We start from the raw sequence: 230,686 nt of genomic DNA on the forward strand, positions 1-230,686 counted from the left end.
CGCTGCCGCCTCCGACCGGAAGCTGGACGTTGAAGTCCCCTTGGCGGATCTTTTTCATGGATAACGTCAGCTGCCGCAATTTTTTCAAAATGAGCGAATTGAGAAAAAAAGTCGAGACCGACAGAATCGCGATCAAAACGACGTTCACGAGTAAAATCGTATTCCGGGTTTTGTTCAGGTCCGCCAGCGCCGCCTGCAGCGACGTCAGCTGCACCACGTACGCCCCGATGCTGTCGATGTAGGCGTACACCGCAAGGTAAGGCTCGCCGGACAGGCTTAAGTTGAAGTGGCGGTAAGCCCCGGCATGTTCCGTGGGGGAAAGCTTCTCCGCAAGCCTTGCGGCGGCAAGCTCGGAGGCGGGAAGCAGGGAACGGGACGGATCGTAATACAGCCCGCCGCTCGGGGTGACGACGAACATTTGCGCCTGCCCGTTGCCGTGGCCGGCGTAAGTGCTGGGGAAAAACCGGCTGAGCAGCATATCGACTTGTATGATGCCGACATGTTTGCCCTTCGGGTATTCGATTTCCCGCAGCAGCGACATTTTTTGCCGGAATTCCTTTTCGTCGCGGATATGGTTTTGGATCGGCTCCTTATCCCGCTCCGATATTTCCCACAGCGCACCGCCGTTCAGCCGGAGCACCTCGTCGTACCACGGCTCGTTCGCCATCCGGCTTTCCTTCAAAAAGACGGGCCAAATTTCGCTGATCAGCAGGTTGTCCGAAAAAATACGGATATGTTCGAGATCGGGATTGTTGAATTGAAGCCGCAAAAGATTGTTCATCGTATTGCTGCTGAATTCGATCAGCTCGGCCGGGTCCGGATCGGTGGAACGGTCGATGTAGTTCATGACCTCCCGGTCCGACAAGGCGATCTGCACGGCGCGTTCCATCGTTTCCATGTTGTTTTTGATGTTCGTTTTTTCGACCTCGATGGAGCTTTCGCTTTTGCGGATGACATCCTTCGTGTAACTTTCGTTCAGCTGCCGGAACATGATGAGCGAAAACACGATGCCGGGAATGAGAATGATGACGATATAGGAAAAAAACAACCGCTGCTGCAGGGAATAGCGCTCGAGCCTTTGAATAAACAGGTCGGCCCAAGGGCGCATGCGTTTTGGCACTGGCATCACATCCGGGTTCATTTTTGAGTCGGGATAGACGAAAATCCAAAAAGCCCGCGAAAAAATGGGGCTTTTTGGATGGGAAATCACATGCGATTATTTCAGGAATTCCTGAAGTTTTTTGACGTTTTCTTCGAACTTCGCTTGTTTGAACGCTTCGACTTTGGCAAAGCCGGCTTTGTCCCGCTTTTCCAAAAATTCGTTCCAAAGCTTGTCGAATTCCTCGTCCGATTTGCTCAAAAGAAGCTTCGGCAGCGTTTTGCCCCACGTTTGGGCGATTTTGTTGCTCGCGATGCCTTCTTCCGAGTTGCCGGTCGGGTTGATGTTGTCGTATTGGGAGAAGCTTTTCGTTTTGCCTTTGGTCCAGTCCTCCATTTGCTTGAACGGTTCGACGCTAGGCGGCTGCCATTGCAAAATCATGTTGGTGTCCTGCATCATCCAGAAGGTGAGGGAGGCGCCGTATTGTTTGTCGAAAGCGGAACGGTCTTTGTTCAGCAGCTCCAGCGCTTCGGGCTTGAATTGGTCTTTGCCGTCAATCGTGTCGTAAGTAACGCCTTTTTCGCCGAGGTACAGGTCCTTCTGGCCTTCTTCGCTGATCAGGTATTCCAGGAAGCGGATCGCTCTGGCTTTGTCTTTCACGTTTTTGGAAATCAGCGTGACCGTCCATCCCGAAATGCCGGGACCTGCCAGCGTCGGCGGATCCAGCTTGGAGTTGGCCGGGCCGTCCACCGCGATGTATACGGAATTCGGATCTTTGGCGTACAGCGCGTTTTCCTGCGCCGTCAGGTCGCTGCGCTGATAGAGCATGGCAAAATAGCGGCCTTGGGCGATTTTTTCTTCCATTTGCGGGCGTTTGTCGATGAAGACGTCTTTGGCGAGCAGTCCTTGCTCGTTGGCCTGGCGCAGCGTCTTCAGCCAGCGGACATATTCCGGATCGGTTTGGCGGTCATACAGCTTGCCGTCTTTTTCGTACGGGATGGCGAGGAAGTTTTGCAAATACCCCTCAAGGCTGCTGTTGCCCACGTCGTTAAATTCGGTCAAGCCGAGCGGGATCAGCGGTTGGCCTTCCACTTCCGGGAACTTTTCCTTCGCCATCTTGAGCGCATTCAGGAAACCTTCCGGCGTCCGCATGTCCGGTTTGCCCAAGGCTTCGTACATGTCTTTGCGGACGAGGAACGTCTGGTTGGACACGTATTCCCGCGAATATTTTTCAAAATCCTTCGGCGAGGAAGACGAGTTCGGATAAGCGTACGTGTTGCCGTCTTCCTGCTGGTACCAGGCCATTTTCGCCGGATCGGCGACCTTTACGAAATAAGGATCGTATTCTTCGGCCAGTTTGTTGAGCGGAAGCACCAGATCGCCTTCGATCATCGTTTTCACGGCGTCCTCCCACCAGCCGAGCGTGATGAAATCAGGCAGGCTGCCGGAGGCGATCATCGTGTTCAGTTTCTCGTTTTCGTTGCCGGCGGGAACGATGAAGTTGACGCTGACGCCGGTTTTTTTCGTGACATATTGGGAGGTCGGGTCGACGCCCCATTTGTTGGCGAACCACGAGAAGTTCAAATACCAATCGAAGGTGATCGGCGACGTGTCGGCTTTCCAGCCGGGTTCGTCCGCGGATACGGTCTTGGTCTCGGGCGCCGGTTCGTTTTTGTTCTCTGGTTCTGCCGTTTTGGCGTCTTCGCCGGACGATCCGCCGCATGCGGCGAGCGAAAGCATCATGGCGAAGGCGAGGAGCAGCAGGCTGCTTTTGCGGAAAACATGTTTTTTCATACGTTTTTACCCCACTTGATTTATTTTGGTGAAACTTGTGTTGCCGTCAAGGAAAAAACTTCCTAAAACGCCCCGTTCATCCTTTGATCGAGCCGATCATGAGGCCTTTGACGAAATACCTTTGCAGGAACGGGTAGGCCAAAACGATCGGCGCCGTCGTCACGACCATGGTGGCGAGCTTGATGGACTGGGAGGTGACGTTTTTGGAAATGCCGCCGGGCATCGCCGCCGCCATCTGGTTCGAGCTGGACTGCGCGACGATCCGGTACAAATAGGTTTGAATCGGCTGCAGGTCCATGTTGTTGATGTAGATCATGCCGGTGAAGTAGTCGTTCCATTGGTATACGCCGTGGAAAAGCGAGATCGTCGCGATGACCGGCATCGAAACGGGGATGATGACCCGCACGAAAATGGACAGGTCGTTGGCCCCGTCGATTTTGGCCGCTTCCTCCAGCCCGTCCGGAATTTCCCGGAAAAAGGTCATAAAAATGATCAGATCGAAAAAGCTGAACATCGCCGGAATGATGTAGACCAAAAAGCTGTCCAGCAGATGGAGGTCGCGGATGAGCAAATAATAGGGGATCAGGCCGCTGTTAAAAAACAGGGTGACGGTCCCGATCAGGATGTACAGCTTCTGTCCCACGAGTTCCCGCCGGGAGAAGGCGTAGGCGACCATGGCCGTAAAAAACACGTGAACCGCCGTGCCGATGAGCGTTTTGGCGACCGTGACCCCCATCGCCGTCATGATGCCGCTGCTGCGGAACACGGCTTCGTAGCTTTCCAGGCTGAAAACGCGCGGCCACCAGTAAATGCCTCCGCGCATGGCGTCCTGGCCTTCGTTGAAGGAATTGACAAGCACGTACCAGATCGGATACAGCGTCACGAAGCAGACGGCAAGCATGATCAGCACGTTGACGGCGTCAAAGGCCGCATCCCCGGCAGTTGTTCGATTCCGTTTGAACATGGGGCATCAACCACCTTTTCGTTAAAATAGGGACGTACCGTTGATTCTCTTGGATGCCGAATTGGCGATGAGAAGCAGTACCAAAGCAATCAACGATTTGATCAGACCGACGGCCGTCGAATAGGAGAAACGGTTGTTGACGAGGCCCGTCTGGTAGACGTAGATGTCGATCACGTTGCTGGCGCTTTCGTTCAGCGAGTTGCGGAGCACCAAAATTTGATCGAAATTCGAGTTCAAAATGCCGCTGACCGCCAAAATGAGCAGAATGGTGATCGTGCTTCGGATCCCGGGCAGCGTCACATGCCACATCCGCTGAAACCGCCCGGCTCCGTCGATCGTTGCGGCCTCGTGAAGATCGGGCGACACGCCGGCGATCGCCGCGAGATAGATGATGGCCGACCATCCGAGCTCCTTCCAAAGGTCCGAGGCGACGACGATTCCCCAGAAATATTTCGGTTCGGCCAGGTAGCTGATCGGTTCGTCGATGATATGCAGCGCCATCAGGATATGGTTGATGACGCCGACATCCGACAGCCAGGTGGCCAAGATGCCCCCGAGGATGACCCAGGACAGAAAATGGGGCAGGTACGATATCGTCTGCACCGCCTTTTTCAGCCGGATCGACCGCAGCTCGTTCAGGAACAGCGCGAACAAAATCGGCAGCGGAAAGCCGACGATCAGCTTGATCAGGCTGATGCCGAGCGTGTTCCAGATGACGCGCGGCAGGTCTTCGTCCTCGAAAAACGCTTTGAAATGCTCCAGCCCGACCCAAGGGGCTTCCGAAATCGGACGCGTAATGACGTATTGCTTGAATGCGATGATGATTCCGTACATCGGTATGTAGTTGAAAATAATCATCCAGGCGACGCCGAGCAGCGCCATCACCTGCAAATATTTCTGGCTTAGAAGCTTCTTCAGCAGCAGGTTCCGTCTCCCCGCCGGGGCGGCGATTCCGGTCTGCGCCGTTTTTGCGCCGAGTTTGGCACGCATGGCATCCGACCTCCTGTAAGTGCTTTCATTGTTGCATCTCCTATTGTAGAAGGGGAGGAAGGAAAGAAACAGGTCCAAAATTTCGTTTTTAGGGGTGCGTTTTTCGGGTCTTGCATAAAAATTCGGCCATGTACGTCCTTGTTGAAGGAACGTATGTTTGTTACGCTCTAGGAAAAGCCAAACGGCGGCAAGCAAAACCGAAGGAGTGAATACGGTCATGTTTCAGTACATAGAGCAAACCTATGCAAACAAGGATTTCAGCCAGGCGGATTTAAAAAGCGGGGAGCTGAAGGGCTGCGTTTTCACGCGCTGCCTTTTCCGCGGCACGGAAATGAACGAAATTTGGACCACCGGCTGCCGGTTCATCGAATGCGATTTTGGCGGGGCGACGCTGAATGCGTCCTTGCATACGAGGTCGGCGTTTACGAATTGCCGGTTTGCGGGAGCGAATCTGTTTGTCTCGAAGTGGGAGGACTGCAAAATGACGGGCAGCGACTTCGCTGGCGCTTATTTGGACGGCATTACGATTCAGGGCGGAGAGTGGTCCTATACGAACCTGCGGCAGGCAAACTTGTCGAAGCAGGCGCTAAAGGGCATCCGTTTGATTGAAGCGGACCTTACCGAATGCAACCTGCAGAAGGCGGATTTGCGGGAAGCCGACCTTTCGGGCGCCAAGCTGTTCAAAGCGGTTTTGAAAGGAGCCGATTTGCGCGGGGCCAAAATGGACCGGATCGATTACCGGTCGTTTGATTTGACGGGCGTGCGCATCGATCTGGAGCAAGCGGTCCAGGTAGCCCGGTCCTACGGGGCCAAGGTGGAAGAATAACAGAAAAGAAGCATCCGTGCGCTTTTAGTTTGCGCGGATGCTTTTTTGTCGACCTGTTTCGCTATAATTCTACAAATTCTGGATACAATATACATATCGCTGGGCGCCATCTGCGGTACGGCTTGCCCGGCAGGGGCTACAAGAGGAGGCGGTTCATGGATGAACAGTGAAGAATGGGTCACCCACCTGACGGAGCTCCGAAAACGGCTGATCTGGGTGATGCTCTTTTTTATCGTAACGTTGGCAGCCGGCTTGTACGTGTCTCCCCGGGTGCTGATGTACATTAAAAACCGGCCGGCTGCCGCCGACATCGAGTGGAATGTGTTTTCTTTGACGGACGGCATGTTCATTTATATGAAATGCGGTTTCCTGGTGGCGGTGTTTTTTACCGTTCCGCTGGCGCTGTACCATATATGGGCATTCGTGCGTCCGGGTTTGACCAACGATGAGGCCAAAAAAACCTTTTGGTTCGTCCCGCTGGCTTTCGTCCTGTTTATGATCGGAATCGCCTTCAGCTTTTACGTCGCGTTTCCGATGATGGTTTCCTTCCTCTCGAAAATGAACCAAACGGTCGGAGCCATCGAAACGTACGGGATGGACCGGTATTTTTCCCTCATGTTCAGCCTCGTGTTTCCGCTTGCGCTTGCTTTTGAAATGCCGGCGGTCGTCCTGTTTCTGACACGTTTGGGCATTCTGGGCCCTTCGCAGCTGAAAAAGGCGCGGAAATACGTGTATCTGGCCCTGGCGGTCATCGGGTCGATGATTTCGCCGCCGGATTTCGTCTCGCATCTGTCCGTGACCATTCCGCTGATTTTGTTGTTCGAACTAAGCATTCTCGTCTCCAGGTGGTATTTGGACCGGAAGGAGACGGAGCATCCACTTCTAGATCCGAAAGGAGGAGCCAACCATGTTTAACAATATCGGACTGCCTGGGCTTTTGATCATTTTGATGATCGCCTTGGTCGTATTCGGCCCATCCAAGCTTCCCCAGCTCGGGCGGGCCGTGGGGGACACGCTGCGGGAATTCCGTTCCTCCACCAAAGGCGTCGTCGAGGAAATTACGAGCGATCCGGCCGCAGAGCCGGAAAAGCTTGCCGAAAAAAATTAGCGTGTTGACGAAAAAACACCTCCTTTTCGCGCGTGTTGCGCCCGAGGAGGTGTTTTTCGTTCAAGCTTTATTTGTTGTGGTCCACATGCGCGCTTTTTTTGATGACGGCTAGGTCTTTGTTCATTTTGGAGACCGGCGTGCCCGCCCGCATGGCGGTTTTCACGCGATGGATCGCCTGGATGGCTTTCGGGTCGTGTACCGTGTAGACCTTTACTTTTTTGCCGTATACGCCGGCCACTTCGGCACGGATGACGTTAAGATTGTGTTTCGTGTTGTCGCGTTGGCCGATGGTGTAGCCGTAGCCGCCTTTTTGGCTCATGTATCCTTTGCCGGACGACCCTTCGTTCGGGCTGAGCACTTTATGCGGCTGCGGTTCGGAGTTGCGGATATGGGTGTGGCCGTCCGGATCGCCGATATAGACCGAGTCTCCGAGGGTCAGCACGCTGATCCCGGTGATGCCGGCCGATTCCAGGCGGTCTTCGAGCGTTTTGGATTCCGGCGTATTATGCAGGCTGGACGTGCCGATGCGGCTGTAGACCCCCGAGCCCATTCCGCTGTAGGTCGTGCCGTTTTCGTTGGTTGTGCGCACCTTTTCGCCGTTGAACTTCGGAATCACTTTGATGCTGTTGAGATGCGGATGCCCTTCGGCATTCGTGCCGCCTCGAAGCCCGTCATTCGTCAACCGGTCCGACGCGTAGTTTTGGTTCGCGTTTGATTGAATCCGGACGGGGTTCGTCTGCGCATTTTGTTTGACGTTGCCGTTACAGCCGCTCAAAGCAACGGCGGCGCAAATGGCCGGAACGGCTAATTTGGCGATGGGTCCTTTCATGGATGATCCCTCCCTGGATATGTTGAACATATGAGTATGATTATCTTTCGGAGGATGTATTATTTGTGGGATATTTCGACAAAATAACAAAAAACTGATGCTGCCCCAAATTCATGGGCGTGCATCCACACAGTTGGAGGTTGACTTTTATGGCAAACGAAACTGAAGACAAAGAGTTGAAGGACCATAGAGAACCGGATCAGTCGCGCCGGAATTTCTTGAAAAATTCGGGTTATGCCGTCGGGGGCCTGATCGTCGGCGGCGTGGTCGGCAGCCTGCTGCGGACCCCGAAAAAAGCAACGACCAACAACAATGCCAATACCGGAAATGGAAACAAGGGCGGGGCTCCCGCGGCTGAACCCGTCAATTTCAACCAAGCGCTGATGTATTTCACGCAGGAACAATTCCTGATTACGGAAGCCGCCACGGAGCGCCTTTTTCCTGCGGACGATAACGGACCCGGAGCCAAAGAGCTTGGCGTCGCTTATTACATCGACCACCAGCTTGCAGGCGAATGGGGGAACAACGGCAGGGAATACATGCAGGGCCCCTTCTATAAAGGGGAAACGACGCAGGGCTACCAGGGCCGCCTGAAACGCCGGGAAATTTTCGATATCGGCCTTCAGGAAATCCAGAACTACAGCAATAAAAAATATCAGAAAAAATTCAAGGATCTGGCGCCGGAAGAGCAGGATGCCGTCCTTAAGGCTTTCGAAACCGACGAGGTGAAGCTGACGACCATTTCCGCAAGCGGATTTTTCAAGACGCTGTTCAGCGCAACGATGGAAGGCGTGTACGCCGACCCGCTCTACGGCGGCAACAACAACATGAACGGTTGGAAGCTGAAAAATTACCCCGGCAACCAAATGTCCTACGCGAAAATCATCGAGCAGGACCAATTTGCCAAAATGCCGCCGGTCAGCTTGAAAGAACATCTGCCACATTCCTAAAAACTAAACGAGAGGTGATTGATTCATGGCTACGAAACTGCCTAAAACGGATGTCGTCATCGTCGGCGTCGGCTGGGGCGGCGGCATCATTGCGTCGGAACTGACCAAGCAGGGGCTGTCCGTTGTCGGCCTTGAACGCGGCAAGGAAAGAAAAACCGAAGATTATTACATGGTTCACGACGAATTGCGTTACGCGTTGCGGTACGAGATGTTCCAGGATTTGTCCCGGGAGACGATCACGTTCCGCGGCAACGAAAAAATCCGGGCGCTGCCGATGCGCTCCTACGGTTCCTTTTTGCTTGGCGACGGGCTCGGAGGCTCCGGCGTCCACTGGAACGGGCAAACCTTCCGTTTCTTGCCGTACGATTTTGAAATCCGATCCAAAACGATCGAACGTTACGGGAAAAACAAAATTCCCGACGGGATGACGATCCAGGACTGGGGCATTACATATGAACAGCTGGAACCGTATTTCGACAAATTCGAAAAAATCGCGGGCATTTCCGGGGAAGATAACCCGAAAGGCGGCAAACGTTCCGACAAATATCCGACGGGTCCGATGAAAACGACGCCGGGAATGAAATTGTTCGCCGACTCCTGCAAAGGGTTGAACTACCATCCGTACCACATGCCTTCCGCAAACCTGTCGGACCAATACACGAACCCGGACGGCATCGCCCGCGCGGCCTGCCAGTATTGCGGCTTCTGCGAACGCTTCGGATGCGAATACGGCGCGAAAGCCGATCCGGTCGTGACGGTCATCCCGGTGGCGAAAAACACGGGAAAATTCGAGCTGCGCACGCATTCCAACGTCAGACGGGTGCTGCACAAAGGCGGCAAAGCGACCGGCGTGCTGTACATCGATACGACCACCGGGGAAGAATACGAACAGCCGGCCGACATCGTTGTTCTGACCAGTTACGTCTTCAACAACGTGCGCCTGCTGCTCATGTCCAACATCGGCAAGCCGTACGATCCGAAAACCGGAACGGGCGTCATCGGGAAAAACTACGCATACCAAGTGCTGAAAGGGGCCGCCGTCGGTTTTTACGAGGACAAGGAATTCAACCTTTTTGCGGGCGCGGGGGCGCTCGGCATGTGCATCGACGATTTCAACGGCGACAACTTCGATCATAAAGATTTGAATTTCATCCACGGGGCCAACATTTCCTACAGCCAAACCGGGGCGCGGCCGATCCAAAACAACGTGGTTCCGCCGGGAACGCCGACTTGGGGCAAGGATTTCAAGGCGGCGTCCATTAAATACGCGAACCGCCATCTCAACGTCGGCGCCCAAGGTTCCTGCATGCCGTTCCGCCATCACTACCTGGACCTGGACCCGACGTACAGGGACGAATTCGGCGATCCGCTCATGCGGATTACGTTCGACTTCGAAGATCAGGACCGGGAGCTGGTCAAATTCATGGGGGCCAAATGCGGCGAAATCCTGAAGGAAATGGGCGCGGACAAGGTCGTGGCCAACACGAAGCTGGCGCCGTACGAAATTACGACGTACCAATCGACGCACAACACCGGCGGCGTCATCATGGGAAGCAGTCCCGACACCTCCGCGGTCAACAATTACCTGCAGATGTGGGACGTCGACAACCTGTTTGTCATCGGCGCGTCCGCCTTCCCGCATAACAGCGGCTACAATCCTACGGGCACTGTGGGCGCGCTGGCGTACCGGGCCGCCGAAGGGATTATCAAATACCATAAAAAGCCGGGAAGTCTTGTATAACACCTTCAACAGCCGCCCCAGGGGATCATCCGGATCCGGGGCGGTTTTTGTGTGCAAGGAACGCCGTTTTGGGCCGAAAGAGCGCGCAATGGCCGATGTCAGGCAGCCCCCGCGGCTTGAAAATCTTTGCCGGAAACCGTCTGAAAATGATACAATGTTTTCATATTGGATTTGCAAAAGTCCTATAAAATGTTAGAGAAGAGGCGAACCAAATGGCAGACCAACAGCGCATGCTCGTATTCGTAGGTTCTTATGCCGAAGAATCTGCGGACGGCGTATATGTATATGCATTCGACGAAACGAGCGGAGATCTTACCCGGCTCGATCAGTTATCCGGCTTCAAAAACCCGACGTTCCTGAATGTGGACACACCCCGGCGGCGTTTGTACGCGATCAGCGAAACGGCCGCGGCGGACGGGTCGAAGCTGAGCGACGCGGTGTCGTTCGAGATCGACGCGGAAGCAGGCAAGCTGAAGGAAACCAGCCGCGCCAATGCTTTGAACGGACCGTCCTGCCACATCCAGCGCAGCGCGGATAACCGCTATTTGACCTTGGCTAGCTATCATAAAGGGTCGATCAGCCTGGTTGAATTGAAGGAAGACGGCACCGTCGGCCAAGTGCTCGACATGCGCAATCATGAAGGGGGCAAGCCGGAGCAAAAATCCCACGTCCACTCCTCCTTCTACAGCCCGGACCAGCGTTTCCTGTTCGTATGCGATTTGGGACTGGACACGATTTTTACATACCAAATCGACCGGGAGCAAGGGAAGCTTGTTCCGACGAGCGAAGCAAAAGTGAAGGAAGGCGCCGGTCCGCGTCACCTCGTGTTCCATCCGAACGGAAAATTCGCTTACGTCATCAACGAGCTGCAGTCGACGGTGACGGCATTCCGGTATAACGCGGATCAAGGAACGCTGACGGAAATCGAAACGGTATCGACGCTGCCGGAAGGCGTCAACGTCGAGAACGGCTGCGCGGAGATCACGATTTCGGAAGACGGACGTTACCTGTACGGCTCCAACCGCGGGCATGACAGCATCGTTGCGTACGCGGTGGACGCGGAAAACGGCAGATTGCAGGCGGTTCAGCATGCATCGGCCGAAGGCAAGCATCCGCGCCATTTTTCGATCGTTCCCGGCGGACGTTACGTGCTTGTCGCGAACCGGGATACGAACAACCTGGCCGTCTTCACGCGTGACGAAACCAGCGGGAAGCTGGCTTTCACGGGTAAATCCGTTGAAATTTCGAAGCCGGTATGCGTTTGGGCCGACCGGTTTTAACACGGGCTTAAGGTTTGATCAAAGGATTGAACTTTGCCGAAAACATCATATGATGTGCAAGAGCCCCGGGGATCCGGGGCTTTTTTATAATTTCAGAAAGTATAAGCTTCAGAGCCATGACTTCCGGACATCGCAAAAAAACTTCATCTTAACGCGGTCTGTCTACTGAGAAAGTACGTCGATAGACGTTTTTCTTATAAAGCAGGGGAAAGGACCGCCGCCCGTCTGCGTTTTATGCACCGTATTGAAAAAGGAAGGCCGATTCGATAAGATCTAGACAAAGAATCGCAGACGGATAAGGAGGTTATCGAAATGCGTTTTACGGACATCACGTTTAAGACCGCTGAAATGGGTGCGGTAAAACATTTTTACAAAGACGTTTTAGGAGTGCCGGTCATCGTACAAGGGAGCGGCTTCGTCACATTTGGCATCGGCGAAACGAAGCTGACCTTCGAGGAGACGGCGGAGGGGCGGCCGTTTTATCACTTTGCTTTCAACATCCCCGAAAATCAGTTCCGGGAGGCGAAGGCCTGGATTTCCGGAAAAGCGGTCCTGAACCGGGAAAACGGCGAAGACGAAACGTATTCGGTCGATTGGGACGCCCACTCGTTGTATTTTGAGGACCCTGCCGGCAATATCGTGGAACTGATCGCAAGGCACAGCCTGAACGACGCATCCGACCGGCCTTTTGGAGCGGAAAGTCTGCTTTGCGTCAGCGAAATCGGCATCGTCAAGGAGGACGTGCCGCCGTTCGTGGATGAGCTTGTCGGCCGGGGGTTTCCGAAGTATCGGGAAGGCAGCGACCAATTCGCCCCGGTCGGAGATGAGCACGGGCTGCTGATCGTCGCAAGAAAAGGCCGGCGCTGGTTTTTTGCCGAAAAAAATGCCGATATTTTTCCGATAAGGGCGCATGTCCAAGGGGTCGGGGCCATGGAATTTAGCTGATCAAGTGAAGGCCTATGCAGCGGGCTATTTGACGCCAAGCAGCAGATGCGAATATTCGCCGGCAAATTTATACGGCGGAGGGCTGATTTTTAACAAGCTCCATCCACGCTTTCTTCCTTGACCCGCTGGGCGATCAGGAAAGCGCCGATTTGCGCCGGGGTCGCCTTCATTTCTACAATGGCTTCGGCGGCCTGCAGCGCTTCTTCATAGGCTAAATCCCGGGCTCCCCTTTTGCCGCGGGCGACTTCCTTTAACCATCGATTCATCATTGGTTGATCCCTCCGGAGTCGGATGGGCGAAGCAAAGGGTGAAGACGGACGATGGAGGTTGCCACGTCGACCATTCGTTTCCGCTCGTTCATGGCCTGCTTCCGCAGCAGGTCATATGCTTCGGCCTCCGATATGTTTTTCAGCTCGCATAAAATGCCTTTCGCTTTGTCGATCCATTTCCGTTCCTCGATCCGTGCCAGAAGCTGCTGCTTTTCGCTTTTCCATTGCTGTCTTTCGCTAAAATGCCTGAAGCTCAGGAAAAGCGTCCAGTGCAGCTCATGCGCCTTCATGTCCGGGAACAGGATCCCGTCAATAACGACATCTTCCTTACATAAGTTGAGAGACTGGGCGGAAACGTCATCATTGCACCACCAGAGAATCGGCGTCGGCTTCCGCTGTTCCAGTCTGCAGCTCCACGACGGAATGTCGCCGATCGGCAAATGGAGCACCGTCCCGTCCGCCGCGGCGATTCCCTTCACGGCCTGTTCCAGGTTTTTCGCAAGGCAGACCTGATATCCGCAGGAGCGAAGCAAGGATTCCGGTCGATGCGTCCCGGTGGAATCGGATGCGCTTCGCTCCAAAGCAGCGGACGGTTGATGGATCACGAGCAACGAACGCATGTATGGCACGCTCCCTTCTGAATTGCTTAATGCACATATTGATGTTAATTTATATAACACAAAACCTTGTAGGTGTCGACGTTTTAATTATAAATGATGATTTTATGTTAAATATATTGACAGGAGACGCTGGCATACGGTATATTTTTGCTCAAGAACAAATGGGAAGGATACAATGGCGTATCCTGAATGCGGCAATGGAGCCTGCTTTCGTAACCCGGATCGTGAAAGTGCGTTTGCGCTTTTTACCCGGATAACGAAAAGCAGGCTTTTTATGGTTTTATGGGCCGCATGATCTGGCTTCCAATAGAGAAAGGAGCGGGATATATGGATAGGAAGAAGCTTGTGCTGGTTGGCAATGGCATGGCAGGCATCCGGACGATCGAGCATCTGCTGAAGCTTGCGCCCGAGGCCTATGAGATGACGATTTTCGGGTCCGAGCCTCATCCGAACTACAACCGCATCATGTTGTCGTCCGTTCTCGCCGGCGGGGCCGACATGAGCGAAGTCATCCTGAACGATTGGAGCTGGTACGAGGAACATCGGATCCGCCTGCACGCGGGGCACACGGTTACGCGGATCGATCCGCTGGCGCGGAAAGTGTATTCGGACAAAGGGGCAGCCGCCGATTACGACGTTTTGATTCTGGCGACGGGTTCCGATCCGTTCATGCTTCCGCTGCCGGGTGCGGACAAGGAAGGAGTGATCGGTTTCCGCGATATCCAAGACTGCGAAACGATGCTCGAAGCGTCGCGGAAATACAAAAAGGCAGCGGTGATCGGCGGAGGCCTGCTCGGGCTGGAAGCGGCCAGGGGCCTGCTTCACTTGGGGATGGACGTCACGGTCGTGCACATCCATCCTTATCTCATGGAACGCCAACTGGATGAAACGGCGTCAAAAATGCTGCAGAAGGAGCTGGAAGCGCAAGGAATGCAGTTTCTGTTCCGCAAGCATTCCGAGGAAATCGCAGGCCGGAAGAGGGCGAGGGAGCTTGTGTTTAGCGACCGTACCCGCCTGGAAGCCGATTTGATCGTCATGGCCGTCGGGATCAAGCCGAACGTGAAGCTTGCGCGCCAAGCCGGCATCGCCGTCAACCGCGGGATCGTGGTCAACGACCTGATGCAGACGAATATTCCGGGCATATACGCGGTCGGCGAATGCGCCGAACACCGGGGAATCACGTACGGGCTGGTCGCCCCGCTGTATGAACAGGGGGCCGTGCTGGCGAAACATTTGGCGAGCGCGGAGACGGAAGGTTATGCAGGTTCGGTCACGTCCACGAAATTGAAGGTGTCCGGCGTGAACGTCTTTTCCGCGGGACATTTTGCCGAAACGGAGGGCGCAAGATCGCTGCGCTACCAGGACGAAGTCGATCAAGTATACAAAAAAATCGTCATTTCCGGAGAGCGCCTGATCGGCGCGGTGCTTTTCGGCGATACCGCCGACGGCTCGAAGCTGTTTTCGCTGATGAAAAAAGGGGAGTCCGTCAAAGGCAGGGAGAAGGAGCTGCTGGGATTTTCGGCGCAAGGTTCGGGAGCCGAAACGATGGAGCAGCGCCTGGCGGCCATGGCGGACGATGAAATCATTTGCGGCTGCAACGGGGTGACCAAAGAATCGATCAAGGATGCCGTTTTGACGAAAAACTGCACGACCGTCGCCTCCGTCAAAGCCTGCACGAAAGCATCGGGCTCCTGCGGCGGCTGCAAACCGCTAGTTCAGGGTCTGGTTCACCTCTATGCGGGCGATGCGGCAGGGGAACCGGCCAAAGAAGGCATATGCGGCTGCACGACGCTGACCCGCGACGAAATCGTGGCCGAAATGTCGCGGATGAAGCTGCAATCGGTTCAGGAAACGATGCATGTGCTCGGCTGGAACAACCCGGAGGGATGCTCCAAATGCCGGCCGTCGCTCAATTATTATTTGGGCATGCTGTTTCCGGAATCGTACGCGGATGAAAAGGAATCCCGATTCACGAACGAACGGTACCACGCCAACATCCAGAAGGACGGCACCTATTCGGTCGTCCCGCGGATTTACGGCGGCGTGACGTCCCCGTCCGAGCTGAAAAAAATCGCCGAGGTGGCGGAAAAATACGATGTGCCGATGGTCAAAATTACGGGCGGGCAGCGGATCGACCTGCTGGGAGTCAAAAAAGAGGATCTTCCGAACATGTGGGCGGAACTCGACATGCCTTCGGGGTATGCGTACGGCAAAGCGCTCCGGACCGTCAAAACCTGCGTCGGCTCCACCTTCTGCCGTTTCGGTACGCAGGATTCCATCGGGATGGGGATCCGGCTTGAAAAAGAATTCGAACGCCTGAATACGCCGGCCAAAGTAAAACTTGCGGTGTCGGGATGTCCCCGCAACTGCGCGGAAGCGACGATCAAGGATTTTGGCGTCGTCGCCATCGACGGCGGATGGGAGCTGCATGTCGGCGGCAACGGCGGCGTGCATGTCCGGGCGACGGAACTGCTTTGCGTGGTCAAGACGGAAGACGAGGTCGTCGAATGGGCAGGCGCGTTTTTGCAATACTACCGGGAAAATGCCCAATGGAACGAGCGTACCTCGGTATGGATTGAGCGGGTTGGATTGGAGTCGGTCAAAAAGGCGCTGGAGGACAAGGAAGAACGGATAGCCCTCTTCGCGCGGGTGAAGCAGGCGCTCAGCAGGCTGAACGACCCGTGGAAGGAGATCGTGGCGGACGGCGCCCTGCGCAAAAACTTCGAGCCGCTTCCGGAAGCGGCATCGGCAAGAAACTAGGGGGGATCTGCTCATGGCCAAAATTCATATAGGCAACGTATCGGACATCGACCGCAAAGGGGCGCGGACCTTTCTGTTCGAAGGCACCGAAATCGCGCTGTTCCGTTTGGCGGACGGGAGCGTGCTGGCGGTGGAAAACAAATGTCCGCATAAAGGCGGCAAACTTTCCGAAGGGATGGTTTGCGGCCGCGCGGTCCATTGTCCGCTGCATGATTGGAAAATCGATCTTTCGAGCGGACGGGTATGCGAGCCGGATACCGGCAGCGTGGCCACGTACGCCGTGGAAGTGGATCCGATCAGCGGCGCGATGTATTTATGCGGACGGTCCGGACGCGGGGAAACCGCGCCTCCGGATCAGGCGGCGGGGTAAGGGCCCCTGCCCTTCGTCCCTATGCGAGTAACCCTTATTATTTCTCGGGGAGTGATGTCCATGGATTACGTGAAACCGGATCAGGTGCTTCACGACATGATCGAGGCCGGCGCCGGAAAAACGCGGCTAAGCCGGACGCAAATGCTCATTCGCGGCATGCTGTCGGGAGCGATATTGGCATGCGCCACGACGCTGGCATTCACCGCCACCACGCAGACGAACGTCGGCATGGCGGGCGCGCTTGTATTTCCGGCGGGATTCGTGATCATCGTGCTGCTGGGACTGGAGCTCGTCACGGGAAGTTTTGCGCTCATTCCGCTGGCCGTGGCGCAAAGGAAAACCTCCGCCGCCGCGATGGCGAAAAACTTCGGATGGGTCATTTTCGGGCACGTGATCGGCTGTTTGGTTTATGCGGGATTGTATGCCTTGACCGCCTCCAAAATGGGGACGGATATGGGAAGCCCCCTCGTGCAGACGATCGTCAAAACCAGCGAAGCCAAGACGCTCGCTTACAAGCAGCTCGGCGCTGAAGGGCTCCTGCTCGTCGTGATCAAGGCCGCGCTGTGCAACTGGATGGTAACGCTTGGCGCCGTCATGGCGTTTACGTCTCATTCGACCATCGGAAAGGTGCTGGCGATGTGGCTGCCGATTCTGATCTTCTTCGGGCAAGGTTTCGAACACGCCGTCGTCAATATGTTCGTCATCCCGGCGGGCATGATGCTCGGGGCAAACGTGAGTTTGGCCGACTGGTGGCTGTGGAACCAAATCCCGGTGCTGATCGGCAATTTCTTGGGGGGCGCCTTGTTTACCGGGGCTATGGTTTATGGGTCCCAGCGCGGCTTCGGACGAAACAAGGGGCATCGTCAAGCGCGGCACGGCGCGCAGGATGCCGGCAAGCCGGGGACGGCCGCTCCCGCGGAGCGCAGCCTATGAAGCCGGGCAGCGTATCGATTGTCGGCGCAGGCCCCGGCGATCCCGAACTGATCACGCTGAAAGCGCTGCGGCGGATCCAGGAAGCGGACGTCATTTTATACGACCGATTGGCGAACAAAGAACTGCTTAAATATGCCAAAGAAGGGGCCATGCTTACGTATTGCGGCAAGGCCCCGGGCCGGCATGCGGTACCTCAGGAGCAAATCCATGAACTGCTGGCAGCGTATGCGATGAAAGGGCTGCGCGTCGTGCGGCTCAAGGGCGGGGACCCGCTGGTGTTCGGGCGCGGCGGGGAAGAGGCGCAAGCGATGGCTGCCCTTGCCGTCCCCTGCGAAATCGTGCCGGGATTAACCTCGGCGATCGGGGCCGCGGCTTCGGCAGGCATTCCGTTGACCCACAGGGGCCTCAGCTCCTCGGTTGCTTTCGTCAGCGGCACCGGCGTTTCGGGCGAGGCGAGCGGCGTTCGCTGGGATTTGCTGGCGCAGGGCGTCGATACGCTTGTCGTATACATGGGCGTCGGCAGGATGGAGGAAATTTGCCGGGAGCTCATCGTGCACGGCAAGCCCGAATCCGCCCCGGCGGCGGTCATCGAACAAGGCACGTGCGCGGCGGAACGCATTTTTACGGGGACGGTCGGCACCATGTTTAACATCTGCCAACGGATGCAGGCCCGAAATCCGGCGCTGCTTATCGTCGGCGATGTCGTCCGCGTACGGGAGCAGCTGCTCCGGCTGGCCGAAGAAGTCCGGGAGCGGATCGGCTGATTTAAGCGGCGTTGCCGTAAAACGGCCGGCAGAGTACCGCTTTAGATCGCAAAAAAGGCCCTGCCTAAAGCTCTGCATTCATGATAGAATAGGCTTTGATTTAAAGCGATAAAGCAAACAGGAGGAAGATTCATGGTTTCGTTGGCTACGTTGGGCGCTTTTGCAGTAATCGTCCTCGGTCTTTTTGTTATCCCGGGCCCGGCCGTTCTCCTTGTCGGTTCCCGTGCGGTCCAGGGCGGCCGCAAAGCCGGCATGATCGCCGGCCTGGGCATCGCGGCGGGCGATTTGGTTCATACGTTGTTTGCGAGCATCGGGCTTTCGGCCATTTTAATGACCTCTTCGATCGCGTTTAACGCCGTCAAATTCGCCGGAGCCGCCTACCTGCTCTATTTGGGCGTTCGCGCCATCATGGAAAAACCGTCGGACCCGCAGCTCCCGCAGGTCGCGCCGCAGACCTCCGCCAAGATTTTCGGCCAAGCCGTCGTCATCGAAGTGTTGAACCCGAAAACATCCCTGTTCTTTTTATCGTTTTTGCCGCAATTCGTCCATCCGGAGCAAGGTTCGACCCTGATCCAATTTTTGATCCTCGGCCTCGTCTTCGTCATGTTAAGCATGATTTACACGTCGACCCTTGCCGCGGGCATACAGGCGATCGGGAGGGCGGTCAAGCGAATCTCCTGGTTGGGCCGCTGGAGCGGAAAAATCGTTGGGACGATTTACATCGCGCTGGGATTGAAAGTAGCTTTCCAGAACAAATAAGCCATCGTTTTGCAGCCGTCCGGGTGACACCGTTCGGCTTTTTTCTTTTTTATCGCTGCTTATGTTGACGATGGCGTGCAAAAGGAAGCTCCGCATGCGGAACCCGTTTTTTCGCTCCGTACAGGCACAGATGGGTCATCGCCCACATAGAATGAACAGACCGCACTTGTGAGCCGCCGTGGTATTTTGACGAAGTCGCGGTGTCCTAAGCCATTCAGCAGGAGGTGTCATCTGTGCCCGGATTATTCAGCTTTATTGCCCTGTTTATCAAAGAACTGACGCTGCTGGTATCGTATGTCAAAAATAACGCTTTTCCTCAGCCCCTGACGGAAAAAGAGGAGAGCAAATACCTTCAATTGATGTCCGAAGGGGATGCTCATGCCCGCAACATGCTGATCGAACATAACTTGCGGCTGGTGGCTCATATCGTCAAAAAATTCGACAATACCGGCGAGGACTTGGAAGATTTGATCTCGATCGGCACGATCGGGCTGATCAAAGCGATCGAAAGCTTTCAGACGGGAAAAGGCACGAAACTCGCCACGTTTGCCGCGCGCTGCATCGAAAACGAAATACTTATGCATTTAAGATCCCTTAAAAAGACACGAAAAGACGTTTCCCTCCACGATCCGATCGGAACCGACAAAGAGGGGAATGAAATCACGCTTATCGATATCCTCGGCAGCGAAGCCGACGACGTCGCCGATACGGTGCAGCTGAAAATCGAAAAAAGCAAAATTTACCGCAACCTCGACATCCTGGACGAACGCGAGCAGGAAGTCATCAAGGGGCGCTTCGGGCTGGAGTTCGGAGGCGAGGAGCGGACCCAGCGGGAGATCGCCAAGGAGCTTGGCATCAGCCGCAGCTACGTGTCGCGGATCGAAAAAAGGGCGCTCATGAAGCTGTACCACGAGTTTTACAAGCAGAAACAATAAGAAGTGGCCGGGAGCTCGGCGAGCAGCCCGGCTTTTTTTGCGTTCGGGTACGGGGCAAGCCCGGCTGGATTTCGATCATTTTTAGGGTGAATACATATATTTTGACAGGTACAAATCATCTGCGGCACCCGATAAGATGATCTTGAATTGATCTATTGTGCTAAGTACGCTAGGGCCAAGATGCGTTAGCCGGGAAAAATGATTGCGAGAGGCGGTGTAATGGTGAATCAAGCCAGGAGTGCCATTATCGAGGTTTTAAAGAAAAGCAAAAAAGTGCTGTTTCTCATTTTATTTTTCAATATATCCGCTTCACTCGTTTCCATCCTGCAACCCGTAATTTTCAAAGAGTTGTTCGATGAGCTTTTGCCCAGAAAGGAAATCAATACCGCCATTTTTTATATTTTGTTCATCGTGCTCATTCCGGTTCTATTTGCCGCGCTCAATAGTTTTACCGCATATTACAATAACGAGCTGGGAAATAAACTTTCAAAAAACTTAAGAATGCGATTATTTTCGCATGTACTTCAAATTAGACCTAAACATATGGATCAGGTTGGACGAGGAGAAATGATGAACCGGCTAACTTCCCAAGTCGGGATGTTATGCGAAGTATTCGTTGTAGAGACCGTGATGTCGGTCGTCTCTAATCTCATTTTATTGTTTGCCACTTTGTGGATCATGTTTTCGATGAGCATCGAGCTTACGCTGGTTGCAATCGTTTCGTTTCCGGTCTTTATGTACATTTTTAAACGATTTAGAAAAAAAACAGAAACTCTCGACGAAAATTATTATTCGATCCTGGAAAAGGGCATGAGTTATTTGAATGATTTCTTTTCCAATCTTAAATCGGTTCAAATATTTAATGGACAAGAGGTGGAAAAAAAGAGATGGAATGAATGGAATGATCAAGCCTGGAACGTATCCAAAAAATCCTATGTTTTTCATCATATGGTCGTAAACTTGATCGCGGATACGGTGATCTCCTTAATTACGGGCATCATCTACGGTTACAGCCTCTATTTAATATTATCTGGAAAAATTTCGCCGGGCACGTTACTTGCGTTTATTATATTGCTCCCGAGACTCTACAGTATTTTTAAGTCGTTGTTTACAGTCAATATCGATTTGACCAGAATGAAGGTTATTATGGGGAATATAAATGAAATTTTTCAATTGGATACGTTGCCATATGGTAGTCTCACCCCTGATTTCAATAGAATCCCCAGGCTGGAATTGAAAAATGTCTCATACAGCCATGCAGGTGAAAACTCCCCCGGAATTTCAAATTTTGACCTCGATGTAGCACCAGGGAGTTTTGTCGGCATTGTAGGTTTAAGCGGCTCGGGAAAATCCACCTTGTTCGAATTAGTTCACCGGCATATTGAACCGGAGTCTGGAGAAATATTGCTTGACGGAATCCGCATTTCCGAATTCAACATCCATCAGTTCAGAAAGTATGTGGGCTATAATCCGCAAAAACCGATCCTTTGGAACCACAGCATTCTTGAGAATATTATTTATCCCATCCAAAAGGAAGAGCTGAATGAAGCTTTACTCCAAAGGTTTGATCATGTGGTTGAACTTGCGCATGTGAAAGATTTTGTCGAGATTATGCCGAACAAATATGATACAAAGGTGGAGAGCAACGGAGAAAATTTATCGGGCGGGGAAATTCAAAGGATTTTATTGGCCAGAACTTTCATGAATGATCCCAAAATTCTCATGTTGGATGAATATACTTCGGCTTTAGATGCCATCACGGAAAGTCATTTAAATGATACTTTGTTAAAATTGAAAGGCCGTCAGACCATTTTGGTGATTGCGCATCGACTGTCGACGGTTAAAAATGCCGACTACATCATCGTGGTCGATCACGGCAAGATTGCGGAGAAAGGCAGCCCGGATGAATTGTTGTCCCAAAAAGGCATTTTTTACTCGATGCATGAAAAACAGAGGATATAAGTGTGATCTAAGCTGGCTTCCGATACGTTGACTTCGACTTGCGAAGTCTTTTTTGCATTATTCTCCAAAATTAAAATATTGCTTTACGAGACAAAGACGAAACCAAGGGGGTGAATCAACATTGATCAAAAAAGTCGGGAAATGAGTCTGAGCTATTGCCCGGATTCTCCTCGTTCCCGAACCTTTTTATAATATTGACTGGGCGAAAGCCCCTCATACTTCTTAAATACCTTGCTAAAGTAGTACGGATCGTCCAGCCCGGACAAATAGCCAATTTCATTAAAGCTTAAATGGGTCGCTTCGATCAATTCCTTCGCATGATCGATTCGAATCCGGTTTACATAACGCATAATGCTCCGGCCGGTCCATTTGGTGAATACCCGGTTGATGTAATCATAATTGCAATTAAATTCCTGCTCGATGTCCGTGCTGGTGATTTTTTCGGTATAGTGCTCATGAATGTAGTCAAGCAAGGCGTGGACTTTAATGAACGACTTGGTATTGCCTCCCTCTTGAGTTTGAAGCGTATCGATAAAGTATTTCCTGGAGACCTCGATCAGCCATTCGATAAATTTTAGAGCGGTCAATCCGCGGTTGAAAAATTTGCGCCTGTACAGCACCAGTATTTCATTCATCGCAAGAAAGGAAAAAGACAGGTCTTTTTTCGACAAAGAATAGTTTTTTGGGAAATAACAAATGGAATTGTCCTGGCCGGTCTGATGGGCTTCTTCTTCCAGAATGACGTGTTTGGCTAAGGAAAGGATATTTTTCACCTCCACCGCTTTCATGTCCGAATGCTCAAAATGAACATAGTAATAGTCGCAAACGTGCTTATCTATGCCTTCGTGCTCCAAATTTGGCTCCAGGACAAGGAGATCCCCCTTCTTCAGGATATAGTCGACACCGTTTTCCCGGAGATGAAGCTCACCGCTTTTGATGAAATAGAGAACACATTCGTGCGTCGTTCTTTTAAAGTGAATCCAAGGCTGTTTATAGGAAACGAACCCCATCAATCTGATCTTCGGCATTACTTCCACATTAATAGCAAGCATATTTATCCTCCCAGGTCAATTTATAAAAGTCGCTTTTGTACAAAAAGGGTATCTTTCCGCCATTTCCGTCCATTCTATCACACTCTATACTGGGGGGGTGATTAAAACGATGTTAAAAGGGATGGGGCGATGAAATGGAAAAGCTCAAAATCGGTGTGATCGGCTTGGGCGGTATCGCGGACATGCATATTGGGGGCATATTGTCCAGTGAGGATGCCGACGTATGGTCGATTTGCGATTGCAATGAAGAAGCGCTGGCAAGAAGGGGCGAAGAACTCGGCATCCCGGAAACGCGAAGATATTTGAGTGTTACGGAAATGCTGGAGAATCCCGAACTCGACGCAGTGACGATCGGTACGCCAAATCACAATCATTATGCGATCGCCTGTGAGGCGATAAAGCGGCGTAAGCCTTTTGCCCTTGAAAAGCCGGTGTCGTTGGATACGCGGGAGGCGCGTATGCTGAGGGATATGCTGGCGAACGATTACCTGCCGCATATGGTTTGCTTCAGTTACCGTTACAAAGCGGCGGTGAGATATGCAAAATGGCTGATTGACCAGGGCAAATTAGGCGATATTAAACACGTGTACAGCCAATATCTGCAAAGCTGGGGACTGGACGAAAGCATTCCGCTGGTCTGGAGATTCCGCAAAGAGCTGTCGGGATCGGGGGCGCTGGGAGACTTAGGCTCGCATATTCTCGATCTTCAGCGTTTTCTCGTCGGCGATGCAGAACGGGTGATTGCCGATGCGGATACGATTATCAAGGAACGCGGCCTCATTTCCGGAGACGGCAAGGGGGAGGTCGACGTCGACGACTACTGTCATGTGCTGATGCGGCTTAAGGGAGGCGCTTCGGGAGCCATGTCCATTTCAAGATTCGCTTACGGGCGGGGGAACTACCAACAGCTGGAGATTTACGGTACCCGCGGAGCACTTGTGTACAATCTCGAAGAGGAGGACACTCTTTACGTCCATTTTTCCGAAGAAGGAGACCACGGATTCCGGAAAGCGGAAATTCCTGAATTCTTCCGAACTGATCAGATGCAGTCTTTTATTAACCTTGTCCAAGGAAAAGGGGATGGGTGTGACGCCGATATGGAAGACGGTTATATGAATCAGCTTACCCTTGACTCTATTATCGAATCATTTACGGAACAACGATGGACTCCTATCAAACAGGAGGTGTTTCATCATATCTAACATCAACGTAACCGTATGGAACGAATACCGACATGAAAAACATAGTGAACAAGTGAAAGCGATTTATCCGGAGGGCATTCATATGGCCATTGCGAACTATCTGAACGGCCAGGACGGATTGGAGGCAGGAACCGCCGTGCTCGACGAGCCGGAACACGGACTGACCGATGAGGTGTTGGATAGAACCGACGTGCTGATTTGGTGGGGGCATTTGGCTCACGACGAGGTGAGCGATGAGATCGTAGAAAAAGTGCGCCAACGAGTGCTGGGCGGAATGGGTCTGATCGTCCTTCACTCGGGACACGGTTCAAAAATATTCCAAGCCCTTATGGGCACGGACACGGGAGCGCTGAAATGGCGGGATGACGGAGAAAAGGAAAGAATCTGGATTATCGAGCCCGGCCATCCGATCGCGAAGGGCCTTGGCGAGTATATCGAAATTCCGAAGGAAGAAATGTACGGGGAACGCTTTGAGATCCCGGCCCCGGACGAATTGATCTTTATTTCCTGGTTCGAAGGCGGTGAAGTGTTCCGCAGCGGTTGTTGTTACAAAAGAGGGCAGGGTAATATTTTCTACTTCCGGCCGGGACATGAAACATTCCCCGTATACCACCACCCCGAGGTGCTTCAGGTGATTGCCAACAGCGTGCGCTGGGCGGCGAAGAGTCATATTGCCAAATTCTCTTACGGGCGGGTGGCGCCTCTGGAGGATGTTCGTTAATTTAAAGACAGATATCATAGGAGGGCGAATATGTCAACGCTCTCCTTTTTGATGTTTTGGAGATTATAGAATGTTGTACACGAAAGAGAGATTTTTTAAGATGAATTTGAAGCTTTTATTTATATGCGGTATTGGGAGGAACTTTAGGTGAAAATGGGCGCTTTTTGGCAAGAAGAAGTCGTTTATCAGATTTATCCCCGCAGTTTCATGGACAGCAACGGAGACGGGATCGGAGATTTGCGGGGGATCATCAGCAAATTAGATTATTTGAAGGAGCTCGGAGTAGGCATCGTGTGGTTGAGTCCGGTCTATAAATCTCCGAATGACGATAATGGATACGATATCAGCGATTATCAGGATATTATGGATGAATTCGGCACAATGGACGATTGGGAGGAGCTGCTCCACGGCCTTCATGAACGCGGTATTCGGTTGATCATGGACCTCGTGGTCAATCATTCCTCTGACGAGCATTCCTGGTTTCAGGAATCCAAAAAATCCAAGGATAATCCTTACCGTGATTTTTATATTTGGAAACCCGGGAAAGAGGACGGTTCCGAACCGAACAATTGGGTATCTTTCTTCGGCGGCTCAGCATGGCAATATGACGAGGTGACGGATGAATACTACCTGCATCTGTTTTCGAAGAAGCAGCCGGATTTGAATTGGGAGAATCCAAGGCTCCGGCGTGCGGTATACGATATGATGACTTTCTGGTTAGAGAAGGGGATCGACGGATTCCGCATGGACGTGATCAATTGCATTTCAAAAGCGGAAGGTCTGCCGAGCGCTGGGGATGACAAATATGCTTGGGGAGGCGAGTTTTTCCTCTGCGGGCCGAGGTTGGAGCAATATCTGAAAGAAATGAACGAAGAGGTATTGTCCAAATACGACGTCATGACCGTCGGGGAGATGCCGGGAGTGACGCCGGAGCTGGCTGCGCGCTATACGGATCCGGCTAACAAAGAATTAAACATGGTATTTCATTTCGAGACGATGGATATCGACGCCGGGGAAGGCGGGAAGTGGAACTTTACCAAATGGAAGCTGGCCGACTTGAAAGCTGTTACGAACAAATGGCAATACGGACTGAACGGCAGAGGCTGGAACAGCCTTTATCTGAACAACCACGACCAACCGCGAATGGTGTCCCGTTTTGGCGATGACAAGGTATATAGGAAGGAATCGGCCAAGCTTCTGGCCACGTTCCTTCACACCCTTCAGGGCACGCCTTACATTTTTCAGGGCGAGGAAATTGGCATGACGAACGTGAAATTCGATAATATCGACCAATACCGGGATATCGAGACGCTAAATTTCTTTAAAGGGGCGGTTCATGACGGGGGCATGCCGGTGGAGCAAGCGATGGCCGCGATTTATGCAAAATCCCGGGATAACGCAAGGACTCCGATGCAATGGAACGAAAGCAAACACGCCGGATTCACGACAGGAGAGCCTTGGATCGGAGTAAATCCCAACTTCAAGGAGATTAATGTCGAGGATGCGCTGCGGGATAAGGATTCCATTTTTCATTACTACAAAAAATTGATCCAATTGCGCAAGCAGCATCCGATTATGATCTATGGCGATTATGACATCGTGGCTGAAGAGCATGAGCAAATTTATGCTTATACCCGAACTTGGCGAAACGAAAAATGGATCGTGATTCTCAATTTCTCTGACAGGGAGGCGGAATTCACGCTTCCGGAAAAGCTGGAGGAATATCGTAGTGGAAGTCAATTAATCATTTCCAATTACGAAAACGTGACTGAAAGACCGATCAGTGAGTGGATTCTCAGACCTTATGAAGCGAGAGTATATAGATTGGTATAGAAGAAGGGGCTGCCCCTTCTCTCGTCCAAGCCGATCAGATCTACCGCACACGCGAGAATCGGGCTTTCTGTAAACAGCATGGCATCCGGCTCACATCCGGCTCAGCGGACCGGCATTGGGAGCGCAGGCTACGTGATCTTTTTTGCTTCATTTTTACGATACTATCTCGCGGGCGCCTATTTCCGAATCCCTGTTAAAGAAGCGTTCAGCAAGCTCTAAGTAGTTGGTAAATAAAAGTTGCTAAAGGTGCATTATTTTGAGATTCCATCAAAATATAATGCACCTTTTTTAAATTGGGTATATTTGGAAACATTAACTTCGCAATATTGTTCACCTTGAGCTAAATGTAAACGGTTACTCGCCATGGAGTTCCGCCTCATAATAAAAGAGTAAGTTAAATTGCACAAGGGGGTTTCATAGTAATGAAGTTGCACAAAAAGATATCTTTTGGTGTTATGGCGGCTGTTTTGGCAATATCATTGTCAGCTTGTGGCGGAAGTAACGGCGGCTCGGCTTCGAACAGTAAATCAGACAAGACGGGCTCCGGAAACAGCGGCCAAAAGCAAGTAACAATCGAATACTGGCATACCTACGGGGAACAGGAAGAAAAAGTGCTGATGGAAGAGGTAGTTCCGAAATTCGAAGAAGAGCATCCGGAGATCAAGGTGAATTTGACCCGAATGCCTTATGAAGGGTTAAAAGAGCAAGTTATTGCGGGTGTGGCCGGTGATGCCGCGCCGGATCTGATGAGAATGGATATTATCTGGGTTCCTGAATTCGCGAAAATGGGCGCACTGCAAGACGTCAGCAAAATGGAAGGGTTTGAGGAAGTGAAGTCCAGCGTATTTGATGCGCCGATGGAAACAAACCATTTTGACAGCGGTTACTATGGTGTTCCTTTGAATACGAACACAAAGATCGCGATTTATAATAAGACGCTTTTAGAGAAAATAGGGCTTACAGAAGCGCCAAAAACGATGGATGAGTTTGTTGCGGCTTCCAAAAAGGCGATGGAGAAAGGAGCCAAAGGCGCAATTGGTATCTCGGGAGCGCATGTATGGGGAGTGTCGCCTTACTTTTGGAGCCTTGGCGGGGTTTTGACAAACGAGGATTATACCAAAGTTGAAGGCTATTTAAATGGCCCTGAAAGCGTGAAGGCACTTGAGACAATTGTACAGTGGGGCAAAGAAGGGTTGATTATCCCTACCATGCTTGGCGGCGAACCGGGAGTATGGGACGGATTGAAAAACAATGAATATTTCATGATTGATGATGGTCCTTGGTTCTTTAGCACATTGATGAATGAAGAGAATGCAAACTTTAACATCGAGGATACGATATGGACGCAAATTCCTGAAGGCCCTGGGGGCAGTCGTTCGGTTGTCGGTGGTGAAAACTTAGTTATTTTCGCAAATTCTAAACACCCGGCAGAAGCTTGGACATTTGCCAAGTGGTTGACTACGGAAGAACCCCAAAAAATGTTGGCCAAAGCCGGATTGATTCCGACAAATCAAAAGGCGGCAAACGATCCATCCGTTTTGAAAGAACCATACGTGGCGGAATACGTGAAGCAGTTGGAAAAGGCTCTCCCACGGCCACCGATTCCGCAGTATGGAGAAATGGAGACGATCGTAAACCTGGCGATCGAAAAAGCGGTACGCGGCGAATCGGAACCGAAAGCGGCCCTGGATGAAGCTGCAAAAAATATCGAGGCTATTCTTAATAAATAATTGAAACAAGAGTTATAAGGGAGCTTCGCCTGATGATATCATCAGGCGAAGCATCTTTAACCGGAAGGAAAAGGAGTGGTGAAGATGTCAATTCCATTGGCCAGCCAACCGCAAACTGGAAATAAACCGCCGGCTGCAACTCGGATGAAAAAAGGCTTCAAACAATGGATGGCGGTTTTGCCTTTTATTTTTTTGGGGGTGCTCGGAACGGCGGTATTTGTCGTTTACCCTATGATCCGAAATATCATTATCAGCTTTCAGGACTACAGTATCATGCCAAATGCGGAGAATCCCTTTGTCGGATTCGAAAATTATATTTCGGCTTTTACCGATCCCAACAACAAGGTATTGATGGCAATTCGCAACACCATTCTGAACGTGATCGTTACCGTGCCGATTAATTGGCTGTTGGCGATCGTATTTGCTGTATTGATCAATCTTCACTTTGTAAAATACAAACTTGTGTTCAGAACCGTGTATTATTTACCAATTATTACGTCCTGGATTGTCGTTGCATTTTTGTTCAGATTTTTGTTTGCAGGCGGGGAGTACGGCCTTATCAACTTCATTTTTTATAAGGTTCTCGGCATTTTCCCGGAGCCGGTCAATTTTTTGTCAAATTACTGGACGGCCATGATCGTGATTTGGCTGTTCCATATCTGGAAGACTGTTGGTTGGGGGGTTGTCATATATTTGGCGGGTCTTCAGGGGATATCGAAAGAATATTATGAGGCCGCCCAAATCGACGGTGCGAGCGGAATCAAACAGTTTTGGAGCATTACGGTGCCCATGCTCGCGCCGGTAACCGCGTTTGTGATCATAAATCTGGTTAACGGGGCCTTTAACTTCTTCCCGCAGGTGTATTTCATCACCAGAGGAGGGCCGATGGACCAGACCCAGACGCTTCCAAGCTTGATGTACATGCAGGCGTTCAAAAACTTTAACTTCGGATATGCTTCCGCTGTTGCCGTCATGATGGGAATCACCGTATTTTTGGTGACGTACACCCAGATGAAGAAATTCGGCAATCAGAAAATGTTGTAGGAGGGGCGGACGATGAAAACAAAATGGTATCTTCAACTCCTCGTATATGCCGTCATTATTATGGGGGCGCTAGCGTTTCTGTTTCCCTTTGTATATATGATCTTGACTAGTTTTATCAAGAGTGCGTATTCACTGCCACGACCGAAAGAAATTTTCTCGGTGGTCCCCAATCTGGACAACTATTTTCTTGTTTGGAACAAAAATAATTTTGCCCGTTACTTCCTGAACAGTTCGCTTGTGACGGTCGTATCCATGGTCGGCAGTATGCTGCTGGGATGCTTAACGGCCTACGGATTCGCCAGATTTCAGTTTCCGGGCAAGGAACTGCTTTTCCGCGTATTCTTGTTGACGACGATGATCCCGGGTGTCATTAATATTATCCCGCAGTTTCTTATTATCAAAAACCTTGGACTGGTAAGCACCTACTGGGGGCTATGGCTGATTTATATTGGGGGCGGAGTAGTCGGGAGTACGTTCTTCCTCCGAGGTTTTTTCCAAAGCATCCCCAAGGAATATGAGGAGTCCGTCCTCATAGACGGGGGCGGTAATTGGCGGATTTTCTGGAATATTTATTTGCCGCAATCCCTTCCGGCGATCGGAACTTTAGCGGTATTGTCCTTCCAAGGCACGTGGGAGGAATATTTTACGGCACTTGTCATTATTAAAGACGAGGCGATGAGAACACTGCCGATCGCTTTGCTTATGTTTAACGATAAATACGCAACCAACTACGGCTGGGTGTTTGCGGCTTCAATCATTGCGCTGATTCCAACCGTGTTTCTTTACGTTGTTTTCCAGAAGAAGTTCGTACAAGGCGGATTTAATGAAGGCGGTGTAAAAGGTTAGTTCATTAACGAAGATGGGAGAAGTAGCGATATGGTAAAGAAATTTTGGGAGTTGGGGAGAACTTCACTTGTAATATTAAGTTGTTTGACGGTCTTGATTGCAGGCTGCAATAAAAAGCAATTGTTAAAAGCGGAAGAGGTGACGGGTGAGTCAATGATGGACCGAGTCGCAACGGATAAGGCGGCCTATGAGCCTGGAGAACAAGTAAACTTTACGCTTTATTTTAAGGAAAGCGTTAGTGATGCGGAGGTTAGAGTCCAGTACCGCCATCTGGAGAAAGTGATCGAAGAACAGGTATTGAAAGGTTCTGGCGAAAAGCTGGATTGGACCTGGGCTCCTCCGAAAGAGGACGGAAAGGGCTATATGGCCGAGATTTTCTCGATCCAAAATGGAAAGGCAAAGGATCATCTTAATATCGCAGTGGATGTTTCCTCCGATTGGACTAAATTCCCTCGGTACGGGTATTTGGCGGATTTTCATGAAATGAGCCAAGATGAGATGGCAGCGGTCATTGAACGTCTGAACCGATTCCATATCAACGGGGTGCAATTTTATGATTGGCAGTATAAGCATCAGACGCCGATCAAGATGGATGGAGGCCAACCGGCAAAAAGCTGGGAGGATATCGCAAACCGCCCGGTTGCTTTCAATACGGTGAAAGGTTATATCGATCTGGTCCACGCCCGCAACATGAAAGCAATGAATTACAACCTGATCTTCGGAGCATATGAAGACGCGGAGAAGGACGGAGTCAAACGGGAGTGGGGGCTCTTTAAAGATCCAAGCGCGACAAATCAGGATAAACACCCACTTCCGGAAGGATGGGCCAGTGACATTATGCTATATGATCCATCGAACACGGAATGGCAGAATTATTTGATCTCGAAGGAAGCCGAAGTTTTTGAGCATCTGCCCTTTGACGGGTGGCATGTAGACCAGTTAGGGGACCGTGGAGGTCTTTGGAATGCGCAGGGAGAAAGTGTCAAACTGCCTGAAGGATACGTTTCCTTTTTGAAAAAAGCTAAGGAACAATTAGATGTATACTACGTCATGAATGCGGTCGGGCAGTACGGGCAAGCTTTTATGGCCCCTAATGCACCTCTGGATTTTCTGTATACGGAAGTATGGGATGGTCATCCGAAGTATAAAAACCTGAAAGAAATTATCGATCAGAACACGAAATATAGCAAACAACGGTTAAATACGGTATTGGCCGCTTATATGAACTATGATCTGGCCAACGCTCCGGGGGAGTTTAATACTCCGGGGGTCCTACTGACCGATGCGGTTATTTTTGCTTCCGGCGGATCCCACCTCGAGCTTGGGGAGAACATGTTGGCTAAAGAATATTTTCCAAACAAGAATTTGAAAATTCCGGTTGAGCTTGAGAAGCAATTAATTCATTATTACGATTTCCTTGTAGCTTACCAGAATATACTGCGAGGCGGGTTGGAAGAATCCAAGACTACAGTTGAGGGAACAGGCGACGTACAAATTTCTGCATCTGCCGATCAAGGTAAAGTATGGTCCTTTGCCAAGCAAAGGAATGGCGATGATATTATTCATTTCATTAACTTCACAGATGCGGCAACGATGGATTGGAATGATTCCGCCGGAGAACAGACCGAACCTACCGAGCGTCAAAATGTGAAAGTTGCAGTTCGCACAAACGGAGAAGTGGATCGGATTATGTTTGCTTCCCCGGACTACTATGGAGGGTCGCCTGTTGAATTGGCGTTTGAACAAAAGGACGGCCAAGTCGCTATTGAGCTGCCAAAGTTAAAATACTGGGATTTAATCAAAATATCGTATAAATAACACGCTAGAAAAGATACCAAAATGAGGCGGGATTCTAAGCTCGCTCGTTTTGGTTTTCCGTACTATATGAAAGCGTTTGCTGAATATACGACATAACAATAGACAGTACAGGTGTGAGCGCCTATGAAATTTCGCTCGTTTCACTTTCGTACGATTAATTTTTACTCCATGAAATGGAAGCGTCGGGAGATTCGGTTACCCGAAGCCCCCCGTCAGGAAATGGCAATGATTGTTGAGCGGATTGGTATTATAATCAATAATGGAGAAATGTGGTCCAATCCGATTGGGTTGCGTCACTTAAAGTATTGATTATGTATGTCTATGAAACAAACTAGGGAGATGAGCAGCAAATGTCATTTTTTAATCGAATGAAGAACCGATTCGCTACCAAAATGATATTGGCGTTTTTGTTCATCATCCTTATTCCGACTATTTTATCTGGATTTTCCTTTTATCTGGAATCATCCGCCTTGGTAAAGAAAAATGTTCGGGCTTCGGCTATACAATTGACTAAGCAAACGGCTGATTCCTTATCGTCGATTCTTAATGTGGGTAGCGATACATCGGATTTGATCTATAGCGACTTAAATATCCAACAATCCGTCAACCACTTTAAAAGCAGCTCTCTCGGTACCCAAGTAGATTTGAGTCGGGACATGGCGGCTCGACTAAATAATGTCGTGTTCTCGAGTTCCTTTGTGAGAAGCATAAATATCGTGAAAGACGGCAGTCTTGGTTGGGGTAGCGGTACATTCTCATCCGTAAAACTAAAGCGAATGGATTTTAGCAGCTTGGAGTGGGTGAAGGAATCTAGAGAGAAGGACGGGGAACTGGTTTGGTTGGGCTTACGTAGAGACCCCTTTAGCGGCGGGGGAGAAAACACCGACCTGGTTCTTCCGATTAGCCGAGCCATGAAAGATTTTCAATCTTTGGATCAAATCGGAATATTACTAGTGAATTTAAACGGGAAGTCAATCATTGATACGATCAGTCAAGTGAAATTAGGTGAGACGGGAAGCTTTATGGTCGTTAATCGGCATGGGAAAATCGTGATTGATCCCGATTTGTCCAAAGTCGGACAAGTGGTTTCTAGCCGGGAGCTTTACGAACAAATTGTGTTAAAAGATGCTGCGGAATTTGAAATAACAATGAAGAATACTCGTTATTACGGAGTCAAGCAGTTGTTAAGCAACGGGTGGATATTGGTGGGTACAGTTCCGGCATCAGAAATTACCGGGGCGCTGGACAAACTTCATAGTCGCATTTTATTAACATCCTCGGGTTTTGCCTTGATTGCCGTCATCATTGGTTTAATCATCGCGAAATGGGTAACCAATCCGATTAAACAATTGACCATCGGAATGAGAAAAGTTCAACAAGGGGATTTGAAGGTTCGCACCCAAGTGAAAGCTACTGATGAATTTGGACTTATGAGCAGGCACTTCAACAAAATGCTTGATGAAATAGAGCTATTGATGACGAGGGTAGGAGAGGAAGAAAGACAAAAAATGGAGGCTGAAATTAAAGCCGTCACCTACCGGATTCATCCTCATTTTCTTTATAATACGTTAAGTACATTACGTTGGCTGATCCGTTCCGGGGAAAATAACCGGGCTGATGAAGGCCTGGCTGCTTTAACCCGTCTCTTGCAAGCCAATATGGGCAAAAACGGCCAACTGATCACCCTTTCGGAAGAGTTGGAGATCATCGAGAAGTACTTGGTCATTTTAGAGATGCGTTATGATTGTAAATATGAACTGGTTTTGAACATAGAGCCTGAATCCAAACATTTCAAAATTCCACGTATGCTGCTACAACCACTTGTGGAAAATGCGGTTTTCCATGGATTCGTTCCTTTGAACCGAGGGGGAAACATTAAGATTTCCTCTATCGTAAAGCCAGGGGAATTATGGATAACGATTGAAGACAATGGAGCTGGTATGAGTCGAGATCAGTTAAAACAACTGACATCGGCTAGCGGACAAAAGAGAATGGGAATCGGACTGATGCATATTTCGGACACTTTGCGGCTGTATTATGATGACGGCTCAACAATGACCGTTGACAGCGAAGTGGGGAAAGGAACGAAAATCTTGATTTTGATTCGTTTCCCGAAGGAGGTTGGAAAATGACAGATCGTGTGCTGATCGTTGATGATGAACCCATAATCCGAAAAGGACTGAAAGGTTTTATCGATTGGGAACTGCATGGACTTCAGTTGGAAGGGGATTGTGCAAACGGGGTGGAAGCGCTGGAGTTGATTCAAACAAAGCCGATCGATATTTTGATTACGGATATTAAAATGCCTCTCATGGATGGTCTTCAGCTTACACAGAAGGCATTGCAGGTAAATCCGGATATGAAAGTCGTTCTGATCAGCAGCTATAACGAGTTTGATTATGTCAGAGAAGGCATGAAATATGGAGCGGTAGACTATTTACTAAAACCTTCGTTGGAAGCCGGAGAACTGATCATAGTGCTGGACCGTTGTAAGGTGATGCTTCAAAAGCAGAGGCAACAAGTCGTAGAGCGGCAAATATTTTCGGAACATGTGCATAAATTGGAGAGAAAACGGCTGGAACAGGAAATTATCCGATGGCTCGTTACGGAGCAGGCGAAAATGAGGTTTACTGATATTTTTGGAGAAACAACAGAAGCTTATGTATGTGCCTTCGGAGTATTGGACGGACTTGAAAAATGGCAAGAGCTGTACGGAAAGCTTCATATCAGTATCATTTATGAAGAAATACAGGCTTGTTTTTATGACCAAATCCCGCAGGGAAGCGCTCCCATTCTTGCAGGTGAGGGAATATTTATGATCTTTCCGCAAGAAGGAGATACAGAACTTATCCTTGAACAACTAAAATCTCGCATCGAGAGTGACCTTCACGTCAGTATCACGTTGGGATTTTGCGTGGAACAAGCAGATGAATGGCTTGAAAGAGGGCTCAAAAAAAGTCGAGAAGCCAGCGTCCGGCGGTTTTATGAAGGGGCGGGAAAATCGTTCAAGTGGAAGGATTCGACTTCTTATACTTTTAAACCCTCTCCGGAATCCATTCCACTGCACCGTATTTTGGATATGATCCGTGAAGCAAGGGATACGGCCACCGTATTGGAGTGTTTCGTTTCTCGCTGGAAAAAGAGAAAGAATCCACCCGACCAAGTGAAGAATGAAGCTTACGAGTTGTTGTCCGCTCTAGCTTATTCCTTCGGAGACGCAAAACTGCTGGCGGATACCCGGGATCGCATTTTACATTCGGAAACCTTGGATGGATTAATCGAGACGATCAACGGGCTGGTCGACGAAATGAAGCATCCGGGTTTTCTTGTTTCCACCGATCGTGGACAAGGCGGGCAATTAATTAATAATGCTATTGATTATATTAAATCCCGTTTTACAGATGAATTAACATTGCAGGAAGTGGCCGATTTTATTCATGTCAGCAAAAGCTATTTTTCAAATTTATTCAAGAAACACACGGGACAAAATTTCATTGACTATGTCATCGACCTGCGATTACATGAAGCGAAACGATTGCTTTTGATGAAGGAGTATAAAATCTACGAAGTAGCTGAGAAATCGGGATTCAATGACGTGAAGTATTTTAGCAGACTGTTTAAGAAAATAACGCAAATGACGCCTGTGGAATACAGGGATAAGCATGATCGGAAAGTATAAAAAGGGAGTGGTTTGGGGATGAAGCGGTTCCTTTGTTTTTTTGTCATCATTGTTATGTTGACTGCTTGCAACCGAAATTCGATCATCACGGACCCTGAAGCTGTCGAAAAGCTAAACAATCCTCAGACCCGTACCATTGAGTTTTGGCACACTTACAGTGATGAAGAAACTCATCTCCTTGAACAAGAGCTCATTCCTGCCTTTGAGAAACAAAATCCGGGGATACGGGTACATCCGGTAAGACATGCAAATAACATTGAACTCAAATACACTCTAATCGCCAAGGCCTCCGCCAACCGCTCTCCTGATGTGGTACGTATGGATGTCGCGTGGGTCCCGGAGTTTTCCCAAAGCGGTTTGCTCACCCCATTGAACGGTTTCCATGATTTTGAATCCGTAGTAAGCCTGCTTCAATCGAGCGCAGGTTTGGTGGGATATTATGAGGGGTTCAATTATTCGCTTCCGGTTAACATTAATACTAAAGTCGCAATATATAACCGTTCTCTTTTGACACAAGCTGGTTTGTCTTCTCCTCCGGAAAGGTTTGAAGAAGTTATTAAGCTGGCAAGGAAAGAACGGTATATGATCGGTCTCGGCGGTTTGGATACATGGAAGACCCTCCCTTGTATTTATGCGCTGGGCGGCAAAATGACTGATGACCAATATAAGCAGGCTACAGGCTACCTTAACAGTAAAGCAACCATTCATGCGGTTGAGGAGTTAGTCTCTTTGTATCAAGAGCAACTGATCGATAGAACTGTTGTCAATGGCGGCGGCGATAACTGGGAAGGAGTCAAATCAGGAAATATTCTCGTCACTGATGAAGGTCCATGGTTTTATAGTGTTTTTCAGGGGGATGAACTGAGTAGGGCCTTAAATTCAACGATAGCGGTTCCTTTTCCACATGAATTTGGTCCGTCCTCAATCGTCGGTGGTGAAGATCTAGTCATTCCTAAGGGGGCTAAACAACCTGAAGAGGCTTGGGAGTTCATGAAATTTATGACGAGTAAACCATCTCAGGAAATCATGGCGCAAACCGGGCTAATTCCAACAAACCGAGAGGCGAAAGTAAAAAACGCAGCGCTGGAATCCATCATTCGTCCTTATGAAGAGGCATTGAACAATAGTTTTTTAAGACCGCCCGTTAAAGCTTGGAGCCAAATTGATGAAATTTATACTTCTTATATGACCCGCATTTTTCAAGGAGAATTATCGGCAGAAGAAGGACTGACTAAAGCTGCGTCTGAAATAGATATCGTTCTGGAGCGATAAGCAATCTTGATTGGAAGTTTACACAAAACTCTAAAAGGTTAGCCAAATATCTGCCTCAAGCGATTTGAGGCAGATATTTTTTGGGGAAATGATCTTCCCCTGTCCAGCCGCCGCTTGGACCCGGAGTTACCCTGCCGGCCGGCGAGGCGTTCGACACGTTCCGGACGTTTGAGCTGGTTCATGACAGCACGGACCGTGAGCGCAAGGGGCTTGCTCAAAAAAGGATGTACCGCGTTTTGGCCCCTTGGGTCGAAGACAATCCGATTTTCATGCACGTCATGAGCGACAGGCCGGACGAGGTGCGGGCGGCCATCGACCAATGCGCCGAGGTCGGCTTCGAAATTGATCTTGTCTTTCGGAAGCTAGCTTTGACAGGGCGATCACCGATTTTTACAAATGGTGCAGTGGAAGCGGCGTGTACCTCAACGTGCCGGACTGGTATTTTCTGAACGGCTCGAACAAAACGGGCATGGGATACCGCGAAGTCAACTGGGACTTGCCGAGGGAAAGGCAGCTGATCTTGGGCCGGCAAAACATTTTTGATGGCACTTGGAAAAAAACGCCGAGTATGGGCTGGATGTTCGTCCCTCCGATGCCTTATCATGGAGGTGGCGCCGAAGCGATTTTTGGAACCGCTTTCCAAACCGATCCCCAGACCGCCTGCCGCAGTAATATACCGGATGAACGGATACTGATTTGATCCGCGGGCAGGAAGGCGCGGCCGTCCTTGATCGGCTGGAATGCACCCATATGCAGAAACGAAGGCAAAGCGCAAGCGGCATAAAACATGCCGCAAAAATCCATAGCAGGAACGGAGGCTGGCCGCAGGATGAACAAAAATTTGAAATTCCGCGATGACGGCACGTTTGTTATCGTGCAATTTACGGACGTCGAGTTTATCGACGAATTTGACGTCGATCCCGATTCCCCCAAACTGGATGCGGAAACAAAAAGCTTGATGGAGATGGTCATCCGGGAGGAGCAGCCCGATTTGATCGTGTTCACCGGAGACGTCATCGCGAGCGCAAGGACGAAAGACCCGATGGCGTCGTTCCGCAAGGCCGTAGCCGTCGCCGAAAACAGCCGCATTCCATGGGCCGCGGTATTCGGAAACCACGATTCGGAAGGGATCGTCACCCGGGCCGAGATGCACCGGCTGCAGCTGGAGCACAAATACTGCGTCGCCAAGGAAGATCCGCCGGGGATCAGCGGGGCGGGAAACTTTACGTTAACCGTCATGAACGACCGCGGCGAAGCGGGAGCTGCGCTTTATTTTCTCGACAGCGGCGATTATTCCCCGTTCGGCGGGTACGATTGGATCCGCAGGGACCAGATCGATTGGTACGTATCGGAATCGAAGGCGTTAACCGGGCAAAACGGCGGGAAGCCGCTGCCTGCGCTCGCTTTTTTTCATATTCCGCTGCCTGAGTACAACGAGGTATGGGAAACGGAAGTATGCTACGGGCATCGTTTGGACGGCACCTGCTCCGCCCCGCGGTTCAATTCGGGGATGTTTGCGGCGATGCTCGAAATGGGCGACGTGATGGGCACTTTCGTCGGGCATGACCATGCCAACGATTTTTGCGGCACGCTGCACGGCATCCGGCTTTGTTACGGCAGGGCGACCAAATACGTCAGCTACGTGGGCGGCGAACGGAAGGACCATTTCCCGACGGGGGCCCGGGTCATTCAATTGAAAGCGGGGGAAAGGGATTTTGCGACCTGGATCCGCCAAAACGACGGGACCGTCGTATACGAGCAGCCGGAGCATCAACCCGAAGGAAAAGAGGTTAAATCGTCGTCATAATAACGGACTTTATGGATGCCGTTGTTTAGTTGCCCGATCCGAGTCCCCGGAGGGTAAGCACATCAAAAAAAAGGCGCGCGGAATTTGAATGTCCGCCGCCTTTTGTCGCGCATCCGACTGCCGACCCGACTTACGCCGGTCATTGGCCCGAGGCAAGTTTGTCGTTGACCTCCCGGATCGCCTGCTGCAGTCCCATTTGGTTATACTTGATGAGGTTTTGCTGCCACAACTTCACGGGGTCGCCCGTGCCCAGCACCGCTTTCGTCAAATCTTCCATCGGATGGATGGCGGCGCTCAGCTTGTCTTTATTGTCGGTGGAAAGCGAAATGATCGAATACATAAACGGCGTTGCCCTTGCGTTGTTCAGCAGCCACCGCATTTCCTCCAGGCTGGTTCGGATGTTTTTTTCGCCGTAAAGCTCTTGGTTGACCGGGTCGAGCCGGTACGACTGCTCCCGTCCCCAGGAAGCCAGGTTGCGGAAAATTTCGGTGGACGGATACAGCTTTTGGAGGCTGACATATTCTCCCGTCTCTTCCCGCGGCCGGGTGATGACGATCTTTCCGTCCCGGTACTCGTAATCCTTTCCTTCGATCCCGTATTTCATGAGCATTTTGCCTTCCGGCGACAGCAAATAATCGTACAGCCTTAAAATCCGGTCCATTTTGCGGTCATCCACTTTGGCGCTGAAATAACTTTCCGTCCAATACGTCGACGCGACGTAATAGTAGCGGTTGCCGTCTTCCGCAGGCCACAGGTGCAAAATTTTGACCGAATCGTAAAAATCTTTGCCGGGATGGTATTGATTCCACATCTGCACCATTTTGCTCAAACTCTGGGGCGTTGCCTTATACGCTAGCGCGCCGGCTTTGCCTTGGGCGAACTGTTCGAGCGCATCGATTTCTTTGACGAGGTAAAAGTTCGGGTCGAGGCCGCCGTCCGCGTACAGCTGCCGGAACTGGGCCGCGACGGCGTTCATTTTGGGGGAGGCGTAATACGGAATCCACTGATCGTCCTCCTGCACCCATTTGCTTGCGGCAAATTGCGGAAACGCGGGGCTGAACACCCAGGACAAATAATCGAGGTTCGCTGCCGTCAGCCCGACCGTATCATGAAGGGCATTGCCGTCCGGATCGTTCTTGGTAAACGCTTTCATCATATCGGAGAATTCCCCGAAGTTTTTCGGGTCCGTGAAGCCGAGTTTTTCCACCCAGTCCTTGCGTACGAACACGACCCGCTCCAGCATCCACAAATCGTTGGTCGGGTACGCGATGCGCGGAAGCATGTACAGCTTTTTGTTGCGGCGCAGCGCGAGCGTATCGGGAATTTGCGCCACCCGGTACACGTTCGGATAAGGAGTCAGATCGTCGGGCAGCGGCCGGATCAAGCGCTGTTTGATCCAATCGGCATAAATCCCCGGCGAGTCGCTGACGAGCGAATGCGCAAACAGGTCGGGAAATTGGCCGGAGGCGGCCCATATTTTGAATTTTTCCTCATCGTCGGCGTCGTTTACTTGCACGGGCTTGATCGTGATGTTGAAATCGCGTTCGATTTTTTGCAGCACTTCATCGTTTTTTTCGAACGCTCTGCCGATGTCCCAAAATGCGATGGAAACGTCCAGATGCTCATAGCCGTCCGACCGGGGCGGGGCTGCGGGCTCAAGCGGTTCTTTGCCGCTGCATGCCGCTCCGCTTACGGCCAGGAAGGCCGCCATCCATACCAACATCAAAGCTTTGAACCGGATCAAACGATCAACTCCTTTGAAAGAAGTCCTTTCCTACAGATCGTAATGGAAAAGAAAGTGCGAGTAAAGAGAATTCTCCTAGCGACTGCCAAACTATGTTAATATGTTCCTAATTATCGTCCATATCCATTAAAATCAACGGAGGATCGGGCCGTGTCCTTTTACCGGAAATTATCGATACGTTCGCAGCTGTCCTTTATTGCCGCATCCATCGCCGCCGTCATATTGACGATCATCGTCGCGACTTATTTTCAAATGTCCGGAATCATCCGGGACAACAACGAAAGGTATACGAAGGATCTTGGCGCGCAAATCAAAGAGACGGTGCATGCGAACAAAGACGTCATCGACCGGCTGATGACGAATATTGCTTATAACGAGGACGTGCAAAAATTCCTGATCGAGCAAAACGCCGCCGAAGCCTACGTATACTCGAAAAAAATCAACAGCCTGCTGATCAATATGGGCAACTTGAAGGAGGGCATTTTGGATATCGTCGTTTTGGGGGAAAACGGGCGTTGGTACGATTTGTACGGAGGGAACAAGCTCGTATCGTATTACGCGAATTCGATTGCGCCCGAAGATTCCATCCGCTATTTCGGCCTCAAGGACTTCGGGGATATGTACCCGTCCCGCAACGTCATTCCGGTCGGCATGAACATGAGATCGCTGCAGCCCGGCGAACGATTTCATTCCGTCATCGGCACGCTGTTTTTCGTCATCGACCCGAAAGCGCTGATCGGACGGGCCGGTTCCTTGTCGAGCGAATCCGCCACGCTTGTGTATCTCGTCGACGGCGACAACAACATCATGTCGAGCGGCGATCCGGAAGAGGTCGGAAGCAGGCTGAGCGGCATCATTGCGGGCCGCCCGGCTTCCACGAAGCCGATGAACCTCGAGCTGAACGGGCAGACCTATGTCGTGCAAAAAGAGAATCTGCCTGAAATCAACAGCATGATGGTCAGCATGATTCCCATGTCCGAGCTGTTCTCCGACATTTCCAAAATACGCAGGCTGGAGCTGGTCATTTCCGTTGCCGGAGCGGCCGTTATGCTGGTGCTGTTCAGGCTGGTCGCGAACAACATTTTGCTTCCGCTCAAAAAGCTGATGTCCTTCATGAATAACATTAAGAGGGGGGATTTGGACAAGCTGAAAAACCGGATTTCCCTTCAGGGATACGCCGAAATCACCGTCATGTCGACCGGCCTGAACAGCATGCTGGATCAGGTCGACCATTTGACGCATCAACTGCTCGAGACAAACGCGATGCTGTATGAAGCCGAGCTGGAAAACAAAAAATCGGAGCTGACGTTTTTGCGGAGCCAGATCAACCCGCATTTTCTGTACAACACGCTGGAGATGGTCAAAGGGATGGCGGCGGTTCGGGGCGTGCATGAAATTCGCGACATCGCCAAATCGCTCGGCCAAATCTTCCGCTACAGCATCAAAGGGGAAAACATGGTGACGCTTCAGACGGAAATGGACATCGTCGAGTCGTATATGCAAATCCAGCAAATTCGTTTCGGCGGGCGATTTAAGGTGGATTACGAGATGTCGGGGGAGGCGCTGGGGTGCCTGATCCCGAAAATGATCCTGCAGCCGCTCGTGGAAAATGCGGTGTTTCACGGGTTGGAGTTAAAGGAATCCCAGGGGACGTTAACCATCCGCGGAAGCGTGCATGACGATCAGGTACTGGTCCTTACGGTCGAAGACGACGGTTTGGGGATGGAGCCCGAGCGGCTGGCGCAGGTAGCCGAGGCTTTGCACCGGCAGGATCGCGACATCGGAAGCCGGAACGAGCCGAGGGTCTCAAGCATCGGGCTCGCCAACGTCAACAACCGGATCAAGCTGACGTTCGGCAGCGAATACGGGCTCGACATCGGCAGCACCCTGGGGGAAGGAACGAAAATAAGATTAAGGATGCCGGCAAGGAGGAATGTTCATGTACAAGGTATTGATCGTCGATGACGAAAGCTGGGTCGTGGAAAGCTTGAAGGCAAGCGTGGATTGGGGCAGCCATGGCTTCGAAGTGTCAGGCGCTGCATATAGCGGATTGGAAGCGCTTCAATGGATGGAACGCGCCAAACCGGAAGTGGTGTTTACCGATATCCGGATGCCGGGCATGACGGGACTCGAGCTGATCAAAAAAGGAAGCGAGCTTCCTTGGGCCCCGAAATTCGTGGTCGTCAGCGGGTACGCGGAATTCGCCTATGCGCAGAGGGCCCTTAATTTCGGGGCATCGGCTTATTGCCTGAAACCGTATGACGAGCAAGAAATTGCCGGCGTGCTTGCCAGATTGAAAAAAACGCTCGATACGGAACGGGTTCACGCCGAATCGCGCCTGTTACACCTGCTGACCGAACGAACCGATGCCGATTCGGACCGCCTGCATGCCGAACTCGCAAAATGGGGGCTTCAGTTGGACCCCGCCCATGGCATCGGCGCGTTGGTAGCGGCTTTCGAAGACGGAACGCAGCCGGACCCGCTGCCCGGACCCGGGCTTCGTTTGAAAATCGGCAGATCGAAAATGCTGTACGTCATGGATTACGACCGGCTCGGGCCTGCTGCCGGCGAACTTGCAGCGCGGCAGGGGTTCAAAGGCGCCGGAATCAGCGGACGATGCGGCGAGGTTCGCATGCTGAAGCAGGCGATCGGGGCGGCTTCTTTGCTGTCCAACCAATATTTCATTACAGGGAAGCCGGGAGTGTTCTGGGACCGGGGGGATGCCCAAGGGGAAGTGAAGGAACGCATCCGGCAAATCGGCGCCGCCATCGGAAATAAAGACTTGACGGCGCTGCTCCGCTGTTTTGACGACATCAAAGGGTTGTTCCGGGAGGGGCGGGTGACGGTTCAGGAAGCTTTGCACCTGTACAACGCCGCTTTTGCGTTTTTGTACAGCGTTCATGGGGACGAAAACGACAGCATGCTGCCGAACTACGAGCAGTTGATGGAGCATTTCGCCAGCGGATTCGACATGATCGATGATTTGAGCATGGCAGCGATCAGGGGCATGGGCCCGCATACCGAATACGAAGCGAAGGAAAGCGGCAACGAAACCTTCAAGTCGATTTTGCAGTATGTGCACGACAACTACCGCAATGCCATCTCGATCCAAACGCTGACGCAAACATTTTACGTCCATCCGAACTACGTCAGCCAGCTGTTCAAAAAGGAAACGGGCGAAACGTTCACCTCCTACGTCACCAGGCTGCGGATTTCTTATGCCTGCGAGCTGCTCAAGCAAACGGGGGATTTGGTCGGCGAAATTGCCGAAAAGGCCGGGTACCAGGATTATTTTTATTTTACGAGAATGTTCAAAAAGGTGACCGGCCGCACGCCGACCCAATTCCGGGAACAATTTTCGTGAACCGCTGCGGATATCGTTTGCCAGACTGGGCGGATGGTTTCCGGTATGGATGAACGTTAGAATCCTATGGACGATTGTTAGCCGTTTGGCGGGAAGCTTGGGCAGTGCGGCAGGATGAGCATGTACGGGAATGCCTCTATGGGATGAATACAAGGGAAAAAGCTTTCAAGCTATATTGAAGAGGAAGGCGGTAATGCGTCGCATGAACGCAGCGTAGATGGACGGGAAAGGCGGCCGCTTTGCCCTTATTGGCAGGGAGATGAAAGCCTGATTCCCGTTTGCCAGTAATGAAAGCGGTTACACTCCGGCCGTACCCGCCATGTCGGAAAGGGGGCCTTGTCGGGAGAGCGATCGAAGCGGAAACATCCGGTGAAGGCAGGATTTTTCAAATCATTGAACATTATAGGGGGGAATCGCTTGAAGACGATGAAAGCATGGTCCATGGCGTTGATGTTTGCGGCGATGCTGTCGATGATCGGCTGCTCCGGCCAAGGCGCGGCGGGAACGACGGGAGGCGATGCCAAACCGGCCGAAAATGCCGCCGGAAACGAGAGCAGCGCTCCGGGGACGCAGGAAACGAAGGAAGAACAGCCCGCGAAGGAACCGGAAGAAAAGCTTGATTTCGGGGGCAAGCCGCTGCGCATCGGACAGTGGTGGGGGATGGACGCGTATTTGAACGACGAGGAAAAAGCGCTGCAAAAGAAAGTCGAAGAAAAATACAACACCAAAATCGAATACGTGACGGTCGAGGACACGACGGCACGCCTGATTACGTCCTCCGTTGCGGGCGAACCATTCGCGGACATCGTCATGATTCCGATCCGCGAGGCGTTTCCGAAGCTGGTCATCGAAGGATACGTGCAGCCGCTCGACGGCGTGATCGACATGAACAATCCGGCCTTCGGCCAAAACCCGGTGACGCTTGCCAACGGCAAATACCAGGGCAAGCAATACGGCGTTACGCTGCCGTATACGGAAAGCCACGGTTTATACTACGACAAAACGCTGCTGCAAAAATTGGGCTTGCCGGACCCGTACGAACTTCAGGAAAAAGGGGAATGGACGTGGGATAAGTTCCTCGACATGCTGAAGCAGGTCAAAGCAAGCGGGAAGGTTCCGCTGTATTTCGACAGCGAGTCGCTGCTCGCATCCGTGCTGATTTACACCAACGAAGGCAAAATCGAAGACGAAGCGACGAACAAATTCGTGATGGACGAACCGAACGCGATGGAAGCCCTGCAGTTTTTCAACGATCTCTACAACGTCCACAAGGTCGTCGGGCGGTCGGACGGAGCCGACTTCGGCAGCGGGAAAACGGCATTCGTCAACGGTTATCGCTGGGATAACCTCGGTTACGTCAAGGATAAACCGAACGATATCGGATACGTCTTTTTCCCGAAAGGACCCAAAGCCGCCGAATACGTCACCCCGTACGACAAAATGAACCTGTGGTTCATACCGCAAGGCGTCGAAAATCCGAAGGCGGTGCTGGCTGCCTGGAGCGAGCTGTACGAATTCGACGTGGAAAAGGGCAAGCAGATCCAGCTGCAGAAAGAAGAGCCGAACATGAAAAACAAAGAATCGCTCGACACGATGAAAAAGATGTTCGACGGTTCGTTCAAGCTGATCAACTACCAGGCGTACGTCGGTTTGCCGGACGTGCTGGAGGAAGCGTTCAAAAACATCGCGAGCGGCAAAGAATCGCCTTCCCAGGCCGTCCAGCGGATCAAGCCGATGGCGCAGGGCGCGATCGACGTCACGACCAAAAAATAAGGCAAAAGTTGCTGTGGTTCAGCACTCCGGCGGATTCGGCCGGGGTGCTGGATTACATATGGAGGGGATGCACCGATGACGCGGAAGTCGAACCGCCGGATCGCGCTGCTTGCGCTGCTGGCCGCGATATGTTTCTTGTTTCCGCAGCCGCTGCCGTTCGCCCCGCTTCAGGATGCGAAGGGGGCAGCCGCACCCGTCGATTCGCCGCTCGCAGGCTTGAAGCTCGGGTCGACGAGCAAAGACAGTTACGATGATTACATTCGCCAATACGAAGGCGCCGGCCGGCCTGACCGCGAGCTGCTCGTCAAAGGGGACGCTTATTCGAGCGCGGAAGGCATGAACGTCACGGTGGTTGAAGGCATCGACGGGGCGGAGGGCAGGGTGATCCAAACCGGCGAATCGGGCAGCGTTTCATGGACGGTGGATGTTCCCGAAGGTGGCCTGTACCATATGGCGCTGCGTTACCGGGCCATGCCGGGAAAAGGCTCGGACATGGACCGGGAGCTTTTGATCGACGGGAAACTTCCGTTTGCGGAGGCCAGAAACCTTGTGTTTTACCGGTTGTGGAAAAATGAAGGCGGCACCGTGCAGGATGAAAAAGGAAACGACATCTACACCGGGCAGGCGGAAGTAGCGATGTGGCAGGAGGTCAGCATTCAAAGCTCGGACGGGCGGCATGAAGAACCGTATTCGTTTTATTTTTCAAAAGGAAAACACGTCATCTCCCTCGTCTCCGAAAAGGAGCCGATGATGATTGATTATATCAAGCTTTTTCAGCTCCCCGAAGTTCCTGCGTACGAGGAAGTGTCGAAGGGTTACCAAGTCAACGGGTATAAGGCAGCGCCGGACGCCTTCATCAAAATCCAGGGCGAAGCGGCAGCTTTGAAGTCGAGCGCCGTGCTGTACCCGATGATGGACCGCAGCAGCCCGGCCACCGAACCTTACGACATGACCAAAATCAGATTCAATACGATCGGCTCGTTCAATTGGTCGAAGGCGGGCCAGTGGATCTCGTGGGACATCGAGGTGCCTGAAGACGGATTGTATAAAATCGGCGTGAAATACAATCAAAGCATGCAGCGGGGAGCCGCGTCGTACCGCAAATTGCTGATCGACGGCAGCGTTCCGTTCAAGGAAGCGGAAAACATCGCGTTCCACTTTTCCCCGGATTGGAAACTGAAAGAAATCGGCGACGGCAAAAGCCCGTACCTGTTTTATTTGAGCAAAGGGAAACATCAAATCCGGATGGACGTCACGCTGGGCGAAATGTCGCTTTACCTGCGCACCATCGAATCAAGCGTGCTGGAGCTCAACAACATGTACCGGCGGATCGTCATGATCACGGGCGTCGTGCCGGACGAATACCGCGACTACCAGCTTGAAACGAAGCTCCCCGACATGATTGACGCATTCCGCAGGCAAGCGGACTTGATCGATTCGATTACCCAGCGGATCGAACAGGCCGGCGGCAGCGGCGACCGGACCGCTACGCTGAAGCGGATCGTCTACCAGCTCCGCGATATGGCCGATCATCCCGATACGGTAGCCCGCCGGCTGGAGACGTTCAAATCGAACGTCAGCTCGCTCGGCTCCTGGATTTACTCCATCAATAACATGCCTTTATCCATCGACTACTTGGTCGTCGCCTCTCCCGAGCGGCGCATGCCGGCCGCAGGCGCGAGCGTATGGAACAACGTAAAACATCAGGTCGGTTCGTTTGCGTTATCGTTTTTTAACGACTACAACGCGCTTGGCTCGTCCAACGGCAAAAACGGAAAAAAAATAAAGGTTTGGATCACGATGGGGCTCGACCAAGCCAAAATCTTGAAGCGGATGGTCGAGGAATCCTTCACGCCGGAAACCGGCATCGGCGTCGAGATCCAGGTCGTAAGCGAATCGGTGTTGCTGCAGGCGATGCTGGCCGGCCGCGGTCCGGACGTCGCTTTCGCCGTAGGCAACGATAAGCCGCTGAATTATGCGCTGCGCGGCGGCGTCGAGGATTTATCGAAATATCCCGGTTTTGAGGAAGTGAAGCGGCAGTACAGCGAGAGCGCTTTTGTTCCGTATGCGTTTGACGGCGCCGTTTACGGTTTGCCGGTGGAGCAATATTTCCCGGTGCTGTTTTACCGCAAGGATATTCTTGACGAGCTGAACCTCGAAGTTCCCCAAACCTGGGATGACGTGTATGCCATGATTCCGGAGCTGCAAAAAAACAATCTGTTGTTCGGGTTCCCGATCCAGGTTCTTGTCAAAACGGGCTCCAACGTCCAGGAGAGCGGCAGCCTGCCCGTCAATCCGACCTTCGGCACGCTGCTTTACCAGAAGGACGGAACGCTATATAGCGAAGACGGCAAAACGAGCGCGCTTGATTCGGAAACGTCGGTTCAGGCGTTCATCGAATGGTCGGAGCTGTACACGACCTACAAGCTGCCGATCGAAACCGACTTCACGAACCGCTTCCGCAGCGGGGAAATGCCGATTGGCATCGCCGATTACACCCGCTTTAACATGATCAGCGTCACGGCTCCCGAATTGAAAGGGCTGTGGGATATCGGCCCCGTTCCCGGCACGAAACGGGAAGACGGCTCCATTCGGCGCGACGTGCCGGCATCCGGGAACGCGGCGGTCATGCTTAAGGGCAGCCAAAACAAGCCGGAAGCCTGGAAGTTTATGCAGTGGTGGTCGAGTTCGAAAGTCCAGGCGAAGTTCGGATGGGAAAGCGAGGCCATTTTCGGGCCAGCAGGCCGGTTTGCCACGGCGAACCTGGAAGCGGCCGGGCAACTGCCCTGGCAGGTCAAGGATTACAGGGTTCTTATGGAACAGTGGAAATGGGCGAAAGGCATTCCGGAAGTGCCCGGCGGTTATTTTACGGGGCGGCATTTGGACAACGCCTTCCGCAGCGTGGTCATTTCCAATGAGGATCCGCGGGAGGCGATCCGCAATTACACGCGATTCGTCAACGACGAAATCACGAAAAAACGGAAAGAATTCGGGCTGCCGGCAGGCGAAAAGGAGAGGTGATTCCGATGTCCGAGGCAGAGCAAGTTCATATGAAACTTCCAGATCCGACAAGGAGCGTCCCGCCGCCCGCCCCCGGCCGAAACCCGGGCAAAATGGCAGCGCTGATGCAGCAAATGAGGCAGCAGAAGCAGGGATATGTCCTGCTTGCCCCGTATTTCGTTTTGTTTTTCATTTTTACGGCATTTCCGGTCTTGATGGCGTTTGCCTTAAGCTTCACGTATTTTAACGTGCTGGAGCCGCCGAAGTGGATCGGCTGGGACAATTACGCGACGTTGTTCATCAAGGACGAGGTGTTTCTGATCGCGCTGAAAAACACGCTCCTGTTTGCGGTGATTACGGGACCGGTCAGCTATATCGCCTGCTTTATGCTCGCATGGCTGATCAATGAACTGTCGCCGAAATTGCGGGCGGTGGTAACGCTCCTTTTTTATGCGCCGTCGATTTCGGGCAACGTCTATTTGATTTGGCAGGTTGCTTTTTCGGGCGATTCCTTCGGTTACGTGAATGCTTTTTTGATGAAATGGGGATTCATTCTGGAGCCGATCCAATGGCTGCAGGACCCGAAATACATGCTGTTCATCATCATGCTCGTCCAGCTTTGGCTGAGCCTCGGGACCGCTTTTCTCGCTTTTATCGCCGGCCTGCAGGGCCTTGACAAAACCTTGATCGAAGCCGGCGCGATCGACGGCGTGAAAAACCGCTGGCAGGAACTGTGGCACATTACCCTGCCGTCGATGCGCCCGCAGCTGATGTTCGGGGCGGTCATGCAAATTACGAGCTCCTTTGCGGTTGCCGACGTCGCGACCAACATGGCGGGATTTCCGAGCCCGCAATATGCGGCGCACACGATCGTGACCCATCTGAACGATTACGGCACGATCCGGTTCGAAATGGGGTACTCCTGCGCCATCGCAAGCGTTTTGTTCGTCATCATGTTGGGCACGAACATGGTGATCCAGAAACTGCTCAGGAAAGTGGGTGAGTAGATCCCATGCAGGCAAAACTTCAGCTGCGGCTGCGCAGGGAAAAGAAAGTAAACCGGTCGCTGCCGGCAGACATCGCCATTTTCGTGCTTTTGGCCTGCGCCGGGGCGTTTATGGCCGCGCCGTTCGTCTTTATGGTCAGCACCGCGCTGAAACCTTTGGACGAGATGTTCCTGTTTCCGCCGACGTTTATCGTTCGCCATCCGACGCTGGATAACTTTTATGATTTGTTTCTCATTTTCGCGAATTCCTGGGTGCCGCTGTCGCGGTATATTTTCAACACCTTTTTCGTCGCGTTTCTCGGGACGGCCGGGCATGTCGTCCTGGCTTCGATGGCCGCCTATCCGCTGGCCAAATTAAAGCTGCCCGGCGGCAACCTGTTGTTTACGCTCGTCGTGCTGTCGCTGATGTTCGCCCCTCAGGTCACGTCGATCCCGAATTATTTGACCGTCAGCTGGCTAGGACTGCTGAACACGTACTGGTCGCTGATTTTTCCGGCTTTCGCCACGTCTTTGGGATTGTTTTTGATGAAGCAGTTCATGGAGCAGATCCCGGACTCGCTGCTGGAAGCGGCCAAAATCGACGGCGCCAGCGAGTACCGCATTTTCTGGAACATCGTGATGCCGACCGTCAAACCGGCGTGGCTGACGCTGATCATTTTTTCGTTCAAAGGCTTGTGGGGAACCGGCACGGGCGGACAGGGCGCGTCGTTCATCTACAGCGAGCAGCTGAAAACGATGGATTACGCGTTCAGCCAAATTTTGTCGGGCGGTTTCGTCCGGTCCGGGCCGATGGCCGCGGCGGCATTGATTATGATGCTTGTGCCCGTAGCGATTTTCATCATGACGCAAAGCAACGTCATTCAAACGATGTCGACATCGGGGATGAAAGACTGATGGTAAGGGGGAGCGCGCTAGTGATCAGAAGATGGACGGTTTGGCTATGCGTTTTGGCGCTTCTTGCCGTCGGGACTCCGGTGAAGGCGGAAGCGCCGGACCACGGTTACAACTATTCGTACTGGAGGGAAGCCGAACCCGCGCCTTATCCGTATGTGGCGGAACAAACGATTTACGGCTCCGATTTGGGCATCGGCAATTGGAATGAGCCGCAGGACGTCTTTGTGGACGGAGACCGGCACATCTACATTGCGGACACGGGCAACAACCGGATCGTCCATTTGGACGAAAAGGGAAACTTGGCAGGGGTGATCGCTTCTTTCGACAACGGCGGAACCAAGGACACGTTCAATAAACCGAGCGGCGTTTACGTCGACCGGACCCGGCAGCATCTGTTCGTCGCCGACACGCAAAACGGACGGGTGGTCGAAATGGAGCGGAGCGGCAAGCTGATCCGGGTCTACGGGGCTCCGGTATCCGACATGATTCCGAAAGGATTTCAATATTTTCCGTTAAAGGTAGCCGTGGACAAAACCCAGAGGCTGTACGTTATCGCCCAAGGCGCATACGAAGGCATTATGGAGTTCGACGCCAAAGGGAGTTTCCGGGGGTACGTCGGCACGAACAAGGTCCGGTTCAGTCCCGTCGATTTGTTCTGGAAACGCTTTTCCACCCGGGAGCAAAGCAGCCAAATGCAGTTGTTCCTGCCGATCGAATTCGCCAACATGGATTTGGACGACAAAGGATTTATTTATGCCGTCTCTTCGGAAGTCAATGCGTCAAATCCGATTAAACGGATTAACCCGGGCGGAGAGGACGTCTTGCGGCGGGAAGGATATTTCGATCCGGTCGGGGACGTTTCCGCCATCCAGGTGGACGCGTCCAAGCAAAAAACGGTCCAAAACGCCGGCAGCTCGACGTTCATCGACGTCATATACGACGGGAGCGGCATGTACAGCGCTTTGGATTCAAGACGCAACCGGATATTCACGTACGACGGCGACGGCAACATGCTGTACCAGTTCGGCGGCGTCGGCATGAGCGAAAACCGGTTCCAAAAACCGACGGCCTTGGCGATGCTGGGCGACCGGGTGGCCGTGCTGGATGCCGGGATGAACCGGCTTGCCGTTTTTGCCCCTACCCGCTACGGATCGCTGATCCGGGACGGGGTGAAGGCCCATTTTAACGGGAAAGACGACGAGGCCGCCACGCATTGGGAAGAAGTGCTGAAGCTGAATGCCAATTTTGACATCGCGTATATCGGCATCGGCAAATCGCTGCTGCAAAAGGGCGAGAACAAGCAGGCGCTGCAATTTTTCAAGAACGGAAACAACCGCAAATATTATTCCGAGGCGTTAAACCGTTATCGTTCGGAATATTTATGGAACCATTTCGGAACCGTCATGAGCGTCGTGATCGGGGCGGCGGGAGCCTTGCTCGCGCTGCGGATCGTCCGGGCCCGGCGGAAGGCGGTCATCCATTACGCGGACACGGCCGCGTGGAGAATGCCGCTGCGCACGATGGTCCGCCCGTTCAGCAGCTTTTGGGAGCTGAAATACGAAAATAAAGGGAAAGTGGCCATCGCGTTATTCATATTGCTTATGCTGGTCGTCACGATGATACTGAAACGCCAGTACGCCGGGTTCGTCGTCAATTTCAACAAGCCGACCGAACTCAGCAGCATCGATGAGCTGAAATACATCATTCTGCCGTTTTTGCTGTTTTGCGTTTCGAACTGGTCGCTGACGACGCTGATGGACGGCGAGGGGAAATTCAAAGAAATCGTCACGGCGACCGGGTATGCGGCGCTGCCGCTCGTCATCGTCTTTTTGCCGCAAATCGGGATCAGCAATGTGATGACCGAAGCCGAAAGCCCGTTTTATTATTTGCTCGATTCCGTCGCGTATCTTTGGTTTGCCTGGCTTCTTTTCGTCGGCACGATGACGGTGCATCAATATTCGATCGGCAAAACCGTCGCGACGCTGTTTTTAACCGTGCTGGTCATGGCGTTTATCGTCTTCCTGGGCATTCTTTGCTTCAGCCTGGTGCAGCAGATGGCGACGTTCATTCAGGCATTGTACCGCGAAATCATCGTTCGTTTGTAAAGGGGGGAGAAACGGTTGAGAAGCAAAACGAGATGGTGGCTGGCGGGACTCCTCGGCGTGTGGCTTATCGCTTTTGCAAGCTTTCAGATCATGAAGCCCGGGGACGACCGCGAAGCGGCGGGAGCCGCCAAGGAGCCGGCCAGCCTGACCGGGGATCATAAACCAGTCGAATCCGCCCGTTTCGAAAGCAAAACCGAAGGTTTGAACCTGATGGCCGAAAACGAATACCTTGCCCTCTACATGGACCCGGAAACGACGGAAATCGCCGTCAAAGACAAACGAGGCGGGCGGACGTGGCATTCCAATCCGCAGGACCGGGACGAAGACAAAAAAGCGGAGGGAGTGAACCTTGAAAACCTGTCCGCGCAATTTTCCATCGTCTACAACAACGAAAAGGGGCAGACATTTTACGCGAACAATTATACCGAAGCGGTCAAGCGCAAGCAGTTCGAAATCCGAAAAACGGACGGGGGCGCCAAAGTCGTGTACCAGCTCGGAAATTTTCAGAAAGGACTCGAGGCGATTCCGCAATTCATTTCGAAGGAACGGATGGAACGGCTGATTTTAAGCAAAATCCAGGAGGAGGCCGTCAAATTCGAGATCGAGAAACGGTTTTTCCTCGATGAGGAAACCCAGGTCTACAAACGGAAGGAAATGCCCGAATATGTCGTCAAGGACGTCGTCGCGATCCTCGAATCCGTCGGTTACACCGCGCAAGAAGCCAAAAAGGACAATGAGATGAATCAGGCGGGCGAACAGCAGTCCGCCGCGGCCGCGAAGTTTACGATTCCGATCGAATACCTGCTGGACGGACCGAACCTGATCGTTCGGGTGCCCGTGGAGGAAATCCGGGATACGAAGCCGTTTCCGATCGAGTCGATCCAACTGCTCGAAATGTTCGGCGCCGCCGGGACGAAAGAAAACGGGTATATGTTCGTCCCCGACGGGTCGGGGGCGCTCATCCGGCTGAACAACGGAAAAACGGCCGCGCTGCCGTTCGGCATGCCGATATACGGCAAAGACCGGACCTTAAAAGAAAAAGCGGCGGAGGCGGAATTCAAGGAATTCACCGCGACGGCAAGGTTGCCCGTTTTCGGCATGAAAAAAGGGGACGAAGCGTTTTTCTGCATCATCGAGGACGGGGATGCGATCGCTTCGGTCCATGCCGATATCAGCGGCCGGGTCAACTCCTATAACCGGGTCAGCGCCCAATTTTTGCTGAAGCCGATGGAATTGTTCACGTACCGCGCAGGCAGCGTCAAAAAGGACAGCCCGATGTTTCCGGAGATGTACCGGGGCGGCATCAAGCTTCGTTACGCGTTTATGGCCGGGGAGTCGGCGGATTACGTCGGCATGGCTCGCTATTATCAGGATTATCTTGTGCAAAACGGTAAACTGACCAAGCTTGAAGCTTCCCAAGACACGCCTTTTGTGCTTGAACTTGTCGGCTCCATTCCGGTCCGCGACACGTTCCTTGGCATCCCGTACCGGTCCGTAAAGCCGCTGACGACCTTCAAAGAAGCCGAAACGATCCTCCGCATGCTGAAGGAAAACGGCGTCGGCAGCATCAAACTCCGTTATTCGGGATGGTTTAACGGCGGGCTGGCCCATCATTATCCGGACGATATCGACGTCGATGCCGCGCTTGGAGGAAATAAAGGATTCAAACAGCTGGTGGCTTACGCAAAGGCGCAAAACGTCGAGCTGTATCCCGACGTTTCCTTCCTGCAGGTTTACCGCAGCGGACATGGATTTAAGCCTTCGCGCGACGGGGCGAGCTTTTTGTTCCGGGATGGGATCGCGCAGTACAAGACGGATCCGGTGACGGCAAGCAGGGGCGATTTGGATTATTACCTGCTGTCGCCCAAAAAGCTGTCCGGGCTTGTGGACGAATTTTTGCGGGATTACCGGCCATGGGAAGCAGGCGGGATATCGCTGCGGGACTTGGGCGACAAGCTCCATTCCGACGTGACTTCCGGCGGGACGACCGATCGGCAGACAAGCGCGGCGCTGATCGGGGAAGCGGTGGAAATGCTGAAGGAGGGGGCCGGGAAAACGATGGTGAACGGCGGAAATGCGGGCGTGCTGCCCTATGCGGATGTCATCGTGAATGCGCCGACCCGGAGCAGCGGCCTCAACATTGCGGACGAAGAAATCCCTTTTTACCAAATGGTCGTGCACGGGTATATCGATTATTCGGGTTCGCCCATCAACCTGGACAGGGATCAAAGCGCCCGGGCCAGCCTGCTCAAGACGTTGGAGACCGGCTCGAGCGTGTATTATCAATGGTTTTACAAACAGGGGTCGGCCGTACGGGACACCGATTTTAACGATTTGTATTCGGCAAGCTACGAAGACTGGCTGGACGAAGCGGCGGATTATTACCGGGAAGCCAACGCGGTGTTGAAGGATGTGCGGAATCAGCGGATCGTCAACCACGAAAAATTGGCGGCCGGCGTATTCCGGACGACGTACGAAAACGGCAAAACCGTCACGGTCAACTACAACGCCTCGGCGGTTGCCGTTGACGGCGGCCTCCTGGAAGCCGAGAGCTACCGGATCGGCGGTGCAAAGCGATGAAAAGGAACTGGACGCTGTCGCAAAAAAAGTCGCTGCTAGGCGTGTTGTTTATCGGCCCATGGTTTTTGGGCTTCGTGTTTCTGTTTGCCGTCCCTTTGTACGAGTCGCTGGTCTACAGCTTTAACCATTTGACCGTCGCGATGAGCGGATTCGATACCAAGTTCGCAGGACTGCAGTTTTACAAGGAGATTTTTTACAAACACCCGACCTTTAACCGCGTGCTGCTGGACGCCGTGGCGGATCTATTGATCAATATCCCTTCGATCGTCGTTTTCAGCTTGTTTGCGGCAACACTGCTCAATCAGAAGTTCCGGGGACGGGTGCTGGCGCGAGCGATATTTTTCCTGCCCGTGCTGCTTGCCACGAATCTGTTGTCCATCGAGCAGAGCAGCAATTTGGCCGAAGTGGCGCAAACGGTGACCGGCGGGGGGGACGCGGGCCTCAAAAGCAGCGAGCTGGAAGCGCTCCTGCTGGAGTCCGGCTTCGGCAGCGGGGTGACGATGTACATCACGGGTTCCGTCAACCGCATTTACGAAATCATCAGCCATTCGGGCGTGCAAATTCTGATCTTTCTGGCCGGGCTTCAATCCGTGCCTCCCGCCTTGTACGAAGCCGCCAAAATCGAAGGCACGACGGGATACGAGGCGTTTTGGAAAATTACGTTCCCGATGGTGAGCCCGCTCATTTTGACGAACATCGTTTATACCGTCATCGACTCCTACAATTACAACCAATTAAGCGTGCTCATTAACGACACGGCGTTCAAGGCGCTGAACTTCAGCCTGAGCGCGGCGATGTCGTGGGCTTATTTTGCGGTGACTTCCATCATTCTGCTCGTATTGGTTCGCCTCGTGTCCCGAAAAGTGTTTTATTTCGATTGATCCAAGGCGGACCTGCATCTTTTTGGGTTCTTAAAGGAGGGAAAGGTTTGAAACAGGTTGTGGTTCAGGCGGCGGCGGGCGCCGCCCGTTTTTCCAGGGAAAAGCAACCGCTGCTCAAAATGCAGCATGCCGCATGGGTTCTGATTCGGGCGGTTTTGGTGACCGGCTTATGTTTCGTCATTATGTATCCGATATTTTTTAAAATTTCGATTTCCTTTAAAGAACGAGCGGATATGCTCGACCCGACCGTGCTGTGGATCCCGAAGCATTTTACGCTCGACAATTTCCGGTTTGCGGCCGAGACGCTGCATTATGCCGATACGTTTTTTAACTCGCTGTTCATTGCGCTGCTGACGACTTTGCTCCAGGTCCTCTCCTGCTCGCTGGCGGCCTTCGGTTTCGCCCGGCTCCGGTTCCGGGGGAGCGGCATCCTGTTTGCGCTTGCGGTGTTTACGATCGTCGTCCCGCCGCAGACGCTGATGATCCCGACCTATTTGAACTACCGCTTTTTTGACTTGGCCGGTCTTTTGTCGGTATTCGGCGGGCACGGCATCAACCTGCTGGACAGCTATTGGCCGTTCATTTTGCAGGCGGCGACGGGGATGGGGATCAAAAGCGGCTTGTTTATCTTCATATTCCGGCAGTTTTTCCGGGGAATCCCGAAAGAGCTGGAGGAAGCCGCGTATATCGACGGCTGCGGCGTATTTCAGACGTTTTACCGCATCATGCTGCCGAACGCCGTTCCGGCGATCGTGACGGTCTTCCTGTTTTCCTTCGTCTGGATGTGGAACGACAATTATTACGTGTCGCTGCTGCTGACGAGAATCAAGGTGCTTTCGACGATGCTGCCGACGATGTGGACGGCTACGCAGTTCGAGGACGGACTGTATGCTTATATGATCAAAAATACCGGGGAGCTGCTGTTTATCGCGCCGATCATTATTTTGTACGTGTTCGTGCAGCGGTATTTCGTCGAAAGCGTGGAACGGACCGGCATCGTCGGCTGACGGCTGCGGTTTGCGATAAAGTTATGCTTTTGTCGTTTGCAATCCAATCGGGCTGCCGCATATGCGGCAGCCCTTTGCGTTCCATTTCGCAAAAGCCGCCGGTTTCTGCAGAACTTTGTCTTTAGGTTTGCGTGATCTTGGTGTATCCTACTAATATGTGGAAGTTGATAGAGTGACTTTTCAGAGGAAAGGAGCTTGAAGGGCAACCCATATGTGGAAGTACATCCTTTTTCGGACGCTGCAATCCGTTGTCGTGCTGTTTGCCGTTTCAACAATTGCGTTCGTCCTCATGCATCTCATGCCGGGAAATCCATGGGCGAGCATCGGCATGACCGAAGAGCAATATAAGTGGGTGGATGAGCAGAAGCATCTTCATGGGCTGGACCTGCCGCTTTACGAGCAGTATTTTCGCTGGTTGAAGGGACTTGCAAAAGGGGATCTGGGCGTCGACTATAACTTTGTTCCGATCGACGATTACATTTGGTGGCATGCCAAAAACAGCTTTTTCCTTTTGGGCATCGCATGGCTCCTTACGCTTTTGGTCGCCATCCCGTGGGGAATACATAACAGCACCAAACCATACGGAGTTTCGGACAGAACGGCACTGTTTTTAAGCGTGATCGGATTCAGCGTTCCCGGCTTCGTGCTCGGTTATTGGCTGCAGCAGATTTTTGCGATGCAGCTTTTATGGCTGCCCCCGAGCGGCATGCACACGCCTTCCAAAGAGGGAGAGTTATGGGATTTGATCCAGCATATGATTCTTCCCGTGGCCACCTTGGCGATCGGCATGCTCGCTTATTATTTGAAGTTTGTCCGAGACGGCATGATGGAGGTGTTGGATGCCGGTTTTCTGATGACGGCGCGGGCGAAAGGAGCCTCGGAACGAAGAGTCATCTACGTCCATGCGCTCAAAAATGCGCTCATTCCCGTCATCACGCTCATTGCGCTCGACATTCCCGTCCTGATCAGCGGATCGGCCATCGTCGAAAACGTGTTCAATTGGCCGGGCCTGGGCACGTTGATGGTCACCTCCGCTTTGAAGCGCAACTTCCCCGTTTTGATCGCGATCATCATGACCGTTTCGGGGGTTGTCGTTGTAGCAAACTGGGCGGCGGACATGCTGTATACGTTGGTGGATCCGCGAGTGCGGGCGACGGGCAAAAAAAGCATGGCAAAATAAAGGAAAAGCCGGTTTGGGCGGCGGGAGGCTCGCCCGGACCGGCTTTTTGCCCGCCCTGAATTTGATGAAATATCCATGTTTGACTTTTTCTTCTTTATGCGTTTTGATCAGTATAGAGCATCCTTGGATCACGCTAACGTGTATTCTAAACATCGGTCTTGATATTGAAGCACGAGAAGGAGGCGTAAATCATGGAGCATCACGATCAGGCTAAGACGGCCAAAAAAACGGCCCTCGTTACGGGGGGCAGCCGGGGCATCGGACGCGGCATCGCGCTTGCTTTGGCGCAAGCGGGATACGAAATCATGATCACCCATTACCGGGATGACGTCATGGCCGAACAAACCGCGGAGGAAATCGAAAAATTATCCGGCCGCGCGTGCATCGTGCGCGAAGGCGATTTGACGGAAGCGGACGAAGCGGTGGAAACGGCGGCGGAAGCGGTGCGCACGATGGGGCAAATCGACTGCCTGATCAATAATGCGGGCGTCGGGATGTACGCTTCGATTACGGAACTGCCGCTGGAACATCTGGATTATACGATGCAGCTGAACTTTCGTGCCCCGATGCTGCTCATGCGGGAGGTTTCGAAGCATATGATCGCGGCCGGACGCGGAGGAAATATCGTCAACATCCTATCGACGCACGCCGAACGGGCGTATCCCGGAGACGCCGTATATGGAGGGATCAAAGCAGCGCTCAAGCGGGCGACCGAATCCGTCGCGCTGGATCTGTCGCCGTACCGCATCCGGGTCAATTGCATTGCTCCCGGCGGCATCCTCGTCCGGGACCCGGAACCTTCCGTAGACCAAATGGGCTCCCTCATTCCGCTCGGCCGGATCGGCATGCCGGAGGATATCGGCCAGGCGGCGCTTTGGCTTGTTTCCGAGCAGGCTTCCTATATTACGGGAATCACGATTCGGATCGACGGGGGACTGATCCTGCCGGGCATGCCGGAGGACGGAAAAAGCTCGTGGGGATATCGGAAAGTGGAACCTTTCCGGGTCAATTGACATCATCCGTTCATGAAAAAACGGCAGTCTCCCGTTGGGGGGGCTGCCGTTTGGCGCTTCACGAAACCGGACCCTTGGTTCATTGCTTGGGCAACGCGATGTCGGGAGCGCTTGGCATGCGGCGTTTGATTTGGTCCAAAATGCGCCGGGAAACCGTAATCGTGCGCGGGTAGGCGAATTCGTCCCGGAAATGCAGCGTAGTGCCGTCGATATTTGTAATTTTGTTCACATTGACGTAGAGATTTGAGGCGGCGCGGACGAAATTGGGCTGGGATTTGAGCGTAGCGAGTTCTGCGGAGGACAGTCTTTTTTTTATGATGTAGTTCCTGCCATGGAAAATAACCTGCTCCTGTGCGCCGGTTTTGAAGAAAAAGGCGTCGGTGACCGGATCGAAATCGTAATATTCGGTAATCACCTTATCGTTTTGGTTCATCTTGCAAAAGCCCCCTTTAGAAGATGATAGCTGTTAGCGCTTTCATTTTATCATATTTTTGCGCGGTGTATGCTATTTTTTTGTGAATTTTATGATTTTTTTTGTAAGCTTGGACAAAATCGGTTGATGCCAAACAAAAAACCGTCCTTCGTTCGTAACGAATCGATCGGACGGTTTCTTTGGCGATACTACGCGTTTTCCAAAATCGTATTTAATGTCGTGCGGTCAAGGCCCTTCACCAGTTTGATCAAAAGCTCCTTCGCCGCGTCGTAATCGTCGGTGTGGATGATCGAGGACGACGTATGGATGTACCGGGAGCAGATGCCGATGACGGTCGACGGCACGCCGATGCCGCTCAAATGGACCTGCCCGGCGTCGGTGCCCCCCTGCGACACGAAATACTGGTATTTGATCTTATGGGTGTCGGCGGTATCCTGCACGTATTCGACCAGGCCGCGGTGCGTCAGCATCGACGGGTCGAAAATGCGAAGAAGCACGCCTTGCCCGATGTGGCCGAAGGCGCTTTTATCCCCGGTCATGTCATTGGCGGCGCTTGCGTCAAGAGCGAAAAAGATGTCGGGCTGGATCAGGTTGGCGGACGTCCGCGCACCGCGCAGTCCAAGCTCCTCCTGTACCGTCGCGCCGCAATATAGCGTGTTCGGAAGCTTTTCCTTGTGCAGCGCCTCCAGCAGCTCGACGGCAAGGCCTACGCCGTATCGGTTATCCCACGCTTTGGCCATGATTTTTTTCGGATTGGAAAGCGGGGTGAATTCGCAAATCGGCACGATTTGCTGTCCGGGACGGATGCCGAACGATTCCGCATCCTCGCGGTTATCCGCGCCCACGTCGATGTACATCGCTTTGATGTCCACCGGCTTGCTGCGCTGCGATTCGTCCAGCAGATGCGTCGGAATCGAGCCGACGACGCCGATCACGGGTCCGTTTGGCGTCATGATCTGCAGACGCTGGGCCAATACGGCCTGGCTCCACCATCCCCCCAGCGGCTGGAAACGGATCATCCCGGCGTCGGTAATGCCCGTCACCATGAAGCCGACTTCGTCAAAATGGCCTGCCACCATGACCTTCGGTCCCTGCTCGTCGCCGCGGAGCACGCCGAACAAGCTGCCGAGACGGTCTTGAACGAATTCCTGCGTATACGGGGCCATCAAATCCTTGACGTATGCCCGAAGTTCTTTTTCAAAGCCCGAAGCGGCCGGAAATTCCGTCAGCTTGCGGAATAAGTCCATCGTTTTTTGGTCCATGCTTTTGATCTCCTTTGCGCTTTGCTATCCGGATGGATGCCATCCTCATTTCTTATGTACTTCCCATTTTTATAGTATGAACTCCGCGAAGCGGATTGTCCATGTTGCCGCGGTGAAGCACCTCCCGCTTTTTCCCGAATACGATAGATATAGATGAACGCCCTGATCAGGTGCAGAAGGGAGCATCATGCCATGGAGTTCATACAGATGAACAAAGCGGTCATCCTTGTTTGCGTACTGCTTATTTTGCTTGTCATCGTTTTGATGTGTTTCTGATTGCCACGATGGCGAAAATCAGGAAGCTTTTGGCGTAAAACGGCTGCCCGTGAAGCTTGCGAGGCGGCTGTTCGCCGTCAGGAAGCATTTGCGCAAAATACATAACTCTCCTTCGCATGACAAATAATAAGCCACATCGAGGGCATTCCAACACAGCCGGACCGCGTATTTTTCCGTGAGCCCAAAAAAGAGGAAGAGGGGGTATCGCATTTGCCTGCGAGCACTAAAAAAGGCGCAAAATTTTCGCTGGACAACCTTTCGAGCCAAGATTACAAAAGCATAGCGCAAAAACACGAGCCGAAGCGGAGCATATTCAAAAATTGCATTTTGGCTTTTCTGATCGGCGGGGCCATCTGTTTGCTCGGACAAGCGATTCAGCAGGCTTTTATGGCTTTGTTCGACATGTCGACGAAGGAAGCGGCAAGTCCGACGGTGGCGGTGCTGATCATCATTTCCGTGATCCTGACAAGCTGCGGGGTGTATGACAAAATCGCCCAGGTCGCCGGGGCGGGGACCGCGGTTCCCGTTACGGGATTCGCCAACTCGATGTGCTCCGCCGCCTTGGAACACAAAGCCGAAGGATACGTCCTCGGCGTAGGCGCCAATATGTTCAAGCTGGCCGGATCCGTCATCGTGTTCGGCACCGTCGCCGCATTTTTCGTGGGGCTGGTATACGCCATTTTCGGACTGGAGGGAGTGCATCACCAATGAGGCTCAAGGGCCAGACTTGGGAGTTTCAGGCGAAACCCCGCATCCTTGCAAGCGCGACGGTCGTAGGCCCCGAAGAAGGCCAGGGACCGCTGGCCTCCGATTTTGACTATATTTACGATAATCTCGAAATCAACGAAAAAACGTGGGAAAAAGCCGAACGAAAGCTGCTGGAGCAGGCCTCCCAGCTGGCCGTCGTCAAGGCGGGGCTGACGAAGGAGCAAATCCAGTTTTTCATCGGCGGCGACCTGATGAACCAGATCATCAGCAGCACGTTTGCGGCAAGGACGCTCGGAGCTCCTTATTTGGGCGTGTTCGGAGCCTGCTCCACCTCGATGGAAAGTTTGGCGCTTGCGGCGCTGCTCGTCGATTCCGGGGCTGCCGAACGGGTGCTGGCCGGAACGACAAGCCATAACTGCACGGCGGAGAAACAGTTCCGCTACCCCACGGAATACGGGTCGCAAAAACCGCCCACCGCGCAATATACCGTGACGGGCTCCGGCTGCGGCATCGTCGGCAAAAGCGGGAACGGACCGGTCATCGCCAGGGCAACCATCGGCAGGGTCATGGATTTGGGAGTCAAAGACCCGTTCAACATGGGCGCGGCGATGGCGCCGGCGGCAGCGGACACGATCGAGGCCCATTTTCGGGATACCGGATTGACGCCGGGACATTACGACCTGATCGTTACCGGGGACCTTGCATCCGTAGGCCTGCCGATCGCCAAAGAGCTTTTGCAAAAAGCGGGCGTCCCCATGGACGAGACGGAGTTCGGCGATTGCGGCCTGATGGTATACGACCGTCAAAACCAGACTTACGTGAGAGCCGGGGGCAGCGGCTGCGGCTGTTCCGCCGTCGTCACTTACGGACATCTGTTGAAAAAAATGGCCAATAAAGAACTTAAAAAGGTGCTCGTCGTGGCGACGGGAGCGCTGCTGTCCCCGCTGTCCTACCAGCAGGGAGAAAGCATTCCTTGCATCGCCCATGCCGTGGCGCTGGAAATGGAGGATTGACATGCAATTTTTATGGGCATTTATCATCGGGGGATTAATTTGCGTCATCGGGCAAATCATGATGGACGCGTTCAAGCTGACGCCGGCGCACACGATGAGCACGCTGGTGGTGGCCGGGGCGGTCGCGGACGGGTTCGGCCTGTACGACCCCCTGGTCAAATTCGCCGGCGCCGGAGCGTCGGTTCCGATTACGAGCTTTGGAAGCTCGCTTGTGCACGGCGCGCTGTCGGAGCTGCAAAGGGACGGCTGGGTCGGAATCGTGACCGGGATCTTCGAGGTGACGAGCGCCGGGATATCGGCCGCGATCATTTTCTCGTTTTTGGCAGCCTTGATCGTCCGTCCGCGCGGATAACCGCCGTGTTTTTCAAAACTCAACAGCAACAGCAAAGGGCTCTCCCTAGCAGCGTTAGAACTGCAGGGCGAGCCTTTTTTGCGTTGCGCGACCCGATGCAGGGGAGCGATTTGGGCGAGCCGGAATTTTTTGTTTCTTGATGTGTTCTTAAGCCCGGGGGAAGGGGAATGTCGAGGTATACGACGAATTTAGGAGTCCTGCACAATATACATTTCGGGAAAGGATCATGTACAATGTAAGATATATGCTTCTTATCTCAAGATTTAGCAATATTCGATGAACGATCATTCTCTTAATCCAACGATAACGAACGAAATAAGGAGGCACGGATCTATGCCCGTAAGCAGCGAATCCCTGCAAACCATTGCAGCCTTAAGAACGAACCTTGAATCCTGCATCTTAGGCAAAGCCTTTGAAATCCAGCTCTTGCTTACTGCTCTCCTGGCAGAAGGGCATATCCTGATCGAAGACGTCCCGGGAACGGGCAAAACCCAAATGATCAAGGCGCTGGCCAGATCCATGAGCGGCGATTACCGACGGGTGCAGTGCAATCCCGATATTCTCCCGAGCGACATTACCGGCGTATCGGTATTCCATCCCCGCGAAGAGAGGTTCTTTTTCCGTCCGGGGCCGGTGATGACGAACATCTTGCTCGCCGACGAAATCAACCGCGCGACGACAAAAACGCAGTCGGCCCTGCTTGAAGTCATGGAAGAACGGAACGTGACGGTGGACGGTGAAACGTACGAACTTCCCAAACCGTTTATGCTGTGCGCGACCCAAAACCCGATCGATTTTGAAGGAACATACATGCTGCCGGAGGCGCAGCTCGACCGGTTCATGATGAAAATCAGCCTGGGCTACCCGGATGCGGCGACAGAGCGAAACCTTCTCCTGAAGCATAAGCAGGGGCAGCCTGTCGACCAATTGCAGCCGGTAACCCGGATGGACAACATCGCGGAGCTTCAGAAGGAAGTCCGGAACGTGTTCATCGACGAAGCCGTTGCCGACTATCTCCTGAACATCGTCCGCGCGACCCGCAAGCATCCTTCCGTCATGCTGGGCGCCAGCCCGCGCGCTTCGTTGTCCCTGATGATGGCGGGCAAAGCCTATGCGTTCATCCAGCAAAGGGATTTCGTGCTGCCCGATGACATCAAGGTGCTTTCGCCTTTCGTCCTTTCCCACCGCATCATCCTGCGTCCGGAATCCCGCCTCGAACACGTCAGCGCGGAATCGGTCGTGAAACAGATTTTGCAGCAGGTTCATGTGCCTGTGGCGCTGGAGCGCTGATCGGAATGAAGGCGCTGCTGACGACCTTAAGACCGATTTTGCGGAATGTCCGTTTCTGGATCGTGCTTGCGGTATGGGCTGCCAGCCTGCTGTTCGTGCTGTTTCAAGGCGGGAAAACGTCGCTGATGCTCCTTGTCATGATCTCCGTCCTTGTCGCGTATTTGATCGCCGGCGGACTTGGCGGCATCCGGCGGGTGTACGGGCGGCGGACCCTCTCCGCCGGGCTCGAGCAGGACCACACGCTGCAGGCGGGTGAGCAGGTGAAGGTAAGCCTGAACTTTGCCGTGCCGGGATTTTTGCCGATGCCGTACGTGGTGATCCGCGAAGTCATGAAAAGGCATAACGGGGAGACGTGGTCGTTCGAGGAAAGCGTCATCCCCGATTTTCGCGGCGGCGGCGAGCTGGTATTCCAAACGCCGCCGCTGGAGCGGGGAAGGTACTATTTCACCGAAACCCAGTGCGTGACCGAGGATATTTTCGGCTTCGTCGAACATAAAGGCACGTTCCATGTGCCGGGACAATTTCGGGTGTTTCCGCGCACGGTGCCCATCCCGGGCTGGCAGATGATCGACCGGAATTCCAGGCTTGCCGGGCCGCAGCGGTCGATCGCTTCCCGCCGGGAAACGACGCAGATCAACGGCGTCAGGGACTATGTCTACGGGGATCGGATTTCGCGGATCCATTGGAATGCCACGGCCAAAACCGGATCCTGGAAATCGAAGGAATTCGAATACGATTCGGTGCCCAAAATCATGATCGTGCTGGACGCGATCTCCGGGCATTACGCTTCGGACAAGCAGTTTGAGCTCGCCGTGTCGACCGCGGCCTCGCTCATTCATTACGCCATGCAAAAGAGGCTGTGCCTTGGGCTGCTGACGGCGGGAGAGCCGACGAAAATGTTCGTTCCGAGCGAAAATCCGGGCGAACTTCAGCGGATGATGCATCATCTGGTGGACGTGACGTCGGACGGTTTCGGCGAACTTCAGCCCAAGCTGGAGAAACACGCGCGGCTCATCCCGTCCGGATGCCTGCTCGTCCTGATCAGCCCGGAAAGCGGCGGCAAAACGCTGGAAACGCTGCGTTGGGCCGGAACGCGCGGGTTTACCCCTTCCCATATCCTGGTCGGTTCGTCCGGCGATGCCGGCAAGGAAAACGGCTGGGTTTCGATGCTTAAAGCGGCGGGAACGTTCGGCTGCGCCGTTGCCGACTTAAAGGATCTGCCCGCGGCATTGGGAGGGGGAGCGGCATGAGCGACTGGCTGTCTTTTGCGAAAAAATCGCTGTTTTATTCCTTGTCCATGTTTTGGATTTGGATCATAGGCCAGCAATGGATCTTTTTTATGGATTTTACGTGGTTTGAGGAAACCAAATCGATCGTATGGCTGACGATTACGTTCGTTGCCGTCGCGGAAATGCTGCTTCCTATTAAAAGGATATACCGCGTTGTGCTTGAAGCCGTCGTTATTTTATACATCATTCACCGGGAGCTTGTCCGGTATTGGGTGTACACGCCTTCCGGCTCTTTTGCGGACAGGATCCGGCAGTACATCGAACATATGTCGCCTTACGTTTGGATTGCGCTCGGAGCGTGGCTGCTGATGGTGCTCAGCGCATCGCTTGTCGGCACGAAGCGCAGGATCCTTCTTTTTTCGGGGATGAACGTGATCGCGTTTTGCATTTTGGATTCCTTTACGCCCGTTAACCTATGGCAAGAGGTGGCATGGACGGTTTTCGCTTCGCTCGGCTGGCTCGTCAGCGAGCATTTCCGCCGGTTCCAGGCCCGTTTTCCGGCCGGATGGCGGCGCCTGCGGAAGTACCCGGCCAAAATCCTGATCCATGCGGCCGTTTTGTTTTCCGTCATGTTCATCGCAGGCGTCAGCATGCCGAACGTACCTCCGACGTTGACCGACCCATATACCGCTTGGATCGATACTTCGGGCGGAGCGGGGGGCGCGTCCGATGTCAGCGGCGAGCTCGATTCCGCCAAAGAGAGCAGTTCCTCGGGCTACAGCCGAAACGACAGCCGTTTGGGCGGAGGATTTAATTTCGACTATTCCCCCGTCATGCTGGTTCAATCCGACAAACGCGGCTATTGGCGCGGCGAGACGAGGCAGATTTACACGGGCAACGGCTGGTCGGACCAGGGCGGCAAAGGCGGCTACGAGGAAGTGGAAGCGGGGGAGCCGCTTCCGAGCGAAACCCCGCAAGCACCCGAAACCGAAAAGCTGGAGCAGACGGTGACGATGCTTAGCGATCAGGTTTATCCCGTGCTGTTCGGCGCTTACCATGTGTCCCAGCTCAAAAGCGTCGACAACGCGGATGGGGGAAAGTTGCTGTGGGACCCGCAGCAGTCGGCCCTGCACTGGACCACCTCGACCAAACAGCCGGAATATCCGAAAACGTATACGGTCGTTTCGGAGATCCCGGTCGTTCCGGAGGATGAAATCCGCCGCAAAACGTTTAAGCAGCTCTACGGCGACCATGGCGTCGACGACAGCTACCTGCAGATTCCGAGGGACTTTCCGGAACGGACGCGCAAGCTTGCGGAGCAGGTGACGGCTTCGGCGGATACGCCGTATGAAAAAATCGGTTTGCTGCAAAACTACCTAATAAACAATTTCCGGTATACGAACCAGCCCGATTTGTCCGCCAAAACGAGCAAGGATTTCGTGGACGGCTTTTTGTTCGAAGTGAAGGAAGGGTACTGCGATTACTTCTCCACTTCCATGGTGATGATGGCCCGTTCGCTTCACATTCCCGCTCGCTGGGTCAAAGGGTATGCTCCCGGCATGCAGCAAGCGGATTCGGACATGATGAACCGCCAGGGCGGCGATTTTCCGGACGGCGGGATCTATACCGTAACGAATGCCGATGCCCACTCCTGGGCGGAAATTTATTTCGGCCCTTACGGCTGGATTCCGGTCGAAGCGACGCCCGGCTTTAATATGCCGCTGCTTACGCATGCGGAAGACAGCAAGCCCGTCACCGTTCCGGAGGCCGTCGAGGAGCAGGAGCCCGAGGTGCAGAAGGACGTGCAACCCGCGGAAACCGCACCGCAGCCGTCCGGCATTTCCGGCGCGGTCGTTCTCTGGACCACGATCCTGATCGTCGTCTTGTTTGCCGCATATTCCGCATGGCTGCTGCGGATTCCGCTCCGCTTCCTGCTCGTGGGCTTCCGGACGGGCCGGAAACTGACGCCGGACCAGAAGGTCGTCGTTTTGACGGAGCGGTGGCTCCGGAAACTGAAGCGCAAAGGAATCCGCAGGGATTCGCACGAAACGCTGCGGGAATCGGTCAAAAGGTGGAACAAGGACATGCCTGCATTGGCTCCTTCCCTGAACCGGCTGCTGGCGCTGTTCGAGAAGGCAAGATACAGCCCCGCGGCCGTCACCGAAGACGAATGGAAACAAGTGCACATGGTCAGCCGGGAGCTTTGGGATGCGTTCAAAAAGACGCAGGATTTTGCGGCATGACACGCCGGTTTATACCTGGCGCCCTCGCGGGCGCTTTCTTTTTGGAAAAGCCCGGAAACGGGCGATTTGCTTTCATCGGATTATTTTGCTAACTACGCGGATTATGGTATAGTTTGTCCTATGAAACTGAGGTGACAACAACTTGTTTGAAATGTTTATCCCTAAACTAAGGGTGGATACCGTATTTGATATCGATTTGGAGGACCTATACGACAAAGGTTACCGGGGAATCATCACCGATCTGGACAACACGCTCGTCGGGGCCAAGGAACCGCTTGCGACTCCGGAGCTGGTCGCCTGGTTCGACCAGGTGAAAAAGATCGGGTTCAAGCTCGTCATCGTGTCGAACAACCGCATGGAGCGCGTGTCGGCGTTTGCCGCGCCGCTGAACATCGAATTCGTCCATGAGGCGCGCAAGCCCAGCAATGCGCCGTTCCGCAAAGCGATGACCATGATGGGGCTGACAGGTCAGGAAACGATCGTCGTCGGCGACCAGATGATGACCGACGTGTACGGCGGCAACCGCTTGGGACTTTTTACGGTATTGGTGCTTCCGATATCGATCGGCGACGAGGGCTGGGGGACGAGGATCAACCGCCGCCTGGAGAAAATCGCCTTGAGGCGCTTGCGTAAAAAAGGACTATGGCTTGAGGAGGAAAAACGTTAATGAAAGGTCCGATCGAAGGACAAAGCGTCCAAAAATGCAGCGGCTGCGGCATTGGGCTGCAGACGCTGAATCCCGAATTGCCGGGGTACATTCCGGAGAAGTCGCTGGGCAGGGAACCCGTCGTTTGCCAGCGCTGCTTCCGCATCAAAAATTACAACGAAGCGTCTTCCGTAACGGTGGATCAGGATGAATTCCTGCGGCTTTTGAGCCAAATCGGCGGCAAGAACGCGCTCGTCATCCATATCGTCGATTTGTTCGATTTCGACGGCAGCCTGATCTCGGGCCTTCAAAGGTTCGTGGGCAACAATCCCGTCATTCTCGCCGTGAACAAAATCGACCTGCTGCCAAAAGTGACAAACTGGAATAAAATCATTAATTGGGTCCGGAAGCAATGCAAGGAACAGGGGCTTAAAACCGAAGAGATCATCCTTTGCAGCGCCAAAAAGAATCAAGGCTTCGACCGGCTGCTCGATGCGGTAGCCGAACGCCGGGGCGACCGCGACGTCTACGTCGTGGGAGGCACCAACGTCGGCAAATCGACGCTGATCAACCGGTTGATCCGCGATTACAGCGACCTTGATCAGGAACTGACGGTATCGCGTTATCCGGGAACGACGCTGGACATGGTCAGCATCCCGCTGGATGACGGACATTTCATTATCGATACGCCGGGGATCGTATATCCATGGCGGTACAGCGAGCTTGTCAACCGCAAGGATTTGGGAACGATCATGCCGGAGAATCCGCTGAAACCGATGGTATATCAGCTGAACGAGGGACAAACGCTCTTTTTTGGCGGCATGGCCCGTTTTGACTTTATCCAGGGTGCCCGGCAGTCGTTCACCTGTTATGTCAGCGGCCGGCTGAACATTCACAGAACGAAGCTGGAGAAGGCGGACGCCCTCTACAAGGAGCATGCGGGAGAGCTTTTGTCTCCGCCGGATGCCGATCATCTCGGCGAACTGCCGGAATGGACAAGGCATGAAATCCGCGTGCCTAAAGGCAGCAAGCTCGATCTGTTCGTTTCCGGCCTGGGCTGGATTAAAGTCAACGGCGATCAAGGTGCCTTGACGGCCATCCACGCGCCGAAAGGCGTCAAGGTGGTTGCCAGACCGTCTTTGATTTAAGCGTAAGCTTTCGGAAAGATTACGGAGAGGCAGGATGAAGACATGGTAATCGAAACGGATTTGCTTGCAGGCACCGGCTCGCTGCTGCTCGGCGTGATCGGGGACCCGATCTCCCACTCCAAATCGCCGGCCATGCATCAGGCCGCGCTGAAGGCGCTCGGGGTGCCCGGGTCCTACGTTCCGATGCACGTCAAAAGCGGACAGGTGGGTGACGCGATCGCCGGGATCAAAGCCCTCGGCTTTAGGGGGATCAACGTCACGATCCCGCATAAGCTTGAGGTGATCCCGCACTTGGACCATCTCGACGAGACGGCTCTCCGGATCGGCGCGGTCAATACGATCGTGAACGACAAGGGCGTCCTCACCGGATACAACACGGACGGGATCGGTTACGTTCGCTCGCTGAAAGAAGAGGCCGCGCCCGATCTCAAAGGAAAAAAAATCATGGTGATCGGGGCGGGCGGCGCGGCCCGGGGCATCATCTACGCTTTGTCGCTGGAAGGCCCGGACCGAATCTGCGTGGCCAACCGGACGGCCGACAAGGCGGAAGCGGTAGCCGCCGAGTGGAAGGACCTTGCGGATATCCGCGGGATATCCATGGAGCAGCTGCCTGCGTACTTGCGGGATGCGGATATTTTAATCAATACGACTTCGGTCGGGATGCACCCGAACGTGTCGGACACGCCGGTGGAGGCGGACCTCGTACCGGACGGAATCGTTGTCAGCGACCTCATCTACAACCCGCTGAAAACGAGGCTGCTTGCGGAAGCCGAACAAAAAGGCTGCACCGTGCACGGCGGGCTCGGCATGTTCGTCAATCAGGGCGCGTACGCGCTCGAATACTGGACCGGGCTGCCGGCTCCGGTGGCCGCGATGCGAAACGCGGTGCTGAAGAGTATGTCGGAATAGACCCTTTTCGGGGAACAATAGAAGTACAGTCGAATATTAAGGAGTTATGATCATACATGCTAACGGGTAAGCAAAAACGTTATCTCCGGTCCCTTGCGCACCACTTGGAGCCGATCTTTCAAGTCGGAAAGGGAGGAACCAACGAACAGCTGGTGCGCCATATCAACGAAGCGATCGAGAAACGGGAATTGATGAAAATCAGCGTGCTGAACAACTGCATCGAAGACAAACACGATATCGCCGCGGAACTGGCGGAAAGCACCGGGTCCGAACTGGTGCAGGTCATCGGAAGCACGATTATTTTGTACAAAGAATCCAAAGACCACAAAACGATCGAATTGCCATAAAAGCGGGAGGGTTTCACCATGAAGGTAGGCATCATGGGCGGCACCTTTGATCCGATTCATATCGGCCATTTGCTGGCCGCCGAAGCGGCAAGGGATTCGTTCGGGCTTGACCAGGTCTGGTTCATGCCAAGCCACATCCCGCCCCACAAGGAACAGGCCGGAGCATCGGGAGAGGACCGGCTCGGCATGGTGGCCGAAGCGATTTCGGACCACCCCTGCTTCCGCACGTTGGACATCGAAATCAGGAGGGGCGGCGTTTCCTACACCATCGACACGGTGAAGGAAATCCGCAGCTCTTTTGAAGGCATAGAATTTCATTTTATTATCGGCGCCGACATGGTCAACTATTTGCCGAAATGGGAGGGCATCGAGGAGCTGGTGAACCTGATGACCTTCATCGGCGTGGGCCGGCCGGGGTCGACGCTGGACCTGGATGCACTGCCCGGTTATTTGCAGGGCAAAGTGCATCTGGCAGACATGCCCCAGGTCGATATTTCATCGACCGAAATCCGGGAAAAGCTGGCCACGGGACATTCGATCCGCTATATGGTAACGGACAGCGTCTACGACTATATCAGGAGGAGAGGACTGTATGGAATTCAGCCGCGAAGAACTGATTAAATCGGTTTCGGAGCAAATGCCCGCCATGCGCTGGAAACATACCCAAGGCGTCATGGAAACGGCCGTGAAGCTTGCGGAGCAATACGGGGCCGATCCGGTCAAAGCCGAACGCGCCGCGATATTGCATGACGTCGCCAAATATTGGCCCGTCAAGCAGATGGAGGCCGTGATCCGGGAAAACGATTTGTCCAAGGATCTGTTGTTTTACGACAAATCGTTATGGCACGCCGAGGTCGGGGCGTTTGTCGCCAAGCGCGATTACGGCGTGGACGATCCGGAAATTCTGGACGCCATCAAATATCATACATCGGGGCGAATCGGCATGACGCTGATGGACAAGGTGGTTTGCCTTGCCGACTATATCGAGCCCGGAAGGGATTTTCCCGGCGTGAATAATATCCGGCAACTGGCCCAACATAGCCTTGAAGAGGGGTTGGTCGCCGGGTTCGATTCCACGATCAGCCTGCTCGTGTCGCGGCGGCAAATCATCTATCCGCTGACGGTTTTTGCCCGCAATGATCTTATTAAACAGTTGGAGGCGAATTCATGACCCTTACATCGGAACAATTGTTAAACCTGGCAGTCCAAGCTGCTGAAGATAAAAAAGCAATGAATATCGTGGCGCTCGATTTGAAAGGCGTATCGCTGATCGCGGACTATTTCGTCATTTGCCACGGGAACTCGGATACGCAGGTCCAGTCGATCACCACGGAAATCCGCAAACGCGTTCAGGAAGCCGGCTCGGAAATCCGGGGGATCGAAGGGATGAATTCCGCGCGTTGGGTGCTGATCGACCTTGGGGACGTGATCGTTCATGTCTTCCACCGGGACGAGCGCGACTACTATAACATCGAACGCCTGTGGTCGGACGCCAAGGTCGTGGAAACGGTATGAGCCCGATTGCAGGAACGATCCAAACCTATGAGGTCATGCGCGAGGTTTCGCCGTACGGGTACTTTTTGGATGCGGACGGGCAGGATCTGCTGCTGCACTATTCGGAGCTGACGCGGGAGATCAAGCCGGGCGACCGGGTCGAGGTGTTTATTTTTTACGATACCGAAGACCGTCTGGCCGCGACGATGAAAAAGCCGTATTTGACCCTTGGGGAAATGGCGAAGCTGGTCGTGGCCGACGTCCACCCCCGGCTCGGCTGTTTTCTCGAAATGGGGCTTGGCCGCCAGCTTCTGCTGCCGGTTCGCGAGCTGCCCGAAATGAAGGAGCTTCGCCCGCAGGTCGGCGACTCGGTATTCGTCATCATGGAGCATGACAAGCAGGGGCGCCTCCGCGCCAAACTGGCGGGAGAGCAGGAACTGTCGCAGCACGCTTTCAGGGCGCCGGGCTCCTGGCTGAACCAATGGTTCAAAGCCACCGTATACCGGCCGCTGCAGATGGGCACCTTCGTGATCGTCGACGGCGGCGTGGTCGGTCTCGGCGTCATCGGCATGATCCATTCCTCGGAGCGGGTCAGGCTGCTTCGTCTGGGCGAGGAAGTGGACGTTCGCGTAAGCCATATCCGCGAGGACGGCCGCGTCAACCTCTCCATGGCCCAGCGCAAGGAGATCGGCCGCGACGTCGATTCGGAGCGGATTTTGGCCTTCCTGAAGGAACGCCCTTCGGGAGGGATGCCCTATTCCGACGCAACGCCTCCGGACATTATCAAACAGCGCTTCGGGATCAGCAAGTCGGCCTTTAAGCGGGCCCTCGGCAAGCTGATGAAAGAAGGGCTGGTCACGCAAAAGGAAAGTTGGACGTATTTGGCGAAGCCGGATCAGGATCGGCAAGGCGAATAGCCTTCCCCTGTTTCCGGCGCGAAAGTGAAAAGAAAGTGCGGTGGCATCATGTCTTCTTACCGGAAATTTGCATATGTCTATGATCAGTTGATGGAGGACATGCCTTACCCCGATTGGCTCCGATTTGCCCGGGAGGCTTGGGAGAAGCATGGAAGCATGCCCAAAAGCGTCGTGGAGCTGGGGTGCGGCACGGGCAGCATCACGATACCGCTCGTCAATTCGGGCTTCGAGGTCATCGGGATCGACTTGTCGGCGGACATGCTGTCCGTGGCCAGAAGGAAAATGGAAGGCACGTCCCAAGGCAGCAGGCTTTACCGCGAAGGCTCCATCCGTTGGGTCCAGCAGGACATGAGGGAATGGGAAGTCCCGGAGCCGGTGGACGCGGTGATTTCTTTTTGCGACTGCTTCAGCTATTTGCTGGAGGAGCGGGACGTCGTTTCGGCATTTGCCCATACGTATCAGGGGTTGAAGCCGGGGGGGATTTTCCTGTTCGACGTGCATCACCCGAACACGATCATCCGCTATGCCGAGGAGCAGCCTTTCGTGTGGGACGACCGGTCGGTATCGTACATCTGGACATGCGAGCTGGACGCTCCCCGCTGCGAGATCGAGCATCATTTAAGCATTTTCGCCAAGGAGGACCAGAGCGATTTGTATCGCCGGTTCGAAGAAACGCATGTGCAGCGCGCCTACGATCCGGAATGGATGAAAACGGAGCTGGTGAAGGCGGGTTTCCGGGACGTCAAATGTTATGCGGATTTTAAGTGGGTGGAGCCCGGAGACGATGCCCAAAGGCTGTTTTACGTCGCGGTTAAATAGATTGGCTACAAAAGGATAGAACGAGCCGGCCGTTGGAAATTGCATTTCCGGCGGGCCGGCTTTTTTGTTACTCAAAAGGTTTATGTTCCGTCAGTCCCCGCAATCTTCTGAATCGGTGTTGAAGCTGCGCCCCTATTTACAGGGTTAATCTGGATGGTCGTTATGCTGCGCCCGCTATTCGCTCGGGAGGAAACACGGAAGTCCGCGCCGAATACATACGTCGAACGGATGACGGAGTAAGAGGAGGAGTGGGCGTGACAGAAAACGCGGGAGAAGTTACGATCAGGGAGATCCGGCCAACCGATTATCGCGACGTTTATTGGCTGAACGTGGATTTCAACCCTAATTTCCGCACGTTTTCGGAAGAGAGGGTCAAGCGGCGGATCGAAATCATCGCAAGCAAAACCAAAGACGTCGTTTTTGTTGGCGAACGGGACGGCCAGGTGATCGGATACATCCACGGAAGTCCATATGAGCTGCTTTTTTCGGACTCCTTGGTTAACGTTTTGGGGTTTGTCGTTAAAAAGGAGCTTCGCAATCAAGGAATCGGAAGCTTGTTGATCGGAAGGCTTGAGCAGTGGGGGAAGGATAACGGATTTTCCGGGATAAAGCTGCTGTCCCATCCCAGCAGAACGCAGGCCCACCGGTTTTACGAAAACCGCGGCTACGTTTTTACGAAGGACCAAAAAAATTTCATCAAAACTTTCTTCTGACGCACGGCATTAGACTTTAGGAGAAGGAAGCCGAAAAAGCGATAGTGTAAAATCTCTGTGGGTGTAGGAATTGGAAAAAGCGGATATAGAAAAAGAGCTTCTCCCTTGGTAAAGTGATGTTTGACGCACAACACACCAAGAAGGAGGAAGCTCCTGTGAGCCACTTTACCACAATAATGCCGACGATGAAAGAGATTGAGCAATGGATTTTCCGGAAAATGCAGGAGGAATTCGCTCGTGCGATGAAGCAGGTGCTGGAGGCGCTGGATCAGCAGATCCTGGAGCAACGGGACCGAGAGCGTTATCGAGTAAAGGACGAGCGTGAAACAAGCGTCAACACAGTGTTCGGGAATGTGCGCTTTAAGCGGAGATTGTACTGTGACCGTAGAAGCGGCAAACACGTGTATCTGCTGGATCAGCTGTTGCAATTCGAAGGGCGCGGGAAAGTCAGTCCGCATTTGGAAGAGACAGCAATCGCATTCGCAAGCCAAGGACCGTCGTACCGGGACAGCGCAAAGCGGCTGGAGCAGCTTTTGGGCTACAATGTGCTGAGCCACCAAGCGATCAGGGAAAAACTGATGGAGCGTGCGCAACAGCCGATGCCAGCGGTGAAACGGCGCGCTGCCCGCGTGCTGTTCGTGGAAGTGGATGGGCTGTACACGAAGCTGCAGCGGAGCAAAAAGCGCGGGATGGAGAACGCAATTGCAGTCGTACACGAAGGCTGGGAGAAGAACGGCAAGCGGGTACAGCTGAAGAACAAACAGCATTACCTGCATACGAGCGGCGGCGACTTCTGGGAAGGGTTCGGGGACTTTCTGGTGGAGCGTTACGAAATCGACGAGAACACGTGGCTTGTGGTGAACGGAGACGGCGCGGCGTGGATCGGGGAATGTACATCCTACTTTCACCAATGTCTGTACATGCTGGACCGCTTTCATGTGGCGCGTGATTTGAAACGCTTTGTTGGTCATTTGCCGCAGGTGTGGGAGACCGTGAGACGGTCTTTGGCCAAACAGGATGCAGCCGCGCTTATGGCGGTCCTGGAAGGCGTGTCGGAGCAAGAGATAGCGGAAGAGAACCGGAAGGATTGGAAGCCGTATAAAAGATTTCTAAAGCGGCATGAGAAGCATTTGGACGACTACCGAAAAACACTCCAGGCGAAGGGGATCGACACAAGCGGCATGCGCCCGATGGGAAGCGCGGAATCGCAGATGCGTATATTCGCCAAGCGGACGAAGCGTGGCGGGTACAGTTGGAGTGAGCGAGGCGTCAGGGCGATGCTGAGGACGATGATGAGGATTCAAGAAGCGGGCACGGTGGTAAGAACGGTTGAAGGACAAGCGAGTAAGCAGGCAACGCCGCAGCAGTCGATAAACATGCGGCAATTGCTCAAGAACGTGACGCAACCGGTCAAGGGTTGTATCGCTGGAATGATTCGCATGCTGCAAGGACCGAAGCAAAGCAGCACAACGGGTATGGCACTCAAAGCACTTCGCGGATAACGGCAAAAAATTCTGACAAATCACTTGTGTTTGATGAAAGAACGAAGCAAAGCGCTTACAAGGAAGAGGTTCCTTCGGGGTTCGCGTTCCAGGCATCTTAAATGACTGCCCACGCTAGCTTGACACTGACCGAAAAAGCGAGCGGATTGACTAGAATTCGGGTTTTATATATAATATGACTTAATGTTTGACAACAATTTCATGACATGATGGCAATGATGAGGGGTAGTAGTTTCGGCGGTGTCACCCAGAGAGCCGGCGGTCGGTGCAAGCCGGTTGACGAAGCGGAATGAACTCGCCTCGGAGTCATGGTTTGAACGGGGGACGGATGAACCCTCCTTTCGTGAAAAACCATCGCCTCACCTCCGTTAAGGGTGCAAAGGGAGCGGAAGCAAAGCATGTTTTCCGCTAACTAGGGTGGTACCACGGGAATCAAACCTCTCGTCCCTAGCGCTAATACGCTATGGATTGCAGAGGTTTTTTTAATGAGATTCACGCGAATGATGCGGCCGCGCAAGGCGTCCGCCTGACTGTATGAGGGGGCATTAGTAGATGAGTGACAATCAGCAGGCTCAGGGGTATCATCCCCAGTCGATCGAGCCGAAGTGGCAAAAGTATTGGGATGAGCACCATACGTTCAAAACGGGCGAAGATCCCGGCAAACCGAAATTCTATGCGCTGGACATGTTTCCGTATCCGTCCGGCGCCGGCCTTCACGTAGGCCATCCGGAAGGATATACGGCGACCGACATCGTATCCCGCTATAAAAGAATGCGCGGCTACAACGTGCTTCATCCGATGGGATGGGACGCGTTCGGCCTGCCGGCCGAGCAGCACGCGCTCGATACGGGCGAACATCCGCGCGACATCACGGTCAGAAACATCAACAATTTCCGCCGCCAGATCAAATCCCTCGGGTTCTCCTACGACTGGGACCGCGAGATCAGCACGACGGATCCGGAATACTACAAATGGACGCAGTGGATTTTCATCCAGCTGTACAAAAAAGGCCTCGCTTACGTGGCGGAACTTCCCGTGAACTGGTGTCCGGCTCTGGGCACGGTGCTTGCGAACGAAGAAGTCATCGACGGCAAAAGCGAACGCGGCGGCCATCCGGTCATCCGCAAGCCGATGCGGCAATGGGTGCTGAAAATCACCGAATACGCCGAGCGCCTGCTTGAAGATTTGGAGGAGCTCGACTGGTCCGAAAGCATCAAGGACATGCAGCGCAACTGGATCGGCAAATCCAAGGGAGCCGAAGTGAATTTCGCCATCGAAGGCCATAGCGGCCAGTTGACGGTATTTACGACGCGTCCGGACACGCTGTTCGGCGCCAGCTACTGCGTGCTGGCTCCCGAGCATGAGCTCGTGGCCGAAATCACGACGCCGGAGCAGCAGGAAGCGGTCAAAGCGTACCAGGACCTTGCCGCCCGCAAAAGCGATCTGGAGCGCACGGATCTGGCCAAGGACAAAACCGGCGTATTCACGGGCGCCTATGCCGTCAATCCGGTCAACGGCGCGAAACTGCCGATTTGGATCGCCGATTACGTCCTCGCGGGTTATGGAACGGGGGCCATCATGGCGGTGCCGGGCCACGACACGCGCGACTGGGAATTCGCGAAGCAATTCGGCCTGGACATCATTGAGGTCGTCAAAGGCGGCAACGTGCAGGAAGAGGCTTACACCGGTGACGGCGAACACGTCAATTCCGGATTCCTGGACGGGCTGGGCACCGAAGAAGCGATCGCCAAAATGATCGCATGGCTCGAAGAAAACGGCAAAGGCCAAGGCAAAACGACCTACCGCCTGCGCGACTGGCTGTTCAGCCGCCAGCGTTATTGGGGCGAACCGATTCCGATCCTGCACCTCGAAGACGGAACGATGAAAACCGTGCCGGAAGACCAGCTTCCGCTGATGCTGCCGGACATCGACCAGATCAAGCCGTCGGGAACCGGGGAATCCCCGCTTGCGAACGTGACCGAATGGGTGGAAACGGTGGATCCGGAAACCGGCATGAAAGCGCGCCGCGAGACCAACACGATGCCGCAATGGGCCGGAAGCTGCTGGTATTACCTGCGGTTTATCGATCCGCACAACAAGGAAGCGCTCGTTTCGAAGGAAAAAGAGCGCGAGTGGATGCCGGTCGACCTCTACATCGGCGGCGTCGAGCACGCGGTGCTTCACCTGCTGTACGCCCGTTTCTGGCATAAAGTGCTTTACGACCTGGGCGTGGTCAGCACGAAGGAGCCGTTCCAAAAGCTGGTCAACCAAGGCATGATCCTGGGCACGAACAACGAAAAAATGAGCAAATCGCGCGGCAACGTCATCAACCCGGACGAAATCGTCGAAACCTACGGAGCGGATACGCTCCGCATCTATGAGATGTTCATGGGGCCGCTGGAAGCGACGAAACCTTGGAACGAAAACGGCGTGGAAGGCGCGCATCGCTTCCTGTCTCGCGTATGGCGCCTCGTCGTCAACGACGACGGCAGCCTGAATCCGAAACTGACGGACGGCGAAGGCAGCGACGATTTCAAACGCGTATGGCATAAAACGATCAAAAAAGTGACCGAAGACATGGAGCATATGCGTTTTAACACGGCCATCAGCCAGCTGATGATTTTCATTAACGACGCGTACAAAGCCGACTCGCTTCCGCGCAAAGCGATCGAGGACTTCACGCAGCTGCTGTCGCCGTTTGCGCCGCATATCGCCGAAGAGCTGTGGGAGCGCCTCGGGCACGAGGGATCGATCACGTACGAACCATGGCCTGTTTTCGACGAAGCTTGGACCGTGGATGCCGAAGTGGAAATCGTGATCCAGGTGAACGGCAAAATCGTACAGCGCGCCAAAATCGCCAAAGACATGAGCCAGGAGGCCATGCAGGAGTTCAGCCTGTCCCAGGAGAACGTGCAGGCAGCCATCGCCGGGAAGACCGTGCGCAAGGTGATTGCGGTTCCGGGCAAGCTCGTCAATATCGTAGCGAACTAAATGCATATCTTGAGGATGCCGCGAAATCCCGAGCTCGTCCAAAGCTTGGCATAAACGCTGCGGCATCCGAAACAGGGTTTAAAAGCATTAAATCCCCGTACAATCGTACGGGGATTTTTGTTTCCCAAGCCCTCTTGGACAAGGATGAACCTGATCCGGCTAACGGACTTGCGGTGTCTGGAGGAGCATGCACGGCTATGTTTTCGTATCGCTCATGAGTTCGTCGCATTTATTCAAATCCTCTTCGTATTTGGCATGGGTGGTGGCGATCAATTGATGAAACACGCCGTTCAAGCTTTGCCTGAGCAGCGCAAGCGCTTCGGCGGTGATGCCGCCGGGCACGGCGACCCTTTCCTGAAGGTCCAGAGGATGGAAACCGCCTTCCGTGAGCAGCTTGCCTGTTCCAAGCAGCATTTCCCCGGCCAGGGAGATGGCTTGTTCGCGCCCGATCCCGGTCATTTCTACGGCGGCTTCGACCCATTGGTCGAGGAAAAAGCTGATAAATGCAGGGCCGCAGCTGGAGAAATCCGAGGAAATACGGACATGCGACTCCTCGATTTCAAGCGGTTCGCTGATGGCGCCGAGCAGCTTTTCAAGCACGAGCCTGTCTTCCGGAGCGATGCGGGTGCCGTACATGCATAAGGAAGCCCCGCTTAAGGTCAAATGCGTGATGCTCGGGATCACTTTGGCGATTTTGCAGGCAAGAGCTTGTTCCAGATGACGAATTTGCACCGGGCTCGTAATGGACACCAGCATCTGGTCCTGCTTGACTTCATCTTTGATCTCTTCCACTAAGGCTTTATACTGAAGCGGTTTTACGCATATGAATACGATATCGCTGTTTTTTACGGTTTCCGCGTTGCTGCTGCATACGTTTAGACCGGGGTGGCGCTGAGCGAGCAAAGCGACTTTTTCTGCCGTACGGTTGCTGGCGAAAACTTGATTTGGCATAAGCGCACCGGAAGTCATGAAGGCGTCGATCAACACGCTTCCCATACTGCCGGTTCCGATGAATCCCACCTTCATATGCTTTCCCTCCTTTCGTGCTTTACGGTAACGGCGCAGTCCTTCTTTTTAATGTATGCAGGTGGGCCTGTACGTCATGACGGTTTTCAGCAGGAAGAGGCTTTTGCCGGACGCCTTTATTGGCAGCGCAGGATTATCCCTAGTCTCGCGGCAGGATCGAAACGGGGTCGGCCGCAGTTTATTAAAAAATGAGGTGTTCGTATGAAAAAATGGACGCTGGCGATCAGCGCATGCTGCGCGATATTGGGAAGCGCAGCCATCTTGCTTTCAGGCCTCAAAACCGAAAAGGGCATCGAGGGCTGGGAGCCGTTAAACAACAATCTCGCAAGCGCTTTGGAAGGGGAGCGAATGCCGGAGTCGAAGAGCGGCGGCGGGCAAGACCCTTCCGGGGCCGGAAAAACCGGGAAGGAAAACATCGGCGCGGAAAACGCCGCAAGTGCTGCCCAACCCCGGCAGCCCAAGCAGTCCGTGCAAACAGAGCTTCAGACCGGCCAGGCAACAGCTTCGGCACCGGAACTGCAAGCGGGCAGCAACGTCGCCGCCAAAACGGGAACTGGCAGCCCTGCCGGGGAAGCTGCGCCGCCCGGACCCGGGAGTTCGCCTGTACATGCCGCGCCCGACAAGGCCGCCGGAGACCTGGAAACGAACTCTCCGGAAGGCCCATCGGGTCCCAAGGTCAATATTAATACCGCCCAGGCTGCCGAACTGATGACCATTCCGGGCATCGGCGCCAAAAAAGCGCAGGCGATCATCGATTACAGGAACGAACGCGGGCCGTTCAAGAGGGTCGCGGATTTGGACAAGGTAAAGGGGATCGGCCCGAAGATGCTTGAAAAAATAAAGCCTTACATAGAGCTTTAGCCCGGAGATGTGCTACAATAAGACAAACATTCTATGACAAACAAGGTGATAACAGGTGAACGTCGAAACACGAAAAGACTGGGATACATACTTTATGGACATTGCTTACATGGTGTCGACGCGTTCCCGCTGTCCCCGCAGGCATGTCGGGGCCGTGCTCGTTCAGGGCAAAAAGCTGCTCGGTACGGCATACAACGGCGCGCCGATGGGCGTTCCCGATTGTTCGGAGGCCGGCTGCATGATCGCGGAGGAGATCGAAATGATCGAGCAGGACGGCAGGCAGGAAATGGTCAAAAAGCAGCGCTGCGTGCGCACGATCCATGCCGAGCAGAATCTGCTGCTGTTTACGGACCGGATCGACCGGGAGGGCAGTTCGGTATACGTGACGGACGAGCCGTGCTGGACTTGCGCCAACATGCTCGCGAACAGCGGCGTGACGGAAATCGTGTTTCACCGTGCCTATCCGAAGGATTCGGATAAGGTGACGGAGATGATGAAGCAGAAAGGGATCGTTTTCCGCAAACTGTCATCCTACGAACCACCGCGCGAAACGGTCATGACCGTTTGCAATTAACGAAAATATCGATTGTCCATGATATGCTTTTCGAGGAAGGACCTCTGCCAAAGCGGCGATTGACCGCAGGCAGGGGTTTTTGTTTTTTACTCGCGATGAGCCGGATAGGAGGAGTGAATGAACGTGAAGGGAAGGCCTTTAATCGTCGGAACGGCCGGTTGGCTGGCCGGGAGCAGCCTTGCTAGCGTTTTTTCGGACGCGCGGCTGCTTTTCATCTGGATGGGACTGACGCTTCTGCTCGCCGCTGCCGTGCTGCTGCACCGGAAGCTGTTGCGGAGCATGCTGATCGCCTGGATCGCGGTAACCTTGTCGGGCGCATACTGGCTGTGGCATGACGCGCGGAACGTCACGGCCCTGCCGGAGGCGCTGGCTGCGGCTGCGGACGAATTAAACGGGATGCCGCTGCATGCCGAGGGGGTCATCGTCTCTTCCGTCGACGTGGACGGGGATCGGGCGGACTTCCAGGCTGAATTGCGGAAGGCGAGCCGAAGCGCGGAGGGGCATGGGGGCAGGGGGTTGCCGCCGTCCGAAGGATTTCGGGAACGCGTTATGGTTCAAGTCAAACTTCTAAGCAAGGAGCAGCAGGACGCAGCCCGCAAGTGGCAGCGGGGAGACCAGGTCAAGCTGGACGGGACGCTGGAGCTTCCCGGAAACGCCCGCAATTTCGGCGCTTTCGATTACGCGGCTTATCTGCGGACGCAGCACATCCACTGGCTTTTTAAAACGAAAGGGAGCGAACATGTTCAGGTTTCCCTGCCGGTTTCGCCGTGGAGCACGCTGACGGTTTTCCGGTGGAACGATCATGCCCGCAGCGGGCTTGGGGATAAAATTGGCCAAATTTTTCGGGAGCCCCACGCCGGATATATGAAAGGCCTGCTGATCGGCATGCAGGACGATATCGACCCCGTAACGTACACGCAGTTTTCGCAGCTGGGCCTGACGCATATTTTGGCGATCTCCGGGATGCATGTCGCGGTATTCGTCGCCAGCCTGCTGTTTATTTTTTCCTTATTCAAAATAACCCGCGAAAAGGCCCTTCTGATGGCTATGCTGCTGATTCCCTTGTACGTCCTTTTGTCGGGGGTGAGCCCATCGGTCGTTCGGGCAGGCATCATGGGCATGATCGGGCTTTATGCCGCGAGAAAAGGATGGCTGAAGGATGGAATGAACGTGTTGGCGGCAGCGGCGCTTGCGATGATGCTGTGGAATCCGTATTACCTGCTGAGCGTCAGCTTCCAGCTGTCATTCCTGGTTACGGCCGGGCTGATGGTGTACGTTCCGCTGATGAGCCGGCTCCTTCGCTTTTTGCCGAAGCGCATCGCCGGAGCCGTCAATGTGACGCTGGTCGCCCAGCTGGTCTCATTCCCGCTGACCATTTATTACTTTAACCAGTTTTCCCTGCTGTCGTTTGCGGCCAACTTCGTGCTGGTGCCGTTTATTACCTTCCTTACGCTCCCGCTCGGCGCTGCCGCGCTGCTGTTTGGCTGGATCTGGCTGCCGGCGGGCAGGGCATTGGGACGGGCTGCGGAGCTGACGAGCGATTGGACGTTCCGTCTTGTCCGTTGGCTGAACGGTTTCCCGCAGTTCGTCACGATTTGGAAATCGCCGTCATTCATGTGGATTGCGGCTTATTTTGTTTTGATGTACCTGTTTTTATTTATAGCGAACCGGCAGACGGGAAGGCGCGAAGCCCGGCAGGCGGAAAACGCCGATGACGAAACGGCGGAGCTTGAAGGGAAGGGAGGTTCCTTGGATCCGGATGATGCTGCGCCCAATAAGAGGAAAACGAGAGCCGGGCTTGCCGGAATTATGCTTGCTTTTCTGTTTCTGATATATTGGGAGTATCGGCCTGCATCTTTGCACGGGGAGGGGCTCGTACAGTTTCTGGACGTGGGGCAAGGCGACAGCATCCTGATCACGACCCCGGAGGGACGGAACATTCTCGTGGACGGGGGCGGCACGGTCAGCTTCCGCAAGCCCGAAGACGGCTGGAAGGATCGGAAAAATCCGTTTGAAGTCGGCGCCAAGGTGGTCGTCCCCCTGCTCAAGCAGCGGGGAATCCACCGTTTGGATGCGGTGATCGTCACGCACGGAGACCAGGACCATGCGGGGGGCCTGCAGGCCGTTTTGGAACAAATCCCCGTGAAGGCCTTCCTGTTCAACGGAACGCTTTCAGGAACGAAGGCCTTCGACAAGCTGATCGGTACGGCCTTGGAGCGGCGCATTCCCGTGTATGCCGTCCATCAGGGCATGAAGCTGAAGCCGGACAAGCATACGGAGCTTGCCTTCATTTCGCCGATGCTGGACGGCGCGGAGCAGGAAGAGGTTCCGGTGGAAAAAAGCCAAAACCATCTATCGGTGGCGTTTGTGCTGACCATGAACGAAAGGAAGCTGCTGTTTACGGGCGATATGGATCAGGCTGCCGAAGAGGACGTGCTCGGTTTGGCCGGCAGCGGCGTTCCGGCGGCTTCGGACCCGCGCTCGTCCGGTGATTCCGGCGGGGCCGATCGGCGGCCCGGCGAAGGCATCGATGTCATCAAAATCGCGCATCACGGCAGCAAGTCGTCCACCGGCGAGGACTGGCTCCGGCATTGGCGGCCGAAAGCCGCGGTCATATCGGCGGGCGTGAACAACTTATACGGCCATCCGCATGCCGATGTCGTGCGGCGGATCGAACACGAAGGGGCCCGCTTGTTCCGGACGGACCAAAACGGCGAAGTCCAAATGCGGATCCGTCCCGAAGGCATACAAGTCCGAAGCAAATTCAGCCCTTTCCGCCAATGAATTCCAGCAGGGCGTATAAGGCCCGGACACATGACGGAATTGACACCAATACGTCAGGAAATCGTTCCGATTCTGACAAAATCTTAAAGAATTAAAAGGGAAAAACTCGTAAAATGGATGAGTTGCGTAAGCGATCATGTTTCTTGGTGACGAGCTCACTAGAATTTGGTATCCTTAATTGGGGTTTTCCATCTTCTTTTTCCGAAGTAACGAGACCCGACACCTTCTTACGTACATAAGATATATCGGCCTTATCCATGTATAGAAAAAAGTTGGTTACAAATTGCAACAATTTGACACACTTGCACGTCTGTTAGATTGCAGGGAGAGGGGGATCCTTTGTGGTAGAGCAGGGACTCATAAGAGCCGCTCAATCGGGCGATCGCGACGCTCTAATCACCCTATTAAGAGAAATTGAGCATCAAGTGTACCGCACAGCCTACTATATTTTAAACGACGAACAGGATGCGATGGACGCTTCCCAGGAAGCGCTCATCCGCATCTACACGAAAATCGGCTCCTATGAAGAAAAGGCGCAGTTCAAAACCTGGGTTCAACGGATCGTGACCAACATTTGCATCGACAAATTCAGGCGCACGAAACCGACGGTTTCCATCGATGAGCATGAACTGGTTTTTCAGGACAAACAAAACGTGGAACGCACCGTCATGTCTTCTTACCTGGCCCAGGACATCAAGGAAGCCATCGACCAGCTGCCGGATCATCATAGAAGCGTGATCGTGCTAAGGTATTTGCAGGATTTTTCTTACAATGAAATTGCCGACTGCCTGAACCTTCCGCTGAACACGGTGAAATCTTACCTGTTCAGGGCCAGGCAGCAGCTCCAGAATATGCTTCAAGAGCATCAGAAAGGTGGTGTATCAGGATGAAATGTCCAGAGGTGGTGGAGTGGATGCACCGTTATTTGGATTATGATTTAAGCGAGGAAGAAACCGTGCAGCTGTATGAGCATTTGAAACATTGTCCTGAATGTACGGAAACCTTTCGGATGCTGAAATCATTGTCCCGGGATCTTGAGGATTTGCCGAAGGTAACGCCTAAATTCAGCATTGTCGACGCCATCATGCCGCAGCTGGAAGCCATCGACCAGGCCCGTCAGGAAAAAAGCGCTTCCCGCGAAGAGGAGCCTGCCGAGATGGTACCGGTACCCGCGCGTCCGGCGCGCAAAAGCAAATTCCGCAATTCGATCGCCGGACGTACGGCCATGGGGGCCGTAGCCGCGGTGATCATTTTGGGAGTGGCGATATACAATTATCCTCCGAAACATCTGTCGACCGCGGAAGAACCTGCTTTCAAAGAAGCGGGGCAAAAAACGGCCGAAAGCGCGGCTTCGTCCGCCGATTCCACGACGGGCAGCGGCGGCGAGCGGCAGGATGTCGAACCTAAACAGGAAATGCTCTACAGCAGCAACGCTGGCAGTGAGCCCGCGCAAGAAGATGCCGGCGCTAACGATAGCGGCATGACGGAAATGAAAGCGCAGGATGCTTCCCCTCCGGAAGAACCTGCGAAGGAAAAGCCTGCCCGGTCCGAAACGCCTGCGGATCAGCAGAATTCCAAGGATGTCCGCAGCGCGGGCACGGAAACCGAAGCGACGGCTCCGCAAGACGATGCGGCGGCGAAAAAGCAAGTTTCCCCGGAAGACCCAAAGCCGAAACAAAACTACGCGCAGAAACCTGCCGAAGACGCGGCCAACCAGGATAAAACGGCGGCAAATCAAGATAAAGCCGCAGCGAATCAGGATCAGACCGCCGAAGATCAGGGAAAAGCGACGGCTTCGGGAAATGCGGGCGGCGACGGCGGGGCCAGCCAAGATTCAGCGCAAGGCCAAGCGGTCGCGCCGGATCATCCGGCCAAGGAGAAATCCCTCGCCGATGAAAAAATAACCATGGGCATCAGCTCGATCAAAACCGCGGCGGTCCAGATCAATTCTCCGGACGGCAAATACGCGGCTTCCGTCGAAGACGGCAAGCTGGTCATTTATGCCCTTTCGGATCAGGACGGCCAGAAGAAGGCCGTCAAGACCATCGACCTGCCGGGCAACTGGGTAACCGGGGTCTGGTCTGCGGACAGCACGGTGTTTACTTACCAAACGGCTGATGACCAAGGAACGACGACGAGCAAAACCTATCGCGTCGACGACTCGAAGGCTTCGAATCCTTGACGAGGAATCCATGGGAGACCAAAAATAGAGATACAAACATGCACCAATACAAGAGATATGGAATAGGATATACCGACAGCATTGAACCAGGATCGTCGTGTAACCACTGGCGGCGGGGTTTCTAGAGCCCTGCCCGCCGGTGTTTATCATAGATGAGCTGGGACAGGGGGGCCTTCCTGCGGAGGGCCCCTCTGCTGTTTTCCCGGGCCTGGATTTTTGTTAATATAGTGAAGCAGGCCAAAACTTAAGCAGAGTTACATAGATGAAAGGGGGCTTAAGTATGGACGTGAAAACCGCGGTAAAGGCCGTGAAGCAGGGGGACATCTCTCCCGTGTACCTGTTGTACGGAACGGAAAAATACCAGATGAACGAATTTGTGTCTTTTCTCGTGGAGCAGACGATTTCCAAAGAAGAACGCGACTTTGCGCTTGTCCATTACGACTTGGCGGATACGCCCCTGCAGCAGGTGGTCGAGGAGGCGGAGATGGTGCCTTTTATGGTGCCGCGCAAGGTGATCCTCGTGCAGGATGCCTCCGTTTTTACGGCGGGCAAAGACCAGGGCAAAGTGGAGCATCGTCCGGAATCGCTCCTTGAATATATGAACAACCCGGCGGAATACAGCATCCTCGTTTTTATCGTAAACCAGGAGAAGCTTGACGAGCGCAAAAAGATCGTGAAAGCCGTCAAAAGCAGCGGCACGCTTTTATCGTTTATGCCGCTTGGCAGCGAAGATCTGCTGAAATGGGTCGGCAAAAAAGCGAAGGAGCAGGACTGCACGTTTGAAGAAGGGGCCGCGGAGCTCGTCATCCGCAATGCGGGCACCCAGCTGCAGACGCTTGCCGCCGAGATCGACAAGCTCTGCTTGTACGCGGGCAAAGGCGGGATCATCCGCACCGACATGGTAGACCAATTGATCGCGCGCAGCACGGAACAAAACGTGTTTGCCCTTGTGGAGGATATCGCCAACCTAAGGGTAGACCGGGCGCTTTCGATCTTTTACGAGCTGCTGAAGCAGAAGGAAGAGCCGATCAAAATCGCCGCGCTGATCGCAAGGCAGTTTCGCATCATCCTTCAGGTCAAGGACCTGGCAGGGCAAAGTTTTTCCCAGCAGCAAATCGCTTCCCAGCTTGGCCTCCATCCCTACGCCGTCAAAATCGCCGGGGAGCAGGCACGGAAGTTTCAGGCGGCCCAGCTGAAGCAGATTTTGAGCCGTCTCGGCACGCTGGATTACCAAATGAAAACCGGAGCCGTCGACAAGGTGCTGGGCTTGGAATTGTTTCTGCTCAGATTGGCGGCATAAAAACAAAAGCGCAAAAAGGCTGAGGCCGATCGGTTACGGATACCGGGACGGCTGACCAGCCTTTTTCGCGTTTGCTTAAGAAAAGTCGCGGCAGCCCGTCCTTCCGCCTAATCAAACGATCCGTTTTTAGATCGGTTTCAAGGAAAAAAGCCCTCGTTCCGCTTAAAGCGGGCGAGGGCTTTCTGAGCCTCATACCGTGGCAGCCAAGGAAAGCGCTTTAGTGATTTATCGCCCTAGAGGACGAAGGCGTTTCCGTTTGGCGGCTGAATCGTCCGGACCACAAGGCAAGGCCCATCGTCAGCAGCAGCAAAATGCCGGTCAGCAAAAAGACGGTATGGATGCTGAACACGCCGCTGATGGCGCCGCCCGCAAGCGGGCCGAGCATGCCGCCCAGCTGGTTCGACGTCTGGCTCAAGCTGAAGGCCCTGCCGCGGAATTCGGCCGAAGTCGCACGTACCACCAGCCCGTTGAGGGCCGGGAATACCGCGCAGAAGAAACATCCGTACAAAAACCGGACGACCGAAAACGCCCAAATGTTATGGAAAGGAATTTGCAGCAGCGAGCCGACGCCTCCGGCAAACAATCCGATCAAAAGCACCTTCTGAAAGCCGATTTTATCCGCAAGTTTCCCCCAGCGGGAAGCGAACAGGATGCTGGCGATGCCGACCAGGGAAAAGATGATGCCGGCCAGAATCGAGGCGTCGGAAGCCGAATGGCCGATCTCCACGATATAAAGCGGGAGCACCGGTTCGATGGTCATGACCGAAAACTGCGTAAACATCGTCAGCAGCAGCACGACCAGAAGCAGCTTGTTATCGGCGGCCAGCTTGATCGTGCTGAGCACGGACACGCGTCCTTTGCCGGGAACGAATTTTTCTTCCTTGACGTAAAAGATGACGAGCAAAGTGGCAAGAAAACAAAGCACCCCTGCGCTGGCGAACGCCAAGCGGTTATCGAAAAGCTTCGACAGCACGCCGCCAAGCAGCGGCCCCATGATGCTGCCCGTCGCCGTCGCGGTCGACATCGTGGAGAGGGCGTAGCCGACTTTATGCTCGGGCGTGTTGGTGCCGACGATGGCGATCGCCCCGGGGATGAAGCCGGAAAGCAGGCCCTGCAGAATCCGCAAGATCAGCAGCTGAACCGGGCTGGTCACGAACGAAGTCAGGATATAGATGACGCACAGAACGAAACCGGCGCGAACGATCATCGCCTTGCGGCCGTATTTGTCGCCGACGGCGCCCCAGAACGGGGAGGATAGCGCCCCTGCCAAAAACGCGCTGCTGAACAGCAAGCCGGACCACATTTCAACGTTTTCGGTCGTGCCGATTTGGATGAGAAAGATCGGGAGAAACGGAACCACCATGGAGAAGCTTGAAGAGACGATAAAAGAACCGAACCATAAAACCCATAAGTTTTTCTTCCAGATTTCCATTGCTCGTCAACCTCCTGACTTGATGAGTGGGCTTGATTGCAGGAAAATTGTATGTACGGGATATTGAATCAAAAAGTCCTGACCAGCTGGATTGGCTGTTCAGGACTTTTCATTTTCATCGTATGGATAGCGCACCTTATGCTTGTGCAGTCAGGGCGTTCAGTTTTTGCGCCAAGCGGGATTTCTTGCGGCTTGCAGCATTTTTGTGGATGAGACCTTTTGTCACAGCCTTGTCCAGCTTCTGGGAAGCGGCTTGAACTGCAGCTTTAGCAGCTTCAACTTCGTTATTAGCCAGCGCAGCATCAGCGGCTTTCACGGCTGTGCGGAGCGCGGATTTTTGGGAAGCATTAAGCGCACGGCGTTTTTCGTTCGTTTTTACGCGTTTAACGGCGGATTTAATGTTTGGCATTGCATTCACCTCCTGTAAGGCATTCGAGAACTTCAAATGGTTCACAACTTAAAATAGTTTAGCATGGGGTACCGCAAAAAGCAATACTAAGGCTTGCATAATCGGAGGCCGCCTCCCGCACAATATAACGAAAAAGGCAAAGGAGGATGATTTTGAGATGGAATTGGATCTGCAAAAATACAACGTGCGCACCGATTTGGCGGTGGACGCCAGGGAGCTGGCCGCGAAGCAATATCCGGATTCGATCCCGGGGGTGGATGAAGAGGTATCGGAAAAGGACGGGATCAAGGTGACCCGGCTGAACGTGCTGACGGACGAAGGTTCGCAAGCGATCGGCCGCATCAAAGGCCATTACGTGACGCTGGAGGTGCCTGGACTTCGGAACGGCGATACCGGTTTGCAGGAACGGGTGACGGAGGCTTTTGCCAGGGAGTTCGAGGATTTTCTGACGCTGATCGGCATTCAAAAGAAAGACACGGTGCTTATCGTCGGCCTCGGAAACTGGAATGTCACGCCGGACTCGCTCGGCCCGCTCGTGGTGGAGAACGTGCTGGTGACCCGCCAATATTTTGAGCTGATGCCGGATCAGGTCGCGCCGGGTTACCGCCAAATCAGCGCGATCGCGCCGGGCGTGCTCGGCATTACGGGCATCGAATCGAGCGAAATCGTTCAGGGCATCGTCGACCGGACGAAGCCGGACCTGATCATCGCCATCGACGCGCTGGCCTCCCGTTCGCTGGAACGGGTGAACACGACGATCCAAATCGCCGATATCGGCATCCACCCGGGTTCGGGCATCGGCAACAAGCGGCGCGGCTTGACCAAAGAGGTGCTTGGCGTTCCCTGCATCGCCATCGGCGTGCCGACGGTATGTTATGCTTCGACGATCGTCAACAACGTGATGGAAATGATGAAAAAGCATTTTGGCGGGAACCAAAACCAGACGCGCGAAATCATGGGGCTGCTGGACAGCATCTCCGAAAACGAGCGGCTGGCCCTGGTCAAAGAGGTGCTGGAGCCGCTTGGCCATGATCTGATCGTCACGCCGAAAGAAATCGACGAATTTATCGAGGATATCGCCAACATCGTGGCCAGCGGATTAAACGCCTCGCTGCACGAGGCCGTGGATCCAGGCAATTCGGGAGCCTACACCCACTAGGACCGGTCGGCCGTTTGGCCGTTACGAACGAATCAGGAAGCCTGCGAATCTATCGCGGCTTCTTTTTTTTCTCGCAAATATATCATTTTTGGTTCTAGCGAATCTTCCGGGCTCATAGTTTTGAAGTATAAGAGAGTTCAGGAGGACGACACAATGAGAAATGGATTTCGACTGTGGAATATCCGCAAATGGAGAACGAAGATGCTGCACATGCTGTCGATGGGGCGGACGTTTTTGCTGCTGATGCTCGGGTCGTTTCTATTTTTTGTCATGCTGGGGCTGGGCGGGATGGCGGAAAACAAATTGAACACCTCCCCCGTTTCGTCCATGAAAGGTTTTGCGGGATCGCTGTCCAGCGGGTTTTTTATGGACATGCTGGGCATGGAGGTGCCGCATCTGGATAAAGAAAAGGGAACGTCGGCGTTTTCGGGCGAAAAAATGACCACCTTCGTGTTTCAAATGCTGACGAGCGTGAATCCCCGCGATCCGAAAAGTCTGCTGGCCAAGGAAATGCCGGGCATGGGGACGACCGATCCGGTGCTGCTGAGAAGCGCCTCCGGCAACCGGAACTTAGACCCGCCCGAAGATTTCCATCTGCCGCCCGAACCCGAAACGGAGGCCAAAAGCGAGCAGCCGTCCAAAGCAGAGGAACCCAAAGAGGCGGAGAAGCCGCCGGCAAAAGAGCCCGAGCCCGGCGCCAAAAAAGAGCCCGGAAAGCCGGGAGCGGCCAAGCAGGAGCCGAAAGGGCAGGACAAAGCTCAGACGCCGCCCGCGGCAAACGCAGGCAAAAAGGTCGTGATGATCTACCACTCGCACCCGAGAGAGGCGTATAACCCGTTGCTGGGCAAAACCAGCGAGAACCCGAGCTCCACGTCGCCCGACAAAAACGTCATGCTGGTCGGGAAATACGTGGCCGACAAGCTGGAAAAGATGGGGGTAGGGGCGATCCATTCGCAAAAAGATTATATGTCGGCCGTTGATAATTACAATTATAACTATTCATATAAATATTCCCGTCAGACGGTTAAAGAGGCCATGGCGCAAAACAATGGGCTTGCCTATTTGATCGACATCCACCGGGATTCCCAAAAACACGGGAAAACGACAACGTCCATTCATGGACAAAATTATGCCCAGGTGTTTTTCATCATCGGCCACGCCAACAAAAACTGGCGGAAAAACGAGGCGTTCGCCAATGCCATCCACGAGCGTTTGGAGAAATCGTATCCGGGAATATCGCGCGGAGTTTGGGGCAAAACTTCATCTCAAGGCAACGGCGAATATAACCAGTCCCTGTCGGAGCACAGCATTTTGATCGAAGTCGGCGGCATCGACAGCACCGAGGAAGAATTGAAGAGAACCGCAGACGTCCTGGCGCAAATGATCGCCGAAGTGTATTTCAAGGAACAAAAAGCGGAGAAAGCCAGCGCCGACAAGTCGGGTTCCGCGCAAAAAGCAGGGTCCGGCAGTTAATCCAAAGCGAAGACGGAAATGGATGGAAGGAGAGACCGGTCATGTCGAAATGGGCGAAAAGAATTTGGATGGTGGGCGTTTGGGCCGGCATCGGCGTGCTGGTCGGCATGCAGCTGGCAAGCTCCGGCGGGCCCGCCCCCGACTCCGGGAAAAACCCGGCATACGCAAGCACCCAAGCCGCGGCGGCGGGCAATGGACAAGCCCCTGCACCCAAAAGCTCGAACCGTTTTAAGATCGAGGAAAAAGAGCCCGAGCAGGTCGAAGCGAAGGAAGACGGCCCGCAAACGCCGGAGCAAATTCTGTCACCGGAGACGGGCAAACCGACGGTGGACGTTCTGGCGGACAAAACGGCCGGGCTGCTGCAAAATCTATCGCAAAAAAGCATTCGGCTGGTCGTCTCCGTCTTCGATTCCATCACCGAGTAATTCCGGCCCGCCAGTGGGATTGCCCGCCTTTATTTCAACTGCTATAATGAATTGATTGACACATCAGGCTGTTTTGGGGGTAGGGCATGACAGACGTACAAGCAAGGCAAAAAAATATTCGGAATTTCTGCATCATTGCACATATAGACCACGGCAAATCGACGCTCGCCGACCGGATTTTGGAGTACACCGGCGCGCTGACGTCCCGTGAAATGCAGGATCAGGTGCTCGATCAGATGGATTTGGAACGCGAACGCGGCATTACGATCAAGCTGCAGGCCGTACATCTTACATACAAGGCGGATGACGGCCAGGAATATTTGCTCAATTTGATCGACACGCCGGGACACGTCGATTTTACCTATGAAGTGTCGCGAAGCCTCGCGGCATGCGAAGGCGCGCTGCTCGTTGTGGACGCCGCGCAGGGAATCGAAGCCCAGACGCTGGCCAACGTGTACTTGGCTTTGGACAACAATTTGGAGATCATTCCGGTCATCAACAAAATCGACCTGCCTAGCGCCGATCCGGACCGCGTCAAGCAGGAGATCGAAGACGTCATCGGCCTCGACGCCAGCGAAGCCGTGCTTGCTTCGGCCAAGGCGGGGATCGGGATCAAGGAAATTTTGGAGCAGATCGTCAAGCAGGTTCCGCCGCCGTCCGGCGAAGCGGACGAGCCGCTGAAGGCCCTCATTTTCGATTCGCATTACGACCCGTACAAAGGCGTCATCGTTTATGTCCGCGTCGTCAACGGCAGCATTAAAGCCGGCTCCAAAATCAAAATGATGGCGACGAACAAAACGTTCGAGGTCATCGAAGTCGGGGCGTTCAAGCCGCGGATGACGATCGTTGACGAACTCAAGGTCGGCGACGTCGGCTTCATCGTGGCCGGCATCAAGCATGTCGGGGATACCCGGGTCGGCGATACCGTCACGGACGCGAAAAACCCGACGCCGGAGCCGCTGCCGGGCTACCGCAAAATCAATCCGATGGTGTACTGCGGTTTGTACCCGATCGAAACGTCGGAATACAACGATTTGCGCGAAGCGCTGGAGAAGCTCCAGCTGAACGACGCGTCGCTCAGCTTCGAGCCGGAAACCTCGAGCGCCCTCGGCTTCGGCTTCCGCTGCGGATTCCTCGGACTCCTTCATATGGAGATCATCCAGGAGCGCATCGAGCGGGAATTCAACATTCCGCTCATCACGACGGCGCCGAGCGTTATTTACCGCGTTACGCTGACCAACGGCGACGTCATCGAGATCGACAACCCGTCGAACTATCCGGAAATCGGCAAAATCGATTCGGTGGAAGAGCCTTATGTTAAAGCGGCGATCATCGTGCCGAACGATTACGTCGGTACGGTCATGGAGTTGTGCCAAGGCAAACGCGGCGAATTCGTGAACATGGAGTACCTGGATACGACCCGGGTCACGATCACCTACGAAATCCCGCTGTCGGAAATCGTATACGATTTCTTCGACCAGCTGAAATCCGGAACTAAAGGGTACGCGTCGTTCGACTATGAAATGTCGGGGTACCGGAAATCCAATCTCGTGAAAATGGACATTTTGCTGAACGGCGAGCAGGTGGACGCTTTGTCGTTTATCGTGCACCGCGACCGGGCTTACCAGCGCGGGCGGGTCATTTGCGAAAAGCTGCGCGAGCTGATTCCGCGCCAAATGTTCGAGGTGCCGATCCAGGCATCCGTCGGAACGAAGGTCGTGGCCCGCGAAACCGTCAAAGCGATGCGCAAAAACGTCCTTGCCAAATGTTACGGCGGCGACATTTCGCGGAAGCGGAAGCTGCTGGAGAAACAAAAGGAAGGCAAAAAACGCATGAAGCAGGTCGGCTCCGTCGAAGTGCCGCAGGAAGCGTTCATGGCCGTCCTGAAAATCGACGACAACTAAGTTCAATGTGACGGAAGAGCCGCTGGAGCGGCTTTTCCCATGATTATAGGGCGTATTCGTTTTCATTCCCGAAAAAGGATGCGCCGCTTTCGGAGCTTTAGCCCCACAGGGTTGGGGCTTTTTTAAAATGTACAGAACAAGGAGGGAATTGAACCATGACAGCATTACAGCCGCAAACGGCGAGCGACCGATCCCAAGGAACACCGAAACCGCAGGCGGTCTATCTTCACATTCCCTTTTGCACGAACAAGTGCTTTTATTGCGATTTCAATTCCTACGTGCTGAAAAATCAGCCGGTCATGGAATATTTGCAGGGGCTTGAACGCGAAATGGAACGGACCGTCAAGGAGGTTCCTCCGGGCGTCATCCGGTCCATTTTCGTCGGCGGCGGCACGCCGACCGTGCTGAAGCCGGACGAGATGGCCTACTTCCTGAAGACGGTCCGCACCTATTTTCCGGATTGGGCCGAAGACATCGAGTTTTCGATGGAGGCCAACCCGGGTACGACGGACCTCGAAAAGCTGTCGGTCATGCGCGAAGGCGGCGTCAACCGCGTCAGCTTCGGCGTGCAATCGTTCCAGAACGAGCTGCTTCAGGGCATCGGGCGCATCCATGATACGGACGACGTGTACCAAAGCCTCGAAAACGCCCGCAAAGCCGGCTTCGAAAACCTGTCGATCGACTTGATGTTCGGCCTGCCGAACCAGACGGTGGACATGCTGGCGGAAAGCGTGGACAAAGCGCTGGCGCTCGACCTGCCGCATTATTCCATTTACAGCCTGAAGGTCGAGGAAAACACGCTTTTCCATACGATGTACAAAAAAAACCAGCTGCCGCTCCCAAGCGAAGACGAAGAGCTGAAAATGTACCTTCTATTAATGGAGCGGATGAAAAAAGCCGGCTACGTGCAATATGAGATCAGCAATTTTGCAAAACCCGGTTACCACAGCCGCCACAACATGGCGTATTGGCTGAACGAAGACTATTACGGACTTGGGGCGGGGGCCCACGGCTATGTCGGGCGCCGGCGCCACATGAACATTAAAGGCGTCAACCCGTATACGGAAGCGACGAAAGAAGGGCTGCCGCGGCTGGAGTCGTTCGAAGTTTCCCGCGAGGAAGCGATGGAGGATTTCATGATGGTCGGCCTGCGCGTGCTGAGCGGGGTGTCGAACCGCCATTTCGAGGAGCAGTTCGGAGTCCGGATCGAAGACGTGTTTGCGGAGCCGCTGCATAAAATGCTGGATGCGGGCCTGCTTGAACCGACGGATGCGGGATACCGCCTCAGCGAAAAGGGGCTCCTGTTCGGAAACGACGTATTCGGCGAATTTATCGGCTATTTGACGGTCAAAGAATAGGCTTGCACTTCTATACGCGATGTTGTATATTTATTCATATTATAAAACAGCGACGCGTAGAGGATGCGCAAATGTCCCCGGGCCACAGCCTGTTTTGCCCCATCCTCGAATAGGAGGAGAAGTAGGATGCCGGCTGTAGTGACGTGCAGGGTTGCGGTCCCGGAGGATATCGAGCCGCTTTTTCAGATGATCGATGGATATGCAAAAAAAGGGATTATGCTGCCCCGGTCCCGCAAGGTGCTGGAGAAGCAGCTCGACCAGTTCGTCGTGGCGGAAGTGGACGGCGTTGTCATCGGCTGCGGCTCGTTATGCCGCCTCGGAAACGACTTGGTCGAAATCCGGTCCCTGGGGATCATGGACGGGTACAAGGGACTCGGCATCGGTTCGATGCTCGTAAACAAGCTGACCGAAGAAGCCAGACGGCAGGGCATTCCGAAAATCATGGCGTTGACGTACGAGGTATCCTTTTTCGTGAAAAACGGCTTTTCGGTCGTGGAGAAGGAGATCTTTCCGGAAAAGGTGTGGACCGACTGCGTGAACTGCAGCAAGCAGTCCTGCTGCGACGAGATCGCCGTGCTGAAGATGCTGGATTAATACCGTTTATGGAGATCAAACGTGGACCGCTTTCAAGCAAACCCGGTGTTCAGGGTTGTGAGGAAGCGGTTTTTGCGTCAGGGCGGGACTCGACCGTGAAGAATGAAGAACAAGGCGCCTTAAACCGCCAATCGTGACACAAGCACAGAATCCCCCGCACATGCCGAACCGACTTGACAATGCTCAGGTCAGTTTGGTATTTTTGTAGTAGCGGTTAGCACTCATTGCAGTAGAGTGCTAACGATGCAAAATGAACGACCAAAGGGAGGGGAAGACATGCTAACCGAACGCCAAAGATTAATTCTGAATGCCATCGTGGACGATTACATCCGTTCTGCGGAACCTGTCGGCTCGCGCAGCATATCGAAACGGGGAGATGTCGGCTTTAGTCCTGCGACCATACGTAACGAAATGGCTGATTTGGAGGAGCTTGGTTTCTTGGAGCAGCCACATACATCGGCCGGGCGCATCCCTTCTCATAAAGGTTATCGATATTACGTGGACCACCTTGATCCGACGTACCAGAATTTTTCCGCCGAGCTGCGCACGCTGCGCGCTTTTTTCGCGGAAAAGCTGAACGCCACGGAGCAGGTGATCCAGCATGCGGCCATGATTCTTTCCAATATCACCAACTACACTTCCATCCTGCTTGGGCCGGAAGTTTTTCATACGTCATTGCGTCATTTTCAGCTGCTATCCTTGAACGAAACGACCGCAGTGGCGATTATCGTGACCAGCACGGGCCAGGTCGAAAGCAAAACCGTGTCCGTGCCTCCAGGCGTTTCCGTTTCGGAAATGGAAAAAGTGGTCAACCTGCTGAACAACAAGCTGGTGAACGTTCCGCTCTACAAGCTGAAAACGAGGCTTTATCGCGAGCTCGGCCAGGAAATGCAGCGTCATTTGACCAATTTCGAAGAGATCATGAGCATCCTGGACAACATATTCGTCGAAGAAGAGTCCGACCAGCGCGTGTATTTGAGCGGCGCGACGAATATGCTTACGCAGCCCGAGTTCAAAGACGTCGAGAAAGTGAAGGATATTTTGGATCTTCTTGAAGAGACGCCGACGCTGACGAAAATGATGGCTTCGATGCAGGGGGCGGCCGGGGTTCAGGTGCGGATCGGCACCGAAAACGACCATGAGGCGTTTGCCAACTGCAGCCTGATCACGGCGACCTATTCGCTCGACGGGGAAGCGCTCGGAACGATCGGCATTTTGGGCCCTACGCGGATGGAATACGCCAAGGTGATGAGCCTGCTCGGCATTTTGTCCAAGGATCTGACCGCGATGCTGTCGAAGCTGAATAAATAAGGGAGGCTGGAAGACGGATGAGTCAAGGTCAGCAGCCGGTGCGTGAAGGCGAGGAACGTTACGCTTCGCTGCTTAACAACAGCAATGCCGTTCGCGCCGTCACTTCGGCGGTCGAAGGAACCCTCGGACCCAAAGGGCTTGACGTCATGCTGGTGGGAGACCGCGGGGAAGTGATCATTACCAACGACGGGGTAACCATCCTCGATAAAATGGACGTCAGCCATCCTGCGGCCAGGCTCCTGATCCAGGTGGCCCGGTCGCAGCAGCAAAAAGTCGGGGACGGCACGACGACGGCCACCGTCCTGGCCGGAGCGCTCGTTCAGGAAGGCGTCGCCCAAATCGTCAAAGGGGTGCCAGCATCCAAAGTCGTGGCCGGCATGCAGCAGGGCGTCCGCATGGCGGCCGATTCCCTCCGGAGCAGGGCGAGGGAGATCGGCGATCTGGACGATCCTTTGCTGGCCAAAGCCGTCTATGTTGCCGGCAGGGAACGGGAGGAGATCGTCTCGCTTGTCATGGAAGCAGCCGGGATCGTCGGGCTGCGCAAGCTGAGAGATCCTTCCTATTCCCTCGCCGAAGCGGTTACCGCCCATGAAAAAGGCAATAATGAAGTATTTGAAGGACTTCTGCTGAGACAGGCGCCTTTGTATCCGCATGATGCCCCGGATCTTTCCGATACCCGCATCCTTGTTTTGCACGATGCGCTCGAGCCGGAAACGTTGGATGAGGAAGTGTTGACGACCGAGGCCGGTTTTGCCCGCTATATGGAGCTGCGGGAACGATTTGCCCGCGATTTGCATGTGCTGGCGGAACTTGGCGTTGGCCTGATTTTGCTTGAAAAGGGAATACATCCGGATGCCGAGCAGTTTTGCATGGACCACGGCATCATGGTGGTTCCCCGGGTAAGCCGGAAGGACCTGGCCCGCGTCAGCCTGATGACGGGAGCCGTGCCGCTGCGGCGGACGGCTTTACATAAGGAGCCGGAGTCGTTGTCAAGACAGCTCGGCTTTACTCCGCAGGCGCGTTACGACGAACAGCTGGAGCGCGTACGAATTCGCAGCGGCGGACAGAAGGAAGACCCTGTCGTCACGCTGATCGTCGGGGCCAGCACGGCCGAGGTCGTCGGCGAAGCGGCCCGGATTGCCGCGGATGCGGCCTCCGCGCTGCAGGCGGCTATCTCCGGCGGGATTCTGCCCGGCGGCGGGACCGCGGAGCTTGCCGTTTCCTATGAGCTGGAGCGCCGACGCGAGGCGGTGAAGGGGATGGAAGCCTACGGCATTGCCGCCGTGGCCGCCGCCCTGCGCAAGCCGATGGCTCAAATTCTGCAGAACGCCGGCTACAATCCGCTCGAAAAAATGGAAGAGGCCCGTGCCGCGCAGCTGGCTGAACATTGCGACGGCATGGGCATCGATTGCGATACCGGGCTTGTCATCCACTACGAGGATCAAGGCATCGTCGATCCCGCGCTCGTTAAAATCCATGGATTGCTGACGGCCGGCGAAGTCGCTGCGGCCGTGCTGCGCATTCATAACGTCATCAAGATGCGGGGCGGCCGAAATGAATGAACGTCGCCAAAGAGTCACTAAAGAAAAGTAAGTTTGATGCCAAAAAGATAGAGCATATTAAGGAGGTGAAGACATCTTGAAAGAAAACCAGCAATTTCAAGAAAACGAAAACGAACTGAATGAAAACCAAAACATCGAGGAAGCGGCCGAACAAGAAAAAGCGGCTGCCGAGGCGGGCACAGATGCTTCTTCTGCGGAAGAGGAACATGCGGGAGCGGTTGACCCGGCGCAGCTTCAAAGCGAGGTACAGCGTCTTCAATCGCTTGCCGACGAATATCAGCAGCGCGCACTGCGGACCCAAGCGGATTTTGACAACTTCCGCAAACGGACCTTGAAGGAAAAAGAGGATTTTGCTAAATACGCTTCCTCCAAGCTGATTACGGAACTGCTGCCGATCATCGACAATTTTGACCGGGCGATCTCCGCTGCCGGCGACACTGCCGAAATCGAATCTTTCGCCAAGGGCGTGAACATGATTTTCCGCCAGCTTGAAGGCGTGCTGAAGGCCGAAGGCCTTGAAGCGATGGATTCGGTAGGAAAGCCGTTTAACCCCGAATTCCATCAAGCGATCATGCAAGTGGAAAGTGACGAATACGAAGAAGGCATCGTCGTTGAGGAAGTCCAAAAGGGCTACATGCTCAAGGACAGAGTGCTGCGACCGGCCATGGTCAAAGTCAGCATGTAATTCGGCGGCTTTTGAATATAAAGCGTCTGATTCATAAATGAAGGAGGATATTTTCTCATGAGTAAAGTTATCGGTATTGACCTTGGAACAACCAACTCCTGCGTAGCCGTGATGGAAGGCGGCGAAGCCGTCGTCATCCCGAACCCGGAAGGCGCGCGCACGACCCCTTCGGTCGTCGGTTTCAAAAAAGACGGTGAGCGCATCGTCGGCGAAACGGCAAAACGCCAGGCCATTACGAACCCTGACCGTACCATCATCTCCATCAAACGCCATATGGGCTCCAACCACAAGGAAGTCATCGACGGCAAAGAATATACGCCGCAAGAAATTTCTGCGATGATTTTGCAGAAGCTGAAATCCGATGCCGAAGCCTATCTGGGACAGCCTGTGACCCAAGCGGTCATTACGGTTCCTGCATACTTTAACGACAGCCAGCGCCAAGCAACGAAAGACGCGGGCAAAATCGCGGGCCTGGAAGTTCTCCGGATCGTCAACGAACCGACGGCGGCGGCGCTGGCCTACGGCCTCGAAAAATCGGAAGACCAAACGATCCTGGTTTATGACCTTGGCGGCGGTACGTTCGACGTATCCATCCTGGAACTGGGCGACGGCTTCTTCGAAGTAAAAGCGACCAGCGGCGACAACCACCTGGGCGGCGACGACTTCGACCAAGTCATCATCGATTACCTCGTCAACGAGTTCAAAAAAGAACAAGGCATCGACCTGAGCAAAGATAAAGCTGCCGTTCAGCGTCTGAAAGACGCGGCGGAAAAAGCGAAAAAAGAACTTTCCGGCGTACTGACCACGACGATCTCCCTGCCGTTCATCACGGTCGTCGACGGCGTTCCTCAGCACTTGGAAGTGAACCTGACCCGGGCCAAATTCGAAGAGATCTCCGCAGACCTCGTCGAACGTACGCTGGGTCCTACCCGTCAAGCGCTCAGCGATGCGGGCATGACTCCGAACGACATCGACAAAGTCGTGCTTGTTGGCGGCTCGACGCGTATTCCTGCCGTTCAGGAAGCGATCAAAAAGCTGACGGGCAAAGAGCCTCATAAAGGCGTAAACCCTGACGAAGTCGTCGCGCTGGGCGCAGCGGTGCAAGCCGGCGTGCTGACGGGCGACGTCAAAGACGTCGTATTGCTGGACGTCACTCCGCTGTCCCTCGGTATCGAAACCGCAGGCGGCGTATTCACGAAAATGATCGAGCGCAACACGACGATCCCTACAAGCAAATCGCAGATTTTCTCTACGTACGCCGACAACCAGCCGAGCGTGGAAATCCATGTCCTGCAGGGCGAACGCCAAATGGCGGCCGGCAACAAAACGCTGGGACGTTTTATGCTTGGGGACATCCCTCCGGCACCGCGCGGCGTGCCGCAAATCGAAGTTACGTTCGACATCGACGCGAACGGGATCGTCAACGTGTCCGCTACGGATAAAGGCACGAACAAAACGCAAAAAATCACGATCACTTCTTCCAGCGGCCTGAGCGACGAGGAAGTAGAACGCATGATGAAAGACGCCGAGGCGCATGCCGAGGAAGACCGCAAACGCAAAGAATTGGTTGAAGCGAAAAACAACGCCGACCAGCTCGTATATTCCACCGAAAAAACGATCAAAGACCTTGGCGACAAAGTCGATGCGGCGGAAGTGGAAAAAGCGAACGCAGCCAAAGACAAAGTGAAAGCGGCGATCGAATCCGACGACCTCGAGCAAATCAAAAAAGCAACCGAAGAGTTGACCGAAATCGTGCAGCAGCTTTCCGTGAAGTTGTATGAGCAAGCGGCTCAGGCTCAGCAAGGCGCAGAAGGGGCCCAAGGCGGCCAGGAAGGCGCAGCTAAAAAGGACAACGTCGTCGACGCGGATTACGAGGTTGTTGACGAGGATAAAAAACAAGGTTAACCTTAAGAAAGTTATGTTCAGGAAGGGAAGGTCAAAGCCGGGGCATCCCAGGTGCTTCGGCTTTCCTTTTTCCATGAGCGGCATATTCCAGAGGACACAACGGGGGTGGAAGAGTGGCTGATAAGCGTGATTATTATGAGGTGCTTGGCGTCGGCAAAAACGCTTCGGAAGACGAAATCAAAAAAGCTTACCGCAAGCTGGCCCGCCAATATCACCCGGACGTCAACAAAGCGGCTGACGCGGAAGCCAAGTTCAAGGAAGTCAAGGAAGCTTATGACGTGCTCAGCGACAGCCAAAAACGCGCCACTTATGACCAGTACGGACATATCGATCCGAACCAGGGCATGGGCGGAGGATTCCAGGGAGCGGATTTTGGCGGCTTCGGCGACATTTTCGACATGTTTTTCGGCGGCGGCGGCCGCCGCGACCCGTATGCGCCGCAGCGGGGGAATGACCTTCAATATACGATGACCATCGAATTCAAGGAAGCGGTATTCGGCGTGGAAAAGGATATTACGATTCCGCGCACGGAAAACTGCGACACCTGCCATGGAACCGGCGCCAAGCCGGGCACGAAACCGCAAACCTGTTCCGTGTGCCACGGCTCCGGCCAGCAGGAAGTGGTACAAAACACGCCGTTCGGGCGCATGGTGAACCGCCGCAGCTGTTCGAACTGTAACGGCACCGGCCAGATCATCAAGGATAAATGCTCGACTTGCGGCGGCAGCGGCAAAGTGAAAAAGCAGCGCAAAATTCATGTCAAAATTCCTGCCGGCGTGGACGACGGCGCCCAGCTCCGCATGACGGGAGAAGGCGAAGGCGGCCTGCGCGGCGGCCCTTCGGGCGACCTTTACATCGTCATTCGGGTCAAATCCCATGATTTCTTCGAACGCGAAGGGGACGACATCTACTGCGAAATTCCGCTGACCTTCGCCCAAGCCGCGCTTGGGGACGAGATCGAAATCCCGACGTTGACGGAAAAAGTGAAGCTGAAAATCCCTGCGGGCACCCAAACGGGAACTTATTTCCGTTTGCGGGGCAAAGGCGTTCCGCGCCTGCGCGGCATCGGGCAAGGCGACCAGCACGTGAAGGTCGTCGTCGTTACGCCAAGCAAGCTGAGCGATGAGCAGAAGGAGCTGCTTCGCCAGTTTGCCGCCCTTGACGGCGAGCAGACGCACGAGCATGAACAATCGTTCTTCGACCGCATGAAACGCGCTTTCCGCGGGGAATAATGGATATATAAGCACGACGGGGAACCGGCCATTAGTTGGCCGGTTTTTTTCGTGTCCAAAGCCGGCTAGCCGCGCTTTCGTCGGAATCGGCGCATATTCGGTCCGCATAAGGCAAAATCTAACCAAAGGCAAAGAAAGCCTATGCAACAGCCAAGGAAGACATACGACAGGCAGGTGAGCGTTTTGAGCGAAAAAAATATTTTGGCATATTTCAAAAGCCCGGAAGAAGCCGAAAGCGTGTCCCGGAAGCTGCAATCGCTGCGCGTCGTGGACATGTCGATCGACCGCTTCAGCATGTACCCGGGGACCGATCCTTATGGGGACCGGAACCTCACCGGCATGGACAGCCTGAGCTCCGTGACGTTCGGGAACACGATCGGCGGCGATGCCGGGGTGCTGGCGGCCACGAACACGTCGGCCAGCGGCATGAGCGACGGGGGCCAAGGAGGTCCGACCGGACGGGATATTTTGCTGACCGTCGTGGTCGAGGAAGAATCCTTCGATAAAGCGATGAAAATTATCGAAGAAGCGGGCGGATTTGTGTAACTTTTCCAAAGGATGGCTGTCTTGAAGACATGTTTACCAATTCGAAAGAGGTGCAAAATCATGGCAAGCCGTGATAAAAAGGGACGCATTATGACCAAAACGGAAAAAATCAAGGAACTGATGTCCATGAAAAACGAAGACGTCGAATTTTCCGGGGCGCTTGCCGACGCGGACGACGTGGAAGCGATCCGCCGCAGCGAAGCCGCCGACGAGCGCCAGCTGCGCAAGATGGATGACGGCTGGACCTCCCCTAAACCTTGATGCGGGAATCCGCCTCGATAACCGTGCACAAGCTGACAAAGCCTGGGCGCGGTTATTTTTTTCGCAGGGAATCGAAGGTTAACGGCTAATTTCCTTAAAATTTTGTACTCGGCAGCCCATGTATAGTACAATAAAAGCTATGCACGAGTTGAGGAGGAAGATGAATTACGATGTTATGGCATGAATTGACGATACATACGACTGAGGAAGCCGTGGAGATGATTTCCAATTTCCTGCATGAAGCCGGGGCAGGCGGCGTTTCGATCGAAGAATCCGGTTCGTTGAACAAAAAGCGCGACACGTCTTACGGTCAATGGTACGAGGTGCCGCTTAACGATATTCCTGAAGGACAAGCCGAAATCAAAGGATATTTTTCGGAAGAATCCAAGGTGGAGGACATTTTGGAGGAAGTGAAGCATAGAATCGAAGGGCTGCGCGAGTTTGAGATCGATCCGGGAGATGTCCGTTACGAGATCAAAACGGTCAACGAGGATGATTGGGCGACCGCCTGGAAGCAGTATTTCAAGCCGCTGCGGGTCTCCGACCGGCTGACGATCAAACCGACCTGGGAGGAATACGAGCCGGAGCATGAAGCCGAAAAAATCATCGAGCTGGACCCCGGCATGGCATTCGGCACGGGCACCCATCCGACGACGGCGTTATGCCTGCGGACGCTGGAGAAGGTGATCAAAGGCGGAGAAGAAGTCATCGACGTTGGAACGGGTTCGGGCATTTTGTCCATCGGGTCGGTTTTGCTCGGGGCAAAACATGTGCTTGCCCTGGACCTGGACCCCGTGGCGGTATCCAGCGCGCGCGAAAATACGGCACTGAACGGCATGGAGCGGCAGATTACGGTAAAAGAAAGCGATCTGCTGGGGCTGCTAAGCGGCGGCAACGGAAGCGAGCTGGGAATCACGCTGCCGGTCGACATCGTCGTGGCCAACATTTTGGCTGAAATCATTTTGCTGTTCATCGATGACGTGTATCAGGCGCTTAAGCCGGGCGGCGTTTATATCGCGTCGGGCATTTATAAAAATAAAGTGGAAATCGTACAGCAGGCACTTGAGGATTCCGGTTTTGCCATTGAGGACGTATGCCGCGATGAGGACTGGGTCGCATTTGTAGCTAGAAAGAGGTCATAATGGATTTTTTGAACAAAATACTCAGCGTACCGCTCGAACAGCTCCCTTTTTATTTGGTCGTGCTGGTCATCGCCTTTACGGTGCATGAATTTTCGCATGCTTATTTTGCCTATAAATTCGGCGATCCGACGGCAAAGCTGCTGGGCCGGGTTACGTTAAATCCCGCCGTTCACTTCGACCTGCTCGGGATCATCTTGCTCCTGATCGCCGGCTTCGGCTGGGCGAGGCCCGTTCCGGTCAACCGCGACAATTTCAAAAGCCCGCGCTTGATGGGCGTGGTCGTGTCGGCCGCAGGTCCTTTGAGCAACTTTTTCCTGGCAGTCATCGGCACGTTCATCTATTCGCTGCTCATCAGCACGGGCGTGCTGGCGTCGATTTCGAATGAAAAGCTGCTGGAAGCGATCATGATGTTTTTCCAGCTGTTCGGACTGATGAACTTTTTCCTGTTTTTGTTTAACCTTATTCCGCTGCCGCCACTGGACGGCTACCGGATCGTGGAGGATCTCGTTCCTCGCCGCGTAAGGGGCAAGCTGCAGCAGGTGGAGCAGTGGTCGGTGTTTATCTTTTTGCTCATTTTGTTCATTCCGGTGCTTCAAAGTTACACGATTAAGCCTCTTTATACGCTGGCCTACAATTTATATAACCACTTCATGCAGGTCTTTTTGCATATTTTGTCATAGGCCGGGGGCGCCCGACCGGTAAACATGTACTGGTCACAAGCCGGGCAAATGTTGTATGATGAGGATTGTGATTTTTTTAAATTCAGGATTTTTGCAAAATCTTCAATAGGATGTTGATGACATGCAGCGGTATTTCGTATCGCCCGAGCAGTTCAAGGAAAATACAGTGGACATATCCGGCGAGGATGCGCGCCATATTTCGAAGGTCATGCGCGGCAAAAGCGGGGATCAGTTCATCGTCAGCGACGGCGTGTCCCGCGAGGCGCTCGTCGAAATTGCGTCGATCGAATCCGGCACGGTCACGGCGGCAATCGTCCGGCCGCTGGAGATGACGCACGAGCCCGCCGTGAAGGTAACGATTGCGCAGAGCCTGCCGAAAGGGGACAAGATGGAGACCGTCATCCAGAAATGCACCGAAATCGGCGCGGTTTCCTTCGTTCCGTTCATTTCGGAGCGGACGATCGTCCAGTACGATGCCAAAAAGGAATCCAAGCGGCTGGAGCGCTGGAACAAAATCGCGAAAGAAGCGGCCGAGCAAAGCCACCGGAATACGGTTCCGCGGGTTGCGCAGCCGCTTGGCTGGAAGCAGCTTTTGGCGACGTTCCGCAACTACGATGCCGTTTATTTTTGCTATGAGAAGGAAGAAGGCCTCCAACTGCGGGATGCGTTGAAACCGTTCATCGGCGTCATGCCGGCGGACCGTTCGCCGCGCGTACTGCTCCTCGTCGGTCCCGAAGGCGGGTTCAGCGAGGAGGAATGCCGTCAAGCGGAGGAAGCGGGAGCGGCCAGCGTCGGTCTCGGCAAACGGATCCTGCGCTGTGAAACAGCGGGTATGGTTGCCCTTGCATGCATACTTTACGAATCCGGAGAAATGGGGGGAGTTTGAAAATGCCATCCGTTGCATTTTACACATTAGGTTGCAAAGTTAATTTTTACGACACGGAAGCCATCTGGCAGCTGTTCAAAAAAGAAGGCTACGAGCAGGTGGATTTCGAACAGACCGCAGACGTTTATTTGATCAATACATGCACCGTAACGAACACCGGTGACAAGAAGAGCCGGCAGATCATCCGCCGCGCCGTGCGCCGCAACCCCGAAGCGATCATCGCGGTAACGGGCTGCTACGCGCAAACGTCTCCGGCCGAAATTATGGACATTCCGGGCGTCGATCTCGTCATCGGCAACCAGGACCGCGACAAAATCATTCCGTTCGTGAATGAAATCCGCGAAAAACGCGAGCCGATCAACGCCGTGCGCAACATCATGAAAAACCGCGTGTTCGAGGACATGGACGTTCCGAGTTTTGCGGACCGGACCCGCGCTTTCCTGAAAATCCAGGACGGCTGCAACAATTTCTGCACGTTTTGCATCATTCCGTGGTCCCGCGGGCTGTCGCGCAGCCGGGATCCGAAAAGCATCATCACCCAGGCGCATCAGCTGGTCGAAGCGGGCTACAAAGAAATCGTGCTGACCGGCATTCATACGGGAGGTTTCGGCGACGACCTCGAAAACTACCGTTTGTCGGACCTGCTGTGGGATTTGGACAAGGTGGACGGGCTGGAGCGGATCCGCATCAGTTCGATCGAAGCCAGCCAAATCGACGACAACATGCTGGACGTGCTGAACCGCTCATCCAAAATGTGCCGTCATCTGCATATCCCGCTGCAGGCGGGAGACGATACCGTTCTGAAACGGATGCGCCGGAAGTACACGACCGAGGAATTCTACAACAAAATGCAGATGATCCGCCAGGCGATGCCGGACGTCGGCATTACGACGGACGTCATCGTCGGTTTCCCGGGGGAAACGGATGAAATGTTCCGGAACGGTTACAATTTCATGAAGGCGATCAATTTCTCCGAGATGCACGTGTTCCCGTATTCCCAACGGAACGGTACGCCCGCTTCGCGGATGCAGGACCAAGTCGACGAGGAAATCAAACACGAGCGCGTGCGCGAGCTGATCAGCCTTTCGGAGAGCATGCAGCTCGCCTATGCGGAAAAATTCGTCGGCCAAGTGCTGGACGTCATTCCGGAAGGCTCGAAAGAATCGCATGGTCCGGGCAAAATGCACGGCTTCAGCGACAACTACCTGCAGCTTGTTTTTGACGGCTCCGAGGACCTTCAAGGCCAGATCTGCCGGGTGAAAGTCACCAAAGCAGGCGTGCATGAATGCGAAGGCCAGCTTGTCCGCGTTCTGGACGGAGCTACCGGCGCAGCGATGTAAACCAGAAATCAAATGGATTGAAAAACAAGGATTTCATTTCCGGTGCAAACAAGGAAGTGGAATCCTTGTTGCACTATGGCTTCGGCAAGGGAGGAATCGGGATGGCCAGAACGGAGATTTCGGCGGGCGGCGTCGTATACCGCTGCGAAGGAGACCGGCTGATGGTGCAGCTCATCACGGATCGTTACGGCAAAATTTCGCTCCCGAAAGGGAAAATGGAGCCCGGCGAGACCGTAGAGCAGACCGCGCTGCGGGAAATCGAAGAAGAAACGGGAATCAGGGGAGAAATCGTTGCTCCCGTGGATATCATTAAATATAAGTACATTCACCCTGTCCATGGCGAAGTGGACAAGGAAGTCCATTATTATCTCGTCGAAGCCAAAAGCGGCACCTTGCGCCCGCAGGTGGAGGAAATCAGCGGCGTCTCCTGGTACGACCCGAAGGAAGCGTGGAGCAGGCAGGAACAAGGCGGTTACGACAACAACGACGTCATCGTCCGCAAGGCGCTCGCCCGTCTTGGCATTCAGGTCTAAAGGGCATCAAGGGCAATACGTTTCGCTGTCGACGACATGCATCCCCAGATGTGCGCAATCGTGTCGAAACGTCGAGGCCGCCTTTTTGGAGGATCATCGGGGACTATCCGTGAAAACGGATTTTTTTCCACGCCGGCAAATAACATAACGGGAGCGCGGCGAGCGAACAAAGGATGTTGAACAGCGTTTGGGCATGGGCAATCTGGGCGCCGCTCTCGGCGGACAGCCAGGACACCGCAAGCTGCAGCTGCGGGATGAAGGGCATAAACAGCAGCGCGCCGCCCACGTTGAGCACGACATGCGTCCAGGCGACGAATTGGCCGGATTTCGTGCTTCCGACCGCGGCAATGACGGCCGTTACGCAAGTGCCTACGTTCGCGCCGAGCACGATGCCGATCCCGACGGCCACCGGGAGCGTTCCGGACGCCGCCAGCACGATCGCCAGGCCGATGACGGCAGCGCTGCTGTGCATAAGCGCGGTTAAAGCCGCGCCCGCAGCGAGGCTCCACCACAGGTTATGCGTGGATTGGGCGATAAACCATCCGAACAGTCCGGATGTTTCGAGGGAAGGCCCGATCATCTGCATGACGCGGATGCCGAGCATGACCATGGCAAAACCGGCGGCGGCCAGCGCCATCAGCTGTATCGGCTTAAAGCGCCCCGCTTTGCCGCTTTTCCCAAAAAGCCCGTACTCGTCGAACAGGACCGCAGCCGCCCACACGACGATGGAGACGCCAAGCAGCGGCAGCGCGATTTGGCCGATCTGCAGGCCGATCAGCTCGGTCGTGATGCATGTGCCGATATTGCTGCCGAGAATGATGCCCAGCGTCCGGTCGAATGATAGCAAGCCGGCATTGACGAGTCCCATCGTGAGCACGGTCACGGCCGTGCTGCTTTGGAGCACCGCCGTAATGCCGGTGCTGAACAGCATGCCTTTGAGCGGGGAGGCGGTCGCTTTTTGCAGAAAGGACGAAAGCAGCGGTCCGGCCCAGCTGCCCAGCGCGGCTTCCATCACTTTCATCCCGGCCAGGAAAATGATCAGCCCGTACACGACGGGGAAAATTATCGTATGAAACATGGGTAAGGTTCTCCTTTGCGAATTCTTGTCCATGTATAACGTATATGTCGCTGCTTGGACAACCATGACACGGGAGGCCGGGGAGCAAACCATTAGGATCAAGAAATAGACATGAGTAGGAGTGGACATGTTGGCAACTGTCGTTCTTCATAAAAACCGCAAAAAAAGGCTGGAGCAGGGTCATCCCTGGATTTTCAAAAACGAAATCGAGTCGGTTCAAGGCGATCCGCAGCCGGGGGACCTGGTCCAAGTCGTGAACCATCAAGGCCGTTATTTGGCGACCGGTTATTACAACCCGGCATCGCAGATTACCGTGCGCGCCGTTTCCTACCGCGAGATCGAAGCGATGGACGAGGACTTTTTCGCCGAGCGGTTCCTTGGCTGCCTGAAGCACCGGGAGCGCTTCCTGGACGAAGGAAATGCTTATCGCCTGGTGTATGGGGAGGCCGATTTCCTCCCGGGCCTCATCGTGGACCGGTTCGATGACGTGCTGGTCATTCAGCTCTTGACGCTGGGCATGGATATCCGGCGCAAGGAAATCGTCGGCGCCTTGGCTAAGGTGATGAACCCGCGCGGCATCTATGAACGGAGCGATGTACCGATCCGGGAGCTCGAAGGGCTGGAGCAGACGAAGGGGCCCCTTTACGGCGAATGCCCGAGATACGTTACGGTCCGGGAAAACGGGCTGCTGATCCGCGTCGATATCGAAGAAGGGCAAAAAACCGGCTACTTTTTCGACCAGCGGGAAAACCGCGCGTCCATCGAGCCGCTGATGACCGGCTGGGGCGAACGCAGCGGGATCGAGGTTCGGGAAGTCGAAGAAAACGGGCAACGGGTCCGGCGTCCGGTCAACAAAAGCGGCAAGGTCGTCACGTTCCCTTTCTGGGACGGCGCGACGGTGCTGGAATGTTTTTCGCATACCGGCAGCTTTACGCTTCATGCCTGCAAATACGGGGCCAAAAAAGTGACCTGCCTGGACATCTCCCAGCATGCGATCGACAGCGCGCGGGAAAACGTGGAGCTGAACGGCTTCGGCGACCGCGTGGAGTTCGTCGTGGATGACGCGTTCCAGTATCTTCGGTCGCAGGTCAAAGGGCTGGAGGAAAGACAGATCCGTTCCGCCGGCGCAGGGAAGATCGATACCTCGCAAAAAATGACCGCGGGGGGCGGCAGAACATGGGACGTCGTCATTTTGGACCCGCCAGCCTTCGCGAAAACGAAAAGCGCCGTAAAAGGCGCCTGCAGAGGATACAAGGACATCAACCTGCACGGCATGAAGCTGGTGAACGAAGGCGGGTACCTGGTCACGGCAAGCTGCTCGTACCATATGCGCCCCGATTTGTTCCTGGAAACGATCCGGGAGGCTGCGGCGGATGCAGGGAAGATTCTGCGTTTGATCGAATGGCGTGCCGCCGGGAAAGACCATCCGCAAATTTTGGGCGTCGATGAAGGGCACTACCTGAAGTTTGCGATTTTCGAAGTGAGAAGCAAAACCTTTTAATCGGGAAGATACCGGACTGCCGCTTTGAATCCGAGAGGATTCGGCGGCGGTTCTTTCTTTTTTTTTGCAAGAAAATAGGAGCTTCGAAAAAATGCGGCCTGCAGCGCCTTTTTGCAAATACTGGACGTTCAACCCTGGCGGAAATTTAGTGGTAAAATAGGAGAAGCGCTCTGCACGGCAGAGCTAACGGCTGCAGGGCTACCCGACGTAGATGTGATTATTGCAAACATACGTTCTATTTTATGCTGTGTATGATATACTGGAAGGTAGATTTGGAGCAAAATCCATAGTTTTTTATTTTACATAGATGAAGGGGGAGGAACATGCCGGTTCATTTTCTTATCGGACGATCGGGCAGCGGCAAAACGACGGCCATATTGGATCAAATTTCCGCCAAACTGGAGGCCGAGCCGCAAGGGAATGCGATCATTTTGCTCGTTCCGGAGCAGGGTTCGTTCCAGGCCGAACACGGGCTGGTTACGTCGGGGCGGATCAAGGGGAGCGTCAGGGCCCAAGTGCTCAGCTTCCGCCGCCTCGCGTACCGCGTCATGCAGGAGACCGGGGGAACGGCGCGCGTCGGCATCAGCGACGAAGGCAAAAAAATGCTGCTGTACAAAATCATACAGCGCCGCAAGGACGAGCTGAAACTGTTTGGGGCCTCAGGCGAGCAGCTCGGGTTCGTCGGCAAGCTCGGCGACGTGTATACCGAGATGAAGCGGTATTGCGTCGATGCGTCCGCCGTCGGGCAGCTGCTGGAGCAACTGCCGCCGCAAGGCGTCACGCCGATCCTTCGCAGCAAGCTTGAAGATTTGTGGACGGTATACAAAGATTTCGAGCAGGAAATGTCACCGCTGTATATCGACGAGGAAGACAATTTGATCCGTTTGACCGAAGCGGTGAAGGACTCCGCCTATTTGCGCGGAGCGGAAATATGGATCGACGGGTTCCACGGCTTTACTCCGCAGGAGCTTTTGGCGGTCGGCCAGTTGATGCTTCATGCCCGGTCCGTCACCGTTTCCTTGACGCTGGACAAACCTTACGACGGCGAGCGGATGCCGCATGAGCTCGATTTGTTCCATCCGACCGCCACGACCTATGTCAAGCTGAGGGGTATGGCGGAAGAATTGGGCCTGGACATCGACGATACGGTGCTCGCTCCGCCTGTGCCGCCGCGTTTCGCGGAAAGTCCGATGCTTGCCCATTTGGAGCGGGGGTACGATCGCCGCCTTCGCTACGAGGCGAACGCCGGCCTTCGCTGCGAAGCGATTTCGATCCATCCTGCCTCCAGCCGGCGGGCGGAGGTCGAAGGAGCGCTGCGGGAGATGCTTCGGCTGTCGCGCGAGGAAGGCGTACGCTTCCGCGAAATGGCCGTGTTCGTGCGCAATCTCGCGGATTACGAGCATCTCGTCATGCCGCTTTTTCACGATTACGGCGTTCCGGTTTTCCTTGACCAGAAAAGGAGCGAGCTTCACCATCCCCTTGCCGAGTTCATTCGCGCCGCGCTGGATGTGGTCCGGCGGTTCTGGAGGCACGAGGATGTGTTCCGCTGCGTCAAAAGCGACCTGCTTCTCCCGCTTGACGGGTCTCTGACGCGCGAAGACATGGACCGCTTCGAAAACTATGCGCTCGCTTGCGGGTTTCAGGGCTACCGCTGGACGGACGGACGGCCGCTCAAGGCGGTCCCGAGCCTGTCGCTGGAGGAAGGGGGATCTGCGGGGCAGAAGACGGCCGAAGAGACGCTTGAGCTGATGGAACGCTGCCGGGCGGCGGTAACCGGGCCGCTGGCTGCTTTCGAGAAACGGATGAAACGCGCCAAAACGGCACGGGAGATGTGCACGGCCGTTTACGGGCTGCTTGAAGACGCGGGCGTTCCCCAGAAATTGGACGCGTGGAACCGCGAAGCGCTGCTCGGCGGCCGTCCGGAAGCGGCCAGGGAGCATCGGCAGCTTTGGGGCGAGGTGCTGGATTTGCTGGATCAGATCGTCGAGATGATGGGGCCGGAAAAAATGGCGTTCGACCTGTTCGCGGGCATGCTGGAGACCGGGCTCAGCGAGCTGAAGCTTGGACTCGTGCCCCCTTCGCTTGATCAGGTGCTCGTGGGAACGATGGACCGGACCCGCACGAGCGGCGTCAAATACGCTTTTTTGCTCGGGGTGAACGACGGGGTCATTCCGGCGGTGTTCCAGGAGGACGGCGTCCTTACCGAACAGGAACGGTCCGTGCTTGCGGATGCGGGCATGGAACTGGCCCCCGGCATTTCGCGCCGGCTGCTGGACGAACGCTTCCTGATCTATAACGCCTTGACTTCCGCCAGCCGGCATGTCTGGATCAGTTATCCGGCGGCGGACGACGAAGGGAAGGAGCTGCTTCCTTCGGAAGTCGTCCGCCATTTGGCGAAAATGTTTCCGGGGCTTCAGGCACGGCCGCTTTTGGCCCAGCCGGGAGCGGAACAGCCCGCTTCGGAGCACGAAGCCTTCATCGAACATCCCCGTCAGACGCTGAAGCATCTGATCGTGCAGCTGCGACGATGGAAACAGGGCATGAACATGCCGGAGATATGGTGGAACGCCTACAACTGGTATTTAACCGATCCGCAGTGGCGCGGACCGCTCGACATGCTGCTCCGTTCGCTGTTTTACCGCAACGGCGCGCAGCCGCTTTCGGCCGGCACCAGCCGCCGGCTGTACGGCAGCAAGGTCCGCACGAGCGTGTCGCGGATGGAGAGGTTCGTGGCGTGCCCGTTTTCGCATTTTGCCTCCCATGGTCTAAAGCTGAGGGAGCGCCAGCTGTACCGGCTGAAGGCGCCGGACATCGGTCAGCTTTTTCATGCCGCGCTAAGCGAAATGGCCGTTCGGCTGAAGGAGCAGAACCGCAGCTGGGGAAGCCTGACGGCGGAGGAATGCCGAAGGGAAGCGGAACTGACGGTGGAACGGCTCGCTCCGATGCTTCAGGGCGAAATTTTGCTCAGCTCGAAGCGCTACGGCTACATTTCAAGGAAGCTGAAAAACATCGTCGGCAGAGCCTCGGTCATTTTGGGCGAGCATGCCCGCCGCGGCAGCTTCGAGCCCGTGGGGCTGGAGCTTGATTTCGGGCCGGGGAAACCGCTGCCGCCGCTGACCTTCAAGCTGGAGAACGGTTCCGTGATGGAAGTCGTCGGCCGAATCGACCGCGTGGACCTGGCCCATGGGGAAAACGGGCTTTTGCTGCGGGTCATCGACTACAAATCCGGGCATAAGGACCTGAAGCTGCATGAAGTGTATTACGGACTTGCGCTGCAAATGCTGACGTATTTGGACGTGCTGCTGACCTATGCGGAGCAGTGGCTCGGGAGCAAGGCGCTGCCGGCAGGGACGCTGTATTTTCACGTGCATGACCCGATCCTGCAGTCGGCCAACGGCATGACGATGGAACAGGCGGCGGAAGAGCTGCTCAAACGGTTCAAAATGAAAGGGCTGCTGCTTGCCGACAGGGAGACGGTATCCTTGATGGACGCTTCCTTGGACAAGGGGCATTCGTCCATTCTGCCGGTGGCCGTCAAAGCGGACGGCAGCTTCTACAGCAGCGCTTCTGTGGCAACGCCGGAACAGTGGGACGACTTGCTGGCTTCGGTCCGCCGCAGCATCGAAAGCATCGGAACGAGAATTACGGAGGGCGACGTGAAGATCGAACCGTACCGCATCCAGCAGGAAACCGCCTGCACGTTTTGCCCGTTCAAGCCGGTATGCCAATTTGACGAAACCGTCGAAGGCAACCACTACCATCTGCTGGGCAAACCGGATAAAACGCAGGTATGGGAACTGTTGTCCGAGCATAAAGGAGGAGAAACGTCTTGAGCTTAAAACCGAAACCCGAAGGCAGCATATGGAGCGACGACCAATGGAAGGCGATCGCCGAAACGGGCGACGACATCCTTGTGGCCGCTGCGGCAGGTTCCGGCAAAACCGCCGTGCTCGTGGAACGGATCATCCGTAAAATAACGGACGAGGAGCAGGGATTCAGCGTGGACCGCCTGCTCGTGGCAACCTTCACGAAGGCGGCGGCCGCGGAGATGCGGGACCGGATTCGCGAAGCGCTGGACAAGGAGCTGGAGAAGGAGCCGGACAACGTGCATTTGCGACGTCAGCTTTCCCTTCTGGGCCGGGCGTCGATCACGACGCTCCACTCCTTTTGCCTCGAGGTCATCCGGCGTTACTACCAGATGATTCCCTTGGACCCGAATTTCCGGATCATCAACGAAAACGAAGCGGAGCTGATGCGCCAGGAGCTGCTCGAAGAGCTTTTCGAGGAAAAATACGGCGAGGAAGCGGACGGCAGCGATTTTATCCGTCTGGTGGATTGGTTCAGCGGGGAGCGCAGCGACGACGCGATGCATCTGCTGGTGCAAAAGCTCTACGATTTTTCCCGCAGCCATGCCTGGCCGGATCAGTGGCTGCGAAGCATGGCCGAAGCCTTTGCGGTTCGGGATGCCGCCAGCCTCGGAGAAACCGCCTGGGTGCGCAGCATTTTGCAGGATGCCCGCCTGGCGCTGGCCGGCGCGGAAGGCCTCCTGCGGCAAGCGCGCGGACTGGCGTTGGCTCCCGGAGGACCGGCCCCGTACGCGGATAACCTGGACGCCGATCTGGACATGGTCCGCGGCCTGCAAGAGGCGTTGGATCATCGTCCTTGGGAAGAACTGTACGGGGTATTTCAGGGCATTTCCTTCGGCAAGCTGAAAAGCGTGCGCAAGGACGATACCGATCCCCGGCTGCAGGAGCGCGTGAAGGAACTGCGGGATACCGTCAAAAAAACGCTGACCGATCTGCGGGGCGCGTTGTTTGGCCGCCCGGCCGAATCCTTTTTGGCGGAAATGAACGAAGCGGCCCCGCTGATGCGGGAGCTTGCGGAGCTTGTGATTCAGTTCGGCAACCGGTTCGAAGCGGAAAAACGGAAGCGGGGGGCCGTGGATTTCAGCGATCTGGAGCACTATTGCCTGCGGATTTTGCTGCATCCGGATTCGACGCCGGAGCGTCCGATGCCTTCCGATGCGGCCGTTGAATACCGCGAGCAGTTTGACGAAGTGCTGCTTGACGAATATCAGGATACCAACAGCGTGCAGGAGACGATCGTCGGGCTGATTTCAAGGGAACGGCCGGGAAACCGATTTATGGTCGGCGACGTGAAGCAGAGCATCTACCGGTTCCGGCTGGCCGAGCCGGGGCTGTTCCTGGATAAATACCGAAGCTACGGCAGCGAGGGCGGAAGCGGAATCCGCATCGACCTGGCGCGGAACTTCCGCAGCCGGATGGAAGTGGTTGACGCGGTCAACGTCATCTTCCGCCAAATCATGAACGAAACCGTGGCCGAGATCGGCTACGACGAGCGGGCCGAGCTTGTATACGGGGCTTCGTTTCCCGATCCGGAGGAAACGGCGGCGGATCCGTATGCGCCCGAGCTTCTGCTGATCGACCGTGCCGGCAGCGGGCCGTCCGAGCCAGAAGAGGCGCAGGCCGGCGAGCAGGACGGGGTGATGCAGGAAAGCGAAGTGCTGGAAATGGAGACGGCTCAGCTTGAAGCAAGGGCCATTGCCAAAAAGATCAGGCAGCTGATGGGCGACACGTCCGCCAAGCCGCTGCTCGTTTACGACAAGGGCCTTAAAGAAATGCGCCCGGTGCGTTACGGCGATATGGTCATTCTCCTGCGTTCCGCCTATATTTGGGGGCCGCTGATGATGGAGGAGCTGAAGCAGCTCGGGATTCCCGCCGACGGCGAGCAGGCCCGCGGTTATTTTCAGGCGACGGAAGTGGAAGTGATGTTGTCCCTTCTGCAGGTCATCGACAATCCCATGCAGGATATTCCGCTCGCCGGCGTACTCCGTTCCCCGATCGTCGGCTTGACGGAGGAAGAACTTGCGCAGATCCGGCTGGTTCGAGGCGGATCGTTCTACGATGCGCTGAAGGCGGCCGCTTGGCCCGGTACGCCGTCCGCCGGAGACGAGGCCCGTCGGGAGCTCCTGCTTGCGGAAGCGGAGGCCGCGGCATCCGCGGAAGCCGTGCCTTTCCCTGCGGACCGCGCGGCGGCCAAGGGGGACGCCGGGGCGATCGGGGCCGAAGCCGATGACGGCATCCCGGATGCTTTGCGGCAAAAAATTCAAGGGTTCGCGGAGCAGCTGCAAAACTGGCGCGACGCCGCGCGCAGAATCAGCCTCGGGGATTTGATCTGGCAGGTATACCGGGAGACCGGATATCTCGATTGGGTCGGGGGACTCCCGGGAGGCGCCGAGCGCCAGAACAACCTGAAAGCATTGCACGACCGGGCCGTCCAATTCGAACAGACGACGGCATCCCGGGGATTGTTCCGGTTCCTGACCTTCGTGTCCCGGCTGCGCGACCGGGGAGGCGACCTCGGCGGCGGCAGCGGCACCGAGCAGCGGGACAACGCCGTACGGATCATGACGATCCACAAAAGCAAAGGGCTCGAGTTTCCCGTCGTGTTTTTGGCAGGCATGTCCAAAACCTTCAACCAACAGGATTTGAACGCTCCGTTCCTGATGCATAAGGAACTGGGTTTCGGGCCCAAATTCGTGGACGAGGAGAAGCGGGTCAGCTTCCCGACGCTCCCGAACCTCGCGATCCGCCGCCGCTCCCAACTGGAGCTGCTGGCGGAGGAGATGCGCGTGCTGTATGTCGGGCTGACGCGCCCGAAGGAGAAGCTGTACCTGATCGGGACGATCAAGGACGCCGGCAAAAAGGCGTCATCCTGGGCCCAGGTGCTTGAGCAGCCCGAATATACGCTTCCGGATTATTTGCTCGCCAGAGGGCGAAGCTACATCGACTGGGTGGGTCCGGCGCTCATCAGGCATCCGGGAGCCGGTAAGCTTCGGGAGCTGGCGGAAACGGACGCCGCTCCCCCGCCGGTCCTCGCTTCCGATCCCTCCAGGTGGAGCGTATCGGTGCTTTCTGCGGACGAGCTTTCGCTGGCGGCGCTCGGCGGCTGGGAAGAGGAGGAGGCGTCCTCTCCCGAAAGGAAACTGCGGCTGCAAGCCATGATGGAACGCCGGCCGGTGGAAACCGCGGAGAGCGGGGAGGCCCGCGGCGAGTCCTGGGTATCGGAACGTTTGACCTGGCGGTATCCTTACGAAACCGTGACCCGGCTGTCCGCCAAAACGTCGGTGTCCGAAATGAAGAAGCTGCTGACGCTGCAGGACCAGCCGTCCGAAAATTGGATGGAGGACGAGATGCTTCGCCGGGAACTCTCGGCCGGTCCGGAACTTACTGCGGCAGCCACGCTTCCGCTCAGGCGGCCGAAATTCATGGAACTAACGGCGCTGACGCCGGCCGAGCGCGGCACGGTGTACCATACGCTGATGCAGCATATACCGCTGGACCGGGGCCATGTCGACGCCGAGGCCGTCCGGGAAACCGTGAGCCGTCTGGTCGAACGCGAGCTGCTGACGCGCGAGCAGGCGGAGGTCATCCGGCCGGAAGAAGCGGGCATGTTTTTTGCCACGGAGGTCGGAAAGCGGCTGCTGGCCGCCGAATGGACGGCCCGGGAAATGCCGTTCAGCTACGGCATGCCCGCGGAGGAAGCCCATAAAGGACTGTTCTCGCAGCAGGCGGGCCTGCACCCGGATGAGCCCGACTTGTTCGAGGCCTCCGCTTTAAACGGAGAAACGGTGCTGATCCAAGGCGTGGTCGATTGTCTGTTCCGCCATGACGGCAAGCTGGTGCTGGTCGATTATAAAACGGACAGGGTGCTCGAGCATCGCGGGGGAATCGACGGGCTCACCGAACGGTATCGGTTCCAGCTGAACCTGTACGCCAGGGCGCTGGAAGACATTTTGCACGAGGAAATCGCCGAGAAATGGCTGTACTTTTTTGACGGCGGACATGCCGTCCGCTTGTAGGATCAAGTTTGCGCATGCCCAATTTGATAGATATCAAGTTTTGCACATGGGAAAGGGGAGAACGCCGCATGCGGATACTGCATACCGGGGACTGGCATTTCGGAAAAACGCTCGAAGGCCGCAGCAGGCTGAAGGAGCAGGAGAATTTCGTGGACGAGCTCGTCCGCATCGCCGATTGGCAGCAAGCGGATTTGATCTTGATGGCGGGAGACGTCTACGATTCCGTCAATCCGCCCGCGGCCGCGGAGCAGCTTTTTTACGAGGCTTGCGCGAAGCTGACGGCAAACGGGCGGCCTTTGGTCGTCATCTCCGGGAATCACGACCAGCCTGAACGCGTTTCTTCGGTTTCGCCTTTGGTGGCGCGCCAGGGGATTACGCTGATCGGGCTGCCCGTGGCCGAGGCGGTGACGGTGGGCGTGTCCCGGACGGGGGAACTCGCCAAAATCGCCGCGCTGCCTTATCCTTCCGAAGCCAGGCTGAACGAACTGCTTTCGGCGGAAGGCGGGGAAGAAGAGCTGCGCAAGGCGTACAGCGCCCGCGTAGGCACGCTCATGAAGAAGCTTGCCGGGCAGTTTAAGCCCGAAACCGTCAATCTGGCCATGAGCCACATCTACGTGCTGGGCGGCTTGGAATGCGATTCTGAACGCCCGATCCAGGTAGGCGGCGCGTATACGGTCGACCCGTCGGCTTTGTCGATCGGGGCCCAGTACACGGCGCTCGGGCATCTTCACCGCCCGCAGGCGGTGAAAGGGGAGGGCATCATCCGGTACAGCGGCTCTCCGCTTGCTTACAGCTTTTCGGAAGCGGGTCAGGCCAAGTCGGTCATGATGATCGATGTTGCGCCCGGAGGCGCGCCTGCGCTGGAGGAGGTGCATCTGTCCTGCGGCCGCCCGCTTGTGCGCTGGAAAGCCAAGGGAGGGCTCGAAGAAGTGCACCGATGGCTGGATGAAGGCAGGGATGCCGACGCTTTTATCGATCTTGAAATATCCCTTAACGAGTCGTTGTCGCTTGGAGAGATCCAGCGCCTGCGCCGAAGCCGGGACGGCTTCGTACATATCCGTCCGATTTATCCGGAAATGGAGCGGGAAGAGCTTCGGCAGGAACGTTCCGGGCTCCCGGTGTCCGAGCTGTTCCGCAGGTTTTACCAGCGGCAGACCGGCGGGGCCGAGCCGGAGGACGAATTGGTGCAGCTGTTTCTCGAGCTCGTGGCGGAGGACGGGAACGCGAAGGAAGGTGAGGCCGAATGAAGCCGATTCAATTGAAGCTGTCCGGGCTGCAGAGTTACAGGGAGATGCAGCAGATCGATTTCGAGGATTTATGCGACATGGGGCTGTTCGGCATCTTCGGGCCGACGGGAAGCGGCAAATCCACGCTGCTTGACGCGATGACCCTCGCCCTGTACGGCAAAGTCGAACGGGCGGCGAACGGGACGCAGGGGATCATGAACCATTCGGAGGATTCCCTGTTCGTCTCCTTTTGTTTCGAACTTGCTTCCGCCGAAGGCAAGCGTCGCTTCCGGGTCGAACGCAGGTTCAAAAGGACGGGCGACCTTTCCGTCAGCAACACGCTCAGCAGGTTTATCGAGGTCACGGAGGAAGGCGAGCATGTCATTGCCGACAAATTGGCCGAAGTCACGCGCTGCGTGGAAGAGAGAATCGGACTGAAAATGGACGATTTCACGCGGGCCGTCGTGCTGCCGCAGGGCAAATTCGCGGAGTTTCTTTCCTTGAAAGGCAGCGAACGCCGGCAAATGCTGCAGCGGCTTTTTCATCTGGAGCAGTACGGGGACCAGCTGGGCATGAAGCTGAGCCGCCGGATCAAGGAAAACGACGGCGCGCTCAAAGCCGTGGAAGCGGAGCAGCAGGGGCTTGGCGAAGCGGGGGAAGAAGCCCTTCAAGCGGCGGAAGACCGTTTGGGCGAGGCCGTAAGGCATGCGGGAGCGACCCGGAATAAACTTCAGGAGCTGAACGCGGAAGCCGAAAAAAAAGGGAAAATCCGCGAGCGTCAGCTCGAAAAAGAACGGAAGCAGGCCAAGCTGGAGCAATTGCAGGCTCTGGAACCGGAAATGCAGCGGCTCGAACAAAAGCTGGCGAAATCGGTCGCGTCGTCGTCCATGATGCCGTCGCTTGCTTTATGGCGGGAAAGCCTGCAGGATTGGAAGCAAAAAGAGGCGCTTGCGGCGGAGCTGGAAAGGGCGGCCGCCGAAGCGCAGCGGGAAGCGGAACAGGCCGGCGCATCCGACGATGCGGCCCAGCAAGCGCTGGCAGCCGGGGAACCGAAGCTGCTGCAGCGGAAGGAACAACTGGAGCAGGCGGTTCTGCTTCAGAAGGAAAGGGACGAAATCAAGTCGCTGTACGAGCGGCTCCATCGCCAGCGGAAGGAAGCGCAGGACGGAATGCTGGAGCTCCGCCAGCTGCTAGCCAAGGAGCAGGAGCTGCTCAAACGGGGCGAACAGAAGCAGGCGGAACTCCAGGAAAAGCTGGGCGAGTTGGAAGTGACCTCCAAAGAACGCTCCTTGCTGCATAAGGCGCTGGAGCTCCGGCAATTGCTCCGTTCCGCCGAAGACCGGTTGATGAAAGCCCGCCGTGAATGCGGGGAGCAGCAAACTAAGGCGGCATCCGCAAACGAGCAGCGGCGTCAGGCGGAACGCGAGCTCGTTATGCTGCAGGAGCGCGAACGGCAGTTGTCTGCCGGCATGTCCTCGCTGCTGTCGCAGGCGGAGCAAGCGAGCCGGCAGACGGAGCAATCGCTGCGCGATGCGGAACATGCCGAGCTTCGGCTCCGGGAGGAGCTGAAGCATCGCCAGCTCCGAAGCCTGTCGGCCGCGCTCGCGGCGGAATTGCATGATGGACGGCCCTGCCCGGTATGCGGTTCCTTGGAGCATCCGGCGCCCGTTTTGGCGGAGGACGCCGATGCTGCACAAGAAGAGCATTCGCTCCGGCTGCTTCAAGAAGCAAAAAGCCGGCTGCAGGAGGTAAGGTATGCCCTGCGGCAGCTGATCCACGAAGTTTCAGGTCTTCCGGGCGCTTCCGCCTCTTCTCTGGCAGACTCTGGCACGGCTCAGGCCGCGGCTGCAAAGGAAGAGGAGACGGCTGAAGCCGGAGATGATGTCGCCGCCGTTACCGCTTGGTCCGTGCGCGCAGACGAACTGGAACGTGCGCGGGAATCGCTTGCCGCGGCGCTGCTCCGCGTAAAACAAGAGACGTCCGAGCTTAGCGAAAAACGCGAAACGCTGCGCCAGCAAACGCTGAAGCAAGAAGCCGCGGCCGAAGCGGACGCCGCCTTGCTGAAGCGGCTGAAAGACAACGTGAACCAGCTGTCGGACGAGATCGGCGAGCTGAACGCAAGATGGTCGGAGGAGCTGCCGGAGCTGCCGATCGGCGAGGTCGAAAGCCGTTGGTCGCTTCTGCAGCAGAAAGACCGCGAGGCGGAGGACGTGAAAGAGCGCCTGCGCCGCAGCGTGCCGTTCCTCGACGAGAAAAAGCAGGCGGTCCAGTCGCTCGAACGGAATTTGCTTGAGGCCGAGAAGCGGCATATTCAGCTCGATGCCGAGCTCCGGGGCAAGGAGGAGCTGCTCGCGGAAAAAGAGGAGCGCCTTCAAGCCTGGATCGGAGACCGCCGGGCCGAAGCCCTTTTGGAGGCCTGCCTGGGCGAACTGAAAGCTTTGCGGGAAACGGCTGCCGAGGCAAAGCGGCTGAGACAATCGGCAGAGCAGGCGAAACACGAAAGCGCAAAGGCTTTTGCCATGGCGAAGCAGGCCGCGGAATCGGCCGCGGCGCATCATGAAGCTGCCGGGCGGCGCTGGGAGGCGCTGTTGCAGGATTCCCCGTTCGCCACGGCGGCCGAAGTGGAAGAGTCTTACCTCTCTCCTTCGGAGGCCGATGAGCTTGCCGCGAAGGTAAGGCAGCATCGGGACGGAGAACGCGATTTGCTGGCGGCGATCCGCCATATCGAAGAGCAGCTGGCGGGCAGCTCCTTGACGGAAGAAGAGTGGCTGCAGGTGAGCGGCGAGCTCGCGGCAGCCCGGGAGGCCGACGAAGAGGCCCTTCGGATGAAGGCGCGGGCCGAGCGCGATCTGGAGGACGTCAAAAAGCGTCACCTCCGTTGGACGGAGCTCGAAAAGCTGCGCATGCAGCGCCAACATGAGGCCGAAAAGCTTGCCAAACTGCAATCCTGCCTGCGCGGCAACGCTTTTGTCGAATATATCGCCGAGGAGCAGCTGATGCAGGTCAGCCAGTCCGCATCCCAGCGCTTGGCGTTTTTGACCAAGCAGCGGTATGCGCTTGAAGTCGATTCCGGCGGAGGTTTCCTGATCCGGGACGACGCGAACGGAGGCGTCCGCAGGCCGGTATCCACGTTATCGGGAGGCGAGACCTTCCTGACGTCGTTGTCGCTGGCTCTGGCCTTGTCGGCCCAAATCCAGCTACGCGGCCAATATCCGCTTCAATTCTTTTTCCTGGACGAAGGTTTCGGCACGTTGGACCCGGATCTGCTCGAGACGGTCATTACGTCGCTGGAGCGGCTGCATAACGACCATCTTTCCGTGGGCGTCATCAGCCACGTTCCGGAGCTGCGGGCCCGCCTTCCGCGCAAGCTTGTGGTCATCCCGGCCGACCAGGCCGGCGGAGGCTCCAGAATTGCCCTGGAGCAGCTGTAGTGATCCATTTCACAGCGGCTCCTGCGAATGGCTGCTAATATCGGTTGTGGACAAGCCGACCTTCTCTTTTTCCTGGAAGCCCCTTTCCGGATTCGCGCGAATCGTTTGCTCCGGCATACGGACGAGATTCCGCATGTTTTCGGTGCGGGGTTTCTTTTTTTTATTTTTTTTGGTTGTCCGCTATTCATAGGCAGTAGCCGTTCGCCCAGTCGTGAATATGATGATCCTGTAAATCGCTGACTGGGGAGGATCATGAAAGTGGAGAAACTTGAGGCCAAAGAAGTATGCAAAAAACATATGTACCGGTATGTCAGAGCCACGATGTCGGACGGAAGCGTCCACGACGGTTTTATCGAGCATGTGGACGAAGAAAAGGTGTACCTTGCGATTCCGATCGGCCATGAAAACATGCCTTACCATCATGGATATGCGAGTCCTTACGCGGACTGCTGGGATCCCTGTTACCGTGTTCCCGAACAGGAAGCCCGGGCGTTCTTCCCGTATTTTCCCTATGGCTATGGCTTCGGATATCCTTTCTATGGTTATCCGTTCGGACGCCGTTTTCGGCGCCTGGCATTGCCGCTATTCGGCCTGACCGCGCTATCCCTGCTGCCGTTTTTTTGAGAATAGACAGGGGGCTAAGCCCCAAGAATACATCCGGATAGCTCAAGTCAAAATGCCTTGCTTCAAGGGGCCGGGTTTTAAAGCAGGTGCTTGGACGGATGCTTCATGTCGGACGACGATCCGAAATGCTGCAGTCAAAAGGAACGCGGAAAGCCCTCCATCATGGAGGGCTTTTTTGGCAGACATCGGCAGCAGGGAATCGCGAGGAACCTGCCGGGCCGAAGGCGGCATTTTTTGCCTGCGATGGACGGGTTCCCCCAAAATCCGGTATGATAGGAGTAAATCAAACAATACATATCGGAGGCGAAAAACGATGGACTGTCTCTTTTGCAAAATCGTCGAAGGCAGCATTCCTTCCCAAAAGGTTTTTGAAAACGAACAAATTTTGGCGTTCAAGGACATTCAACCCGCGGCGCCCGTGCATGTGCTCATCATTCCGAAAAAACATATCGCGACGATGAACGACGTGGCGGAGGAAGACCTTCCGCTGGTCGCCGAAATGCACAAGGCGGCGCAGCAGATCGCCAAGGAGCTCGGCGTGGCGGACACCGGCTACCGTCTCATCAACAACTGCGGGCCGGACAGCGGACAAGCGGTGTACCACATCCATTACCATCTGCTCGGAGGGGCCAAATTGGGCGCTTTGACAGGGATTTCGGACTCGCACGCCTAAACGGAATGTTTCTTGAACCATCCGGCAGGCTGACCCCAAATGGTGGTTCGGCTTCGGCCGGACCGGGCCTTTTTTTTGTTGCGGTGGAAATGCCCGGCTGCCTGCGGTTGCGGATGGATGAAAGCGGCGTGAAAGGGTTTTTCTGAAAAAATGGGCGTCAAGGTTGACACCCTATTTCTATTTCACCTATAATTAAATTTGATGAACCGTGTTATTGCTCTTGGACGGTCTGGTCGGAGGGAGGGAAAACTGGTGTCTGAAACTAAAGTTCGCAAAAACGAGTCTATTGATGCTGCACTTCGCCGCTTTAAGCGTTCCATCGCTAAGGATGGTGTATTGGCTGAGGTGAAGAAACGCAAGCATTATGAGAAGCCAAGCGTAAAGCGCAAGAAAAAGTCCGAGGCTGCTCGTAAGAGAAAGTTTTAGGAGGAACTGAACTATCATGAGTCTTAGCGAACGATTGAACGAAGATATGATACAAGCGATGAAGAGCAAAGACAAGTTCAAGCTCTCCACTATTCGAATGGTTCGTTCAACGATCAAGAATCTTGAAATAGATTTGAAAAGAACTTTGGATGACAACGAAGTGCTTGATATCCTCAGTCGTGAAATTAAACAGCGCAAAGATGCCCTCCAAGAATTTAAAAAAGCGGATCGAGACGATCTTGCAGCAAATGTCGAAGCAGAAATTGAGATTATCGGTCAGTATCTTCCCGCACAGCTTTCCGAAGAAGAAATAAAAGTTATTGTACAGCAGACCATCCAGGAAACCGGTGCTTCTTCGAAAGCCGACATGGGTAAAGTGATGAGCGCGCTAATGCCGAAAGTCAAAGGCCGCTCCGACGGAAAAGTTGTGAACCAAGTGGTTCAGCAATTTCTGCAATAAAACATAACGCAAAGCACCCCTTTTTTAAGGGGTGTTTTTTCATGTTTGGAGGCAAAGGACCGTTCGATGGTCGAAAAAGCGCCGCGGATCCGCGAACAGCCTTTATGAATCCATGGTTTGGCGGGCATTTTTGTTCATAAACTGAAACGTTAAGCCTTCTGCTGCGTAATAAGTACCATATGCTGGACAGTATATTATAATTATGGTGAAAGGGGGGAAATTGGTTGGAACGATCCGAATGCGGGAACAGGTTTCACAGATGGCTGGTTCCTTTGATCATGCTGGTTTTGGGAATGGCTGCATCGTTTCCGAATCAGGCGGGAGCCGAAACGGCGAAAATGGCGCCCGTTTACGTAATCCCGGTGGATCAAAAGATCGAAACCGGGCTCGAAAAATTCATGAAACGCGGATTTAAGGAAGCCGAAAAAATGAACGCGGGGCTGATCGTGCTCGATATCAATACGCCCGGCGGGCTGGTTACGACAGCGCAAAACATCGGAAAAATGATCCGCGAAAGCAAAATCGAAACGGTTGCATACATACGCGGAAATGCAGCTTCCGCAGGAAGTTACATCGCCTTGAACGCCGACAAAATCGCGATGTCTCCGGGAAGCATGATCGGGGCCGCCGCGATGGTGGATGGCACGGGCAAACGGGTGGAGGACCCGAAGCTGGTGGCCGCCTGGAAATCGGAGATGGCGGCAGCCGCCGAATCAAGCGGCAGAAACGCCAAAATCGCGGCAGGCATGGCGGACATCAACATGGTGGTCGACATGCCGGAGATCGGGGAAACGAAAGAAAAAGGCGAAATTATCGCATTATCCAGCGAGCAGGCGCTAAAGGTCGGATACGCCGACAAAATTGCTTCATCGCCGGAGGAAGTCGTCTCATGGATGGGTTACGCGAACGATGACCTGATCCAGGTAGAGCGTACGGGGGCCGAAAAAATCGCGGCGTTTTTGACCCATCCCGTCGTGATGACGATTTTGCTGTTCCTCGGCATCGCCGGCATCGTGATCGAACTGATCGTTCCGGGATTCGGCGTCCCGGGCATCATCGGAGTCGCGGCTTTCGTGTTGTATTTCTTCGGGAATTACGTCGCGGGTTTCGCCGGCAATGAAACGTGGCTGCTCTTTATTGTGGGCCTGATCTTGATGATCTTGGAAATGTTCGTACCAAGCTTCGGCATTTTGGGCGTGCTGGGCGCCATCAGCCTGGTCGCCGGCGTGGTCCGGGCCGCCTACGACACGAGCCATGCCATGGTATCGCTCGGGATCGCGTTCATTGCGGCCTTGATCGTCGTGGTAATCGTAGCGTTCATCTTCAAAGAGCGCGGCATCTGGAACCGCTTTATCCTGAAAGAATCCCTGACCAAAGAGCAGGGATACGTGCCTACCGAAGCCCGGGAGTTTCTGGTCGGCAAGGAAGGCGTCAGCGTCACGCCGCTGCGTCCGGCGGGAACGGTCCTGATCGACGGCGAACGGGTGGACGTAGTGACGGAAGGGGAGTTCGTGCCGACGGATACCGCCGTGACCGTGATTCATGTCGAAGGCGCGCGCGTTGTCGTCAAACCGAAATAAATCCCTTCTCTTGCGATGAATGGTGTAACATGGTAACTGCAAGGGAATAACGGTGTCATACCCGATAACCGTAAAAACAATAGGAGGATTGCATGTTATGACAACTTCTTTGATCCCGATTCTGCTGATTGCTGTCGTGGTAATCATCGTATTAAGCGTATTTTTCAGCTTCTTTCCGCTTACGCTGTGGATTTCGGCCTTGGCCGCAGGCGTCCGCATCAGCATCATCACCTTGGTAGCCATGAGGCTCCGCCGGGTAACGCCGAGCCGGATCGTCAATCCGCTGATCAAAGCAACGAAAGCGGGGCTTGGGCTGAATATCAATCAATTGGAAAGCCACTATCTGGCCGGCGGTAACGTAGACCGGGTAGTCAACGCCCTGATCGCCGCGCAGCGCGCGAACATTCCGCTGGAGTTCACCCGTGCGGCAGCGATCGATTTGGCGGGCCGCGACGTGCTGCAGGCCGTGCAAATGAGCGTCAACCCACGCGTGATCGAAACGCCGGTCGTCGCCGCCGTGGCGAAAAACGGCATCGAAGTGAAAGTTAAAGCGCGGGTAACGGTCCGCGCAAACATCGACCGCCTCGTCGGCGGCGCGGGGGAAGAAACGATTATTGCCCGCGTCGGCGAAGGGATCGTAACGACCGTCGGTTCCAGCGACGCGCATAAGGACGTGCTGGAGAACCCGGACAGCATCTCCCGCACCGTGCTTGCCAAGGGGCTGGATGCGGGAACGGCGTTCGAGATCTTGTCCATCGATATCGCGGACGTGGACGTAGGCAAAAACATCGGCGCCTATCTGCAGACCGAGCAGGCTGAAGCCGATAAGCGCATCGCCCAGGCGAAAGCGGAAGAACGCCGCGCCATGGCCGTTGCGCAGGAGCAGGAAATGAAAGCCCGCGTCGTCGAGATGAGGGCGCGCGTCGTCGAATCCGAATCCGAAGTTCCGCTGGCGATGGCCGAAGCGCTCCGGTCGGGCAAAATCGGCGTGATGGATTATATGAACCTGAAAAATATCGAGGCGGATACGCAAATGAGAGGCTCGCTCGGCAAGCTGGGCGAGGGAGATCAGAACGGCTCCCAAAATAACAAGTAGGGAATGATGCATCCATGTGGATCTTGGAAAATTTCTATTGGATCCTGATTATCTTATTTGCGGTCATCTCCGCTTTAAGCAAAAGCGGCAAATCCAAGCAAAAACAAAATCCGCGGGGCATGCCGACGTTCGGCGGAGGCAACGGCAGGGATCACAGGGACGCCCGGAAGGAGCCAAGGGGATTTTCGGGCTCCCCTGACGTTGCCGGCGAAGCTGCCGATTCCCGCAGATCTGCCGCAGGCGACGCGAACCTTTCGGGACGTAGGCATGCCGAGGCGTCCGGCCGGACTTCGCCGTTCGGCGATGCTCCAGTGGCCGGCCCGGATTATGACACCGGCGAGGGCGTGTCCGAAATGTGGCAGGACGGTCGGCCGGAAACGCTCGAAGATTCCAATGCGGCCATGCAGATGCACCTGGATCGGGTCAACGCCTCGCTGGACCGGATTGAGCAGACGGAGCCAGCGCCGTCTTTAGACCGGCAGGCGGCACAGCCGAGGCCGGTCTCGCGCCTGGCGAAGGAAGCCCGGAACGGCGTGGTCTGGGCCGAAATTCTCGGCCCGCCCCGGTCGAAACGGCCCTATGGCGGGCCCAAGTAAACCTTAGGGGCATCGAGCCTAAACCTTTTATATTTAAAAAGCCTTTTCTGTTTATCGGCATCCGATCAACAATCGGATCCGGGGCGGAAAAGGCTTTTTTCGTGCATGCGTACGAATCTTGTCCGTTTCCGTGAAACAGCCTGAAAACTCTCATAAATCGGCCGGACCGGGCATAAGTTGTAAAGTACAGGAAGGGGGAAGCCTTCGTATGACCCGGATCAGCCGCAGGCTGCGGAAATGGACAAATGAAGTGCTGGATTTGCCGCAGGACGTGTTGCTTGACCTGCCGCGGATTACCCTGGTTGGAAACAAGGAGTTGACCGTCGAGAATCACCAGGGCGTGCGTCATTTTTCGGAGAACAAAATGATTCTTTCCTTAAACCAGGGCGTGCTCGAAATCGAAGGCGCCGAACTCATGATCCGGGCGATATTGCCGCAGGAGGTCATGATCGAAGGAATCATCCGCAATATAAAATATACAGGAATGGGGGAGAGCTCATGAAAATACCTACACTTTCCGGCGTGCGCGGGTGCGTACAGATCACGGTCAGGGGAGAAGGAATCAATCGCTTGATCAACGCTTTGGCGGAAGCGGGCATTCCCGTGTGGGATATCCGGCCCGCCAGCAACAACCAAACGGCAGACATGAAGCTGCTCCTGAGGGATTTTCATGCTCTTCGCCCCTTGCTGAAGCGGACAGGCTGCAGGATGCATGTCGCCCGCCGGATCGGTCTGCCTTTCCGTTTGGCCAAGCTGTACAAGCGTAAATTTTTCGCGGCCGGCATCGGCGCGTTTTTCCTGCTGCTGTTCGTTCTTTCTTCCCTGGTATGGAACATCAACGTGGTAGGCAACGAAAAAATTCCGACCGAAGATATTTTGAAGGCGGCGAAAGAGGAAGGCGTCCGGCCTTACCAGTGGATTTTCCGTTTGAAGGAACCGGACAAGCTGTCGCGCGCGCTCAGCCTCAAGCTGCCTGAAACGTCCTGGATCGGGGTGGAAAGAAAAGGAACGACGATCACCATCCAGGTAGTGGAAGCCGAAAAGCCGGAGAAAGAGCCGCTTGCCAGCCCGCGCCATTTGGTGAGCAAGTCGGATGCGGTGATCACGAGCATTTATGCCGAGCAGGGGCGTCCGCTCGTTCAAAAAAACACGCGCGTCAAAAAAGGACAAGTGCTGATATCCGGCATTTTGGGCGACGGGGTGGCCCGTTCGCAGGTCGTGGTAGCCAAAGGCGAAGTGAAAGGCCTCGTATGGCATGAATATAAGCTGGAGGTACCTCTCGTCCAGAAACGGAAAATATATACGGGAGAAAGGAAAGACAAAAGTTATCTCGTCCTCGGAAACCGCGCCATCCAGCTGTGGGGTTACGGGAAAGAGCCGTTTGCGAAATCCGAGACGCTCACCGAACGCGATCCGCTCACTTGGCGTTCCATCGCCCTTCCGATCGGTTGGATGACGGAAAAGGTCATGGAGGTTACGGAAACGCAGGAGACGCTGCAGCCCGAAGAGGCGAAAAAGTTGGGGCTTGAAGCGGCAATTCGCGATATTTTGGCGAAATACGGCAACGATTCGCAGATCATCAGCCAAAAAATTTTGCATGAGAAGAGAGAGAATGGTAAAGTTTATATGAAAGTGCTTTTTGAGGTGGAAGAAAAGATTGCCGAAGAACTTCCCATAGTTCAAAGTCAAGGAGAATGAGGCTATTTGTCAGAAAAAAACCACAGCGCGCAAATTTCATTGCATAGTGCAGGCGAAGGCCTGTCCATTTTCGGACCTCAGGATATGTTTTTGAAGATGATCGAAGCGCAGATCCCGGCCCAGATCGTCTCCCGGGAGGCGGAAATCACGATCCGCGGGGAACTGCGGGACGTGCAGGTGGTCGAGCATCTGTTCGAAGTTCTGCTTGAGCTCGTCCGGAACGGTTATATCCTTTCGGAACGGGACGTCGCCTATGCCATCGACCTTGCCAAGGATTTTCGGGCCGACCAGCTGCTCGATCTGTTCAAGGGAGAAATCACGACCACGTTTCGCGGCAAGCCGATCCGGGTCAAGACCATCGGCCAGAAGCACTATGTAACGACCATCCGCAAGCGGGACATCGTGTTCGGAATCGGGCCTGCCGGTACGGGGAAAACCTATCTGGCGGTCGTGTTGGCCGTTGCCGCTTTGAAGGAAGGCGCCGTCAAACGCATCGTGCTCACGCGTCCCGCCGTCGAGGCGGGAGAAAGCCTCGGGTTTCTGCCGGGGGATTTACAGGAAAAGGTTGACCCGTATTTGCGTCCGCTTTATGATGCCCTGTACGACGTGATGGGCCCGGAGCAGACGGCCAAAGCGCTCGAAAGAGGACTGATCGAAATCGCGCCGCTCGCGTATATGCGCGGCCGTACGCTGGACGACTCCTTCATCATTTTGGACGAAGCCCAGAACACGACCCCTGAACAAATGAAAATGTTTTTGACCCGTCTCGGCTTTGGCTCGAAAATGGTCATCACCGGCGACGTGACGCAAATCGACTTGCCGCGGGGCAAAAAATCCGGGCTGATCGAGGCGAAACATATACTGGAAGGCATCGAGGAGATCGGCTTCGTTCATTTCGCCGAGCAGGATGTCGTCCGTCACTCTCTCGTTCAAAAAATAATCACTGCTTACGACAAAGCTGCAGAAAATCAAGATTAGAGGGGATTATCTTTATGACTTCGAAAGAAACGTCATCAGGCAAATCTTTCTCAATGAAACATGTCGGCTGGAAACATAGCGCAGGGACCCGCTATGTTCTCTTTTTATGTCTGGCTGTGCTGTTTTATGTCAGTCTGGCTCCGAATCTGCTCCCGGAACGGTACAACATCCACGTAGGGGCGCGCAGCGAGAAAGAAATCCGGGCGCCGATGCAAATCCCGAACAATAAGGCGACGCTGAAGGCGCAGGAGCAGGAAGCGGAACGCGTGCAGCCGATTTATACGATCGTGACGGTGCCGAACGAAAATCTGGTCGTGTCCATTTTGGATCGGATCGACCGGCTCAACCAGGATGACCAGGTATCCCGCGAAGATAAAATCGCCATCTACAAGCTTGAGATCCCGCAGCGGGCCAAGGACTTTATTCAAAATTTCGTCAATGCCAACCGGTCGTCGGCGAACTACTCGGACAAGCTGCTGGATGAAATGCTGAAGGTGACCAACCAGCAGAGCTATAAAATTCCGGAAGAGACGTTCATCAAAATTCCGCGGCTCACTTCCCAGGACATCGCCGAAATGAAACCCGTCGCCCGGGAGATCGTATCCCGCCTGACCAACGACCAGGTCGTCGAGGCGCAGGCGGCCCGCGCGAAAGTGGCGGAGCTCGTCAGCGCCAGCACGCTCAACCAGCGGACGGCCCGGGAGGTCGTGCAGGAGCTGTCCAAGCTTGCCATCACGGCGAACAAATTCTATGATGAGGAAGCGACCAAGGAAGCCAAGGTGCAAGCGAGGGAAAACACCCAGCCGGTGTACATCAAGCAGGGCGACGTGCTGGTCGCGAAAGGGCAGCTGATCACGGAAGATTTGTACAATCTGCTCGATGACAACGGTTTGCTTAAAAACGAAGTCAATTATTGGCCTCAGCTGGGGCTGCTCATGCTGTCTTTGCTGATGTCCGGGGGCTTGCTGCTGTTTATCCGGCAGACGGACCCGAACAAATTCAAGTACAACAACTCGCAGCTTCTGATGCTTGTACTGATCTTTATTATTACCGTCATCTCCATGCATTTGGCCGGCATCCTGCAAAGCACGGAAAGGCCTTACATCGGATACGTCGCGCCCGTGGCGATCGGAGCTACGCTCGTGACGCTGCTGCTGGACATGACGCTGGCGTATTTTTGCTCGATGTTGTTCTGCATTTTGGCCAGCGTCATTTTGAACGTGCATCAGGGACAGATGTTCGACTTTACCTTCGGATTTTTTTCGCTGGTCGCATCGGTGGTGGCCATCTTTTCGATCCACCGCGCGAGCCAGCGGTCCACGCTGCTCAAGGGCGGCATTATGGTCTGCCTGTTCGGTTCGCTGTCGGTATTCATCATGACGGTGATCGGAAGCGGCGGCCAATGGAATCAGATCCAGACGCTTTACGCGATCGGTTTCGCTTTTGCCGGGGGCCTGCTCACCGCCATTTTGGCGATCGGGCTGATGCCGTTTTTCGAAGTCACGTTCGGCATTTTGTCGGCGCTGAAGCTGGTCGAGCTGTCCAACCCCAACCATCCGCTGCTGCGGAAGCTGCTGACGGAGACGCCGGGCACCTATCACCACAGCGTGATGGTCGGCAATCTGTCCGAAGCCGCCGCGGAGGCGATCGGCGCGGACGGGCTGCTCTGCCGCGTGGGTTCGTATTACCACGATATCGGGAAAACCAAACGGCCGAGTTATTTCATCGAAAACCAGAACAATATGGGGAACCCGCATGATAACCTGGACCCGAAAATGAGCAAATCGATTATCATCGCCCATGCGCGGGACGGGGTGGAAATGCTGAAGGAATATAAAATTCCGAAGCCGATCCGGGATATCGCCGAGCAGCACCACGGCACGACGTTCCTCCAGTATTTCTACCACAAGGCGCTCCGCCTGGCGGAAGAGCAGGGCAAGGAGCCCGATTTTACCGAGGAGGATTTCCGTTATCCCGGTCCGAAAGCCCAGTCCAAGGAATCGGCCGTCATCGGCATTGCCGACAGCGTGGAAGCGGCGGTGCGTTCCTTGCGGAACCCGACCGTGGATCAGGTGGAATCGATGATCGAAAAAATCATCAAAAGCCGGCTGGACGATCACCAATTCAATGACTGCGACTTGACGATGAAGGAACTGGACATCATCGCCAAAACACTAAAAGAAAGCGTCATGGGGATCTTCCATTCCAGGATCGAATACCCGGAAGAAATCAAAAAGAACAAAACGACTGAAGAAACGAGAAGGAGCGGTTAGAACATGGGACTGCAGCTAGCATGGACGAACGAGCAGCAGGAGCTTGCAATCGGCGACGAACTGATCGCGACGCTCGAGCTGCTGCTGCAAAAAGCGGGCGAGGCCGAAGGCATCCGGGAAGGCGAAGTGGCGCTGACGTTCGTCGATGACCAACAAATTCATGAACTGAATAAGGAGTACCGCGGCATCGACCGCCCCACGGACGTGCTTTCCTTTGCCATGAACGAACATACGGACGAAGAGCTGGACATCGTTTACGAGCTGGAAGAGGGAGAAGAGCTTGCGGATCTGCCCGAAATGCTCGGGGATATTATCATTTCCGTGAATCGCGCGCAGGCGCAAAGCGAAGAATATGGACATTCCCTGGAACGTGAAATCGGATTTCTGTTCGTTCACGGATTCCTGCACCTGCTGGGCTACGACCATCAGGACAAAGAAAGCGAAGCCGAAATGATGGGCAAACAGGAAGCGGTCCTGGCCGAAGTGGGGCTTACGCGTTAATGCCGAAAAGGACGTTTTGGGCCGCGTTCGGATATGCGGCGCAAGGGATTATTTACGCGCTGCGGACGCAGCGCAACATGAAAATCCATGCGGCGGCGGCCGTGGCCGTCATAGCGGCGGCGGCGCTGCTGCATGTATCGTGGGAAAGATGGGTCGCGCTTTTGTTTGCGATTGCGCTTGTCATGGCCCTGGAACTGGTCAACACGGCGCTGGAGTCGGTGGTGGATTTGGCATCGCCCGAACTCCATCCGCTGGCCAAAGCGGCCAAAGATACGGCTGCCGGCGCAGTGCTGCTGGCAGCTGTTTTTGCCGCCATCACCGGGGTGATCGTGTTTTATCATCCGGTAATTGGCCTTTTAGGCTGGGGCGAACCCCATCAATAGTTTTTCGGAATTCGAAGGAGGATCATCCATGGAATCAGCATTGTTATTGCAAGAAGCGATTAAAGCGCGCATGAACGCTTATACGCCGTATTCCCATTTTGGCGTCGGCGCTGCGCTGCTCGACCAGGAAGGACATGTCCACCATGGCTGCAACGTCGAAAACGCGGCGTTCGGGCCTACCAACTGCGCGGAACGTACGGCATTGTTCCGTGCGATCGCCGACGGGCACAAAGCGGGAAGCTTCCAGGCGATTGCCGTCGTCGGCGATACCGAAGGGCCGATTTCCCCTTGCGGCGTGTGCCGGCAGGTCCTGCTCGAACTATGCAAACCGGACATGAAAGTCATCTTGGGGAACTTGAAAGGCGACATGATGGAAACGACGGTAAGCGAGCTGCTTCCGGGGGCTTTTGGTCCTTCGGATCTGGATCGTGCCAAGAAGTAATATAAGCAGCATTCTTTTTTTGGGGCCCGTTTCCGCGGCCGGGTTCGGTTCGTCCGTCCCGGCCTTAGCGGATTCAGGGCCCCGGACGGTCTTTCGCGAAATGCGGGAGGATCATTTAAGGAGGTCATGTGTCAATATGGCGAAACCGGCATTCAAATCCGGCTTTGTGGCAATCGTCGGCCGGCCGAACGTAGGCAAATCCACGCTGATGAATCAGGTCATCGGACAAAAAATCGCGATCATGTCCGACAAGCCGCAAACGACGCGAAATAAAATCCACGGGGTATACACGACCGAGGAAACCCAGATCGTATTTCTCGATACGCCCGGCATTCATAAGCGCCAATCGAAGCTTGGCGATTACATGAACCAAACCGCGCTGAATACGCTGAAGGAAGTGGAGGCCGTATTATTCCTGGCCGACGTTTCGGAAGGATTGGGCGGCGGGGACCGGTTTATTATCGAACAGCTGAAGGGCGTAAAGACGCCGGTCATTCTCGTGCTGAACAAAATCGACAAAATCGAGCCAGATGCGCTGCTTCCGATCATCGACGAATACAGCAAGCTGCATGAGTTTGCGGAAATCGTGCCGATTTCGGCTTTGAGCGGCAACAACGTGAACCGCCTGCTTGAACAGGTGGAAAAGTATTTGCCCGAAGGCCCGCAGTATTATCCGGCCGACCAGGTAACGGACCATCCGGAGCAATTTGTTTGCGCCGAGCTGATCCGCGAAAAAATTCTGCATATGACCCGCGAGGAAGTGCCGCATTCGATTGCGGTAACGATCGAGGACATGCGCGTGCAGGAGAACGGGGTCGTATACATTTCGGCCGTCATTTTCGTTGAAAGGGATTCCCAAAAAGGCATTATCATCGGGAAGCAAGGCGCCCTGCTCAAAGAAGTCGGCAAACAAGCCCGGCAGGATATTCAAAATTTGCTGGGTTCGAAGATATTTTTGGAATTGTGGGTCAAAGTAAAAAAAGACTGGCGCAACCAGGAACGCGTTCTTCGTGACCTCGGCTTCCACCGCGACGCCTAACCGGCGGCGACCGCCCTCATCTGGCAGGAATTGCTTTACATAGATCCGGTTCGTTCGCCGCATCCTATTTTTGAAGATGCAGACGCCATTTCCAAAGAAAGGATGAATACGAATGCGAGACTTTTCGTGGAAGTATTTTGCGATGACTGGAGATGTGGATGCTTACCTGCTCTATAAGGAATACGCGGGCATGTCGGTAGAGGAAGCGGCTGCGGCGCCGGAGATGGCGGCAGCGGAAGAGACGGGGAATTATGAAGAAAACGAATGATTTGTGGCTGCTCCGGGAATGGCTGGGGGAAGAGGCATGCTATACAGGGTGGAAGGGATCGTCATCCGCAGCATGGACTACGGCGAAGGGAACAAAATCATTACGATTTGCACCGAAAACTCGGGCAAAGTAGGCGTGCTGGTCCGCGGGGCCAAAAAGGTCAAAAGCCGCCACGCTGCTTTAACGCAGCTGTTTACGGAAGCGGAATACGTCTTCTTCAGGAACGGAACGGGCCTTGGAACGCTAAACTCCGGCGAAATCATGAACTCGCATCACGGCCTGAGGCAGGATTTGATTTTGGCGGCGTATGCGTCCTATGCCTGCGAGCTTCTTGACAAGGTCCTGCAGGACGAGGAAACGGGAAGCTTTTGGTATCAGCAGTTAAAGGCTTGCCTGAACGCGCTGGAGGAAGGCAAAGATCCCGGAATTATCATCAATCTGTACGAAATGAAAATTCTTCAGACGGCGGGATACGGACCCGAACTCCTTTCCTGCATTTCTTGCGGCAAGGATTTGAGCGAAGACGACCATGCGTCCGTAAGCCCGAGATTGGGCGGCGTATTGTGCCGGTCCTGCAGGCATCTGGATCCGCCGGCGATGAACCTGTCGCCCAAGAGCTTGAAGCTGCTGCGGCTGTTCGCCAGGCTCGACCTTCGAAGACTGGGCCACGTCGACGTCAAAGACGAAACGAAAGCCGAGCTTAAAGCCGTTATGCGCGCTTTTATGGACATGCAGCTCGGACTTAAACTGAAGTCGCAAAGCTTTTTGGATCAGATGGAAAAGTACGGACTGTAACGATGTTGACTTCTCTTTGGGAATCCGGTAATATATATAAAGTTTCTATTCATTGTCTGACATGCGTTGAACGGAAGAGTAGTGGATTTCGGATTCCCAGCAGCGAACCGGGGACGGTGCGAGCCCGGTGGAACGGATTCATGAAAGGCAGCCGGGAGCATGAGATGAAATCGGCTAAAAAGTGGATTGCGGTTCTCCGGTAACGGGAACGGCAGTCAAGTAGGGTGGAACCGCGGGAATGACAGCTCTCGTCCCTATGTCTGTGTTTGCAGGCATGGGCGGGAGCTTTTTGATGTCCCGGTGATGGCCTGCAGCGGATGAAGCAAGCTGACAACCATTGCAATGCCATGATTAGTAAAGGAGAGGCTCATATGAACTTTCAGCAGATGATTTTGACCCTGCAGCAGTTTTGGGCAGCACAGAATTGCATTATCGTGAACCCTTACGACACGGAAAAAGGCGCCGGCACGATGAACCCGATGACCTTTTTGCGGTCGCTGGGACCTGAACCGTGGAAGGTGGCATACGTCGAGCCTTCGCGTCGTCCTTCCGACGGACGTTACGGCGAAAACCCGAACCGTTTGTACCAGCACCACCAGTTCCAGGTCATCATCAAACCTTCGCCGGACAACATCCAGGAACTGTACCTGGAAAGCTTGAAGGCGCTGGGCGTGGATGCGCTGCACCATGATATCCGCTTTGTCGAGGATAACTGGGAGAATCCGTCGCTCGGCTGCGCCGGCCTTGGCTGGGAAGTATGGCTTGACGGGATGGAAATTACCCAGTTTACGTACTTCCAGCAGGTGGGCGGGATCGAGACGCATCCGGTATCCGTCGAAATCACGTACGGCATGGAACGCCTCGCTTCCTACATTCAGGAAAAAGAAAATGTGTTCGATCTGGAATGGGTGGACGGCATCACTTACGGGGATGTGTTCCATCAGCCGGAATACGAGCATTCGAAATACACGTTCGAAGTGTCCGACGTCAAAATGCTGTTTACCCTTTTCAACATGTACGAACAAGAAGCCAAAAAAGCGATGGATCAAAACCTCGTGTTCCCGGCTTACGATTACGTGCTGAAATGCTCGCACACCTTTAACCTTCTCGATGCCCGCGGCGCCATCAGCGTTACCGAGCGAACAGGCTATATCACCCGGGTGCGCAACCTGGCCCGCCAGGTCGCGGCGACGTACGTGGAGGAACGCGAGAAGCTCGGCTTCCCGCTGCTGAAGAAAGGAGGCGACCTGTAATGGCTAAGGATCTGTTGTTTGAAATCGGTCTGGAGGAAGTGCCTGCGCGCTTTTTGCGGGCCGCAATGGAGCAGTTGAAGGAAAAAACGGTTCAATGGCTGGAACAATCCCGTTTGTCCCACGGTGCCGTAGAGGCTTATGCCACCCCGCGCCGTTTGTCGGTGCTCGTGCATGGCGTGGCGGAGAAACAGGAGGACGTGGAGGAAGAAGTCAAGGGTCCTTCCCGCAAAATCGCCCAGGACGAAAACGGAAACTGGAGCAAAGCGGCGCTTGGTTTCGCACGCGGGCAAGGCGTGGATCCGGAGCAGTTTACCTTTAAGGAACTGAACGGCGTCGAATACATCTACGTGACCAAAAGCAGCACGGGCGTCGATACGGCATCCATTTTGGCCGAAGGTTTGCTTGGCATTTTGTCTTCGATGAACTTCCCGAAAAACATGCGTTGGGGAAGCTACGATTATAAATTCGTCCGCCCGATCCGCTGGCTCGTCGCCATGTTCGGCTCCGACGTCATCGATTTGGAAGTGACCGGCGTAAAATCCGGCAACGTGACGCGCGGGCACCGTTTCCTCGGAACCGAAGCCGTGCTTTCCGATGCTTCCGAATACCGGGAAGCCCTCCGTTCCCAGCATGTCATCGTGGACGTGAAGGAACGCGAAAACATGATCCTGGAACAGATCGGAAAACTCGCGCAGGAGAAAAACTGGAAAATCGCCATCAAGGACGATTTGCTCGAGGAAGTGCTTTTCCTGGTCGAAACGCCGACCGTATTGTTCGGAACGTTCGATCCGTCGTTCCTGAACATTCCGCAGGAAGTGCTAATCACGTCCATGCGGGAGCATCAGCGTTATTTCCCGGTGCTTGACGAACAGGGCAAGCTGCTGCCGTTTTTCGTGACGGTGCGCAACGGCGACGACCGTTCGCTCGACGTCATTGCCAAAGGGAACGAAAAGGTGCTGCGCGCACGGCTGTCCGATGCGAAGTTTTTCTACGACGAAGACCAAAAGCTTGAAATCAAGGACGCGCTGTCCAAGCTGGAAAGCATCGTCTTCCATGAGGAGCTCGGCACGGTGGGCGACAAAGTCCGCCGCATTCGCAAAATCGCCGACCAGCTGGGCGAAGCGCTCCAAATCTCCGGAACGGAGCAGGAATACGTCAGCCGCGCCGCGGACATCTGCAAATTCGACCTCGTGACGCAAATGGTATACGAGTTTCCGGAACTGCAGGGGGTTATGGGCGAAGATTACGCGCGCAAGGCCGGAGAAAACGAAGCGGTCGCCAAAGCGGTGTTCGAGCATTACCAGCCGCGTTCCGCGTCGGACGATTTGCCTGCTTCCCTGGTGGGTTCGATCATCAGCATCGCGGATAAAATCGACACGATCGTGGGCTGCTTCTCGATCGGCATCATCCCGACGGGATCCCAGGATCCGTACGCCCTGCGCCGCCAATCCCAAGGGATCGTTCAAATTCTGCTCGCGAAGCAAATGCCGCTGACGCTTTCGCAAATTTTCGGCATCGCCATCGACGTTCATGCCCAATTCCGGGAGATGAAACGCGAGGGCAGCGAAATCCGCAAAGACCTTGAGGAATTTTTCGGCCTGCGCGTGAAAAAGCTGCTGTCCGAAAACCTCCGTTACGACGTCGTCGACGCCGTCATTGCCGCAGGATTCGACGACGTGATGTCCATCGTGTCCCGCGGGGATGCGCTGATGAACGCCGTGGGCGGCGGCGACGAGTTCAAAACGACGGTCGAGTCCTTCAACCGGGTAAGCAATCTCGCCGCGAAAGCCTCTAAGGCTGCGGTCAGCGAAAGCTTGCTTCAGGAAGAGGCGGAAAAGGAACTGCACGCTGCTTGGCTGCAAGTGCAGAAGCCGTACTCCACCGCTCTTGAACAGCGGGACGGGGCCAAGGCGCTGGGCATTTTGGGCGAACTGAAACCGGCCATCACGAATTTCTTCGATTCCGTCATGGTCATGGCCGAAGACGAAAAAGTCCGGGCCAACCGCTTGGGACTTCTCGCGCAAATCGATCAGGGCTTAAAGCAGTTTGCCGATTTTAACAAGCTTGTCTGGTAGGATATAGATTCGCCGAACGTACGGAACGGGAAAGCACCCAGTGCTGGCCTGTTCCGTATTTTCGGAAAGCTGTCAGAAGTTGTTATTGGGCCGCAAGAAGGATTTTCGCATCCATTGGGCGTATATTACGTATATACGAGTATGGCAAACCATGATTACAGGGTGATATATTCTGGCTGATATGCATACGATCCACATCGTCGTCGACGGGGACGCCTGTCCCGTAAAGCGTGAAATTGGCGAGACAGCTAGAGCCTTCCGCATTCCTGTGCTGATGGTTTCTTCTTATGACCATTTTATCGAGGCCGAAGAGGGCGTTCAAACGATCCAGGTCGACCGCAGCGACCAAAGCGCGGACCTGTACATCGCCAACCACATCCAAGCCGGTGACGTCGTCGCGACGCAGGACTACGGTTTGGCCGCGCTTGCCCTTGCGAAAGGCTGCCATGCGATATCGTTCCGGGGGCAAAGCTATACGCGGGAAAATATCGAATTCATGCTCGATCGGCGCCATCATCAGGCCAAAGCCAGGCGAAGAGGCAGCTACGGCAAAGGCCCGAAACCGATGACGCAGGCGGACAAATTGCTTTTTCAACAGAAACTGACAAAACTTTTGCGCAGATTGCAGGAGAATGTTTAACAGTAGCGAATAATATTTTACGTGCCAAAAAGAGATGAAGGTGGTTTGGATGAATGCCGGACATGGCAATATACCGGAAAAAGTGATCGATGCGGTGCTGGACAAGCATGATATCGTCGATACGGTAAGCAGGTACGTTCATCTGACCAAGCAGGGGAAATACATGAAAGGCCTCTGCCCGTTTCATTCGGAGAAAACCCCCTCTTTTACGGTGACGCCGGATCGGCAGATTTTCTACTGCTATGGCTGCGGCAAGGGCGGAAATGCCATCAAATTCAGGATGGAAATCGAAGGGTTATCCTTTCCCGAGGCCGTCAAACTCATGGCGGAAGAAAGTCATATCGAACTGCCGGAAGGACCAGGGGCTGTCGTGATTCCTCCGAATCCGGAGCGAGACCGTCTGCTACAGGCCTACGAGTGGACTGCCAAATTTTATCACTATTTGCTCAAAAACACGGAGCATGGCAAAGCGGCGATGGACTATTTGCGTTCGCGCGGCTTTAACGACAAAATCATCGATCAGTTTCAGATCGGCTATGCCCCGGACCGTTGGAATACGATTGTTCAGTTTCTGACCAATCGATCCTTCGACTTGCAGGAGATGGAAAAAGGCGGGCTGTTGTCCAAACGAAGCGACGGGGAAGATTATATCGACCGCTTTCGGGGCCGTGTCATGTTTCCGATCTGCGACCGCAACGGCAAAGTCATCGCTTTTGCGGGCAGGGTGCTCGGCGACGGGCAGCCGAAATATTTGAATTCGCCCGAAAGCAAGCTGTTCAACAAAAGCCGGATTTTGTACAATCTTCATCAGGCCAAACCGTCCATCCGCAAGCTGCGGCAAATCGTATTGTTCGAAGGATACGGCGACGTGATTTCGGCTTGGGAAGCAGGCGTGCAAAACGGCGTGGCCACCATGGGCACCTCGCTCACGGAAAGCCATGCGGCCATGATGAAAACGATGGCGGAGGAGATCGTCGTTTGTTACGACGGGGACCGGGCCGGACAAGCTGCTGCAATGAAGACCATTCCGCTTCTCGAGGGAGTCGGTCTGAGGGTGAAAATCGCCGTCATTAACGAAGGCCTCGATCCGGACGAATTCATCCGGCAATACGGCGGGGACCGCTTTAAGCGCCAGATCATCGACGGAGCGGTTTCAACGACGAAATTTAAGCTTATATATCTGAAAAAAAACCATATACTGCTAGAAGAAGACGGGAAAATCGCGTATACGAAGGAAGTGCTTCCGATTATCGCGGGACTGCCTTCATCGACCGAGCGGGAAGTTTATTTAAAGGAACTTGCCGCGGAGCTTGAGCTTTCCTTCGAAAGCCTGAAGCAGGATTGCAACGAGATCCGCCAATCCATGTTAAAAAACGCGCCGGATGGGGATAATAACGACAAAAGGTGGAATAATGGTAGGCATAAAAAAGGGCAGGTGTCCGCACCTGTTTTACTGCCGGCATACCATACTGGAGAACGGCGCCTTTTGGCCATGATGCTGCAGGATGCCGAAGCCGCGAGCTACGTGCAAAAAAGGCTCGGCGACGCATTTAACATTGATGATCATGCAGCGATTGCTGCTTATCTATATGCCTATTACGCACAGGGCAAACCCCCGGATATCAGCCGCTTCATGTCGTTTTTGCACGATGACCGTCTGGAGAAGACCGTTAGCTCCATCTCTATGATGGATACTCCGCCGGAGTGGAACGTGCAGGAGCTTGAGGATTGCATTCGGGAAGTACAGAAAGTTCCGCAGAAAAAACAGATCGACAAGAAGAGAGAAGAAATGATCATTGCCGAGCGTTCAGGGGACTTTTTGCGTGCTGCACAAATTGCAAGTGAGATTATAGCCCTAGAGAGACAATAAAGAACAGGCTTGAATGTTTCTAGGGAGGAGGGAGTCGAGTTATGGCGAATGATCAGCATACTGAACTAGAGACAGAGTTTACGCTTGATCAGGTAAAAGACCAGCTGATTGAACAGGGTAAAAAAAGATCTTCTTTGAACTACAAAGACATTATGGAGAAACTCTCTCCATTCGATCAGGACGCTGAACAGATTGACGAATTTTATGAACAGCTCGGCGATCTTGGCATTGAAGTGGTCAACGAAAGTGATGAAGACGACAACCCTCTTCACCATCCGTCCGATGATCACGAGAATGGCGACAGCGACGATTTCAACTTTGACGACGACCTGTCCTTGCCGCCAGGCATCAAAATCAACGACCCCGTCCGGATGTATTTGAAGGAAATCGGCCGCGTGCCGCTCCTTTCGGCAGACGACGAGGTGGAACTGGCGAAACGGATCATGAACGGGGACGAAGAAGCGAAACGCCGGCTTGCGGAAGCGAACCTGCGTTTGGTGGTCAGCATCGCGAAACGTTACGTCGGCCGCGGCATGCTGTTCCTCGATTTGATTCAGGAAGGCAATATGGGCCTGATCAAAGCGGTCGAGAAATTCGACCATAATAAAGGATTCAAATTCAGTACGTATGCAACCTGGTGGATTCGTCAGGCGATCACCCGTGCCATTGCGGACCAGGCGAGAACGATCCGGATTCCGGTTCATATGGTGGAAACGATCAATAAGCTGATCCGGGTATCCCGTCAGCTGCTGCAGGAATTGGGACGCGAACCGACGCCGGAAGAAATCGCGGCCGAAATGGAGCTCAGCGTAGAGAAGGTTCGGGAAATCATGAAAATCGCCCAGGAGCCGGTATCGCTTGAAACGCCGATCGGCGAAGAAGACGATTCGCATCTTGGCGATTTTATCGAGGATCAGGAAGCGCTCGCTCCAGCGGACGCTGCAGCTTACGAGCTTCTGAAGGAACAGCTGGAGGACGTGCTCGATACGTTGACGGAACGCGAGGAAAACGTTCTTCGTCTCCGCTTCGGTCTCGATGACGGCCGGACGAGAACGCTGGAGGAAGTGGGCAAAGTGTTTGGCGTCACGCGCGAACGCATCCGCCAAATCGAAGCCAAGGCGCTGCGCAAACTGCGCCATCCTAGCCGCAGCAAACGGCTGAAAGATTTTCTCGAATAAATTCATGTTCAGACCTTCTGCCGCATGCGCAGACAGGTCTTTTTTTCCGCCTTTTTGCCGATAAAGGAAAATAGGATTCGCGGTTTTTCTTGCTTTTAGAACTATTTCCTTTATTTGTTGTTTTTATTTTAGCGCTTTTTCCAAGCCAATGCAAATGAGATGACCCGATGACTCGGCGCCATCCGGACTTAAGCCGTTCCTTTCGGCTTCGTGCATTTGCAGGATGCGCACGGGTTTGATACGGTATAAAAAGGATATAAAAACCAAAAAAAGATGCGTGGGTGCGATATGAAATTATCAAGAAGACTAGAGACGATCATGAAGCTCATACCAAAGGAAAGCGCGCTGGCGGACATCGGTTCGGACCACGCGCTGCTGCCCGTGGCTGCGGTGCAATCCGGGCGGGCCGTCCGGGCCGTGGCCGGAGAAGTGAACGACGGGCCGTTGCAAGCCGCCGCCAAACAAGTGGCGGAAGCCGGCCTTACGGACGTCATTTCGGTCCGCAAGGGCGATGGCTTGGCGGTGATCGAAGCGGGTGAGGCCAACGTCGTGACGATTGCGGGCATGGGGGGCAGCCTGATCGCGAACATTCTGGATCGCGGCGAGGACAAGCTCGAACAAGTCGAACTGTTGATCCTGCAGCCGAACGTCGGGGAGGACATTCTCCGCCGGTGGCTCATGGAACATGGCTGGCTGCTGACGTCCGAATGCATTTTGGAAGAAGACGGGAAGATATATGAAATTTTGACCGCGGTTCCCGAACTTTCGGACCAGCGAATCAGCAATCGCCTGTTATATGAAGACCAGGAATGGCCGAAAAGCAGCGGCGAAGGCACCTTTACGGTGACCCGGGACCTTCTGCTGCGCATGGGACCTTGGCTGCTCAAGGAGCCGACGCCGGTTTTGATCGACAAATGGAACCAAGAGCTGGATAAGCTGCAGGGCATTTTGGACTCGTTGTCCGCCTCGAAGCTGGAATCCGCGGCACTAAAAGCAAAACAGGTGCAGATGGAGATGGATCAGATCAAGGAGGTACTCGCATGTTTGCAAAAGGACAGACCGTAATTCAATATATGGAGCAGCTGGCTCCCAAACATTTGGCTTATCCGGACGACAAGGACCGGATCGGGCTCCAGCTTGGAACGTTGCAGAAAGAAATCCGCACGGTGATGGTCGCGCTGGACGTCAACGAAGAGGTCGTCGACGAGGCGATCCAAGCGGGGGCTGATTTGATCATTGCCCACCATGCGATCATTTTCCGTCCGTTAAGGCATATTCAAACCGATTCTCCCGCGGGGAAAGTATATGAGCGGCTCATCAAGCATGATATAGCCGTATACATCGCGCATACCAATCTCGACAACGCCGGATGGGGCATGAACGATTGGATGGCGGAAGCGCTTGGCATCCAAAACCCCGTGCCTGTCGACGAAACCCAGCGGGAACAGCTGTACAAACTGGTCGTGTTCGTGCCGGCGACCCATGCCGACCAGGTCCGCGAGGCGGTGCTGAATGCGGGTGCCGGATCGATCGGGAACTACAGCCACTGCAGCTTTAACGTCGACGGTACCGGAACCTTTTTGCCGCAGGAGGGTACGAACCCCTTCCTTGGTTCCGTCGGCAAAATGGAGCAGGCCGCGGAAGTGCGGATCGAGACGATCGTGCCGCACGGTATCCGCGGCAGCGTCATTCAGGCGATGCTTAAAGCGCATCCTTACGAAGAGGTCGCTTACGACGTGTACCCGCTTGATTTGAAAGGGAAGGCATACGGTCTTGGCCGAACCGGGAAGCTGGAGTCGGAGATGACGCTGGCTGCGTTTGCGCAGGTCGTCAAAGAAAAGCTGGACGTGCCTCATGTCCGCGTTGTCGGCGATCCCGACCGGGTCGTCAAAAAAGCGGCCGTCATCGGCGGATCCGGCAGCAGATATTACCAGGCGGCCCGTTTCCGCGGGGCCGATGTACTCGTCACGGGCGACGTCGACTACCATACGGCGCAGGATGCATTGGCAGCGGGGATCGCTTTGATCGATCCGGGGCACAATGCCGAAAAAATCATGAAGGCAAAGGTTGCGGAATGGCTGCAGGAGCAGCTGGACAAACATCGGTACGACACGAAAGTGATTGCGTCGGCCGTCAATACCGAGCCGTTCCGCTTCATGTGAATTCGCATCCAGGCGAAATTCTCCAATGCTTCCAGACAGTTGAGGATTGAAACGAATTCGAATTCCTAGTATACTATAATATAGTTGTCCGGAAAGTTTGACAGACAATCGCTGGCGGCGCGTAAGGCGCCGCGAGAGGAAAGTCCGGGCTCCATAGGGCAGGGTGCTGGATAACGTCCAGTCAGCGCGAGTTGAAGGATAGTGCCACAGAAATGGACCGCCGATGGCCGCTCATGCGAGCGGATCAGGCAAGGGTGGAACCGAGGTGTAAGAGACCCCGAGGAACGCTGGTGACATCGTTCCTGGTAAACCCCACCTGGAGCAAGACCTAATGGAACGCAGCTTCTTGATTGAAGCAGCCTTTGCCCGAGGCGCGTTCGGGTTGGTCGCTTGAGCCAATCAGCAATGGTTGGCCTAGATAGATGATTGTCGCTCATCTGCGGGAGGGTAGTTCCCGTCCGTACCGCAACGAGCACAGAACCCGGCTTACGTAAAACTTTCCAAACTGCAACAACTGTATCATTCATTTGAACTCGTTTGAAGGCGGCATGTCCGGTTGTACCGGAATGCCGCCTTTTTATGTTGCTTTCTTTTCCGGGTCTGAAAGACGAGCCTGATTTAGTCAAACACCTCGTAAACAAGGGCATTCGTACAAACAGAGGCGATTCAACCATAATAAAATGTACTAAATCACGAAAGGAGCTGTTTACAAATGCATCCTCATTGCTTCCACTGTCCGCCAACGGACCCCGTTTATACAGATCCATCCGTCGTTTACCAGGATTATTATTATCCTCAAATCGTTCCTGTCGTCCACACGGTTCAAATCGTGAAAAGACATCATTGCGTACCCGTACCCAAGCATATTTGCAATTATGTCGTGAAAGACGAATATACGGGCCCTGTGACGACAAGCATGAAACGTAATTCTCGGGGCGGCAGACGTTAACCCCGCATTCCGCCTTAGTAGATCGGCTGACCTGGCAAACGGCCGGGCTTGACTTCAAGTTTTGCCACGCGAAACATCGATTTGGTCCGAATAAGATATGAACAAAAAAAGCAATCCGCCGTTAAGGGCTGATTGCTTTTTTTTGAAGGCCTTTTAAGGCGCAGGCGGATATTGTAACCCGCCTCCAAGCTTACGGGCCCGGTTGAACGACCGATTCCATCTTTTTTTGAACATGCTGCGGCCAGAACTGGAGCGGCGCTTCCGTCGTTCCTGCGGCTTGCAGCGCTTTATAGATGTCGATCAATCCGTAGCCGTAATATTTATCTTTTCCTTTGGGTCCAAGATCCACGGTGCTGCTGCGCATGATTTCCATCACCTGTTTGTTGGTGAGGTCCGGATTCTGGGAACGGATTAAGGCGGCCATGGCAGCGACATGCGGGCTTGCCATCGAAGTTCCCGACAAGGCCGCATACTGGTTCCCCGGATAGGTGCTGGCGATGCTGGTTCCGGGGGCCGCCACATCGATGTAATCCCCGTAGTTCGAATACGATGCGCGCTTCAGGTTGGAGTCGGTCGCCGCAACGGCAAGCACTTCCGGATAAGCTGCGGGATATCCCGGGCGTTCCGTATTGTCGTTTCCGGAGGCGGCGACGAGCACGACGTCCTTATCGAAGGCGTATTTGACGGCATCGTGCAGAAACTGCGAATCCGCGTAGTTCCCCAGGCTCATGTTGATGACCTTAGCGCCGTTGTCGGCCGCCCAGATGATGCCTTCGGCAACCGAATAGGTCGTGCCCGACCCCGATTTGTCGAGCGCTTTGACCGGAAGCATTTTGTTGTACCAGCTGATGCCTGCAACGCCTTCGTTATTGTTGACCAGCGCGCCGATGATGCCCGAGACATGCGTTCCGTGGCCGACGTCGTCCATCGGGTCGGATGCCGGGTCAATCACGTTGTATCCGGTCATCAGCTGGCCCTGCAGGTCGGGGTGATCCAAATCGACGCCGGTATCCACGATCCCCACGATCACGTCGCCGCTGCCGCGGGATAGATCCCAGGCCTGGTTCGTTTCGATGGCGGGCAGGTTCCATTGGTATTTTGCGAACAGCAGGTCGTTCGGCACGTTGGGCAGGCTGCTTGTTTTCTCCCTGATTTTGTCGTTGGTCATGTACAAATAGTGGGGTTCGACATATATCGGATTCCAGTTTTTCAAAAAGTACGATTTGAGCTGGCTGTAGTCCATGCCGCTGGCATGAAACACATAAGCGTAACCCAGTTTGCGCGAGGATTCTGCGCGAAGCTCTCCCATGATGCGGTTCATCTCTTGCCGGGTAGGATCCTGGCGGAAACGCACGACGATTTCGTTTTCATAAAAATGGCTCGCTTTTTCGTTGTCGTGCCCCGTACGGACGGTAATGTCCCGCAACGTATCGGCATGAACCGACTCCACCTTGTATTTTCCCTCTTTCGGGTAGGGGATGAGCCGCAGGTTTTTTTTCTGGTGGTTTGCCACTTCGGTCAGTATTTTTTGGTTCATCAGGGCGATCACGCCTTGCTTCGGCTTGTTCTTGGAGGGTTCGGCGATCACGAAATATTGTTTTCCGTCCAGTTTGAAGGAAGGCGATTCGTAGGAACGCTGCTGTTGGATGCTGCTTTCCGCCTTGTTCAAATATCCCTTCAGCGTTTTCCTGTCATCGGCGCTCCAGTCGTTTTTGGCGGCGTCGTATACGCGCTGTTTGCCGTGTTTGGCGTCCTGCCATATGATCATGGTAAAATGATCATGTGATTTCTGCAGCTTTCGGATATCGTCCGTAATTTGCGCCGGACCCGCATCGCCGAGTCTTTCGATCATCGAAACCAAATGCTGCTTGGCGTCCAGGCGGGTTAACCGGTCCGTTGAATCGATGTCTTGCGCCATCAAGCTTTGCTTGGACATATGTTCCTGCTTCGGGTTCGGTACGACCGGCTCCGAGGCCATCTTGCGGGTATGGGTATCGGCGGAATGGGGCACCTGCATCACGAGAAGCAGCGCTGCGGCCGCTGCGGCAATGCCGATGCCCGCCCAAGTGCGACGGGACATAAGATAAACCTCCTGAAAATGAAATTACCTTTATCGTGAGGAAAGAAGGGGCATTTTATTCTTGCGTTCAGGGGAGGCTGTTTTTGTCCGGGGCGTTTCCTTCAAAAGGGATACCGCTTTACCATGATTTGTGTTAGGATAGTACATGGAAAAATGATGCTGTAAAGCGGTTTATTTGTATGATGCCAGTATTTGGACTGAAGGAACCATTAAGGGGGAGCAAATTAGCGATGTCAGCAGGTAATGTTCAAAAGTTGTGTGAGACGACGAAGGAGAAGCTGAAGTATGCGATCGAAAAGCTGGAGGTATTTCTGAACGAATATTCGCTTCCGCAGCTGGCCGCAGACGCCAACGAGGAAACGGTTCATTTTTACAAAGGGTTTTTGTCGGATTTGCGCCATCTGCTCGTATTTTGCGAGGTTTCTTCGGAGAAGCTTGGGGTCGCGCTGCGCCGCGCCAATTTCGACGCCGAATTCGCTGAGAAAGCTCTCTATAACGTATATCACCACTGCGTGAATAACTTTTTTTACCCGAAAAGCGAAAGCTATTCCGAGGATGGCCGCTACGCTTATACCGGGCAAGACGCGATCCGTTTCCGCGTGAAACCTGTGCGTCCGGTGCGGGACATTATTCTGGACATTACGAAAGTGTTCGAAGACCTTAGAGACGACCTTACCTATTATGAAAGCGACTATTTGACGGAGCGCAGAATGCAGAACCAGCGTTCCCATGCATAAAACCGCCAATCGAGCGCGAACATGCAAAAGCGAGCCCCGGGGAATTCCGAGACTCGCTTTTTTGTATGCCCGACGCTCGTCCTCAATTATAATATGGCCAGCCGTCCGCATCCCAGTACAAATCGCTGATGAGCAGCTTCGGCGCTCCGTTCTCCGCCGCGCTGTACGCATGCCGGACGATGACGCTGGTGCCGTTCACGTCTTGTCCACCGGGCCCGATCCAAGCGACGTTGCCGCTGTCGATGACGGTAGCCCCACCGTTTTTCATATCGACCCCGTTTTTGTCGTAGAACGGTCCCAGCACGCTTTTGGAACGGCCGACCGCCACTTTGTAAGTGCTGTCTAGGCCGGAGCAGCATTTGCCGATCGATACGAACAAGTAATAATAGCCCGTATCGCGGTTGTATACGAGATTCGGCGCTTCGATTCCTCCCGATTTGGTGGCGATCCGATAGGAATTGCCCGTCGGTTTCATCGTATCCTTATTGATGGCCGTGATGTAAATTCCGTTGCTCCAGGAGCCGAATACCATCCATAGATTTCCTTTTTCGTCCTGCGTCACGTTGGGGTCGATCGCATTGTAATTGGAAGCGTCATTCGAATACATGACCAGTCCCTGATCTTTCCATATCCCCCCGGAAATCGAATTTGTCGTAACGAGGCCGATGGCGGATACTTTGGAACCGAACGTGGAGATCGCATAGTACAAATAATACGTCCCGTTGTAATAAAAAATGTCGGGCGCCCAAACGTCCAATCCCGCTTGATTCGGCACATAATTGCTCCACCAGGCCGGCTTTTCCTTGAAGATCGGGAGCGAGCGCTGATAGTTTTTCCCGTCGGTGGAGTAGAGGACCTGAATGCCTGATCCGGTACTGAAAACCCAGTGGGTTCCCGTGCCGTTCTCCACGATGTAGGCCGGGTCGTGAACGTTGGTGTCCCCGGTCAAATTCCAGGTTGAAGCGCTTACAGGAGCGATCGTTTGAAGAAGAAGCATGACAGACAATAACAGTAAGACAATGATTTTTTTCTTTTTCGGCATGATCGGCAAGACTCCTTTCCGTTTTTAGATACTTCACTAAAATATAAAATGATTTAATCTTTATTGAAATTTACATCAAATTGGAAGCGCTGTCAACGATAAAATGAAGTTCCGTTTTTCCTTGCCATACATGCCCCCGCCATCCTTGATTTATATACTCCGGCCAGCAACTGACAAGGGCTTTGCGGTATATATGACCGTTCGCAAGGAGACAATGGTATGTGAGGTGACCTAAACATGAATGATCCAAGAACCGTTGTCCGATGCAGCGTCAGCAACTGCAGTTATTGGGGCGAGCAAAACGTCTGCAAAGCCGAACAGATTCTGATTGAAATCGACAAACATGCTTCCGCGAAGTACAGCGAAGAGTTCGGGCACGAGCATTTCGCCGAGCATAAGGACTATGCTGCGAATTCTTCCGCTACCTGCTGCCTGACGTTCAAACCGAAATCATCTTAACCGCAGTCCGTATTTTCACCAACCAGTTGCAGGGAGGTATTCCGATGGACGATTTACGCCAACATGAAGAGCAAGAGCAGCCGCAAAAGGAACAAGAGCTTGAGCCGAAACGGGAACGCCAGGATTTTCCGCGCCGCGACAACCACCGGGAGGAATATGCCGCCGAAGTTGCGCCGCCGAAATCGACCCGTTACGAAATCGACGAGAGCACCGATGGGGAGCAGGAAGACACTTGGGGCAGAACAGCCGGCTACATCAGCGTAGCTTGCGGCGTCGTATCCCTGTTTATGTGGTCCATCGTTCTCGGACCGATTGCCGCGGCAACCGGCTTCTACGCTTACTCCAAAGGAAAAAAAGCGTGGGGAGCCTGGGGCATGGGGCTTGGGATTTTGGCCACGATCAGCTATTTTGTCCTTATTCCGTACGCAAGATAATTTGCCGGCCAAGACCGAAGGCGTCCTTCCTGCTGCAAGCAGCAGAGGGGCGCTTTTTTATGGATGCGATCCGTTTTCGGATGAGAAGAAGGAGAATTGTCAAAATACATAATATTTCGCGGAAATATGGCGTACATCGCCGGTAGCATGATAAAATAACGTAAAGCATTCCATTACATTGATGAAAATGAGGTTATGTTAGCATGCAGATCGATTCGGCAACCGCGAAGCAGCCGTCTTCGCTTCAGGATACCAGCCGTATTCAAAATCGGGACGAGCTTATCCAAGAGATTCTGCAGAGCGGGAGCGGCTCCGGTTTTGACGTCATGTTGAAGCAATACGTGCAGTCGTCTATAGATGGTACATCAAGCAGTGATGCGTCAGTTCACCCCAAGGCGCCCGGCGTGACGTACAGCGACGGATTGTTGTGGCAGCAGCTTAACCCGTCGGCAAACGCGGAGGCCTCGGACATCCGCCCGGAAAGCCGGCATGCCGTGCAAAAGTCGGGCCCGACGGCCTATGACGACCTGATTCGGGAGGCCAGCCGCAAATACGGCGTCGATGAAGCTTTGATCAAAGCGGTGATCGACACCGAGTCTTCTTTTAATCCGAACGTCGTGTCGTCGGCCGGGGCGAAGGGCCTGATGCAGCTGATGGACGGAACCGCCGCCGGACTTGGCGTCACCGATCCGTTCGATCCGGCCCAAAACATCGATGCGGGTACGCGTTATCTTTCTTATCAGATCAAGCGGTTCGACGGACAGGTGAACATGGCATTGGCCGCATACAACGCCGGGCCGAACCGGCTCGCCAAGCTCGGGGTATCGACCGATGCACAACTGATGGACAAACTTGACATGCTTCCGCTGGAGACGAGAAAATATATCCGCAAGGTTGCGGATGCGCGCTTAAAATACGAAGCATAAAACGATAGGCAAACTCAATACGGGATCAAACGGGGGAAAACGGGTTACGGACTTCATTTGGCAAAACGAACCTTCCGTTTGATCTCTTTATATTGTCCGGAAAATACGCATGGGAGGGTGAGTGAACATGGTATATTGGGATCATGCGGCCAGCACGCCGCCATATGACGAGGTCATCCAAACGATGGCCGAGGTCATGAAAAAACATTACGGCAACCCATCCTCCATCCACCGCATGGGGGAAGACGCGGCGAAGCTGATCAAAAGGGCGCGGGAGGTATGCGCGGCGTCCCTCGGCGTGAAACCATCCGAAATCGTTTGGACCTCGGGCGCGACCGAAGGCAACAACATGGCCATCAAAGGGGCGGCGATGCAATACGCAGGCCGCGGCAAACATATCGTCACGACGTCCATCGAGCATCCTTCCGTCTACGACAGCTGCCTTGCGCTGGAGCGTCAGGGATTCGAGGTGACGTTTTTGCCCGTCGACGGCAAGGGAAGGGTCGATCCGGCCGAGGTTGCATCCGCGGTCAGGAAGGACACGATCCTGGTCAGCGTCATGCATGTGAACAACGAAACGGGAGCCGTTCAACCGCTTGAGGAGATCGGGCGGGCGGTAAAAGAAGCCAACCCTTTGACGGTGTTCCATATCGACGGGGTCCAAGGATTCGGGAAGCTGCCGGTACGGTTGGAGGCGTGGAGAGCCGATCTTTATACATTATCGGCCCACAAAATCCGCGGTCCGAAAGGAACGGGGATCCTGTACAAGCGGAAAGGGATTTCCCTCCATCCGCTTTTGACGGGAGGTAAACAGGAATCGGGCATGCGGGCCGGGACCGAAAATATCCCCGGCATCGTGGCGATGGCGAAGGCGATGCGGATGGCCTCCGAGCAAACCGAGACGTTTATGACGCGGGTCGGGGCGTTGCGGGACGAGCTTATGGCTTGGATCCGCACCCAGCCCTGCCTTGAGCTGAACAGCTTCGAGGAAGGGGCTCCGCATATCGTCAACATGTCTTTCCCGGGGATGAAAGGCGAAGTGCTGCTTCACTCCCTGGAGGAGCACGGGGCGCTCGTTTCGACCAAATCAGCCTGCTCGTCGAAAACGGCAGAGCCTAGCAAGGTGCTGCTGGCGATGGGGCGGAGCGCGGATGCCGCTTCGAGCGCCGTCCGGATCAGCATGGGATTGACCAATACGCATGAGGAGCTGCAGCAGCTGATCCGCGCATTAAGCGATGCGGTAAACCGGCTGCAGCCGTTAAGACAGGAAGGAATGAATTAATTTGAAATACGATATGCTGCTTCTCCGTTTCGGAGAGCTTACGTTAAAAGGAAGAAACCGGAATCGTTTTGAAAACACGGTGTTAAAGCACGTCAAATCGGTGCTTCGCCCATTTCCGGCCGCAACGATCCAAAAGGAATACGGCAGATTGTACATCGTGATCAACGGCGAGGACGCGGAGTCGATGATCAAGGAGCTGAAAAAAGTGTTCGGCCTTTATTCGGTCAGCCCGGTTATCGTCTGTCCGTCGGAGCTTGACGCCATCGTCGAGACAAGCACCTCCTTTTTGAAGCAAATGCCGCTGAAAGACGGCACGACCTTCAAGGTTTCGGCCCGGCGGGTATGGAAAAAGTTCCCCCACTCCTCGCATGAAATGAACCATTTGGTGGGAGCTCCGCTGCTGCAGGAATTCGAACAGCTCAAAATCAGCATGAAGGATCCCGAATTGGAGCTGCGGATAGAAATCCGCGAGACCGGCACGTATATTTTCTGCGAGGTGATTCCCGCGGCCGGCGGCTTCCCGCGCGGAAGCAACGGCAAAGCCATGCTGCTGCTTTCAGGGGGCATCGACAGCCCCGTCGCCGGTTATTCCGCGATGCGCCGCGGCTTGGAAGTGGAGGCCGTCCATTTCTACAGCTATCCTTTCACGAGCCGGAAGGCCAAAGAAAAAGTGATGGAGCTCGCCAAGGTGCTTTCGGGCTACTCGGGCCGAATCAAAATCCATCTCGTTCCGTTTACCGAAATCCAGACCTCTTTTACGACCGTCGGCCAGGATAATTTGATCATTACGCTGATGCGACGCTCCATGCTGCGGATCGCCACCATGCTGGCGGAACGCGAAGGCGCGCTTGCGATCGTGACCGGCGACAGCCTCGGACAGGTAGCGAGCCAGACGCTGCCGAGCATGAACGTCATCGGCCGCGCGACGGAGCTTCCGCTGCTGCGTCCGCTGGTCACGATGGACAAAAACGAAATCATGGACATCGCCAAGCAAATCGGCACGTATGATCTTTCCATCCTGCCGTATGAAGACTGCTGCACGCTTTTTGTGCCGAAGTCTCCGACGACCAACCCGAACCTGCACGTGGTCGAACGGATCGAGGCTTCGCTGGAGAATCTGCCGGCCATGCTGGAGGATGCGGTACGGCGTACCGAATCGGTCGTGCTGACGCCAAGGTCGGTCATTGAAACGGACCGCGACGAGGAAACCATCCAGGAAGATTGGTTTTAAGCTTCCGACATGCCAAAAGCCGCCCCAGGCGTATGCCTGGGACGGCTTTTTTGCGTAAAACGCGGCTTGCTTTCGCGTCCTCAACCGAACGAATTTTCGTTTTTCTTTTTTCGCTGGTCCGACCGTTTTTTCAAAAATCCGGCTGTCAGCACGCCGATAATGACGACCGCCATAAATGCGATCCGGATCATCGGATGGTCTTCGAAGAAGGGATGGATCCGTTTTTCTTCCGTGATCATTTTGGACGCGGTAAACCCTAACACGGCCGATCCCAGATAGATGATCCAGGTGAAACGTTCGATCAATTTGATGAACAGCGTGCTGCCCCATACAACGATCGGCACGCTGATCAGCAGACCGAGGATGACGAGCACGATATTTTGCTCAGCTGCACCGGCAACCGCGATGACGTTGTCCAGTCCCATCGCCGCATCCGCCACGATGATCGTCCGTATCGCTCCCCACAGCGTGCGCCCCGCTTTAATATCGGTGTGGTCGTCATCGTCCACCAGCAGCTTGTAGGCGATGCCGATCAGCAGGATGCCGCCGACCAGAAGCAGCCACGGGATTTTCAGCAGCCACACGACCACGATGGTCGCGATGATTCGAAGAAGGACAGCCCCTCCGGTTCCATAAAAAATAGCCTTTTTCTGCGTCGAGGACGGCAGGTTCCTCGCAGCCAGGCCAATGACGATGGCGTTATCGCCAGCTAAAATGAGATCCAAAAACACGATATTGACCAATTTGGCCAAAAATGGCAGTACAGCTTCCACATTGGGTCACTCCTCGTCTGACTGTAAACGGAGCCTGATAAATCGGATTCATTATAGGATAATTTTTGAACGATAGTCAAGCATAGCTTGGACGCCGAAGGCATAGGAGTAAGTGTGGGGGTGTTGACCGTTGGATTCGATATGGCTGCTTGTCCAGATCCTGATGATCAATTTGGTGCTAAGCGGGGATAACGCCGTCGTCATTGCGCTGGCGAGCAAAAATTTGCCGCCGCGGCAGCGGAAGCAGGCGGTATGGTGGGGCGCGCTCGGCGCGGTCGCCCTCAGATGCGTCCTGACGTTCGTCGCCGTCCTTCTGCTGAAGATCCCGTTCGTTCAGGCAGGAGGAGGCGCGCTTTTGTTCTGGATCGCGTACAAGCTGCTTGCAGACGACAAAGAGGACGTTCGGATGGGCGGCTCCGCATCGATGTGGAAGGCGGTGCGCAGCATTTTGGCCGCGGATTTCATCATGAGCCTCGATAACGTGCTGGCTCTGGCGGGCGTGGCCAACGGGGATTTGGCCCTGCTCGTGATCGGGATCGCGATCAGCATTCCGATCGTCGTTTTCGGGAGCAATTTGATCGTCGGGCTGCTGCACCGTTATCCCGTGCTCGTTTATTTAGGGGCGGGCATTCTGGGCTACACCGCCGGAGAGATGCTGCTGCAGGACTCCCGGACGGGAATGCTGCTTTCGTCCCTCATGCCCGAGCTGCACAAGCTGGTACCCGCGCTGCTGACGGCGCTGATCATAGCCGCCGGAGGGTTCCGGAGGCTGTCGCTCCGCCGTTCATAGCTTACCCGCAAAAGCCGGTTCATACCGGCTTTTTTTGTTTGAGGTTTTTTACAATTTCCATCACTTCGGCTGTAAAAAATTTACGGGACGAATATGGTTTTTTCGTTCTATTTCAGATAAACTAATGGTGAAAAGATGTCGTTTGCTGCAGAAACGAAACGCAAAGGTACAGGAGAAAAGAGGGTGGAGAAAATGTCCTCCAAAAACGATGTAAGGCTTGGGCTGTTTATCGTGATTGCCGGGGTTGTCATTTTGTTGGGGAAATTGGGCGTGTTCGGTTTTTTGGGACGCACCTTATGGCCGTTTGCGATCATCATCGTCGGCTTGCTGCTTCATCTGCTGTTTTTCGGCAAAAGGGCACGGGCGTACGTGCTGATTCCGGGCGGCGCGCTGGTCGTATACGGTTTGCTGTTCGCCATTTGCAATTTTTGGGGGTTCGACCTGCTGTCGTATCTTTGGCCGGTGTTTTTGCTCGGCATTGCCGTGGGCGTATACGAATACCATATGTTCGAGTCGCCCAAACCGGAAGGCGTCCTGCTGATCGCGCTGTTTCTCGGCGTCGTGTCCTTGGTGCTGCTTTTCTTTACTTTGCTGCATACCGGGGCGATTTACGTGCTGGCCGTTCTGCTCATCGCGCTGGGCATATGGTTCATTTCTGGCAAAGGGAGATCCCGCGGCAACAAGTGGAACCGGGGCTGGTAGTAAATACAAAAAGCTTGTTTTTTTCTGAAATTTCACTATAATATAAGGGATATGTTGAAGCGTCGGCATTACCGCCCGGCGCTTCTTTTGGTGAAAGACATTCTGCATTGATTTGAAAGGGAAAGGATCTGGATAAACGTCATGCATTCAAGAGATAAAATCCGCAACATTGCAATTATTGCCCACGTTGACCATGGTAAAACGACGCTGGTAGACCAGCTTTTGCAGCAATCCGGCATTTTCGGGGAGCACGAGCATTTGCAGGAGCGGGCTATGGACTCCAACGATTTGGAGAGAGAACGCGGGATTACCATTTTGGCCAAAAATACGGCGATTACGTATAAAGATTATTTGATTAACATTGTCGATACTCCGGGACACGCCGACTTCGGCGGCGAAGTGGAACGGATCATGAAAATGGTCGACGGCGTGCTTTTGGTGGTTGACGCCTATGAAGGCTGCATGCCTCAGACCAAATTCGTGCTTCGCAAAGCGCTTGAGCAAAACCTGACCCCGATCGTCGTCGTCAACAAAATCGACCGTCCGGCAGCGCGCCCGGCGGAAGTGATCGACGAAGTGCTCGATCTGTTCATCGAACTCGAAGCCAACGACGATCAGCTTAATTTCCCCGTAGTGTACGCTTCCGCCCTGAACGGCACATCAAGCATGGATGCAGAAAAGCAGGATGAAAACATGCTTGCCTTGTACGAAACGATCATCGACCATATTCCGGCTCCGACCGAAAAAGTGGATGAGCCGCTGCAATTTCTCGTGACTTTGATGGACTACAACGAATATCTCGGCCGTATCGCGATCGGACGCGTCAACCGCGGCATCATCAAGCAAGGACAATCCGTGACGGTCATTATGCGCGACGGCAAAAGCAAGACGGCCCGCATCGAGAAGCTGTTCGGCTTCCAAGGCTTGAAACGGATCGAAATCGAAGAAGCCGGAGGCGGGGACATCGTGGCCATCGCCGGCATCAAAGACATCAACATCGGCGAAACGATTGCCGACCCGCAGAATCCGGAAGCATTGCCGGTGCTTAAAATCGACGAGCCGACGCTGCAAATGACGTTCCTCGTCAACAACAGCCCGTTCGCCGGACGCGAAGGCAAATGGGTCACCTCCCGCAAACTGCGCGAACGTCTGATGAAGGAGCTTGAAACGGACGTCAGCCTGCGTGTGGAAGAAACCGACAGCCCGGATGCGTTCATCGTTTCCGGACGCGGCGAGCTTCACCTCGGCATCTTGATCGAAAACATGCGCCGCGAAGGATACGAGCTGCAGGTATCCAAACCGGAAGTCATCGTGCGCGAAATCGACGGCAAAAAGATGGAACCGATCGAACGCCTCATGATCGACGTGCCTGAAGAAAGCATGGGCGCGGTCATGGAAAGCCTCGGTTCCCGCAAAGCGGAAATGGTGAACATGATCAATAACGGAAACGGACAGGTGCGTTTGGAATTCCTGATCCCTGCCCGCGGCCTGATCGGCTACCGCACCCATTTCCTGACGCTGACGCGCGGATACGGCGTAATGAACCACGCATTCGACAGCTACGGCCCACTACACAGCGGTCAAGTCGGCGGACGCCACCAAGGCGTGCTCGTATCCAGCGAGAACGGGACAAGCACGTTCTACGGCATGATGAGCGTCGAGGACCGCGGCATCCTGTTCCTGGAGCCGGGCACCGAAATTTACGAAGGCATGATCGTCGGCGAACATAACCGCGATAACGATATCGTCGTCAACATCTGCAAGGAGAAACAGCTCACAAACGTGCGCTCGGCGACAAAAGATGATACAGTAAAAATGAAGACGCCGCGCATTTTCTCGCTAGAGCAGGCGCTGGAGTACCTGAACGACGATGAGTATTGCGAAATTACGCCGAAGTCGGTCCGTCTCCGCAAGAAAATTTTGAACAAAAGCGAACGCGAGCGTGCCGAGAAGCACCGCAAAATGGCCGAAGCCAATCTGTAATGAACGAATGGGCCGGTCCGCCGGCCCGTTGCCGAAAGGAGTGTACCGCACATGCAAGCCTGGTTTGCATCGCATCCAGTCGTGTCTTACATTATCATTTTCGTGTTGATTACGTACGTCTACAATAAAGTGTTCCGCGTCAAGCAGAAGCTTCCCCTGCTGAAGGAAATATTGCTGTATATCCTGATGGCGCTCGGATCGGGGATGCTGCTCATCTTCCAGCATGACAAGCTTCCGATCATCCAGTGCCTGCTTGTTGCGGTAGCCCTGATGCTTCTGGTGCGCGTCCGGTATTTCGTGGAAGGCCGCCAGAAAAAGAAGGCGGAGGCAGCAGCAAAAAGAGGTTAATCCGCTGCAACCCTTGCGGCTTTTTTGAAACTTTTTTCGCGGCGTCGTCGTTTATAGAGAGAATAACTCAAAATAAATGAAAAAGGTGTTTGAGATGAGTCCCAGCAATAATCATTTACCTCCACGATCTCAAAGTGGCAGCAGACAGAGCAAACAGCCGCCTAAAAAGAAAAAAAAGAAAAGCGGATTAAGAACATTTTTCAAATTGGTTTTGAGCGTGGTCATTTTGGCCGTGCTATCCGTAGGCGGTTACGCCGGTTACCTGTATTTCGAAGCCGAAAACGGCGTGCTCAACACCGGAAACAACAATCCGGTTCCGCCCGAAAAGTCGGCTAAAGTGAAGCCGGTGACGATGCTGCTGCTCGGCACGGATTACCGTCCGAAAACCGGCACGCATCTGTCCGACGTCATCATGGTGACCGCGTTTAATCCGGATACCAAAACGGTAACGGTCGTTTCGCTCCCGCGCGACACGAAGATCGAGCTAAAGGGCTATAAGTCGAATAAGGCGAACGCCTATTATCCGATTTTCCTGTCGAAGGAGAAGGAATCCGGCGTCAAAGCGACAGACGAAATGAAAACGATGATGAGCAAGTATATGGACATTCCGATCGACTACGTGACGGTGTTGAATTTCCAAGGGTTCCGGGATGCCGTGGACGCTTTGGGCGGCGTGGACATCAACGTCGATGCCGACATGTGTTACCGCGACACCGCCGACGGCACGAATATTAACCTGAAAAAAGGCGAGCAGAAGCTTGACGGGACGAAAGCGCTGGATTACGTGCGTTACCGCAAATCCAACTGCCGTCCGAAGACGAAAGCTTCCGACGATTTTGACCGCAACCGCAGGCAAAACGAAGTGCTGCACGCACTGATCGACAAAATGCAAACCTTCAAGGGCGTAACGAGCCTGGGCGGCGTTCTGAAAGCTATGGACAAAAACATGGAAACCGACATCGAAAACGATCAGCTTAAAAACATGATCGCCACCTATTGGAAGGTGAACAAGGAAGACGTCAAGTTCATGCCGATTACGGGCACGTGGAGAAGTCCTTACGTTTACGTGAACGACGGGGAGCTTGACAAAGCAAAACAAGCGCTGAAAGACGAAATGTCGGGGAAAGGCAAACTTGTCCAGGCGGACGGAGCCGAAAACGCGAATCCTTAAAACTTGGGTGCAATATTTGCGAAGCCACCTAATATAATAGAGTACACTGGAACCTGTACAGGAGGTCGGTAATGATGTCCGAAGCAGTTGCACGTTGCACTCATCCGTTATATGCCATCCAACCGAAAGCAGCAGCTGCCGGCCTGCCGGTTCTTAAGCAGGACGCCGCTGCTTACGTCCGCATGCAAATAATGAAAAAGCCTAGTGAGTATCTCACTGGGCTTTTTCTTCATTTCGCGCGGAAAATGTTGCGTTTTGCTGAATTTTCCCTCGAGTCATTAGCGGTTAGGCGTCGGAGCAGCCGGGGGAGTTCCGTTGTTCCGCGGCTTGACGTCCTTAGGAAGCTGGGGAACGATTCGTCCAACGATGTCGGCCAGCTCGGAAGCGAAGCCGGAGACTGGTTCGCCTTTCCGGATATGCTCGCCGATCTCGGCGATTCTGTGCGACAAATCCATGTCGGCGGTCACGAGCGCGTTTTTCCCGCGCGGATCCTTGCGGAGCGCTTCGGCAACCGAATATTTGATGTTTCCTACGCGGGAGCGGGTAAGGTTGCCGTCCACGTCGATGCCGACGACCGCCGTGTTGCCGAACACGACCGCATGCGCCTTTTTGACGCCGGCCACGCGTTCGGCCAAAGCTTCCAGATGGTTTTTGATCGACAAATCGGCGGCCTGGTCTGTCGTATGATCCGCGGCGTTGCCGGTTGATTGCAGCCTAACCCGGTTATCGTTGGCAGAGGCGGCCGCCGGACCTTGTTTATTTTGAGGAGAGGGTGATGCGTTTTTGTTCTGAGCGTTGTTACAGCCGCTAATGACAGCCAATGCCAGCACGGCAAGCAGAAGCATTCTCATATGTGATCGTCCTTTCCAGGTCATAGATTCTAATGGCGAATTGTAACTTAGGATGTCCATGACGGAATAATTTATGTGTTCATTATGAGTTTGGTGGAGGGAGAAAGTATGAGAAAAATATTTGTGCTCGATACCAATGTGCTGCTTCACGACCCCAAAGCGATTTATGCTTTTGACGAGCATGAAGTCGTCATTCCCGCCGTGGTGCTGGAAGAGATCGATTCCAAAAAACGCAATGCGGACGAAATCGGCCGCAATGCGCGCACCGTGTCGCGCCTGCTCGATCAGCTGCGGGAAGTCGGGCATCTGCACAGCGGGGTTGAATTACACAACGGCGGCCGCCTGAAGGTGGAACTGAATCATCGAAGTTTTCTCAAGGTGCAGGAGATGTTCGGGGAAATTACCAACGACAACCGCATACTCGCCGTGGCCTTGAATTATCATATGGAAGAGGGCGAAAAAGAGGCTCCCTCTGAAGTCGTACTCGTCAGCAAGGACGTGCTGGTCCGGATCAAAGCCGACGTGCTGGGCCTCAATACGCAGGATTATTTGTCGGACCGGACGGCGGGACCGGACGATCTTTACGCAGGCAACCTCAAGCTGAAGGTGCATCCGTCGGTGATCGATGAATTTTATTCGTACCGCTTTTTGCCGGTCAAGCCGCTCCAGCTCTCCTATCCGCTTCATCCGCATGAATTCGTCATTCTCAAGGATGAAATGGGCAGCACGAAATCGGCGTTGTTAAAGGTGAATGCCGAGGGCACCCGGCTGGAGCCGCTGTATTTGAGCAACGACCCCGTGTGGGGCATATGTGCCCGAAACGCCCAGCAGCGCATGGCCCTGGAGCTTCTGCTGAACGACGACATTCCGCTCGTCACCATCACGGGTAAGGCGGGCACGGGGAAAACGCTGCTGGCGCTGGCGGCGGGGCTTATGAAAGTGGAAGACGAGCACAAGTACAAAAAACTGCTGATCGCCAGGCCCGTCGTGCCGATGGGCAAGGATATCGGATATCTCCCCGGGGAAAAGGACGAGAAGCTGCGTCCATGGATGCAGCCGATTTACGACAACCTGGAGTTTTTGTTCGATACGAAAAAATCGGGCGACATCGACAAAATCCTGATGGGGCTCGGCAGCATCCAAGTCGAGGCTTTGACCTACATCCGCGGCCGGTCCATCCCGGGGCAGTTTATCATCGTGGACGAAGCGCAAAATTTGTCCCGGCATGAAGTCAAAACGATCGTATCCCGGGTTGGTGAAGGAAGCAAAATCATCCTGATGGGCGATCCCGAACAAATCGACCACCCGTATCTGGACGCATCCAGCAATGGCCTGACTTATATCGTCGAAAAGTTCAAAGCCGAACAAATCAGCGGTCATATTACGCTCGAAAAAGGGGAACGCTCCAAACTGGCCCAATTGGCGGCGGATTTGCTGTAGAGGAATGCACGGCGGCATAAAGTCCTGGATCATCTGCCCGTCATGGAGCATACGATCCAGGGCTTTTGATCATTTTGAACGGGAGAAGTCAAACATTTCCAACAAAAAGTAGGACAAGCGCCCTACCTTTTTGATAAACTATGAGTGGTGGATGAAGCAATTCTCCGAGGAGGCGGGGCCGATTTGAAGCGGAAAAATTACTGGTTTTTGTTTGCCATCCTGCTGCTGTCATTGACGAGCTTGTCGCAGGGCCAAAATTTGACGTCCGATAGCAGCCGCGGCGAAGAGAGAAAAACGAGCGTCTGGAATCCGCAGCCTGCCTCGCCGGAGGATACGGAACCCAAGCCGATCCGGGTCGTCACCCATGTCAATGAATCCGATTTCAATACATTGCTCGAATTGAACAAGGCTTTCGTCAGCGAAACCGGAATACAGGTCGAACTGAAAAACATGCCGGATGCCGACGCTTACCGACAGCTGACGGCCGCGCTGAAGGTCGGCGAAGGGCCGGATATCATGCTGGTCAACAGTCCGTGGATCCATCCGCTGGCGCTCGGCGGTTACATATTGCCTGCAGAATCCTATCAGAGCAGCACGACGGGGAGCGACGTGATCAGCCCGATTTCCCAAATGCTTGAATGGAACGGTTATCAGTGGGGCGTGCCGCTGGACATGGACCCTTACGTGCTGGTGTGGCGGAGGCAAGCTGCTTTGCCGGGGAGCGGCGAAGCCTTGCCGGGAGACAAGGAATGGAAGGAATTCGCCGCCAAGCTGGAAAGCCGCAAGGATAAACAAACGATCGCCCTTCCTGCGGGAGACGCGTATGCTTTTGCTGCTTTCATGGGGGCTTTCGGGACGGAGAATCCGGTCAATCCTTCGGACGAAGCGATGGAAGCCATCATGAAACTCCGGCCCTCCATCCGATTCATCCCAAACGGCGATATGCCAAAAGCCTGGTCGAGCCTCAGCGAAGGGGGACTTGCCTTGATGTCCGTACCTTACTCTGCTGCCTCCCAGGCGAACGTGGATCGTATGGGGTTCCGGGTGCCGGAGCGGCTGTACGCGGCCAATCCGTTTTTGCTGCGCGGGCGTTCCTTCGCCGTATCCTCGCAGATCGAGGATCCCGGCAAAGCCGCCGGCTGGATCGCCTATATGACGTCGGATACGTCCCTGAACCTGTGGACGGATTCCACGGGATATTTGCCGGTCCGTAAAAAAGAGTATGCGCAGGACGGTTTCCCGCCGGCCAAACCGCCGCTTTCGCTCGACCGTCTGCTGCAGCCAAGCGAAGGCGGGGCTTTGGACCGTTCGCTGCAGTCGAAATGGAACGATTTTGCGGCTGCCGCGAAGCTTTTCCTTTCCGGCAAAAGCACCGACGCGCAGTACAGGGAGGCCATGGGCGGACGCCCGAATGAAAAAGCTTCGGAATGATATCTCCGAGGCCATCTACATGGACAGCTTTAAGGTCACATGCAGAACCTGATCCGTACTGCTGACTTCCGTCGCTTTGACGAACGATACGATTTGCTGCGGATAAAAGCCGAGGTCGAACTCGCTTTCGAGCTGGCGGCAGGTCGTGTCGGGCAGCTCCAGTCCGTTGAACACGAGCTTGTCGACATGGAACAGGATCGAATTTTCGGGTTCGTTTTCGATGCTGTAATGTCCCTCGACCTGCAGGGTCAACGTGCCGCTTTTTCCTTCCGCCACCACTTTGTCGTCCCGGAAACGGAAAGCGAAATTTTTGAAAAGCTCGTTTTTGCTGACCAGAAATTCGTTCAGGTCTTTTTCCTGGACTTCGATCGTATAGGTGGTGCCGTTCGTCCGAATGGCGCCTTTTTTGCTTTGGATAAATTCGGGCAAATCGTTCATGGCCGACGCAAGCGCCGAGAAGTAACGCTTCACCTCGTAAATACCGATGTTTTCCCAATAGGCCGTAAACTCCGAAATCATTTTTTTCATCGCTTCCGGATCGCTGCTGTCGGCCAGATCGCCGTCAAGCTCCTTTTGGAGCGCAAGCACGCGTTCTTTCTGGCGTATGAGATTGTTTTTGATTTGCTCCAGCTGGCGATAGGAATCCTCAAGCCGCCGCTTCGTTTCCTGAATGCCGGCGTATTCGGACCGATAGGCATCCAGCACCGTTTTGTCCTGATCCATGATCATGTCGTAAAAGTCGTATATTTCGAGAAGTTCGCCGATGCTTTGGGCCGATAAAAACATGGCGAGCAGATTGTCCCTTTCGCCCATATAATAAGCCCTGACGACGGCGCCCGCCCGTTCTTGACGGCTTTCGATTTGTTTTTCCTTCTCTTCGAGCTTGATTTGAAGCTCGTCGATTTCTTTTTGCGTTTTTCCCTGCCGGCTTGCGATGCGCTCGATTTCATGGTCGATTTCCACGATCGAAAGCCCTTTTTGCAGCAATTGCTGCTGCTCCGCATCCTCCGGAATTCCGGGGTCAGCTAGTAGCGTCCGCTGCGGATGCAGCAGGGAGAGGAGCAAAATCGGCACGATCAGAACCAACAGCCGTTTTTGCCTCAAGATGCCCTTCACAGATTTTCCCCCCTCCAGGCAAGACCTTAAACAACGTGATTGCCAGTCCCATTGTCAACTATATGCATGGGCAGTCCATTTCATAATCCCGATCGAGGCTTCAACCGGATCAAAAATCAAAGCTGCGCCTTGGCGGCCCGAATGCAAAAGGACGGGAAGCAAAGAAAAAAGACGGTCCGGCAACGGTGTCGGATCGTCTCTTTTTGGTCATTCTTCAAACCGATTGATCGGGAACCGAATTACAGCGGCAGACCCATTTTGAAGACTGTCCAGTAGCTGAAACCGGTGAATGTCACGATCATGTAGGCCCAGAAGAGGTAAATATAGGTTTTTTCCGTAAATTTCAGATAACCCAAAATCATGAAAAAGGCAGTTTGCACGAAAAAGAGCAGCGCCATCTCCACCATGTCTCCGGCATATGCCATCAAACCGATCGCGAGCGTAAAGAAGCCAAGTACTCGAAACATGCGTGCCATGCAGGTATCCCCCTCTCTTATGTACGGTCGTAGCTTTACTACACATCATTATAACGTTATCCCAAAAAGGTGTAAACGAAAAGTCATGAACAATTGTGAACTTTTTTCCTTCCGTCATCCTTATTGTGATCATTGATATGGAAAGTATTCAAGGAGCTGCAAGCAGAGTCAAATTTCCGGCAGGAGAAGTATGAGCCCCTTAAAATTTGGCAATACAATTTAGTATCAAATAGATTCTATGAACTCTATGAGAAGCATAGAAATGGAAATAAGCAGCTGTAATACCTCATCAAACCATACGGAAACCAAGGGGTTTGAGGACGGTTATTTTAGGATGTTGTTAGGAGGGTTTTGTTGCATGACAGCAGTAAGACAAGATGCGTGGAGTGCCGAAGACGATCTTATTTTGGCGGAGGTGACCTTAAGGCATATCCGCGAGGGGAGCACGCAGCTGGCCGCATTTGAAGAGGTCGGCGAAAAAATCGGCAGAACTCCCGCCGCTTGCGGATTCCGCTGGAACAGCTGCGTCCGCAAAAAGTACGAGGAAGCCATCAGCCTGGCGAAATCGCAGCGGCAAAAACGAAGCTATTACAAAAAACAACCCGCCAATACCGGGCTTCAGGTTGCGGGCCTGGGACTCGAAGCCGAAGCCGGTTATTACAAAGTGGAAGGCGCAAGCGAGGAGTCGCTGTCGATTGATGCCGTCATCCGCTTTTTGCGCCAATGGAAGGGGAATTTGCAGGAGAACGGCCGCCAGCTGAAAATGCTCGAGAAGGAGCTTCGCGAAAAAGAAGAAGAGATCGCCAATTTGAGAAGAATCAACGAGCAGCTGAGCAAGGAAGTGAACGAGGTCCAGACGGACTACCGGGTTGTCAATGACGATTACAAGGCGCTGATCCAAATCATGGACCGGGCGCGTCGGCTTGCTTTCTTGACCGAGGAAGAGGAAGAGCTGAAAACCCGCTTTAAAATGGACGCAAACGGCAATCTTGAACGGATTGAATAGGCGTTAACATCATCAAGCCGTCACCCGAAGCACCCGTCCGGAACCGCTGGGGTCAAAACAGCGCCGAACGGGTATTTTCGCGGCAAGGGGAGACCAAAGAAGTCTGTGCTGAAGAAGCATCAGACTTTTTTCTCGTTTCGGGAAGCGGCCATGGGATATAATGACGGTAGCGGGAACGGCATGGTTCCCTGCACACACAAACAGGACAAGCAGGTGGGGTAAAAGATGATGATCGATTTGATCGGGGGAGGTTCCCTCGGCCTTTTATACGGCGGAAAACTTGCGGCGGCGGGCGCCGACGTGCGGTTATGGTGCCGGACGCCGGAGCAAGCGGCCAAGCTTGCTTCCCGGGGCATCACGATTCGGGATGCGGACGGCGGGACCGAGAGTCAAGCGAAGGCAGGCTCGTTTTTCGCAGGCCCTTTGAACGGGTTTGCCGAGGCGTGGACCGCAAGGCCGGGACGCTGGATTTTGCTTATGACCAAACAAAAAGACACTGAAGAAGCGTGCCGGATGTCGGCAGGCAAGCTGGCGTCGGGGAAACGGGCGACGGATCATCCGCCGGGCGTGGTTTGTTTCCAAAACGGATACGGGCATATGGAAAAGCTGGAGAAGCTGCTTCCCGGCTGGCCGCTGTATGCGGCGGTGACGACGGAGGGCGCCAAGCGGGCGGATGCCTGCGAAGTGGTGCATGCAGGAGCGGGAACGACATGGATCGGACCGGCCGGACGGGAGCAAACGCGCCATATGGAGGAACGTCCCGAAGAATTGGTCCAAATGCTGCAAAAAGCAGGATTTTCGGCAGTTTTAGCGAATGACATCGATAGAAGAATTTACCGTAAACTGTTGGTCAATTCGGTCATCAATCCGCTTACCGCGCTGTGGAATGTTCCGAACGGGGAACTGCTCGCTTCATCCGAACGATTGCGGACGATGAGCATGCTGCTTCAAGAGGCGCTCGCCGTTTACGATGCATCCGGAATCGCTTGGGAAGAAGACATTTGGGACCAGATTCTGGAGGTTTGCAGGGCCACGGCCGGCAATATCTCGTCGATGCTGAAAGATGTCAGAAACGGGGCGGAAACCGAAATCGACTGGATCAACGGGGCGGTGATCGGTTTGGCGAACCAGGCCGGCATGCGGGCTCCGCTTCATGAGCTTATGGTCGGTTTGGTGAAAGGGCTGTCGATTCGAGAGGAGTGATTCATTTGGATTTCCTGAAAAATTCGTTTATCTTTTTGAGCATTCTCCCGTTTTTTCCTTTTTTGCTCGTATACTTTATCCATTACCGGTGGAAACATAACAAAAAAGCTTCCCTGAAAGCGGCCATGGATGTCACGACCCTGTTTCTGATCATCTCGGTTTCGGCGCTCTTTAATTTGACTTTTAATTCCAGCTTCGGTTTTTATCTCATTTTGCTGCTTTTGCTGATTGGCGTCGGCCTTGTGGGCAGCGCGCAGAACCGTCTTAAAGGACGGGTCGACGTCCAAAAAATGGCAAAGCTGATCTGGCGGATGTCTTTTGTCATCATGAGCTTCAGTTATCTTTTATTTACAATTATTGGGATCGTCAAATACATATTCATAACAATGTCTTAGAAAATATGCAGAAATAAAAATGACCACAACGGCATCATGCTTAGATATTCAAGGTGTTAACTTTGGTATTGGGTATAGATTTTTTTGACCACTGGTTGTATAATCATTTACCATACACTTAATAACCTTAGGGGGACTACATCATGAGAAGGAAAACACTATTAACCCTACTAACGATGCTCCTTGTTGTGGGAACCGTTCTTGCGGGCTGCGGCTCGAAGAATGCCGGCGGCGGCTCCAAGGAAAACGCCTCCGCTGCCAAAGATCAAATACTCCACATGAACCTCAGCGCCGAACCGCCGACGTTCGACCCGGCGCAAGCGCAAGATTCCCAGGCTCATACCGTGCTCAACATGATGTACGAAGGCCTGGTCCGCTTGGATGAAAACAGCAAACCAGTCCCTGGCGTAGCCGAAAAATGGGATATCTCTTCCGATGGACTGAAGTATGTTTTCCACCTCCGCAAAGATGCGAAATGGAGCAATGGCGACCCGGTAACGGCGAAGGACTTCGTCTTTGCTTGGCAGCGCGTGCTCGATCCGAACACGACTCCAGCTCCGCCTTACGCATATCAGCTGTATTACATTAAAGGTGCCGAAGAGTACAACAACAAAAAAATGACCGATTTCAGCCAGGTAGGCGTCAAAGCGACCGACGACCATACGCTGGAAGTCACGCTGAAAAATCCTACGCCTTATTTCCTGGGCCTGACTTCGTTTTACACGTTTTATCCGGTTCACCAATCCGTGAAGGATAACCCGAAATGGGCAGCGGATCCAAAAACGATGATCACGAACGGTCCTTTCGCGCTCACGACTTGGACAACCGGGCAAAAAATCGAAGTATCTAAAAACGCGAACTACTGGGACAACAAGGACATCAAGCTGAACAAAATCACGATGTCCCTTTCCAACAGCGGCGCGACCGAGCTTTCCAGCTACAGAAGCGGCCAGTTGGATTACGCGGGCATGCCGAACGGCGAAATTCCTACCGACCAGATGCCTGCCGTGAAAAAACAACTGCAAAACGAGCTGAACCTGAAACCGATCGGCAGCGTGTACTACTATCAGTTCAACGTAACCGCGAAGCCGTTCGACAACGCGAAAATCCGCAAAGCTTTTGCCATGGCGATCAGCCGTCAAGAAATCGTCGACAAAGTGACGCAAAGCGAAGAAAAGCCGGCTTTCGGATTCGTTCCTCCGGGCATTGCGGGCGAAAAGGAAGAATTCCGCACGGAGCATAAAGACGACTATTTCACCGAAAACATGGACGAAGCGAAAAAACTGCTGCAGGAAGGCATGAAGGAAGAAGGCTACACGACGCTTCCGCCAGTGACCTTGATCTACAACTCCAGCGAAAAGCATAAAAAAATCGCTCTGGCCGTGGCGGACATGTGGAAGAAAAACCTCGGCGTGACCGTTCAGACGGAAAACCAGGAATGGGGCGTGTTCCTCAAAAACCGCAGAAGCCTGAACTACCAAATCGCACGCGCTGGCTGGAGCCCGGACTACAACGATCCGATGACGTTCTTTGACCTGTGGACTTCGAAGAGCGGCAACAACGACATCGGCTTCAAAAACAAAGAATACGACGCGCTTGTCAGCGACGCTTTGGCTTCCTCCGACAACGCAAAACGCATGGACGATTTCGTCAAAGCTGAAAAACTTTTGATTCAGGATCAACAAGTGCTGTTACCGATTTACTATTACACCAACGTAGCACTGATCAAACCGAACCTTAAAGGTGTAATTATCGATTACGCGGGTGGCGTAGACTTTACGCGCGCTTATTTCGAGTAAATGTTAGTGTAAAATGGGAAGGTAATTCGGGATATATATGTGGATCATCCATATATATCCCGTTTTTTTTGCATGGGATATGCTTGAGGTAGATATTTCTTCAATTAGTAATAAATAGATTGGACAAAAGCGCCTCGGATTCTTTAAAATCGAATTATATCGATTATTGTCGAAAAATGTAGAAAGATAATTGCGGGGAGGGTTAAATCGGGCATGGTTCGTTATGTAGCCAACAAGTTCTTTTACATGCTGGTGTCGTTGTTCATTTTGATATCAGCCACCTTTTTTCTGATGAAAGCCATACCTGGGGATCCTTTTATGTCCGAGAAAAAGGTTCCGCCTGAGATCCAAGCCCGTCTCATGGAGCAGTACGGTCTCGATAAACCGGTATATGTGCAATATTTTAAATATTTGGGCGATATTGCCACGGGGGATTTCGGCATATCGATGAAACACCAAAACCAAGAGGTTACGGATATCATTTTGCAAACCTTCTCGGCTTCCCTGAAGCTCGGCCTGATCGCGATCGTCATATCGGTCATCATCGGGATCTTGCTCGGGATGCTCGCGGCCCTGTACCACCGAAAGCTGATTGACAACGTGGCCATGATCCTTGCCGTTTTGGGAATCGCGGTACCAAGCTTCGTGCTAGCGTCCCTCATCCAGTTTATATTCGGCGAAAAGCTCGGATGGTTCCATGTCATGGGCTTCGACGGCCCGCTCGATTATGTGCTGCCCGTCGCGGCTTTGTCTGCGCAACCGATTGCCTTTATCGCGCGTTTGACGCGTTCCAGCATGCTTGAAGTGCTGCATGCCGACTATATCAAGACAGCCAAGGCGAAAGGCCTGAACTGGATGGCGATCATGTTCAGACACGTCATCCGCAACGGCATTTTGCCGGTGGTGACCTACATCGGTCCGATGACCGCCAACATCATTACGGGTTCGGTCGTCATCGAACAAATCTTCGGCATCGGCGGCATCGGCAAAGTGTTCGTCGAATGCATCACGAACCGGGATTACACGATGATCATGGGCGTGACCATTTTCTACGGCGTGCTGCTCATGCTGGCGCGTTTCATTACGGATATCGTTTATGTGCTGGTTGATCCTCGCATTAAATTGACCGGCGGGAAGGAGGGATAACGGTGGCAGCGAATGAGACAACTTTCACGAGCGTGAGCGCGGAGCTGACGCCGGAGGACTTCCGGAAAATCGGCGTCGACGAAAAACAGGCCGAGATCATTCAACGGGAGAGCATATCAGCATGGAAAGACGCGTGGCAGCGGCTGCGCAAAAACAAATTGGCGATGGCCAGCCTTGTCGTGCTGCTGCTCATCGTCCTGGCGGCGATTTTCGGTCCAATGTTCGCGAATTTCGATTCTTCGACCAACGACCTGCTGAACACGAACCAGCCGCCGTCCAAAGAGCACTGGTTCGGCACCGACGATTTGGGACGCGACATGTTCGTGCGGACCTGGATGGGCACGCGGATTTCCCTCATCGTCGGTCTGGCCGCAGCACTGATCGATTTGCTGATCGGCGTCATCTACGGCGGGATCATGGGTTATTTCGGCGGACGCGTCGATGCTATCATGAATAAATTTTCGGAGGTTTTGTACTCCATTCCTTATATGCTCGTTACGATTTTGCTGCTGGTGGTCTTTGAACCAAGCATCGGCACGATCATTTTGGCCCTGACGATTACCGGATGGATCAACATGTCCTGGATCGTCCGCGGCGAGATCATGCAGCTCAAAAACCGGGAATTCGTGCTTGCTTCCCGTTCCATGGGCGCAGGCTCCGGCCGGCTGCTGTTCCGGCACCTGCTGCCGAACGCGGTGGGGCCGATCATCGTCACGCTGACGTTGTCCGTGCCGAACGCGATTTTCTCCGAGGCGTTCCTAAGCTTCCTGGGTCTCGGGGTACAGGCGCCAAGAGCGTCGCTCGGCTCGATGATCAACGACGCGTTGACCGGCTGGATGTATTATCCTTGGCGGATGCTATTCCCGGCGATCATTATCAGCTTGACCATGCTTGCGTTTAATATTTTCGGTGATGGCCTCCGCGATGCGCTCGATCCGAAACTGAAATAACAGGAGGTGAGATCATGGATCCGATTTTACAAGTAAAAGACCTGCATGTCTCCTTTAAGGTCAAGGGCGGAGAGGTGAAAGCCGTTCGCGGCATGAACTTCGAAATCGGCAAAGGGGAAACGGTGGCGATCGTGGGCGAATCCGGCAGCGGAAAAAGCGTCACGGCCCAAACGATCATGCGCCTCATTCCGTCCCCGCCGTCCCAAATCAAAAGCGGTGAAATCATTTTTCAGGGCGAAGACATCCTGAAAAAGACAAATAAAGAGATGGAAGCGATCCGCGGCAAAGATATCGGCATGATCTTCCAGGATCCGATGACTTCCCTCAACCCTACGATCAAAGTAGGCAGACAAATCACGGAAGTGCTGATGAAGCACCAGAAAATGACGAAAGCCGAAGCCAAGGAGCGCGGCATCGAAATGCTGAAGCTCGTCGGCATCAAAAACCCGGAGGAACGTTTCGGGCAATACCCGCACGAGTTCTCCGGCGGCATGCGCCAGCGCGTCATGATCGCGATCGCGCTGGCCTGCAATCCGGCGCTGCTGATCGCGGACGAACCGACGACGGCGCTGGACGTGACGATTCAGGCGCAAATCATGGACGTCATGAAGGATATGCAGAAAAAATTCGGCACCTCCATCATTTTGATTACGCACGACCTTGGCGTCGTGGCCGGCATGTGCGACCGCGTTATCGTCATGTACGCCGGCGAAGTGGTGGAGACCGGAACGAAATGGGAGATTTTCAAAAACCCGCAGCACCCGTATACGAAAGGGTTGCTTCGTTCCATGCCGCGGCTGGACCAGAAGAAAAACGAGCCGCTGATTCCGATCATCGGCACGCCGCCGGATCTGATCAAGCCGCCGATCGGGTGCGCGTTTTGCGCGCGCTGCGACGAGGCCATGAAGGTCTGCGAGCGCCTCAACCCGGGCGAAACGGTATTCAGCGACACCCAGTCGGCGCGCTGCTGGAATCTGCATGAAATGGCGAAGGAGGTTCGTTCGTCATGAAAGAAAACCATTTGATCGAAGTCGAAGGCTTGAAAAAATATTTTAACGTCGGAAACGGCAAAATCGTCAAAGCGGTCGACGATCTCAACTTCTTTATCCGCGAAGGCGAAACGCTCGGGATGGTCGGCGAATCCGGCTGCGGCAAATCGACGGCCGGCCGCACCATTCTCCGCTTGTACGAGCCGACCGCCGGAAGCGTCCGGTTTAACGGAACGGACATCTACAAGCTGTCGCCGGGCAAAATGAAGGCGATGCGCCGCGACATGCAGATGATTTTCCAGGATCCGTACGCATCGCTGAATCCGCGGTTTACCGTATCGGACATCATCGGCGAAGCACTGGACATCCACAAAATGGCGGGAAGCCGCAAGGAACGGAAGAAGCGGATCGAGGAACTGCTGGACATGGTCGGTTTGAACCCGGACCACGCGACGCGTTATCCGCATGAATTTTCGGGCGGCCAGCGCCAGCGGATCGGCATCGCCCGCGCGCTTGCGGTCAATCCGAAATTCATTATCTGCGACGAGCCGATTTCCGCGCTGGACGTCTCCATCCAGGCGCAGGTGGTCAACCTGCTGCAGGAGCTGCAGGACCGTCTCGGCTTGACGTATTTGTTCATCGCGCACGACCTGTCCATGGTCAAGCATATCAGCGATCGCGTCGCGGTCATGTACCTCGGCAAAATGGTCGAGCTTGCGGACAGCGAAGAGCTGTATGCCAACCCGATCCACCCGTACACCAAAACGCTGCTGTCGGCGATCCCGATTCCGGATCCGGAAATCGAGGAGAACAAAAAGCGGCTCGTGATGAACGACGGATTATCGGGGCCGATCCATTCGGCCAAAGACGGAAATGCAGCGGCGGAGGAAGACACCCGGCTGGTGGAAGTATCCAAAGGCCATTGGGTAGCCGCTCCTTACGCCTAAGCTTCGAAGAGGCTGCCGCCGGTTTGAACCGGCGGTTTTTTTTCGTTTGGGCATGGCATACCGGAGAAAGAAGAGTTATAATAATGAAACTGTAACTATTTCGGAAGCATTTGTTCAGGAGGCATGGAAGCTTCCTTCCGATTTCTTTGACGCATGCTGGATCTTTGGTTACAATCAAGGAAGATTTTTGGCAAGGATGCACATATTAAACGAACGATTCAAACAGGTACGATAATAGGAGGCAGACCTCATGAATGTAGTATCGGATTCGCTGAAGAGCGGCTCGGCTCTCGCAGATGATTATATAAACCGCTATGCGCGGGTACAGGATCTGTACGGCGCGGATTTCCGCGACGAAGAGGCCTGGACGCGCCGCGCGGAATGGCTGGATGCATCCGAAGAAACCCGCATCGACAGAAAAGCCCTCGCGGCCTGTCTTCGACAATACAATAAGAAGCATAACGACCATCAAGAGGTACATAAGTCGCTCGATTTGCTGGAGCAGGCGGGTACGCTTGCCGTCGTTGGCGGACAGCAGAGCGGACTGTTTACGGGTTCGCTGCTTGTCGTCTATAAGGCGCTGACCATCGTGCTTGCCGCGAGGGAAGCGGCGGAGCGGCTGCAGCGTCCCGTCGTTCCGGTATTCTGGATTGCCGGCGAAGACCATGACTGGGATGAAGTGAACCATACCCATGTCATGACGCCGGAACTTCAAATCGCCAAAATCAAAATGGACGCGACTCCAGGTCCGCGCGGGCCGGTGAGCCAGATCCGGGTAACCGGGGAGCAATGGAAACGATCGCTGGACCATTTGGCCAACCTGCTTCCCGACAGCGTCAACAAACCGGCCATCATGGACCTGCTGCATCAAACCGCGGAATCCTCCGGCAACTTGAGCGATGCTTTCGCCAAACTGCTTGGCCGGTTGTTCGGCGAATGGGGCCTGATTTTGCTTGATTCGGCGGATCCGGAGCTGCGCCGGCTGGAGATCCCCGTTTTCGAACGCATCATCAAGCACAATGACGAGCTCGGCGACACTTATCAAGCCGCCGCCGCGAACATAACGGGCAAGGGGTATCCGCTTCAGGCCGACGTCACGGCGGATTGCGCCAATCTTTTTTATGTTTATGAAGGAAACCGGCTGCTGCTGCATAAACATAACGGGAACTTCGCGGACCGCAAAGGCATCGTCAGCTTCACGAAGGAACAACTCGAGCTTGAGCTTGCGAACCACCCGGAACGGTTCAGCAACAACGTTTTGACGCGGCCGCTCATGCAGGAATCCTTGCTTCCGGTGCTGTGTACCGTGCTCGGACAGGGTGAGATTTCGTATTGGGCGATTACGAAAGGAGCCTTTTCCGAGCTTGGATTGCAGATGCCGATTTTGCTTCCGAGAATGTCCTTCACGTTTATTAGCGGATCGGTGCGGAAATACATGGACCATTTCGGCCTTACGTTCCAGGACGTCCAGCACCGTTTTGCCGAGGCGCGCGAGCGCTGGCTGAACGCCCAGGCCGACCTGCATATCGAACCGAGGTTCGAAGAGGCGCGCGCGGCTTTCGAGAAGCTGTATGACCCGCTGATTCAAGAGCTGAGCACGATCCAGTCCGGGCTGCTGCCGCTCGGGGAGAAAAACAAGGACAAAATCCTCGAGCAAATCGCCTATCTCGAACGCAAGACGAAGCAGGCGCTGGAAAAGCGGCATGAGGCGGCGCTCCGCCAGTGGGATTCGATCGCCGCATCCCTGTTCCCGAGCGGCAAACCCCAGGAGCGGGTCTATAACGTTTTCTACTATATAAACCGGTACGGCTTCGGATGGATCCAAGACCTCATGGACAGCTGTACGCGCTACGCGGCGGAACATCAAATTATTGAAATGTAGCAAAACCTATTTACGACGAGGAGGTTTTTCATGAGCACGTTGTCCTTGAAAAACAGCATTGTAAAGGATATGTCTTTGGCCCCGGAAGGGCATCTGAAAATCGATTGGGCTTCGGCGCATATGCCGGTATTGAATCAAATCCGCAAGCAGTTCGAAGCGGAGCAGCCGTTTAAAGGCCTTAAAGTGACGATTGCGCTTCACCTGGAAGCCAAAACCGCCTATTTGGCGAAAGTTGTGCAGGCGGGAGGCGCCGAAGTGACGATCACGGGCAGCAATCCGCTTTCCACGCAGGACGACGTGTGCGCGGCGCTGGTGGAAGACGGCGTGACGGTGCTGGCCAAATACAATCCCGACCCGGATGAATACAAAAGCTTTTTCATTCGCGCCCTGGAAACGAAACCGGATCTGATCATCGACGACGGAGGAGACCTGGTCACGATCCTGCATTCGGAGCGTCCGGATCTGCTGGAAACGATCCGCGGCGGGGCGGAAGAAACGACGACGGGCATCATCCGCCTGAAAGCGCTGGAGAAGGAAGGTTTGCTGAAGCTGCCGATGGTGGCCGTCAATGACGGGTACTGCAAATATCTGTTCGACAACCGTTACGGAACGGGGCAATCGGTCTGGGATGCGATCAACCGTACCACCAACCTCGTCGTTGCCGGCAAAACGGCCGTCGTCGTCGGTTACGGCTGGTGCGGCAAAGGGGTGGCGATGCGCGCCAAAGGACTCGGCGCGAAGGTCATCGTGACCGAAGTCGATCCGATCCGCGCCGTGGAGGCCCATATGGACGGTTTTGAAGTGATGCCGATGATCGAGGCGGCAAAACACGGCGATATCTTCGTGACCGTGACAGGCAACCGCGACGTCATTGCCGGAGAACATTTCGACGTCATGAAGGACGGGGCGATTTTGTGCAACGCCGGCCATTTCGACGTTGAAGTCAACAAAGTGGATATGGCCAGCCGGGCGGCATCGATCCGGACCGTCCGCCGCAACATCGAGGAATACGAACTGAAGGACGGGCGCAAGCTGTATCTGCTGGCGGAAGGACGCCTGGTCAATCTGGGCGCGGGAGACGGGCATCCGGCGGAAATCATGGATATGACGTTCTCGCTGCAGGCGATGTCCCTGAAATACGTTAACGACAACTATAAGACGATAGGCAATAAGGTACTGAACGTGCCGCTGGAAATCGATCAGCAGGTAGCTCGCTACAAGCTTGAAAGTTTGGGCATCGGAATCGATGCGTTGACCCAAGGACAGATCGAATATTTGGACAGCTGGACAACGCAAAAGTAAAAGGAAATTTATGGCCGGTTTTTATATTCCCATAAACCCCTTGAATCCTTATGGATCAAGGGGTTTATTCGTTTTTCCGAGAGAGGCTTCTGGTTTTATATCCAAAAAAAAGCAAGTCCTCGGAAGGATTTTGATTTTGGGTGGCGAATCTAGTATCCTTAAGTGGTGGAAAGTGGTGCAAAGTGGGGATTTGGGGTAAGGAGTTGAGTGGCCGAATGTTTATGGGGGAGTTTCAACATAGCATCGATGATAAAGGCCGTTTGACGATCCCTGCCAAATTCCGCGAGCTTTTGGGCGCATCCTTTGTCATCACCCGCGGCTTGGACCAGTGTCTTTTCGTTTACCCGATGAACGAATGGAGCATCCTCGAGCAGAAGCTCAAATCGCTCCCGCTCATGAAATCCGATGCCCGCGCGTTTACCCGCTTCTTTTTCTCGGGAGCGACGGAATGCGAGTGGGACAAACAGGGAAGGGTAAATTTACCGGGCAATCTGCGCGGGTACGCCGGACTCGAGAAGGAATGCGTGGTCATCGGCGTGTCCAATCGCGTGGAAATTTGGAGCAAGGATACCTGGGAGGCTTATTTTCAGCAGTCCGAGGGCACGTTTAACGAAATTGCTGAAAAGCTGGTCGATTTTAATTTTGAATTGTAATAAGTCTGGAGGGCTGCAGCTTGTTTCATCACATCACGGTGCTTAAAGAAGAAGCGACAGAAGGGCTGCACATTAAACGAGACGGCATTTATGTCGACTGTACGCTTGGCGGGGCGGGGCACAGTTCCCTGATCGCATCCAAGCTTGGAGAATACGGCAGGCTGATTGCGCTGGATCAGGACGACTGGGCGCTGAATAACGCCAGGGAAAGGTTGGCTCCTTACGAGGACAAGGTTTCCTTGGTCAAAACGAACTTCCGCCATTTGGAGGACGCGTTAAAAGAATTGGCGGTGCCGATGAAAGACGGCATACCGCAGGTGGACGGCATTTTGTACGATCTGGGGGTATCCTCGCCGCAGTTTGACGAAGGGGAGCGCGGCTTCAGCTACAATCATGATGCTCCGCTCGACATGCGCATGGACCGATCCTCGGACCTGACGGCTTGGCATATCGTCAATGAATGGCCGGAGCAGGAAATCGCAAGGGTGTTGTACCGGTACGGGGAAGAAAAATTTTCCCGCCGTATCGCGAAGTTCATTATCGAACACCGCAAAGAGGCCCCTATACAAACGACGGGGCAGTTGGTCGATATTATTAAAGAAGGAATTCCAGCGGCCGCGCGCAGAACCGGCGGGCATCCGGCGAAGCGGAGCTTTCAGGCGCTGCGGATCGCCGTCAACGACGAACTCGGGGCATTCGAGGAATCGCTCCATCAGGCCGTTCGGTGCCTGGCGCCCGGAGGAAGGGTGTCCGTCATTACGTTCCATTCCTTGGAAGACCGGATTTGCAAGCAAATTTTTAACGGCTATGTCGGAAAATGCACCTGTCCGCCCGATTTTCCGATGTGCGTCTGCGGCGGGAAAGGCGAGCTGAAGCTGGTGAACCGGAAGCCGATCGTTCCCGGCGAAGCGGAGCTCGAACAAAATCCGCGCGCGCGTTCGGCGAAGCTGAGGGTAGCCGAAAAACTATGAACGGCAGCAAATGCTTTTTACGATACAGAGGCTCTATGCTTGTGAAAGCGTAAGACTATGATGAAGGGGAAGAAGACATGGCCTATACCCGTGGTAACTTGGCAGTAAAAGAACAAGCACAGACAAAGCGCAAATCTCCCGGTTACCGGGAAAAGACGATGGTGGTCACCCGCCGAACCTATCTTCCGGTCAAAGAAAAACTGCTTTATTTGTTCACGATCGTCGCATGCGTCATGATCGCAAGCCTGGTCATCTGGCAAAACGCGAACATCTACGGGCTGAACAAAGAATACCAGAAGATCGAAAAATCGATCAAGGCGTCGAAACAGGAGATCAGTAGGCTGACGGTCGAGAAGCAGCAACTGGAAGTGGGAATCCGCGATAAAGCGAAGCAAATGGGCTTCGAGGAAACCAGCGACCAGCAGGTCATCCATGTCGTGCGCACGCCGATCTCCGCCAAAGGCGGGGACGCAACAAACGGTTCCGGCACCGACAAAAAATAGAGTTTGTGAGGTTGGAGCATGGTTAAAAGAATAAAACTTCGCACTTTGTTACTAGGAGGATTCATCACCCTCCTTTTTGTTGTTTTGTTTATTCGCATGTTTACGCTGCAAATCGTTCAGGGCGCGGATTGGCACGAGAAGGGCGTCGCCAGGTGGGAGAAGCAATCGAAAATCCCGGCGGAGCGGGGCACGATTTCCGACCGGAACGGGGACGTGCTGGCGATTAACGCCCCGGCCTATACGGTCGTGGTCAGCCCGGAAGCGCTCCATGCCAACGGCCTGACGGACAAGGTCGTGGACGGGCTTCATCGCATTTTGGGCAAAAACGTTGACGAGCTGAAGGCGCTGGTGAACGCGAAGGACAGCAAAACCGGCGAATACGCCAAAAGCCGCGAGGTCCGCAACGAGGGCTGGAAAATCGACGAAAGCAAAAAAAAGCAAATCGATCAGCTGAACGACCAGTTGAAGGAAGAGCTGAAAAAGAACAAGAAAGGCCAGGAAACCGGCCTGGGCACGATCAAGGAATCCAAACGTTATTATCCGAAAGGTACGCTCGCCTCTCACATCCTCGGGTATACGGACCGTGAAGGCAAGGCGGTAGCCGGATTTGAATACATGTTCAACAAGAAGCTGGAAGGGACACCGGGCTATCTGAAATACCAATCGGACACGTCTGGCGACAAGCTTCCTAACTCGAACGAAATCTATCAACCTGCCGTCAATGGTAAAAATTATAAGCTGACGATCGATAACCAGATCCAGTATTATATCGAAGATGCCATGAAAGAAGCGTTCAACGAATACAAGCCGATCAGCATGACGGTTATTGCTGCCGATCCCAAGACGATGGAAATTCTGGGGATGGCCAATTTGCCGACCTTTGATCCGAACAAATACTGGAATTATAACGATAACAAGAAGAGTTTTTTCAATTATGCGGTAAAAGCCACATACGAACCGGGCTCAACCTTCAAGATCGTCACGTTGGCCGGGGCAGTGCAGGAAAAGCTGTTTAATCCAAACGCGTTCTACAAATCCGGAACAATTAGGGTGCAGGGCACCCACCAGGATCTGCACGACATTAAGCGCTCAGGCTGGGGAACGATCTCTTACCTGGAAGGGGTTAAACGTTCCAGTAACGTGGCATTTGTTAAGCTAGGAGAAATGCTGGGCAAGGAACGGTTATTGAAGTATATCAGAGATTTCGGCTTCGGAGAAAAGACGGGCATTGATCTGCCGGGGGAAGTATCAACGAAGATCAATCTGCCGGGCCCGGTCGAAGTAGCCACCGCTTCTTACGGCCATGGCGTATCGGTCACGCCGATCCAGCAGCTTGCGGCGATCAGCGCCGTGGCTAATGGGGGCAAACTGTTAAAACCGCAAATCATCAAAGAAGAGGTTGATCCGAATAACGGAACCACCAAGACTTTTCCGCCTTTTACAGTACGTCAGGTCATTTCGCCGGAAGCTGCCAAAGAAACGAGTTATTACCTAGAGCAGGTTGTCGCTGACCGGAAAGACGGCACGGGGAAAAATGCATACATCGACGGTTACCGCGTAGCAGGTAAAACGGGAACGGCTATCAAGACTGTAAATGGCAAATACGATTCTTCCAAATCAGTCGTATCCTTTATCGGTTTCGCACCGGTCAACGACCCGAAAATCGCGGTCATCGTCATCATCGACCAACCGAACGATCCGACCGTGGGCGGCGGCAAGGCGGCGGCTCCGGTCTTCAAGAAGATCGTTTCGCAGTCGCTGCAGTACATGGGGGTACCAAGAAGCATCGAAAAGAAAGATGAGAAGGACGAAAAAAATAACGCTATCCAAGCGCAAAACCGTCCGCCTGCTCCCGATTTGACGAACAAAAACCTGAAAGACGCGGAAAAGCAGCTCCTCAAAGCGGGCATCGCTTTCGATACGTTGGGCAAAGGGGAGACGGTCGTCAAGCAGTTTCCGGTTAAAGGGACGCCGCTTAGCCCGGGACAACGGATTTATTTGTTTACCCAAACCGACAACGTCATGGAGGTTCCCGACCTTACCGGCGAATCGCTGCGCGACGCCTTGGATGTTCTCACGTTGATGAAGGTTTCGGTAAACGTTAGCGGCGAAGGGTATGTCGCCAGCCAGAAAGTCACGAACCAGAACGGGAAACGGACGGTGCAGCTGACGTTAAAGCCGGCGGATGTGCTGGACGAAAGCAAGGACGGAGACGAAGACAACTCGGATAAGGATGATAAGGATCGGCAAACCGGAAAAAACGAACAGGCCGGCGGTGGGAATCAATCTTCATTGGGCAGAACCAACGGCGTCAACAATGATAACTGAAAAATTCGGATAAAACCCTGTCATTTCAGGGCAGCTTGTTCTATCCCCTGTTTGTCCAGAATACGATGTTAGGAATAAGACATGACGATCTGGATAAGCAGGGAGGAATAAGAGTGAAAGTTTCGAATGTGACGCGCAGACGCAGACTTCTCGTAAGCCTGGCCGTTCTTTGCTTGCTGTTTGCTGCTATAATAGTAAGGCTTGCGTATGTCCAACTGGGCAAAGGAGCGGAACTCTCGGCGAAAGCGGAGGAAAACTGGAGAAGGCAAATTCCGTCCGTCGCCAAACGGGGCGAAATCCAGGACCGGAACGGCGTGCCGCTGGCGTACAACATCAGTTCGCCTACGATTATGGCGGTGCCGGTTCAGGTCAAAGATCCCGACAAGACGGCAAGACTGCTTGCGCCTTTGCTCGGGATGACGGAAGAAAAGATCAAAAGTTTGGTTACCAAAAGATCGATGAGTGTGAAACTTCAACCCGGTGGACGCAAAATTACGATGGAGCTTGCTCAGAAAATTCGTGATTTAAACCTGCCGGGTATCGTTGTTGCCGAGGACAATAAGCGGTATTATCCTTATGGGGATCTTGCGAGCCATATTCTCGGCTTTACCGGGATCGACAACCAGGGCTTGACCGGCGTCGAGAAAAAATACGACAGCAAGCTGAACGGCATCCAGGGCAGCATCTCGTATCTGTCGGACGCCGGCGGCCGCATCATGCCGGGTTCGTCGGAAAAATACGACGCGCCGAAGGACGGGCTGACGTTAAAGCTTACGCTCGAAAAGTCGATCCAATCGATCATGGAGCGGGAGTTGGATCAGGCCATGGTGCAGTATCAGGCCAGGGGCGCCTGGTCCATCGCCATGAATCCGAAAACGGGCGAAATTTATGCGATGGCGAGCAGGCCCGGATACGAACCGGGAAATTACAAGGAATATGCTTCCGAGGTCATTAACCGCAACCTGCCGATCTGGATGACCTACGAACCGGGTTCGACCTTTAAGATCATCACGTTAGCCGCGGCTCTGCAGGAAAAGAAAGTCGACCTGAAAAACGAACGTTTTTTCGATCCGGGTTACATCAAAGTTGGCGGCGCCACGTTAAAGTGCTGGAAGCGCGGCGGCCACGGCAGCGAAACCTTCCTGCAGGTGGTTGAAAACTCCTGCAACCCCGGCTTTGTCACCTTGGGCAACCGGCTCGGGAAAGACACGCTGTTCAAATACATCCGCGATTTCGGCTTCGGCGCGAAAACGGGCATCGACTTGAACGGCGAGGAAAACGGGATTTTGTTCAAGCCTTCCCGCGTCGGCCCGGTCGAACTGGCGACCACCGCTTTCGGACAGGGCGTCTCCGTCACGCCGATCCAGCAGGTGGCAGCGGTCTCGGCGGCCATCAACGGCGGGTATTTGTATAAACCGTACGTGGCGAAAGCGTGGGTCAATCCGGATACGGGCGAGGTCGTCAGCGAAAACAAACCGCAGCTGGTCCGGCAGGTGATCTCTGAGGAAACGTCGAAGCAGGTGCGCGAAGCGCTCGAAAGCGTCGTGGCCAACGGCACCGGGCGCCCGGCCTTCATCGACGGCTACCGGGTCGGCGGCAAAACGGGGACCGCGCAGATCGTCGTCAACGGACGGTACTCCGCTACGGAGCACATCGTGTCGTTTATCGCTTTCGCGCCGGCGGACGATCCGCAAATCGTGGTTTACACGGCCGTCGACAATCCGGCGGGCATCCAGTTCGGGGGCGTGGTCGCCGCGCCGATCGTGCAAAACATTTTGCGGGATTCCCTTCAGGTTTTGAAGGTGCCGCCGCGCAAGGATCAGCTGCCGAAGGCATACAAATACGGAGACACGCCGATCGTTACCGTGCCGGATCTGGTCGGGGCGACCGTGCAGGATTTGTACGAGGATCTGAACATGAATTTCGTGCTGTCCAAATCGGGCACCGGCAACACGGTCATCAGCCAGGCACCGAAGCCGGGCAGCCGGGTGGAACGCGGGTCGACCATTCGCATATACATGGGGGCCGATCCGGAGCTGAAGGAACAGAACAAAGCTCCCCAATAGAGGTCTTAATCATCGCGGCAATGGACGATAATAGAAACTAGAGCGAGGGATATGTAATGAAACTGAACGAACTGGCTTCAACACTAACAATTGCAAAAATCAAAGGAAGCGGGGACATCACCATCACCGGTCTTCAGACCGACTCGCGCAAAGTGGCGCCCGGGGACGTGTTTATTTGCTTGCCCGGGCATACGGTGGACGGCCATGATTATGCCGGGCAAGCGGCCGAACAAGGAGCCTCGGCGCTTGTCGTCGAACGCGAGCTGGACATCGACCTTCCGCAGGTCATCGTCAAGGACTGCCGCTACGCGATGGCGGTGATGGCGGATGCGTTTTTCGGCTCTCCCAGCTCCCACATGAAAATGATCGGCGTCACCGGAACGAACGGGAAAACGACCACCACTTACCTGATCGAAAAGATGATGAACGACCACGGAATCCACACCGGCTTGATCGGCACGATCCAAACCCGTTACGGAGGCCGAACGTTCCCGATGTCCGGCACGACGCCGGAGGCGCTGGAGCTGCAGCGGTCCTTGGACGACATGTCCGCCAATGGCGTTCAATGCTGCGTGATGGAGGTTTCCTCCCATGCGCTGGAGCAAGGGCGGGTAAAAGGAACCGATTTCCGTACGGCCATTTTCACGAACCTGACCCAGGACCATCTGGACTACCATAAAACCATGGAAGAATACAGAGCCGCGAAAGGCCTCTTTTTCTCCCGGCTCGGCAACAAATTCGGCCGTCAAGCCAGCGAGCGGAAATTCGCCGTATTAAACGCTGACGACGAAGCATCGCAATATTTCGCCAAAATTACCGCCGCCGAGGTCATTACATACGGCTTGGACGAAAAAGCCGACGTGCGCGCATCCAACATCTCCATCACGGCCCAAGGCACGTCGTTCCATGTGGACACGTTCCGCGGCAGCGCCGACATCCAGCTGAAAATGGTCGGCAAATTCAACGTGTACAACGCGCTTGCGGCCATTACGGCAGGGCTGCTCGAGGGGCTTGAACTGGACGGCATCAAGCGCAGCCTGGAATCCGTGCCGGGCGTCGACGGACGCGTGGAGGCCGTGGACGAAGGCCAGCCGTTTGCGGTCATCGTGGATTACGCGCATACGCCGGACGGCCTGGAGAACGTGCTCAAAACGGTCAAAGAGTTCGCCAAGGGACGGGTCATTACCGTGTTCGGCTGCGGCGGCGACCGCGACCGCACGAAACGCCCGGTGATGGGCAAGCTTGCCGCGAAGTACAGCGACTTCGTCATGGTTACTTCGGACAATCCGCGGACGGAAAACCCGGACCTGATCCTGAAGGACATCGAGGCGGGGCTCGCCGAAGATGCCGTGCCTCAGGACAAATACCGGCTGATCGTGGACCGGCGGGAGGCCATACAAAAGGCTATTGAAATGGCAAGCCCGGACGATGTAGTATTGATTGCGGGGAAAGGTCATGAGACCTACCAAATCATTGGACATACGAAATACGATTTTGACGATCGGGTCGTGGCCAAGGAAGCGATAAGGGGTATGAACAAGTGATTACGAAGAAGTTGGGCGAAGTAGCGGTCATGTGCGGGGGATCCCTGGCGCATGACCATGATTGTGATATACGGGTCAAGGGGGTCTTTACGGATTCCCGCAAAATCGAAGCCGGCAGGCTGTTCGTGCCGCTGGTGGGCGAAAAATTCGACGGCCATGCCTTTGCCGCGGCAGCGCTTGAAGGCGGCGCATGCGCCGTGTTATGGCAGCGGGACCGGGGCCTTCCGCCGGAAGGTCCCGCCATCGTCGTGGAGGACACGCTTGCCGCGCTGCAGGCATTGGCCAAGGCTTATTTGGCCGAAGTCGGATGCCGCGTCGTCGGCATCACGGGCAGCAACGGAAAAACTACGACGAAGGACATGGTATACGCGCTGCTCGGAACTTCCTTTAAGGTTCATAAAACCGGCGGGAATTTCAACAACCATATCGGGCTGCCGCTGACGATCCTGGAAATGCCGGAAGATACGGAAATCGCCATTCTCGAAATGGGCATGAGCGGCCGCCACGAGATCGAGGCGCTGTCAGCCATTGCCTCCCCCGACGTGGCCGTCATTACGAACATCGGCGAAGCCCATCTCCTTCAGCTCGGATCGAGACACGAAATCGCCCGTGCCAAGGTGGAAATCATCAGCGGCATGAAACCGGGCGGCCTGCTGGTTTACCATGGCGACGAACCGTTGATTCCGCTGGTGCTCGGCGAGCCGGAGACGGTAAAACCCGAAGGGCTGAAAACCTTCACGTTCGGCATGGATCCGGACAAAAACGACGATTATCCGACGGGCATGATGTTCCATGCGAAAGGCGTCATTTTCACTTCCCATCGTCATCCCGAGGAAGGTCTTGACCTGCCGCTGCTGGGACAGCATAACGTCATCAATTGCCTTGCCGCGCTTGCGGTGGCGGATCACTTCGGCATCGGGAAGGAGCAGATTCGCGAGGGATTGTCCGGGCTGCGTTTGACGGGGATGCGGATCGAGCAGATTACGGCGCCAAACGGCCTTACCGTGCTCAATGACGCCTACAATGCCAGTCCGCTCTCGATGAAGGCGGCAATCGACGTGCTGGACAGCCTTAAAGGCCACCGCAAGAAAATTGCCGTTCTCGGGGACATGCTTGAGCTTGGGCCGAAAGAGCTCGAGTTTCATGCCGAAGTCGGAGAATATGCCGCGGACGGCAAAGTCGACATGCTGTATACGTACGGAACGCTGTCGGCGGAAACCGCAAAAGCCGCCAAAAACAAACGTCCGGATATTCCGGTCTATCATTTTGCCGATAAAAAGGAACTCGCCGCCCATCTTGCCGGGCAGGTACATCCGAAAGACATCGTGCTGATTAAGGCTTCGCGCGGAATGAAATTGGAAGAAATAGTGGATGCTCTTGTCGATCAAGACTTGCATAACTAACATACGGAGGGGGTGAATCCATGGATTATCAATTGCTGCTGCTGACGATCGGAGTTTCGTTTATTCTCGCAATCATTGCCGCTCCTCTCCTGATTCCGCTGTTGAGGCGGCTGAAGTTTGGACAGCAGGTACGGGACGACGGCCCGCAAAGCCACTTGAAAAAAGCCGGTACCCCGACGATGGGCGGCGTCGTGATCATTTTGGCGTTTACGCTGTCTTTCTTGAAGTTTTCGGTCATTAATACCGATTTTTATGTCATGCTCGTCGCCACGCTTGGTTTTGGCCTCATCGGATTTCTCGATGATTATATCAAAATCGTGTTCAAACGTTCGTTAGGTCTGACGGCGCGCCAGAAGCTGGTCGGCCAGCTGCTGTTTGCGGCCATCATGTGCGTTTTGCTCATTCAAAACGGGCACAGCACCGCGATCCACGTGCCTGGAACCTCCTTTTCGTTTGATTGGGGCGGATGGTTCTATTATCCGTTTATCGTGATCATGATGCTTGCGATCAGCAACGCGGTCAACTTTACGGACGGCGTGGACGGCCTGCTGTCCGGCGTGAGCGCCATCGCGTTTGCGGCTTTTGCCCTGGTGGCGATGCAGGCGACGTCGCTGTCGGCAGCCGTTTGCGCCGCGGCGATGATCGGAGCGGTACTCGGCTTCCTGGTGTTTAACGCGCATCCGGCCAAAGTATTCATGGGCGACACGGGCTCCCTCGGCATCGGCGGAGCGATCGGTGCGATAGCGATCGTGACCAAAACGGAGCTGCTGTTCCTTGTCATCGGCGGCGTGTTCGTCATCGAGATGTTGTCGGTGGTGCTGCAGGTCGCATCGTTTAAAACGAGAGGAAAACGCATATTTAAAATGAGTCCGATCCACCACCATTTCGAATTGTCGGGATGGTCGGAATGGCGCGTCGTCATTACGTTCTGGCTGGTGAGCATCGTACTCGCGGGCATCGGACTTTACTTGAACAAGGGGTTGTAGAATATGAAGCATCCAGAATCGTACAGGGATCAGGAAGTCGTCGTGCTCGGCCTTGCCAAAAGCGGTGTACAAGTTGCCAAGGTCATGCACGCTTACGGCGCGAAAGTGACGGTCAACGACCAAAAAGACAGAGATCAATGCCCCGAAGCCGGGGAACTGGAGGCGCTCGGAATTACCGTCATTTGCGGCGGTCATCCGGCGGATCTGGTTCATCCCGGTATTTCTCTGCTTGTCAAAAATCCGGGCATTCCATATAAAGTAGGTCCGGTGCAAAAAGCGCTCGAGCTCGGCATCGAAATCGTAACCGAAGTCGAGGTCGCCTATCATATTTGCAGCGCGCCTATTATCGGCATCACCGGCTCGAACGGCAAAACGACGACGACGACCTGGGTCGGAAACATGCTGGAAGAAGCCGGCCTGCGCCCGATCGTGGCGGGCAACATCGGAACGCCGCTTTGCGAAGCCGCTCAACATGCGGACAGCGGCAACTGGATGGTAACCGAGTTGAGCAGCTTCCAGCTGAAAGGAACGAAGGCATTCCGTCCGCGGATCGGATGTTTGCTGAATTTGGCGGAAACGCATCTCGACTACCACGGAGATATGGAGGATTATGTCGCCTCCAAAGCGAAAATGTTCGCCAATCAGGGAGAAGGAGATACCGCCGTCCTCAATTGGGATGATTCCACCTGCCGCGAGCTTGTGCCTTATATCAAGGCGAAAATTCTGCCGTTCTCTATTAGCGAAGAATTGGCGGAAGGCGTCTATGTCAGCCCGCCGTTTATCCAGGGCGCAGAAGACGATTTGCCGCGGAAGATCGTGTACCGGGATGAACATGGCCGTCTGACGGAGATCATCCCCGTGGAGGAAGTCGGTATTCCGGGCCGTTTTAACGTTGCAAATGCCGCGGCCGCCTGCGCGATCGCCATTGCCGCAGGCGTCCCCGCAAACCGGCTGAGGGGTCCGCTGTCCTCCTTCCGCGGCGTGGAGCACCGCCTGGAATACGTGAAGGATTTGAACGGAGTCGCCTACTACAATAACTCGAAGGCGACCAACTCCAAAGCGACGATGATGGCGTTGACATCCCTTCATCGTCCGATCGTTTTGATCGCCGGGGGCCTCGATCGGGGTTCGGATTACATGGAGCTGGTGCCGGCATTGTCGGAACGCGTCAAAGCGGTCATCGCTCTGGGCGAAACCGCGCGGAAAATCGCCAAGGTATCGGAACTTGCCGGATTAAAGCATATCGTCGTCGTCGATAATGAGGATGACGCCGCCGGCACGCTGCGCGCAGCCGTCAAGGAAGCCGCAGCCGCCGCAGAACCGGGGGATATCGTGCTTTTGTCTCCTGCCTGCGCCAGCTGGGACATGTTTGCTTCCTATGAGGAGCGTGGACGCATTTTTAAAGAGGCGGTGCATAATCTTTAAGTAGGGGGGTGGATAAGCCCCTACTTTTTTGCAAAAGGTGGCCTCTTCATGAACAAGACACGCCCGGCGCCGGACTTGTGGCTGTTTCTATGCATTATGGGACTGCTCGCGATCGGCATCATTATGGTATACAGCGCAGGTTCGGTACTGGCTTTCCACGAACACGGAGACTCTTTCTATTTCGTCAAACGGCAGTTGCTTTTTGCCGGACTTGGGCTGGTAGCGATGTTTTTTACGGCCAATATCGATTTTCGGGTATGGAAAAAATACGCCAAAATCGCTTTGATCGTTTGCTTCGTGCTGCTGGTCATCGTGTTGATACCGGGGATCGGCGTTGTTCGCGGCGGCGCGCGCAGCTGGCTGGGCATCAGCTCGTTCGGGATCCAGCCGTCGGAGTTTATGAAGCTGGGCATGATCCTGTTCCTTTCCAAATGGCTCAGCAGCGACGAATGGGACATTACGAAGTTCGGCAAAGGTTTGATGCCGCCGCTCGGGTTGGTCGGACTGGCCTTCGGCCTGATCATGCTCCAGCCGGATTTGGGGACGGGAACGGTTATGATGGGAGCAGCGATGATGATCATTTTTACGGCCGGAGCGCGTCTTGGCCATTTGGGGATGCTGGGATTGGCCGGAGCCGCAGGCTTCGTCGGCCTCATTCTTGCGGCGCCTTACCGGCTGAAGCGGATTACCGGATTTCTCGACCCTTGGTCCGATCCGCTCGGTACGGGGTATCAAATCATCCAATCTTTGTACGCCATCGGGCCCGGAGGGCTTGGCGGTTTGGGTCTTGGCATGAGCCGTCAAAAGTACAGCTACGTTCCGGAACCGCAAACGGACTTTATCTTTTCCATTTTGGCCGAAGAGCTGGGGTTCATCGGCGGATTGATCGTGCTTCTGCTCTTTTTGATTCTGGTGTGGCGGGGCATGCGCATCGCCATGACGATACCGGATCGTTTCGGCAGTTTGTTTGCGGTAGGCATCGTCGGCATGGTTGCCGTGCAGGTCATTATCAATATCGGCGTCGTGATCGGACTGATGCCGGTAACGGGCATTACGCTGCCGCTGATCAGCTATGGCGGCTCGTCGCTGACGCTGATGCTGACCGCTCTCGGCATTTTACTTAATCTATCAAGATACGCGAGGTGATCGGCATGCGCGTCGTGTTAACAGGCGGAGGAACCGGGGGACACATCTACCCGGCTATCGCCGTTGCGAGGCAATGCGAAATAGAAGATCCGGATTCAAAATTTTTATATATCGGCGGTACCAAAGGTTTGGAAAGCACGCTGGTTCCGCAAGAGCAAATTCCGTTCCAATCGATCGAAATTACGGGCTTCCGCCGCAAATTGTCGGCCGAAAACATCAAAACCGTGATCCGATTTTTGAAAGGCGTCAAGGCTTCCAAGCGGATGCTCGCCGAATTCAAGCCGGACGTGGTCATCGGCACGGGCGGTTACGTCTGTGGTCCGGTCGTTTACGCCGCCGCCAAGTTGGGCATCCCGTCGATCATCCATGAGCAGAACGCCATCCCGGGGTTGACGAACAAGTTTTTGAGCCGGTACGTCAGCACGGTCGCCGTCAGCTTCGAAGGATCGGAGCGCTCTTTTCCTAAAGCCAAACGGGTAATTTACACAGGGAATCCGCGTGCAACCACCGTGCAGTCCGCCAACAAGGAGCGCGGTTTCGCATCGCTGGGCATTCCGATGGACAGCTCGGTCGTGCTTGTCGTCGGCGGCAGCCGCGGAGCGAAGGCGATCAACGATGCCATGATCGAAATGGCGCCGCAGCTTGAGAAGCTGAAGCATATCCACTTTGTTTATGTGACGGGCGAACATTACTTCGAAAAAACGCGGGAGGAGATCCGGAGCAGGCTCGGCAGCATGCCTAATCATCTGCATGTGCTTCCGTACGTGCACAACATGCCCGAGGTGCTGGCGGCCACGTCGCTGATCGTCAACCGGGCGGGAGCTTCTTTTCTTGCCGAAATAACCTCGTTGGGGATTCCGTCCATCCTGATTCCATCCCCGAACGTGACGAATAATCACCAGGAGGCCAACGCGCGGCAGCTGGAAAAGGCCGGAGCCGCCAAGGTCATTTTGGAAAAGGATTTATCGGGAAAAAGACTCTTTCAATCTATTGAGGATATCATGGGCGATTTGCAGGTGCAGAGGGAGATGTCGGGGCAATCGAGAAAGCTTGGAAAGCCCGACTCCGCGAACTTGATCGTCGAAGAGATGCGCCGGCTCATATCGGGGCGGTGAAAGGGGCTGGGCGATTGTCACACACTGGTCGCGCGCGACATAAGATACTCTATAATCGTGACAATCACCAACCCGAACGCCGGCCCCGCCCGAACCTGCGCGGAAAAAGCCGCAGCTTTAGGTCCGAAGCTGGAACGTTGATATAGCGGAAATCCCTTTTGGTCAGGAAGATACCGGCTGGTTGTCATCAAGCCGCACCGCGAAAAACTGTAACCATGCTAAGCCGCCGGAGCTCATGGGTCTGATGTGTCACGCAAAAACAAGTCCGCTGAAAGATTGCACTGGATGTTAGGCCGGTCAATGACAGCAGAGGACGATCTCATCCTGTAGCATTCATTTTACGAAACTGAAATCTCGAAGCAGGCACCATCGGCAAATGCCTGCTAGGGAGAATGCGGCGGTTGAGGGGTAAACTCGGAGGTGATACATTGGACAAATTGGTGATTGAGGGTGGAAAATCCCTGTCAGGAACCATACGTATCCATGGAGCAAAAAATGCCGCATTGCCTATTCTGGCAGCGAGCTTGCTGGCCGCAGGCAAAGTTCAGCTGAGCAATGTCCCCCGTCTGCTGGACATTGACGTCATGCTGGACATCCTGGAACGGATCGGCTGCACGACTTTGCGTGATCAGGAGACGGTTGCCTTGGATACGTCGTCCGCCAATTCGTTTCATGTACCGGAAGATTTAATGAAACAAATGCGCTCCTCTATTTTTTTGATGGGGCCTCTGCTTGCGAGATTTGGGGAGGTTGCCGTCTATCAACCCGGCGGCTGCGCGATCGGAGAGCGCAAAATCGACCTGCATCTCCGGGGACTTCAGGCGCTTGGCGCCGAGATCGAGGAACTTGAGCAGAGAATCATTTGCAAGGCCAGCAAACTCAAGGGGGCGGATATCCATCTGGACTTTCCGAGCGTGGGCGCAACCGAAAACATCATGATGGCCGCCGTTCTGGCGGAAGGCACGACGACCATCACGAATGCGGCGCGCGAACCGGAGATCCAGGATCTGCAAAACTTCCTGAATGCGATGGGCGCGAACATCATCGGAGCCGGTACGGATACGATCACGATTCAAGGCGTAAGCAAGCTTACCCCGTGTTCGTATAACATCATTCCCGACCGGATCGTAGCCGGAACCGTGATGATTGCCGCCGCGGCCACGAGAGGCAACGTCACGCTGACCCACTGCAACCCGGCCCATCTGTCGTCCTTGATCCACGTCCTCAAACGGGCCGGTGTTCAAATCAGCACCTACAATGATATAATAAACGTTAGCAGCATGAGCCGTCCGAAGGCGGTCGAACGTATCGTCACATCGCCTTATCCGTCTTTTCCGACCGACTTGCAATCCCAAGTCATGGTGCTGCTCTCGCTTGCCGACGGCTTCAGCGTCATGAAAGAGACGGTATTCGAAGGCAGGTTCAAGCATGTCGATGAATTGACGAGAATGGGGGCGGACATACACACCGACCTGAACTGCGCATTCATCCGCGGCGTGAAGCGGCTGTACGGCGCCACGGTCGAAGCTACCGACCTGAGGGCAGGAGCGGCGCTGGTCATTGCCGGACTGGCCGCCCAAGGCAAAACCATCGTCGAGCAGGTGCATCATATCGACAGAGGATATGAACATATCGAGCAGCTCTTTCAAAAGCTGGGAGCTGATATCCATCGGTTTTCGCCGGTGCCCAAATCGCTAGATTTAGCAAATTAACACCAAACTTATCCCCTCCCTCCCGCGAGAGGGGATAAGAGGTATTTTGTGGAGAGAATCCTATGCCTAAAGCTCATATTCCCGTTTTAAAAGAGAACAAGCCCAAAAAAAGAGCAAGCCGTAAAATCATAGCTATTTTGCTGCTTTTGTTTATCGCGATCCTGGTTATCTTGTTCTTCCGTTCGCCGGTAAGCCAGGTGACGGAGATCCAATTTACGGGAAGCACGTTTTCCTCGAGGGAACAGCTTTTGCAGGCCAGCGGCCTGAAGGAGGGCAGCCAATATTTCGGCGTTTCGCCTTCCGAGGTCGAACAGCGGCTGCTGAAAATCACATCGATTCAAAAAGCCGTGGTGGACAAGCAATTTCCCGGCAAAATCAACGTCAGGATCGAAGAATATCCCACCGTCGCGTATGAACTGGGCGAAGGGGGACGTTTGGAAGCCATTCTTGCGAACGGCTCGAAATTGGCCGTAAACAGCATCGGCATCGCCGTGGAAAAGCCGATCTTAACGAAATGGAGCCCAAGCGATCCGAACAAGGCGGAACTGTGCAAAGTGCTGGGAAAAATTCCGAGCGAGCTGACGTCGGACATTTCGGAGATCATCCCGTCGCCGACGGCCTCCTTTCCGGATCGGATCAAGATGTATACGCGGTCCCGTTTTGTCGTGATTACGGCCGTCTCTCTTTTGAGCGACAAAATCGAATATTTGAACCAGGTCATCGAAACGGCTGAGCCGGGAACGATCACGATGCTCGAAGCCGACACGTATACGCCTTTTGAGCCTCCGGCCGATGCGGACCCGGACGAAAATGACACTACTCACGGCCGATAAAAAATGCTACAATTAATTTTATGGGTTATCTTATACCGTTTGAACTAAAAATGGTTTATTTCATCTATTCATCAACGCGAATTTGACGTGCGGAAGACGAGGATTCCTTCGTTTTTCGCACTTGGACATCTCCCTCTTTTTTCTTTTGATTTTTACCCTGTTATACTAAATGTTGGCAGTCGAAAAATTTGTAGAAAAAAGAGGGAAAGAATATTCTATGTTGAATATGTAAAAACGAGTGTTTTAAACATGGGGAAGATACTTTAGAAAACAGGAGGTGCCACGGTTGAGCAACAATGACATCATTGTTAGTTTGGACATCGGTACATCCAAAGTTCGTGCTATTATTGGGGAAGTGAATAATGGAACCTTTAATATTATTGGAGTTGGATCTGCCGACTCGGAAGGAATTCGCAAAGGTGCAATTGTAGATATTGACCAGACTGTACAATCCATCCGCAGTGCCGTTGATCATGCGGAGCGTATGGTCGGTATTGAAATATCGGAGGTATACGTCGGCATTTCGGGCAATCATATCGGACTTCAATCGAGCCACGGCGTCGTGGCGGTATCGAACGAGGATCGGGAAATCGGCGAGGAGGACATCGAACGCGTGCTTAAAGCCGCCGAAGTGGTCGCCCTTCCGCCGGACCGGGAAATCATTGATGTAGTTGCAAAACAATACGTCGTAGACGGCTTGGAGGGAATTCAGGATCCGCGCGGCATGATCGGCGTCCGCCTCGAGGTGGAAGCGATCATTATTACCGGCGCTAAGACCGCGATACATAATTTATTGCGCTGCGTTGAAAAATCAGGCCTGAAAATTAAAGATTTGGTGCTTATGTCGCTTGGCGCAGGCCAGCTCGCATTGTCCAAGGACGAGAAAACGATGGGTTCCGTCCTGGTCGATATCGGTGCGGGATCCACGACGATCGCCATTTTCGAAGGCGGCACGATGGTTTCGACCTCGACCCTGCCGATCGGCGGCGAGTTCGTGACCAACGATATCGCCTACGGACTTCGGACGCTGACGGACCAGGCGGAGAAGGTGAAGCTCAAATACGGCTGCGCGTTAATGGCCGATGCCGCGCCTGACGTCACGTTTAAGGTGGTCCGCATCGGCAGCAACGTGGAGAAGGAATTTACCCAAGAAGATCTGGCGGCCATCGTCGAACCTCGGGTACAGGAAATTTTCCATCTAGTCCGCGAAGAAGTCAAACGCCTCGGTTACTCCGAGCTTCCGGGAGGATACATCCTTACCGGCGGCACCGTATCGATGCCGGGCGTATTGCAGGTTGCCCAAGGAGAACTCGCCGCATCCGTCAGAATTGCCGTGCCGGATTACATCGGCGTCAGGGACCCTGGTTATACCAGCGGCGTTGGTATTTTACATAACGTCATCCGCAGTATCCGCATGCGCAGCGGCAGCAGCGCAAACGTGAGCAGTGGGGGCAACAAGAAGACAGTGAACCGCCCAAAAGCGAGTCCTGCCACGAATCCGGAGACTGTCCAAAAACCAGGCTTTATTGAACGATTGAAAAATATTTTCAGTGATTTCATATAAGCAGGTTCCATTTGAATGAGTGGACGGGCCATCCATGCACAATGAGGGGGAGATGGGAAAGTATGTTGGAATTTGATTTTGAAATGGAGAGCTTGGCGCAAATTAAAGTAATTGGCGTGGGCGGCGGCGGCAGCAATGCCGTGAACCGAATGATCGAAAACGGCGTTCAAGGCGTCGAATTCATCACGGTGAATACCGATGCTCAAGCTTTGCATATGGCCAAATCGGAACATAAACTGCAAATCGGGGATAAGCTGACACGCGGCCTCGGTGCCGGAGCCAACCCTGAAGTAGGGAAAAAGGCGGCCGAAGAGTCGCGCGATCTGATCATGAATACCCTCAAAGGCGCCGACATGGTTTTTGTTACCGCAGGCATGGGCGGAGGTACCGGTACGGGAGCCGCTCCGGTCATCGCCGAAATCGCCAAGGAATGCGGAGCATTGACCGTCGGCGTGGTGACGCGCCCGTTTACATTTGAAGGGCCCAGACGTTCCAAACAGGCCGAGCTCGGGATCGAAAGCCTCAAAGAAAAAGTCGATACGCTTATCGTTATTCCGAATGATCGGCTTTTGGAAATCGTCGACAAAAAAACGCCGATGCTTGAGGCGTTTCGCGAGGCGGACAACGTGCTGCGCCAAGCGGTACAGGGCATTTCCGACTTGATCGCGGTGCCCGGACTGATCAACCTCGATTTCGCAGACGTCAAAACGATTATGACCGAACGCGGTTCGGCTTTGATGGGGATTGGTTTGGCAACAGGCGAAAACCGCGCGGCCGAAGCTGCACGCAAGGCCATTATGAGCCCGCTGCTCGAAACTTCGATCGAAGGCGCTCGAGGCATTATCATGAACATTACCGGAGGTATGAACTTGTCCCTTTATGAAGTCAATGAGGCGGCCGAAATCGTAACTTCCGCATCCGATCCGGAAGTCAACATGATCTTCGGTGCGATGATTGAAGAAAGCATGAAGGATGAAATCAAAGTCACCGTCATCGCCACGGGGTTTGAAAACCAGGCGCCTGCGACTTCATACCGCAAACCGGGAGCGGCCGCGCAGCCGACGGAACAGCCGGAAACCCGCAACAACACGCAGAACCTTCGTCCGTTCGGCAACCAGACCAGCGGCGACCAATTGGACATTCCGACGTTTTTGCGGAACCGTTCGCGCAACAAGGACTAATTCCATACCGATAACCCAAAGACCCGCAAGCCATCGCTGGATGGAAGCGGGTCTTTTTTATTGCATGTTGGAGCATTTGAGTACGGCTTGGAGTAGTCCAACCGGCAGCGTTCGGTTGATCCTGGTTCTGATTCAAGGGGAATTCAACTTTTTCACATCGGCCGCCGTTTGAGCGGGATAGGATTGATTGATGGCTCCGTTCGGGATCGAAATGCCGATATGATCCCCGATCTCCACGGCATGATAATCCGCCGGGCTAACCGTAAGCCAGATTGCATTGGGCATCGCTTCCTCCAAAATTCGATTCAGCGGCGTGTGCCGATCCGGAACTTTGTCGCGAACCGCCAAAACCCTCCCGTCTTCTTTGGCCACGACGTAACCTTCCTTAACGTCCCAACGTTCCTCGGCTGCGCGATCCGGCGAGGGAGGGCCAGCTATCCACGCCAGGAGCACGAACAGCCACATCATGATTTTGCTCATCGTTTATTCCTCCGCACGAACGATTTTCAGAACATATTGCTGCGCTTTTTTAATCTAACGAACAGGGAGGCCGGGATGTTTCAGCCCATGGCGAGGAGTTTCCTTTCTATTTTGGCGGGTTCGGGAGTTGCGGCACTCAGGGTAAACGCTTGCGAACCGCCTCTCAAAAAGCAGCGGGACTCGACAAAAAAAGTTGAAGTCCGGCCCCCAATTTTAGACAGACTTTGGATAGGGTTCTTTTTATACTAAATACATCTCCCAAGTCTAAAGCCACGATAAACCGAATCATATCAAAGCTAGTCATATCAATTTCCGAAAGAATCCATGATAAGCAGGCAGGTGATGGGGCTGGTTGTTTATATTGATCTGATTTTCATCACCAATCTGTTGATCGACGGCGCCCTGCTGTGGCTGACGGCCTGGATGAGAAAGCAGCGGCTGCGCTGGTGGCGGCTTGCGGTGTCGTCAACGGTAGGCGCGATGTACGTCGTCATGATGTTCCTGCCCGAACTTTCCTTTATGTATACGTTTATGCTCAAATTCGCCTTGTCACTGTTGATGCTCTGGATCGCTTTCGGATTCGGAAGTCTGCAAAACTATATCCGGAACACGGGAGCTTTTTATATGATCAACTTCGCGGCAGCCGGCGGCATCATCGGAATCCATTATTTGCTAAAGAACACGGGAGAAATTTTTAACGGCATATGGTTTACGGCTTCCGGGGGACTTTCGTTTGAGCTGAAAATCGGTTTTTGGTTTACTTTCATAACGTGTTTCGGGGTGCTTTTATGGTTTAAATCCGTTTATTCCACGCGCCGGAAGCTGGAGAACAGGCAAGCCTACATGGGAGAAGTAAGCGTGACGATCGGAGGGTATACCGTGAGCTGCAACGGGTTGCTTGATACCGGGAACCAGCTGTCGGATCCGCTGACGCGAACCCCCGTCATGGTCATGGAGGCATCGCTTTGGAAGGAAAAGCTGCCTGCCGCCTGGCTGCAGCGGCTTGCTGAGGGAGAACCGGACAAACTGCTGCTTGAGCTGGACGCTGCCGAATTCGAATGGCGGGATCGGCTGCGCCTGGTGCCGTACCGGGGCGTAAACCGGGGGTCTGCCTTTATGCTGGCGATCAAACCGGACACCGTGGACATCCGAATCGGGAATCAGACAAGCCGTGCCGCGAAGGTGTTGATCGGACTTGACGGCGGCCAATTGTCAGGCGACAGGTCCTATCAGGCCATCATTCACCCGGAGCTGGTGCAGGAGGAAAACGTCGTGAAATCCGAGGCGCAGGCGCCGGTTAACCCGACGTCGATCCATCTGTAGCGGTTGAAGCGGGATTGGAAAGTGCTGCAAGTCTCTGCCAGGCTGACGTTCTGGGGGCGAATGATGCTATGGCATGCTAGTTCTATTTTTGAAGCGTTGAAGAGGAAACGGAATGAAGCTTACGAAGACAGTTTCCCTTCGGGAAATTAAAGCCAATGCTTACGAAGATAGTTTCCCTTCGGGAAACTTTTAGGAGGACGACAAATGCTTGTAAAATGGCGATTGATCGCGCAGCTGCAATATTATCGATTCCTTTTTCTGCTGGGACTGAAAAGCGAAGAAATCTACTATATCGGCGGCAGCGAGGCGCTCCCTCCCCCGCTGACCCGGGAGGAAGAGGAGTATCTCCTGCAGCGGCTCCCGACGGGGGATGCGGCAATCAGGTCGATGCTGATTGAGCGCAATCTGCGCCTGGTCGTCTACATTGCCCGCAAGTTTGAAAACACCGGCATCAACATCGAGGATCTGGTGTCCATCGGCGCCATCGGGCTGATCAAGGCGGTCAACACGTTCGACCCCGAAAAAAAGATCAAGCTCGCCACCTACGCGTCGCGTTGCATCGAAAACGAAATATTGATGTATCTGCGCCGCAACAGCAAAATCCGCAGCGAGGTTTCTTTCGACGAGCCGCTGAACATCGATTGGGACGGCAACGAATTGCTCCTGTCCGATGTCCTTGGAACCGAAAACGATACGATCTACCGCAATATCGAGGAGCAGGTCGACCGGAAGCTGCTTCACAAGGCGCTCGAAAAGCTGACCGACCGGGAGCGCACGATCATGGAGCTGCGTTTCGGCCTTCAGGACGGCGAAGAAAAGACGCAAAAAGATGTTGCGGATATGCTCGGGATTTCCCAATCCTACATATCCAGGCTCGAAAAAAGGATCATCAAAAGACTCCGCAAGGAGTTCAACAAGATGGTGTAGCAAATTTTTGCAAGGAATAAAATGAGCCCCCAGGGAGATAATGTACATTAATGTTTCTCCTTGGGAGGTAAATCATCATGACCCGAAACAAAGTCGAAATTTGTGGTGTGGATACCGCTAAATTGCCGGTCCTCACCAACGTGGAAATGCGGGAATTGTTCCACTCCTTGCAGCAACACAACGAACGGTCAGCCAGAGAAAAGCTCGTGAATGGCAATCTGAGACTGGTGCTCAGCGTCATTCAGCGCTTCAACAATCGGGGGGAATTTGTCGACGATTTGTTTCAGGTAGGCTGTATCGGACTGATGAAGGCTATTGATAATTTTGACTTGTCGCAAAACGTGAAATTTTCGACCTATGCGGTTCCGATGATCATCGGCGAAATCCGCAGGTACCTGAGGGACAACAATCCGATCCGGGTCTCGAGATCGCTGCGCGACATCGCCTACAAGGCGCTCCAGGTGCGCGATTCCCTGACCAACCAAAATTCCCGGGAACCGACGATTTTCGAAATTTCCGAAGTGCTCAACGTGCCCAAAGAGGATGTCGTTTTTGCCCTGGACGCGATCCAGGATCCCGTGTCGCTGTTCGAACCGATTTACCATGACGGCGGCGATCCCATCTATGTGATGGATCAAATCAGCGACGACAAAAACAAGGATGTGCAGTGGATTGAAGAAATTGCCCTGCGCGAAGCGATGCAAAGACTCGGCCAGCGGGAAAAAATGATTCTTTCCATGCGCTTTTTCGAAGGCAAAACCCAAATGGAGGTCGCCGACGAAATCGGCATTTCCCAAGCTCAGGTGTCCCGTTTGGAAAAATCGGCCATCCAGCAAATGCAAAAGCATGTGAAATCGTAACCTTAAAAATTGAATATTGAGGATTGGCTTGAAGCGTTTCGCTGCGTTCTCTTTGCCAAGCCTATAAACCTAAAAGCGATCCGTTCCGGGTCGCTTTTTTAGATGGATCGTCCATCAGCGCCAGCTCTCCATCAGACTATGTGGAATGTCGCGTTTTCATGCGTGCGCGGCCTTCTAAAATCTTAGGGCGGAAGGCATGCTGGTTGTATCTGATCGGAGCATCGGCATGGCCGGGCAATTTTCAAAAAGAAGGGCATTTTGCCCAAAGGGAACATATACATATATCAAGATGCGGTAGCGGATATTCAGGCACGGAAACTTAGGAGGAAAAGGGGCTGCGGACGTTGATTCCAGAAAAACAATCGGTGGGGATTCACATGAAAATATCCGATTTTCAAACCAAAGACGTCATCAATATCGTAGACGGCAAACGGCTCGGACAAATCAGCGATCTGGAGCTGGATCTCCGCCAGGGCCGAATCGAGGCGATCGTCGTGCCTAGCTACAATAAATTTTTGGGGCTGTTCGGCGGAGGGGCGGACCTGGTGATTCCATGGCAAAACATCGTCAAAATCGGGTCGGACGTCGTTCTGGTCAAAATGGAGGAACTCAAAACGCTGCCAAACGAAAAAGATGCTTCGTCTTACGGGGAACGGCAGGAACGGGACCGCCGAAATTACAGGGATTTGTGAGGGCTGATGTGGTACACTGGAAGTTGAGGTGAAGAGGAATGGAACCGTTTGTGTTGAAAGAGGAGCAAGGGCAGCCGGCGCTTTTTATGTTGGAGCCCTGGATGAGCCGCTATGACGGCATCAGTGCCGGGTTTACCGGGCGGAACGGGGGCGTCGGCCAAGCGCCTTACGATTCTTTGAATTGCGCTTTTCACGTCGGCGACCGTCCCGAGGACGTCATTTCCAACCGCAAGCTTATTGCAGGCCGGCTCGGATTCACGCTCGATGCATGGACATGCGGGGAACAGGTCCACCGCGCCGATATCGCGATCATTGACGAACGTTTGGCGGGGGCGGGAAGCCTGACCCGGGAATCCGCCGTTCAGGATACGGATGGGCTGTTGACCAACGTACCGGGCGTGCTGCTGACGTCCTTTTATGCCGATTGCGTGCCTTTGTTTTTTTATGATCCGGTAAAAGAAGTTGCCGGGTTGGCACATGCTGGCTGGAAAGGAACGGTAGCCCGTATCGCGGCCAACATGGTTGAGCGCATGCAGGAATCTTTTGGAAGCCGGACGGAAGATATCAGGGCTGCGATCGGCCCGTCCATCGGATTCTGCTGCTATGAGGTAGATGGAAAAGTTATGTCTTATGTCCATGATTTAGAAAAAGATTTCCTGGGTAATGACGAATATTCCGTTTCGGATTGTTACATAGCCAAAGAAGACGGCAAATACATGCTCAACTTGAAAGAATTGAATCGACACATTATGATTAAAGCAGGAATATTGCCGACACATATCGAATGTACATCATGGTGTACGAGCTGTCGTAACGATCTGTTTTTCTCATACCGGAAGGATGGGGGAACGACAGGACGAATGGCGAGTTGGATCGGGCTAAAAGAGAGGTGAGCCTTCCATGACGTTGGAAGAGCGGATACAGGAAGTCAATAAACGCATTGAACAAGCATGTCTGCGGAGCGGCAGAGCGCCCCAGGAAGTAAAAACCGTTGCGGTAACGAAGTACGTTTCGGCAGCGATGACGGCGAAGGTGCTGGACGGCGGGCTGGAGCACATCGGCGAAAATCGGTGGCAAAACGCCCAGGATAAATGGGAGGCGCTCGGCCACCGGGGAACATGGCATTTTATCGGTCACCTGCAGACCAATAAAGTGAAGGACGTGATCGGGAGGTTCGAGTATATCCATTCGCTGGACAGGCTGTCGCTTGCGAAGGAACTCGAGAAGCAAGCCGCCGCGCGCGGGCTTACAGTCAAAACCTTTTTGCAGGTCAACGTTTCCGGGGAAGACAGCAAATACGGCTTGGCTCCCGGGGAAGCGGCATCGTTTTTGCAGGACATTCAAAGCTTTTCCCATATTAAAGTGATCGGATTGATGACGATGGCTCCCTTTGAAGACGATGCGGAAGCAACCCGTTTCGTTTTCAGGGGGCTGCGCGAGTTAAGGGATGAATTAAACCGCAAGGGCATTACGCGGGAACCGTTAACGGAACTTTCCATGGGCATGTCTAACGATTTTGAAGTGGCGATCGAGGAAGGAGCGACTTGGATCCGCTTAGGCAGCATTTTAGTAGGGAAAGAGGAGGGGGAAGGATGAGCGTTATGAATAAATTCATGTCTTTTTTGGGGTTGCAGGAGCAGGAGGAAATCGTGGAGCGGGAACAGCTCCCCGTTGAAGAAGAAGTTGAAACTCCGCCGGTGGAAACACGTAGAAACCCAAGGGGAAACAATGTGGTTAGCATTCATTCGCAAAAAAACGTCAAGGTCATCCTCCACGAACCGCGTTCCTATGACGAAGCCCAGGAAATCGCCGATCATTTGCGGTCCCATCGGACCGTGGTCGTCAACCTGCAGCGCGTCCGCACCGACCAGGCGCTCCGGATCATCGATTTTCTCAGCGGAACGGTTTATGCCTTGAGTGGCAGTATTTCCAAGGTCGGGGGGAACATCTTTTTATGTACCCCGGATACGGTCGAAATCTCTGGCACCATTTCCGAAATACTTGCGGATGAACATGATTACAACAGAATGAGGTGAGCCGATTTTGGCCGAAATAATTACGATCGTGCAGTATCTGTTTCAAATTTATTTTTACATGATTATCGTGTACGTGCTGATGTCTTGGCTCCCGAACCTGCGCGAAAGCTTTATCGGCGAGCTTCTGGGCAAGCTGGTGGAGCCGTACTTGTCGCCGTTTCGCCGTTTTATTCCTCCGATCGCGGGCATGCTCGACATTTCGCCGATCATTGCGCTGCTGGTGCTGCAATTCGCCGAGCGGGGCGTCATCGCGATACTGCTGTATTTTTGGGCGTGAGTGAGCGATGAAGCTGGACATTTACGAGCATTTTCATCCCGACGAACGCGAGTTTGTGGACCGGGCCTGGGAGTGGGTTGTGAACGCGGGCCAATACCATGAGACGAGACTGACGGATTTTCTGGATCCAAGACAGGCATTTATCGTGGAATCGCTGGTGAATCGCCATCCGGACGTGCATGCGCGGTTTGACGGAGGGTACGGGGAGGCGGAACGGAAACGGGCGCTGATCGCCCCGGACTACCGCGATTTGGACGCGGAGGACATGAAATTAAAGGTGCTTAGCATCGATTCCGCGGATCAGAAGTTTCTGTCGCTGGAGCACGGCGATTATATGGGATCGATTTTGGGCCTTGGCATCAAACGTTCCAAAATCGGCGACATCCATGTGCTGGAGCACGGCTGTCACACGGTGGTTTGCGAAGAAATCAGCGCTTTTCTGGACATGAACCTGAACCAGGTGCACCGCGTGCACGTTCTGAGCGAAATTTTGCCGATCGAGCAGCTTCGCACGAACAAGGTGACGCTGGAGCCGATGGATATTACGGTTGCGTCGCTGCGCCTTGACGGGATCGCCTCCGACGTGTACAGGCTCAGCCGGAGCAAAGTGCTGATCCCGATTCGGGCCGGACGGTGCCGCGTGAACTGGAAAACCGTCGAGGACCCGTCGGCTCCCCTAAAAGCCGGAGACGTCGTATCGATGCAGGGGTTCGGCCGTTTCAAGGTGCTTGAGGCGGGGGACGTAACCAAAAAAGGACGCTACCGGGTTAAAATAGGTAAATTTGTGTAGACTCGCAGCAGGAAATAGGTTATTCCTGTCGAAATGTAATTCAAGCGAATGCTAATCAAATCATTTACTTCGGCCGATACATTCCAAGTGGGCTGTATCCAGATCCGTTTGATAACACAGGGAGACCTGGACATTCTTAGGAGGTGCACATCTATGCCATTAACGCCGCTCGACATACATAACAAGGAGTTTTCCCGCAGGCTCCGGGGCTATGACGAGGATGAAGTGAATGAATTCCTCGATCAGGTCATCAAGGATTATGAGAGCGTCATCCGTGAAAACAAGGAACTTCATAATCAGCTGATGTCGTTGCAGGAACGGTTGGACCATTTCCTCAATATCGAAGAGACGCTTTCGAAAACGATCATCGTGGCGCAGGAAGCGGCCGACGAGGTCAAAAACAACGCCAAGAAAGAAGCCCAGCTGATCATTAAAGAGTCCGAGAAGAACGCGGACCGGATCATCAACGAGTCGCTGGCCAAGTCGCGTAAAATCGCGATGGAAGTGGAAGAATTAAAAAAGCAGGCTTCCATTTACCGCACCCGTTTCCGGACGCTGGTGGAAGCGCAGCTGGAGCTTTTGAGCCAGGAAAGCTGGGATGCCTTGGAATCGTCCGGCGAATCCCGGAGTACGCGAGAAGCTAACGAAGTGTACTAGGCTTCTGCTTGGTTGACTTTTGATTGAAAAAGGGCTATAACTATAGTCATATCGGTTGTCGCTCGAAGTGGCGGCAGCATTTGAATGCATATGGATTCCATGATGGGATAAGTAAGCTTTGGATATGTTCTCCAGAGAGCCGGCATTTGCTGAGAGCCGGCGTTCAGACCGAAGCCGAAGATCCTCCCGGAGAAGCGAAGCTGAAGCGTTAGCGTTAACGTGCGTAAGCCGAGCCGGCATGCCGAACGTTATATCGGCTCCTTGCTGACGGCGGATTTGGGTTGATGAATATCCGGTAAGGCGAGGACTTGAGGAGTCGTTCAGGAGAGCTTGTTTCTCTATGAGCGGAATTAGGGTGGTCACGCGAGCAGAAGCCTCGTCCCTTTTAGGGATGAGGCTTTATTTGTGTTCTTCGAAGCTTCTTCGTGCATCTTTTTTTGAATCCCCCTAAATCCCCCTTTCCAAAGGGGGACCCCAGAGGGCGCTGCCCTCTGGACACCCGAAAGTTCGGCGCAGGGAGGGGGAGTGGCGCGCTAAAGCTGCTTTAGGTGGTGTGCCCGGTTCTTCCTCAGCTCCCTTACGGTTCGCTATCGGGAACCTTCCATGCGTGCATGGGGTGTGGCGCACTACAGGGGCTTTAGGTGGGTGTGCCCGGTTCTTCCTCAGCTCCCATGCGGTTCGCTATCGGGAACCTTCCATGCGTGCGATGGGAGTGGCGCAAGGAGTAACTTTTTGTTTGAAACTAGATAGCGCGCATCCGTTAAGCGTGCCCCGTCTTTGCGAAAGCAAAGAACGGGGCGAAAAGCGGGTATCACATAAAAAGAATCAAAGTTCGAACTCTGTGACTCCTTCGACCCATTTCTGGGAGTCCAGAGGGCGGAGCCCTCGGGGTCCTCCTTATGAAGGGGGATTTAGGGGGATGGGAATTTCCTTCGAAGGAATTACATGAAAGGATGAATATGATGCAAAAAGTCGATGTCAAAGAAAAAGCGCGCACACGTGACCTGCGCGTGCTCAAAAAATGGAACGAGGAAGACACCTTCCGCAGATCGATGGAAAACCGCAAAGGCAGTCCGAACTACGTGTTCTACGAAGGTCCGCCGACGGCGAACGGCGCGCCGCATATCGGGCACGTTCTCGGCCGCGTCATCAAAGACTTTATCGGCCGCTACCAAACGATGAAAGGCTACCGCGTCGTCCGCAAAGCGGGCTGGGATACCCACGGCCTGCCGGTCGAACTCGGCGTGGAAAAACAGCTGGGCATCTCCGGCAAACAAGAGATCGAAAAATACGGCGTGGAAGAATTCATTAAAAAATGTAAAGCCAGCGTATTCGAATATGAAAAACAATGGAGAGAGCTGACCGAGGCGATCGGCTATTGGACCGATCTGGATCATCCGTACATCACGCTTGAAAACAACTACATCGAAAGCGTGTGGAACATCCTCGCGACGATCCATGACAAAGGACTGCTGTACCGCGGTCACCGCGTAAGCCCGTACTGCCCTTGCTGCCAAACGACGCTCAGCTCCCACGAAGTAGCCCAAGGCTACGAAGATGTCAAAGACTTGAGCGCCACGGCCAAATTCAAGCTGCATGACAGCGGCGACTACGTGCTTGCCTGGACGACGACCCCTTGGACGCTGCCGGCTCACGTTGCACTCGCGATGAATCCGGATATGGATTATGCGCGCGTGCAAAAAAACGGCGAAGTGTACATCGTGGCCAAAAATCTGGTCGAAGACGTGATGAAAGAAGATTATCAGGTGTTGTCCACGCACAAAGGTTCCGAGTTTATTGGAAAAACCTACACGCCGCCGTTTACGTACATCAATCCGGAAAAGGGCAACCTGATCGTCGGCGCTTCGTTCGTCACGGACGCAAGCGGTACCGGTATCGTCCATATGGCGCCTGCGCACGGTGAAGACGACTACAGAACATGCCGCGAAAACGGCATCAGCTTCGTTAGCGTCGTTAATGCCCAAGGCCGCTACACCGATGAGGTAACGGATCTGGCCGGACGTTTCGTGAAGGATTGCGACCTGGACATCGTGAAGATGTTGTCGGAAAAAGGCCTTTTGTTCAGCAAGGAAAAATACGAGCACAGCTATCCGTTTTGCTGGCGCTGCAAATCCCCGCTGCTGTATTATGCGATGGAAAGCTGGTTCATCGAAACGACGGCCGTCAAAGATCAGCTGATCGCCAACAACAACGGCGTCGAATGGTTCCCGGGCCATATCCGCGAAGGACGTTTCGGCAAGTTCCTCGAGGACCTGGTGGATTGGAATATCAGCCGGAACCGTTACTGGGGTACGCCGCTGAATGTTTGGGTGTGCGACTCCTGTAAAAAAGAATACGCTCCGCACAGCTTTGCGGATTTGCGAGAACATGCGACAACGGCTCTCCCGGATGATTTTGAACTGCACAAGCCTTACGTGGACGAAGTGAAAGTCAAATGTCCGCACTGCGACGGCGGCGTGATGGAACGCACCTCCGAAGTTATCGACGTATGGTTCGACAGCGGTTCAATGCCGTTTGCGCAGCATCATTATCCGTTCGAAAACGAGAACACCTTCGAAGAGCAGTTCCCGGCCGACATGATCTGCGAAGGGATCGACCAAACCCGCGGCTGGTTCTACAGCTTGCTGGCAGTATCCACCCTCTTTAAAGGCGTGGCGCCTTACAAAGCGGTTATCGCGACGGGCCACATCTTGGATGAAAACGGACAAAAGATGTCCAAATCCAAAGGCAACGTCATCGATCCGTGGGATATCATCAACGAATTCGGCACGGACGCGTTCCGCTGGGCATTGCTGGCCGACAGCGCGCCATGGAACAGCAAACGGTTCTCCAAGGGCATCGTCGCGGAAGCCAAGTCCAAGGTCGTGGATACGCTCGTGAACACCCATTCGTTCCTGACGTTGTACGCGAACATCGACGGTTACGATCCGGCCGAGCATCCTTTCAAGCCATCCGACAACAAGCTCGACCGCTGGATCCTGTCCCGCTTGAACAGCCTGATCCAATTGGTCGACAAAGGACTTGCGGTCAACGACTTCCTGAATTCGGCAAAAGGCATCGAAGGATTCATCGACGAACTCAGCAACTGGTACATCCGCCGTTCCCGCGACCGTTTCTGGGGCAGCGGCCTGACCGAAGACAAACTTGCCGCATACGGCACGTTGACGCATGTGCTGCTGACGCTTTCGAAATTGATGGCGCCGTATACGCCGTTCCTCTCCGAGGACATTTACACCAACCTTGGCGGAGGCGAGAGCGTGCATCTGGCGGACTTCCCGCAGGCCGACGAATCGCTGATCGACAAAACGCTTGAAGCGGACATGGAAGCGGCGCGGCAAATCGTCGAGCTTGCCCGCAACGTGCGCAACGAAACCGGCATCAAAACGCGTCAGCCATTGTCCGAGCTGATCGTATCCATGGACCGTTCGTTTGACGCGGCCGGCTACCAGGAGATCATCAAGGAAGAAATCAATGTCAAAAATCTCGTGCTGGAAACAAGTGACAGCGGGTTCGTGGACTTTACGCTCAAAATGAATTTGAAAGTCGCCGGCAAAAAATACGGCAAAAACATCGGCTTCCTTCAAGGCTTCCTGAAAGGCTTGTCTCCGGAGGAAACGAGAGCGGCCGTTCAATCCGGGGGCATCAACGTGACCTCTCCGGAAGGCGAAGAGCTTCAGATCACCGCCGACGAATTGCTCGTCGAAAAACATGCCAAGAGCGGATTCGCGTCGGCCTCCGGTTACGGCATCACGGTTGCCTTGAATACCGAGATCACGCCTGAGCTCGAGCAGGAAGGCTGGGTCCGGGAAGTGGTCCGCGCCGTGCAGGATTACCGCAAAAAGCTGGATCTGCCGATCGAAAAACGCGTCACGCTCGTTTTGGACGCGGACGAGGAGCTGACCGGGGCGATCCAAGCCTTCGACCATGTGCTTCGCGAAAACGTGTTGGTCAAAGACGTCGTATTCGGCCAAGAAGCCGGCATGGAAACCGTCGAATTGGCAGGCAAAACGCTTGGCATTCGCATCGCTGATTGAGGCCTGTTTTAAAAAATAAAGCCCCAAAGAGCTTCCTTGCTGAATGAGAGGCAGGCTTTAGGCAAATAATAGCAGTCAAAAGGAATAAACGAGCCTTAAGGCGCCGGATCGCTCCGGCGGCTTGCAGGCTCGTTTGTTTTTCTTCGCGACAGCTTTTATGAAGGGGAAGTCATCTATGGTCAATGATGAGAATACAGGCGGATCTGCGGCCGAGAAAGAGCAGCTGAACCGGATCTACCAGCTCACGGTCCAAATCGCAAGCGAGATGGAAAAGTCGCGCATCGCCGACTACACCCAGCTTCTTCACAAGCCTTTTCGTTTGATCTGGCTTAATCTGCTTTCGGGAACGGCGCGCGGGGTCGGGATCGCGATCGGGTTCACTTTTTTTGCGGCCACCATCATTTACGTGCTGCAGGTATTAGGCGCACTGAACTTGCCCATCATCGGGGACTATATCGCGGATATCGTCCGCATTGTGCAGCGCCAGATGGAACTGAACACCTATTAACCGAGGATGGGGTCGCCCTTTTCGGGCTAAAGGAGAAAATCCTCTTCGTCCTCTTCTTCTTCTGCCAGCTGGTACATGTCGATGCCTTCGCCCAAATCCATGTATTTTCGGTATTGGTGGTTCCGGACGATATCGATCAAATTGCCGTATATGTCGGTGGCGACGAAAGCTTCCATCGGTTCGACGCATCCTTCAAGCTCTTCGGACGCTTCGATCTCCATATCATTATAACTGTGGACTTCGTTATCCTCGGCATAGGCCGGCGTATTGGACGTACCGAAGTTTTCGACCGCCTGCCAAGCGTCTTCTCCGTCAAAGCCGTTTTGGTCATCGCGTTCATCCAAGCTCGTGCGGCCGAATGGCGGCATCAGGAAATATTCCTCCACCGGCCGGTAGTCGGAAACATGGTGTTTCGGGTTATCCTCCACGCAATATTCCGTCATCGGAACGGCCTCGAGTCGTTCGTATGGGATCGGCTTGTTGCAGACCGGGCAGATGCCGTACGTTCCCTGATCCATCCGTTCAAGCGCGTCGCGGATCAGCTCCATCAGGTGGTCGTCATGGTTTTGAAGCAAAAGGTCCACTTCCCGGTTGTACAAATCGGTAGCCACGTCCCCGGGATGGTTATCGATCAGCGACAGCTCGCCGGTTTGGTCCCGCATGGACTCGTCTACGCCGTATGAATCGTTTTCCTGGTCTTTTTGCTGCAAGGATTGCAACTGCTCTTCCAGCTTGGAGCGCAGATGCTTTAGCTGCGAAGCGGTAAGATGCTGCATCATCACGGGCCCCTTTCCTTTTGCGGCAGCGGTATGCCGCTTGAGACAATTCCTTCTTTTGTAGAATGCGCGAAAGGCTGAGCTTTTACAGAAGGAAAATCTTCTCGGGGATGGACGTTAATGGACGATGTTTGGCGTGCTGTGCTACAATATACAGGTCTTAGTTGACGTGAAGCCGTCAAGGCCGCAAGGCCCAATTGATAAGAACGGAGTGACATGGAGCTGTGTGGTATTACATCCTCGCGATCATCGCGTTTTTAGTGGACCAGGGGACCAAATGGATCATTGCAAAACAACTGGAGCTTGGTCAGGAAATTCCCGTGATCGGAAACTTTTTCCTGATTACCTCCAGCCGCAACCGGGGAGCCGCCTTCGGCATTCTTCCGAACCAACGCTGGTTTTTCATCATCGTTACCGTCGTTGTGGTCATCGCCATTATCTGGTACATGCAAAAGGTTAGAAAAACCTCTGCCCGCAAGCTGCTGCCTGCGGCGCTCAGCCTCGTGCTTGGCGGGGCGATCGGCAATTTCCTCGATCGGGCGCTGACCGGGGAAGTCGTCGACTTTTTGATGTTCAACTTCGGAAGCTACACGTTTCCGATCTTCAACATCGCCGATTCCTGCATCGTTGTAGGCGTGGCGCTCATTATTTTGGACTCGCTGTTCGATTTGAACAAAACCACCAAAGAAGAAGGCAGCAAGGAAGGGAATGAAATCGTGTGAGTGAAGCCGATATCCGGGAATGGGTGATCGATGAGGCTTATGCCAAGGAACGGATCGACAAATACATCACGGAATCTTGGGAAGAGGACGTATCCAGATCGCAGGTGCAGCTTTGGATCGCTTCGGGGCACGTTAAAGTGAACGGCAAACCGGTCAAAGCCAACTATAAACTGGCCGAGGGGGATGTCCTCGAAGTGACCGTGCCCGAACCCGCCGCCGTGGAAATCGTGCCGGAGGATATTCCGCTCGATATCGCTTACGAGGACAGCGACGTCGTCGTGGTGAACAAACCGAGGGGAATGGTCGTGCATCCGGCACCCGGACATGCATCCGGCACCCTGGTGAACGCGCTGATGCATCACTGCAAGGATCTGTCAGGCATTAACGGGGAACTGCGGCCGGGGATCGTGCACCGGATCGACAAAGACACCTCGGGCCTCTTGATGGCTGCCAAAAACGATAAGGCGCACGCCTCGCTTGCCGCCCAACTGAAGGATCACAGCGTGACGCGCAAATATGTTGCGCTTGTGCACGGCAACGTCAGCCATGACCAAGGCACCGTCGATGCGCCAATCGGCCGCGATCCGTTCGACCGCAAAATGTTTACGGTCACCGAAAGAAACAGCAAACACGCGGTTACGCATTTTGCCGTGCTGGAGCGGTTCGGGGATTACACGCTGCTCGAGCTGCAGCTCGAAACCGGCCGGACCCACCAGATTCGCGTCCATATGAAATTTATCGGTCATCCGCTTGTCGGCGACCCGGTCTACGGGCGCAGCAAAGGCATCAAAATGGACGGGCAGGCGCTTCATGCGAAAGTGCTCGGTTTCATCCATCCGTCCAGCGGGGAATATTTGGAATTTACGGCCGATATCCCGCAGGATATGGAAGAGCTGCTCACAAGTCTGCGCAGCCGATGAAAGTACAAATGATACGATAATTAATCCATGGCATTCAGCCATGGATTCCTTCATATTTAGGGTAGGTTTTTTGGAACTTAGCTTAAATGGGAGATGAAGAAACAAATGAGTATCGAACAATACCAACATACGTATATTCAGCACAATTTTGCGGATCGGATTGGCGGATCCAATTATGGTAAAGATACAGCGATTTACAAATTCGAGAAGATCAAGCGCGCCAAAGCGCAAGCGAAAAAGGATTTTCCGGGCGTCGAACTGATCGACCTGGGCGTCGGCGAACCGGATGAGATGGCGGACAGCGGCATCGTCGCCAAGCTTGCCGAAGAAGCGGCCAAGCCTGAAAACCGCGGGTATGCGGACAACGGCATCCCTGAATTCAAGGTTGCGGCAGCCCATTACCTGAAGGAAGTGTTTGGCGTCGAAGGCATCGATCCGGAAACCGAAGTGCTGCATTCGATCGGTTCCAAACCGGCGCTGGCCATGCTGCCTTCATGTTTCATCAATCCGGGCGACGTGACGATCATGACGGTTCCGGGATATCCGGTGATGGGCACGCACACCAAATATTTGGGCGGGGAAGTCTATAACGTCGAACTGACAAAGGAAAACAACTTCCTTCCGGATTTGAATGCCATCCCCGAAGACATCGCCAAGCGGGCCAAGCTGTTTTATTTGAACTACCCGAACAATCCGACGGGCGCCAGCGCAACCGTGGAGTTTTTCGCCGAAGTGGTGGAATGGGCGAAAAAGCATAACGTCGTCATCGTTCATGACGCCCCGTATGCAGCACTGACCTATGACGGGTTGAAGCCGCTCAGCTTTTTGTCCGTTCCGGGGGCGAAAGACGTCGGCGTCGAGCTGCACTCCTTGTCCAAGTCCTACAACATGACCGGCTGGCGGATCGGCTTTATTGCCGGCAACCCGCTTGTCGTCAAGGCTTTCGGCGACGTGAAGGACAACAACGATTCGGGACAATTCATCGCGATCCAAAAAGCGGCCGCATACGGCTTGTACCATCCGGAAATTACCGAAAAAATCGCGGCCAAATATTCCCGCCGGCATGACATGCTGGTTGCCGCGCTGAACGAGCTCGGATTCCAGGCGGAAAAACCGAAAGGCTCCTTCTTCCTGTACGTGGAGGCGCCGAAAGGGATCAAGGGCGGCATCCGTTTCGAATCCGGCGAGGATTTCTCGCAGTATCTGATCCGCGAAAAGCTGATCTCCAGCGTGCCATGGGATGATGCCGGACATTTCGTCCGTTTCTCCGTCACGTTCATCGCAAACGGCGAGGAAGACGAAAAACGCGTTATCGGCGAAATCAAACGCCGTCTGAGCGACGTCGAATTCGAATTCTAATTGAATGTGCTATAAGCGCAAAAAAAAGCGGTCAGCCAACAGGCTGGCCGTTTTTTTATGGGGTCGATGACCAAACCATACAATTGCGGCTTCTGTAACTTTTTGTTATAATTTTTCCATTGATTCATGATTGGGGGTCTTATCGATGGCAATGCGTAATTGCTCATTAGCTAGGAAGTCCTCATGCAAAGCCTGATTTCGGGGCGATACTTTGCGTGAGGTGCGATGGAATGGATTCAATCGCCCAAGCTTCATTTTATCGTTTCTAATAACGGGCTTTGCACCTTATTACATTTTTTTAATCATAATAAGGGGCTGAAGAGCTATGAGTACACCATTTATTAGAAACCATCAGTATAACGTAATTAAGAGACAAACCGAATTCCTTCTGAGAACGCTGCGAACCGTCGCGGACCGGAAAGTCCTGGAGACCGTAAGGTATCGGGCAGCTTTGACGATTACCGAAGCATTTTCTTCCTTAACGGAAGATCAGCGCCGGATGCTGGAACGAATTTCGACCTTCGAGACGGCATACGAATTCCAAAATTATCTCACCGATTTGGAAGCGTACGTGGAGCCTTATCCGCCGATTACGGAGAAGCAGATTCAGAAGTTATTTCCTAAAAGCAAAAAATTGAAAGTACCTGATCTGCAGGCCATCGATTTTCGATTTGTGACGTATCTCGGCTGGGTCGACGTCGCAACGAACCGATTGTTCATCGTGTATCCGCACGAAGGAAAGTTCATCGGGATCGAAGGAAGAATCACGCCGACCAACAAGAAGGGGTATTGCATGTTCTGCAACCGGCACCAGGAGCTGGCCTTCTTCACCGTCAAGACCAAAAGCGCTTTGCCGGATAACTACTCTTCCATCGGCCAATACGTCTGTATCGATAACCATGCATGCAATCAGTCCATTGCCGATACAGGATCACTGGAGAAGTTCATTTTCTCCGTTCTCAAATAAATCGCCAAAGGCTGCCCTTAAGGGCAGCCTTTTTAAGTTGACGACGGCATTAGATGACCTGGTGCACTCCGATCGCAATCAATAGGATGCCCGCAATCCAGCTGGCGCTTTTGCCCAGGCGTTCGCCGGCGATTTTGCGGCCCGCCATCGAGCAAAGGCCGATGCAGATCAAGCTGAACAGGCCTGAAAAAAGCGACGTTTCCCAAATGTTGATGCTCGTGATCCCCGCGTCGAATCCGCCGGCCAAATTATTGATCGACAGCGCGATGCCGAGAATGACCGATTCTTTGAAATCGACGGTTTTGGACCGGTCAATATCGGCCGCTTCCGGATTTTTTAATATCTCCTGGATGGACCCCGAAGGCGTCGTTGGGCTGGGCTTCTTTTGCTCCAGCATCGGCTGCAGCATCACCCAAAGGCCGATGGCCACCAGCATGATCATGCCGATGATGTTGCAGATTTGCGGGGGCATCCACAAAGCGATTACCTGCCCGAACAACCCGCCGATAAGCGTCAGCAGAAAACCCATAAAGGCAATGACCACGCTCGCGTAAAAAGGGATTTTGATGTTTCGTACCCCGTAAGCGGCTCCGACCCCGGCATTATCGAGATTGGACGCAAGCGCGATGGAAACCGACGAAAGCCATGGCGCAACCATATTCTCCAGCACTCCCTTTGATGAAATGATGTTCATGCATTGCCGAATCCTCATCGTATCTTATTAATCCCGGCAACAAAAAGTGACGGTATGGAACATATAATGTTGAGGAAGCGTTGAGGAAAACGCAACAAACGGTGAACGGCAAATCAAAAGGCGGTGAAACGATGGCGGCGGATCGCGAGGACATGCAGGAGCAAAACAGGCTGGGAGCGTTAATCAAAAACGCATTGCGCGCCAAGTCGATGTCGATGCGAAAGCTGGGCGGAATCATCGGCATGGATGCGGCTTCGATTTCACGGATCGTTAGCGGCAAGCAGCGGCCAAGGCTGGAGCAGCTCCATCTGTTTGCGAAACATTTGCAAATCCCGGTCCGGGAGCTGTTAGCCGCCGCGGGTTTGGAGTCCAAGGAGATGAAGGATGACATCAGCGAACTTCGGGACGCTTTGCAAGGAAGCGGCATTTGCGTGGAAAACATGACGGGGCGGATTCGCCAGGAGCTGCAGAAATACGAGGCCTATGCACAAACGGATGAAGGGCGGGAAATGATCCAGGGCTCTTTTTTGAATAAGCTCGCCCAGCTGCGGAGCCGGGGTTATTATATCGACCAGTTAAGGGATTTGTACGACGAATACGAGTCGGGCGGATTGCCGGACGCCGAACGCCATATCATCGGGAGCGCGCTGCTGTATTTCGTTTTGGCGACCGACATTATACCGGACTTCAACTTTCCATTCGGGTACATCGATGACGCAATCGCCGTCCGGATCGTGCTGGAGCGGCTCGAGTCGATGCGAAGACCGTCGTGATTTTTGCCGGCAAAAATGGTAAAGTGGTAGGTGGAAACTAGGAAACGTTTAAAAATCACTGGAGCTGATCACCCTGCTGAACCTGTGGAACCTGCTGAATCGAATGAATTGGTCCCTTTATGAAAAACATTTATCCGAGATTAGGAAAAGAATGTTTTGGATCCTTGCCGTTTTTGCGGCGTCCATGATTACGTCGATGTTTTTTGCCGGGGACGTGCTGCATTTCCTGAAAAGCCGCCCGCCGGCTTCGCTTGTCGCTTGGAACGCGTTCAGCCCGTTGGACGGCATCAAAATTTACATGTATTTGTCCGCGGCGATGTCGCTCATCGTGGCGGTACCGTTCACGCTGTTTCAAATATGGGGATTCGTCAAACAAGGGCTGCGGAAGGATGAGCGCAGGGCGGCGCTAAAATATATTCCGGCCGCGTTTGTGCTGATCGTCGTCGGCTTTGCGTTTGCTTATTTCGTCGTGTTTCCGATGGCCTTCCGATTTACGACGGACACGACCAAAAACTTGGGGCTGGTCGAAACCTACGGCATCGCGCAATATTTTTCTTTCCTGACGAATATCGTGGCGCCGGTTTCTTTGGCTTTCGAGCTGCCGGTGGTCGCGATGTTCTTGACCCGGCTGCGCATTTTGACGCCGGCGAAACTTGCGAAGATCCGCAAGGTTTCCTATATGGTGCTTGTTTTTATCGCGTGCATGATTTCGCCGCCGGAGTTTTTTTCGCATATCTCCGTTTCGCTGCCGTTCATCGCGTTATACGAGATCAGCGTGCTGATGTCCCGCTTGGTATACCGGAAGCAGCAGCGGCTGGACGTCAAATACAAGGACAGGATAAATTACGGGGCCGTTTGATAAGCGGACAAGCCGTGTAAGGCGGAAACGGAACCGTTACCCATGAAAGCGTTAATCGATCTGTAAAGGAGGTTTCATACGACATGTTGAACGATATCGGACTGCCGGGATTCATTTTGCTGGCGCTGTTGGCGCTGCTGCTGTTCGGGCCCAGCAAACTCCCGGGACTGGGGCGTTCCGCGGGGAAAGCGCTGCGCGAGGTCAAAAGGGAAATGAACGAAATATTCGGGGATTCGAAGCCTGCGCCGCGAAAAGCCCAAGAACGGCCGAAAACGGAGGAGCCGGCAGCGGCTGCGATCCGGCCTGAGCCGCAGCAATCCCGCAATCTCCCGGAATAATATACCAACGGCTTGGAAGACCAAAAGCCTGTTGACAATACGCGGGCCGTCTGTCATAATTCTTGTAGCTGAATGAAACGAGCTTGAAGCAAATCGCTTCAGTTCAATCCATCTGAATAAGACCTTTAAATCAGTCCCGTGAGGCTGGCAAGGTAACGTGAACCGAGGTTCACTTTTGTGGCATGCGCATGCCTGATTTTCGCGCGGTCCACGAAAGGAATCCCTGTGTCCAAATGTCTAACGACTTTCACTCCTTGCCATGAGCGGCAAGGAGTTTTTTGCATGTTCACGGGCGATAATGTAGTCAATATCCCTTAAGCGAAAAAGGAGTGTGGGGCATGAGCAACGAGGTGCATGTCATTATGGATGAGGCGGCGATCCGCCGCGCACTGACACGGATTGCACACGAAATACTGGAACGGAACAAGGGGATTGAAAACTGCGTTCTGATCGGCATCAAAACGAGAGGCGAGTTTCTGGCGAAACGGCTTGCGGACAAAATACTGGAGATCGAAGGCACGCCGGTCCCTTGGGGAGCGATCGACGTAACGGCGTACCGCGACGATCAGAAGAAGGGCGATCCGCAAGCCTCCCAGGACGTGAATCAAGAGCTTAACGCTCTCCAAATACAAGAGAAAAAAGTCATTTTATTCGACGACGTGCTGTATACCGGCCGGACGATCCGGGCCGCGATGGATGCGCTGATGGATTGCGGCCGGCCGCAAATGATCCAGCTCGCGGTGCTGGCGGACCGGGGACACCGGGAACTGCCGATTCGGCCGGATTATATCGGGAAAAACGTGCCGACCTCGAAACAGGAACAGATCGAAGTGGCGCTGTCGGAAACCGACGGCAAGGACGAGGTAACGATCTTTCAAAACCGGGAGGAGAAATGACCATGATGACGATGACGAAGCTGAAGGAACGGAGCCTGCTTGGTCTGAAGGATCTCAGCCGCGGGGAAATCGAATCCATCCTCGACCGGGCCGCCTACTGGGCGGCTCGGGAGGAAAAGCTGATTCCGGTCCTGAACTCGCGGTTTGTGGCCAACATGTTTTTCGAAAACAGCACGAGAACGCGGTTTTCCTTCGAAATGGCCGAAAAGCGGCTTGGCGCGCAGGTGTTGAATTTCGCGGCTGCGGCATCGAGCGTGGAGAAAGGCGAGTCGATATACGATACCGTCAAAACGCTTGAATCGATGGGGATCGACGCCGGGGTGATCCGGCTGAAGCCGGTAGGCGTGCTTCAAGAGCTGGCCGGGAAAATTTCGGTGCCGTTGATCAACGCAGGGGACGGAAACAACGAACACCCGACGCAGGGACTGCTGGATCTGTTCACGATGAAAAGAAGGTTCGGCACGCTGCAGGGACTGACGGTTTCGATCATCGGGGACATCTCGCACAGCCGGGTGGCCAGGTCGGATCTGTGGGCGCTGCAAAAGTTCGGCGCCGAAGTCAAATTCTGCGCGCCGCCGAACATGCAGGCGCCGGAGCTTGACGCTCCATATGTAAGCATGGATGAAGCATTAAAATCGGATGTTGTGATGATGTTGAGGGTTCAGCTTGAACGCCATGAGACGGGCATGCTGAAATCGGCAGAGGAATATCGGGCACAGTACGGATTAACGGAAGAACGGGCGGCTAAGCTTTCCCGACACACGCTGATCATGCACCCTGCTCCCGTGAACCGGAACGTTGAGATCGACGACTCAGTCGTTGAATGTGAGCAATCGGCCATATTTACGCAGATGAGCAACGGGGTTCCGGTACGGATGGCAGTCATGGAAAGAGCGTTATTGTAGGCGAAGGCAGGAATTTTCACACCATTGTATTAATAAATATACACAAAATTGAATGAATATTATACAATAGATTGGAAGCCACAGCGCCAATCAACGAGCGGAGGTAAACAGCATGCATATTATCAAGAACGCCAGCGTGTTGAATGAACAAGGCGAACTTACGAAAAAACATATCGTTCTCGAGGACGGAGTCATCCATGCCTTGATCGACGGGGACTCCGATTGGCAGCCTGCCGAAGGCGCGGAAGTCACGGACGCCGCCGGGAAACTGGTAACGCCGGGCCTCATCGATATGCACGTTCATTTGCGCGAGCCTGGCTTTGAACATAAGGAAACGATCGAAACCGGAAGCCGTTCGGCGGCCAAAGGCGGCTTCACGACGATTGCCTGCATGCCGAACACCAAACCGGTAACGGATAATCCTGAAACAGTGCAGCTGGTGCTGGATAAAGCCCGCGAAGCGGGGCTCGTCAAGGTGCTGCCTTATGCGGCGATCACCGTCCGGGAGCTCGGACGGGAGCTGACGGACTTTGCCGCGCTCAAGGCGGCCGGAGCCATCGGCTTTACGGATGACGGCGTGGGCGTTCAAAACGCGCAAATGATGAAAAATGCGATGCGTCTGGCGGCCGAGCTGGATATGCCGGTCATCGCGCACTGCGAAGAAAACTCGCTGGTCGAAAAAGGCTGCGTCACGGAAGGCAAGTTTGCCGAAAAGCACGGGCTCGTCGGCATCCCGAACGAATCGGAAGCGATCCACGTCGGGCGCGACATTCTTCTCGCCGAAGCGACGGGCGTGCACTACCATGTATGCCATGTCAGCACCGAGCAGTCGATCCGCCTGATCCGCCAGGCCAAATCGATCGGCATCAACGTCACCGCGGAGGTGTGCCCGCACCACCTGCTGTTGTCGGACGAGGACATCCCGGGGCTGGATGCCAACTGGAAAATGAATCCGCCGCTCCGCTCGCCGCGCGACGTGCAGGCATGCATCGAGGCGCTGCAGGACGGAACGCTCGACATCATCGTCACGGACCATGCGCCGCATACCGAAGAGGAGAAAGCCAAAGGCATGGAAATGGCGCCGTTCGGCATCGTCGGGTTCGAAACGGCATTCCCGCTGCTCTACACGAAATTCGTGGCCACGGGAAAATGGGATCTTTCCTTCCTTGTACGCCGCATGACATCCGATCCGGCGAGAGTGTTCGGGTTGAATACGGGAAAGCTGGCGGAAGGAGCTCCCGCGGACTTAACGATGATCGATCTCGAGTCCGAAAGGGAAGTCGATCCGCAAACCTTCGCTTCGAAAGGGCGCAACACGCCGTTTACCGGTTGGAAGCTGAAAGGCTGGCCGGTGAAAACATGGGTGGACGGAAAAGTGGTGTGGGCTGAATAACGGCCCGGATTTTCAAGATAGATTCATAGCGCGTTTTCTTGAACAGAAAGAGAAAGTACGTATTTGACAGAGGAGTGAGTAGAATGCAGGCAAGATTGCTTCTGGAGGATGGAACACTGTTTACAGGCAGTGCATTCGGAGCCGAAGGGGAAAAAACAGGCGAGGTTGTATTCAATACGGGGATTACCGGCTACCAGGAGGTGCTGTCCGATCCGTCCTACTGCGGGCAAATTGTGACGATGACCTATCCCTTGATCGGAAACTACGGCATTACGCGCGACGACTTCGAGTCCGTGGCCCCGTTCGTGAACGGGTTTGTCGTAAGACGGCATGAAACGGTGCCAAGCAACTGGCGCGCGGAATACAACGTCGACAACCTGCTCAAAGAATTCGGGATCGTCGGCATCAGCGGCATCGATACGCGCATGCTGACCCGCATGATCCGCCAGCACGGAACGATGAGAGGGATCCTCACGACGTCGGCAGCATCGGTGGAAGAGCTGAGAGAACGCCTGGCGGCCAGTCCGATTCTGACGAATCAGGTGGCTACGGTGTCTACCAAACATGTATACAGCAGCCCGGGATCGAGAGAACGGATCGTACTCGTGGACTACGGCGCCAAAACCGGCATTCTGCGCGAGCTGACCGCCCGCGGATGCGACGTGGTGGTCGTGCCGCAGGACACGACGGCCGACGAAATCCGCCGCCTCAATCCGGACGGCATCCAGTTGTCCAACGGCCCCGGGGATCCGAAAGACGTGCCGCATGCGATTCGGACGATCCAGGAACTGCTCGGCGAATATCCGATTTTCGGCATCTGCCTCGGACATCAGCTGTTCGCGCTCGCTTGCGGCGCCGATACGGAGAAGCTGAAATTCGGACACCGCGGCGGCAACCATCCGGTCAAAGACCTGAAAACGAACCGCTGCTACATCACTTCCCAAAACCACGGTTATACGGTCAAGGAAGATTCGATCGCAGGCACGGAGCTTGAAGTGACGCACATCAACAACAACGACAAAACGATCGAAGGCTTGAAGCATAAAAAATATCCTGCATTCACCGTGCAGTATCACCCGGAAGCAGCGCCGGGACCGTACGACAACAGCTATCTATTCGATCAATTCCTTGAGATGATCAGAGAACATAAACAGCAAAACCCGGCAAACCCGCGTCAGGCTGAACTGGCTGCAGCCGCGAAAGGAGAACGTTAATTATGCCACTTAACAAACAACTTAAGAAAATCCTCGTTATCGGCTCGGGTCCGATTGTCATCGGCCAAGCGGCGGAATTTGACTATGCGGGCACGCAGGCCTGCGAAGCGTTGAAAGAAGAAGGCGTGGAGGTTGTCCTGATCAACAGCAACCCGGCTACGATCATGACCGACACCAACATGGCCGACAAAGTCTATATCGAACCTATTACGCTGGACTTCGTGACCCAAATCATCCGCCAGGAGCGTCCGGACGGACTTCTGCCGACGCTTGGCGGCCAAACCGGCCTCAACATGGCGGTGGAGCTTGCGAAAGCGGGCATCCTGGAGCAGGAGAACGTGAAGCTGCTCGGAACGCAGCTGACATCCATCGAAAAAGCCGAAGACCGCGACCTGTTCCGCGAGCTGATGCGCGAGCTGGAGCAGCCGGTTCCGGAGAGCACGATCGTGACGACGCTCGAAGAGGCGCTGAAGTTCGCGGATGAGGTCGGATATCCGGTCATCGTTCGTCCGGCTTACACGCTTGGCGGAACGGGCGGCGGCATTTGCGCGACCGAAGAGGAGCTCCGCGAGACGGTTTCCTCCGGCATCCGCTACAGCCCGATCGGACAGTGCTTGATCGAGAAGAGCATCGCGGGCATGAAAGAAGTTGAATACGAAGTGATGCGCGACGCCAACGACAACTGCATCGTCGTCTGCAACATGGAGAACTTCGACCCTGTCGGCGTCCACACGGGCGACAGCATCGTCGTGGCTCCAAGCCAAACGTTGTCCGACCGCGAATACCAAATGCTGAGATCGGCGTCCCTGAAAATCATCCGCGCCCTGAACATCGAAGGCGGATGCAACGTGCAGTTCGCGCTCGATCCGCACAGCTACCAATATTACGTCATCGAAGTCAACCCGCGGGTCAGCCGCTCGTCGGCGCTCGCTTCCAAAGCGACCGGTTACCCGATCGCGAAGATGGCCGCCAAAATCGCGCTTGGTTACACGCTCGACGAACTCGTCAATCCGGTAACCGGCCAAACCTACGCATGTTTTGAGCCGACGCTGGATTACATCGTCAGCAAAATCCCGCGCTGGCCTTTCGATAAATTCATTCATGCCAACCGCAAGCTCGGAACGCAGATGAAGGCGACCGGCGAGGTTATGGCGATCGGACGGACGTTCGAGGAATCCATTCACAAAGCGATTCGCTCCCTCGAGATCGGCGTACACCGCTTCTACCTGAAAGGCGCCGAGGAACTGAGCGAGGACGTGTTGAAAGAACGCCTCGTCAAAGCCGACGACGAGCGCATCTTCCTGATCGCCGAAGCGTTCCGCCGCGGTTATGATTTGCAAACGGTCCAGGATTTGACCAAGGTGGATTGGTGGTTCCTCGATAAGCTGCAAGGCCTGATCGCTTTCGAAGCCCAAATCCAGCAAAAAGAACTGACGCCGGAAACGCTGTATGAAGCCAAGCGTCTCGGATTCACCGACCGGGCGATCGCCGAGCTGCGCACGCTGGCATCCGCGGACAGCTACACGAAGGAATCGGAAGTGCGCGAGTACCGCCAGCAGCAGGGATTGCGTCCGGTATACAAAATGGTAGATACGTGCGCGGCCGAGTTCGAGGCCTCCACGCCATACTACTACTCGACGTATGAAACGGAAAACGAAGTGACGGCATCGAACAAGGAGAAAGTGGTCGTCCTGGGTTCTGGTCCGATCCGGATCGGGCAAGGGATCGAATTCGACTACTCGACGGTGCATGCGGTTTGGGCGATCCAAAACGCGGGCTACGAAGCGGTGATCATCAACAACAACCCTGAAACGGTATCGACGGACTTCAACACGTCGGATCGCCTGTACTTCGAGCCGCTGTTCTTCGAGGACGTCATGAACGTCATCGAGCAGGAAAAACCGATCGGCGTCATCGTGCAGTTCGGCGGACAAACAGCCATCAACCTGGCGGGACCGCTGAGCGCGGCAGGCGTTCCGATTCTTGGCACAAGCCTTGAAAGCATCGATGAAGCTGAAGACCGCAAAAAATTCGAAGCGCTGCTCTCCCGCCTCAATATCGCCCAGCCGAAAGGCAGCACGGTAACGTCGGTGGACGAAGCCGTTGGAACGGCGCAAGCGCTTGGTTATCCGGTGCTGGTAAGACCTTCTTACGTCCTGGGCGGCCGGGCGATGGAAATCGTATACTCCGACGCCGAACTGCTGAGCTACATGGAAGAAGCGGTCAAAATCAATCCGGAGCATCCGGTCCTGATCGACCGTTACATGCTGGGCAAGGAAGTCGAAGTCGACGCCATCTGCGACGGCGAAACGGTCGTCATCCCGGGCATCATGGAGCATATCGAACGCGCAGGGGTACACTCCGGCGACTCGATCGCGGTGTATCCGCCGCAGCATCTGGAGCAGCATCTGAAAGATAAAGTCGTCAGCATCACGACGCGCATCGCCAAGGAACTGAAAACGGTCGGCCTGGTGAACATCCAGTTCGTCATCTACCAAGATGAAGTCTACGTGATCGAAGTCAACCCTCGTTCCTCCCGGACGGTGCCGTTCCTGAGCAAAGTAACGACGATCCCGATGGCGAACCTCGCCACGCAAGCGATCCTCGGCAAAAAGCTGAAGGATCTCGGCTACGAAGAAGGCATGTGGCCGGAAAGCGACTACGTCTCGGTCAAAGTGCCGGTATTCTCCTTCGCGAAGCTGCGCCGCGTCGAGCCGACCCTCGGTCCCGAAATGAAATCGACGGGCGAAGTGATGGGACGCGACCTGCAATATGCCAAAGCGCTCTACAAAGGCTTGATTGGCGCAGGCATGAAAATTCCTTCCACCGGCGCGATCATCGTGACCGTCGCCGACAAGGATAAAGAGGAAGCGGTCGAGCTCATGAAAGGCTTCAGACGCCTGGGCTACAAAATTTACGCGACGGGCGGAACGGCTCAAGCGCTCACCGAAGCCGGCATCCTCGTGACGACGGTGCAAAAATTGAGCGACGGCACGCCGAACATTCTCGACCTGATCCGCAACGGCGAAGCCCAGTTCGTCTTCAATACGCTGACGAAAGGCAAAACGCCGGAACGCGACGGATTCCGCATTCGCCGCGAAGCGGTCGAAAACGGAGTCGTATGCATGACTTCGCTGGATACCGTCAGAGCGCTTCTGAATATGCTGGATACGATCAACTTCTCGTCCCAAGCCATGCCGGCATTTGCCGTACGGTAGGGGAGGGACAAGATCAATGGATGAACGTTACAGGGAAATGGCGGGCCGCTTAATCGTGGCCCTCGATTACCCGGATGCGGGGCAAGCCGCGGCATTGCTGCGGGAGCTTGAAGGCATCCCTTGTTACATGAAGGTGGGCATGCAGCTGTATTACGCTGCAGGCCCTGATTTTGTGCGCGATTTGAAAACCCGGGGATACAAAGTATTCCTCGATCTGAAAATGCATGACATCCCCAACACGGTCAAGGGTGGAGCGGAAAGCATCACCCGCCTTGGCGTGGACATGTTTAACGTGCATGCCGCGGGCGGCAAGGACATGATGAAGGCGGCGCTGGAAGGCGTCGGCAAGGCGCTTGCTTCGGACAGCTCTTTGGATAAACCCCTCGTCATCGCCGTCACTCAATTAACCAGCACGGGACAGGACATGCTTAACCAAGAGATCGGCATTCCCGGTACGGTGAGGGATGCGGTCATCCGGTACGCGGAATTGACACAAGCCGCCGGACTTGACGGCGTCGTGGCGTCGGCGCAGGAAGCCGGCGACATTGCGGCGGCATGCGGTGCCGATTTTATTACCGTGACGCCGGGCATCCGCCCGTCAGGCAGCGATCAGGGCGACCAGAAACGCGTTCTGACGCCCGGAGAAGCCATCCGGAACGGAAGCAGCTATATTGTGGTAGGGCGGCCGATTACAGCCGCAGAGAAGCCGAGAACGGCAGCAGAACAAATCATTAAGGAGATGTTGGAAGCATGACGAACCTTGCAGAAATCCCGGGCCGAATCGCAGCGTATTTGCTGGAGATCGAGGCGGTGGCGCTGCGCCCGAAACAGCCTTTTACGTGGACTTCCGGCATCAAGTCGCCGATTTATTGCGATAACCGCTTGACGATGTCATATCCTGAAATCCGCGAATATATCGCGGAATCGTTCGCCGCGGTCATCCGCGAGCAGTACCCGGATACCGAAGTCATCGCCGGAACGGCGACGGCGGGCATTCCGCATGCCGCCTGGGTGGCGCAGAAGATGAACCTGCCAATGGCATACATCCGCGATAAAGCCAAAGGCCACGGCAAAGAGAATCAAATCGAAGGCAGCATCAAACCGGGGCAAAAGGTCATCGTCATCGAAGATTTGATTTCGACCGGCGGCAGCTCGATCAAGGCGGCCCAAGCCGTGAAGGAAGCGGGAGCCCGGCCGCAGGCCGTGCTGGCGATCTTCAGCTATCAGCTGGACAAGGCCGTGCAAGCTTTTAACGAAGCGGGGATTCCGTACCAAAGCTTGTCGAACTATACGGCGTTGATGGAAGTCGCTCTGGAAAAAGGAACGATTCAACAAGACGATGTCCAAGCGCTTCAAGCGTGGAGAGCGGACCCTTCGTCATTCGGCGCGTAAAAACCGTGAGAGCAGCCTTCCGAGGCTGCTTTTTGCGTGCCAACGGAAAAACCCCCTGCCTTTTTGCATAAGGACAGAGGGTTTTCATTTTTTGTGCCGGGAATGGGACGCATCGTTAGTGAATGGCGCTTTTTTCGAAATTGCCGCCAAGCACGTCCGATACATGTTCGATCGCAATGAACGCTTTCGGATCGATTTCCTGCACGACCGATTTCAGCTTGGCCAGCTCGAGACGGGTCACGACGCAGTAGATCATTTGCGTATCTTCCCGGGAATAACCGCCGCGCGCGTAGATGAACGTCGTGGTGCGTCCCAGCCGGTCCTGGATCGTTTGGGAAATCTCCTCGTATTCGCTGGAAATGATCGTCACCGACTTGGATTCGTTGAGGCCTTCGACCACGATATCCATCACTTTGGAAGCCATATAATACGTAAAGATCGAATACATCGCGGAATCCCAGCCGAATACGAAACCGGCGATGATAAAAATGAACACGTTCATGATCATGATGATTTGGCCGACGGGAATGCGGGTTTTTTTCGAAAGCAAAATGGCCACGATCTCGGTTCCGTCAAGGGAGCCGCCAAACCGGATCACCAGGCCGACGCCCAGGCCCAAAATAAGTCCGCCGAACAGGACGGCAAGTATTTTTTCGTTCGTAAACGGGCTGACATGATGAAGCAGCTGCGTGGTGACGGACATGACGACGATGCCGTACAAGGTGGAAATGGCGAAGGTTTTGCCGATTTGCTTGTAACCCAGGAATAAAAACGGAAGGTTGATGATAAAGAGGAAAATGCCGAGCGGGAGCGCCGTGATTTTGGACAATACGATCGAGATCCCGGTAATGCCGCCGTCGATGATATCGTTCGGAACGAGAAAGACCTCGAGCGCGACAGCCATTAAAATAGCCCCCGCGGTGATGAAGATGAATTTTTTCAATAATTCAACGGGAGTGAGTTTCCTGTGTGTTTTTGCCATTCCAATTCCTCGCTTCCAGAAAAAGTTTGATAAAACAGAATCAATTTCATAAAAGATTAAAAATACGGTAAACGAAACGATCTACAGACATACCAAACGGTACATGAGTGTAATCGTCTTGATTGAACCAGCTAACGGCATTATGGAATTGATTCAAACTAAGTTAATATTATAAATTAATTTCGAAATAATCTCAAAGAAATATGGAAAAATGCATGACGAGCCCGACTTCCGGCAACAATAGCCATCGATACCGATGATGATGCTTGAAAGGAGGACAACACATGCAATGGGTTTATTTCGGCAAACTATACAAATCGAAATTCCAGGCGGGCTGCCTCGCGAAAAGGCTGGAGCAAAACGGCTGGATTTACGGCTACGACGACCCGCGTCTCGTGGAGATATTCCGTTCGCGCAAAGGGAGATACGGCGTGCGATTCATCCCATAAGCCTGTCCGTATTTGGCCTTGCCATCCCCATCGTATAAATTTCCTGCAAAAAATACTTGACGTATCTTATACTTATGCTGTATATTAATTCTTGTCGCTATTTATTACGACTTAACGACGCGGGGTGGAGCAGTCCGGTAGCTCGTCGGGCTCATAACCCGAAGGCCGCAGGTTCAAATCCTGCCCCCGCAACCAAATTACAGCCATTATCATGGATCGATCACATACTTTGATCAGGGCCCTTAGCTCAGTTGGTTAGAGCGGTCGGCTCATAACCGACTGGTCGGGGGTTCGAGTCCCTCAGGGCCCACCATATGAAGTTTCATCCGTATTTGCCGGGGTGGCGGAATTGGCAGACGCACAGGACTTAAAATCCTGCGGTAGGTGACTACCGTACCGGTTCGAGCCCGGTCCTCGGCATCACAGACCTCAGCCTTGCGCTGAGGAGCTATTTTTATAGCTTGTACATAGGAAGCCCTGCGTGGTAAAGATACCATGCCAGGGCTTTTTTATATCTTTCCGTGACACGCGGCTATTGCAGGCGCACAGGACTTATAATCCGGCGGGAACTCGCCCTTGCCTTGATTTTGATTTGATCCTACTTCCCGAGCCGTGGTACACTCGAATTTGGCATTTATATGCGTCGGCAGCCGCTTTTTGAGGTTCATATATTTATAGGCACATCAGGGGAGAGGAGAATGGGGAATGTTTAACAACGATTGGGACGAGCAGTTGAAGGAAGAAGTGGAGAAGCCGTATTTCAACGATTTGCGGTACGCGCTTGCCCGGGAATATAAATTGCACACGGTATACCCGTCCAAGGAAAATTTGTTTCAAGCGTTAAAGCTGACGCCTTATAAAGATACCAAAGTGGTCATCTTGGGACAGGATCCTTATCACGGGCCGGGACAGGCCCACGGGCTTAGCTTTTCCGTCATGCCGGGGGTGAGAATCCCGCCGTCGCTCGTCAACATCTACAAGGAGCTGCACAGCGACCTCGGCGTTCCGATTCCGAATAACGGCTATCTCGTCCCTTGGGCGAAGCAGGGAGTGCTGCTGCTCAACACGGTGCTTACGGTCCGCGAGGGGCAGGCGAACTCCCATAAGGACCTCGGGTGGGAACGGTTTACGGATGCCGTCATCGAAAAGCTGAACGAACGGAACAAGCCGGTCGTCTTCATTTTGTGGGGCAGCCATGCGCAGAAAAAAGGGGCTTTTATCGACCGGAGCAAACATCTGGTGCTGAAATCCGTCCACCCCAGCCCGCTTTCGGTACACCGCGGATTTTTTGGCAGCCGCCCTTTTTCCAAAACGAACGAATTTTTGGAGTCGCACGGCATGGAGCCGATCGACTGGTCGATTCCTAATCTGTGACGAGACGGCTTTCGAAGCGGGCAGCGGCCCGCTTTTTCTATTCCATCACATCTTCGACCTTTTCGGAAAGGAACAGCTTGTACACCCGGACGATGATGATTTTGGCGACGATATAGGCCGGAATGGCCAAAATGATGCCGAGAATGC

Annotated in this window: 200 protein-coding genes, 3 tRNA genes, 1 other RNA gene, 2 pseudogenes and 2 other annotated features (2 of these 208 only partly in view); of the genes and pseudogenes, 180 read left to right on the forward strand and 26 right to left on the reverse strand. The window is 54.2% G+C overall.

Features of this window, described 5'->3' with window-relative positions; all coding sequences use genetic code 11:
• The 4 genes from MKY58_RS07015 to MKY58_RS07030 all read right to left on the reverse strand — a co-directional run.
• Positions 1–1,120 carry the 5' portion of a sensor histidine kinase gene (locus MKY58_RS07015; RefSeq protein WP_339323995.1) on the reverse strand. 818 nt of this gene lie to the left of the window's left edge, so 1,120 of the gene's 1,938 nt are visible here — the first part of the coding sequence; it begins with the start codon at positions 1,118–1,120; the stop codon falls past the left edge of the window.
• 96 nt (positions 1,121–1,216) lie between these two features.
• A complete protein-coding gene (locus MKY58_RS07020; RefSeq protein WP_339323996.1) occupies positions 1,217–2,893 on the reverse strand; it encodes an extracellular solute-binding protein in 1,677 nt (558 codons plus the stop codon).
• A 76-nt stretch (positions 2,894–2,969) separates the two neighbouring features.
• The gene (locus MKY58_RS07025) at positions 2,970–3,857 is read right to left on the reverse strand and encodes a carbohydrate ABC transporter permease (RefSeq protein WP_339323997.1); all 888 of its coding nucleotides are present in this window, start codon (positions 3,855–3,857) and stop codon (positions 2,970–2,972) included.
• Between the two features lie 21 nt (positions 3,858–3,878).
• The gene (locus MKY58_RS07030) at positions 3,879–4,847 is read right to left on the reverse strand and encodes an ABC transporter permease subunit (protein ID WP_339323998.1); all 969 of its coding nucleotides are present in this window, start codon (positions 4,845–4,847) and stop codon (positions 3,879–3,881) included.
• 217 nt (positions 4,848–5,064) lie between these two features.
• Here MKY58_RS07030 and MKY58_RS07035 point away from each other — a divergent pair, with 217 nt between their 5' ends.
• From MKY58_RS07035 to MKY58_RS07045, 3 genes are all read left to right on the forward strand, one after another.
• A complete protein-coding gene (locus MKY58_RS07035; RefSeq protein WP_339323999.1) occupies positions 5,065–5,673 on the forward strand; it encodes a pentapeptide repeat-containing protein in 609 nt (202 codons plus the stop codon).
• Positions 5,674–5,832: 159 nt separating this feature from the next.
• Complete coding sequence (tatC, locus tag MKY58_RS07040) at positions 5,833–6,588, forward strand: twin-arginine translocase subunit TatC (RefSeq protein ID WP_339324000.1); 756 nt, start codon at positions 5,833–5,835, stop codon at positions 6,586–6,588.
• Entirely contained in the window at positions 6,581–6,781 is a 201-nt protein-coding gene (locus MKY58_RS07045; RefSeq protein ID WP_339324001.1) for a twin-arginine translocase TatA/TatE family subunit, read from the forward strand. Before tatC (MKY58_RS07040) ends, MKY58_RS07045 begins: the two co-directional genes overlap by 8 nt.
• Positions 6,782–6,848: 67 nt before the next feature.
• Here MKY58_RS07045 and MKY58_RS07050 read toward each other — a convergent pair whose 3' ends face one another.
• Positions 6,849–7,610 carry a hypothetical protein gene (locus tag MKY58_RS07050; protein ID WP_339324002.1) on the reverse strand — a complete coding sequence of 254 codons (762 nt, stop codon included), beginning with the start codon at positions 7,608–7,610 and terminating at the stop codon, positions 6,849–6,851.
• A gap of 149 nt (positions 7,611–7,759) precedes the next feature.
• On the opposite strand from MKY58_RS07050, the gene MKY58_RS07055 reads away from it, so the two are divergent.
• The 4 genes from MKY58_RS07055 (at position 7,760) to MKY58_RS07070 (ending at position 12,526) form a co-directional block, all read left to right on the forward strand.
• Positions 7,760–8,560 carry a gluconate 2-dehydrogenase subunit 3 family protein gene (locus MKY58_RS07055; RefSeq protein WP_339324003.1) on the forward strand — a complete coding sequence of 267 codons (801 nt, stop codon included), beginning with the start codon at positions 7,760–7,762 and terminating at the stop codon, positions 8,558–8,560.
• Between the two features lie 25 nt (positions 8,561–8,585).
• A complete protein-coding gene (locus MKY58_RS07060; RefSeq protein WP_339324004.1) occupies positions 8,586–10,301 on the forward strand; it encodes a GMC family oxidoreductase in 1,716 nt (571 codons plus the stop codon).
• Positions 10,302–10,513: 212 nt separating this feature from the next.
• Positions 10,514–11,581 (forward strand): lactonase family protein, encoded by a 1,068-nt coding sequence (locus MKY58_RS07065; protein WP_339324005.1) that lies wholly within the window; start codon positions 10,514–10,516, stop codon positions 11,579–11,581.
• Positions 11,582–11,893: 312 nt separating this feature from the next.
• Positions 11,894–12,526 (forward strand): ring-cleaving dioxygenase, encoded by a 633-nt coding sequence (locus MKY58_RS07070; protein WP_339324006.1) that lies wholly within the window; start codon positions 11,894–11,896, stop codon positions 12,524–12,526.
• Positions 12,527–12,627: 101 nt separating this feature from the next.
• Here the strand turns inward: MKY58_RS07070 and MKY58_RS07075 are convergent.
• Together MKY58_RS07075 and MKY58_RS07080 are read right to left on the reverse strand one after the other, a co-directional pair.
• Positions 12,628–12,792 (reverse strand): annotated as a pseudogene (locus tag MKY58_RS07075) (anthranilate phosphoribosyltransferase); the annotation flags it as partial.
• A complete protein-coding gene (locus MKY58_RS07080; protein WP_339324007.1) occupies positions 12,792–13,415 on the reverse strand; it encodes an ANTAR domain-containing protein in 624 nt (207 codons plus the stop codon). The pseudogene MKY58_RS07075 and the gene MKY58_RS07080, both read right to left, overlap by 1 nt.
• Before the next feature lie 327 nt (positions 13,416–13,742).
• Here MKY58_RS07080 and nirB point away from each other — a divergent pair, with 327 nt between their 5' ends.
• From nirB to MKY58_RS07115, 7 genes are all read left to right on the forward strand, one after another.
• Positions 13,743–16,175: a nitrite reductase large subunit NirB gene (nirB, locus tag MKY58_RS07085; protein WP_339324008.1), complete on the forward strand. Its 2,433-nt coding sequence runs from the start codon at positions 13,743–13,745 to the stop codon at positions 16,173–16,175.
• 13 nt (positions 16,176–16,188) lie between these two features.
• On the forward strand, positions 16,189–16,545 hold the full coding sequence (nirD, locus tag MKY58_RS07090) for a nitrite reductase small subunit NirD (RefSeq protein WP_212947309.1): 357 nt from the start codon (positions 16,189–16,191) through the stop codon (positions 16,543–16,545).
• Between the two features lie 60 nt (positions 16,546–16,605).
• Entirely contained in the window at positions 16,606–17,478 is an 873-nt protein-coding gene (locus tag MKY58_RS07095) for a formate/nitrite transporter family protein (protein WP_339324009.1), read from the forward strand.
• Positions 17,475–18,242, forward strand: a complete 768-nt coding sequence (gene cobA / locus MKY58_RS07100) for a uroporphyrinogen-III C-methyltransferase (RefSeq protein WP_339324010.1) — start codon at positions 17,475–17,477, stop codon at positions 18,240–18,242. The genes MKY58_RS07095 and cobA overlap by 4 nt, the downstream gene beginning before the upstream one ends.
• A gap of 132 nt (positions 18,243–18,374) precedes the next feature.
• Positions 18,375–19,001: a LysE family translocator gene (locus tag MKY58_RS07105; RefSeq protein WP_339324011.1), complete on the forward strand. Its 627-nt coding sequence runs from the start codon at positions 18,375–18,377 to the stop codon at positions 18,999–19,001.
• Between the two features lie 233 nt (positions 19,002–19,234).
• Positions 19,235–19,936, forward strand: coding sequence for an RNA polymerase sporulation sigma factor SigK (sigK, locus tag MKY58_RS07110; RefSeq protein WP_036712481.1), 702 nt, complete (start codon positions 19,235–19,237; stop codon positions 19,934–19,936).
• Positions 19,937–20,155: 219 nt separating this feature from the next.
• Entirely contained in the window at positions 20,156–21,898 is a 1,743-nt protein-coding gene (locus tag MKY58_RS07115; protein ID WP_339324012.1) for an ABC transporter ATP-binding protein, read from the forward strand.
• Positions 21,899–22,050: 152 nt separating this feature from the next.
• Here the strand turns inward: MKY58_RS07115 and MKY58_RS07120 are convergent, their stop codons facing one another.
• A complete protein-coding gene (locus MKY58_RS07120) occupies positions 22,051–22,950 on the reverse strand; it encodes an AraC family transcriptional regulator (protein WP_339324013.1) in 900 nt (299 codons plus the stop codon).
• A gap of 134 nt (positions 22,951–23,084) precedes the next feature.
• Here MKY58_RS07120 and MKY58_RS07125 point away from each other — a divergent pair, with 134 nt between their 5' ends.
• From MKY58_RS07125 to MKY58_RS07185, 13 genes and pseudogenes are all read left to right on the forward strand, one after another.
• Positions 23,085–24,152: a Gfo/Idh/MocA family oxidoreductase gene (locus tag MKY58_RS07125; protein WP_339324014.1), complete on the forward strand. Its 1,068-nt coding sequence runs from the start codon at positions 23,085–23,087 to the stop codon at positions 24,150–24,152.
• Positions 24,145–24,873: a ThuA domain-containing protein gene (locus MKY58_RS07130; RefSeq protein ID WP_339325075.1), complete on the forward strand. Its 729-nt coding sequence runs from the start codon at positions 24,145–24,147 to the stop codon at positions 24,871–24,873. Before MKY58_RS07125 ends, MKY58_RS07130 begins: the two co-directional genes overlap by 8 nt.
• A 153-nt stretch (positions 24,874–25,026) precedes the next feature.
• Positions 25,027–26,706 carry an alpha-glucosidase gene (locus tag MKY58_RS07135; RefSeq protein WP_339325076.1) on the forward strand — a complete coding sequence of 560 codons (1,680 nt, stop codon included), beginning with the start codon at positions 25,027–25,029 and terminating at the stop codon, positions 26,704–26,706.
• A 29-nt stretch (positions 26,707–26,735) separates the two neighbouring features.
• A pseudogene (locus MKY58_RS07140) lies at positions 26,736–26,827 on the forward strand (transposase); the annotation flags it as partial.
• Positions 26,828–27,128: 301 nt separating this feature from the next.
• Positions 27,129–28,436, forward strand: coding sequence for an extracellular solute-binding protein (locus MKY58_RS07145; protein WP_339324015.1), 1,308 nt, complete (start codon positions 27,129–27,131; stop codon positions 28,434–28,436).
• A gap of 84 nt (positions 28,437–28,520) precedes the next feature.
• On the forward strand, positions 28,521–29,480 hold the full coding sequence (locus MKY58_RS07150; protein WP_081992821.1) for a sugar ABC transporter permease: 960 nt from the start codon (positions 28,521–28,523) through the stop codon (positions 29,478–29,480).
• Between the two features lie 12 nt (positions 29,481–29,492).
• Entirely contained in the window at positions 29,493–30,326 is an 834-nt protein-coding gene (locus MKY58_RS07155; protein ID WP_036715280.1) for a carbohydrate ABC transporter permease, read from the forward strand.
• Positions 30,327–30,356: 30 nt separating this feature from the next.
• On the forward strand, positions 30,357–32,144 hold the full coding sequence (locus MKY58_RS07160) for a glycoside hydrolase family 66 protein (RefSeq protein ID WP_339324016.1): 1,788 nt from the start codon (positions 30,357–30,359) through the stop codon (positions 32,142–32,144).
• 350 nt (positions 32,145–32,494) lie between these two features.
• Complete coding sequence (locus tag MKY58_RS07165; RefSeq protein ID WP_339324017.1) at positions 32,495–34,276, forward strand: sensor histidine kinase; 1,782 nt, start codon at positions 32,495–32,497, stop codon at positions 34,274–34,276.
• Positions 34,273–35,823 carry a response regulator gene (locus tag MKY58_RS07170; protein ID WP_339324018.1) on the forward strand — a complete coding sequence of 517 codons (1,551 nt, stop codon included), beginning with the start codon at positions 34,273–34,275 and terminating at the stop codon, positions 35,821–35,823. Before MKY58_RS07165 ends, MKY58_RS07170 begins: the two co-directional genes overlap by 4 nt.
• Positions 35,824–35,841: 18 nt before the next feature.
• Positions 35,842–37,095: an extracellular solute-binding protein gene (locus tag MKY58_RS07175; RefSeq protein ID WP_339324019.1), complete on the forward strand. Its 1,254-nt coding sequence runs from the start codon at positions 35,842–35,844 to the stop codon at positions 37,093–37,095.
• A gap of 415 nt (positions 37,096–37,510) precedes the next feature.
• Positions 37,511–37,795, forward strand: coding sequence for a hypothetical protein (locus MKY58_RS07180; protein WP_339324020.1), 285 nt, complete (start codon positions 37,511–37,513; stop codon positions 37,793–37,795).
• A gap of 129 nt (positions 37,796–37,924) precedes the next feature.
• Positions 37,925–38,902, forward strand: coding sequence for a metallophosphoesterase family protein (locus MKY58_RS07185; protein ID WP_339324021.1), 978 nt, complete (start codon positions 37,925–37,927; stop codon positions 38,900–38,902).
• A 139-nt stretch (positions 38,903–39,041) separates the two neighbouring features.
• Here the strand turns inward: MKY58_RS07185 and MKY58_RS07190 are convergent, their stop codons facing one another.
• On the reverse strand, positions 39,042–40,646 hold the full coding sequence (locus tag MKY58_RS07190; protein ID WP_339324022.1) for a hypothetical protein: 1,605 nt from the start codon (positions 40,644–40,646) through the stop codon (positions 39,042–39,044).
• A 150-nt stretch (positions 40,647–40,796) separates the two neighbouring features.
• On the opposite strand from MKY58_RS07190, the gene MKY58_RS07195 reads away from it, so the two are divergent.
• From MKY58_RS07195 to MKY58_RS07250, 12 genes are all read left to right on the forward strand, one after another.
• A complete protein-coding gene (locus MKY58_RS07195; RefSeq protein ID WP_339324023.1) occupies positions 40,797–42,611 on the forward strand; it encodes a sensor histidine kinase in 1,815 nt (604 codons plus the stop codon).
• Positions 42,586–44,010: a response regulator gene (locus MKY58_RS07200; protein ID WP_339324024.1), complete on the forward strand. Its 1,425-nt coding sequence runs from the start codon at positions 42,586–42,588 to the stop codon at positions 44,008–44,010. The genes MKY58_RS07195 and MKY58_RS07200 overlap by 26 nt, the downstream gene beginning before the upstream one ends.
• Positions 44,011–44,436: 426 nt before the next feature.
• Positions 44,437–45,783, forward strand: coding sequence for an extracellular solute-binding protein (locus MKY58_RS07205; RefSeq protein ID WP_339325077.1), 1,347 nt, complete (start codon positions 44,437–44,439; stop codon positions 45,781–45,783).
• Positions 45,784–45,858: 75 nt separating this feature from the next.
• A complete protein-coding gene (locus MKY58_RS07210; protein WP_339324025.1) occupies positions 45,859–48,804 on the forward strand; it encodes an extracellular solute-binding protein in 2,946 nt (981 codons plus the stop codon).
• A 29-nt stretch (positions 48,805–48,833) separates the two neighbouring features.
• Positions 48,834–49,790, forward strand: coding sequence for a sugar ABC transporter permease (locus MKY58_RS07215; protein ID WP_339325078.1), 957 nt, complete (start codon positions 48,834–48,836; stop codon positions 49,788–49,790).
• Between the two features lie 5 nt (positions 49,791–49,795).
• Positions 49,796–50,683, forward strand: a complete 888-nt coding sequence (locus tag MKY58_RS07220) for a carbohydrate ABC transporter permease (RefSeq protein ID WP_339324026.1) — start codon at positions 49,796–49,798, stop codon at positions 50,681–50,683.
• A 20-nt stretch (positions 50,684–50,703) separates the two neighbouring features.
• Positions 50,704–52,788, forward strand: a complete 2,085-nt coding sequence (locus MKY58_RS07225) for a YIP1 family protein (protein WP_339324027.1) — start codon at positions 50,704–50,706, stop codon at positions 52,786–52,788.
• A 15-nt stretch (positions 52,789–52,803) separates the two neighbouring features.
• Complete coding sequence (locus MKY58_RS07230; RefSeq protein WP_339324028.1) at positions 52,804–55,368, forward strand: DUF5696 domain-containing protein; 2,565 nt, start codon at positions 52,804–52,806, stop codon at positions 55,366–55,368.
• Positions 55,365–56,249 (forward strand): sugar ABC transporter permease, encoded by an 885-nt coding sequence (locus tag MKY58_RS07235; protein ID WP_339324029.1) that lies wholly within the window; start codon positions 55,365–55,367, stop codon positions 56,247–56,249. The genes MKY58_RS07230 and MKY58_RS07235 overlap by 4 nt, the downstream gene beginning before the upstream one ends.
• A 47-nt stretch (positions 56,250–56,296) precedes the next feature.
• A complete protein-coding gene (locus MKY58_RS07240) occupies positions 56,297–57,256 on the forward strand; it encodes a carbohydrate ABC transporter permease (RefSeq protein WP_339324030.1) in 960 nt (319 codons plus the stop codon).
• 211 nt (positions 57,257–57,467) lie between these two features.
• Positions 57,468–58,436, forward strand: a complete 969-nt coding sequence (locus MKY58_RS07245) for an ABC transporter permease (RefSeq protein ID WP_339324031.1) — start codon at positions 57,468–57,470, stop codon at positions 58,434–58,436.
• A 191-nt stretch (positions 58,437–58,627) separates the two neighbouring features.
• Positions 58,628–59,449 (forward strand): SDR family oxidoreductase, encoded by an 822-nt coding sequence (locus MKY58_RS07250; RefSeq protein WP_339324032.1) that lies wholly within the window; start codon positions 58,628–58,630, stop codon positions 59,447–59,449.
• 79 nt (positions 59,450–59,528) lie between these two features.
• On the opposite strand, the gene MKY58_RS07255 is transcribed toward MKY58_RS07250, so the two are convergent.
• Positions 59,529–59,882, reverse strand: coding sequence for a LytTR family transcriptional regulator DNA-binding domain-containing protein (locus tag MKY58_RS07255; RefSeq protein WP_339324033.1), 354 nt, complete (start codon positions 59,880–59,882; stop codon positions 59,529–59,531).
• Positions 59,883–60,070: 188 nt separating this feature from the next.
• The gene (locus MKY58_RS07260; protein ID WP_036715184.1) at positions 60,071–61,144 is read right to left on the reverse strand and encodes a M42 family metallopeptidase; all 1,074 of its coding nucleotides are present in this window, start codon (positions 61,142–61,144) and stop codon (positions 60,071–60,073) included.
• Positions 61,145–61,630: 486 nt separating this feature from the next.
• Here MKY58_RS07260 and spoVAC point away from each other — a divergent pair, with 486 nt between their 5' ends.
• The 18 genes from spoVAC to leuS all read left to right on the forward strand — a co-directional run bounded on the left by spoVAC (position 61,631) and on the right by leuS (position 79,741).
• Positions 61,631–62,131, forward strand: a complete 501-nt coding sequence (spoVAC, locus tag MKY58_RS07265; protein WP_339324034.1) for a stage V sporulation protein AC — start codon at positions 61,631–61,633, stop codon at positions 62,129–62,131.
• Positions 62,128–63,141 carry a stage V sporulation protein AD gene (gene spoVAD, locus MKY58_RS07270; RefSeq protein ID WP_339324035.1) on the forward strand — a complete coding sequence of 338 codons (1,014 nt, stop codon included), beginning with the start codon at positions 62,128–62,130 and terminating at the stop codon, positions 63,139–63,141. The genes spoVAC and spoVAD overlap by 4 nt, the downstream gene beginning before the upstream one ends.
• A 1-nt stretch (position 63,142) precedes the next feature.
• Positions 63,143–63,493: a stage V sporulation protein AE gene (gene spoVAE / locus MKY58_RS07275; RefSeq protein WP_036715182.1), complete on the forward strand. Its 351-nt coding sequence runs from the start codon at positions 63,143–63,145 to the stop codon at positions 63,491–63,493.
• Between the two features lie 333 nt (positions 63,494–63,826).
• Positions 63,827–64,783 carry a MoxR family ATPase gene (locus tag MKY58_RS07280; protein ID WP_339324036.1) on the forward strand — a complete coding sequence of 319 codons (957 nt, stop codon included), beginning with the start codon at positions 63,827–63,829 and terminating at the stop codon, positions 64,781–64,783.
• Between the two features lie 5 nt (positions 64,784–64,788).
• A complete protein-coding gene (locus MKY58_RS07285; RefSeq protein WP_339324037.1) occupies positions 64,789–66,033 on the forward strand; it encodes a DUF58 domain-containing protein in 1,245 nt (414 codons plus the stop codon).
• On the forward strand, positions 66,030–68,255 hold the full coding sequence (locus tag MKY58_RS07290) for a transglutaminase domain-containing protein (RefSeq protein ID WP_339324038.1): 2,226 nt from the start codon (positions 66,030–66,032) through the stop codon (positions 68,253–68,255). Before MKY58_RS07285 ends, MKY58_RS07290 begins: the two co-directional genes overlap by 4 nt.
• Before the next feature lie 142 nt (positions 68,256–68,397).
• On the forward strand, positions 68,398–68,922 hold the full coding sequence (locus MKY58_RS07295; protein ID WP_339324039.1) for a YqeG family HAD IIIA-type phosphatase: 525 nt from the start codon (positions 68,398–68,400) through the stop codon (positions 68,920–68,922).
• Entirely contained in the window at positions 68,922–70,049 is a 1,128-nt protein-coding gene (gene yqeH, locus MKY58_RS07300) for a ribosome biogenesis GTPase YqeH (RefSeq protein ID WP_339324040.1), read from the forward strand. The genes MKY58_RS07295 and yqeH overlap by 1 nt, the downstream gene beginning before the upstream one ends.
• 42 nt (positions 70,050–70,091) lie before the next feature.
• A complete protein-coding gene (locus MKY58_RS07305) occupies positions 70,092–70,958 on the forward strand; it encodes a shikimate dehydrogenase (RefSeq protein ID WP_339324041.1) in 867 nt (288 codons plus the stop codon).
• A 56-nt stretch (positions 70,959–71,014) separates the two neighbouring features.
• Positions 71,015–71,305 (forward strand): ribosome assembly RNA-binding protein YhbY, encoded by a 291-nt coding sequence (yhbY, locus tag MKY58_RS07310; protein WP_036715175.1) that lies wholly within the window; start codon positions 71,015–71,017, stop codon positions 71,303–71,305.
• Between the two features lie 18 nt (positions 71,306–71,323).
• Positions 71,324–71,926 (forward strand): nicotinate-nucleotide adenylyltransferase, encoded by a 603-nt coding sequence (gene nadD, locus MKY58_RS07315; RefSeq protein ID WP_036715174.1) that lies wholly within the window; start codon positions 71,324–71,326, stop codon positions 71,924–71,926.
• Positions 71,898–72,476 (forward strand): bis(5'-nucleosyl)-tetraphosphatase (symmetrical) YqeK, encoded by a 579-nt coding sequence (gene yqeK, locus MKY58_RS07320; protein ID WP_036715173.1) that lies wholly within the window; start codon positions 71,898–71,900, stop codon positions 72,474–72,476. The genes nadD and yqeK overlap by 29 nt, the downstream gene beginning before the upstream one ends.
• A complete protein-coding gene (gene rsfS, locus MKY58_RS07325; protein WP_036715172.1) occupies positions 72,473–72,820 on the forward strand; it encodes a ribosome silencing factor in 348 nt (115 codons plus the stop codon). Before yqeK ends, rsfS begins: the two co-directional genes overlap by 4 nt.
• Positions 72,817–73,716: a S1-like domain-containing RNA-binding protein gene (locus tag MKY58_RS07330; RefSeq protein WP_339324042.1), complete on the forward strand. Its 900-nt coding sequence runs from the start codon at positions 72,817–72,819 to the stop codon at positions 73,714–73,716. The genes rsfS and MKY58_RS07330 overlap by 4 nt, the downstream gene beginning before the upstream one ends.
• A 48-nt stretch (positions 73,717–73,764) precedes the next feature.
• Positions 73,765–74,535, forward strand: a complete 771-nt coding sequence (locus tag MKY58_RS07335; protein WP_339324043.1) for a class I SAM-dependent methyltransferase — start codon at positions 73,765–73,767, stop codon at positions 74,533–74,535.
• A 254-nt stretch (positions 74,536–74,789) separates the two neighbouring features.
• Positions 74,790–75,248: a GNAT family N-acetyltransferase gene (locus tag MKY58_RS07340; protein ID WP_339324044.1), complete on the forward strand. Its 459-nt coding sequence runs from the start codon at positions 74,790–74,792 to the stop codon at positions 75,246–75,248.
• A 155-nt stretch (positions 75,249–75,403) separates the two neighbouring features.
• Positions 75,404–76,750: an ISLre2-like element ISTco1 family transposase gene (locus tag MKY58_RS07345; protein ID WP_339320778.1), complete on the forward strand. Its 1,347-nt coding sequence runs from the start codon at positions 75,404–75,406 to the stop codon at positions 76,748–76,750.
• A 206-nt stretch (positions 76,751–76,956) separates the two neighbouring features.
• Positions 76,957–77,202 (forward strand) — a binding site (T-box leader).
• A 100-nt stretch (positions 77,203–77,302) separates the two neighbouring features.
• Complete coding sequence (gene leuS / locus MKY58_RS07350; RefSeq protein ID WP_339324045.1) at positions 77,303–79,741, forward strand: leucine--tRNA ligase; 2,439 nt, start codon at positions 77,303–77,305, stop codon at positions 79,739–79,741.
• A 195-nt stretch (positions 79,742–79,936) separates the two neighbouring features.
• Here the strand turns inward: leuS and comER are convergent, their stop codons facing one another.
• Complete coding sequence (gene comER / locus MKY58_RS07355) at positions 79,937–80,767, reverse strand: late competence protein ComER (protein WP_339324046.1); 831 nt, start codon at positions 80,765–80,767, stop codon at positions 79,937–79,939.
• Between the two features lie 201 nt (positions 80,768–80,968).
• Here comER and MKY58_RS07360 point away from each other — a divergent pair, with 201 nt between their 5' ends.
• The 6 genes from MKY58_RS07360 to holA all read left to right on the forward strand — a co-directional run bounded on the left by MKY58_RS07360 (position 80,969) and on the right by holA (position 88,468).
• Positions 80,969–81,628, forward strand: a complete 660-nt coding sequence (locus tag MKY58_RS07360; protein ID WP_339324047.1) for a ComEA family DNA-binding protein — start codon at positions 80,969–80,971, stop codon at positions 81,626–81,628.
• Between the two features lie 55 nt (positions 81,629–81,683).
• Positions 81,684–82,202 (forward strand): dCMP deaminase family protein, encoded by a 519-nt coding sequence (locus MKY58_RS07365; protein ID WP_036715243.1) that lies wholly within the window; start codon positions 81,684–81,686, stop codon positions 82,200–82,202.
• Between the two features lie 117 nt (positions 82,203–82,319).
• Positions 82,320–84,986 carry a ComEC/Rec2 family competence protein gene (locus MKY58_RS07370; protein WP_339324048.1) on the forward strand — a complete coding sequence of 889 codons (2,667 nt, stop codon included), beginning with the start codon at positions 82,320–82,322 and terminating at the stop codon, positions 84,984–84,986.
• 341 nt (positions 84,987–85,327) lie between these two features.
• A complete protein-coding gene (locus MKY58_RS07375) occupies positions 85,328–85,876 on the forward strand; it encodes a sigma-70 family RNA polymerase sigma factor (RefSeq protein WP_036715245.1) in 549 nt (182 codons plus the stop codon).
• On the forward strand, positions 85,873–87,168 hold the full coding sequence (locus MKY58_RS07380) for a zf-HC2 domain-containing protein (RefSeq protein WP_339324049.1): 1,296 nt from the start codon (positions 85,873–85,875) through the stop codon (positions 87,166–87,168). Before MKY58_RS07375 ends, MKY58_RS07380 begins: the two co-directional genes overlap by 4 nt.
• Positions 87,169–87,448: 280 nt before the next feature.
• On the forward strand, positions 87,449–88,468 hold the full coding sequence (holA, locus tag MKY58_RS07385; RefSeq protein ID WP_339324050.1) for a DNA polymerase III subunit delta: 1,020 nt from the start codon (positions 87,449–87,451) through the stop codon (positions 88,466–88,468).
• 217 nt (positions 88,469–88,685) lie between these two features.
• On the opposite strand, the gene MKY58_RS07390 is transcribed toward holA, so the two are convergent.
• Positions 88,686–89,900 (reverse strand): MFS transporter, encoded by a 1,215-nt coding sequence (locus MKY58_RS07390; protein WP_036715250.1) that lies wholly within the window; start codon positions 89,898–89,900, stop codon positions 88,686–88,688.
• A gap of 136 nt (positions 89,901–90,036) precedes the next feature.
• The gene (rpsT, locus tag MKY58_RS07395) at positions 90,037–90,309 is read right to left on the reverse strand and encodes a 30S ribosomal protein S20 (RefSeq protein ID WP_036715251.1); all 273 of its coding nucleotides are present in this window, start codon (positions 90,307–90,309) and stop codon (positions 90,037–90,039) included.
• Positions 90,310–90,466: 157 nt separating this feature from the next.
• On the opposite strand from rpsT, the gene gpr reads away from it, so the two are divergent.
• The 18 genes from gpr (at position 90,467) to MKY58_RS07485 (ending at position 109,305) form a co-directional block, all read left to right on the forward strand.
• Positions 90,467–91,468 (forward strand): GPR endopeptidase, encoded by a 1,002-nt coding sequence (gene gpr, locus MKY58_RS07400; RefSeq protein ID WP_036715252.1) that lies wholly within the window; start codon positions 90,467–90,469, stop codon positions 91,466–91,468.
• Between the two features lie 153 nt (positions 91,469–91,621).
• Entirely contained in the window at positions 91,622–92,941 is a 1,320-nt protein-coding gene (locus MKY58_RS07405) for a stage II sporulation protein P (RefSeq protein WP_339324051.1), read from the forward strand.
• A gap of 41 nt (positions 92,942–92,982) precedes the next feature.
• Complete coding sequence (locus tag MKY58_RS07410) at positions 92,983–93,366, forward strand: hypothetical protein (protein WP_339324053.1); 384 nt, start codon at positions 92,983–92,985, stop codon at positions 93,364–93,366.
• An 86-nt stretch (positions 93,367–93,452) separates the two neighbouring features.
• Positions 93,453–95,270, forward strand: coding sequence for a translation elongation factor 4 (gene lepA, locus MKY58_RS07415; RefSeq protein ID WP_212947251.1), 1,818 nt, complete (start codon positions 93,453–93,455; stop codon positions 95,268–95,270).
• A 155-nt stretch (positions 95,271–95,425) separates the two neighbouring features.
• The gene (gene hemW / locus MKY58_RS07420) at positions 95,426–96,628 is read left to right on the forward strand and encodes a radical SAM family heme chaperone HemW (RefSeq protein ID WP_036712367.1); all 1,203 of its coding nucleotides are present in this window, start codon (positions 95,426–95,428) and stop codon (positions 96,626–96,628) included.
• Positions 96,629–96,754: 126 nt separating this feature from the next.
• Positions 96,755–97,222, forward strand: coding sequence for an N-acetyltransferase (locus MKY58_RS07425; RefSeq protein ID WP_339324054.1), 468 nt, complete (start codon positions 96,755–96,757; stop codon positions 97,220–97,222).
• Positions 97,223–97,498: 276 nt separating this feature from the next.
• Complete coding sequence (gene hrcA, locus MKY58_RS07430) at positions 97,499–98,533, forward strand: heat-inducible transcriptional repressor HrcA (RefSeq protein WP_339324055.1); 1,035 nt, start codon at positions 97,499–97,501, stop codon at positions 98,531–98,533.
• A gap of 17 nt (positions 98,534–98,550) precedes the next feature.
• Positions 98,551–100,095, forward strand: coding sequence for a TCP-1/cpn60 chaperonin family protein (locus MKY58_RS07435; RefSeq protein ID WP_339324056.1), 1,545 nt, complete (start codon positions 98,551–98,553; stop codon positions 100,093–100,095).
• 76 nt (positions 100,096–100,171) lie between these two features.
• The gene (gene grpE / locus MKY58_RS07440; protein WP_339324057.1) at positions 100,172–100,780 is read left to right on the forward strand and encodes a nucleotide exchange factor GrpE; all 609 of its coding nucleotides are present in this window, start codon (positions 100,172–100,174) and stop codon (positions 100,778–100,780) included.
• Positions 100,781–100,837: 57 nt separating this feature from the next.
• On the forward strand, positions 100,838–102,685 hold the full coding sequence (gene dnaK / locus MKY58_RS07445; RefSeq protein ID WP_212947241.1) for a molecular chaperone DnaK: 1,848 nt from the start codon (positions 100,838–100,840) through the stop codon (positions 102,683–102,685).
• A 113-nt stretch (positions 102,686–102,798) separates the two neighbouring features.
• Positions 102,799–103,917 carry a molecular chaperone DnaJ gene (gene dnaJ / locus MKY58_RS07450; protein ID WP_339324058.1) on the forward strand — a complete coding sequence of 373 codons (1,119 nt, stop codon included), beginning with the start codon at positions 102,799–102,801 and terminating at the stop codon, positions 103,915–103,917.
• Positions 103,918–104,100: 183 nt separating this feature from the next.
• Positions 104,101–104,463, forward strand: a complete 363-nt coding sequence (locus tag MKY58_RS07455) for a hypothetical protein (RefSeq protein ID WP_212947238.1) — start codon at positions 104,101–104,103, stop codon at positions 104,461–104,463.
• Positions 104,464–104,523: 60 nt separating this feature from the next.
• Positions 104,524–104,724, forward strand: a complete 201-nt coding sequence (locus MKY58_RS07460) for a YfhD family protein (protein ID WP_036712349.1) — start codon at positions 104,524–104,526, stop codon at positions 104,722–104,724.
• A 170-nt stretch (positions 104,725–104,894) separates the two neighbouring features.
• A complete protein-coding gene (prmA, locus tag MKY58_RS07465) occupies positions 104,895–105,866 on the forward strand; it encodes a 50S ribosomal protein L11 methyltransferase (RefSeq protein WP_339324059.1) in 972 nt (323 codons plus the stop codon).
• Positions 105,866–106,546, forward strand: coding sequence for a site-2 protease family protein (locus MKY58_RS07470; protein ID WP_339324060.1), 681 nt, complete (start codon positions 105,866–105,868; stop codon positions 106,544–106,546). Before prmA ends, MKY58_RS07470 begins: the two co-directional genes overlap by 1 nt.
• A 121-nt stretch (positions 106,547–106,667) precedes the next feature.
• Positions 106,668–107,432 (forward strand): 16S rRNA (uracil(1498)-N(3))-methyltransferase, encoded by a 765-nt coding sequence (locus MKY58_RS07475; RefSeq protein ID WP_339324061.1) that lies wholly within the window; start codon positions 106,668–106,670, stop codon positions 107,430–107,432.
• Between the two features lie 2 nt (positions 107,433–107,434).
• The gene (gene mtaB / locus MKY58_RS07480; RefSeq protein WP_339324062.1) at positions 107,435–108,772 is read left to right on the forward strand and encodes a tRNA (N(6)-L-threonylcarbamoyladenosine(37)-C(2))-methylthiotransferase MtaB; all 1,338 of its coding nucleotides are present in this window, start codon (positions 107,435–107,437) and stop codon (positions 108,770–108,772) included.
• 101 nt (positions 108,773–108,873) lie between these two features.
• A complete protein-coding gene (locus tag MKY58_RS07485; RefSeq protein ID WP_036712389.1) occupies positions 108,874–109,305 on the forward strand; it encodes an NUDIX domain-containing protein in 432 nt (143 codons plus the stop codon).
• Positions 109,306–109,408: 103 nt separating this feature from the next.
• Here the strand turns inward: MKY58_RS07485 and MKY58_RS07490 are convergent, their stop codons facing one another.
• Entirely contained in the window at positions 109,409–110,383 is a 975-nt protein-coding gene (locus MKY58_RS07490) for a Na/Pi symporter (RefSeq protein ID WP_339324063.1), read from the reverse strand.
• A gap of 130 nt (positions 110,384–110,513) precedes the next feature.
• Between MKY58_RS07490 and MKY58_RS07495 the strand changes: the two genes are divergently transcribed.
• From MKY58_RS07495 to rnpB, 30 genes are all read left to right on the forward strand, one after another.
• The gene (locus MKY58_RS07495; protein ID WP_339325079.1) at positions 110,514–111,884 is read left to right on the forward strand and encodes a class I SAM-dependent rRNA methyltransferase; all 1,371 of its coding nucleotides are present in this window, start codon (positions 110,514–110,516) and stop codon (positions 111,882–111,884) included.
• Positions 111,885–112,207: 323 nt separating this feature from the next.
• On the forward strand, positions 112,208–115,717 hold the full coding sequence (gene addB, locus MKY58_RS07500) for a helicase-exonuclease AddAB subunit AddB (RefSeq protein ID WP_339324064.1): 3,510 nt from the start codon (positions 112,208–112,210) through the stop codon (positions 115,715–115,717).
• Positions 115,714–119,766 (forward strand): helicase-exonuclease AddAB subunit AddA, encoded by a 4,053-nt coding sequence (addA, locus tag MKY58_RS07505; RefSeq protein WP_339324065.1) that lies wholly within the window; start codon positions 115,714–115,716, stop codon positions 119,764–119,766. The genes addB and addA overlap by 4 nt, the downstream gene beginning before the upstream one ends.
• A gap of 68 nt (positions 119,767–119,834) precedes the next feature.
• On the forward strand, positions 119,835–121,013 hold the full coding sequence (locus tag MKY58_RS07510) for an exonuclease SbcCD subunit D (RefSeq protein WP_339324066.1): 1,179 nt from the start codon (positions 119,835–119,837) through the stop codon (positions 121,011–121,013).
• Positions 121,010–124,423: an AAA family ATPase gene (locus tag MKY58_RS07515; protein WP_339324067.1), complete on the forward strand. Its 3,414-nt coding sequence runs from the start codon at positions 121,010–121,012 to the stop codon at positions 124,421–124,423. The genes MKY58_RS07510 and MKY58_RS07515 overlap by 4 nt, the downstream gene beginning before the upstream one ends.
• A gap of 252 nt (positions 124,424–124,675) precedes the next feature.
• Entirely contained in the window at positions 124,676–125,047 is a 372-nt protein-coding gene (locus MKY58_RS07520) for a hypothetical protein (protein ID WP_339324068.1), read from the forward strand.
• 313 nt (positions 125,048–125,360) lie between these two features.
• The gene (locus tag MKY58_RS07525; protein WP_036712330.1) at positions 125,361–125,720 is read left to right on the forward strand and encodes a histidine triad nucleotide-binding protein; all 360 of its coding nucleotides are present in this window, start codon (positions 125,361–125,363) and stop codon (positions 125,718–125,720) included.
• A gap of 252 nt (positions 125,721–125,972) precedes the next feature.
• Positions 125,973–126,146: a 30S ribosomal protein S21 gene (gene rpsU / locus MKY58_RS07530; RefSeq protein WP_036712328.1), complete on the forward strand. Its 174-nt coding sequence runs from the start codon at positions 125,973–125,975 to the stop codon at positions 126,144–126,146.
• Between the two features lie 16 nt (positions 126,147–126,162).
• Positions 126,163–126,606, forward strand: coding sequence for a GatB/YqeY domain-containing protein (locus MKY58_RS07535; RefSeq protein WP_036712327.1), 444 nt, complete (start codon positions 126,163–126,165; stop codon positions 126,604–126,606).
• A gap of 278 nt (positions 126,607–126,884) precedes the next feature.
• A complete protein-coding gene (locus MKY58_RS07540) occupies positions 126,885–128,186 on the forward strand; it encodes a nodulation protein NfeD (protein WP_339325080.1) in 1,302 nt (433 codons plus the stop codon).
• A 97-nt stretch (positions 128,187–128,283) separates the two neighbouring features.
• The gene (floA, locus tag MKY58_RS07545; protein WP_339324069.1) at positions 128,284–129,282 is read left to right on the forward strand and encodes a flotillin-like protein FloA; all 999 of its coding nucleotides are present in this window, start codon (positions 128,284–128,286) and stop codon (positions 129,280–129,282) included.
• Between the two features lie 14 nt (positions 129,283–129,296).
• Positions 129,297–129,878 carry a hypothetical protein gene (locus tag MKY58_RS07550; RefSeq protein ID WP_339324070.1) on the forward strand — a complete coding sequence of 194 codons (582 nt, stop codon included), beginning with the start codon at positions 129,297–129,299 and terminating at the stop codon, positions 129,876–129,878.
• A gap of 208 nt (positions 129,879–130,086) precedes the next feature.
• Positions 130,087–130,380 carry a sporulation protein YqfC gene (gene yqfC, locus MKY58_RS07555; protein WP_212947212.1) on the forward strand — a complete coding sequence of 98 codons (294 nt, stop codon included), beginning with the start codon at positions 130,087–130,089 and terminating at the stop codon, positions 130,378–130,380.
• Entirely contained in the window at positions 130,377–131,576 is a 1,200-nt protein-coding gene (gene yqfD / locus MKY58_RS07560) for a sporulation protein YqfD (RefSeq protein WP_339324071.1), read from the forward strand. Before yqfC ends, yqfD begins: the two co-directional genes overlap by 4 nt.
• Before the next feature lie 6 nt (positions 131,577–131,582).
• On the forward strand, positions 131,583–132,554 hold the full coding sequence (locus MKY58_RS07565; protein WP_339324072.1) for a PhoH family protein: 972 nt from the start codon (positions 131,583–131,585) through the stop codon (positions 132,552–132,554).
• Positions 132,555–132,568: 14 nt separating this feature from the next.
• The gene (locus MKY58_RS07570; RefSeq protein ID WP_339324073.1) at positions 132,569–134,827 is read left to right on the forward strand and encodes an HDIG domain-containing metalloprotein; all 2,259 of its coding nucleotides are present in this window, start codon (positions 132,569–132,571) and stop codon (positions 134,825–134,827) included.
• 3 nt (positions 134,828–134,830) lie between these two features.
• Complete coding sequence (gene ybeY / locus MKY58_RS07575) at positions 134,831–135,328, forward strand: rRNA maturation RNase YbeY (RefSeq protein WP_036712317.1); 498 nt, start codon at positions 134,831–134,833, stop codon at positions 135,326–135,328.
• A complete protein-coding gene (locus tag MKY58_RS07580) occupies positions 135,328–135,711 on the forward strand; it encodes a diacylglycerol kinase family protein (protein WP_339324074.1) in 384 nt (127 codons plus the stop codon). Before ybeY ends, MKY58_RS07580 begins: the two co-directional genes overlap by 1 nt.
• A 28-nt stretch (positions 135,712–135,739) precedes the next feature.
• Entirely contained in the window at positions 135,740–136,153 is a 414-nt protein-coding gene (locus MKY58_RS07585) for a cytidine deaminase (protein ID WP_036712313.1), read from the forward strand.
• Between the two features lie 136 nt (positions 136,154–136,289).
• Positions 136,290–137,192, forward strand: coding sequence for a GTPase Era (era, locus tag MKY58_RS07590; RefSeq protein WP_339324075.1), 903 nt, complete (start codon positions 136,290–136,292; stop codon positions 137,190–137,192).
• 112 nt (positions 137,193–137,304) lie between these two features.
• Complete coding sequence (locus tag MKY58_RS07595) at positions 137,305–137,460, forward strand: YqzL family protein (RefSeq protein ID WP_212947207.1); 156 nt, start codon at positions 137,305–137,307, stop codon at positions 137,458–137,460.
• A gap of 36 nt (positions 137,461–137,496) precedes the next feature.
• Positions 137,497–138,255 (forward strand): DNA repair protein RecO, encoded by a 759-nt coding sequence (gene recO / locus MKY58_RS07600; protein WP_339324076.1) that lies wholly within the window; start codon positions 137,497–137,499, stop codon positions 138,253–138,255.
• Positions 138,256–138,626: 371 nt separating this feature from the next.
• Positions 138,627–139,508 carry a glycine--tRNA ligase subunit alpha gene (gene glyQ / locus MKY58_RS07605; RefSeq protein ID WP_212947205.1) on the forward strand — a complete coding sequence of 294 codons (882 nt, stop codon included), beginning with the start codon at positions 138,627–138,629 and terminating at the stop codon, positions 139,506–139,508.
• Positions 139,508–141,583 (forward strand): glycine--tRNA ligase subunit beta, encoded by a 2,076-nt coding sequence (gene glyS, locus MKY58_RS07610; protein ID WP_339324077.1) that lies wholly within the window; start codon positions 139,508–139,510, stop codon positions 141,581–141,583. The genes glyQ and glyS overlap by 1 nt, the downstream gene beginning before the upstream one ends.
• A gap of 181 nt (positions 141,584–141,764) precedes the next feature.
• On the forward strand, positions 141,765–142,223 hold the full coding sequence (locus MKY58_RS07615; RefSeq protein WP_036712307.1) for a YaiI/YqxD family protein: 459 nt from the start codon (positions 141,765–141,767) through the stop codon (positions 142,221–142,223).
• 49 nt (positions 142,224–142,272) lie between these two features.
• The gene (gene dnaG, locus MKY58_RS07620; protein ID WP_339324078.1) at positions 142,273–144,093 is read left to right on the forward strand and encodes a DNA primase; all 1,821 of its coding nucleotides are present in this window, start codon (positions 142,273–142,275) and stop codon (positions 144,091–144,093) included.
• Between the two features lie 41 nt (positions 144,094–144,134).
• On the forward strand, positions 144,135–145,271 hold the full coding sequence (rpoD, locus tag MKY58_RS07625) for an RNA polymerase sigma factor RpoD (protein ID WP_339324079.1): 1,137 nt from the start codon (positions 144,135–144,137) through the stop codon (positions 145,269–145,271).
• Between the two features lie 288 nt (positions 145,272–145,559).
• Positions 145,560–146,336 (forward strand): tRNA (adenine(22)-N(1))-methyltransferase TrmK, encoded by a 777-nt coding sequence (locus MKY58_RS07630; protein WP_339324080.1) that lies wholly within the window; start codon positions 145,560–145,562, stop codon positions 146,334–146,336.
• Entirely contained in the window at positions 146,312–147,433 is a 1,122-nt protein-coding gene (locus tag MKY58_RS07635; protein WP_339324081.1) for a Nif3-like dinuclear metal center hexameric protein, read from the forward strand. Before MKY58_RS07630 ends, MKY58_RS07635 begins: the two co-directional genes overlap by 25 nt.
• Before the next feature lie 92 nt (positions 147,434–147,525).
• Positions 147,526–147,937, forward strand: an RNA gene (rnpB, locus tag MKY58_RS07640) — RNase P RNA component class A.
• A 635-nt stretch (positions 147,938–148,572) separates the two neighbouring features.
• Here rnpB and MKY58_RS07645 read toward each other — a convergent pair.
• Positions 148,573–150,462 carry a S8 family peptidase gene (locus MKY58_RS07645; protein WP_339324082.1) on the reverse strand — a complete coding sequence of 630 codons (1,890 nt, stop codon included), beginning with the start codon at positions 150,460–150,462 and terminating at the stop codon, positions 148,573–148,575.
• Positions 150,463–150,692: 230 nt separating this feature from the next.
• Here MKY58_RS07645 and MKY58_RS07650 point away from each other — a divergent pair, with 230 nt between their 5' ends.
• Complete coding sequence (locus MKY58_RS07650; RefSeq protein ID WP_339324083.1) at positions 150,693–151,199, forward strand: YpuI family protein; 507 nt, start codon at positions 150,693–150,695, stop codon at positions 151,197–151,199.
• Positions 151,200–151,281: 82 nt separating this feature from the next.
• Here the strand turns inward: MKY58_RS07650 and MKY58_RS07655 are convergent, their stop codons facing one another.
• Positions 151,282–152,241: a family 43 glycosylhydrolase gene (locus MKY58_RS07655; protein WP_339324084.1), complete on the reverse strand. Its 960-nt coding sequence runs from the start codon at positions 152,239–152,241 to the stop codon at positions 151,282–151,284.
• Positions 152,242–152,478: 237 nt separating this feature from the next.
• On the opposite strand from MKY58_RS07655, the gene MKY58_RS07660 reads away from it, so the two are divergent.
• From MKY58_RS07660 to thiI, 5 genes are all read left to right on the forward strand, one after another.
• Positions 152,479–152,700: a DUF1540 domain-containing protein gene (locus MKY58_RS07660; RefSeq protein ID WP_339324085.1), complete on the forward strand. Its 222-nt coding sequence runs from the start codon at positions 152,479–152,481 to the stop codon at positions 152,698–152,700.
• 44 nt (positions 152,701–152,744) lie between these two features.
• Positions 152,745–153,134, forward strand: a complete 390-nt coding sequence (locus MKY58_RS07665; protein ID WP_036712287.1) for a hypothetical protein — start codon at positions 152,745–152,747, stop codon at positions 153,132–153,134.
• Between the two features lie 203 nt (positions 153,135–153,337).
• The gene (locus MKY58_RS07670) at positions 153,338–154,060 is read left to right on the forward strand and encodes a lytic transglycosylase domain-containing protein (protein WP_339324086.1); all 723 of its coding nucleotides are present in this window, start codon (positions 153,338–153,340) and stop codon (positions 154,058–154,060) included.
• 127 nt (positions 154,061–154,187) lie between these two features.
• Positions 154,188–155,342 carry a cysteine desulfurase family protein gene (locus tag MKY58_RS07675; protein WP_339324087.1) on the forward strand — a complete coding sequence of 385 codons (1,155 nt, stop codon included), beginning with the start codon at positions 154,188–154,190 and terminating at the stop codon, positions 155,340–155,342.
• A gap of 1 nt (position 155,343) precedes the next feature.
• On the forward strand, positions 155,344–156,573 hold the full coding sequence (thiI, locus tag MKY58_RS07680) for a tRNA uracil 4-sulfurtransferase ThiI (RefSeq protein WP_339324088.1): 1,230 nt from the start codon (positions 155,344–155,346) through the stop codon (positions 156,571–156,573).
• 80 nt (positions 156,574–156,653) lie between these two features.
• On the opposite strand, the gene MKY58_RS07685 is transcribed toward thiI, so the two are convergent.
• Entirely contained in the window at positions 156,654–157,346 is a 693-nt protein-coding gene (locus MKY58_RS07685) for a TerC family protein (RefSeq protein WP_339324089.1), read from the reverse strand.
• Between the two features lie 130 nt (positions 157,347–157,476).
• Between MKY58_RS07685 and MKY58_RS07690 the strand changes: the two genes are divergently transcribed.
• From MKY58_RS07690 to MKY58_RS07710, 5 genes are all read left to right on the forward strand, one after another.
• Positions 157,477–158,136 carry a TerC family protein gene (locus MKY58_RS07690; RefSeq protein WP_339324090.1) on the forward strand — a complete coding sequence of 220 codons (660 nt, stop codon included), beginning with the start codon at positions 157,477–157,479 and terminating at the stop codon, positions 158,134–158,136.
• Positions 158,137–158,328: 192 nt separating this feature from the next.
• The gene (locus tag MKY58_RS07695; RefSeq protein WP_339325081.1) at positions 158,329–158,838 is read left to right on the forward strand and encodes a hypothetical protein; all 510 of its coding nucleotides are present in this window, start codon (positions 158,329–158,331) and stop codon (positions 158,836–158,838) included.
• Positions 158,839–158,979: 141 nt separating this feature from the next.
• Positions 158,980–160,821: a translational GTPase TypA gene (gene typA, locus MKY58_RS07700; RefSeq protein WP_339324091.1), complete on the forward strand. Its 1,842-nt coding sequence runs from the start codon at positions 158,980–158,982 to the stop codon at positions 160,819–160,821.
• Positions 160,822–160,872: 51 nt separating this feature from the next.
• Positions 160,873–161,169: a YlaH-like family protein gene (locus tag MKY58_RS07705; RefSeq protein WP_212947181.1), complete on the forward strand. Its 297-nt coding sequence runs from the start codon at positions 160,873–160,875 to the stop codon at positions 161,167–161,169.
• A gap of 94 nt (positions 161,170–161,263) precedes the next feature.
• Complete coding sequence (locus tag MKY58_RS07710) at positions 161,264–162,340, forward strand: LCP family protein (protein WP_339324092.1); 1,077 nt, start codon at positions 161,264–161,266, stop codon at positions 162,338–162,340.
• 278 nt (positions 162,341–162,618) lie between these two features.
• On the opposite strand, the gene MKY58_RS07715 is transcribed toward MKY58_RS07710, so the two are convergent.
• On the reverse strand, positions 162,619–163,191 hold the full coding sequence (locus MKY58_RS07715; protein ID WP_339324093.1) for a YhcN/YlaJ family sporulation lipoprotein: 573 nt from the start codon (positions 163,189–163,191) through the stop codon (positions 162,619–162,621).
• A gap of 108 nt (positions 163,192–163,299) precedes the next feature.
• On the opposite strand from MKY58_RS07715, the gene MKY58_RS07720 reads away from it, so the two are divergent.
• Together MKY58_RS07720 and MKY58_RS07725 are read left to right on the forward strand one after the other, a co-directional pair.
• A complete protein-coding gene (locus MKY58_RS07720) occupies positions 163,300–164,631 on the forward strand; it encodes a PhoH family protein (RefSeq protein WP_339324094.1) in 1,332 nt (443 codons plus the stop codon).
• Between the two features lie 183 nt (positions 164,632–164,814).
• Positions 164,815–166,062 (forward strand): extracellular solute-binding protein, encoded by a 1,248-nt coding sequence (locus MKY58_RS07725; protein WP_339324095.1) that lies wholly within the window; start codon positions 164,815–164,817, stop codon positions 166,060–166,062.
• A 15-nt stretch (positions 166,063–166,077) separates the two neighbouring features.
• On the opposite strand, the gene MKY58_RS07730 is transcribed toward MKY58_RS07725, so the two are convergent.
• Positions 166,078–167,178, reverse strand: coding sequence for a hypothetical protein (locus tag MKY58_RS07730; protein ID WP_339324096.1), 1,101 nt, complete (start codon positions 167,176–167,178; stop codon positions 166,078–166,080).
• 239 nt (positions 167,179–167,417) lie between these two features.
• Complete coding sequence (locus MKY58_RS07735; protein ID WP_036713522.1) at positions 167,418–167,654, reverse strand: DUF2626 domain-containing protein; 237 nt, start codon at positions 167,652–167,654, stop codon at positions 167,418–167,420.
• A gap of 358 nt (positions 167,655–168,012) precedes the next feature.
• Here MKY58_RS07735 and MKY58_RS07740 point away from each other — a divergent pair, with 358 nt between their 5' ends.
• The 25 genes from MKY58_RS07740 to ftsZ all read left to right on the forward strand — a co-directional run bounded on the left by MKY58_RS07740 (position 168,013) and on the right by ftsZ (position 198,703).
• Positions 168,013–168,660 carry an RsfA family transcriptional regulator gene (locus tag MKY58_RS07740; protein WP_339324097.1) on the forward strand — a complete coding sequence of 216 codons (648 nt, stop codon included), beginning with the start codon at positions 168,013–168,015 and terminating at the stop codon, positions 168,658–168,660.
• A gap of 225 nt (positions 168,661–168,885) precedes the next feature.
• The gene (locus MKY58_RS07745) at positions 168,886–169,863 is read left to right on the forward strand and encodes a 2-dehydropantoate 2-reductase (RefSeq protein ID WP_339324098.1); all 978 of its coding nucleotides are present in this window, start codon (positions 168,886–168,888) and stop codon (positions 169,861–169,863) included.
• 5 nt (positions 169,864–169,868) lie between these two features.
• A complete protein-coding gene (locus MKY58_RS07750; RefSeq protein WP_339324099.1) occupies positions 169,869–170,258 on the forward strand; it encodes a DUF3397 domain-containing protein in 390 nt (129 codons plus the stop codon).
• A 143-nt stretch (positions 170,259–170,401) separates the two neighbouring features.
• Complete coding sequence (locus tag MKY58_RS07755) at positions 170,402–172,057, forward strand: peptide ABC transporter substrate-binding protein (RefSeq protein WP_339324100.1); 1,656 nt, start codon at positions 170,402–170,404, stop codon at positions 172,055–172,057.
• 213 nt (positions 172,058–172,270) lie between these two features.
• Positions 172,271–173,203: an ABC transporter permease gene (locus tag MKY58_RS07760; protein WP_212947170.1), complete on the forward strand. Its 933-nt coding sequence runs from the start codon at positions 172,271–172,273 to the stop codon at positions 173,201–173,203.
• 2 nt (positions 173,204–173,205) lie between these two features.
• Positions 173,206–174,153 carry an ABC transporter permease gene (locus MKY58_RS07765; RefSeq protein ID WP_339324101.1) on the forward strand — a complete coding sequence of 316 codons (948 nt, stop codon included), beginning with the start codon at positions 173,206–173,208 and terminating at the stop codon, positions 174,151–174,153.
• A gap of 14 nt (positions 174,154–174,167) precedes the next feature.
• A complete protein-coding gene (locus tag MKY58_RS07770) occupies positions 174,168–175,163 on the forward strand; it encodes an ABC transporter ATP-binding protein (RefSeq protein WP_036713512.1) in 996 nt (331 codons plus the stop codon).
• Positions 175,160–176,089 carry an ATP-binding cassette domain-containing protein gene (locus MKY58_RS07775; RefSeq protein ID WP_339324102.1) on the forward strand — a complete coding sequence of 310 codons (930 nt, stop codon included), beginning with the start codon at positions 175,160–175,162 and terminating at the stop codon, positions 176,087–176,089. Before MKY58_RS07770 ends, MKY58_RS07775 begins: the two co-directional genes overlap by 4 nt.
• Before the next feature lie 250 nt (positions 176,090–176,339).
• Positions 176,340–177,971, forward strand: a complete 1,632-nt coding sequence (bshC, locus tag MKY58_RS07780) for a bacillithiol biosynthesis cysteine-adding enzyme BshC (protein WP_339324103.1) — start codon at positions 176,340–176,342, stop codon at positions 177,969–177,971.
• Positions 177,972–178,001: 30 nt separating this feature from the next.
• A complete protein-coding gene (locus MKY58_RS07785; protein WP_339324104.1) occupies positions 178,002–179,273 on the forward strand; it encodes an adenosylhomocysteinase in 1,272 nt (423 codons plus the stop codon).
• Between the two features lie 215 nt (positions 179,274–179,488).
• Entirely contained in the window at positions 179,489–179,926 is a 438-nt protein-coding gene (gene mraZ, locus MKY58_RS07790) for a division/cell wall cluster transcriptional repressor MraZ (protein WP_036713507.1), read from the forward strand.
• A 20-nt stretch (positions 179,927–179,946) separates the two neighbouring features.
• Positions 179,947–180,897, forward strand: a complete 951-nt coding sequence (gene rsmH, locus MKY58_RS07795) for a 16S rRNA (cytosine(1402)-N(4))-methyltransferase RsmH (protein WP_339324105.1) — start codon at positions 179,947–179,949, stop codon at positions 180,895–180,897.
• 77 nt (positions 180,898–180,974) lie between these two features.
• On the forward strand, positions 180,975–181,400 hold the full coding sequence (locus MKY58_RS07800; protein ID WP_339324106.1) for a hypothetical protein: 426 nt from the start codon (positions 180,975–180,977) through the stop codon (positions 181,398–181,400).
• 18 nt (positions 181,401–181,418) lie between these two features.
• Positions 181,419–183,728, forward strand: coding sequence for a penicillin-binding transpeptidase domain-containing protein (locus MKY58_RS07805; protein ID WP_339324107.1), 2,310 nt, complete (start codon positions 181,419–181,421; stop codon positions 183,726–183,728).
• 113 nt (positions 183,729–183,841) lie between these two features.
• Positions 183,842–185,794 (forward strand): stage V sporulation protein D, encoded by a 1,953-nt coding sequence (locus MKY58_RS07810; RefSeq protein ID WP_339324108.1) that lies wholly within the window; start codon positions 183,842–183,844, stop codon positions 185,792–185,794.
• A 56-nt stretch (positions 185,795–185,850) separates the two neighbouring features.
• On the forward strand, positions 185,851–187,338 hold the full coding sequence (locus tag MKY58_RS07815; RefSeq protein WP_339324109.1) for a UDP-N-acetylmuramoyl-L-alanyl-D-glutamate--2,6-diaminopimelate ligase: 1,488 nt from the start codon (positions 185,851–185,853) through the stop codon (positions 187,336–187,338).
• The gene (gene murF, locus MKY58_RS07820; protein WP_339325082.1) at positions 187,338–188,741 is read left to right on the forward strand and encodes a UDP-N-acetylmuramoyl-tripeptide--D-alanyl-D-alanine ligase; all 1,404 of its coding nucleotides are present in this window, start codon (positions 187,338–187,340) and stop codon (positions 188,739–188,741) included. The genes MKY58_RS07815 and murF overlap by 1 nt, the downstream gene beginning before the upstream one ends.
• Positions 188,742–188,761: 20 nt before the next feature.
• Entirely contained in the window at positions 188,762–189,727 is a 966-nt protein-coding gene (gene mraY, locus MKY58_RS07825) for a phospho-N-acetylmuramoyl-pentapeptide-transferase (protein WP_212947153.1), read from the forward strand.
• 3 nt (positions 189,728–189,730) lie between these two features.
• Entirely contained in the window at positions 189,731–191,152 is a 1,422-nt protein-coding gene (murD, locus tag MKY58_RS07830; protein ID WP_339324110.1) for a UDP-N-acetylmuramoyl-L-alanine--D-glutamate ligase, read from the forward strand.
• A 48-nt stretch (positions 191,153–191,200) separates the two neighbouring features.
• Positions 191,201–192,298: a stage V sporulation protein E gene (spoVE, locus tag MKY58_RS07835; protein ID WP_339324111.1), complete on the forward strand. Its 1,098-nt coding sequence runs from the start codon at positions 191,201–191,203 to the stop codon at positions 192,296–192,298.
• A 5-nt stretch (positions 192,299–192,303) separates the two neighbouring features.
• A complete protein-coding gene (murG, locus tag MKY58_RS07840) occupies positions 192,304–193,413 on the forward strand; it encodes an undecaprenyldiphospho-muramoylpentapeptide beta-N-acetylglucosaminyltransferase (RefSeq protein WP_339324112.1) in 1,110 nt (369 codons plus the stop codon).
• 428 nt (positions 193,414–193,841) lie between these two features.
• The gene (gene murA, locus MKY58_RS07845) at positions 193,842–195,125 is read left to right on the forward strand and encodes a UDP-N-acetylglucosamine 1-carboxyvinyltransferase (protein WP_339324113.1); all 1,284 of its coding nucleotides are present in this window, start codon (positions 193,842–193,844) and stop codon (positions 195,123–195,125) included.
• 62 nt (positions 195,126–195,187) lie between these two features.
• A complete protein-coding gene (locus MKY58_RS07850) occupies positions 195,188–195,958 on the forward strand; it encodes an FtsQ-type POTRA domain-containing protein (RefSeq protein ID WP_339324114.1) in 771 nt (256 codons plus the stop codon).
• A 286-nt stretch (positions 195,959–196,244) separates the two neighbouring features.
• Positions 196,245–197,522, forward strand: a complete 1,278-nt coding sequence (gene ftsA / locus MKY58_RS07855; protein ID WP_339324115.1) for a cell division protein FtsA — start codon at positions 196,245–196,247, stop codon at positions 197,520–197,522.
• A gap of 62 nt (positions 197,523–197,584) precedes the next feature.
• Entirely contained in the window at positions 197,585–198,703 is a 1,119-nt protein-coding gene (gene ftsZ / locus MKY58_RS07860) for a cell division protein FtsZ (RefSeq protein ID WP_339324116.1), read from the forward strand.
• Between the two features lie 132 nt (positions 198,704–198,835).
• On the opposite strand, the gene MKY58_RS07865 is transcribed toward ftsZ, so the two are convergent.
• The gene (locus tag MKY58_RS07865) at positions 198,836–199,183 is read right to left on the reverse strand and encodes a DUF3221 domain-containing protein (RefSeq protein WP_339324117.1); all 348 of its coding nucleotides are present in this window, start codon (positions 199,181–199,183) and stop codon (positions 198,836–198,838) included.
• Between the two features lie 348 nt (positions 199,184–199,531).
• On the opposite strand from MKY58_RS07865, the gene spoIIGA reads away from it, so the two are divergent.
• From spoIIGA to MKY58_RS07925, 12 genes are all read left to right on the forward strand, one after another.
• Entirely contained in the window at positions 199,532–200,506 is a 975-nt protein-coding gene (gene spoIIGA, locus MKY58_RS07870; RefSeq protein WP_339325083.1) for a sigma-E processing peptidase SpoIIGA, read from the forward strand.
• 204 nt (positions 200,507–200,710) lie between these two features.
• Complete coding sequence (gene sigE, locus MKY58_RS07875; protein ID WP_036713496.1) at positions 200,711–201,433, forward strand: RNA polymerase sporulation sigma factor SigE; 723 nt, start codon at positions 200,711–200,713, stop codon at positions 201,431–201,433.
• A gap of 77 nt (positions 201,434–201,510) precedes the next feature.
• Positions 201,511–202,293 carry an RNA polymerase sporulation sigma factor SigG gene (gene sigG, locus MKY58_RS07880; protein ID WP_160044661.1) on the forward strand — a complete coding sequence of 261 codons (783 nt, stop codon included), beginning with the start codon at positions 201,511–201,513 and terminating at the stop codon, positions 202,291–202,293.
• 377 nt (positions 202,294–202,670) lie between these two features.
• Positions 202,671–202,985 (forward strand): YlmC/YmxH family sporulation protein, encoded by a 315-nt coding sequence (locus tag MKY58_RS07885; RefSeq protein ID WP_036713528.1) that lies wholly within the window; start codon positions 202,671–202,673, stop codon positions 202,983–202,985.
• A 38-nt stretch (positions 202,986–203,023) separates the two neighbouring features.
• The gene (gene pgeF, locus MKY58_RS07890; protein ID WP_339324118.1) at positions 203,024–203,878 is read left to right on the forward strand and encodes a peptidoglycan editing factor PgeF; all 855 of its coding nucleotides are present in this window, start codon (positions 203,024–203,026) and stop codon (positions 203,876–203,878) included.
• Between the two features lie 7 nt (positions 203,879–203,885).
• Complete coding sequence (locus tag MKY58_RS07895; protein WP_339324119.1) at positions 203,886–204,581, forward strand: YggS family pyridoxal phosphate-dependent enzyme; 696 nt, start codon at positions 203,886–203,888, stop codon at positions 204,579–204,581.
• A complete protein-coding gene (locus MKY58_RS07900) occupies positions 204,578–205,021 on the forward strand; it encodes a cell division protein SepF (RefSeq protein WP_036713493.1) in 444 nt (147 codons plus the stop codon). Before MKY58_RS07895 ends, MKY58_RS07900 begins: the two co-directional genes overlap by 4 nt.
• 4 nt (positions 205,022–205,025) lie before the next feature.
• Positions 205,026–205,298, forward strand: coding sequence for a YggT family protein (locus MKY58_RS07905; protein ID WP_036713492.1), 273 nt, complete (start codon positions 205,026–205,028; stop codon positions 205,296–205,298).
• Positions 205,299–205,305: 7 nt separating this feature from the next.
• Positions 205,306–206,088 carry a YlmH/Sll1252 family protein gene (locus MKY58_RS07910; protein ID WP_339324120.1) on the forward strand — a complete coding sequence of 261 codons (783 nt, stop codon included), beginning with the start codon at positions 205,306–205,308 and terminating at the stop codon, positions 206,086–206,088.
• A 153-nt stretch (positions 206,089–206,241) separates the two neighbouring features.
• On the forward strand, positions 206,242–206,745 hold the full coding sequence (locus MKY58_RS07915; protein WP_212947123.1) for a DivIVA domain-containing protein: 504 nt from the start codon (positions 206,242–206,244) through the stop codon (positions 206,743–206,745).
• A gap of 90 nt (positions 206,746–206,835) precedes the next feature.
• Positions 206,836–207,132, forward strand: a binding site (T-box leader).
• A gap of 575 nt (positions 207,133–207,707) precedes the next feature.
• The gene (ileS, locus tag MKY58_RS07920; RefSeq protein ID WP_339324121.1) at positions 207,708–210,800 is read left to right on the forward strand and encodes an isoleucine--tRNA ligase; all 3,093 of its coding nucleotides are present in this window, start codon (positions 207,708–207,710) and stop codon (positions 210,798–210,800) included.
• A 157-nt stretch (positions 210,801–210,957) separates the two neighbouring features.
• Positions 210,958–211,308 (forward strand): DUF5665 domain-containing protein, encoded by a 351-nt coding sequence (locus tag MKY58_RS07925; protein WP_339324122.1) that lies wholly within the window; start codon positions 210,958–210,960, stop codon positions 211,306–211,308.
• A gap of 26 nt (positions 211,309–211,334) precedes the next feature.
• Here the strand turns inward: MKY58_RS07925 and MKY58_RS07930 are convergent, their stop codons facing one another.
• Entirely contained in the window at positions 211,335–212,084 is a 750-nt protein-coding gene (locus MKY58_RS07930; protein ID WP_339325084.1) for a TraR/DksA C4-type zinc finger protein, read from the reverse strand.
• 224 nt (positions 212,085–212,308) lie between these two features.
• Here MKY58_RS07930 and lspA point away from each other — a divergent pair, with 224 nt between their 5' ends.
• The 4 genes from lspA (at position 212,309) to MKY58_RS07950 (ending at position 216,052) form a co-directional block, all read left to right on the forward strand.
• A complete protein-coding gene (gene lspA, locus MKY58_RS07935) occupies positions 212,309–212,806 on the forward strand; it encodes a signal peptidase II (protein ID WP_339324123.1) in 498 nt (165 codons plus the stop codon).
• Positions 212,803–213,726 carry an RluA family pseudouridine synthase gene (locus tag MKY58_RS07940; protein WP_339324124.1) on the forward strand — a complete coding sequence of 308 codons (924 nt, stop codon included), beginning with the start codon at positions 212,803–212,805 and terminating at the stop codon, positions 213,724–213,726. The genes lspA and MKY58_RS07940 overlap by 4 nt, the downstream gene beginning before the upstream one ends.
• Positions 213,727–213,831: 105 nt before the next feature.
• Positions 213,832–215,085 carry an LL-diaminopimelate aminotransferase gene (locus tag MKY58_RS07945; RefSeq protein WP_036707574.1) on the forward strand — a complete coding sequence of 418 codons (1,254 nt, stop codon included), beginning with the start codon at positions 213,832–213,834 and terminating at the stop codon, positions 215,083–215,085.
• Positions 215,086–215,410: 325 nt separating this feature from the next.
• Positions 215,411–216,052 (forward strand): FusB/FusC family EF-G-binding protein, encoded by a 642-nt coding sequence (locus tag MKY58_RS07950; protein ID WP_339324125.1) that lies wholly within the window; start codon positions 215,411–215,413, stop codon positions 216,050–216,052.
• Positions 216,053–216,101: 49 nt separating this feature from the next.
• On the opposite strand, the gene ytaF is transcribed toward MKY58_RS07950, so the two are convergent.
• Positions 216,102–216,746: a sporulation membrane protein YtaF gene (gene ytaF / locus MKY58_RS07955; protein WP_339324126.1), complete on the reverse strand. Its 645-nt coding sequence runs from the start codon at positions 216,744–216,746 to the stop codon at positions 216,102–216,104.
• A gap of 80 nt (positions 216,747–216,826) precedes the next feature.
• Here ytaF and MKY58_RS07960 point away from each other — a divergent pair, with 80 nt between their 5' ends.
• From MKY58_RS07960 to pyrE, 10 genes are all read left to right on the forward strand, one after another.
• Entirely contained in the window at positions 216,827–217,519 is a 693-nt protein-coding gene (locus tag MKY58_RS07960) for a DUF1232 domain-containing protein (protein WP_339324127.1), read from the forward strand.
• 103 nt (positions 217,520–217,622) lie between these two features.
• On the forward strand, positions 217,623–218,378 hold the full coding sequence (tatC, locus tag MKY58_RS07965) for a twin-arginine translocase subunit TatC (protein ID WP_339324128.1): 756 nt from the start codon (positions 217,623–217,625) through the stop codon (positions 218,376–218,378).
• Positions 218,379–218,461: 83 nt separating this feature from the next.
• Positions 218,462–218,716 (forward strand): twin-arginine translocase TatA/TatE family subunit, encoded by a 255-nt coding sequence (locus MKY58_RS07970; protein WP_339324129.1) that lies wholly within the window; start codon positions 218,462–218,464, stop codon positions 218,714–218,716.
• Between the two features lie 338 nt (positions 218,717–219,054).
• Entirely contained in the window at positions 219,055–219,612 is a 558-nt protein-coding gene (gene pyrR, locus MKY58_RS07975; RefSeq protein WP_339324130.1) for a bifunctional pyr operon transcriptional regulator/uracil phosphoribosyltransferase PyrR, read from the forward strand.
• 2 nt (positions 219,613–219,614) lie between these two features.
• Positions 219,615–220,517: an aspartate carbamoyltransferase catalytic subunit gene (locus MKY58_RS07980; RefSeq protein ID WP_036707588.1), complete on the forward strand. Its 903-nt coding sequence runs from the start codon at positions 219,615–219,617 to the stop codon at positions 220,515–220,517.
• Between the two features lie 112 nt (positions 220,518–220,629).
• Positions 220,630–221,910: a dihydroorotase gene (locus tag MKY58_RS07985; RefSeq protein ID WP_339324131.1), complete on the forward strand. Its 1,281-nt coding sequence runs from the start codon at positions 220,630–220,632 to the stop codon at positions 221,908–221,910.
• A gap of 83 nt (positions 221,911–221,993) precedes the next feature.
• Positions 221,994–223,124 (forward strand): carbamoyl phosphate synthase small subunit, encoded by a 1,131-nt coding sequence (locus MKY58_RS07990; RefSeq protein WP_339324132.1) that lies wholly within the window; start codon positions 221,994–221,996, stop codon positions 223,122–223,124.
• Between the two features lie 2 nt (positions 223,125–223,126).
• The gene (gene carB / locus MKY58_RS07995) at positions 223,127–226,342 is read left to right on the forward strand and encodes a carbamoyl-phosphate synthase large subunit (protein ID WP_339324133.1); all 3,216 of its coding nucleotides are present in this window, start codon (positions 223,127–223,129) and stop codon (positions 226,340–226,342) included.
• A 16-nt stretch (positions 226,343–226,358) separates the two neighbouring features.
• Complete coding sequence (pyrF, locus tag MKY58_RS08000) at positions 226,359–227,096, forward strand: orotidine-5'-phosphate decarboxylase (protein WP_339324134.1); 738 nt, start codon at positions 226,359–226,361, stop codon at positions 227,094–227,096.
• Complete coding sequence (gene pyrE, locus MKY58_RS08005) at positions 227,093–227,734, forward strand: orotate phosphoribosyltransferase (protein WP_036707599.1); 642 nt, start codon at positions 227,093–227,095, stop codon at positions 227,732–227,734. The genes pyrF and pyrE overlap by 4 nt, the downstream gene beginning before the upstream one ends.
• Positions 227,735–227,849: 115 nt before the next feature.
• Here pyrE and MKY58_RS08010 read toward each other — a convergent pair whose 3' ends face one another.
• Positions 227,850–228,716 (reverse strand): YitT family protein, encoded by an 867-nt coding sequence (locus MKY58_RS08010; protein WP_339324135.1) that lies wholly within the window; start codon positions 228,714–228,716, stop codon positions 227,850–227,852.
• Between the two features lie 284 nt (positions 228,717–229,000).
• On the opposite strand from MKY58_RS08010, the gene MKY58_RS08015 reads away from it, so the two are divergent.
• From MKY58_RS08015 to MKY58_RS08035, 5 genes are all read left to right on the forward strand, one after another.
• Complete coding sequence (locus MKY58_RS08015) at positions 229,001–229,165, forward strand: hypothetical protein (RefSeq protein WP_197069924.1); 165 nt, start codon at positions 229,001–229,003, stop codon at positions 229,163–229,165.
• A 118-nt stretch (positions 229,166–229,283) separates the two neighbouring features.
• A tRNA-Met gene (locus MKY58_RS08020) sits at positions 229,284–229,360 on the forward strand.
• Between the two features lie 41 nt (positions 229,361–229,401).
• Positions 229,402–229,478, forward strand: a tRNA-Ile gene (locus MKY58_RS08025).
• 21 nt (positions 229,479–229,499) lie between these two features.
• Positions 229,500–229,585: transfer RNA gene (locus MKY58_RS08030), tRNA-Leu, on the forward strand.
• Between the two features lie 285 nt (positions 229,586–229,870).
• On the forward strand, positions 229,871–230,539 hold the full coding sequence (locus MKY58_RS08035; protein ID WP_339324136.1) for a uracil-DNA glycosylase: 669 nt from the start codon (positions 229,871–229,873) through the stop codon (positions 230,537–230,539).
• A gap of 37 nt (positions 230,540–230,576) precedes the next feature.
• On the opposite strand, the gene MKY58_RS08040 is transcribed toward MKY58_RS08035, so the two are convergent.
• A protein-coding gene (locus MKY58_RS08040; RefSeq protein ID WP_339324137.1) for an AI-2E family transporter crosses the window boundary here: on the reverse strand, positions 230,577–230,686 show its 3' portion. 973 nt of this gene lie beyond the right edge of the window; 110 of the gene's 1,083 nt are visible here — the last part of the coding sequence; its start codon lies off the right edge, out of view; it ends in the stop codon at positions 230,577–230,579.

This window comes from Paenibacillus sp. FSL W8-0194, assembly GCF_037969745.1.
GTDB classification, from domain to species: Bacteria; Bacillota; Bacilli; order Paenibacillales; family Paenibacillaceae; genus Paenibacillus_AQ; species Paenibacillus_AQ cookii.

Bases quoted from the DNA above. Each gene is read 5' to 3' on its own strand.
- MKY58_RS07990 (WP_339324132.1), top strand. From the start codon at position 221,994: ATGCAGGCAAGATTGCTTCTGGAGGATGGAACACTGTTTACAGGCAGT.
- MKY58_RS07250 (WP_339324032.1), top strand. From the start codon at position 58,628: ATGGAGCATCACGATCAGGCTAAGACGGCCAAAAAAACGGCCCTCGTT.
- MKY58_RS07930 (WP_339325084.1), bottom strand. From the start codon at position 212,084: ATGCAGCATCTTACCGCTTCGCAGCTAAAGCATCTGCGCTCCAAGCTG.
- MKY58_RS07800 (WP_339324106.1), top strand. From the start codon at position 180,975: ATGGCCTATACCCGTGGTAACTTGGCAGTAAAAGAACAAGCACAGACA.
- MKY58_RS07245 (WP_339324031.1), top strand. From the start codon at position 57,468: ATGTGGAAGTACATCCTTTTTCGGACGCTGCAATCCGTTGTCGTGCTG.
- MKY58_RS07755 (WP_339324100.1), top strand. From the start codon at position 170,402: ATGAGAAGGAAAACACTATTAACCCTACTAACGATGCTCCTTGTTGTG.
- MKY58_RS07255 (WP_339324033.1), bottom strand. From the start codon at position 59,882: ATGAACCAAAACGATAAGGTGATTACCGAATATTACGATTTCGATCCG.
- MKY58_RS07900 (WP_036713493.1), top strand. From the start codon at position 204,578: ATGAGCGTTATGAATAAATTCATGTCTTTTTTGGGGTTGCAGGAGCAG.
- MKY58_RS07675 (WP_339324087.1), top strand. From the start codon at position 154,188: ATGGTATATTGGGATCATGCGGCCAGCACGCCGCCATATGACGAGGTC.
- MKY58_RS07105 (WP_339324011.1), top strand. From the start codon at position 18,375: ATGGTTTCGTTGGCTACGTTGGGCGCTTTTGCAGTAATCGTCCTCGGT.
- MKY58_RS07645 (WP_339324082.1), bottom strand. From the start codon at position 150,462: ATGTCCCGTCGCACTTGGGCGGGCATCGGCATTGCCGCAGCGGCCGCA.
- MKY58_RS07175 (WP_339324019.1), top strand. From the start codon at position 35,842: ATGAAGCGGTTCCTTTGTTTTTTTGTCATCATTGTTATGTTGACTGCT.
- MKY58_RS07770 (WP_036713512.1), top strand. From the start codon at position 174,168: ATGGATCCGATTTTACAAGTAAAAGACCTGCATGTCTCCTTTAAGGTC.
- pyrF (WP_339324134.1), top strand. From the start codon at position 226,359: ATGGATGAACGTTACAGGGAAATGGCGGGCCGCTTAATCGTGGCCCTC.
- MKY58_RS07020 (WP_339323996.1), bottom strand. From the start codon at position 2,893: ATGAAAAAACATGTTTTCCGCAAAAGCAGCCTGCTGCTCCTCGCCTTC.
- hemW (WP_036712367.1), top strand. From the start codon at position 95,426: ATGACAGCATTACAGCCGCAAACGGCGAGCGACCGATCCCAAGGAACA.
- rpoD (WP_339324079.1), top strand. From the start codon at position 144,135: ATGGCGAATGATCAGCATACTGAACTAGAGACAGAGTTTACGCTTGAT.
- MKY58_RS07330 (WP_339324042.1), top strand. From the start codon at position 72,817: ATGAGCCCGATTGCAGGAACGATCCAAACCTATGAGGTCATGCGCGAG.
- ileS (WP_339324121.1), top strand. From the start codon at position 207,708: ATGCAAAAAGTCGATGTCAAAGAAAAAGCGCGCACACGTGACCTGCGC.
- yhbY (WP_036715175.1), top strand. From the start codon at position 71,015: ATGCTAACGGGTAAGCAAAAACGTTATCTCCGGTCCCTTGCGCACCAC.
- MKY58_RS07170 (WP_339324018.1), top strand. From the start codon at position 34,273: ATGACAGATCGTGTGCTGATCGTTGATGATGAACCCATAATCCGAAAA.
- MKY58_RS07735 (WP_036713522.1), bottom strand. From the start codon at position 167,654: ATGGCACGCATGTTTCGAGTACTTGGCTTCTTTACGCTCGCGATCGGT.
- MKY58_RS07280 (WP_339324036.1), top strand. From the start codon at position 63,827: ATGCCCGTAAGCAGCGAATCCCTGCAAACCATTGCAGCCTTAAGAACG.
- MKY58_RS07580 (WP_339324074.1), top strand. From the start codon at position 135,328: ATGCCGAAAAGGACGTTTTGGGCCGCGTTCGGATATGCGGCGCAAGGG.
- MKY58_RS07260 (WP_036715184.1), bottom strand. From the start codon at position 61,144: ATGGACCAAAAAACGATGGACTTATTCCGCAAGCTGACGGAATTTCCG.
- MKY58_RS07475 (WP_339324061.1), top strand. From the start codon at position 106,668: ATGCAGCGGTATTTCGTATCGCCCGAGCAGTTCAAGGAAAATACAGTG.
- MKY58_RS07915 (WP_212947123.1), top strand. From the start codon at position 206,242: ATGCCATTAACGCCGCTCGACATACATAACAAGGAGTTTTCCCGCAGG.
- MKY58_RS07050 (WP_339324002.1), bottom strand. From the start codon at position 7,610: ATGAAAGGACCCATCGCCAAATTAGCCGTTCCGGCCATTTGCGCCGCC.
- MKY58_RS07305 (WP_339324041.1), top strand. From the start codon at position 70,092: ATGGTAATCGAAACGGATTTGCTTGCAGGCACCGGCTCGCTGCTGCTC.
- cobA (WP_339324010.1), top strand. From the start codon at position 17,475: ATGAAGCCGGGCAGCGTATCGATTGTCGGCGCAGGCCCCGGCGATCCC.
- nirD (WP_212947309.1), top strand. From the start codon at position 16,189: ATGGCCAAAATTCATATAGGCAACGTATCGGACATCGACCGCAAAGGG.
- yqfC (WP_212947212.1), top strand. From the start codon at position 130,087: ATGACCCGGATCAGCCGCAGGCTGCGGAAATGGACAAATGAAGTGCTG.
- MKY58_RS07200 (WP_339324024.1), top strand. From the start codon at position 42,586: ATGTACAAGGTATTGATCGTCGATGACGAAAGCTGGGTCGTGGAAAGC.
- MKY58_RS07785 (WP_339324104.1), top strand. From the start codon at position 178,002: ATGAGCACGTTGTCCTTGAAAAACAGCATTGTAAAGGATATGTCTTTG.
- dnaG (WP_339324078.1), top strand. From the start codon at position 142,273: ATGAATGCCGGACATGGCAATATACCGGAAAAAGTGATCGATGCGGTG.
- MKY58_RS07160 (WP_339324016.1), top strand. From the start codon at position 30,357: ATGGTAAAGAAATTTTGGGAGTTGGGGAGAACTTCACTTGTAATATTA.
- glyQ (WP_212947205.1), top strand. From the start codon at position 138,627: ATGAACTTTCAGCAGATGATTTTGACCCTGCAGCAGTTTTGGGCAGCA.
- MKY58_RS07660 (WP_339324085.1), top strand. From the start codon at position 152,479: ATGAATGATCCAAGAACCGTTGTCCGATGCAGCGTCAGCAACTGCAGT.
- MKY58_RS07410 (WP_339324053.1), top strand. From the start codon at position 92,983: ATGTCGAAATGGGCGAAAAGAATTTGGATGGTGGGCGTTTGGGCCGGC.
- MKY58_RS07595 (WP_212947207.1), top strand. From the start codon at position 137,305: ATGCGAGACTTTTCGTGGAAGTATTTTGCGATGACTGGAGATGTGGAT.
- MKY58_RS07550 (WP_339324070.1), top strand. From the start codon at position 129,297: ATGTGGATCTTGGAAAATTTCTATTGGATCCTGATTATCTTATTTGCG.
- MKY58_RS07775 (WP_339324102.1), top strand. From the start codon at position 175,160: ATGAAAGAAAACCATTTGATCGAAGTCGAAGGCTTGAAAAAATATTTT.
- MKY58_RS07865 (WP_339324117.1), bottom strand. From the start codon at position 199,183: ATGAGCAAAATCATGATGTGGCTGTTCGTGCTCCTGGCGTGGATAGCT.
- MKY58_RS07405 (WP_339324051.1), top strand. From the start codon at position 91,622: ATGAGAAATGGATTTCGACTGTGGAATATCCGCAAATGGAGAACGAAG.
- MKY58_RS07970 (WP_339324129.1), top strand. From the start codon at position 218,462: ATGTTGAACGATATCGGACTGCCGGGATTCATTTTGCTGGCGCTGTTG.
- nadD (WP_036715174.1), top strand. From the start codon at position 71,324: ATGAAGGTAGGCATCATGGGCGGCACCTTTGATCCGATTCATATCGGC.
- carB (WP_339324133.1), top strand. From the start codon at position 223,127: ATGCCACTTAACAAACAACTTAAGAAAATCCTCGTTATCGGCTCGGGT.
- MKY58_RS07025 (WP_339323997.1), bottom strand. From the start codon at position 3,857: ATGTTCAAACGGAATCGAACAACTGCCGGGGATGCGGCCTTTGACGCC.
- MKY58_RS07535 (WP_036712327.1), top strand. From the start codon at position 126,163: ATGAGTCTTAGCGAACGATTGAACGAAGATATGATACAAGCGATGAAG.
- MKY58_RS07360 (WP_339324047.1), top strand. From the start codon at position 80,969: ATGAAAAAATGGACGCTGGCGATCAGCGCATGCTGCGCGATATTGGGA.
- MKY58_RS07705 (WP_212947181.1), top strand. From the start codon at position 160,873: ATGCAAGCCTGGTTTGCATCGCATCCAGTCGTGTCTTACATTATCATT.
- sigG (WP_160044661.1), top strand. From the start codon at position 201,511: ATGACCCGAAACAAAGTCGAAATTTGTGGTGTGGATACCGCTAAATTG.
- MKY58_RS07715 (WP_339324093.1), bottom strand. From the start codon at position 163,191: ATGAGAATGCTTCTGCTTGCCGTGCTGGCATTGGCTGTCATTAGCGGC.
- rpsT (WP_036715251.1), bottom strand. From the start codon at position 90,309: ATGCCAAACATTAAATCCGCCGTTAAACGCGTAAAAACGAACGAAAAA.
- MKY58_RS07630 (WP_339324080.1), top strand. From the start codon at position 145,560: ATGAAATTATCAAGAAGACTAGAGACGATCATGAAGCTCATACCAAAG.
- mraZ (WP_036713507.1), top strand. From the start codon at position 179,489: ATGTTTATGGGGGAGTTTCAACATAGCATCGATGATAAAGGCCGTTTG.
- floA (WP_339324069.1), top strand. From the start codon at position 128,284: ATGACAACTTCTTTGATCCCGATTCTGCTGATTGCTGTCGTGGTAATC.
- MKY58_RS07125 (WP_339324014.1), top strand. From the start codon at position 23,085: ATGGAAAAGCTCAAAATCGGTGTGATCGGCTTGGGCGGTATCGCGGAC.
- MKY58_RS07925 (WP_339324122.1), top strand. From the start codon at position 210,958: ATGAAGGGGAAGTCATCTATGGTCAATGATGAGAATACAGGCGGATCT.
- MKY58_RS07895 (WP_339324119.1), top strand. From the start codon at position 203,886: ATGACGTTGGAAGAGCGGATACAGGAAGTCAATAAACGCATTGAACAA.
- MKY58_RS07155 (WP_036715280.1), top strand. From the start codon at position 29,493: ATGAAAACAAAATGGTATCTTCAACTCCTCGTATATGCCGTCATTATT.
- MKY58_RS07490 (WP_339324063.1), bottom strand. From the start codon at position 110,383: ATGTTTCATACGATAATTTTCCCCGTCGTGTACGGGCTGATCATTTTC.
- MKY58_RS07635 (WP_339324081.1), top strand. From the start codon at position 146,312: ATGTTTGCAAAAGGACAGACCGTAATTCAATATATGGAGCAGCTGGCT.
- MKY58_RS07950 (WP_339324125.1), top strand. From the start codon at position 215,411: ATGAGTACACCATTTATTAGAAACCATCAGTATAACGTAATTAAGAGA.
- MKY58_RS07980 (WP_036707588.1), top strand. From the start codon at position 219,615: ATGATGACGATGACGAAGCTGAAGGAACGGAGCCTGCTTGGTCTGAAG.
- MKY58_RS08035 (WP_339324136.1), top strand. From the start codon at position 229,871: ATGTTTAACAACGATTGGGACGAGCAGTTGAAGGAAGAAGTGGAGAAG.
- MKY58_RS07710 (WP_339324092.1), top strand. From the start codon at position 161,264: ATGAGTCCCAGCAATAATCATTTACCTCCACGATCTCAAAGTGGCAGC.
- typA (WP_339324091.1), top strand. From the start codon at position 158,980: ATGCATTCAAGAGATAAAATCCGCAACATTGCAATTATTGCCCACGTT.
- MKY58_RS07520 (WP_339324068.1), top strand. From the start codon at position 124,676: ATGAAAGTGGAGAAACTTGAGGCCAAAGAAGTATGCAAAAAACATATG.
- murD (WP_339324110.1), top strand. From the start codon at position 189,731: ATGAAGCATCCAGAATCGTACAGGGATCAGGAAGTCGTCGTGCTCGGC.
- yqeK (WP_036715173.1), top strand. From the start codon at position 71,898: ATGGAATTCAGCCGCGAAGAACTGATTAAATCGGTTTCGGAGCAAATG.
- pgeF (WP_339324118.1), top strand. From the start codon at position 203,024: ATGGAACCGTTTGTGTTGAAAGAGGAGCAAGGGCAGCCGGCGCTTTTT.
- MKY58_RS07205 (WP_339325077.1), top strand. From the start codon at position 44,437: ATGAAAGCATGGTCCATGGCGTTGATGTTTGCGGCGATGCTGTCGATG.
- MKY58_RS07145 (WP_339324015.1), top strand. From the start codon at position 27,129: ATGAAGTTGCACAAAAAGATATCTTTTGGTGTTATGGCGGCTGTTTTG.
- gpr (WP_036715252.1), top strand. From the start codon at position 90,467: ATGGAATTGGATCTGCAAAAATACAACGTGCGCACCGATTTGGCGGTG.
- MKY58_RS07165 (WP_339324017.1), top strand. From the start codon at position 32,495: ATGTCATTTTTTAATCGAATGAAGAACCGATTCGCTACCAAAATGATA.
- MKY58_RS07060 (WP_339324004.1), top strand. From the start codon at position 8,586: ATGGCTACGAAACTGCCTAAAACGGATGTCGTCATCGTCGGCGTCGGC.
- MKY58_RS07030 (WP_339323998.1), bottom strand. From the start codon at position 4,847: ATGCGTGCCAAACTCGGCGCAAAAACGGCGCAGACCGGAATCGCCGCC.
- MKY58_RS07235 (WP_339324029.1), top strand. From the start codon at position 55,365: ATGAAAAGGAACTGGACGCTGTCGCAAAAAAAGTCGCTGCTAGGCGTG.
- MKY58_RS07745 (WP_339324098.1), top strand. From the start codon at position 168,886: ATGATGATCGATTTGATCGGGGGAGGTTCCCTCGGCCTTTTATACGGC.
- MKY58_RS07655 (WP_339324084.1), bottom strand. From the start codon at position 152,241: ATGCCGAAAAAGAAAAAAATCATTGTCTTACTGTTATTGTCTGTCATG.
- nirB (WP_339324008.1), top strand. From the start codon at position 13,743: ATGGATAGGAAGAAGCTTGTGCTGGTTGGCAATGGCATGGCAGGCATC.
- MKY58_RS08010 (WP_339324135.1), bottom strand. From the start codon at position 228,716: ATGGCAAAAACACACAGGAAACTCACTCCCGTTGAATTATTGAAAAAA.
- dnaK (WP_212947241.1), top strand. From the start codon at position 100,838: ATGAGTAAAGTTATCGGTATTGACCTTGGAACAACCAACTCCTGCGTA.
- spoVE (WP_339324111.1), top strand. From the start codon at position 191,201: ATGAACAAGACACGCCCGGCGCCGGACTTGTGGCTGTTTCTATGCATT.
- tatC (WP_339324000.1), top strand. From the start codon at position 5,833: ATGAACAGTGAAGAATGGGTCACCCACCTGACGGAGCTCCGAAAACGG.
- comER (WP_339324046.1), bottom strand. From the start codon at position 80,767: ATGAAGGTGGGATTCATCGGAACCGGCAGTATGGGAAGCGTGTTGATC.
- ytaF (WP_339324126.1), bottom strand. From the start codon at position 216,746: ATGAACATCATTTCATCAAAGGGAGTGCTGGAGAATATGGTTGCGCCA.
- MKY58_RS07080 (WP_339324007.1), bottom strand. From the start codon at position 13,415: ATGCGTTCGTTGCTCGTGATCCATCAACCGTCCGCTGCTTTGGAGCGA.
- MKY58_RS07510 (WP_339324066.1), top strand. From the start codon at position 119,835: ATGCGGATACTGCATACCGGGGACTGGCATTTCGGAAAAACGCTCGAA.
- MKY58_RS07815 (WP_339324109.1), top strand. From the start codon at position 185,851: ATGAAACTGAACGAACTGGCTTCAACACTAACAATTGCAAAAATCAAA.
- lepA (WP_212947251.1), top strand. From the start codon at position 93,453: ATGACAGACGTACAAGCAAGGCAAAAAAATATTCGGAATTTCTGCATC.
- holA (WP_339324050.1), top strand. From the start codon at position 87,449: ATGGACGTGAAAACCGCGGTAAAGGCCGTGAAGCAGGGGGACATCTCT.
- rsfS (WP_036715172.1), top strand. From the start codon at position 72,473: ATGACCCTTACATCGGAACAATTGTTAAACCTGGCAGTCCAAGCTGCT.
- MKY58_RS07425 (WP_339324054.1), top strand. From the start codon at position 96,755: ATGCCGGCTGTAGTGACGTGCAGGGTTGCGGTCCCGGAGGATATCGAG.
- pyrE (WP_036707599.1), top strand. From the start codon at position 227,093: ATGACGAACCTTGCAGAAATCCCGGGCCGAATCGCAGCGTATTTGCTG.
- MKY58_RS07985 (WP_339324131.1), top strand. From the start codon at position 220,630: ATGCATATTATCAAGAACGCCAGCGTGTTGAATGAACAAGGCGAACTT.
- MKY58_RS07045 (WP_339324001.1), top strand. From the start codon at position 6,581: ATGTTTAACAATATCGGACTGCCTGGGCTTTTGATCATTTTGATGATC.
- MKY58_RS07885 (WP_036713528.1), top strand. From the start codon at position 202,671: ATGAAAATATCCGATTTTCAAACCAAAGACGTCATCAATATCGTAGAC.
- yqeH (WP_339324040.1), top strand. From the start codon at position 68,922: ATGAAAGGTCCGATCGAAGGACAAAGCGTCCAAAAATGCAGCGGCTGC.
- MKY58_RS07435 (WP_339324056.1), top strand. From the start codon at position 98,551: ATGAGTCAAGGTCAGCAGCCGGTGCGTGAAGGCGAGGAACGTTACGCT.
- MKY58_RS07515 (WP_339324067.1), top strand. From the start codon at position 121,010: ATGAAGCCGATTCAATTGAAGCTGTCCGGGCTGCAGAGTTACAGGGAG.
- MKY58_RS07850 (WP_339324114.1), top strand. From the start codon at position 195,188: ATGCCTAAAGCTCATATTCCCGTTTTAAAAGAGAACAAGCCCAAAAAA.
- MKY58_RS07570 (WP_339324073.1), top strand. From the start codon at position 132,569: ATGACTTCGAAAGAAACGTCATCAGGCAAATCTTTCTCAATGAAACAT.
- prmA (WP_339324059.1), top strand. From the start codon at position 104,895: ATGTTATGGCATGAATTGACGATACATACGACTGAGGAAGCCGTGGAG.
- era (WP_339324075.1), top strand. From the start codon at position 136,290: ATGGCGAAACCGGCATTCAAATCCGGCTTTGTGGCAATCGTCGGCCGG.
- MKY58_RS07210 (WP_339324025.1), top strand. From the start codon at position 45,859: ATGACGCGGAAGTCGAACCGCCGGATCGCGCTGCTTGCGCTGCTGGCC.
- hrcA (WP_339324055.1), top strand. From the start codon at position 97,499: ATGCTAACCGAACGCCAAAGATTAATTCTGAATGCCATCGTGGACGAT.
- MKY58_RS07740 (WP_339324097.1), top strand. From the start codon at position 168,013: ATGACAGCAGTAAGACAAGATGCGTGGAGTGCCGAAGACGATCTTATT.
- spoVAE (WP_036715182.1), top strand. From the start codon at position 63,143: ATGCAATTTTTATGGGCATTTATCATCGGGGGATTAATTTGCGTCATC.
- ftsZ (WP_339324116.1), top strand. From the start codon at position 197,585: ATGTTGGAATTTGATTTTGAAATGGAGAGCTTGGCGCAAATTAAAGTA.
- MKY58_RS07720 (WP_339324094.1), top strand. From the start codon at position 163,300: ATGAGAAAAATATTTGTGCTCGATACCAATGTGCTGCTTCACGACCCC.
- MKY58_RS07525 (WP_036712330.1), top strand. From the start codon at position 125,361: ATGGACTGTCTCTTTTGCAAAATCGTCGAAGGCAGCATTCCTTCCCAA.
- MKY58_RS07945 (WP_036707574.1), top strand. From the start codon at position 213,832: ATGAGTATCGAACAATACCAACATACGTATATTCAGCACAATTTTGCG.
- MKY58_RS07460 (WP_036712349.1), top strand. From the start codon at position 104,524: ATGGCAAGCCGTGATAAAAAGGGACGCATTATGACCAAAACGGAAAAA.
- MKY58_RS07670 (WP_339324086.1), top strand. From the start codon at position 153,338: ATGCAGATCGATTCGGCAACCGCGAAGCAGCCGTCTTCGCTTCAGGAT.
- recO (WP_339324076.1), top strand. From the start codon at position 137,497: ATGCTATACAGGGTGGAAGGGATCGTCATCCGCAGCATGGACTACGGC.
- MKY58_RS07760 (WP_212947170.1), top strand. From the start codon at position 172,271: ATGGTTCGTTATGTAGCCAACAAGTTCTTTTACATGCTGGTGTCGTTG.
- MKY58_RS07065 (WP_339324005.1), top strand. From the start codon at position 10,514: ATGGCAGACCAACAGCGCATGCTCGTATTCGTAGGTTCTTATGCCGAA.
- addB (WP_339324064.1), top strand. From the start codon at position 112,208: ATGCCGGTTCATTTTCTTATCGGACGATCGGGCAGCGGCAAAACGACG.
- MKY58_RS07035 (WP_339323999.1), top strand. From the start codon at position 5,065: ATGTTTCAGTACATAGAGCAAACCTATGCAAACAAGGATTTCAGCCAG.
- MKY58_RS07215 (WP_339325078.1), top strand. From the start codon at position 48,834: ATGAAACTTCCAGATCCGACAAGGAGCGTCCCGCCGCCCGCCCCCGGC.
- sigE (WP_036713496.1), top strand. From the start codon at position 200,711: ATGCTTGTAAAATGGCGATTGATCGCGCAGCTGCAATATTATCGATTC.
- MKY58_RS07055 (WP_339324003.1), top strand. From the start codon at position 7,760: ATGGCAAACGAAACTGAAGACAAAGAGTTGAAGGACCATAGAGAACCG.
- pyrR (WP_339324130.1), top strand. From the start codon at position 219,055: ATGAGCAACGAGGTGCATGTCATTATGGATGAGGCGGCGATCCGCCGC.
- MKY58_RS07120 (WP_339324013.1), bottom strand. From the start codon at position 22,950: ATGCTTGCTATTAATGTGGAAGTAATGCCGAAGATCAGATTGATGGGG.
- MKY58_RS07540 (WP_339325080.1), top strand. From the start codon at position 126,885: ATGCTGGTTTTGGGAATGGCTGCATCGTTTCCGAATCAGGCGGGAGCC.
- leuS (WP_339324045.1), top strand. From the start codon at position 77,303: ATGAGTGACAATCAGCAGGCTCAGGGGTATCATCCCCAGTCGATCGAG.
- MKY58_RS07285 (WP_339324037.1), top strand. From the start codon at position 64,789: ATGAAGGCGCTGCTGACGACCTTAAGACCGATTTTGCGGAATGTCCGT.
- bshC (WP_339324103.1), top strand. From the start codon at position 176,340: ATGAATGTAGTATCGGATTCGCTGAAGAGCGGCTCGGCTCTCGCAGAT.
- MKY58_RS07695 (WP_339325081.1), top strand. From the start codon at position 158,329: ATGTCCTCCAAAAACGATGTAAGGCTTGGGCTGTTTATCGTGATTGCC.
- tatC (WP_339324128.1), top strand. From the start codon at position 217,623: ATGAATTGGTCCCTTTATGAAAAACATTTATCCGAGATTAGGAAAAGA.
- murG (WP_339324112.1), top strand. From the start codon at position 192,304: ATGCGCGTCGTGTTAACAGGCGGAGGAACCGGGGGACACATCTACCCG.
- MKY58_RS07335 (WP_339324043.1), top strand. From the start codon at position 73,765: ATGTCTTCTTACCGGAAATTTGCATATGTCTATGATCAGTTGATGGAG.
- MKY58_RS07910 (WP_339324120.1), top strand. From the start codon at position 205,306: ATGAAGCTGGACATTTACGAGCATTTTCATCCCGACGAACGCGAGTTT.
- MKY58_RS07380 (WP_339324049.1), top strand. From the start codon at position 85,873: ATGAAATGTCCAGAGGTGGTGGAGTGGATGCACCGTTATTTGGATTAT.
- MKY58_RS07470 (WP_339324060.1), top strand. From the start codon at position 105,866: ATGGATTTTTTGAACAAAATACTCAGCGTACCGCTCGAACAGCTCCCT.
- MKY58_RS07150 (WP_081992821.1), top strand. From the start codon at position 28,521: ATGTCAATTCCATTGGCCAGCCAACCGCAAACTGGAAATAAACCGCCG.
- MKY58_RS07485 (WP_036712389.1), top strand. From the start codon at position 108,874: ATGGCCAGAACGGAGATTTCGGCGGGCGGCGTCGTATACCGCTGCGAA.
- MKY58_RS07665 (WP_036712287.1), top strand. From the start codon at position 152,745: ATGGACGATTTACGCCAACATGAAGAGCAAGAGCAGCCGCAAAAGGAA.
- MKY58_RS07390 (WP_036715250.1), bottom strand. From the start codon at position 89,900: ATGGAAATCTGGAAGAAAAACTTATGGGTTTTATGGTTCGGTTCTTTT.
- mtaB (WP_339324062.1), top strand. From the start codon at position 107,435: ATGCCATCCGTTGCATTTTACACATTAGGTTGCAAAGTTAATTTTTAC.
- MKY58_RS07370 (WP_339324048.1), top strand. From the start codon at position 82,320: ATGAACGTGAAGGGAAGGCCTTTAATCGTCGGAACGGCCGGTTGGCTG.
- glyS (WP_339324077.1), top strand. From the start codon at position 139,508: ATGGCTAAGGATCTGTTGTTTGAAATCGGTCTGGAGGAAGTGCCTGCG.
- MKY58_RS07220 (WP_339324026.1), top strand. From the start codon at position 49,796: ATGCAGGCAAAACTTCAGCTGCGGCTGCGCAGGGAAAAGAAAGTAAAC.
- MKY58_RS07805 (WP_339324107.1), top strand. From the start codon at position 181,419: ATGGTTAAAAGAATAAAACTTCGCACTTTGTTACTAGGAGGATTCATC.
- MKY58_RS08015 (WP_197069924.1), top strand. From the start codon at position 229,001: ATGCAATGGGTTTATTTCGGCAAACTATACAAATCGAAATTCCAGGCG.
- MKY58_RS07185 (WP_339324021.1), top strand. From the start codon at position 37,925: ATGAACAAAAATTTGAAATTCCGCGATGACGGCACGTTTGTTATCGTG.
- MKY58_RS07290 (WP_339324038.1), top strand. From the start codon at position 66,030: ATGAGCGACTGGCTGTCTTTTGCGAAAAAATCGCTGTTTTATTCCTTG.
- MKY58_RS07135 (WP_339325076.1), top strand. From the start codon at position 25,027: ATGGGCGCTTTTTGGCAAGAAGAAGTCGTTTATCAGATTTATCCCCGC.
- yqfD (WP_339324071.1), top strand. From the start codon at position 130,377: ATGAAAATACCTACACTTTCCGGCGTGCGCGGGTGCGTACAGATCACG.
- MKY58_RS07115 (WP_339324012.1), top strand. From the start codon at position 20,156: ATGGTGAATCAAGCCAGGAGTGCCATTATCGAGGTTTTAAAGAAAAGC.
- spoVAD (WP_339324035.1), top strand. From the start codon at position 62,128: ATGAGGCTCAAGGGCCAGACTTGGGAGTTTCAGGCGAAACCCCGCATC.
- MKY58_RS07615 (WP_036712307.1), top strand. From the start codon at position 141,765: ATGCATACGATCCACATCGTCGTCGACGGGGACGCCTGTCCCGTAAAG.
- MKY58_RS07095 (WP_339324009.1), top strand. From the start codon at position 16,606: ATGGATTACGTGAAACCGGATCAGGTGCTTCACGACATGATCGAGGCC.
- MKY58_RS07650 (WP_339324083.1), top strand. From the start codon at position 150,693: ATGTCAGCAGGTAATGTTCAAAAGTTGTGTGAGACGACGAAGGAGAAG.
- MKY58_RS07585 (WP_036712313.1), top strand. From the start codon at position 135,740: ATGGAATCAGCATTGTTATTGCAAGAAGCGATTAAAGCGCGCATGAAC.
- ybeY (WP_036712317.1), top strand. From the start codon at position 134,831: ATGGGACTGCAGCTAGCATGGACGAACGAGCAGCAGGAGCTTGCAATC.
- MKY58_RS07070 (WP_339324006.1), top strand. From the start codon at position 11,894: ATGCGTTTTACGGACATCACGTTTAAGACCGCTGAAATGGGTGCGGTA.
- mraY (WP_212947153.1), top strand. From the start codon at position 188,762: ATGGATTATCAATTGCTGCTGCTGACGATCGGAGTTTCGTTTATTCTC.